The 225541-nt window shown below is 63.4% G+C and carries 226 protein-coding genes, 1 tRNA gene and 1 riboswitch (1 of these 228 cut by a window edge); of the genes, 120 read left to right on the forward strand and 107 right to left on the reverse strand.

All coding sequences use genetic code 11. The features are described from left to right. Window positions 1–3: 3 nt before the first annotated feature. From V8J83_RS13830 to V8J83_RS13840, 3 genes are all read right to left on the reverse strand, one after another. Entirely contained in the window at window positions 4–894 is an 891-nt protein-coding gene (locus V8J83_RS13830) for a metallophosphoesterase (RefSeq protein ID WP_339987014.1), read from the reverse strand. A gap of 10 nt (window positions 895–904) precedes the next feature. Continuing rightward, on the reverse strand, window positions 905–2005 hold the full coding sequence (locus tag V8J83_RS13835; protein WP_339987015.1) for an AAA family ATPase: 1101 nt from the start codon (window positions 2003–2005) through the stop codon (window positions 905–907). Window positions 2006–2333: 328 nt separating this feature from the next. Further along, the gene (locus V8J83_RS13840; protein ID WP_339987016.1) at window positions 2334–4901 is read right to left on the reverse strand and encodes an adenosylcobalamin-dependent ribonucleoside-diphosphate reductase; all 2568 of its coding nucleotides are present in this window, start codon (window positions 4899–4901) and stop codon (window positions 2334–2336) included. 144 nt (window positions 4902–5045) lie between these two features. Here V8J83_RS13840 and V8J83_RS13845 point away from each other — a divergent pair, with 144 nt between their 5' ends. Beyond that, window positions 5046–5738 carry a phytanoyl-CoA dioxygenase family protein gene (locus V8J83_RS13845; protein ID WP_339987017.1) on the forward strand — a complete coding sequence of 231 codons (693 nt, stop codon included), beginning with the start codon at window positions 5046–5048 and terminating at the stop codon, window positions 5736–5738. Between the two features lie 71 nt (window positions 5739–5809). Continuing rightward, window positions 5810–6241, forward strand: coding sequence for a DUF1489 family protein (locus V8J83_RS13850; RefSeq protein ID WP_339987018.1), 432 nt, complete (start codon window positions 5810–5812; stop codon window positions 6239–6241). A 10-nt stretch (window positions 6242–6251) separates the two neighbouring features. Here V8J83_RS13850 and hisG read toward each other — a convergent pair whose 3' ends face one another. From hisG to hisS, 3 genes are read right to left on the reverse strand one after another with little or no spacing between them, the layout of a single operon-like run. Further along, window positions 6252–6944, reverse strand: a complete 693-nt coding sequence (gene hisG, locus V8J83_RS13855; protein ID WP_339987019.1) for an ATP phosphoribosyltransferase — start codon at window positions 6942–6944, stop codon at window positions 6252–6254. Continuing rightward, complete coding sequence (locus V8J83_RS13860) at window positions 6941–8038, reverse strand: ATP phosphoribosyltransferase regulatory subunit (protein WP_339987020.1); 1098 nt, start codon at window positions 8036–8038, stop codon at window positions 6941–6943. Before V8J83_RS13860 ends, hisG begins: the two co-directional genes overlap by 4 nt. Further along, complete coding sequence (gene hisS, locus V8J83_RS13865) at window positions 8035–9513, reverse strand: histidine--tRNA ligase (RefSeq protein ID WP_339987021.1); 1479 nt, start codon at window positions 9511–9513, stop codon at window positions 8035–8037. The genes V8J83_RS13860 and hisS overlap by 4 nt, the downstream gene beginning before the upstream one ends. Before the next feature lie 73 nt (window positions 9514–9586). On the opposite strand from hisS, the gene V8J83_RS13870 reads away from it, so the two are divergent. After that, on the forward strand, window positions 9587–9784 hold the full coding sequence (locus V8J83_RS13870) for a SlyX family protein (RefSeq protein ID WP_339987022.1): 198 nt from the start codon (window positions 9587–9589) through the stop codon (window positions 9782–9784). A gap of 126 nt (window positions 9785–9910) precedes the next feature. Here V8J83_RS13870 and V8J83_RS13875 read toward each other — a convergent pair whose 3' ends face one another. Then, a complete protein-coding gene (locus V8J83_RS13875; protein WP_339987023.1) occupies window positions 9911–11125 on the reverse strand; it encodes an MFS transporter in 1215 nt (404 codons plus the stop codon). Between the two features lie 124 nt (window positions 11126–11249). Between V8J83_RS13875 and V8J83_RS13880 the strand changes: the two genes are divergently transcribed. Next, window positions 11250–11672, forward strand: a complete 423-nt coding sequence (locus V8J83_RS13880) for a hypothetical protein (RefSeq protein WP_339987024.1) — start codon at window positions 11250–11252, stop codon at window positions 11670–11672. A gap of 117 nt (window positions 11673–11789) precedes the next feature. Here the strand turns inward: V8J83_RS13880 and V8J83_RS13885 are convergent, their stop codons facing one another. Then, window positions 11790–12401: a VPLPA-CTERM sorting domain-containing protein gene (locus V8J83_RS13885; protein WP_339987025.1), complete on the reverse strand. Its 612-nt coding sequence runs from the start codon at window positions 12399–12401 to the stop codon at window positions 11790–11792. 298 nt (window positions 12402–12699) lie between these two features. Beyond that, complete coding sequence (gene dnaE / locus V8J83_RS13890; RefSeq protein WP_339987026.1) at window positions 12700–16230, reverse strand: DNA polymerase III subunit alpha; 3531 nt, start codon at window positions 16228–16230, stop codon at window positions 12700–12702. Window positions 16231–16370: 140 nt separating this feature from the next. Between dnaE and V8J83_RS13895 the strand changes: the two genes are divergently transcribed. From V8J83_RS13895 to V8J83_RS13990, 20 genes are all read left to right on the forward strand, one after another. After that, window positions 16371–16946 carry a J domain-containing protein gene (locus V8J83_RS13895; RefSeq protein ID WP_339987027.1) on the forward strand — a complete coding sequence of 192 codons (576 nt, stop codon included), beginning with the start codon at window positions 16371–16373 and terminating at the stop codon, window positions 16944–16946. Between the two features lie 205 nt (window positions 16947–17151). Further along, window positions 17152–17304 (forward strand): hypothetical protein, encoded by a 153-nt coding sequence (locus V8J83_RS13900; RefSeq protein ID WP_339987028.1) that lies wholly within the window; start codon window positions 17152–17154, stop codon window positions 17302–17304. Between the two features lie 72 nt (window positions 17305–17376). Continuing rightward, window positions 17377–17715 (forward strand): ArsR/SmtB family transcription factor, encoded by a 339-nt coding sequence (locus V8J83_RS13905; RefSeq protein WP_339987029.1) that lies wholly within the window; start codon window positions 17377–17379, stop codon window positions 17713–17715. Then, a complete protein-coding gene (locus tag V8J83_RS13910; RefSeq protein WP_339987030.1) occupies window positions 17712–18167 on the forward strand; it encodes an SRPBCC family protein in 456 nt (151 codons plus the stop codon). Before V8J83_RS13905 ends, V8J83_RS13910 begins: the two co-directional genes overlap by 4 nt. Window positions 18168–18206: 39 nt before the next feature. Beyond that, window positions 18207–19175, forward strand: coding sequence for a glycoside hydrolase family 5 protein (locus V8J83_RS13915; protein ID WP_339987031.1), 969 nt, complete (start codon window positions 18207–18209; stop codon window positions 19173–19175). A gap of 130 nt (window positions 19176–19305) precedes the next feature. Further along, complete coding sequence (xdhA, locus tag V8J83_RS13920) at window positions 19306–20718, forward strand: xanthine dehydrogenase small subunit (RefSeq protein ID WP_339987671.1); 1413 nt, start codon at window positions 19306–19308, stop codon at window positions 20716–20718. Further along, window positions 20715–23156: a xanthine dehydrogenase molybdopterin binding subunit gene (locus tag V8J83_RS13925; RefSeq protein ID WP_339987032.1), complete on the forward strand. Its 2442-nt coding sequence runs from the start codon at window positions 20715–20717 to the stop codon at window positions 23154–23156. The genes xdhA and V8J83_RS13925 overlap by 4 nt, the downstream gene beginning before the upstream one ends. Then, window positions 23156–23923: a xanthine dehydrogenase accessory protein XdhC gene (gene xdhC / locus V8J83_RS13930; protein WP_339987033.1), complete on the forward strand. Its 768-nt coding sequence runs from the start codon at window positions 23156–23158 to the stop codon at window positions 23921–23923. Before V8J83_RS13925 ends, xdhC begins: the two co-directional genes overlap by 1 nt. Then, window positions 23920–25437 carry an ABC transporter ATP-binding protein gene (locus V8J83_RS13935; RefSeq protein WP_339987034.1) on the forward strand — a complete coding sequence of 506 codons (1518 nt, stop codon included), beginning with the start codon at window positions 23920–23922 and terminating at the stop codon, window positions 25435–25437. The genes xdhC and V8J83_RS13935 overlap by 4 nt, the downstream gene beginning before the upstream one ends. Continuing rightward, window positions 25434–26519 carry an ABC transporter permease gene (locus V8J83_RS13940; RefSeq protein ID WP_339987035.1) on the forward strand — a complete coding sequence of 362 codons (1086 nt, stop codon included), beginning with the start codon at window positions 25434–25436 and terminating at the stop codon, window positions 26517–26519. The genes V8J83_RS13935 and V8J83_RS13940 overlap by 4 nt, the downstream gene beginning before the upstream one ends. Beyond that, window positions 26516–26842, forward strand: a complete 327-nt coding sequence (locus V8J83_RS13945; protein ID WP_339987036.1) for a hypothetical protein — start codon at window positions 26516–26518, stop codon at window positions 26840–26842. The genes V8J83_RS13940 and V8J83_RS13945 overlap by 4 nt, the downstream gene beginning before the upstream one ends. Further along, window positions 26839–27762 carry an ABC transporter permease gene (locus V8J83_RS13950; protein WP_339987037.1) on the forward strand — a complete coding sequence of 308 codons (924 nt, stop codon included), beginning with the start codon at window positions 26839–26841 and terminating at the stop codon, window positions 27760–27762. Before V8J83_RS13945 ends, V8J83_RS13950 begins: the two co-directional genes overlap by 4 nt. Before the next feature lie 49 nt (window positions 27763–27811). Further along, window positions 27812–28894 (forward strand): BMP family ABC transporter substrate-binding protein, encoded by a 1083-nt coding sequence (locus V8J83_RS13955; RefSeq protein ID WP_339987038.1) that lies wholly within the window; start codon window positions 27812–27814, stop codon window positions 28892–28894. Between the two features lie 304 nt (window positions 28895–29198). Beyond that, complete coding sequence (locus V8J83_RS13960; protein ID WP_339987039.1) at window positions 29199–30278, forward strand: NAD(P)/FAD-dependent oxidoreductase; 1080 nt, start codon at window positions 29199–29201, stop codon at window positions 30276–30278. A 72-nt stretch (window positions 30279–30350) separates the two neighbouring features. Then, the gene (locus tag V8J83_RS13965; protein ID WP_339987040.1) at window positions 30351–30809 is read left to right on the forward strand and encodes a hypothetical protein; all 459 of its coding nucleotides are present in this window, start codon (window positions 30351–30353) and stop codon (window positions 30807–30809) included. Continuing rightward, on the forward strand, window positions 30806–31255 hold the full coding sequence (locus V8J83_RS13970) for a hypothetical protein (protein ID WP_339987041.1): 450 nt from the start codon (window positions 30806–30808) through the stop codon (window positions 31253–31255). Before V8J83_RS13965 ends, V8J83_RS13970 begins: the two co-directional genes overlap by 4 nt. Continuing rightward, window positions 31252–31917, forward strand: coding sequence for a DUF938 domain-containing protein (locus V8J83_RS13975; RefSeq protein ID WP_339987042.1), 666 nt, complete (start codon window positions 31252–31254; stop codon window positions 31915–31917). Before V8J83_RS13970 ends, V8J83_RS13975 begins: the two co-directional genes overlap by 4 nt. Window positions 31918–32063: 146 nt before the next feature. After that, on the forward strand, window positions 32064–33926 hold the full coding sequence (locus V8J83_RS13980; RefSeq protein ID WP_339987043.1) for a patatin-like phospholipase family protein: 1863 nt from the start codon (window positions 32064–32066) through the stop codon (window positions 33924–33926). 109 nt (window positions 33927–34035) lie between these two features. Beyond that, on the forward strand, window positions 34036–34341 hold the full coding sequence (locus V8J83_RS13985; protein WP_339987044.1) for a dihydrofolate reductase family protein: 306 nt from the start codon (window positions 34036–34038) through the stop codon (window positions 34339–34341). Between the two features lie 195 nt (window positions 34342–34536). Next, window positions 34537–35004 (forward strand): hypothetical protein, encoded by a 468-nt coding sequence (locus V8J83_RS13990; RefSeq protein ID WP_339987045.1) that lies wholly within the window; start codon window positions 34537–34539, stop codon window positions 35002–35004. Between the two features lie 91 nt (window positions 35005–35095). Here V8J83_RS13990 and V8J83_RS13995 read toward each other — a convergent pair whose 3' ends face one another. The 5 genes from V8J83_RS13995 to V8J83_RS14015 form a co-directional block, all read right to left on the reverse strand. Continuing rightward, a complete protein-coding gene (locus tag V8J83_RS13995) occupies window positions 35096–37600 on the reverse strand; it encodes a GcvT family protein (protein ID WP_339987673.1) in 2505 nt (834 codons plus the stop codon). Between the two features lie 123 nt (window positions 37601–37723). Further along, window positions 37724–38275: a hypothetical protein gene (locus tag V8J83_RS14000; RefSeq protein WP_339987046.1), complete on the reverse strand. Its 552-nt coding sequence runs from the start codon at window positions 38273–38275 to the stop codon at window positions 37724–37726. Window positions 38276–38972: 697 nt separating this feature from the next. Continuing rightward, on the reverse strand, window positions 38973–39389 hold the full coding sequence (locus V8J83_RS14005; protein ID WP_339987047.1) for a hypothetical protein: 417 nt from the start codon (window positions 39387–39389) through the stop codon (window positions 38973–38975). 80 nt (window positions 39390–39469) lie between these two features. Then, on the reverse strand, window positions 39470–40369 hold the full coding sequence (locus V8J83_RS14010; RefSeq protein ID WP_339987048.1) for a hypothetical protein: 900 nt from the start codon (window positions 40367–40369) through the stop codon (window positions 39470–39472). Between the two features lie 20 nt (window positions 40370–40389). Next, window positions 40390–41376, reverse strand: a complete 987-nt coding sequence (locus V8J83_RS14015; RefSeq protein ID WP_339987049.1) for a 2-hydroxyacid dehydrogenase — start codon at window positions 41374–41376, stop codon at window positions 40390–40392. A 131-nt stretch (window positions 41377–41507) separates the two neighbouring features. On the opposite strand from V8J83_RS14015, the gene V8J83_RS14020 reads away from it, so the two are divergent. After that, the gene (locus tag V8J83_RS14020) at window positions 41508–42059 is read left to right on the forward strand and encodes an SH3 domain-containing protein (protein WP_339987050.1); all 552 of its coding nucleotides are present in this window, start codon (window positions 41508–41510) and stop codon (window positions 42057–42059) included. 15 nt (window positions 42060–42074) lie between these two features. Here the strand turns inward: V8J83_RS14020 and V8J83_RS14025 are convergent, their stop codons facing one another. The 7 genes from V8J83_RS14025 to V8J83_RS14055 all read right to left on the reverse strand — a co-directional run bounded on the left by V8J83_RS14025 (window position 42075) and on the right by V8J83_RS14055 (window position 49743). Then, window positions 42075–44093 (reverse strand): M3 family metallopeptidase, encoded by a 2019-nt coding sequence (locus tag V8J83_RS14025; protein ID WP_339987051.1) that lies wholly within the window; start codon window positions 44091–44093, stop codon window positions 42075–42077. 104 nt (window positions 44094–44197) lie between these two features. Beyond that, a complete protein-coding gene (locus tag V8J83_RS14030; protein WP_339987052.1) occupies window positions 44198–44995 on the reverse strand; it encodes an amino acid ABC transporter permease in 798 nt (265 codons plus the stop codon). Between the two features lie 39 nt (window positions 44996–45034). Continuing rightward, window positions 45035–45823, reverse strand: coding sequence for a substrate-binding periplasmic protein (locus tag V8J83_RS14035; RefSeq protein WP_339987053.1), 789 nt, complete (start codon window positions 45821–45823; stop codon window positions 45035–45037). 68 nt (window positions 45824–45891) lie between these two features. Beyond that, window positions 45892–46944, reverse strand: coding sequence for a HesA/MoeB/ThiF family protein (locus V8J83_RS14040; RefSeq protein ID WP_339987054.1), 1053 nt, complete (start codon window positions 46942–46944; stop codon window positions 45892–45894). Beyond that, window positions 46944–47411 carry a dUTP diphosphatase gene (gene dut, locus V8J83_RS14045; RefSeq protein ID WP_339987055.1) on the reverse strand — a complete coding sequence of 156 codons (468 nt, stop codon included), beginning with the start codon at window positions 47409–47411 and terminating at the stop codon, window positions 46944–46946. Before dut ends, V8J83_RS14040 begins: the two co-directional genes overlap by 1 nt. Before the next feature lie 27 nt (window positions 47412–47438). Continuing rightward, complete coding sequence (gene coaBC, locus V8J83_RS14050; protein WP_339987056.1) at window positions 47439–48641, reverse strand: bifunctional phosphopantothenoylcysteine decarboxylase/phosphopantothenate--cysteine ligase CoaBC; 1203 nt, start codon at window positions 48639–48641, stop codon at window positions 47439–47441. Between the two features lie 220 nt (window positions 48642–48861). Continuing rightward, a complete protein-coding gene (locus V8J83_RS14055) occupies window positions 48862–49743 on the reverse strand; it encodes an RNA polymerase factor sigma-32 (RefSeq protein ID WP_339987057.1) in 882 nt (293 codons plus the stop codon). Window positions 49744–49847: 104 nt separating this feature from the next. Between V8J83_RS14055 and cobU the strand changes: the two genes are divergently transcribed. The 4 genes from cobU to V8J83_RS14075 are packed head-to-tail and all read left to right on the forward strand — an operon-like array spanning window position 49848 to window position 53300. Further along, the gene (gene cobU / locus V8J83_RS14060) at window positions 49848–50399 is read left to right on the forward strand and encodes a bifunctional adenosylcobinamide kinase/adenosylcobinamide-phosphate guanylyltransferase (RefSeq protein WP_339987058.1); all 552 of its coding nucleotides are present in this window, start codon (window positions 49848–49850) and stop codon (window positions 50397–50399) included. Further along, the gene (locus V8J83_RS14065; RefSeq protein WP_339987059.1) at window positions 50396–50971 is read left to right on the forward strand and encodes a histidine phosphatase family protein; all 576 of its coding nucleotides are present in this window, start codon (window positions 50396–50398) and stop codon (window positions 50969–50971) included. Before cobU ends, V8J83_RS14065 begins: the two co-directional genes overlap by 4 nt. Before the next feature lie 58 nt (window positions 50972–51029). Then, the gene (locus V8J83_RS14070; protein ID WP_339987060.1) at window positions 51030–51713 is read left to right on the forward strand and encodes a glutathione S-transferase; all 684 of its coding nucleotides are present in this window, start codon (window positions 51030–51032) and stop codon (window positions 51711–51713) included. A 45-nt stretch (window positions 51714–51758) separates the two neighbouring features. Continuing rightward, window positions 51759–53300: a YifB family Mg chelatase-like AAA ATPase gene (locus V8J83_RS14075; protein ID WP_339987061.1), complete on the forward strand. Its 1542-nt coding sequence runs from the start codon at window positions 51759–51761 to the stop codon at window positions 53298–53300. On the opposite strand, the gene V8J83_RS14080 is transcribed toward V8J83_RS14075, so the two are convergent. From V8J83_RS14080 to rsmI, 4 genes are all read right to left on the reverse strand, one after another. Further along, the gene (locus tag V8J83_RS14080) at window positions 53277–54185 is read right to left on the reverse strand and encodes an alpha/beta hydrolase (RefSeq protein ID WP_339987062.1); all 909 of its coding nucleotides are present in this window, start codon (window positions 54183–54185) and stop codon (window positions 53277–53279) included. The genes V8J83_RS14075 and V8J83_RS14080 overlap by 24 nt on opposite strands. Next, on the reverse strand, window positions 54182–55123 hold the full coding sequence (gene gshB, locus V8J83_RS14085; protein WP_339987063.1) for a glutathione synthase: 942 nt from the start codon (window positions 55121–55123) through the stop codon (window positions 54182–54184). The genes V8J83_RS14080 and gshB overlap by 4 nt, the downstream gene beginning before the upstream one ends. 66 nt (window positions 55124–55189) lie before the next feature. Next, window positions 55190–55543, reverse strand: coding sequence for a YraN family protein (locus tag V8J83_RS14090; RefSeq protein WP_339987675.1), 354 nt, complete (start codon window positions 55541–55543; stop codon window positions 55190–55192). Further along, complete coding sequence (gene rsmI, locus V8J83_RS14095; protein WP_339987064.1) at window positions 55540–56397, reverse strand: 16S rRNA (cytidine(1402)-2'-O)-methyltransferase; 858 nt, start codon at window positions 56395–56397, stop codon at window positions 55540–55542. The genes V8J83_RS14090 and rsmI overlap by 4 nt, the downstream gene beginning before the upstream one ends. A gap of 193 nt (window positions 56398–56590) precedes the next feature. On the opposite strand from rsmI, the gene V8J83_RS14100 reads away from it, so the two are divergent. The 3 genes from V8J83_RS14100 to murJ are packed head-to-tail and all read left to right on the forward strand — an operon-like array spanning window position 56591 to window position 62142. Beyond that, entirely contained in the window at window positions 56591–57760 is a 1170-nt protein-coding gene (locus V8J83_RS14100) for a penicillin-binding protein activator (protein WP_339987065.1), read from the forward strand. Beyond that, the gene (locus V8J83_RS14105) at window positions 57720–60551 is read left to right on the forward strand and encodes a [protein-PII] uridylyltransferase (RefSeq protein WP_439649792.1); all 2832 of its coding nucleotides are present in this window, start codon (window positions 57720–57722) and stop codon (window positions 60549–60551) included. Before V8J83_RS14100 ends, V8J83_RS14105 begins: the two co-directional genes overlap by 41 nt. A 4-nt stretch (window positions 60552–60555) precedes the next feature. Then, complete coding sequence (murJ, locus tag V8J83_RS14110; protein ID WP_339987066.1) at window positions 60556–62142, forward strand: murein biosynthesis integral membrane protein MurJ; 1587 nt, start codon at window positions 60556–60558, stop codon at window positions 62140–62142. 69 nt (window positions 62143–62211) lie between these two features. Here murJ and V8J83_RS14115 read toward each other — a convergent pair whose 3' ends face one another. Beyond that, window positions 62212–62631: a hypothetical protein gene (locus V8J83_RS14115; RefSeq protein ID WP_339987067.1), complete on the reverse strand. Its 420-nt coding sequence runs from the start codon at window positions 62629–62631 to the stop codon at window positions 62212–62214. Window positions 62632–62724: 93 nt separating this feature from the next. Then, window positions 62725–63408 carry a rhomboid family intramembrane serine protease gene (locus V8J83_RS14120; RefSeq protein ID WP_339987068.1) on the reverse strand — a complete coding sequence of 228 codons (684 nt, stop codon included), beginning with the start codon at window positions 63406–63408 and terminating at the stop codon, window positions 62725–62727. 94 nt (window positions 63409–63502) lie between these two features. Here V8J83_RS14120 and trpS point away from each other — a divergent pair, with 94 nt between their 5' ends. From trpS to V8J83_RS14200, 16 genes are all read left to right on the forward strand, one after another. Then, entirely contained in the window at window positions 63503–64528 is a 1026-nt protein-coding gene (gene trpS / locus V8J83_RS14125) for a tryptophan--tRNA ligase (RefSeq protein WP_339987069.1), read from the forward strand. A 90-nt stretch (window positions 64529–64618) separates the two neighbouring features. Beyond that, a complete protein-coding gene (locus V8J83_RS14130; protein WP_339987070.1) occupies window positions 64619–65128 on the forward strand; it encodes a VOC family protein in 510 nt (169 codons plus the stop codon). A 124-nt stretch (window positions 65129–65252) separates the two neighbouring features. Next, window positions 65253–65471 (forward strand): hypothetical protein, encoded by a 219-nt coding sequence (locus V8J83_RS14135; protein WP_339987071.1) that lies wholly within the window; start codon window positions 65253–65255, stop codon window positions 65469–65471. 42 nt (window positions 65472–65513) lie between these two features. Beyond that, window positions 65514–66380 carry a branched-chain amino acid aminotransferase gene (locus V8J83_RS14140; RefSeq protein ID WP_339987072.1) on the forward strand — a complete coding sequence of 289 codons (867 nt, stop codon included), beginning with the start codon at window positions 65514–65516 and terminating at the stop codon, window positions 66378–66380. 321 nt (window positions 66381–66701) lie between these two features. Next, the gene (locus V8J83_RS14145; protein ID WP_339987073.1) at window positions 66702–67157 is read left to right on the forward strand and encodes a universal stress protein; all 456 of its coding nucleotides are present in this window, start codon (window positions 66702–66704) and stop codon (window positions 67155–67157) included. Window positions 67158–67239: 82 nt separating this feature from the next. Further along, on the forward strand, window positions 67240–68868 hold the full coding sequence (locus V8J83_RS14150) for an FAD-dependent oxidoreductase (RefSeq protein ID WP_339987074.1): 1629 nt from the start codon (window positions 67240–67242) through the stop codon (window positions 68866–68868). 79 nt (window positions 68869–68947) lie between these two features. Further along, the gene (locus V8J83_RS14155; protein ID WP_339987075.1) at window positions 68948–69511 is read left to right on the forward strand and encodes a NifU family protein; all 564 of its coding nucleotides are present in this window, start codon (window positions 68948–68950) and stop codon (window positions 69509–69511) included. Window positions 69512–69600: 89 nt separating this feature from the next. Further along, window positions 69601–70251, forward strand: a complete 651-nt coding sequence (gene tsaB / locus V8J83_RS14160) for a tRNA (adenosine(37)-N6)-threonylcarbamoyltransferase complex dimerization subunit type 1 TsaB (RefSeq protein WP_339987076.1) — start codon at window positions 69601–69603, stop codon at window positions 70249–70251. 8 nt (window positions 70252–70259) lie between these two features. Beyond that, window positions 70260–70688: a GNAT family N-acetyltransferase gene (locus V8J83_RS14165; protein ID WP_339987077.1), complete on the forward strand. Its 429-nt coding sequence runs from the start codon at window positions 70260–70262 to the stop codon at window positions 70686–70688. A 166-nt stretch (window positions 70689–70854) separates the two neighbouring features. Next, entirely contained in the window at window positions 70855–71850 is a 996-nt protein-coding gene (locus tag V8J83_RS14170; protein ID WP_339987078.1) for a BMP family lipoprotein, read from the forward strand. Window positions 71851–71937: 87 nt separating this feature from the next. Continuing rightward, entirely contained in the window at window positions 71938–73476 is a 1539-nt protein-coding gene (locus V8J83_RS14175; protein ID WP_339987079.1) for an ABC transporter ATP-binding protein, read from the forward strand. Between the two features lie 3 nt (window positions 73477–73479). Next, on the forward strand, window positions 73480–74571 hold the full coding sequence (locus tag V8J83_RS14180; RefSeq protein ID WP_339987080.1) for an ABC transporter permease: 1092 nt from the start codon (window positions 73480–73482) through the stop codon (window positions 74569–74571). Next, window positions 74568–75206 carry a LysE family translocator gene (locus V8J83_RS14185; protein ID WP_339987081.1) on the forward strand — a complete coding sequence of 213 codons (639 nt, stop codon included), beginning with the start codon at window positions 74568–74570 and terminating at the stop codon, window positions 75204–75206. The genes V8J83_RS14180 and V8J83_RS14185 overlap by 4 nt, the downstream gene beginning before the upstream one ends. Window positions 75207–75210: 4 nt before the next feature. Next, window positions 75211–76386, forward strand: coding sequence for an ABC transporter permease (locus V8J83_RS14190; protein WP_339987082.1), 1176 nt, complete (start codon window positions 75211–75213; stop codon window positions 76384–76386). Between the two features lie 226 nt (window positions 76387–76612). Next, window positions 76613–77530 (forward strand): ring-cleaving dioxygenase, encoded by a 918-nt coding sequence (locus tag V8J83_RS14195; RefSeq protein ID WP_339987083.1) that lies wholly within the window; start codon window positions 76613–76615, stop codon window positions 77528–77530. After that, entirely contained in the window at window positions 77527–78183 is a 657-nt protein-coding gene (locus V8J83_RS14200; protein ID WP_339987084.1) for an alpha/beta hydrolase, read from the forward strand. The genes V8J83_RS14195 and V8J83_RS14200 overlap by 4 nt, the downstream gene beginning before the upstream one ends. A gap of 179 nt (window positions 78184–78362) precedes the next feature. Here V8J83_RS14200 and V8J83_RS14205 read toward each other — a convergent pair whose 3' ends face one another. From V8J83_RS14205 to V8J83_RS14235, 7 genes are all read right to left on the reverse strand, one after another. Further along, window positions 78363–79934, reverse strand: coding sequence for a polyamine aminopropyltransferase (locus tag V8J83_RS14205; protein ID WP_339987085.1), 1572 nt, complete (start codon window positions 79932–79934; stop codon window positions 78363–78365). Next, window positions 79931–80149, reverse strand: coding sequence for a DUF350 domain-containing protein (locus V8J83_RS14210; protein WP_339987086.1), 219 nt, complete (start codon window positions 80147–80149; stop codon window positions 79931–79933). The genes V8J83_RS14205 and V8J83_RS14210 overlap by 4 nt, the downstream gene beginning before the upstream one ends. Window positions 80150–80179: 30 nt before the next feature. Continuing rightward, a complete protein-coding gene (locus V8J83_RS14215; RefSeq protein ID WP_339987087.1) occupies window positions 80180–80362 on the reverse strand; it encodes a hypothetical protein in 183 nt (60 codons plus the stop codon). Window position 80363: 1 nt separating this feature from the next. Then, a complete protein-coding gene (locus V8J83_RS14220; RefSeq protein WP_339987088.1) occupies window positions 80364–81647 on the reverse strand; it encodes a DUF4178 domain-containing protein in 1284 nt (427 codons plus the stop codon). Then, window positions 81644–82279 (reverse strand): DUF4178 domain-containing protein, encoded by a 636-nt coding sequence (locus tag V8J83_RS14225; RefSeq protein ID WP_339987089.1) that lies wholly within the window; start codon window positions 82277–82279, stop codon window positions 81644–81646. Before V8J83_RS14225 ends, V8J83_RS14220 begins: the two co-directional genes overlap by 4 nt. Before the next feature lie 96 nt (window positions 82280–82375). Beyond that, window positions 82376–82912, reverse strand: coding sequence for a flavodoxin domain-containing protein (locus V8J83_RS14230; protein WP_339987090.1), 537 nt, complete (start codon window positions 82910–82912; stop codon window positions 82376–82378). A gap of 129 nt (window positions 82913–83041) precedes the next feature. Beyond that, entirely contained in the window at window positions 83042–84415 is a 1374-nt protein-coding gene (locus tag V8J83_RS14235; RefSeq protein ID WP_339987092.1) for an aspartate aminotransferase family protein, read from the reverse strand. 173 nt (window positions 84416–84588) lie between these two features. On the opposite strand from V8J83_RS14235, the gene V8J83_RS14240 reads away from it, so the two are divergent. The 4 genes from V8J83_RS14240 to V8J83_RS14255 all read left to right on the forward strand — a co-directional run bounded on the left by V8J83_RS14240 (window position 84589) and on the right by V8J83_RS14255 (window position 88690). Continuing rightward, window positions 84589–85767: a M24 family metallopeptidase gene (locus V8J83_RS14240; RefSeq protein ID WP_339987093.1), complete on the forward strand. Its 1179-nt coding sequence runs from the start codon at window positions 84589–84591 to the stop codon at window positions 85765–85767. Between the two features lie 222 nt (window positions 85768–85989). Beyond that, window positions 85990–86289: a hypothetical protein gene (locus V8J83_RS14245; protein ID WP_339987094.1), complete on the forward strand. Its 300-nt coding sequence runs from the start codon at window positions 85990–85992 to the stop codon at window positions 86287–86289. Window positions 86290–86328: 39 nt separating this feature from the next. Then, on the forward strand, window positions 86329–87873 hold the full coding sequence (locus V8J83_RS14250; protein WP_339987095.1) for an ATP-dependent DNA helicase: 1545 nt from the start codon (window positions 86329–86331) through the stop codon (window positions 87871–87873). Between the two features lie 88 nt (window positions 87874–87961). Beyond that, window positions 87962–88690, forward strand: coding sequence for an SDR family oxidoreductase (locus V8J83_RS14255; protein WP_339987097.1), 729 nt, complete (start codon window positions 87962–87964; stop codon window positions 88688–88690). A 137-nt stretch (window positions 88691–88827) separates the two neighbouring features. Here V8J83_RS14255 and V8J83_RS14260 read toward each other — a convergent pair whose 3' ends face one another. The 3 genes from V8J83_RS14260 to V8J83_RS14270 are packed head-to-tail and all read right to left on the reverse strand — an operon-like array spanning window position 88828 to window position 90905. Further along, a complete protein-coding gene (locus V8J83_RS14260) occupies window positions 88828–89214 on the reverse strand; it encodes a nuclear transport factor 2 family protein (RefSeq protein ID WP_339987098.1) in 387 nt (128 codons plus the stop codon). A 6-nt stretch (window positions 89215–89220) separates the two neighbouring features. Further along, window positions 89221–89973 (reverse strand): TIGR02186 family protein, encoded by a 753-nt coding sequence (locus tag V8J83_RS14265; RefSeq protein WP_339987099.1) that lies wholly within the window; start codon window positions 89971–89973, stop codon window positions 89221–89223. 8 nt (window positions 89974–89981) lie between these two features. Next, complete coding sequence (locus V8J83_RS14270) at window positions 89982–90905, reverse strand: sulfite exporter TauE/SafE family protein (RefSeq protein ID WP_339987100.1); 924 nt, start codon at window positions 90903–90905, stop codon at window positions 89982–89984. A 245-nt stretch (window positions 90906–91150) separates the two neighbouring features. Between V8J83_RS14270 and V8J83_RS14275 the strand changes: the two genes are divergently transcribed. Both V8J83_RS14275 and V8J83_RS14280 read left to right on the forward strand, forming a co-directional pair. Next, window positions 91151–91690 carry an RNA polymerase sigma factor gene (locus tag V8J83_RS14275; protein ID WP_339987102.1) on the forward strand — a complete coding sequence of 180 codons (540 nt, stop codon included), beginning with the start codon at window positions 91151–91153 and terminating at the stop codon, window positions 91688–91690. Beyond that, on the forward strand, window positions 91687–93723 hold the full coding sequence (locus V8J83_RS14280; RefSeq protein ID WP_339987103.1) for a vWA domain-containing protein: 2037 nt from the start codon (window positions 91687–91689) through the stop codon (window positions 93721–93723). Before V8J83_RS14275 ends, V8J83_RS14280 begins: the two co-directional genes overlap by 4 nt. Window positions 93724–94025: 302 nt before the next feature. Here the strand turns inward: V8J83_RS14280 and V8J83_RS14285 are convergent. Beyond that, window positions 94026–94101, reverse strand: a tRNA-Ala gene (locus V8J83_RS14285). 85 nt (window positions 94102–94186) lie between these two features. Beyond that, window positions 94187–94528 carry a TIGR02300 family protein gene (locus tag V8J83_RS14290; RefSeq protein WP_339987104.1) on the reverse strand — a complete coding sequence of 114 codons (342 nt, stop codon included), beginning with the start codon at window positions 94526–94528 and terminating at the stop codon, window positions 94187–94189. Window positions 94529–94627: 99 nt separating this feature from the next. Here V8J83_RS14290 and V8J83_RS14295 point away from each other — a divergent pair, with 99 nt between their 5' ends. Together V8J83_RS14295 and V8J83_RS14300 are read left to right on the forward strand one after the other, a co-directional pair. After that, entirely contained in the window at window positions 94628–95344 is a 717-nt protein-coding gene (locus tag V8J83_RS14295) for a M48 family metallopeptidase (RefSeq protein WP_339987105.1), read from the forward strand. A gap of 1 nt (window position 95345) precedes the next feature. Further along, the gene (locus V8J83_RS14300) at window positions 95346–95999 is read left to right on the forward strand and encodes a GntR family transcriptional regulator (RefSeq protein WP_339987106.1); all 654 of its coding nucleotides are present in this window, start codon (window positions 95346–95348) and stop codon (window positions 95997–95999) included. Window positions 96000–96180: 181 nt separating this feature from the next. Here the strand turns inward: V8J83_RS14300 and lpdA are convergent, their stop codons facing one another. From lpdA to V8J83_RS14380, 16 genes are all read right to left on the reverse strand, one after another. Further along, window positions 96181–97569, reverse strand: a complete 1389-nt coding sequence (lpdA, locus tag V8J83_RS14305; protein ID WP_339987107.1) for a dihydrolipoyl dehydrogenase — start codon at window positions 97567–97569, stop codon at window positions 96181–96183. Window positions 97570–97707: 138 nt separating this feature from the next. Next, a complete protein-coding gene (locus V8J83_RS14310) occupies window positions 97708–98121 on the reverse strand; it encodes an MAPEG family protein (protein ID WP_339987108.1) in 414 nt (137 codons plus the stop codon). Between the two features lie 51 nt (window positions 98122–98172). Further along, window positions 98173–98700 (reverse strand): peptide-methionine (R)-S-oxide reductase, encoded by a 528-nt coding sequence (locus V8J83_RS14315; protein ID WP_339987109.1) that lies wholly within the window; start codon window positions 98698–98700, stop codon window positions 98173–98175. Window positions 98701–98789: 89 nt separating this feature from the next. Continuing rightward, a complete protein-coding gene (locus tag V8J83_RS14320; protein ID WP_339987110.1) occupies window positions 98790–99347 on the reverse strand; it encodes a hypothetical protein in 558 nt (185 codons plus the stop codon). A gap of 3 nt (window positions 99348–99350) precedes the next feature. After that, entirely contained in the window at window positions 99351–100853 is a 1503-nt protein-coding gene (odhB, locus tag V8J83_RS14325; RefSeq protein ID WP_339987111.1) for a 2-oxoglutarate dehydrogenase complex dihydrolipoyllysine-residue succinyltransferase, read from the reverse strand. Between the two features lie 6 nt (window positions 100854–100859). Continuing rightward, on the reverse strand, window positions 100860–103814 hold the full coding sequence (locus V8J83_RS14330) for a 2-oxoglutarate dehydrogenase E1 component (RefSeq protein WP_339987112.1): 2955 nt from the start codon (window positions 103812–103814) through the stop codon (window positions 100860–100862). A 94-nt stretch (window positions 103815–103908) separates the two neighbouring features. Beyond that, window positions 103909–104499: a hypothetical protein gene (locus tag V8J83_RS14335; RefSeq protein WP_339987113.1), complete on the reverse strand. Its 591-nt coding sequence runs from the start codon at window positions 104497–104499 to the stop codon at window positions 103909–103911. A 39-nt stretch (window positions 104500–104538) separates the two neighbouring features. Further along, window positions 104539–105420 carry a succinate--CoA ligase subunit alpha gene (gene sucD, locus V8J83_RS14340; RefSeq protein ID WP_339987114.1) on the reverse strand — a complete coding sequence of 294 codons (882 nt, stop codon included), beginning with the start codon at window positions 105418–105420 and terminating at the stop codon, window positions 104539–104541. A gap of 36 nt (window positions 105421–105456) precedes the next feature. Further along, window positions 105457–106014, reverse strand: a complete 558-nt coding sequence (locus V8J83_RS14345) for a hypothetical protein (protein WP_339987115.1) — start codon at window positions 106012–106014, stop codon at window positions 105457–105459. A 3-nt stretch (window positions 106015–106017) separates the two neighbouring features. Next, window positions 106018–106554, reverse strand: coding sequence for a succinyl-CoA synthetase subunit beta (locus tag V8J83_RS14350; protein ID WP_339987116.1), 537 nt, complete (start codon window positions 106552–106554; stop codon window positions 106018–106020). Beyond that, window positions 106551–107213 (reverse strand): hypothetical protein, encoded by a 663-nt coding sequence (locus V8J83_RS14355; RefSeq protein ID WP_339987117.1) that lies wholly within the window; start codon window positions 107211–107213, stop codon window positions 106551–106553. The genes V8J83_RS14350 and V8J83_RS14355 overlap by 4 nt, the downstream gene beginning before the upstream one ends. A 51-nt stretch (window positions 107214–107264) precedes the next feature. Beyond that, a complete protein-coding gene (gene sucC / locus V8J83_RS14360) occupies window positions 107265–108458 on the reverse strand; it encodes an ADP-forming succinate--CoA ligase subunit beta (protein ID WP_339987118.1) in 1194 nt (397 codons plus the stop codon). 203 nt (window positions 108459–108661) lie between these two features. Then, window positions 108662–109528: a LicD family protein gene (locus tag V8J83_RS14365; protein ID WP_339987119.1), complete on the reverse strand. Its 867-nt coding sequence runs from the start codon at window positions 109526–109528 to the stop codon at window positions 108662–108664. Beyond that, window positions 109525–109983, reverse strand: coding sequence for an adenylyltransferase/cytidyltransferase family protein (locus V8J83_RS14370; RefSeq protein ID WP_339987120.1), 459 nt, complete (start codon window positions 109981–109983; stop codon window positions 109525–109527). Before V8J83_RS14370 ends, V8J83_RS14365 begins: the two co-directional genes overlap by 4 nt. A 154-nt stretch (window positions 109984–110137) precedes the next feature. Then, on the reverse strand, window positions 110138–111100 hold the full coding sequence (mdh, locus tag V8J83_RS14375) for a malate dehydrogenase (RefSeq protein ID WP_339987121.1): 963 nt from the start codon (window positions 111098–111100) through the stop codon (window positions 110138–110140). 116 nt (window positions 111101–111216) lie between these two features. Then, the gene (locus V8J83_RS14380) at window positions 111217–111522 is read right to left on the reverse strand and encodes a hypothetical protein (protein ID WP_339987123.1); all 306 of its coding nucleotides are present in this window, start codon (window positions 111520–111522) and stop codon (window positions 111217–111219) included. A 282-nt stretch (window positions 111523–111804) separates the two neighbouring features. On the opposite strand from V8J83_RS14380, the gene V8J83_RS14385 reads away from it, so the two are divergent. The 10 genes from V8J83_RS14385 (at window position 111805) to V8J83_RS14430 (ending at window position 120016) form a co-directional block, all read left to right on the forward strand. Beyond that, window positions 111805–112662: an HpcH/HpaI aldolase/citrate lyase family protein gene (locus tag V8J83_RS14385; protein ID WP_339987124.1), complete on the forward strand. Its 858-nt coding sequence runs from the start codon at window positions 111805–111807 to the stop codon at window positions 112660–112662. Further along, the gene (locus tag V8J83_RS14390; RefSeq protein ID WP_339987125.1) at window positions 112662–113228 is read left to right on the forward strand and encodes an NnrU family protein; all 567 of its coding nucleotides are present in this window, start codon (window positions 112662–112664) and stop codon (window positions 113226–113228) included. The genes V8J83_RS14385 and V8J83_RS14390 overlap by 1 nt, the downstream gene beginning before the upstream one ends. 3 nt (window positions 113229–113231) lie before the next feature. Further along, window positions 113232–113435 carry a DUF1737 domain-containing protein gene (locus V8J83_RS14395; RefSeq protein ID WP_339987126.1) on the forward strand — a complete coding sequence of 68 codons (204 nt, stop codon included), beginning with the start codon at window positions 113232–113234 and terminating at the stop codon, window positions 113433–113435. Further along, entirely contained in the window at window positions 113432–114463 is a 1032-nt protein-coding gene (locus V8J83_RS14400; protein ID WP_339987127.1) for a MaoC family dehydratase, read from the forward strand. Before V8J83_RS14395 ends, V8J83_RS14400 begins: the two co-directional genes overlap by 4 nt. A gap of 185 nt (window positions 114464–114648) precedes the next feature. Further along, a complete protein-coding gene (gene sdhC, locus V8J83_RS14405; RefSeq protein ID WP_339987128.1) occupies window positions 114649–115032 on the forward strand; it encodes a succinate dehydrogenase, cytochrome b556 subunit in 384 nt (127 codons plus the stop codon). Window positions 115033–115043: 11 nt separating this feature from the next. Beyond that, complete coding sequence (gene sdhD / locus V8J83_RS14410; protein WP_339987129.1) at window positions 115044–115415, forward strand: succinate dehydrogenase, hydrophobic membrane anchor protein; 372 nt, start codon at window positions 115044–115046, stop codon at window positions 115413–115415. 12 nt (window positions 115416–115427) lie between these two features. Next, on the forward strand, window positions 115428–117248 hold the full coding sequence (gene sdhA / locus V8J83_RS14415) for a succinate dehydrogenase flavoprotein subunit (RefSeq protein ID WP_339987130.1): 1821 nt from the start codon (window positions 115428–115430) through the stop codon (window positions 117246–117248). A 32-nt stretch (window positions 117249–117280) separates the two neighbouring features. After that, window positions 117281–117610 (forward strand): succinate dehydrogenase, encoded by a 330-nt coding sequence (locus V8J83_RS14420; protein ID WP_339987131.1) that lies wholly within the window; start codon window positions 117281–117283, stop codon window positions 117608–117610. 65 nt (window positions 117611–117675) lie between these two features. Next, window positions 117676–118470, forward strand: coding sequence for a succinate dehydrogenase iron-sulfur subunit (locus V8J83_RS14425; RefSeq protein WP_339987132.1), 795 nt, complete (start codon window positions 117676–117678; stop codon window positions 118468–118470). A 763-nt stretch (window positions 118471–119233) separates the two neighbouring features. After that, window positions 119234–120016 (forward strand): ATP-grasp domain-containing protein, encoded by a 783-nt coding sequence (locus tag V8J83_RS14430; protein WP_339987133.1) that lies wholly within the window; start codon window positions 119234–119236, stop codon window positions 120014–120016. Window positions 120017–120112: 96 nt separating this feature from the next. On the opposite strand, the gene V8J83_RS14435 is transcribed toward V8J83_RS14430, so the two are convergent. Continuing rightward, window positions 120113–120808, reverse strand: coding sequence for a DUF1868 domain-containing protein (locus V8J83_RS14435; RefSeq protein ID WP_339987134.1), 696 nt, complete (start codon window positions 120806–120808; stop codon window positions 120113–120115). 61 nt (window positions 120809–120869) lie between these two features. Here V8J83_RS14435 and V8J83_RS14440 point away from each other — a divergent pair, with 61 nt between their 5' ends. The 7 genes from V8J83_RS14440 (at window position 120870) to V8J83_RS14470 (ending at window position 128787) form a co-directional block, all read left to right on the forward strand. Then, window positions 120870–121994, forward strand: a complete 1125-nt coding sequence (locus tag V8J83_RS14440) for a WD40/YVTN/BNR-like repeat-containing protein (RefSeq protein WP_339987135.1) — start codon at window positions 120870–120872, stop codon at window positions 121992–121994. A gap of 105 nt (window positions 121995–122099) precedes the next feature. After that, a complete protein-coding gene (locus V8J83_RS14445; protein WP_339987136.1) occupies window positions 122100–122486 on the forward strand; it encodes a hypothetical protein in 387 nt (128 codons plus the stop codon). A 56-nt stretch (window positions 122487–122542) separates the two neighbouring features. Further along, a complete protein-coding gene (locus V8J83_RS14450; protein WP_339987137.1) occupies window positions 122543–124186 on the forward strand; it encodes an FAD-binding dehydrogenase in 1644 nt (547 codons plus the stop codon). A 50-nt stretch (window positions 124187–124236) separates the two neighbouring features. Continuing rightward, window positions 124237–124563: a hypothetical protein gene (locus V8J83_RS14455; protein ID WP_339987138.1), complete on the forward strand. Its 327-nt coding sequence runs from the start codon at window positions 124237–124239 to the stop codon at window positions 124561–124563. Window positions 124564–124743: 180 nt separating this feature from the next. Next, a complete protein-coding gene (creD, locus tag V8J83_RS14460) occupies window positions 124744–126171 on the forward strand; it encodes a cell envelope integrity protein CreD (protein WP_339987140.1) in 1428 nt (475 codons plus the stop codon). Between the two features lie 245 nt (window positions 126172–126416). Continuing rightward, the gene (locus tag V8J83_RS14465) at window positions 126417–127271 is read left to right on the forward strand and encodes an urea carboxylase-associated family protein (RefSeq protein WP_339987141.1); all 855 of its coding nucleotides are present in this window, start codon (window positions 126417–126419) and stop codon (window positions 127269–127271) included. 349 nt (window positions 127272–127620) lie between these two features. Continuing rightward, complete coding sequence (locus V8J83_RS14470) at window positions 127621–128787, forward strand: type III PLP-dependent enzyme (RefSeq protein ID WP_339987142.1); 1167 nt, start codon at window positions 127621–127623, stop codon at window positions 128785–128787. Between the two features lie 121 nt (window positions 128788–128908). Here V8J83_RS14470 and V8J83_RS14475 read toward each other — a convergent pair whose 3' ends face one another. The 4 genes from V8J83_RS14475 to V8J83_RS14490 form a co-directional block, all read right to left on the reverse strand. Next, window positions 128909–129877, reverse strand: a complete 969-nt coding sequence (locus tag V8J83_RS14475) for an aldo/keto reductase (RefSeq protein ID WP_339987144.1) — start codon at window positions 129875–129877, stop codon at window positions 128909–128911. Further along, entirely contained in the window at window positions 129874–130578 is a 705-nt protein-coding gene (gene deoD / locus V8J83_RS14480; protein ID WP_339987145.1) for a purine-nucleoside phosphorylase, read from the reverse strand. The genes V8J83_RS14475 and deoD overlap by 4 nt, the downstream gene beginning before the upstream one ends. Window positions 130579–130707: 129 nt before the next feature. Beyond that, window positions 130708–131025 carry an H-NS histone family protein gene (locus V8J83_RS14485; protein ID WP_339987146.1) on the reverse strand — a complete coding sequence of 106 codons (318 nt, stop codon included), beginning with the start codon at window positions 131023–131025 and terminating at the stop codon, window positions 130708–130710. 110 nt (window positions 131026–131135) lie between these two features. Beyond that, window positions 131136–133100 carry a methylmalonyl-CoA mutase family protein gene (locus tag V8J83_RS14490; RefSeq protein ID WP_339987147.1) on the reverse strand — a complete coding sequence of 655 codons (1965 nt, stop codon included), beginning with the start codon at window positions 133098–133100 and terminating at the stop codon, window positions 131136–131138. 306 nt (window positions 133101–133406) lie between these two features. Between V8J83_RS14490 and V8J83_RS14495 the strand changes: the two genes are divergently transcribed. The 3 genes from V8J83_RS14495 to ccrA all read left to right on the forward strand — a co-directional run bounded on the left by V8J83_RS14495 (window position 133407) and on the right by ccrA (window position 136717). Beyond that, a complete protein-coding gene (locus V8J83_RS14495) occupies window positions 133407–134801 on the forward strand; it encodes a 1-acyl-sn-glycerol-3-phosphate acyltransferase (RefSeq protein ID WP_339987148.1) in 1395 nt (464 codons plus the stop codon). Then, entirely contained in the window at window positions 134798–135298 is a 501-nt protein-coding gene (locus V8J83_RS14500; RefSeq protein WP_339987149.1) for a hypothetical protein, read from the forward strand. The genes V8J83_RS14495 and V8J83_RS14500 overlap by 4 nt, the downstream gene beginning before the upstream one ends. A gap of 123 nt (window positions 135299–135421) precedes the next feature. Continuing rightward, window positions 135422–136717, forward strand: a complete 1296-nt coding sequence (gene ccrA / locus V8J83_RS14505; RefSeq protein WP_339987151.1) for a crotonyl-CoA carboxylase/reductase — start codon at window positions 135422–135424, stop codon at window positions 136715–136717. Between the two features lie 586 nt (window positions 136718–137303). Here the strand turns inward: ccrA and V8J83_RS14510 are convergent. Beyond that, the gene (locus V8J83_RS14510) at window positions 137304–138245 is read right to left on the reverse strand and encodes an aminotransferase class IV (protein WP_339987152.1); all 942 of its coding nucleotides are present in this window, start codon (window positions 138243–138245) and stop codon (window positions 137304–137306) included. Further along, on the reverse strand, window positions 138242–138919 hold the full coding sequence (gene rpe, locus V8J83_RS14515; protein WP_339987153.1) for a ribulose-phosphate 3-epimerase: 678 nt from the start codon (window positions 138917–138919) through the stop codon (window positions 138242–138244). Before rpe ends, V8J83_RS14510 begins: the two co-directional genes overlap by 4 nt. 98 nt (window positions 138920–139017) lie before the next feature. Between rpe and V8J83_RS14520 the strand changes: the two genes are divergently transcribed. From V8J83_RS14520 to V8J83_RS14540, 5 genes are all read left to right on the forward strand, one after another. After that, window positions 139018–139464: a DMT family transporter gene (locus V8J83_RS14520; protein WP_339987154.1), complete on the forward strand. Its 447-nt coding sequence runs from the start codon at window positions 139018–139020 to the stop codon at window positions 139462–139464. 100 nt (window positions 139465–139564) lie between these two features. Further along, window positions 139565–140569, forward strand: coding sequence for a deoxyribose-phosphate aldolase (gene deoC, locus V8J83_RS14525; RefSeq protein WP_339987155.1), 1005 nt, complete (start codon window positions 139565–139567; stop codon window positions 140567–140569). Between the two features lie 223 nt (window positions 140570–140792). Next, window positions 140793–141074 (forward strand): hypothetical protein, encoded by a 282-nt coding sequence (locus tag V8J83_RS14530; protein ID WP_339987156.1) that lies wholly within the window; start codon window positions 140793–140795, stop codon window positions 141072–141074. A 5-nt stretch (window positions 141075–141079) separates the two neighbouring features. Then, window positions 141080–141394 (forward strand): hypothetical protein, encoded by a 315-nt coding sequence (locus V8J83_RS14535; RefSeq protein WP_339987157.1) that lies wholly within the window; start codon window positions 141080–141082, stop codon window positions 141392–141394. Continuing rightward, on the forward strand, window positions 141391–143730 hold the full coding sequence (locus V8J83_RS14540) for an aldehyde dehydrogenase family protein (RefSeq protein ID WP_339987158.1): 2340 nt from the start codon (window positions 141391–141393) through the stop codon (window positions 143728–143730). Before V8J83_RS14535 ends, V8J83_RS14540 begins: the two co-directional genes overlap by 4 nt. A gap of 144 nt (window positions 143731–143874) precedes the next feature. Here the strand turns inward: V8J83_RS14540 and V8J83_RS14545 are convergent, their stop codons facing one another. Continuing rightward, window positions 143875–144486 (reverse strand): DUF1523 family protein, encoded by a 612-nt coding sequence (locus V8J83_RS14545; RefSeq protein WP_339987159.1) that lies wholly within the window; start codon window positions 144484–144486, stop codon window positions 143875–143877. A gap of 10 nt (window positions 144487–144496) precedes the next feature. Next, window positions 144497–144757, reverse strand: coding sequence for a hypothetical protein (locus V8J83_RS14550; protein WP_339987160.1), 261 nt, complete (start codon window positions 144755–144757; stop codon window positions 144497–144499). A 96-nt stretch (window positions 144758–144853) separates the two neighbouring features. Here V8J83_RS14550 and V8J83_RS14555 point away from each other — a divergent pair, with 96 nt between their 5' ends. After that, window positions 144854–146125 (forward strand): acetylornithine deacetylase/succinyl-diaminopimelate desuccinylase family protein, encoded by a 1272-nt coding sequence (locus V8J83_RS14555; RefSeq protein WP_339987161.1) that lies wholly within the window; start codon window positions 144854–144856, stop codon window positions 146123–146125. Window positions 146126–146131: 6 nt separating this feature from the next. On the opposite strand, the gene V8J83_RS14560 is transcribed toward V8J83_RS14555, so the two are convergent. Continuing rightward, on the reverse strand, window positions 146132–146323 hold the full coding sequence (locus tag V8J83_RS14560) for a hypothetical protein (protein WP_339987162.1): 192 nt from the start codon (window positions 146321–146323) through the stop codon (window positions 146132–146134). A 233-nt stretch (window positions 146324–146556) separates the two neighbouring features. Between V8J83_RS14560 and V8J83_RS14565 the strand changes: the two genes are divergently transcribed. The 11 genes from V8J83_RS14565 (at window position 146557) to V8J83_RS14615 (ending at window position 157706) form a co-directional block, all read left to right on the forward strand. Continuing rightward, a complete protein-coding gene (locus V8J83_RS14565; protein ID WP_339987163.1) occupies window positions 146557–148029 on the forward strand; it encodes an ABC transporter substrate-binding protein in 1473 nt (490 codons plus the stop codon). A gap of 181 nt (window positions 148030–148210) precedes the next feature. Continuing rightward, complete coding sequence (locus V8J83_RS14570) at window positions 148211–149620, forward strand: hypothetical protein (protein WP_339987164.1); 1410 nt, start codon at window positions 148211–148213, stop codon at window positions 149618–149620. 64 nt (window positions 149621–149684) lie between these two features. Further along, the gene (locus V8J83_RS14575; protein WP_339987165.1) at window positions 149685–150626 is read left to right on the forward strand and encodes an ABC transporter permease; all 942 of its coding nucleotides are present in this window, start codon (window positions 149685–149687) and stop codon (window positions 150624–150626) included. Then, complete coding sequence (locus V8J83_RS14580) at window positions 150623–151447, forward strand: ABC transporter permease (protein WP_339987166.1); 825 nt, start codon at window positions 150623–150625, stop codon at window positions 151445–151447. The genes V8J83_RS14575 and V8J83_RS14580 overlap by 4 nt, the downstream gene beginning before the upstream one ends. After that, window positions 151444–152997 carry an ABC transporter ATP-binding protein gene (locus tag V8J83_RS14585; RefSeq protein WP_339987167.1) on the forward strand — a complete coding sequence of 518 codons (1554 nt, stop codon included), beginning with the start codon at window positions 151444–151446 and terminating at the stop codon, window positions 152995–152997. Before V8J83_RS14580 ends, V8J83_RS14585 begins: the two co-directional genes overlap by 4 nt. Next, window positions 152994–154448 carry an aldehyde dehydrogenase family protein gene (locus V8J83_RS14590; RefSeq protein ID WP_339987168.1) on the forward strand — a complete coding sequence of 485 codons (1455 nt, stop codon included), beginning with the start codon at window positions 152994–152996 and terminating at the stop codon, window positions 154446–154448. Before V8J83_RS14585 ends, V8J83_RS14590 begins: the two co-directional genes overlap by 4 nt. 188 nt (window positions 154449–154636) lie before the next feature. Then, entirely contained in the window at window positions 154637–155194 is a 558-nt protein-coding gene (locus V8J83_RS14595; RefSeq protein ID WP_339987169.1) for a hypothetical protein, read from the forward strand. Next, on the forward strand, window positions 155184–155924 hold the full coding sequence (locus V8J83_RS14600) for an SDR family oxidoreductase (RefSeq protein ID WP_339987677.1): 741 nt from the start codon (window positions 155184–155186) through the stop codon (window positions 155922–155924). The genes V8J83_RS14595 and V8J83_RS14600 overlap by 11 nt, the downstream gene beginning before the upstream one ends. Next, entirely contained in the window at window positions 155921–156379 is a 459-nt protein-coding gene (locus V8J83_RS14605; RefSeq protein WP_339987170.1) for a hypothetical protein, read from the forward strand. Before V8J83_RS14600 ends, V8J83_RS14605 begins: the two co-directional genes overlap by 4 nt. Before the next feature lie 23 nt (window positions 156380–156402). Then, window positions 156403–156729, forward strand: coding sequence for a hypothetical protein (locus tag V8J83_RS14610; protein WP_339987171.1), 327 nt, complete (start codon window positions 156403–156405; stop codon window positions 156727–156729). After that, window positions 156729–157706 (forward strand): P1 family peptidase, encoded by a 978-nt coding sequence (locus V8J83_RS14615; RefSeq protein WP_339987679.1) that lies wholly within the window; start codon window positions 156729–156731, stop codon window positions 157704–157706. Before V8J83_RS14610 ends, V8J83_RS14615 begins: the two co-directional genes overlap by 1 nt. 94 nt (window positions 157707–157800) lie before the next feature. On the opposite strand, the gene V8J83_RS14620 is transcribed toward V8J83_RS14615, so the two are convergent. From V8J83_RS14620 to V8J83_RS14640, 5 genes are all read right to left on the reverse strand, one after another. After that, window positions 157801–158376: a F0F1 ATP synthase subunit B gene (locus V8J83_RS14620; protein ID WP_339987172.1), complete on the reverse strand. Its 576-nt coding sequence runs from the start codon at window positions 158374–158376 to the stop codon at window positions 157801–157803. A gap of 4 nt (window positions 158377–158380) precedes the next feature. Continuing rightward, window positions 158381–158917: a F0F1 ATP synthase subunit B' gene (locus V8J83_RS14625; protein ID WP_339987173.1), complete on the reverse strand. Its 537-nt coding sequence runs from the start codon at window positions 158915–158917 to the stop codon at window positions 158381–158383. 93 nt (window positions 158918–159010) lie between these two features. After that, complete coding sequence (locus V8J83_RS14630) at window positions 159011–159247, reverse strand: F0F1 ATP synthase subunit C (protein ID WP_339987174.1); 237 nt, start codon at window positions 159245–159247, stop codon at window positions 159011–159013. Between the two features lie 53 nt (window positions 159248–159300). Continuing rightward, window positions 159301–160167: a F0F1 ATP synthase subunit A gene (locus V8J83_RS14635; RefSeq protein WP_500796468.1), complete on the reverse strand. Its 867-nt coding sequence runs from the start codon at window positions 160165–160167 to the stop codon at window positions 159301–159303. A 127-nt stretch (window positions 160168–160294) separates the two neighbouring features. After that, window positions 160295–160639, reverse strand: a complete 345-nt coding sequence (locus V8J83_RS14640) for an AtpZ/AtpI family protein (protein ID WP_339987175.1) — start codon at window positions 160637–160639, stop codon at window positions 160295–160297. 210 nt (window positions 160640–160849) lie between these two features. On the opposite strand from V8J83_RS14640, the gene V8J83_RS14645 reads away from it, so the two are divergent. Then, window positions 160850–161188, forward strand: a complete 339-nt coding sequence (locus V8J83_RS14645; RefSeq protein ID WP_339987176.1) for an ArsR/SmtB family transcription factor — start codon at window positions 160850–160852, stop codon at window positions 161186–161188. On the opposite strand, the gene V8J83_RS14650 is transcribed toward V8J83_RS14645, so the two are convergent. From V8J83_RS14650 to V8J83_RS14660, 3 genes are all read right to left on the reverse strand, one after another. Beyond that, on the reverse strand, window positions 161185–161667 hold the full coding sequence (locus tag V8J83_RS14650; protein WP_339987177.1) for a ClbS/DfsB family four-helix bundle protein: 483 nt from the start codon (window positions 161665–161667) through the stop codon (window positions 161185–161187). The genes V8J83_RS14645 and V8J83_RS14650 overlap by 4 nt on opposite strands. A 161-nt stretch (window positions 161668–161828) precedes the next feature. Next, window positions 161829–162755, reverse strand: coding sequence for a DMT family transporter (locus V8J83_RS14655; protein WP_339987178.1), 927 nt, complete (start codon window positions 162753–162755; stop codon window positions 161829–161831). 45 nt (window positions 162756–162800) lie between these two features. Then, on the reverse strand, window positions 162801–163679 hold the full coding sequence (locus tag V8J83_RS14660; RefSeq protein ID WP_339987682.1) for a LysR family transcriptional regulator: 879 nt from the start codon (window positions 163677–163679) through the stop codon (window positions 162801–162803). Between the two features lie 189 nt (window positions 163680–163868). On the opposite strand from V8J83_RS14660, the gene V8J83_RS14665 reads away from it, so the two are divergent. From V8J83_RS14665 to rimM, 8 genes are all read left to right on the forward strand, one after another. Beyond that, complete coding sequence (locus V8J83_RS14665) at window positions 163869–164450, forward strand: FMN-dependent NADH-azoreductase (protein ID WP_339987179.1); 582 nt, start codon at window positions 163869–163871, stop codon at window positions 164448–164450. Then, window positions 164447–164803 (forward strand): DoxX family protein, encoded by a 357-nt coding sequence (locus V8J83_RS14670; RefSeq protein ID WP_339987180.1) that lies wholly within the window; start codon window positions 164447–164449, stop codon window positions 164801–164803. The genes V8J83_RS14665 and V8J83_RS14670 overlap by 4 nt, the downstream gene beginning before the upstream one ends. 59 nt (window positions 164804–164862) lie before the next feature. Then, entirely contained in the window at window positions 164863–165375 is a 513-nt protein-coding gene (locus tag V8J83_RS14675) for a hypothetical protein (RefSeq protein WP_339987181.1), read from the forward strand. A 200-nt stretch (window positions 165376–165575) separates the two neighbouring features. Then, window positions 165576–167072 carry a signal recognition particle protein gene (ffh, locus tag V8J83_RS14680; protein ID WP_339987182.1) on the forward strand — a complete coding sequence of 499 codons (1497 nt, stop codon included), beginning with the start codon at window positions 165576–165578 and terminating at the stop codon, window positions 167070–167072. Between the two features lie 160 nt (window positions 167073–167232). Then, window positions 167233–167772 carry a GNAT family N-acetyltransferase gene (locus V8J83_RS14685; RefSeq protein ID WP_339987183.1) on the forward strand — a complete coding sequence of 180 codons (540 nt, stop codon included), beginning with the start codon at window positions 167233–167235 and terminating at the stop codon, window positions 167770–167772. A 112-nt stretch (window positions 167773–167884) separates the two neighbouring features. Next, entirely contained in the window at window positions 167885–168184 is a 300-nt protein-coding gene (locus V8J83_RS14690) for a chorismate mutase (protein WP_339987184.1), read from the forward strand. A 40-nt stretch (window positions 168185–168224) separates the two neighbouring features. Continuing rightward, entirely contained in the window at window positions 168225–168656 is a 432-nt protein-coding gene (gene rpsP / locus V8J83_RS14695) for a 30S ribosomal protein S16 (protein ID WP_339987185.1), read from the forward strand. Window positions 168657–168737: 81 nt separating this feature from the next. After that, window positions 168738–169274, forward strand: coding sequence for a ribosome maturation factor RimM (gene rimM, locus V8J83_RS14700; RefSeq protein WP_339987186.1), 537 nt, complete (start codon window positions 168738–168740; stop codon window positions 169272–169274). 76 nt (window positions 169275–169350) lie between these two features. Here rimM and V8J83_RS14705 read toward each other — a convergent pair whose 3' ends face one another. Further along, window positions 169351–170112 (reverse strand): ABC transporter permease, encoded by a 762-nt coding sequence (locus tag V8J83_RS14705; RefSeq protein WP_339987187.1) that lies wholly within the window; start codon window positions 170110–170112, stop codon window positions 169351–169353. Next, window positions 170109–171044: an ABC transporter ATP-binding protein gene (locus tag V8J83_RS14710; RefSeq protein ID WP_339987188.1), complete on the reverse strand. Its 936-nt coding sequence runs from the start codon at window positions 171042–171044 to the stop codon at window positions 170109–170111. The genes V8J83_RS14705 and V8J83_RS14710 overlap by 4 nt, the downstream gene beginning before the upstream one ends. Window positions 171045–171197: 153 nt before the next feature. Between V8J83_RS14710 and trmD the strand changes: the two genes are divergently transcribed. The 3 genes from trmD to rpmE all read left to right on the forward strand — a co-directional run bounded on the left by trmD (window position 171198) and on the right by rpmE (window position 172869). Next, the gene (gene trmD / locus V8J83_RS14715; RefSeq protein ID WP_339987189.1) at window positions 171198–172004 is read left to right on the forward strand and encodes a tRNA (guanosine(37)-N1)-methyltransferase TrmD; all 807 of its coding nucleotides are present in this window, start codon (window positions 171198–171200) and stop codon (window positions 172002–172004) included. A 247-nt stretch (window positions 172005–172251) separates the two neighbouring features. Then, window positions 172252–172635: a 50S ribosomal protein L19 gene (rplS, locus tag V8J83_RS14720; protein ID WP_339987190.1), complete on the forward strand. Its 384-nt coding sequence runs from the start codon at window positions 172252–172254 to the stop codon at window positions 172633–172635. A 12-nt stretch (window positions 172636–172647) separates the two neighbouring features. Next, the gene (gene rpmE, locus V8J83_RS14725; RefSeq protein WP_339987191.1) at window positions 172648–172869 is read left to right on the forward strand and encodes a 50S ribosomal protein L31; all 222 of its coding nucleotides are present in this window, start codon (window positions 172648–172650) and stop codon (window positions 172867–172869) included. Between the two features lie 179 nt (window positions 172870–173048). Here the strand turns inward: rpmE and V8J83_RS14730 are convergent, their stop codons facing one another. After that, window positions 173049–174332: a tetratricopeptide repeat protein gene (locus V8J83_RS14730; protein ID WP_339987192.1), complete on the reverse strand. Its 1284-nt coding sequence runs from the start codon at window positions 174330–174332 to the stop codon at window positions 173049–173051. Window positions 174333–174521: 189 nt separating this feature from the next. Between V8J83_RS14730 and V8J83_RS14735 the strand changes: the two genes are divergently transcribed. Continuing rightward, window positions 174522–175331, forward strand: a complete 810-nt coding sequence (locus V8J83_RS14735; RefSeq protein ID WP_339987193.1) for a division plane positioning ATPase MipZ — start codon at window positions 174522–174524, stop codon at window positions 175329–175331. Between the two features lie 190 nt (window positions 175332–175521). Here the strand turns inward: V8J83_RS14735 and V8J83_RS14740 are convergent, their stop codons facing one another. The 4 genes from V8J83_RS14740 to V8J83_RS14755 all read right to left on the reverse strand — a co-directional run bounded on the left by V8J83_RS14740 (window position 175522) and on the right by V8J83_RS14755 (window position 180826). Then, on the reverse strand, window positions 175522–176535 hold the full coding sequence (locus V8J83_RS14740; protein WP_339987194.1) for a cytochrome d ubiquinol oxidase subunit II: 1014 nt from the start codon (window positions 176533–176535) through the stop codon (window positions 175522–175524). Between the two features lie 6 nt (window positions 176536–176541). Then, window positions 176542–177978, reverse strand: coding sequence for a cytochrome ubiquinol oxidase subunit I (locus V8J83_RS14745; RefSeq protein WP_339987195.1), 1437 nt, complete (start codon window positions 177976–177978; stop codon window positions 176542–176544). Continuing rightward, window positions 177978–178535, reverse strand: coding sequence for a GbsR/MarR family transcriptional regulator (locus V8J83_RS14750; protein ID WP_339987196.1), 558 nt, complete (start codon window positions 178533–178535; stop codon window positions 177978–177980). The genes V8J83_RS14745 and V8J83_RS14750 overlap by 1 nt, the downstream gene beginning before the upstream one ends. Before the next feature lie 281 nt (window positions 178536–178816). Continuing rightward, the gene (locus V8J83_RS14755; RefSeq protein WP_339987197.1) at window positions 178817–180826 is read right to left on the reverse strand and encodes a PhoX family protein; all 2010 of its coding nucleotides are present in this window, start codon (window positions 180824–180826) and stop codon (window positions 178817–178819) included. A gap of 324 nt (window positions 180827–181150) precedes the next feature. On the opposite strand from V8J83_RS14755, the gene V8J83_RS14760 reads away from it, so the two are divergent. After that, complete coding sequence (locus tag V8J83_RS14760) at window positions 181151–183538, forward strand: putative bifunctional diguanylate cyclase/phosphodiesterase (RefSeq protein WP_339987198.1); 2388 nt, start codon at window positions 181151–181153, stop codon at window positions 183536–183538. 39 nt (window positions 183539–183577) lie between these two features. On the opposite strand, the gene V8J83_RS14765 is transcribed toward V8J83_RS14760, so the two are convergent. Both V8J83_RS14765 and rpsA read right to left on the reverse strand, forming a co-directional pair. Continuing rightward, a complete protein-coding gene (locus tag V8J83_RS14765) occupies window positions 183578–184873 on the reverse strand; it encodes a DUF3179 domain-containing (seleno)protein (RefSeq protein WP_339987199.1) in 1296 nt (431 codons plus the stop codon). Window positions 184874–185114: 241 nt separating this feature from the next. Continuing rightward, a complete protein-coding gene (gene rpsA / locus V8J83_RS14770; RefSeq protein ID WP_339987684.1) occupies window positions 185115–186812 on the reverse strand; it encodes a 30S ribosomal protein S1 in 1698 nt (565 codons plus the stop codon). A gap of 307 nt (window positions 186813–187119) precedes the next feature. On the opposite strand from rpsA, the gene radC reads away from it, so the two are divergent. After that, window positions 187120–188067, forward strand: coding sequence for a RadC family protein (radC, locus tag V8J83_RS14775; protein ID WP_339987200.1), 948 nt, complete (start codon window positions 187120–187122; stop codon window positions 188065–188067). 105 nt (window positions 188068–188172) lie between these two features. Here radC and V8J83_RS14780 read toward each other — a convergent pair whose 3' ends face one another. From V8J83_RS14780 to V8J83_RS14790, 3 genes are all read right to left on the reverse strand, one after another. Then, window positions 188173–188685: a type III secretion system chaperone gene (locus tag V8J83_RS14780; protein WP_339987201.1), complete on the reverse strand. Its 513-nt coding sequence runs from the start codon at window positions 188683–188685 to the stop codon at window positions 188173–188175. 104 nt (window positions 188686–188789) lie between these two features. Beyond that, the gene (locus V8J83_RS14785) at window positions 188790–189404 is read right to left on the reverse strand and encodes a (d)CMP kinase (protein ID WP_339987202.1); all 615 of its coding nucleotides are present in this window, start codon (window positions 189402–189404) and stop codon (window positions 188790–188792) included. Window positions 189405–189477: 73 nt separating this feature from the next. Then, window positions 189478–189825, reverse strand: a complete 348-nt coding sequence (locus tag V8J83_RS14790) for a metalloregulator ArsR/SmtB family transcription factor (RefSeq protein WP_339987203.1) — start codon at window positions 189823–189825, stop codon at window positions 189478–189480. Window positions 189826–189900: 75 nt separating this feature from the next. On the opposite strand from V8J83_RS14790, the gene V8J83_RS14795 reads away from it, so the two are divergent. Next, on the forward strand, window positions 189901–190806 hold the full coding sequence (locus tag V8J83_RS14795) for an acyl-CoA desaturase (protein WP_339987204.1): 906 nt from the start codon (window positions 189901–189903) through the stop codon (window positions 190804–190806). Next, window positions 190803–191816 carry an acyl-CoA desaturase gene (locus tag V8J83_RS14800; protein ID WP_339987205.1) on the forward strand — a complete coding sequence of 338 codons (1014 nt, stop codon included), beginning with the start codon at window positions 190803–190805 and terminating at the stop codon, window positions 191814–191816. Before V8J83_RS14795 ends, V8J83_RS14800 begins: the two co-directional genes overlap by 4 nt. Window positions 191817–191861: 45 nt before the next feature. On the opposite strand, the gene aroA is transcribed toward V8J83_RS14800, so the two are convergent. From aroA to ybeY, 6 genes are all read right to left on the reverse strand, one after another. After that, on the reverse strand, window positions 191862–193220 hold the full coding sequence (gene aroA / locus V8J83_RS14805) for a 3-phosphoshikimate 1-carboxyvinyltransferase (RefSeq protein WP_339987206.1): 1359 nt from the start codon (window positions 193218–193220) through the stop codon (window positions 191862–191864). 178 nt (window positions 193221–193398) lie between these two features. Then, window positions 193399–194091: a tRNA (guanine(46)-N(7))-methyltransferase TrmB gene (gene trmB / locus V8J83_RS14810; RefSeq protein ID WP_339987207.1), complete on the reverse strand. Its 693-nt coding sequence runs from the start codon at window positions 194089–194091 to the stop codon at window positions 193399–193401. Window positions 194092–194094: 3 nt separating this feature from the next. Next, window positions 194095–195276, reverse strand: coding sequence for a methionine adenosyltransferase (gene metK, locus V8J83_RS14815; RefSeq protein ID WP_339987208.1), 1182 nt, complete (start codon window positions 195274–195276; stop codon window positions 194095–194097). A gap of 6 nt (window positions 195277–195282) precedes the next feature. Next, a riboswitch (SAM-SAH riboswitch) is annotated at window positions 195283–195331 on the reverse strand. 29 nt (window positions 195332–195360) lie between these two features. Beyond that, window positions 195361–196866: an apolipoprotein N-acyltransferase gene (gene lnt, locus V8J83_RS14820; protein WP_339987209.1), complete on the reverse strand. Its 1506-nt coding sequence runs from the start codon at window positions 196864–196866 to the stop codon at window positions 195361–195363. Beyond that, entirely contained in the window at window positions 196863–197759 is an 897-nt protein-coding gene (locus V8J83_RS14825) for a transporter associated domain-containing protein (RefSeq protein ID WP_339987210.1), read from the reverse strand. Before V8J83_RS14825 ends, lnt begins: the two co-directional genes overlap by 4 nt. Before the next feature lie 43 nt (window positions 197760–197802). Next, entirely contained in the window at window positions 197803–198300 is a 498-nt protein-coding gene (gene ybeY / locus V8J83_RS14830; RefSeq protein WP_339987211.1) for an rRNA maturation RNase YbeY, read from the reverse strand. Between the two features lie 151 nt (window positions 198301–198451). Here ybeY and V8J83_RS14835 point away from each other — a divergent pair, with 151 nt between their 5' ends. Beyond that, entirely contained in the window at window positions 198452–198595 is a 144-nt protein-coding gene (locus V8J83_RS14835) for a hypothetical protein (protein WP_339987212.1), read from the forward strand. 8 nt (window positions 198596–198603) lie between these two features. Here the strand turns inward: V8J83_RS14835 and V8J83_RS14840 are convergent, their stop codons facing one another. The 4 genes from V8J83_RS14840 to miaB all read right to left on the reverse strand — a co-directional run bounded on the left by V8J83_RS14840 (window position 198604) and on the right by miaB (window position 202347). After that, entirely contained in the window at window positions 198604–199617 is a 1014-nt protein-coding gene (locus tag V8J83_RS14840) for a PhoH family protein (protein ID WP_339987685.1), read from the reverse strand. A 225-nt stretch (window positions 199618–199842) separates the two neighbouring features. After that, entirely contained in the window at window positions 199843–200205 is a 363-nt protein-coding gene (locus V8J83_RS14845; protein ID WP_339987213.1) for a hypothetical protein, read from the reverse strand. 17 nt (window positions 200206–200222) lie between these two features. Continuing rightward, complete coding sequence (locus tag V8J83_RS14850) at window positions 200223–200798, reverse strand: OmpA family protein (RefSeq protein WP_339987214.1); 576 nt, start codon at window positions 200796–200798, stop codon at window positions 200223–200225. Window positions 200799–201030: 232 nt separating this feature from the next. Beyond that, on the reverse strand, window positions 201031–202347 hold the full coding sequence (miaB, locus tag V8J83_RS14855) for a tRNA (N6-isopentenyl adenosine(37)-C2)-methylthiotransferase MiaB (protein WP_339987215.1): 1317 nt from the start codon (window positions 202345–202347) through the stop codon (window positions 201031–201033). Between the two features lie 144 nt (window positions 202348–202491). Here miaB and V8J83_RS14860 point away from each other — a divergent pair, with 144 nt between their 5' ends. Beyond that, a complete protein-coding gene (locus tag V8J83_RS14860) occupies window positions 202492–203370 on the forward strand; it encodes a hypothetical protein (RefSeq protein ID WP_339987217.1) in 879 nt (292 codons plus the stop codon). Window positions 203371–203468: 98 nt separating this feature from the next. Further along, window positions 203469–204305 carry a Hint domain-containing protein gene (locus tag V8J83_RS14865; RefSeq protein WP_339987218.1) on the forward strand — a complete coding sequence of 279 codons (837 nt, stop codon included), beginning with the start codon at window positions 203469–203471 and terminating at the stop codon, window positions 204303–204305. A 54-nt stretch (window positions 204306–204359) separates the two neighbouring features. On the opposite strand, the gene V8J83_RS14870 is transcribed toward V8J83_RS14865, so the two are convergent. The 5 genes from V8J83_RS14870 to V8J83_RS14890 form a co-directional block, all read right to left on the reverse strand. After that, complete coding sequence (locus V8J83_RS14870) at window positions 204360–204833, reverse strand: Hsp20 family protein (RefSeq protein ID WP_339987219.1); 474 nt, start codon at window positions 204831–204833, stop codon at window positions 204360–204362. A gap of 144 nt (window positions 204834–204977) precedes the next feature. Then, window positions 204978–205826: a trypsin-like serine peptidase gene (locus V8J83_RS14875; protein WP_339987220.1), complete on the reverse strand. Its 849-nt coding sequence runs from the start codon at window positions 205824–205826 to the stop codon at window positions 204978–204980. Window positions 205827–205900: 74 nt separating this feature from the next. Next, window positions 205901–207229 carry a glycolate oxidase subunit GlcF gene (glcF, locus tag V8J83_RS14880; protein ID WP_339987221.1) on the reverse strand — a complete coding sequence of 443 codons (1329 nt, stop codon included), beginning with the start codon at window positions 207227–207229 and terminating at the stop codon, window positions 205901–205903. Between the two features lie 4 nt (window positions 207230–207233). Continuing rightward, window positions 207234–208370 (reverse strand): FAD-binding protein, encoded by a 1137-nt coding sequence (locus tag V8J83_RS14885; protein ID WP_339987687.1) that lies wholly within the window; start codon window positions 208368–208370, stop codon window positions 207234–207236. Between the two features lie 79 nt (window positions 208371–208449). Further along, the gene (locus tag V8J83_RS14890; protein ID WP_339987222.1) at window positions 208450–209895 is read right to left on the reverse strand and encodes an FAD-linked oxidase C-terminal domain-containing protein; all 1446 of its coding nucleotides are present in this window, start codon (window positions 209893–209895) and stop codon (window positions 208450–208452) included. Between the two features lie 126 nt (window positions 209896–210021). Here V8J83_RS14890 and V8J83_RS14895 point away from each other — a divergent pair, with 126 nt between their 5' ends. Continuing rightward, complete coding sequence (locus tag V8J83_RS14895) at window positions 210022–210435, forward strand: CopD family protein (RefSeq protein ID WP_339987223.1); 414 nt, start codon at window positions 210022–210024, stop codon at window positions 210433–210435. Window positions 210436–210529: 94 nt separating this feature from the next. Beyond that, window positions 210530–210880, forward strand: coding sequence for a hypothetical protein (locus V8J83_RS14900; protein ID WP_339987224.1), 351 nt, complete (start codon window positions 210530–210532; stop codon window positions 210878–210880). A 55-nt stretch (window positions 210881–210935) separates the two neighbouring features. Here the strand turns inward: V8J83_RS14900 and V8J83_RS14905 are convergent, their stop codons facing one another. Genes V8J83_RS14905 through V8J83_RS14920 form a run of 4 tightly spaced genes read right to left on the reverse strand, consistent with a single transcriptional unit; the run spans window position 210936 to window position 217664 of the window. Beyond that, the gene (locus V8J83_RS14905; protein WP_339987225.1) at window positions 210936–213002 is read right to left on the reverse strand and encodes a hypothetical protein; all 2067 of its coding nucleotides are present in this window, start codon (window positions 213000–213002) and stop codon (window positions 210936–210938) included. Window positions 213003–213004: 2 nt separating this feature from the next. Further along, a complete protein-coding gene (locus V8J83_RS14910) occupies window positions 213005–215764 on the reverse strand; it encodes a DUF4159 domain-containing protein (RefSeq protein ID WP_339987226.1) in 2760 nt (919 codons plus the stop codon). Further along, window positions 215761–216648 carry a DUF58 domain-containing protein gene (locus V8J83_RS14915; RefSeq protein ID WP_339987227.1) on the reverse strand — a complete coding sequence of 296 codons (888 nt, stop codon included), beginning with the start codon at window positions 216646–216648 and terminating at the stop codon, window positions 215761–215763. Before V8J83_RS14915 ends, V8J83_RS14910 begins: the two co-directional genes overlap by 4 nt. After that, a complete protein-coding gene (locus tag V8J83_RS14920) occupies window positions 216645–217664 on the reverse strand; it encodes an AAA family ATPase (RefSeq protein WP_339987228.1) in 1020 nt (339 codons plus the stop codon). Before V8J83_RS14920 ends, V8J83_RS14915 begins: the two co-directional genes overlap by 4 nt. Window positions 217665–217789: 125 nt before the next feature. Here V8J83_RS14920 and V8J83_RS14925 point away from each other — a divergent pair, with 125 nt between their 5' ends. The 3 genes from V8J83_RS14925 (at window position 217790) to V8J83_RS14935 (ending at window position 219690) form a co-directional block, all read left to right on the forward strand. After that, window positions 217790–218362, forward strand: a complete 573-nt coding sequence (locus V8J83_RS14925; protein WP_339987229.1) for a DUF1285 domain-containing protein — start codon at window positions 217790–217792, stop codon at window positions 218360–218362. A gap of 136 nt (window positions 218363–218498) precedes the next feature. Beyond that, the gene (locus V8J83_RS14930; RefSeq protein ID WP_339987230.1) at window positions 218499–218999 is read left to right on the forward strand and encodes a VOC family protein; all 501 of its coding nucleotides are present in this window, start codon (window positions 218499–218501) and stop codon (window positions 218997–218999) included. Then, a complete protein-coding gene (locus tag V8J83_RS14935) occupies window positions 218986–219690 on the forward strand; it encodes a helix-turn-helix transcriptional regulator (RefSeq protein WP_339987231.1) in 705 nt (234 codons plus the stop codon). The genes V8J83_RS14930 and V8J83_RS14935 overlap by 14 nt, the downstream gene beginning before the upstream one ends. Here V8J83_RS14935 and V8J83_RS14940 read toward each other — a convergent pair. Continuing rightward, window positions 219687–220535, reverse strand: a complete 849-nt coding sequence (locus V8J83_RS14940) for a cobalamin B12-binding domain-containing protein (protein ID WP_339987232.1) — start codon at window positions 220533–220535, stop codon at window positions 219687–219689. The genes V8J83_RS14935 and V8J83_RS14940 overlap by 4 nt on opposite strands. A gap of 201 nt (window positions 220536–220736) precedes the next feature. On the opposite strand from V8J83_RS14940, the gene V8J83_RS14945 reads away from it, so the two are divergent. Further along, entirely contained in the window at window positions 220737–221945 is a 1209-nt protein-coding gene (locus V8J83_RS14945; RefSeq protein ID WP_339987233.1) for a cytochrome P450, read from the forward strand. A gap of 127 nt (window positions 221946–222072) precedes the next feature. Here V8J83_RS14945 and V8J83_RS14950 read toward each other — a convergent pair whose 3' ends face one another. Then, window positions 222073–222363, reverse strand: a complete 291-nt coding sequence (locus tag V8J83_RS14950) for a TFIIB-type zinc ribbon-containing protein (RefSeq protein ID WP_339987234.1) — start codon at window positions 222361–222363, stop codon at window positions 222073–222075. 603 nt (window positions 222364–222966) lie between these two features. Here V8J83_RS14950 and V8J83_RS14955 point away from each other — a divergent pair. After that, the gene (locus V8J83_RS14955; RefSeq protein WP_339987235.1) at window positions 222967–223743 is read left to right on the forward strand and encodes an aldo/keto reductase; all 777 of its coding nucleotides are present in this window, start codon (window positions 222967–222969) and stop codon (window positions 223741–223743) included. Window positions 223744–223943: 200 nt separating this feature from the next. On the opposite strand, the gene V8J83_RS14960 is transcribed toward V8J83_RS14955, so the two are convergent. Then, on the reverse strand, window positions 223944–225541 hold the 3' portion of the coding sequence (locus V8J83_RS14960; protein ID WP_339987236.1) for an FAD-dependent oxidoreductase. It continues 463 nt past the right edge of the window; 1598 of the gene's 2061 nt are visible here — the last part of the coding sequence; its start codon lies off the right edge, out of view — the gene reads right to left on this strand; the stop codon is at window positions 223944–223946.

Consider the following 225541-nt stretch of genomic DNA (forward strand, 5'->3'; position numbering starts at 1 on the left):
CATTCATTCGGATCCATGGCGGCTCTCCCATGCGCAGGCGTCCCGCAAGTAGGAAATCGGCTCGTCGATCAGCTCTCCAGCGTAGCCGAAAGACACATTCCGGATGTCCGTGCCGTGAACCTGCGCGCGCAGGCGGCGATGCGAATGTCCTAAGAACCATGCGTCTGGTTGGTGGCGCTTGATCATGTCGCCGAGGTCGGAATGGAAACTGGCTGTCAGGCTGTCGACCTTACCCGCGACCGTCGGGTGCGGGCCGTGGTGGGTCACGACCACAGTGTGACCTGCAGCACCGATTGGGTGCGGCGCGGCCAGTGCCGCCTCCAGCCATGCCCTATGATCAAGGTGGAGGTTCAGCGTATCGATCGGCCTGATGCGGCGCGGAGGTCGCATCGGACTGACATCTGCCAAATAGGCGTCCGGGTCCGTCGGTGCGGTGATGAGATCGTAATCCCGCATAGCGCGCTGTGCGGTCTGCATCGCGTCCGTCAGATCATTTGTAAGGTTGAAGTCGGTCCACAGCGTACAGCAGATCAGCCGTGTGTCGCCGTGCAACAGGACCTGCTTCTGGACGAAGTGCGCGCCTGCCTTGCGTGCCGCATCTGCAAGGTGCGCATCGTCGTCGAGGCTGCCGTGGTAGTAATCGTGGTTGCCGGGCAGCGCGTAGATCTGCTCAGGTGGGATGAACTCGGACAGGTACTGGAACACGTTGGGCCAGTTGCGGGACGGACCGTTCGTCAGATCGCCTGCCAGGATCAACGCGTCGGCGTTCCACAGGATGTCTTCGAGGCCCCACATCTTGATCGGATCAATGGCATATCGGTAGTAGCTGTCGAAATGCAGGTCCGAGAGGATCGCGAGGGTGCCGCTTTGGAACGGGATTGTCATCGGGGTCATGGCGTTCTGCTCAGTGCAGCATCGGCTGGTTGGCCAGGGTCTCGGCGCGGTCGAGCATTCGGGCCACAGTCCGCAGGCTCAGGCGGGCGCGTGAGATCGCGCCGCAGTCGAAGACGTCGACGAGGGCAGCCACAGCCGTTCCCGGCAGGCCACGGCGTGCGCCTTCGGCAACGGCGAAGTCGCGGAGCTGCGCGACGGTCAAATCGGGTAGATCGAGAACCACACAGCGGCTCTGAAACGGTTCTGGCAGTCCATCGCGACCATTGGCCGTTATGATCCAGTTGACCCATGACATGTCGAACTTTACCTGGAAGTAAGGACATTGCCAGGTTGCGGCCGTCATTCGCTCCATCAGCGGCAGCAGCGCATCGGTCAGCGTATGTCGCGATCCTCTGGTGGAATACACCTCGTCGGCCTTCTCAATCTCGTCGACGATCACGGGCGGGCCAGCGTGTCGATGTTCAAGCACCGTCGTCACGAGCTTGCCTGCATGCGCGCTACCCCAGCCCCGCTGTGATCCGGTCAATGCAAACGATGCGGGTTCGTTCGTGGCGTCGAACTTCACCGTGGGTACGGCCAAATGATGCGCCAGCCGCCGCGCCCAATAACTCTTACCGATTCCGGCGGGACCGTTCAGCACGAGTGGGGTGAAGCGGACACCCGCAAGACCATCGCGGGCCGAAGCCCGAAGCCCATGCCAGACCTCTTCCGTGGCGCGCGCCATCCAGGGCATCTCGGCGTGCAAGACGGCGGCGATCTCATCAGCCTCATGTTCCGACTCCACCCTCGCAACAGGCAGCCCACCACGCAGAGCGGTTAGGCGAGTGCGGTTCTCCTCGGAAAGATGCGACATGCCAGTCGAGGCTTGCAGGCGATCGCGATAGGTCATCGCGCGCCGCCGGATGCGGGTTCTGTCCGCATCCTCGAGCATCTCGAAGCTCATTTTCAGATCATCCTCGGTGATCAATCCGGCCTCATGCGCCGCGTCCTGATGCTCCTTTCGAAGCCTGCGGAGGAATTTCTTCAAACGGTCCTCGACCTCCCGAACCGAAGGGATGTGGTCGAGGAAATTAAGATCGTGAAACGGGATGGTCGTTGTCGAACGGGTCATGGCCGAGTCCTTTCAAGGCGCAATACGGAGCTTGCGCGGTCGCCCCGTGCCGAAGATCAGCGAGGCTATGAGTGAAGAAAGGTTCCGGAACCTGTGGAACTTTTAGTGAACATATATGCTGTGGATCAACCCCGGGGCCGGCTGAGCCCGCTGGCGGAAGCAGTGTGGCACGGCTCACACCTCACTTCCGCGTAACCCGCTGATATCAAAAAAAATCACCGAAAGCCGCGCTTCCGATGGCCATTTGAAGTGTGTCGAGAGGTCAAAAAACCTCCCGAATGGACACGTTATGCTATGTTAAACATCTTCCACGCGCCGAAAGGCCATGTCAGCCGCACTTGGAATGGCCACACGAGCCGCAGGTCAGGCAGCCTTCGACCATCCGCAGGTCGTATTGCCCACAGGACGGACAGGCCGGGCCGGGGCGGTTGCCGAGGTTGACGACTTGGGCCTGCGGATCGGATTTGAGGCCCATCCCCTCGCCCGCGAGAAAGCCGGTGGCGATCATGTGCTTTTCGATGACGCCGCCGATGGCCGCGAGGATGGAAGGCACGTATTTGCCCTGCATCCAGGCCCCGCCGCGCGGATCGAACACGGCCTTGAGCTCCTCGACCACGAAGCTGACGTCCCCGCCGCGCCGGAACACGGCGGAGATCATCCGGGTCAGCGCGACGGTCCAGGCGAAATGCTCCATGTTCTTGGAATTGATGAAGACTTCGAACGGGCGGCGGTGTCCGTTCAGCACGATGTCGTTGATCGTGATGTAGAGCGCATGTTCGCTGTCGGGCCATTTGACCTTGTAGGTATTGCCTTCGAGTTCCGAGGGCCGGTCGAGCGGTTCGGACATGTAGACGACTTCGCTGGACCCGGAGGCCACGTCGCGCAGGCTGGTGGCGACCTCACCGCTTTGAGCGGAGGGCTGCCCCGGGCCGCGGGTGGGGGCATTGCCCCCGCCCGGGGGGGCGGTCGGGGGCAGCCCGGCGGTGCCGCCGGGCGTGTCGCCGAACAGGAGCCAAGCTGGATCAACTGCAAGTTTTTTTGCGATTTTTTCAGCGTGCCGACGAGGCAGTTCGCGACTATCAATTTCGAGAGACGCGATTTGGGAACGGCTTAGGTTGACGGCCTCCGCGAGTTCAACTTGGGTTAAACCTGCGGCTTGGCGAGCCGTTTTCATTCGGGCTCCGACGGTATTTTTAACCTGCTCCTCTGACACGCTCAACACACTGCCCGTCACATCGTTCGGGCGGTACGTCGTGCAGCCCTTGCAGCCGGTCGCATAGGCCTCGGCGTAGACGTCCTTGAAGGCCTCGAAGCTGATGTCAGCGGGGACGTTGATGGTTTTGGAGATGGAACTGTCGACCCAGGGCTGCGCGGCGGCCTGCATACGGACGTGGTCCATTGGCGCAAGGGTCTGGGCGGTGACGAAATATTCGGGCAAAGGCGTATCGCCGTGAAGGTCGCGCCAGGCCTGGACGGCGAAATCGACGACCTCTTCTTCTGTCCGTGTGCCATCGGGTTGCAGAACCTTGCGGGTGTAGGAATTGGCGAATATCGGCTCGATCCCGGACGACACATTGCCCGCGAAAAGCGAGATCGTGCCTGTGGGCGCGATAGAGGTCAGCAGCGCGTTGCGCAGGCCATGTTCGGCAATCAGCGCCTGCACATCCGCATCCAAGCGCCGGATCATCGGGGCCTGCGCATAGGCGTCTGCATCGAACAGCGGGAAGGCGCCTTTCTCCTGCGCGAGAAGGGCCGAGGCGCGGTAGGAGGCGTTGGCGATGCGGGCCATCCATGCCTCGGTCAGGGCGACGGCCTCGTCCGAGCCGTAGCGCACGCCGCACATCGCCAGCGCATCGGCAAGGCCGGTCACGCCAAGACCGATCCGACGCTTGGCCTGCGCCTCGGCGCGCTGCGCATCCAGCGGGAAGCGCGAGGCATCGACAACGTTGTCCATCATGCGGATCGCGGTGGCGACCAGATCGTCAAGAGCGGCATCGGGGATCGTGCCGCCCTCAAACGGGGCCTCGACCAGACGCGCAAGGTTAACGGAGCCGAGAAGGCACGCGCCATAGGGCGGCAAAGGTTGCTCGCCGCAAGGGTTGGTTGCGGCGATGGTCTCGGCGTAGTTGAGGTTGTTTTCGGCGTTGATGCGGTCGATGAAAATCACGCCCGGCTCGGCATAATCGTAGGTCGCGCGCATCATCTTGTCCCACAGATCGCGGGCCTGCACGGTGCGGTAAGTCTTGCCGTCGAAGACAAGATCCCAAGGTGAGTCTTGCTGGACCGCTTCCATGAACGGGTCGGTGGCCAGCACGGAGACATTGAACATACGCAGGCGTGCGGGGTCCTGTTTCGCCTCGATAAACGCCTCGATATCGGGATGGTCGCAGCGCAGCGTCGCCATCATCGCACCCCGGCGCGAGCCCGCCGACATGATCGTGCGGCACATCGCATCCCACACATCCATGAAGCTGAGCGGGCCGGAGGCGTCCGCGGCCACACCCTTCACATCCGCGCCCTTGGGTCGGATGGTCGAGAAATCATAGCCGATCCCGCCGCCCTGCTGCATCGTCAACGCGGCCTCGCGGAGCATGTCGAAAATGCCACCCATGCTGTCGGGCACGGTCCCCATGACGAAGCAGTTGAACAGCGTCACCGACCGCCCCGTGCCCGCCCCCGCCACGATACGCCCGGCGGGTAGGTATTTGAAATTCTCCAACGCGGCATAGAACCGGTCGGAGGAGGTGGCTTTGTCGGCCTCAACCTCGGCCAAGGCGTCCGCAATGCGCCGCCATGTATCCTCGACGCTTTGATCCATGGGGGTGCCATCCGCCTCCTTGAGACGATATTTCATATCCCAGATCTGCTCGGCGATGGGGGCGGCAAAGCGGGTCACGGGCACTACTCCTTGGGTGGAACGGAAAGAGAACATCAAGATAGGCGAAATAGAGCGATTCCGCAAACTTGCAATCGGCGTCGCTTTTCACAAAGCGAATCTCTCCGAATTCGGGTCTGTTTGGAGGCCTAGGGAGGCAAGATCATGACCCACCGACCCGAGTTCCGCGCCAACGGCTACGCCGTTTTGCCCGACCCGATCCCGGGCCGCGATCTGACTGCACTGCGCGCCGCGGCAGACGTTTTGATCGCCGAGCCTGCCGCAGCCGACGGTGGCAATCACGACATCAACCGCGGGTCGGACCGGCAATTCCTGCACAAGCGGCACGCGGATTTTCCGGAGGTCGAGCGGTTTCTGTTCAGCCCGTTGATGCGGGACGTCACGCAGATTGCGCTGGGTGAGCCGCACCTGTTCAATGAGCAATTCGTGGTGAAGGGGCCGCGCACCGGGGCCAGTTTCGCCTGGCACCAGGACGGGGCGTATGTGCCGTTTTCGCATCGGCCCTACCTGTCGGTCTGGATCGCATTGGACGACACGACGCTTGAGAACGGGGCCTTGTCGATCCTGCCGCGTGATCTCGACGCGCAGCCTGGGATCGACCCGCATCGCTGGGACGAGGTCGGCAAGGAGAAGGTCGGATATGACGGTCCCGACGAGGGGGTTGCCCTGCCCTGCCAGGCGGGCACGATGATCCTGTTCTCGTCGCTGACGCTGCATCGGTCGGGCGCGAACACGACGGAGCGGCCCCGGCGGGCGTATTTGGCGCAATATTCCGATGGCCCGATCCTAGATCCATCCACAGGAAATTCGCGCAATTTCGCCAAACCCCTCCCCTAAAGGCCGGGCGAAGGCTTGCCCTGCGCCGTCAGCCTGCTAGCCTTGTCCCCCACATCATCGGGGGATGAGACTTGGCCGACACCATACATCTTGTGAAACTCTGCGTCGGCGCAGAGAAGGTGGAAGACCTTCTGGATTGGCAGGCCAACGCCCGGGCGAAAGGCCCCGACGGGCTGCCGCGCCATGTCACGCGGATGTGGCCGAAACGCGCGGATCAGATCCTGGACGGCGGGTCGCTTTATTGGGTGTTCAAGGGGTTGGTCCTGTGCCGCCAACCGATCGTGCGGCTCGACCCTGTAGATCGGGGCGACGGCATCAACCGCTGCGGCATCGTGCTTGACCCCGAGGTGGTGCGCGTTGCCGCAACGCCGAGACGCCCGTTCCAGGGCTGGCGCTACCTGCAGCCGGGCGATGCACCACGGGACCTGCCCAAGGGCCGCGAAACGCAGCAGCCTCTGCCCCCGCAACTCGAAAACGCGCTGGCCGAAATCGGCGTCTTGTAGGAACGTGGGGCTAGGCCGCTTTCGCCAACAAGTCCTGCAATTCCGCCTGCGCCGCACGGGCCGTGTCCGTCCAATTCGCCATACGCGACCGGAAGAGCGTCGCCTCGGAGCGGTGGATCAGACCATCTTCGAGAATGCGCAGGTGGTTGGCGCGCAGCGTCTCGCCGGTCGAGGTGATGTCGGCGATGGCCTCGGCATTGCCGTGGGCGACGGTCCCTTCGGTCGCGCCCTGGCTGTCGACCAAACGGTAATCGGCCACACCCGCATCGCGCAGGAAATCGCGCACCAGACGATGGTATTTCGTTGCAATCCTAAGGCGTTGGCCCTGCGCCGCACGAAAATCGGCGGCGACGGCGTCAAGGTCATCAAGCGTGCGGACATCGACCCACCACGCGGGCACCGCAATAATCAGATCAGCGTGCCCGAACCCCATCTCGGCCAGCACTTCGACCGATTGATCCCAAGCCGGGATGCGTTCCTGCACCAGATCACTTCCGGTGACGCCGAGATGCAGGCGCCCGGCAGCCAGTTCGCGGGGGATTTCGCCCGCACTCATCAGGCGCAGGTCAACCGGCAGGCCGGCAACCTCGGCGCCGTAATCGCGGTCCGAACCAGTGCGCCGCATCTCAATCCCGCGCGCGGCAAACCACGTGAAGGTCTTCTCCATCAACCGGCCTTTGGACGGTACTCCAAGCGTAATCATGCCTTGCCCCCCCGCAGAGCGTGGACCTGTTCGGGTCGGATCACGCCACCGACGGCCGGAATTTCGCGCCCGCCGCCAAGCTGACGGGTCAGGGCATCGTAGCGCCCACCCGTGGCCAGCGGCGGCGCGCCGGGGGTCGGCCCCAGAAGGCCGAATACGAAACCGTCGTAATATTCCATCTGGGTGCGCCCGTAGGACGCTTCAAAGGGGATGTCTTCGACGGCGACGCCCGCATCGCGCAAGACAGCAACCCTCGCGGCGAAGCGTGCGACGGCAGGTTGCAGGCCAGGCAAATCCACGGCGAAATTCTGCAAGGCGACCGACGCCTCCGACAGCGGCACCTTGAGCGCCAGAAGGCTGATCAAGGCGTCGGCTTGCACCGCATCAAGAGGGTCAGCCTCCGCCTCGGCACGCAGGCGATCCAGCCGCGACGCCAGATCATCCGTGGTGCGCAATCCGATCGGGGGGCCAGCCTGCGCAATCATCGCCGCAAGGCCCTGCTCCGCGGCTGCGGCAAGGTACGCTGCCCGCCCCTTGGGTGCGGAGGCGGCCCCGGTGAACCGATCCAGCAGCGCCCGAAACCGACGCGGACGCCAGACATGACGGCGCAGCGCGGCCTTGCGCGCATCGGTCGTCCCGAGCGCTTCGATTGCAGCCAAAAGCACGCCGATATCGCCAGTCACAGCACGAACCGGCAGCCCATCGAGCGCCTTGAGCATGAGGGAAAACACCTCTGCATCGGCTTGCAGCGGATTGGCACGGTCAAAGACTTCGTACCCCAGTTGCAGGTACTCCGTTGGCCGCCCGCTGCCGGCATCCTGCATGCGGAAGACTTCGCCCAGATAGGAGTAACGCGCGGGCTCCGCGCCGCCGTCCATGTGCATCTGCACGACCGGCACGGTGAAGTCCGGGCGCAGCATCAGTTCGCCCCGGTCAGGGTCGTGGGTTGTGAACGCGCGGCCCCGGATATCTTCGCCATAGAGGTCCAGCAGCGTGTCGGCGCTGACCAGCATCGGCGCGTCCACCGGAATGGCCCCGGCGAAGATGGCCTGAAGCGCCTCTGCCTCGGCCCGGATGTCGGATTTGGACGTCACGAGTGGCGCGCGATCATCGCCCGGACCTCATCGACGAGATCGGCAAGCGGCACTTCTTTTTGCGCGGGCTGGGATTTCCATTCCTCAAGGGTCGCCTCTTCGGCCAGCTTCGCGCCAAGGATCAGGTCCTTGAGCTGCACCACGCCACGATCTGCCTCGTCCGAACCCTGGATCACTGCCACGGGGGAGCGGCGCTTGTCGGCATATTTGAGCTGGTTGCCGAAGTTCTTCGGGTTGCCCAGATAGACCTCGGCCCGGATGCCCGCCTGCCGCAGGGTGGACGCCATCGCCTGATGCGCAGGCATCCGGTCGCGATCCATGACGGTCACGATAACCGGGCCCGCGTCTTCGCCCTTGAGCTTGCCGGTGGCGCGCAAGGCGGCCAGCAGGCGGTCGACACCGATGGAAACGCCGGTGGCCGGGAGCTCTTGCCCGGTGAAGCGCTTGACCAGATCGTCATAGCGCCCGCCGCCCGCGACGGAGCCGAATTGAACCGTCTGGCCCTTTTCGTTCTGCACGTCGAAGGTCAGCTCGGCCTCGTAGACCGGGCCGGTGTAGTACCCGAGGCCGCGCACGACGGACGGGTCGATGATAATGCGGTCGGGGCCGTAACCCTGGGCCGCCAGAAGATCGGCGATCTGTTCGAGTTCTGCGACGCCTTGGGTGCCGATATCGGAGCCTTCGGTCAGGGATTTGAGCGTGTTGATCGTGGTCGTGTTATCCCCAGCCGTGGCTTGCACAAAGGCGATGATTTTGTCGGCTTGCCCTGTGGATAAGCCTGCGCCTTTGGTGAAATCCCCGCTTTCATCCTTGCGGCCCTCCCCAAGCAGATCGCGCACGCCGCGCGCGCCCAGACGGTCCATCTTGTCGATGGCGCGCAGGACAATGCCGCGCTCGGCCGCTTTGTCGTCACCGGCCAGACCTGCAACCTCCATCACGCCGTTCAGAACCTTGCGATTGTTCACACGCACCACGTAATCGCCGCGCTGGATGCCGACGGCCTCAAGGCAATCGGACAGCATGGCGCAGATCTCGGCATCCGCCGCAACGGAACCTGAGCCGACGGTATCCGCGTCGCATTGGTAGAATTGCCGAAAGCGCCCGGGCCCGGGCTTTTCGTTGCGCCAGACCGGACCCATCGTATAGCGGCGGTAGGGTGATGGGAGGTCATTGCGGAACTGCGCGGCGACGCGGGCCAGCGGGGCCGTCATGTCATAGCGGAGCGCCAGCCAGGTGCCGTCTTCCTCAAAGGCAAAGACACCCTCGTTCGGGCGGTCGACATCGGGCAGGAACTTGCCAAGGGCCTCCACTGTTTCGACACCCGAGGTTTCCAGCGGGTCGAAGCCGTAGCGATGATAGACCTCGGCGATCTTCGACAGCATCTGCTGCCGCTCGGACACTTCGGCACCGAAATAGTCGCGGAACCCTTTCGGCGTTTCGGCCTTGGGGCGGGGCTGTTTCTTCTGCTTTGCCATGGCGAATGGGGCCTTAAAATCGGGTCGCGCATGCTCTAACGGGTGGGGCGCGCAGGGGCAAGGAGCGGCAGCGATGGATCAGCGATTGGAAGAACAGGTGGCACATCTGACCAAGGCCGTGGACGAGATGTCCGAGGTTGTGGCGCGGCAGGACGCGGAGATCGCGGTGCTGACCCGGCGGGTCGAGATGTTGATGCAACGCGAGGCGGAGCGCGAGGTCGACGCGAGCGGGACCGTCCCGTTGGCCGATCAGAAGCCACCGCATTGGTGAAGCAGGACATTTGGGGGCCAGCCCCCAAACCCCCGAGGTATTTTCGACCATTGGAAGACAGGCGCCGAAGCCGCGCGCGCAGGCGTCGCTGCGCAGACAAAAGGCGCAGGCGCGGGTCGGACGCGGTCAGGTTGCAAGTGCGGCGCGCGGGCGCGAGCGGGTGAGAATGTAGAGCATCACAGCCACGTTGAGCGCGTTGAAGGCTATGCCGTTCAGGAAGGCCCATTGGTAGCTGCCGGTGACGTCGTAGATCAGGCCCGAGAGCCATCCGCCCAGGGCCATCCCAAGGATGGTGGACATGATGACGAACCCGACCCGGGCGCCAGCCTCCCGCGCGGGCAGGTATTCGCGGACGATCACCGCGTAGGAGGGCACGATGCCGCCCTGGCTTAATCCGAAGACCAACGAGACGATATAAAGCGACGTCAGGCCGGAAGTTGGCAGGTAGAGGAACAGCGCCAGCATTTGCAGGGTGGAGCCAATCAGCAGCGTCATCACACCGCCGAGCTTGTCTGCGAGAACGCCCGACACCAGTCGCGAGGCGACGCCGCCCAGAAGCATCAAGCTCAGCATCTCGGCGCCAACGGCGGGGCCGTAGCCGAGGTCGACGCAATAGGCGACGATATGGACCTGCGGCATCGCCATCGCCACGCAGCACCCGATCCCCGCCAGCGCCAGCAAAGCGGTCAATGCCTGTGGGCTGAGGCCGGTGGTTTTCGCGCGTTCGGTCGCGGCAAGATCGGATCGCACCATCGCGGCGGCGGGCAATTTGCGCCGCAGAAGCGCGCAGGCGGGCAGCATCACGACCACGCAGGACACCGCCAGCACAAGGTAGGCCGCCCGCCACCCGTCCCCGGCCAGCGTACCGGCCAGCAGCAGCGGCCAAATCGCACCCGAGAGGTAATTTCCCGATGCCGCAACCGCCACGGCCAGCCCACGCCGTTTCAGGAACCATTGCGACGTATCGGCAATCAGCGGCCCGAAGCTGGCCGAGGATCCGAAGCCGATGGCCAGCTGCGCCACTGACAAACACCAGATCGACGGTGCGCCCAATGCCATCGCATAGCCCGCCCCCATCAACACCGCCGATCCCGCAAGCGACCAAGCGAGACCGTATCGGTCCACCGCCTGTCCGATGAAAAAATTGCCAAGCGCGAAGCCCACCATCGTCATCGTGTAGGGCAGCGAGGCCCCGGCGCGCGTGACGTCGAATTCCGCCTGCACATCGGGCAGGATCAGGATGATCGCCCACATCCCCGCGTTCCCGATCAGCGAAATCAGAAGCGCCAACGCCAATCGCCCCCAAGAGGCCCGGCTATCGAGGATCGCATCGGCGGTCATGGCTGGACGATAGAGGGGATCGCGGGGCGGCAACAGCCACTTTCATCGGCGGAGCGCGTCCGGGGACGGGCCGCCGGGAATTGTCGGATTGACACCCGCGCGAGGAGCGGGCCTATGCTGCTCCATGGTTCAAAGACGTCTCACCCCCGCCCTCACCCTGTCCCTTGTCTGCCTTGCCGGGCCTGCCTTGGCCGAGCCCGCATGCTCCGGCGGTGATTACGTTGCGGACGCCATTGTGGTACCCGGCGACACGATCGGCGAAATCACCGTGGCAACTCAATACGCCTGGGACGGCGGAAGCCGCGTGTTCGAAGTGTGCAACCTTTTGACGGATAGCGGGTTTTTCGCGACGTGGTCGCTGTTTTCCGGAGAGGTGGACGCAGACTACCCAGGCATTTGCGTCTCGCTGACCAATGATACAGGCGAGGAATGGTTCTCGTGCCAAACAGCTGAAGCCACAACCGCCGCATTCCAATCGGAAACCGGCACGGATGCCGCAATTCTGCGGTTCGAGGAATGGGCCAATGAAGCTCCGAATTTGGATTGATCTCTCTGACTGAATAATACGGGCGGGCCTACCCGTTGCGTAGTAACGAAAAAACCCCGGCACGCAGGCCGGGGTTCGTTTGTGTCGCGCGGCAACTGATCTGCCGCAAACACCGGCTCAGGCCATGCGGCGACGGCGACGCATGAACGCCAGGCCACCAAGGCCGCTGAGCAGCAGTACGGCACCCGCAGGCAGCGGAACCGGCGCAATCGCCAGCGCATCAATAGCTCCGGACCCCCGGTAGCGGAATTCCACCGTGTCCCCGACGTTGATCAGCGGCGTCGGCGCGAAGGATACCTGTGCGGTTGCGCGATCCTCTCCGGGAGACAGGGATGCGATCTCGCTGCCGTCCACGAAAAGGCTGAAGTCACCGTCATCAATCGCCGAAAAACCAATCAAGCGAAAGGCATTGCCAGCATCAAGTGTCATGAAGATGGAGCCGTTGCCCGGCGCATCGTTGGTCAGGTTCGGGGTTGCGCTGTTCTGGCGGATCAGAGCCAGTCCACCTACGCCGTTTTCGCCCTGCACATCAGGGACAAGATCCCAGTCCGGGTTAGGATTGGTCGTGTCGTATAGGTTGGCGAATTCAGAATTCCGACCCGACTGAGTGAACGAAAACGTGAAGCCGTCCTGCGAGTAGGTATCTAGGGCATTGGGTGCGCTGTAAGTCGCCTGGCCCTGATCGAAATCAATGACGGTGGCGCTGGCCGCGATGGGCAGAAGCGCCATCGCTGCTGCGGTTGCGAATACTCGAAACATGCTACTTCCTATACTGTTTGGGGGCCGCACTTAACGGCGGACCATGTCCCCGAATCGCCGGGCATCTGGAGCACTTGTATACCGGAGCGCGCAATCGGCATACGGGGACAGGACCGGCCAATTCCCCGCAGCGCCCGCTTATCCTTTGATTTTATTCATGAAAGTTAGAATTGTCCCGATCTGCGTGACGCTGCGTTGCCAAATTGGAAACACTTCGCCCCCACCCCCGGACGCGCTGCACCCTTTGGCAATGAGGTGTTCGATGGGCCTAGACTTCTTCCACGTCCATCACGCCCTCAAGGCTACGCAGCGCGCCCTTGATCTGGGGGGAGACCGGGAAGTTGTCGCCCAGGATCACTTCCACCTCGCCGGGCAGGTCGGGGGCCATCAGGCAAAGGTGGATCGGCCCTCTTGCGGCCTTGGCCGCATCGGCGGCGGTGCGCTCCAGCAGGCTTTCGACCGATGCGATGCCGGTGGCAGCTTCGATGAACACGCGCAGGCCGTTGGCCTCCCCGGCGATGGCATTGTCGACCGGCGTGATGGCGCGGGCGAGCAGTTTCAATTGTTCTGCCTCGAGCGTCGCCTCGGCCTGCACCTGCACATTGCTGCCGGTCTCCAGAAATTCGCGGCTGGCTTCCAGCGCTTCGGAAAAGACGGTGATCTCGTAAAGGCCAGTCGGATCGGACAGCGACACGAAGGCAAACCGGTTGCCACGCTGACTTTTGCGTTCCTGTTTGACCGACACCGCGCCCGCCATTTTGGCCACGAACGGCCCCTGCTTCACGCGTTCTTCGACCTCGGCCAGGGTCATCACGCCGCGCCGCTTGAGCGCCGGCAGGTAATCGTCCAACGGGTGGCCCGAGAAATAGAAACCGACCGCCTGATGCTCGGCGGCGAGCCGTTCGTTGGGCAACCAATCGGGTGGGTTTGGCAAGCGCGGCTCGGGAAGGTCATCGCCCGCATCGCCAAACAGCGAGACCTGATCAGACGCGGCCTGGTCATGGACGGCGGCGGAATAGGCCGCCAGCGCATCAAGCCCGTCGATGACGCGGCGACGGTTCCGGTCCAGTTCGTCAAAGGCCCCGGCGCGGGCCAACATTTCAAGCGAGCGCTTGCCGACACGCTTGAGATCCACACGCCGCGCCAGATCGAACAGCGTCGCGTAGGGTTTTTCTCCCTGCTCCGTCTGCCTGCCCTCGACGATCATCTTCATCGCCTCGACGCCGACGTTCTTGAGCGCCCCCAAGGCATAAAGGATCTTGCCGTCACGCACCGTGAAGGTCGCCGCAGATCGGTTCACACACGGTGGAAGCGTCTCGATTCCAAGCCGGTCGACCTCTTGCTTGTACACCCCAAGCTTATCGGTCAGGTGGATATCGCAATTCATCACCGCAGCCATGAATTCGACCGGATGGTTCGCCTTGAGCCACGCTGTTTGATAGCTGACGACCGCATAGGCGGCGGCGTGAGACTTGTTGAAACCGTAGTTGGCGAACTTGTCGAGAAGGTTCCAGACCTCCAATGCCTTCTGTTCATCGACGCCGTTCTCGGACGCACCTTTGAGGAATTTCGGACGCTCTGCATCCATCGCTTCCTGGATCTTCTTGCCCATCGCGCGGCGCAGAAGGTCAGCGCCGCCAAGCGAATAACCTGCCATTTCTTGCGCGATCTGCATCACCTGTTCCTGATAGACGATGATGCCCTGCGTCTCATCCAGGATATGGTCGATGGTCGGATGCAGCTTTTCGCGGTCGCTGATCCCGTTCTTCACCTCGCAGAACTTCGGAATGTTCTCCATCGGACCGGGCCGATACAGCGCCACAAGCGCGATGATATCCTCGATGCAATCGGGCTTCATACGCCGCAGCGCATCCATCATGCCCGAACTTTCCACCTGGAACACCGCGACTGTCTTGGCCGAGGCATAAAGCTCGTAGGTTTTCGCATCATCCAAAGGGATCGCGTTCGCCTGATTTTCCGTCCCCGGTTCTGGCTCGTAAAGCCGCGTCCCATCGGGGCCTTCGTGCAATTGCCGCCCGCTGGCGTGGATCAGGTCGATGGCGTTTTGCACCACCGTCAGGGTTTTCAGGCCGAGGAAGTCGAACTTCACCAACCCCGCCGGTTCCACCCATTTCATGTTGAACTGCGTGGCCGGCATGTCGGAACGCGGGTCGCGATAGAGCGGCACCAATTCGTCCAGCGGGCGGTCGCCAATCACCACACCGGCGGCGTGGGTGGAAGCGTTGCGCAACAGGCCCTCCACCTGTTCGGCGTAATCCATCAGCCGCCGCGTCGGGTTCACCTTGCCGTCGCGCTTGTCCTGCTCGGTCTCGCGCATTTCCTCGATGAACCGCGGCTCGTCCTTGATGGCCTGCGCGATGGAGACGGGCTTGACCCCCTCCACCGGGATCATCTTCGACAGCCGATCCACCTGCCCGAACGGCATCTGCAACACGCGGCCCACATCGCGCACGGCGGCCTTCGACAAAAGCGCGCCGAAGGTGATGATCTGCCCCACCCGGTCACGGCCGTATTTCTCCTGCACGTAGCGGATCACCTCTTCGCGGCGGTCCATGCAGAAGTCGATGTCGAAGTCCGGCATCGACACACGCTCGGGGTTCAGGAAGCGCTCGAACAGAAGGCTGTAACGCAACGGATCAAGGTCGGTGATGGTCAGCGCATAGGCCACGAGGCTGCCTGCGCCCGAGCCTCGGCCCGGGCCGACGGGAATGTCGTTGTCTTTTGACCATTGGATGAAGTCGGCGACGATCAGGAAATAGCCGGGAAAGCCCATCCCCTCGATGATCCCCAACTCGAAATCGAGCCGCGCCTGGTAGTCCTCCACCGAGGCGGCATGCGGGATCACGGCAAGGCGCGCCTGCAGACCCTCGTTCGCCATGCGCCGCAATTCCGCGACCTCGTCATCGGCGAATTTCGGCAGGATCGGATCATGCGTCTCCGCCCTGAACGCACAGCGCCGCGCGATCTCGACGGTGTTCTCCAAGGCCTCCGGCAGGTCCGCAAACAGGGCGGCCATTTCTTCGGGCGTCTTGAAATAATGCTGCGGGCTCAATCGGCGGCGCGGCTCGGATTGATCGACATAGGCACCCTGCGCCACGCACAGCATCGCGTCATGCGCCTCATACATCCCCGATTTCGGGAAGTAGACGTCATTGGTGGCGACCAGCGGCAGGTTCAGCGCATAGGCCAGCTCGACATGGCCGCGCTCGGTCAAGCGCTCGGCCTCGGCCGCGGCTCCCTCGCCGGGGTGGCGCTGCAACTCGACATACAGCCGGTCGGGGTAGATCGCGGCGAGCGTCTTCAACAACGACTCCGCCTTGGGCCGCTGCCCGCCTTGCAGATGCTGGCCGACCGGGCCCTCGGGCCCGCCGCTCAGGCAGATCACGCCGTTGGAATGCGCTTCAAGTTCGGCCAGGGTCACATGCGGCAACGCCCCGTCCCCGCGAAGATAGAGCGCGGAGTTCAGCTTCATCATGTGCTCGTAGCCGGTCCGGTTTTGCGCCAGCAATACAACCGGCGCCGGCGCACGCGGCTTTTCACCCGGCGCGGCGAGCTCATAGGCCAGATCGACCTGGCACCCGATGATGGGCTGCACACCCGCCTTTTTTGCCGTCTCCGAGAATTCCAGCGCGCAGAACATGTTGTTTGTGTCCGTCACGGCAACAGCCGGCATGCCCGCATCGGCCACCATTTGTGGCAACTTCTTGACGCGCATCGCGCCTTCAAGCAGCGAATATTCAGTGTGCACACGCAGATGGATGAATCGAGGACTGGCCATATGGATACCCTATCTTGCGGTTTGCCCCACAGAAACCCCTATCCATACCGCGCCCGCGATTGTTTCCAATTCTATTATTGCGCGAAAGGGCCCGGCGCATTTATGCCTCATTCTAGTCAATAGTTTGCAAAGTGTGTGTTATGAATTCCGATCTTCAGAGAGCCTTTAAAACTCTCGGCGTTCCAGCCGATGCTCCGTTGTCCGACGTTCGCGCAGCTTACCGGACGTTGATCCGTACCCACCATCCAGATCACGCCACCGACGACGGGGCCGCTGCGACCCAACGCCTGGCCGAGATCAACGCCGCCAAGGACCTGATCGACCGTGGCGTCGTCCCAACGCCGGTGCGCCCGCGCCGCCCCAAACAGACACAGCCGCGCGGCGCTCAGCCAAAGGCGCAGTCGCAGTCGCAGTCGCAACAACAGCCACAGCAGCAGACAGGCACCAAGACCGCCAGCGCAGAAGAGCTTCGCCAGCAGCGCGAGGCGCAAGCACGCGCCTATCGCAAGGCCAATGAAGCGCGCTGTGATGTTGATGACAGCGCGCAAAGCTACGTCCGCCGCGCCGCTGCCGCCGAACAGGCGCAGGTCGATCCTGCGCAACAGGCACGCGAAGACGCCCGCCGGGAGCGTCAGGCCGCCTTCGCCGCCGCCCTCAACGGGCAGGCATCGGGCGGATCGTTTCTGGGCCGCTTGCGGTCGCTGGGATCTCGCTAAGACCTTTGGCCCCCCCCACACGAGGCGGAGCGCCACGTCTACCTCTGTGGTAACGTGGCATTTCTGTCATACTGGGACGCAGCGCGGCGCTTTCCCCGTCGCCAAAGGTGTACAGAATCGGCCAAGCCGCTTTACCAACCGTTGCACAAGCCACCTGGCACAGCGGCTTGGGTGAATATTAATGATTGTCGGAGTAAGCCGGGCCATGGACCGTTTTGTCATCAACAGCATCGTCGCACTCGGAACCGGGTTGTCGCTCGTGCTGATCATCGGTCTTGTGGAATTTCAGCCCGTTGGCGCCAGCACCGAGGGCTACGACACCCGCGCGTTTGTGTCGACAAAGTCCGCCGACATCTGACCTCTTCTTTGCAGTCGCCCATCACTTAGCCAAACGACTATCTTTTTGGGCTGTGTCAGGTTAGTTAGCCCCATGGCTAACAATTTGGACCACATCTTCACCGCACTTTCCGATCCCACCCGCCGCGCCGTGATCGCCCGGCTGGGTCAGGGAGAGGCCTCGGTCAAAACCCTCGCAGCGCCGCATGACATGGCACTGCCGAGCTTTCTCAAACACCTCGACATGCTTGAACGTGCGGGCCTTGTGACCTCGCGCAAGGACGGGCGCGTGCGGGTCTGCACCCTCCATCCCGAAGCCTTCATGCCAGCGGAAGGCTGGCTCGACCAACAGCGCGGGCTTTGGTCCGGACGACTCGACAGGCTGGCAAAACTGGCCGAGGGGCTCGCGCGCGACAAAGGGAACGTCCCATGAAAACAGACACCGATACCTTCACCTTCACCCGCTCCATGCCCCTGCCCCCCGATCGCATGTGGCACCTGATGACGGACCCCACCCAGCGCGAGGCATGGGGCGCGCCCGGCGATGCGGTGCTGCAAACCATCCACGCCGACACCCGCATCGGCGGCACCGAACGCCATCGCTGCGGCCCCGCCGACAACCCCGAATTCGAGGTTGAAACGCGATGGTTCCACCTCGACGCACCCACAAACGCAGTCTTCACCGAACAGATCGAAGCCGGCGGAACGGCGCTTGGCGCAGGCCTTGTCACCTATCGGATCGAAGCCGACGGCACAGGGTCGAGCGTTGCAATCACGGTCGCCGTCTCATCTTTCGTGGGGCCGGAGATGATCGGCGAGTTCAAGGACGGTTGGGAAGGGGGCCTCGCCAATCTCGAACGTGTGGCCAAGGGCAGCATCGCCTGACCCCTATCATGATCTGTTGGCCCATGGCACGGTCACGCCATGCGCTTTCCCCTGCCCCTCGCCGCTGCGTTTACCGCTTGCCTTGCCTTGCCCGCGCCCGCCTTTCCCGCGCCCGCCTTCCCGGTTGCGCGCTGCATCAACCTTGGGGCTGCGATGGAGTCCCCGGTGGAAGGCGATTGGGGCTATGTCATCGAAGAGCCGCATCTCGCTCGCATTGCCGAGGCCGGATTTGACACCGTGCGTCTGCCGGTGCGCTTCTCCGCCCATTGGGATGGGGAGCGCCTCTCGCCGCAGATCCTCGCGCGCACCGATGAGATCATCGGATGGGCACAGGCGCAGGGCCTGAACGTCATCCTGGACCTGCACCATTTCCGCGAGATGGCCTTTGACCCCGCCACCTATTCCGGTGACCTTGTCCAGATCTGGCGCGCCCTGGCCGAACATTACCAGGACGCCCCCGACAGCCTGATATTCGAACTCTTCAACGAGCCCCATGGCGCGTTCACCACCGATCGCGCCGTTCCCCTGTTCCAGCAAATCACCACGATGATCCGCGAAACCCACCCGGACCGATGGATCATCACCGGCGGCGGGCAGTGGAATGACCTCGATGAAATGCTCCGCCTGCCACCACCCGGCGCCCGCGACGTCCGCACGTTCCACTATTACGAGCCGTGGAGCTTCACCCACCAGCAAGCCGCCTACCTAGCCGACCCGCCACCCGCCACGACATGGGGCAGTGTGGAAGACCGCGCGCAACTGGCCGCCGATATGGCCCGCGCGTCGGCAGCTGAGGGCCCGGTGTTCCTCGGTGAATTCGGCGTCTACGGCGCGACCGAGCCATCGCAACGGCTCAATTGGATCGCCGCCGTGCGCCGCGCCGCCGAGGATCAGGGGCTGCCGTGGTGCTATTGGGGCTTCAGCCAGGGCGAGGTGACCGGTTTTTCAGCGTTCAGCCCCTCTCTCGACGCTTGGGAGCCCGGAATGCTCGACGCATTGCTCCGCTGAGGGTTGAAATCGCGCAGTATCCGATATTTCCTGCACCACAAGGCCGCAATCGGGGCCGCCCCTCTACGCCGCATCGAGGGACGGATGGCCACCCCTACGCCCCACAGGTAACGCGGCGGGCATGACATCCATGACGATCCGGTTCCTTCTCAACGGAGAACCGCAGGAGGTTTCGGCAGAGCCAACAACCACCCTGCTCGACTGGCTGCGCGAAACCGCGCGCCTGACCGGCACAAAGGAGGGCTGCAATGAGGGCGATTGCGGCGCCTGCACCGTAATGGTCACCGACCCCGACGGCACCGCGCGCAGCCTCAACGCCTGCATCCTGTTCCTGCCACAACTTGCCGGTCGCGCCGTGCGCACGGTCGAAGGCATCGCCGCCCCCGATGGCACCCTGCACCCCGTGCAGCAGGCCATGGTCGATCACCACGGCAGCCAATGCGGCTTTTGCACGCCGGGTTTCATTACGACAATGGCCACGGCCCACCTGAACGGCGCCAGCGACCACGCCGATCAAATCGCGGGCAACCTCTGCCGCTGCACCGGCTACGCGCCGATCCTGCGCGCCGCCGAAGCCGCCGCCCAGGCGCCGGTGCCGGACCATATGCACGCCGATGCATCCACGCTCGCAACACCGCCCCTCTTTGCTTCCGAAATACCTCCGGGGGAGCGCGAGGGGGCAGGCAGCCCCCTCGTTGCACCAACCTCCGCCGACGCGCTCGCCGCGTGGTATCTCGACAATCCCGACGCCACCCTGATCGCCGGGGCCACCGATGTCGGCCTCTGGGTCACCAAGCAGCACCGTGACCTCGGGCCTGTCGCCTTTCTGAACCAGTGCGCGGACCTGCGCGGGATCACGGTCGAGGGCGATACGATACACATCGGCGCCATGACCAATATGGAAGACCTCCGGGCCGCACTGACCGACAGCCACCCCAGCTTCGCTGAAATGCTGCGCCGCTACGGTTCGGTTCAGGTGCGTAACGCGGCAACGATCGGTGGAAACATCGCCAACGGCTCCCCCATCGGCGACAGCCCCCCGGCCCTGATCGCACTGGGTGCAACCCTCCACCTGCGCAAGGGAGAGACGCGGCGGACGCTTGCCCTCGAAGAGTTCTTCCTCGACTACGGCAAACAGGACCGCGCGCCCGGCGAATTTGTGGAGGCCGTGTCGATACCCGTCCAACCCGACAATCTGCGCGTCTACAAACTCTCGAAACGCTTCGACCAAGATATCTCCGCCGTTTGTGGCGCCTTCAACCTGACCGTCGCGGACGGCACCATCACCGCCGCGCGGATCGCCTTTGGGGGCATGGCCGGCATCCCGAAACGCGCCCATGCGGTTGAAGCCGCACTGACCGGACACCCCCTGACCGAGGCGACGGCCCGCGTGGCACTGCCCGCAGTCCTGCAGGATTTCACACCACTGTCGGATATGCGCGCCTCCGCCGACTACCGCCTGCAGGCCGCGCAAAACATGGCTTTGCGCTACGTGGCCGAAATGTCCGGTCAGGCGACGAACGTTTTGGAGGTCCGGGCATGAGCGTACACAAACCCCTCCCCCATGACGCCGCAAAGCTGCATGTCACCGGTCAGGCCCGCTACGTCGACGATATCCCGACCCCGCCCGATTGCCTGCATCTCGCCTTCGGACTCAGCCCCATCGCCAAGGGCCGGATCGAAACGCTGGACCTCGCGGCCTGCCACGCCTCCGCAGGCGTCGTCGCAATTGCTTCGGGGCCCGACCTCGCCCCAATGCCCGACTGCTCGCCCTCGAACCATGACGAGCCGCTCCTGTCGGACGGCACCGTGCATTACGCGGGCCAGCCCTTGTTCATGGTCGCCGCGAAGAGTCATCTCGACGCGCGACGCGCGGCCGCGCTGGCGCGGATCGAGACGCGTGAAGAACCACCCATTTTGACCCTCGACGACGCCCTTGCCGCCGGCAGCCGCTTCGAAGACGGGCCGCGCATATACGAAAAGGGCGACGTAAAGACGGCGCTGAGCGGTGCGGCGCACCTCATCGAGGGCCAGATCGAGATCGGCGGACAGGAGCATTTCTACCTCGAAGGCCAATCCGCCCTCGCCCTGCCGCAGGAAGGCGGGGATATGGTGGTGCATTCCTCCTCGCAGCACCCGACCGAGATCCAGCACAAGGTCGCCGATGCGCTTGGCCAACCGATGCACAGCGTGCGCGTCGAAGTGCGCCGCATGGGTGGCGGGTTCGGCGGCAAGGAAAGTCAGGGCAACCATTTGGCGATTGCCTGCGCTGTCATGGCCGCGCGTACCGGCAAGCCCTGCAAGATGCGCTACGACCGCGACGACGATTTCATCGTCACGGGCAAGCGCCACGACGCGCGGATTACCTACCGCGCGGGCTTTGACGCCGACGGCAGGATCCTCGGCGTCGATTTCACCCACCTGATCCGCTGCGGGTGGGCGATGGACCTGTCGCTTCCGGTGGCTGATCGGGCCATGCTGCATGCCGACAATGCCTATCTTCTGCCCGCGGCGCGGATCACGTCGCACCGGCTTAGAACCAACACGCAAAGCGCCACCGCGTTTCGCGGCTTTGGCGGGCCCCAGGGCATGGTCGGGATCGAGCGCGTGATGGACCACGCGGCCCATGTTCTGGGCATGGATCCGCTCGAGGTCCGGCGCCTGAATTTTTACCGGGCGGCCCGGTCGGAAAATGCGGATGCCTCCGGCGGAGGTATTTTGGAAGCAAAGAAGGGCGAAGTGCTTGACACGGCCGACCTCGTCGGACGCGGAGCAGTCCGGGTTGCGAGCACGGGCGGCGGCGCAAAACGTGTCGGTGGCGCGCATTCTCCGGTGGCGGGCGGGGTGGCACCCAACACAACACCCTATGGGATGGAAGTCGAAGATTTTATTCTTTCGGGGCTAATGGAGGACTTATCCACAAGCTCAAAGTTCGAAAAACGCAAGCAGGCTGTGGAAAAGTGGAATGCCGAAAATACCATCCTGAAACGCGGCATCGCTTTGACGCCTGTGAAGTTCGGCATCTCCTTCACGCTCACCCACCTCAATCAGGCGGGCGCTTTGGTGCATGTCTATCAAGACGGCTCGATCCACATGAACCACGGCGGCACCGAGATGGGACAGGGCCTGTTCCAGAAGGTCGCGCAGGTCGCCGCCGACCGGTTCGGCGTCGAAATCGGCGAGGTGAAAATCACTGCGACGGACACCGGCAAGGTGCCCAATACCTCCGCCACGGCGGCGTCCTCGGGCACTGACCTCAACGGCATGGCCGTGAAGGCGGCCTGCGACACCATCCGCGACCGCATCGCAGAGATCGTCGCGCCGGAGTTGCAGGCCGACCCGGAGCAGGTGGTGTTCGAGGCCGGCGAGGTCCGGGCAAACGGCGCCGCGATGCCCTTCGCCGAGGCCGTGACCAAAGCCTACATGGCGCGCGTCAGCCTCAGCGCAACGGGCTTTTACAAGACCCCCAAGATCGAATGGGACCGGATCGCGGGCAAGGGCCGACCGTTCTTCTATTTCGCCTATGGCGCGGCTTGTTCCGAGGTGATCATCGACACACTGACCGGCGAAAACCGCATCCTGCGCACCGACATTCTGCATGATGCGGGCGCGTCCCTGAACCCCGCGCTCGACATCGGCCAGATCGAGGGCGGCTTCGTGCAAGGCGCGGGCTGGCTCACGATGGAAGAACTCATCTGGGACGCCAAGGGCGCGCTCAAGACCCACGCGCCCTCGACCTACAAGATCCCCTGCGCCTCCGACGCGCCGGAGATCTTCAACGTGGCGCTCCATGAGGGCGCCAACCGCGAGGACACAATCTATCGCTCCAAGGCCGTCGGCGAGCCGCCGTTCATGCTGGGGATCAGCGTCTTTTCCGCTCTCGGCCATGCTTGCGCCGCGGCCGGGCCGAACTTCCCTGACCTGCAGGCGCCCGCCACGCCCGAGGCGATCCTGGCGGCGGTCAATCGGGCGCGCGGCTGATGCACGGCGCGATTGTCGTTCAGGTCGTTGAGACCCGCGGCTCGACCCCGCGCGAAGACGGCGCGGCGATGCGTGTCAGCACCGATGACGTCACAGGCTCCATCGGCGGCGGCGCGCTCGAATGGGAGGCCATCCGCATCGCACGCAAGATGCTGGCTGACGGCGCTTGTAACCACGTGCAGACCTTCCCCCTTGGCCCCGATCTTGGCCAATGCTGCGGTGGCGCCGTGACCCTTGGCTTTACCGAAGGAGCGCGGGCAGTCGAGCCATCCGGGCCACCGCTCTGGATCTGGGGCGCGGGCCATGTGGGCCGGGCCATCGCTGCGGCGGTTGGACCGATCGAATACCATCAGGTCACCCTGATCGACGACCACGCCAACCGCCTTCCAAATCCGATGCCGACGCACGTTCAGCCCATGGTCGCCATCGACATGCCCCGGGCCGTGGCCCATGCCCCGAAGGACGCGGAACACTTCATCCTGACCTATTCCCATGACATCGACCTCGCGCTTTGCGACGCGCTTCTGCGGCGCGGGTTCCGCAATTGCGGCCTCATCGGGTCGGCCACGAAATGGGCCCGGTTCCGCAAAGGGCTCGGTCAGATGGGCCATGCGGATGCACAAATTTCGCGCATTCAATGCCCGATTGGCGATCCAAGCCTCGGCAAACACCCCCAAGCCATTGCGATCGGGGTGGCCGCGCGGCTACTTGGTAAGCAAATGCCGCAAGAATCGGCAGTACCTGCGCCAACGTCTGGGGGGACATGACCGCGCCACTTCTCGATCTCCGGGGGCTCACAAAGGCCTATCCCGGCGTCATCGCGAATGACGACGTCTCGTTTTCGATTCAACCCGGAGAAGTCCACGCGCTTCTGGGCGAAAACGGCGCAGGCAAATCCACCCTCGTGAAAATGATCTACGGTCTGGTGAAGCCCGATAGCGGCACCATGGCGCTCAGTGCACAGGTCTACGCCCCAGCCGAACCGCGCGCTGCGAGGGCCCAAGGGGTAGCCATGGTGTTCCAGCATTTCAGCCTGTTCGAGGCGCTTTCCGTCGCCGAAAACATCGCGCTTGGCATGGAGAACCCGCCAAAGCCGCGCGACCTGTCGGCTCGCATTCGGGACGTGAGCCAAGCCTACGGCCTGCCGCTCGACCCCGAAAGCCTTGTTGGCGACCTGTCGGCCGGGGAACGTCAGCGCGTCGAGATCATCCGCTGCCTCCTGCAGGATCCGAAGCTTCTGATCATGGATGAACCGACCTCCGTCCTGACGCCGCAGGAGGTGGAAATCCTGTTCCATACCCTGCGCAAGCTTGCCGCCGAAGGCACCGCGATCCTTTATATTTCCCACAAGCTCGAAGAGATCCGCGCGCTTTGCGACGCCGCCACGATCCTGCGGCTGGGTAAGGTCGTGGGCGCGTGCGATCCGAAACAGACCTCCGCCGCGCGCATGGCCGAAATGATGGTGGGCAAATCGCTGGCACAACCGGCGCGCGACGCGGCGGAGCCGGGCGCCATTCTGCTGTCGGCCACCAACCTCAGCGTGCCCGCCGCCAGCGCCTTCGGCACGCCGCTGCGCGATATCTCATTCGAGGTCCGCGCCGGTGAAATCCTCGGGATCGGCGGCGTGGCCGGCAATGGTCAGGATGAGCTTCTGGCCGTGCTGTCCGGCGAACGCGCCACGCCCAAGGGTGCGATTGAATTCAACGGCTCCGACCTCGCCGCCGCGACACCCGAAGCGCGCCGGGGCCTTGGCATCCTGTCCGCACCCGAAGAACGCCTGGGCCATGCCGCCGCCCCGGACATGAGCCTGACGGAAAACGCCGTTCTGACTGGCGCGACGCGCAAAGGGCTGGCCAGGCGGGGCTTCATCGGCTGGGGCCGTGCACGCGCCTTTGCCGATGACATCATCACGCGCTTCGATGTGCGTACGCCCGGTAACCACGTGGCCGCCCGCGCCCTGTCAGGCGGCAATCTACAAAAATTCGTCGTCGGCCGCGAGATCCTGCAAGACCCGGTCGTTCTGGTCATTAACCAACCCACCTGGGGCGTCGATGCCTCCGCCGCGGCCGACATCCGGCAGGCGCTGCTCGATTTGGCGCAGAACGGCGCCGCTGTGATTGTGATCAGCCAGGATCTCGATGAATTGCTCGAAATCTCAGACCGCTTCTGCGCCCTGAATGAAGGTCGCCTCTCCGATCCGCGGCCCGCGCGCGGCCTCGGGATGGAGGAAATCGGCCTCATGCTTGGCGGCGCGCACGGCATGGCGGAGGCGCAGATATGATCCGCCTTGAGAAGCGTCCCACCCCCTCGCGCGCCTGGGCTCTTGGCACGCCGGTTCTCGCTGTCATCCTCACCATGATCGCAGGCGGCGCGATGTTCGCGGCCCTCGGTCAGGACCCGTTCGAAACCATCCGCGTGATCTTCTGGGATCCGCTGTTTCACGAACGCTTCGCCGCCTTCTCGCGCCCGCAACTCCTTGTGAAAGCAGGCCCCCTGATCCTGATCGCCATCGGGCTCAGCATCGGGTTTCGGGCGGGTATCTGGAACATCGGGGCCGAGGGGCAATATATCATGGGCGCGCTTTTCGGGGCCGCGTTCGGGCTCGCGTTCTACCCTTCTGAGAACGCCCTGATCTTCCCCGGCATGGTTCTCGCGGGACTGATCGGCGGCTGGCTCTGGGCGATGATCCCGGCGCTTTTGAAGGTCTTTGCCAACACCAACGAAATTCTCGTCTCGCTCCTCTTGGTCTATGTCGCCGAAGCGATGCTGGCCTCCGCCGCGACCGGCCTGTTGCGCAACCCCGACGGCCAGGGCTTCCCCGGCTCGCGCAACCTCAGCCGCCATCCCGGCACCGACAACCCCGAAATCATCGCGGGCACCGGCATGCATTGGGGCGTCCTTGCGGCCTTCATTGCCGTCATCGCAGCCTACGTCTTGTTCCAGAAACACATGCTCGGCTATCAGATCAAGCTGGCGGGCCAGGCCCCCCGCGCCGCGCGCTTCTCCGGCGTCAATCCCGGGCGCCTCGTGATCCTGTGCCTCGGCATTTCCGGCGCGCTTGCGGGCGCTGCGGGCCTTTTCGAGGTCGCGGGACCCTCGGGGCAAATCTCCATCGACTTCAACGTGGGCTACGGCTTCACCGCGATCATCGTAGCTTTCCTCGGCCGTCTGCACCCCATCGGCATCCTCTTTGCGGGTCTGCTCATGGCGCTGACCTATATCGGCGGCGAGTTGGCACAGTTGATGTTACAAGTCCCCGCCCCCGCGATCCAGGCATTCCAGGGCATGCTCCTGTTCTTCCTCCTCGCGCTCGATGTCCTGTCGAACTACCGCGTCCGGCTCGGACGGGAGGGGGTGGCATGACGGAATTCCGCACCTTCGAAGCCAGCGACGCACCCTGGACAGCCATCGGGTTCGCCTTCGGGATCTTCTACGGGGCCATGTTCATCTTCCTCTTCGCCTTCTGGGGGCTGGATGGGATGCTGCTGCTCTTCATAATCGGATTGCCCTTCCTCGCTGTCCAATTGATCCTGTACATCGGCGTGGACCGCTTCGCAAAATGGCGTCACCGCGACGTTGCGCCGAAACCACCGACGGCGTGGCTCCGACATCACTCGATTTCTTTCGGGTCTGCCATCGGCGCGAGCCTCGCGCTTGTCTGGGTATTTGCGGCGGTTCGCCTATGATCGTCGATCCCGTCACCCTCATCGTGGCCCTGATCACGATCTCCACCCCGGTGCTTCTGGCCGCGCTTGGCGAGTTGGTGGTTGAGAAATCCGGCGTCCTGAACCTCGGCGTCGAGGGCATGATGATCATGGGCGCGGTCTGCGGCTCTATCGTCGCCCATCAGACGCAATCTCCGACACTGGCTTTTCTTGCGGGCATGGCGGGGGCCGCGGCCTTGTCGTTCATCTTTGCGATCCTGACGCAATTCCTGATGTCGAACCAGGTCGCCTCCGGCCTTGCGCTCACGCTCTTCGGGCTTGGCCTCGCCGCCCTTCTGGGCGTCGGATACGAAGGCCAGCCGATCCCGGAGGTCTCCAAACCCTTCCCCGAAGCGCTGCGCGAGATCGACACAGTCGGACCCATCCTGCTCAGCCATGATTTTGTGACCTACCTGGCCGTCTTTGCCGTTTTCGCCATCTGGTACGTCCTGCGCCACACCCGCGTGGGCCTGATCCTTCGTGCGGTCGGCGAAAGCCACGATGCCGCCCATGCCCTTGGCTACAAGGTGGTGCGCATCCGCATCCTCGCCATCCTCTTCGGTGGCGCGATGGCGGGGCTCGGCGGCGCATTCCTGTCGGTCGTCTATGTCGAAAACTGGGTGCAGGGCATGACCGCAGGCGCGGGCTGGATCGCACTGGCGCTGGTGGTCTTCGCGGCGTGGAAACCCGGCCGCGTGCTCTTTGGCGCCTGGCTCTTCGGCGGTATCGCCGCGCTGCAATTGCGGCTGCAAGCGGCCGAGGTCGGCGTGCCCGTCGCATTGCTTGACGCCTCGCCCTACCTCGTGACCATCATCGTGCTGGTCGTCATGTCATCTGACCGCGCCCGCGCGGCCCTGAACGCCCCCGCAGCCCTTGGAAAGACCTTCCATGCCAGCGGATGACGCCCAACCGTTCACCAAAAACCGACCAATCCAACAGAGAGGGAAACCCATGAAAACACTCACCAAACTTCTGGCCAGCGCGGCGCTGGCCACCGGCCTTGCAGGCGGCGCCATCGCACAGGATGACCCGTTCCAGGTCGGCTTCGTCTATGTCGGACCGATCGGCGATTACGGCTGGACATGGACCCACGATCAGGGCCGCCTCGCCGTCGAAGAAGCCTTCGGCGACGATGTCGAGACGATCTTCGCCGAAAGCGTGCCGGAAGGCCCCGACGCCGAGCGCGTGATCCAGCAGATGGTGCTTGGCGGCGCCGACATGATCTTCACTACGTCGTTCGGCTATGGCGAAGCGACCAACGCGGTCGCGGGCCAGTTCCCGGACGTCCAGTTCGAACATGCCACCGGCTACCTGCGCGAGCATGACAACGTCTCGACCTATTCCGCGCGTTTCTACGAAGGCCGCGCCGTGATCGGCCACATCGCGGGTCACATGACGGAATCGAACATCGTCGGCTACATCGCCTCTTACCCGATCCCCGAGGTCATCCGTGGCATCAACGCCGCCTACCTGCATGCCGCCGAAGTGAACCCCGATGTCGAGTTCCGCGTGGTATGGGTCTACACCTGGTTCGACCCGGCGCAGGAAGCCGAAGCCGCGCAGGCGCTCATCGATGCGGGCGCCGACGTGATCATGCAGCACACCGACTCGACCGCGCCACAGGCCACGGCCCAGGAAGCGGGCAACGTGATCACCTTCGGCCAGGCCTCCGACATGATCCAATTCGCCCCCGCGCCCCGGGTCTCGTCCATCATCGACAATTGGGGTCCCTACTACGTGCGCCGCGTGGGTGAAGCGATGGAAGGCACCTGGGCACAGTCGGATACCTGGGAAGGCATGCCCGAAGGCATGGTCGTGATCGGTGAGATGACCGAGGCGATCCCCGAAGAGGTCCGCGCGTCGGCCACCGCGATCATGGAAGGCATCCAGGCGGGCGAATACCACCCGTTCACTGGCCCGATCAATCGTCAGGACGGCACCGCATGGCTCGCCGATGGCGAGGTGGCCGATGACGGCACACTCGCGGGCATGGATTTCTACGTCGAAGGTATCACGGGCGAAATTCCGAACTGATCCGCCCAACGGATCGAACCTCGAAACGGCCCGCCCCGCGCGGGCCGTTTTTTTGTGTTCATCAGGGTTTGCGCCGGCCGCGCCGTCGCGGGGCGGGGGGGCGCGCGGGCCTTCGATGCCGGTCGACACGGCTGATGTCGGATCTTGCCTTGTCACGAAACAAAGATGCGCAGGATGAGCGCTCCATCAAGGACCAATGCGCCATGGTGCAGGGCGGAGGATGACCGTCTGCGCCGCACCGCCCAGGCGCTGCCAATGCGCTCCCCCCTTGTCCTGCGCCCGATCCCATGCGACGCCAAGACCCATGACTTACGATTTCCTCGTGATCGGCGGCGGGATTGCCGGAACCTCCGCAGGTGCGGCGTTGTCCGAACAGGGCAGCGTCTGCCTTCTGGAAGGCGAAGACGCGCTTGCCTACCACGCCTCGGGCCGGTCCGCCGCCCTTTACGAGGCGCAATACGGCCTGCCCTCGACCACCGCCCTCAACCGCGCCTCCCGTCACGCCCATGAAACGCTGGACGGCGGCCTGTTGTCGCCGCGGGGGTTGATGTTGCTTGCCGCGCCGGGCGAAGACGACGCCTTTGCGACCGATTGCACCAAGATGCATCTCGACCGGCTCAGCCTGTCCGAGGCGCAGGCCATTGTCCCGATCCTCGACCTCTCCCACATCACGGCCGCAGCCCACCATGCCGACGCCTGGGACATCGACACCGACCGCATGGTCCACCATTACGCCCGCCGGATCCGCGCAGGTGGCGCTGTGCACACCGGCACCCGTGTGACCGCCATAACCCGCCTGAAAAATGGTTGGCGCGTCATGGCAAATGGCACCCCATACGAGGCGCGCAACCTTGTGAATGCCGCCGGGGCCTGGGCCGATCAGATCGCGGTGCTTGCGGGCCTCGCCCCCCTTGGCCTGACCCCGCTGCGCCGGTCCATGGCACGCATGCCCGCGCCGGGCGGCCATGATGTGTCCGGCTGGCCCATGCTCTTTGGCGTCGGCGAAAGCTGGTACGCCAAGCCCGATGCCGGGGCCTGGCTGGTTTCTCCGGCGGAGGAGGGCGCGGTGGACGCCCCCCACGATGCCTATGCCGATGACATGGTCCTCGCCGAAGGCATCGCCCGCTATCAGCCCTTCGTCACCCAGGAGGTCACGCGCGTCACCGCATCCTGGGCGGGCCTGCGCACCTTCGCGCCCGACCGCAACCTGGTGATCGGCACGGACCCCGCCGACCCTGCTTTCCTGTGGAACGCCGGTCAGGGCGGCTACGGCTTTCAAACAGCGCCCGCCGCCGCCGGGCTACTGGCCGATCTGGTTGGCAATCGTCCGCCGGACCTTGATGCGCAGACCGTTGCGCAGCTTTCTCCCTCACGTTTCCGATAGCGTCGTGCAGCCTGCGCTTGCAGCCACGGCCCATGGCCTTATCTTGCCCCGCAACTTTTAACGGAGAGCGACATGACCAACCTCAGCCTCCGCGCCGCCTGTCTCGCGGCGCTTCTGACCATCCCCGCCACCGCAGCCGTCGCGCAATCCGCGCTCGACCGCTTCGAGGCCGCCAGCGAGCGTGTGACCCAGCTCACCTACCAGGGCATTGCAGCGCAATACAGCGTTGACGCGTCGGTCTTCCCCGACACCGCCTGGGATCGCCCGATGCGGCGCGCCGGGCGCTGTATCCTCGATGCCTATGAAAGCGAGGTCGGCAGCGATGGCGTCGCGCAATTCCTCACCGGCTTCGAGACCGCCCTGCAATCCGCCGCACCCGCCGATATCCTCAACGGGTCGTTTTCGGGCCAGTTGCCTGAAGGCCTGACCACCCAGCGTCAGCAGCAGATCCAGAACGAATGCGGTATGCTGGAACTTGAGATGACGCGCCTCGCGACCTCCGGCGTGCTACAAGCGTTGCAGCAGCAATGATGCGCGCCGTGGCGCTTGGCATCTGTCTTGCAGGCCTGCCTCTAGGGGCCAGCGCGCAATCCACATTCGAGCGGTTCGAAACCGTCGCCGTTGCAATGAATGCGCTGATGAACGAAGCTCTCGTGGCGGAAATCCCGGCGCTGGAAGGCAATCTGCCCGACCCCGAATGGGACGCTCCGATGCGCACGGCCTATACCTGCATGTACGACGGCTATGTCGCCCGCGTGGGCGAGGCCCCGGTCGCTGAAATGATCACCGGCATGGAAGATATGCTCGCGTCGATCTCTCCGATGGAGATGCTTCAGGGCGGCGGCGCGGTGGAAAACCCGGACGGCATTTCCGATGCCGACGCGCTCGAAATCGTCGACGGCTGCAACTTGATGGACGTCTTCACGGCCCGCATGACCGAAAGCGGCGCCATGGAGATCATGATGCAGCAACAATGACCGAAACGCCCTCCAAACGCGGGCCCGACAAGACCTACGCCGAGGGCGGCTTTTCCGATGGCCGCCTGTCCGCGCCCGCGGCCCTGCGCAATCGCGACGACATCGCCTCTGCCCTTGCCGACCTTGCCCCCGCCACGGGCCGCGCTCTGGAGATCGCGTCGGGCACCGGGGAGCACGTGATCCGCTTCGCCCGCGCCATGCCCGGTCTGACATGGCAGCCCACAGATCCCGCCGCCGACCGGCGGGCGTCCATCGTCGCATGGCGCGCGGCTGAGCCGTCGCGCAACATCCTCGATCCCGTGGATCTAGACGCCTGCACGACCGGATGGGCCGCAACCCACGGCCCGGCGGACCTGATCTTCCTGGCCAATCTGCTGCACCTTGTGACCGAGGCCGAGGCGCGCGCCTGCCTGACCGAAATGGCCCGCGCCCTCGCCCCCGGCGGATGCGCCGCCGTCTACGGCCCGTTCCTGCGCGACGGGCAGACCACAAGCGATGGCGACGCGGCCTTCGATGCTCGCATCCGGGCCGAAAATCCCGACCGCGGCTACAAGGATATCGCCTGGGTCACGGACCTCTGGGCGGGTGCGAACCTTACCCCCGCGGCCCCGCTCGCCATGCCCGCCAACAACCTGCTTCTGGTGGCCCGCAAACCGGGCTGATTGCTCTGATACACCGCGCACCCCCTACGTAACGTAACGGAAGGAAACCTTTCGCTTTTCCGCGCCACGACGGTTAAACTCTTGTTATTCTGGGCCTGACACACGCACGCGCAATGGCCCGCAGCATGGTTTGACGACACGCGCCTATGAGCACTGAATTCCCATCCCAAGGCCAATTCGCACCGGAAGGCCTCTTCGCCCTTCTCGAAGGGCCCGCGCTCGCGCGCCTGTCCCAGACCCCCGTGGAGCGCGGCACAAAACTGATCAGCGCGGGCAGCATGGCCGAGGCGATGTATCTGGTCGAAGCGGGCCGCTTTCGCGTCGAACGCGACGGCGTGGACCTGGCCGAAATCGGCGCTGGCTCCGTCATCGGCGAGATCGCGTTTCTGACCGGCAGCGGGCGCACCGCCGACGTCGTGGCCGCCCGCGACAGCGTCGTCTACCGCATCGACCGCGCCGCCTATGATCAGCTTTGCGCCGAGGTTGACGGCCTGCCGCAGGCCATCGCATCCGAACTGGCCGACCGATTGGCCAAGACCTCCGCACGTGTGGTGCCCGACCCGGGGCGGCCGCCCGCGCGCACCTTCTGCATCCTGCCCTGCGCGAGCGCACCTCTGCCAGAACGCTTCGTGCCCGATCTCGCCCGCGCCATCGCCACCCACCATGCCCTCGCCGTGGTCACAGAGGCCGATTTCCGCGCCGCCCTCGGCACGCGGGCGGACCCCACCTCACCCGAGGCTATTGCCTGGATGAACGCGCAGGAACGCGGCGCGCAGGCCGTGCTCTTCGTGGCCGCGCCAGAGGCCTCCGACTGGTCCCGCGCCGCCCTGAAACAGGCCGATCAGGCCGTCTTCGTGGCCCAGGCCCACAGCTACAAAGACCCCTCCGAGATCGAAAACTTCGCGCTTCAGATCCTGCCCGAAAGCCAACGGCGTCTGGTCCTGCTACACCCGCACCGCGCGCAAAAGGCCTCCGGCACCGGGCGTTGGCTCGACACCCGGCCGGTGTTCCTGCACCACCACGTCGCACTGACCGGTGGCGACGCGGATATCGCCCGCCTGGGACGGTTCCTGTCGGGGCGTGCCATCGGCATGGTCTTGTCGGGCGGCGGCGCGTTTGGCGTTGCGCACGTCGGCGTCTTCCGCGCCATGGCAGAAGCCGGCCTGCCCGTCGATATCGTCGGCGGCACCTCCGTTGGATCAGCCATGGGCGGGGCCTTCGCGCTTGGCGTCCCGCCCGAGGAAATCGGCGGCCGGGTCGAGCAGATCTTCGTGCGCTCGGGCGCCATGCGCCGCGTCACCATCCCGAAATTTGCCTTCCTCGATCACAAGGTCCTCGATGGAGCCCTGCGGGAACACTTTCACGACGACCCGATCGAAGACCTCTGGCTGCCCTATTACGCCGTCGCCGCCGACCTGTCGTCGATGGAGAAAACCGTGATCCGCCGCGGCCCCCTTTGGGAGGCAATCCGCGCCTCTTCCGCCATCCCCGGCGTGCTGCCGCCGTTCTTCTCCCGCGAGGGGCGCATGCTGGTCGATGGCGGCTGCATCGACAACATGCCGTTCCGCACGATGCATGGGCTGAAGACCGGGCCGAATGTGATCGTGAACGTGCAGAAGGCCACCAACAAGTTGGTCCATGTGGATTACCAAAGCCTTCCGGGCCGCGCCGAATTGCTCCGCAAGACGGTGATGCCGTTTGGCAAGAAAGGCGCGCCGCGGGTGCCGGGCGTGATCTCGACCGTCATGCGCTCGCTGCTGGTGGGGCAATCCGACATGCTGACCGATCTGGACCCGACCGACCTGATGATCCGCCCCCCGGGCCTCAAGGGGGCGGGGTTCTTGGCGTGGAACCAGCACCGTCTGTTCCACGAGATGTCCTACAAACACGCGAGCGAGATTTTCTCGGGTGAGCGCACGGAGGAGGTCAACGAAACGGCGCTGGCTGCCCTGCGCCGCGCCGCGTCCGGGCAAATGGCGCAAGACCTCTCCGTCGACGGCGCGGCTTGAACGCGCTATAATCTGCCCATTCCGCCGGAGGCCCCTGCCGATGATCAAGACAGTCTGACCCACATGTTCTGCGTCTGCCGGGCGCTTGTCTTGTCTTCGGAGCATTCCATTGCACCCCATCATCCATCACGTGGTGGTCTCCGCCGACGGCTTCATCGCAGGCCGAGGCGCGGACGTGTCCGCCTTCCCCCACTCCGGTCCCATCGCCGACGATTACCTTACCCGCCTGTCGGGCTATGCCGTCGCGATCATGGGCCGGGCCACCTATGACTTCGGTCTGGCCCATGGCCTGCCACCCGGGGCCAACCCCTATCCGCGCTGCGGACCACAACGGGGAGCCCGATCTACCTGTGCGGCGGCGGGTAACTTGCGGGGGCCATCGCCAACGCCGGGCACCTCTGCGCCCTGCGCCTGAAACGCGCGCCGGTGGTGCTGGGGGGCGGAACACCGCTGTTCTCGGGCCTTGAGACAGAGCTCCCCCTGATCCCCGACGGCCAGACGGATTACGGCGACAACCTGCTGTTTCAGGACTTCCGGATACCCTGACTTGGCGAAGCCGAAGACCCCCGGCATGCTTTGGGGTATTAAGCCTACCCGAAGGATATCAAACATGCTCAAAGCCTCTGCCCTTACCCTGCCGGTCTTGCTTGTCACCGCCCTGCCCGCCCTCGCGCAATCCGAACTCGACCGCCTCGCCGCGGCCAGCCTCGCGGCCAGCGAAAACATGGAAGCCTTCATGGTCGGCGCCGTGCCCGAGCTTGCCGATGTGATGCCCGATTGGGCCTGGAGCGCCGAGATGCGCGACGCCGCCGCCTGCACCCTCGACGCGATCCGGGCGGAAGGCGGCGATGCCGCTGTCATCAGCTATGTCACGGAAATGGAAGCCTTTGCCGAAACCGAGATCACGTCGATGGCGCAACTGGGCGAGGCCACCCCCGTCCCGATCAGCCCCGATTTCGCCGCCGCAACCGGGCAGACCTGCGGCACCGCCGCGCTCGCCGTGCAGCTGATGGAAGACTCCGGCCTGATGACCGCGATGATGGACCCCGAAATCATGACAGTCCTGATGGGCCTCTGACACGCGCCCCCAAACACCGCGCCCCTCCTTGAGCCTACCGGGTCTCCTCGCAGCTCACCCCTCGGCCCGCGGAACCACCACCGCGGCGCCCCTAGCCATCGACGCGAATAACCGCGTTGTTCGGATCATATGGGCTGTCTTCGACCACCTCCGCGTCCCAAAGCGCGCGGAACATCCGCACCTTCAGCTTCGTGCCGACCTCCGCCAGATCCGGCCGCACATAGCCCATCCCGATCTGCTTGCCGAACGCCACCGAATAGCCGCCCGAGGTCAGCCGCCCGACCTTTTCGCCATCCGCCAAAAGCGCCTCACGCCCCCACGGGTCGGCATCCTCCGGCCCGTCGATCAGCAGCGTCACGCATTTCGACCGCACACCGGTCGCCACCATCGCATCCTTGCCGAGGAAATCCTTTTCCAGATCGACAAACCGGTCCAGCCCCGCCTCCAACGGCGTCGCATCCCGACCCAATTCCGTTCCGAACGCGCGGTACGACTTTTCCTGCCGGAGCCAATTCTGAGCGCGGCCACCCACCAGTTTCATCCCGTGCTTCTCACCGGCGGCAACCAGTTGATCCCACAGGTAAGTCTGCATCTCGATCGGGTGATGCAATTCCCATCCCAACTCGCCGGTATAGGCCACCCGGATCGCGCGCACCGGGCACATACCCAGCTCGATGTCGCGCATCGACAACCACGGGAACCGCTTATTGCTCAACACGGTGCCTGCGTCCGCATCCTTCACCAATTCGTTCAAAACGTCCCGAGACTTCGGCCCCGCAATCGCGAAGACGCCCCATTTCGTCGTGACATCTTCCTCATTGATCCGGCCGAACCGGTCCTCATTCGCCATGATTGCCTTGTAGAGGTAATCCTGATCGTAAGCGTGCCACGCCCCAGCGCTGACGAGGTAATAATCATCCTCCGCCACCCGCACGATGGTGTATTCTGTGCGTGTCGTCCCGGCCTCGGTCAGGGCGTAGGTCAGGTTGATCCGCCCCACCTTCGGCAGCTTGTTCGTCGTGAACCAATCCAGGAACGCCGTCGCACCAGGGCCGCTGATCCGGTGCTTCGCGAATGCCGTTGCGTCGATCAACCCGCATCCCTCGCGTATCGCCCCCGCTTCCGCCTTGGCATAATCCCACCATCCGCCGCGCCGGAACGACCGAGCCTCACGATCAAAGCTGTCCGGCGCATCAAGCGGCCCATAGTAATTCGGCCGCTCAAACCCGTTCACGCAGCCAAACTGCGCCCCTGCCGCTTTCTGCCGGTCATAGGCTGGCGCGGTCCGCAACGGACGGCACGCCTCGCGCTCCTCATCCGGGTGGTGCAGCACATAAACGTGGTCGTAGCATTCCTCGTTCTTGCGCGCCGCATATTCGGTCGTCATCCAGTGCTGCCCGTAGCGCTTGGGATCGAGCGAGGCCATGTCGATCTCGGCCTCCCCCTCGACCATCATCTGCGCCAGGTAATATCCCGTGCCACCCGCCGCCGTGATGCCAAAGCTGAACCCCTCGGCCAACCACATATTCTCCAACCCCGGCGCAGGCCCCACCAGCGGATTGCCATCGGGCGTATAGCAGATCGGCCCGTTGAAATCGTCCTTCAACCCGCTCTCCTCGCACGAGGGCACCCGGTGGATCATCGCCATGTACTGCTCTTCGATCCGCTCCAGATCGAGGGGGAAGAGATCCGCCCGGAAACTGTCCGGCACCCCATGTTCGAACACCGAAGGCGCGCCCTTCTCATAGACGCCCAAGATCCATCCGCCCCGCTCCTCGCGCACGTAGGACTGCGCATCGGCATCGCGGATCACCGGATGCTCACCATTGCCCTCGCTCCGCCACTCCACCAGCGCCGGGTCCTGATCCATGACGACAAACTGATGCTCCACCGGGATTGCGGGCATCTTGATGCCAAGCATCTTCGCCGTGCGCTGCACATGGTTGCCGCTCGCCGTCACCACATGCTCGGCAGTGATCACCTCGGTCTCGTCGGACGGCACAAGGTTCCCGCCCTTCTCCACCATCTTCGTGACCGTCACCTCCCAAGCAGAGCCATTCCACTCAAAACCATCCGCCTGCCACTTGCGCACGATCTCCACCCCCCGCTGACGCGCGCCCTTGGCCATCGCCATCGTCACGTCCGCCGGGTTAATATAGCCGTCGGTATTGTGGTAAATCGCCCCCTTCAGATCTTCGGTCCGAATGAGCGGCCAACGCGCCTTGATCTGTTCCGGCGTCAACCATTCAAACGGCACCCCCACCGTCTCGGCAGTGGACGCATAGAGCATATATTCGTCCATCCGCTCCTGCGTCTGCGCCATCCGCAAATTGCCGACGACCGCGAAGCCTGCGTTCAGGCCCGTCTCCTGCTCCAGCGTCTTGTAGAATTTCACGGAGTAGTCGTGGATATGGGTTGTCGCGTAGGACATGTTGAACAGCGGCAGCAATCCCGCCGCGTGCCAGGTCGAGCCAGACGTCAATTCGTCCCGCTCCAAGAGCATAACATCGTCCCACCCGGCCTTCGCCAGATGATAGGCGATCGAGGTTCCGACGGCACCGCCGCCAACAACAAGGGCTTTGACTTGGGTCTTCAGGTCGGGGGTATTCATCGGGAAGCTCCGGCAGATCTGGTCCGGATCATACCTGCCGCAAACGCGGGCACTGCGCCTTACCCACCCGACCGAAACGCGCGGAAAAGCGACATCAACAGCGGCCCGCTATCGACGCAGCACAAAGCGCAGACCGTTTGCCTCCGCTTCAACCTCAACAATCTGCCAATCCGCAAACCCCAGCGGCAGATCGCCAACGCTCTCTATTCGATCGAACAATCGCACAATTAACCGCTCCCACCCCGCCCGGTTCGCCTCACTTTCGGGCCGTCCGCCGCCGCCGTCATATGCGAGGCGCTCGGCCTCGATGATCTCAACGCGCGCCACCGCAAGCCCGCCATCGCGCACCTCCCACGCATCCGGCTCGGCCGGTATTTCGACGCGCAACTCGATATCCGGGTAAGGAAAGCCTCCCGCACCAAAATTGAACCAGCGCCCATTACCGACAAGGATCACGCCCACCTCATCGGCCAAGGACAAATGCGAAAACCGCGCTCGCGGCAGCCGACCAACATGGGGATCTTCCGCCAAAGCCGCGCTGATCGCAGCCTCCAGGTCCCCATGGCTGACCCGAACCTCCAGTTCAGAGGGCGCACGCAAGAACCAGACCACCACCGCACCGATCAATGCGATTGCAAAAAAGCCTGCGATGAATTTCAACACGATCTCTCCCTGCGCAAAGCATGCCATGCGGCCAAACGACCGGCATCTCGCACGATGCAGACTAAGCCACCCCACCCATACCAAAACCCGCCAATACCATTAGATGGCCCCACCCCCAACGCGCCAAACGCGAACCTTTGGGTACTGACACATCGAGCCGCCTCGAGCATTTCGGCGAAACCAACACCGCACCGACGGGCACCAAGCGCGTGTTCAACCGCTACAAGGCTGAATGCGTCTGAGTGAAGGACGGCACCCTCGTGATACCCGGCCGCGACGGCTGGACGGATCAATCCAAACTCAACCTCAACCTCAACATCAAACGCGTGAAAGCCAAGCGGCGCGCCTTCAACGCCATGCGCTCTTCATCAAATCGCAAATCAAAAGGATGCAAGTCGGACGACACATCGCCGGCGTCGTGGATCAGTCTTTGGGCGGGGCATCGGCGCGAATCCTCGCGGCACATTTCAGCGTCCCCGCCATCACAATCGGCGCGCCCCGGTCTATTTCGGCTACGGCAAAGCCAAAGGCGCGCTGCGCACGCTCAACATCCTCTACCATGGTGACAAGCTCATCGTCCTGGCACCAATCACCACCTCAGGCGGCGGAGGTCTGGAGCCTGTGCACAAAGTCCCCCGCCAATGCAGCGGGAGGGGCGAGGCCGGCAGGTCAACGTCTTCCCCGCTCGTCCCCATCAACACTGAAACGCATAGGTGAACGTCAGCACATCCTGCACATATTGCCCGGTTCCGAAACAGCCGTTGCGCACCTCTCGCGTGCCATAAAGCGTCACGCTGGTCTGGTTCGGCCCGACCGGGCCCGCGACCTCGTACATCAGCGGCTGACCCGGGCAGGACGAAGAAAACACCTGCGCCACGCCGGAATAATATCCGCCCTGATTGCGGCCGTTGAACAACATCGTGCCGTTTTGCACACCCGCCGCCGCCAACGCGCCGCGCGGGTTCTCATAATGAAAGGCCCGCCCCTCGCCATAGGCCGACAGCCGCATCAACGATCCGTTGTGCCACCAGCAGCTATCAGCAGCCGCCATCGTTGGCGCAAGGGTGGCAAGGGCGGCCAAACCGGCCAGATTGGTTCTCGCAAATGTCATCTGTCAAAGCTCCCGAATGAAATGAATGGCCCAAGCCTGCCATCCAACGCACGGCAGGTGTAGTCGGGATTTCCCGCCGCCTATTCCACACTCCGCCGGACCAGAACCATCACCGACCACAGCAACAGCACCGGCAACACCAACACCCGCAGTACGAAAACCCCGATGATCGTCAAGGTGGCCGAAAACAGTGTATCCGCCTCGCGCGTGAACACCGCCGCCGCCTCGACATAGCCCTGCACGCTGTCCCGCGCGCCGGTGATCGCCGACAGGAAGCCCGAAATCATGCCCTCCTCGCCCTCCGCCACCCCCAGCAACTCCGCCTCTCCCGCCCCGATCAGGACCCGCGCCTCACCCGCAACGGCGTCCAGCTCCGCCATCGCCGCGTCCCATTGCACCCGCGTCGCGACCTCCCCCAACCAAACACCTCCCGCAAAGACCAACGGCAACACCAGCCCCAGCGCCGCGCCCAAACGCACCGCCCGAAGACTCGCCCGCGCCGCCGACCCGCTCGCGAAGCCGAAGCCGATTAACCCGATACCCAATAAGATCAACCCAACGGCCGCCACCGGCTGCAAACCCACGCTCGCCAACGCCGCCCCCGCGGCGACTGCAAAGACCACATCGGCAACCCGCTCCACCGTGTCGTCCACCGGCTCCAACACCTTCAAAGGCTGCAAACTCGCCTGCGCCCCGATGGAGGCCCCGACCTCCACTTCCTGCGCCGCCGACAGCGCCGCGTTGATCGCGCGCAAGCTCACGTAGACCCCCGCCGTGACCACCGCGATCTCTTCGGCGGCATCAACCGCAGGCGGCAAGGCCGGGTTCACCCCGCCCCCGCGCAGCAAATCCCAGCCGCCAACGGCAAGGCACACCAATCCAACAAGCGCGAAAACCACCCCGCGCAGGCCCGGCACATGCCCGCGCCGCGCGCCCTCACGCCGCTCGCCCTGCAAAACCGGGCGCTCCGGCCCGCGCAAGGGCGGCTCCGCCCGCCCGCTCACAACATGCTCGGCACAACCAGATCCGGCGGCCGGTGCCCATCCGCAAAGGTCTTGATATTGATCAAAACCTTCTCACCCATCTCGATCCGCCCCTCGCGCGTCGACGATCCCATATGCGGCAACAACACCACGTTCTGCAGATCCCTCAGACGCGGGTTCACCTCGCGCCCTTTCTCGAACACATCCAACCCCGCGCCCGCGATCTCTCCCGCGCGCAACATCCGGGTCAGCGCGTTTTCGTCGATCACCTCGCCCCGCGACGTGTTCACAATCACCGCGTCGGGCTTCATCAACTTCAACCGCCGCGCATTCATCAAATGAAACGTCGACGGCGTATGAGGGCAATTCACGCTGATCACATCCATCCGCGCGATCATCTGATCGAGGCTCTCCCAATAGGTTGCCTGCACCTCCGCCTCGGTGTCGGCGTGAAGCTTGCGGCGGTTGTGGTAATGCACCTGCATCCCGAACGCGCCCGCGCGCCGCGCCACGGCCTGCCCGATCCGGCCCATGCCCAGAATGCCCAACCGCTTGCCCGCGATCCGGCCCCCCATGAACGCCGTCGGCGACCAGCCTTCCCAATTTCCGGCCTGCATCACACCCATGCCCTCCGGCACGCGGCGCAGCACGCTCAGCATCAGGGCCATCACCATATCCGCCGTGTCATCGGTCATCACACCGGGCGTATTGCTGACCAGAACACCCCGCTGCCGCGCGGTGGAGACGTCGATATGATCGACCCCTGCCCCGAAATTCGCGATCAGCTTCAGCCGGTCCCCCGCCTGCCCCAACATGCCGCCGTCGATCCGGTCAGCAATGCACGGAACCAGAACATCCGCGCGCCCCATCGCCGCGACCAGATCCTCCCGACTCATCGGGCGATCGTCTTCGCGCAATTCCACGTCGAACAATTCGCTCATCCGCGTCTCGACTGCCTCCGGCAACCGTCGCGTAACAACAACACTTAACCGCTCACCTGCCATGCCCTGTCTCCGAACGCTTGGTTTTGGCCCTCTGTCGTGACACTCTCCTATCGTCACCGGTGGCGCAAGATCACTGGGACGATTGAGGATACGTCTGACCCTGCGGGGTCATCGGAACGAAGGCAGGACACATGCGCAACGCCATTGCAGGCTTTGTCACACTTTGCTTTTGCGCGCTTGCGCTGGCCCCCTCCCCTACCCTTGCTCAGACCGAGGCCGTACTGGCGTCCACCGAGGCAACATCCGCCCCCGAACGCGTCGGTCCCGTCACCGGCTTCGCGATCCCGCGCTACGTCTCGATGCGCGCCTCCGAGGGCAACGCCCGGCGCGGCCCCTCACGGTCGCACCGCATCGACTGGGTTTTCACCCGTCGCCACATGCCGATGATGATCGTCGCCGAACATGGCCATTGGCGCCGCGTGGTTGATCGCGACGGCGCGGGCGGCTGGATGCATTACTCCCTTCTGTCCGGCGAACGCTCCGCAATTGTCGAAGAAGACATGCTGCCGCTCTACGCGCGCCCCGACACCGCCTCACTGGTCCGCGCCCATGCCGAACTGGGCGTCACCGGACGGCTGCGCGAATGCCAACCCGATTGGTGCCTGATGGAGGTCGGCGGTTACCGCGGCTGGGTCCAGACGGCTGCCATCTGGGGCGTCGACGCGGATGAAAGTTTCGACTAGCGCGCGCTCCGCGCCCTATGCGGCGTCGCCCAGACCACGCCCCTTAAGCAACGCCTCAACACCCGGCATCCGGCCGCGGAACGCGGTGTAAAGCACATCCGCCTCCTGGCTCCCGCCAGCCGAAAGAATGTGTGTTTCCAACGCCTTGGCCATTTCTGGATCGAACGGACCACCGGCCTGTTCAAAGGCCTCGAACGCATCCGCATCCATCACTTCGGACCACATGTAACTATAATATCCGCTGGAATATCCGTCGCCCGCGAAGACATGGGCGAATTGCGGCGTGCGATGCCGCATCTCGATTGCATGCGGCATTCCAATCCGCTCCAACGTTTTCTCCTGCGATTCCATTGGGTTACCTGTAGCGTCGCCATCATGGAAATCCAAGTCGACCAGCGCCGAGGCGACATATTCCACCGTCGAAAAGCCCATGTCATAGGTCTGCGCCGCCAGAAGCCGCTCCAGCAGGTCCTTCGGCATCGCCTCGCCCGTTTCCACATGTGTCGCATATTTCTCAAGAACTTCAGGCACTTCCAGCCAATGCTCATAAAGCTGGCTCGGCAATTCCACAAAGTCGCGCGCCACCGATGTCCCCGAAATCGACCCATAGGTCACATCGCTCAACATCTGGTGCAGCGCATGACCGAACTCGTGAAACAGCGTCCTGGCATCGTCATACGACAACAAACTCGGCGCACCCTTAGCAAAGTTGCACACGTTCACAACAATCGGCCGCGTCTCCCCGCCCAACTTCTTCTGCGACCGCATCGCCGAGCACCAAGCGCCCGACCGCTTCGACCCGCGCGCGAAGTAATCTCCAATGAAAACAGCGACATGTTTACCGTCTCGCGTCACCTCCCAGGCCCGCGCATCAGCGTGGTAAAGCGGAACATCCAGTGGTTTGAATTCCAACCCGAACAGCCGGTTCGCGCAATCAAACGCCGCAGCGATCATCGCCTCAAGCGACAGATACGGCTTCAACTCGGCCTCATCCAGATCATGCTCCGCCTTGCGCCGCTTCTCCGAATAATACCGCCAATCCCAAGGCTCCAGCGGTCCGTTGACGCCATCTTCGGCCATCATCGCGGCCAGCTTTTCGGCATCCGCCTCGGCCTGACGCTTGGCCGGCGCCCAGACCGCCATCAGCAATTCACGCACGTTATCCGCCGATCCTGCCATCTCGGTTTCAAGCTTGAATGCCGCAAAGTCCTTGTATCCCAGCAACTTGGCACGCTCATCGCGCAATGCCAAAGTCTCCGCGGCGATGTCGCGATTGTCGGTCTCGCCGCCGTTTGCCCCCCGCGCGGCCCAGGCCTCGTAAGCCTGCTCGCGCAAATCCCGGCGCGGCGAAAACTGCAAGAACGGCACGATCAACGACCGCGACAGCGTCACAACCGGCCCGCCTGCACCCACCTCTTCCCCCGCCGCCCGCGCGGCATCCACGACGAAGTCCGGCAAGCCCACCAGATCCGCTTCCTCCAACGCCATGAACCAACTGCGTTCGTCGGCCAGAAGGTTCTGCGTGAACGCCGTGCCAAGCGTCGACAACCGCGCCATCACCTCGGTCAACCGGTCGCGCGCGCCCCCTTCCAACCCGGCCCCGGCCCGCACGAACCCACGCCGCGTCAGTTCAAGAACGCGCATCTGTTCATCGCTTAACCCAAGCGCATCACGCCGCGACCAAAGGTCTTCAATCCGCGCGAACAGTTTTGCGTTGTTGGAAATTTCCGACGACAGCGCCGACAACTTCGGCGCAAAGTCCCGCTGCAGCGCTTCACGCGCAGGGTTCGAATCCGATCCGGCAAGATTATAGAAAACCCCTGCCACACGCTCCAAGAGCGCGTCCGACAACTCCAGCGCTTCGATGGTATTCGCAAAGCTCGGCGCATCCGGGTTTTCGGCAATCTCGATCACGCCACGGCGGGCCTCGGAAATCGCCTCGTCCATCGCGGGCGCAAAATCCGCGTCGGTGATCTGCGCAAACGGCGGCATCTCAAACGGCGTCGTCCAGGGCTCAAGCAAGTGGTTGGTCATCGGCAAATCTCCTTTGCACTTCACATAGGTCAGTCACGGCGCGCCAACACCCCCTTCCTTGTTTCAAAAATACTCGAAAAAGCGCAGCCACGGGGTGCCCCCACTCACCGCTGCTCGCCCTGCCGCAACCGCACCTCCAACCGCCGCAGCAGAAGCGACAAGCTCACCGTCATCGTCAGATAGATCAACGCCACAACGTTGTACGTCTCGAAATATCGGAAATTCGACGCCGCAATGACCTTGCCCAATTGCGTCACGTCCAACACCCCAAGCACCGAAACAAGCGAGGAATCCTTGACCATCGCCACGAAATCATTGCCCAACGGCGGCAGGATCGTCCGGATCGCCTGCGGAAAGACGATGTGCCGGAACCGGTTCCAACGGCTCAATCCCAACGCGTCCGCCGCCTCCAATTGCCCCTTGTCCACCGATTGCAGGCCCGCACGGAAGACCTCGGCAATGAACGCGGAATACCCGATCGCCAGCGCGATGATTGCCCGCCAGAGAAGCGGGAAATCACGGGTGCGGATCGGATCGACGCCGATCCCCTCGGCGGCCCAATTGTACGCAGCGACCAACGCTGGCGCGAAGACAAAGGCCACGTAAAGGAGCAGCACGATGATCGGCACACCCCGCACGATCTCGATGTAGAACCGCGCGGTCTGCCGCAAGACAAGGCTGCGGGACAGGCTCATCAACGCAAGGCCCATGCCCATCAGCGACGCCATGGAAAAACCCACAAGCGTCACCATCACCGTAATGCCCACGCCCCGGCGCAGGGTCACCACAAGCTGTCCATAGATCGGATCGCCCCACATCCGCCAAAAGGCAAACGCCCCCAAAGCGGCCAGCGCGACAAGCCACCAAGGGAAATCCTTGTCCTGCGGTGTCGGGGAGATCATGGCAGATGGGGCGCCGAAATTCTCAGCGCGCCCAGTGCCTTACTGCCCAAGCGCGTAGTCGACGAACCAACGCTGGTCGAGCGCCTCCAGCGTCCCATCCGCGCGCATGCTTTCGATGCCGGCATCCATCGCGGCGACCAATTCGCTGTCATTCGGGAAGATGAAGCCAAACTCTTCGGTGCCAAGCGGATCACCGATCATCTGCAGCCGGTCGGGGTTAGCGGACACATAGCCCTGCCCCCCCGCGCTGTCGGCCAGAACCATATCCACATCTTCCGTCATCAGCGCCTGAATCGCCGCCGGGATCGTCTCGAACAACACGATGCGCGGGTTGGCTTCATCTCCGTCCAGCACGTCATAGACCCCCACATAAAACGGCGTTGTGCCCGCCTGGCTTCCGATCAGCAACTGATCATCCGCGCCGAATTCTTCCGCCGTGGCAAACCGGTCCTCGTCGGCGGCGACCAGCATGCGCATCTGGCTGACCATGTAGGGCGCGCTGAAATCGACCAATTCATCGCGGTCTTCGCGGATCGTGATCCCGGTCATGCCCATGTCGTATTGCCCTTCGGACACCGCGGGGATCATCGCGTCCCAACTGATGTTCTCGATCACCGGCGTGAAGTTCAACCGCTCCGCGAGGATCTCAAGCGCGTCATATTCCCATCCGATGGCCTCTCCCGAGGCCGGGTCGATGAATTGCAGCGGCGGATAGGCGTTTTCCGTGACGACAACGATTTCGCGGCCCTCAAGGTCGGGCAAATGCCCGTCGGCACCGGCGGCAAACGGAACAAGCGCGGCCAATGTGGCCAGAACAAAATGCTTCATGATCGGGACTCCCCTGTAGATCTGGGGTCAGTATGGCGCAGCCACGCAGGCGCACAAGGCCTGCCCGATCAAAGCCCGCCGCAAACCGTGCAATCGGCGCGGCGTTGCGCGCGCAGGATGCGTGTCTCGGCATGCAGTGCATCGTAAATCAGCATCCGCCCCCGCAAGCCGTCCCCGGCGCCCGTGATCTCCTTGATCGCCTCGAGTGCCATTATCGACCCGACAACGCCGGGAAGCGCCCCAATCACGCCGGTCTCGGCACAGGTCGCGGCCAAGTCCGGCGCGGGTGCGGTCGGGAAAACGCACGCCATGCAAGGCGCGCCGCCTGCGGGATCATAAAGCGTCACCTGCCCTTCCCAGGCCGAAATCGCGCCTGCGATCACCGGGCGCCCGGCGGCAACGGCGGCGCGGTTGACCTCGGCACGCACGACAAAGCTGTCCGTGCCATCGAGGATCAGATCGTATTCCGCAAACAACGTTTCGGCGACATCCGCCGTCAGCGCTCGATGGTAGGGGCGCAGCTCGACATGGGGGTTCAACGCACCCACCGCGACCTCGGCGGAGAAGACCTTGGGCATTCCGGTGCGCGCGTCACTGTGGATGATCTGACGTTGCAGGTTCGACAGGCTGACCTCGTCATGGTCGATCACCCCGATCCGCCCGACGCCCGCTGCCGCAAGATAAAGCAACGCGGGCGATCCCAACCCGCCCGCGCCCACCACCAGTACCTTGGCGTTCTTGAGCGCAAGCTGACCACCGCCGCCGATATCGGGCAACGTGATGTGGCGCGCGTAGCGTTCCAGCTCGACATCCCGAAACGGACCTTCGCTCGCTCCGGTGATCGCATCGCGCGCGGCCTCAACCTCTTCGGCGCGACCCCGGACACGGCCAAGCAGCATGCGATAGGCCAGAACGACCGCGACAAAGCCGCCGAACAGAAGCCACATCGCCGCAGCCCCCCCCGTCGCCTCGCGCAACGGGTGACCAGTGGGCAACGCAATCTGCACCCCAAGCACAGCAACATAAAGCAGACCCACCATGTAAAGGCGCGCCTGCACCGGCGTTTTCATGACATGGCCGATGCCCCACAGCACCGCCGCAAGAAACAGGACAAACAGCATCAGCCTGCCCCCGTGGATCCAAACCCACCAGCGCCCCGCGCGGTATCGGACAAGGCCGGCACGACGCGGTATTCGGCCAACACGACCGGCGCGATCACGGCCTGCGCAATCCGCGCGCCATGGGTGACCTCAAAGGCCGCATCTCCGAGGTTGATCAGGATCACCCCCAACGGTCCGCGATAGTCGCTGTCGATGGTGCCGGGCGCATTGGCCAGCGTCACGCCATGTTTCAACGCAAGGCCCGAACGGGGGCGGATCTGCATCTCGAAGCCCTCTGGGATCGCCACGCGCAGACCGGTTGGCACAAGCGCCCGCATGCCCGGCCCAAGCGTCAGCCCGCCGCGATCACCGGGCGCAAAATTTGCCCGCAGATCGGCCCCAGCCGCGCCTGCCGTCGCGTATTCGGGCAACGCCACGCCGGCATCCGCCCAGTCCTCTCGAACCACTTCGATTTCAGGCACCCGCATCCCCCGCAGTCCCCTGCAGCCCCTTGTTCAATCGGCCAAAGCCTCCGCGATCCGCTGCGCCAAACGACGCGCGACCTCGCCCTTGGGCAACCTAGGCCATTCCTCCGCCGCGTCCTGCGAAATCAGGACGACCCGGTTCTCGGAGCCGCCCATGATGCCGGTCTCGGGCGACACATCATTGGCCACGATCCAATCACAGCCCTTGCGCGCGCGTTTGGCGGTCGCATTGGCCACCACGTCGTCTGTCTCGGCCGCAAAGCCCACGACCAGTCGCGGACGCCCCGCCGTGCGCTGCGCCACAGTCGCCAAGATGTCCGGATTCTCGGCAAACTCCAACGCCGGAGCATTGCCCGAGCCGTCCTTCTTCATCTTCGATCCGCTGGCATTCTCCACCCGCCAATCCGCCACCGCCGCCGCAAATACCGCCGCATCCGCCGAAGCCACGGCCGTGTCGACCGCCGCGGCCATTTCCGCCGCCGTTTCCACCCGCACGACGCCCACGCCCGCCGGGGGCGGTACGCTGGCCGGGCCTGTTATGAACGTCACCCGTGCCCCCAGATCCCGCAACGCAGCCGCCAAAGCCGTGCCCTGCGCGCCAGAGGATCGGTTGGCGATGTATCGGACCGGATCAATGGGTTCATGGGTCGGGCCCGAGGTCACAAGAACATGCTTGCCCTGCAACGGACCGCCGCCCAAGGCCGCACCAACGGCGGCGACGATCTCGGGCACCTCGCTCATTCGACCCGGGCCAAACTCGCCACAGGCCATGTCGCCCTCATCGGGGCCGACCACACTTATGCCGTCGCCCTGCAGGATCGCCAGATTGCGCTGGGTTGCGGCATGCTCCCACATCCGCACATTCATTGCAGGCGCGATCAGCACGCGCTTGTCGGTCGCCATCAACAAGGTTGAGGCCAGATCATTCGCGTGGCCCTGCGCCATCTTCGCCATCAGATCCGCCGTGGCGGGGGCAACCACAACCAGATCGGCGGCGCGTGACAATTCGATATGGCCCATCTCGGCCTCATCGGTCAGGTCAAACAGATCGCGGTATACTTTCTGCGCCGCAAGCGCCGAGGCCGACAGAGGCGTCACGAATTCCTCGGCCGCCTTGGTCAGAACCGGCGTAACACACGCGCCTTGCTCACGCAGCCGCCGGATCAAGTCGAGCGATTTGAACGCCGCTATCCCACCGCCAATGATCAGGAGAATTCGCTTGTTGGCCAGCATGCTACGCCCTTTCGCCGTCGCGAGACACGTTAGGCGCGCAGGCGCGGGGCTTCAATCGGAATAACCGAACGGCGAAGAGGCGCCCGTGTTTCCGGGCGCCCCAAGGATAATCAGGGAAGGATCACCAGCAAGGACGCATCCAGCGGATTGGCCGTTGGCGGCGACACGAACAGCGTCATCACGAATAGACCGGCCAGAAGCATCAGCGGGGCGTAAAGAGCTACACGGCGAAGAATGACCGAACCTCCTTCGACTGCGCTTCAAGCGTCTTGCGCATCTTGCCAAAGGCCGCCGCCTCAAGCTGCCGCACGCGTTCCTTCGACAAGCCCAACTCGTTGCCAAGGCTCTCAAGGGTGCGTGGGTTTTCGCGAAGCTTCCGCTCGCGCACGATGAAACGCTCGCGTTCGTTGAGGGCATTCATCGACGCGATCAGCCACTCGCGCAATTGCGCGCGATCGTGGTCGGCTTCGACAATTTCTTCGGCCTGTTCGCTGGTGTCTTCCAGCGCGTCAATCCATTCGCGGCCCTCGTCATCGACCGATTGCGTGGCATTGAGCGAATAATCAGACCCCGCAAGACGCCCTTCCATCATCTCAACGTCGTGCAACGGAACACCGACTTCGGTGGCGATCATCTGGCGCAGCTGATGCTTGTCGAGCGTCTCGCCCACCTGCATTGCTTCGCGCTCGAGGCGGGCCTGAACCCGGCGCATGTTAAAGAACAACGACTTCTGCGACGATGTCGACCCGGTGCGCACCATCGACCAGTTGCGCATCACGTAATCCTGAATCGACGCCTTGATCCACCACACCGCATAGGTCGAAAACCGTACGCCACGATCGGGATCAAACTTGTCCGCCGCCTTCATCAGACCCAAACCCGCTTCCTGGATCAGGTCGTTCATCGGCGCGCCGTAGCGCTTGAATTTCGCCGCCATCGAGATGGCCAGCCGCATATATGCCGTCACCAAACGGTGCAGGCTTTCCTCGCAACGTTCATCGCGCCACGCATATGCCAGCCGCAGCTCGGTCTCCGCATCCAGCAGCTCCGCTTTCATTGCGCGCCGCGAAAGCGACTGGTCTGATCCCATGTCAAATGCCATAACGACCCCCCGGTTTTGTTCACCTAACGAACCGCCTGTTTCGGCGGCTTTCAAAAAGGTTTACGCAGGTAAGAACCGTTCGGATCAAATTTCGGGACATTAAATTGCGTCTGCCCCCTCTCACCCTTGTTCTCGGTGGCGCTTCAAGCGGCAAATCCGTCTTTGCCGAACGCATGGTGCATCAATCCGGTCTCGCAAAAGTCTACATCGCGACGGCCGAAATGCTCGACGGTGAGATGTCCGAGAAAATCGTGGCACACAAGGATCGCCGCATGGGTCAGGGGTGGCGCACCATCGAGGCCCCGCACGACACCGCCAACGCCCTGATGCAGATCGAAAGCGGCGAGGTCGTGCTGCTGGATTGCGTGACGTTCTGGCTCACCAACCTGATGATCGACGATGGCGATTGGCAGGAAGAGCTTGAGCACCTGATCGACGTGCTGATCCAGATGCGGGCGCCCGTCGTGCTGGTGTCCAACGATGTGTCCGGCGGCATTACCCCTGCCAACACGCTGGCGCGTACGTTTCAAAGGGTGCAGGGCGCAGTGAACCAAAGCCTCGCCACTGAATGCGATCTGGTGGTCTACATCCGCGCCGGTCTGCCGCAGGTGTTGAAGGGGCAGCCGGACCTCGACCCGGTGGATGATCCGTGGTGAGCCGCCTGATCTGGGTCCGCCACGGCCCGACCCATCAGACAACCTTCACAGGTTGGCGCGACGTACCCGCCGATCTGTCGGATACCGCGGCCATCGCACGGCTTGGCCGGTGGTTGCCCGCGGACACGCCCATCGTCTCGTCCGATCTGAAACGCGCCGTTACAACCGCTGATGCCATCGCAAGCGGTCGTCGCAGATTGCCCCATGCTCCGGACCTGCGGGAGTTTGATTTCGGCGATTGGGACGGGCTGCATTTCTCGGAGGTGGCTGCCAAACATCCCGACCTCAGCCGAGCGTTTTGGGAGGAACCGGGCGATATCGCCCCCCCGGGCGGCGAAAGCTGGAACGCGGTAACCGCGCGGGTTGGCGCGTCGGTCGACGCCTTGCGTGACCGTCACGATGGCGACCTCATCCTTGTGGCGCATTTCGGTGTCATCCTGTGCCACATGGCCCTGCTGACCGGCATGACGCCCTATGAGGCGCTCGGCCACCGGATCGAACCGCTCTCAGTCACGGTGCTGGAGCAAACCGCAACCGGCTGGCGGGCCGAACGGATCAATCACAGCGCATGATGAACGCCATCAAACCGTTTGGTTTGACCTTCTGCGCAAACAACGCCTGTATGCACCGATGACATATTCTCTTTTGATCGGGCAGAAGTCCTATTCCAGTTGGTCGATGCGAGCCTGGCTCTCGTTTGCGCCCTTCGACATTGCGGTAACGTTGCACATGGCCGAAATCTACGGCGACACGTTCCGCGATACCGTCGCGACCTTTGGCGGCCATCGCACAGTGCCCGCCGTGCGCACCCCTGATGGCGGCTTGCTGACCGACAGTATCGCGATTGCATGGCACGTGGCCGAAGCGTTCCCCGATCGCGGGGTGCTGCCCACTGATCCCGTCCTTCGGGCCGAGGCGCAAAGCATCATCGCCGAGATGCATTCGGGCTTTGTCGATCTGCGCGCCAATTGTCAGGTCAACTTGCGCAATGCCTGGGCGGGGTTTCAGCCCTCCGATGCGGTGCTTGCCGATTGTGCCCGCGCCGAAGAGATATGGGCAAAGGCACTCGGCAGGTCCGGTGGGCCGTTCCTCTACGGTGATTTCACGCTCGCGGATGCCTTCTACGCCCCGGTGGCCACACGCTTTCTGACCTATGGCCTTCCCATGACCGACGTGTCTTTGGCCTACGCCAAAGCCATCACGACCCATCCAGCGTTTCTCGATTGGCGCGCCGACGGCCTGAAAGAGACCAAGGAAATCGGGCGCTACGACAAGGCCCCGTTGCAGCGAATCCCGTTTCCGACCTTCTCTTAAGGTTCATTAACACTTCGCTAACCATGATCCGGCTAGGACTGGGTCATGTTTGATCAACCCTCGCCAGAAGCGCTTGCACTCACCCATACCGTCGCCTTCGAAGGGTTGGACGCCCGCCGGGTGGAAGTGCAATGCGCCGTGACCTCGGGCCTGCCCGGCTTTGCCATCGTCGGCCTGCCCGACAAAGCCGTCAGCGAAGCGCGCGAACGGGTGAAGACCGCGCTGCAGACCATGGCCATCGCGCTGCCGTCGCGCCGCATAACCGTCAACCTCTCGCCCGCCGACCTGCCCAAGGAAGGCTCCCATTTCGACCTGCCCATCGCATTGGCCCTTCTGGCGGCCCTCGGCATCGTCCCGAAAGAACGCGTCGAGGCCGCGATGTCGCTTGGGGAAATGTCGCTCGACGGACGTCTCGTTCCGGTGCTCGGCGCCCTGCCGACCGCGCTAGCAGCCGGCGAAGACGGACGCAGTCTTTATTGCCCCGCGGGCTGTGGGGCCGAAGCCGCCTGGGTCGGGGCCACCCCTGTGGTCGCCGCGACCTCCCTGGCCGAGCTTATCGCCCATCTGACCGACCGCGCGCCGCTGGAACCGGCCCGACCCGGCGAGGTCACATCCGACACGGGGCCGCGATGCCTGTCCGAAGTGCGCGGGCAGGAGCGCGCCAAGCGGGCCATGGAAATCGCCGCCGCGGGACGTCACCATTTGCTGATGATCGGCTCGCCCGGATCGGGCAAATCCATGCTCGCCGCACGGCTTCCCGGCATCCTGCCGCCGCTCTCCGCGCCCGAGGCGTTGGATACCTCGATGATCCACTCGCTTGCCGGGCTTCTGACCGAAGGCGGCATTTCCCGCACCCGTCCCTACCGCGCGCCCCACCACACTGCATCCATGGCCGCCATCGTCGGCGGCGGGCGCGGCGCCAAACCCGGCGAGATCAGCCTCGCCCATAACGGCGTGCTGTTTCTGGACGAATTTCCGGAATACCCAAGGCAGGTGCTCGAAACCCTGCGCCAACCGATTGAAACCGGCGATGTGGTCGTCGCCCGCGCCAATGCCCACGTCACCTACCCCTGTCGGTTTCTTCTGATTGCCGCCGCCAATCCGTGCCGCTGCGGCCATCTCTATGATGCCAATCAGGCCTGCAACCGCGCGCCCGTTTGCGGGCAGGATTACATGGGCAAAATCTCCGGCCCGCTGATGGACCGCTTCGATTTGCGCCTCGAAGTGCCGCCTGTCGCCTATTCCGACCTCGACCTTCCCGCCTCGGGCGAAACCAGCGCCGTGATCGCTGAACGTGTGGCGCAGGCCCGAACGGTGCAGGCCGAGCGTTTCGCGTCAATCGGGGCTGATGCCATCGTCAACGCCGATGCCGAGGGCGCGCTTCTGGACCAGATCGCAACGCCTGATGGGGCAGGCAAAGAGATGCTGCTGAAAGCCGCCGATCAATTCCACCTGACCGCGCGCGGCTATCACCGGGTCTTGCGGCTGGCACGCACCATTGCCGATCTCGAAGGCGTGAATACGATCGGTACACCACATATCGCCGAGGCCATCGGCTACCGGCTAATCGCCGCGCGAGACGGATAGCTGTGCCTTGATGAACTGCGCAGCCTTCTCGATAGCGTCGCGTGCCTCGGGCAGGGCCTCTCCGAACACATGCCACGCATGTGGCGCATGCGCCCAATCCTGCACCACGACCTGACCACCCGCTGCGCGCAAGACATCGGCCATGCGCAAAGCGTCGTCACGCACGATTTCCGTCTTTGCATATTGAATGAGCGTGGGCACCGGATCCTTGAACCGTGCAAACAGCGGCGACAGGCGCGGGTCGGACAAGTCGGTCCCGGGTGCGGTGGCAAAGCCGATCAGATCGGGCAGGCGCTCAGCGGGCAAAAGCGGATCGCGCCGGGCATTCTCGACCATCGACGCACCCGACCCGGTCAGGTCGGTCCAGGGGCACAACGCCACGCAAGCCGCCGGACGCACCCCCTCCGCCCCCAACTCCGCCATCAACGACAATGCCATGCCGCCTCCGGCGCTGTCGCCGGCCAACACAATGTCCTCCGGGCGCGTTCCGTTCGCGATCAACCGGTCCCACATGGCCCGCGCATCTTCCTGCGCCGCGGGCAACATATGCTCCGGCCCAAGCCGATAATCGGGCGCGACCACGCGGCAGCCACTCCGGCGCACCAAAGCCCGGATCAACGCGCGGTGCGAAACGGGCGAGCCCGCGATGAACCCACCGCCATGGAAATACAGAATTGTGCCCTGCGCGCCCGGTTCCGGTTCACATGATGCAAACGGCGGGGCGCCGGGCTCAGCCCGTTCGCGAAGCCCCTTGGCGCGGCCACCAAACGCGCGACCAACGTAATCGAAATCGTTGCGCTGGCTGCCGGGCCTTTTGACATGGCGCATCCGGGTCTTGCCAAGGACGCGGCACATGACGTTCAAAACGCTCAGCCGCAGGCTCATGCCTTGGCGACACGGCGCTCCACCGCGTCCCAGATTTTCTCAGCGATGTTGACGCCGTCGAAGCGTTCCAGCTCCTGAATGCCGGTGGGCGAGGTCACGTTGATCTCGGTCAGCCAGCCGCCGATCACATCGATGCCCACGAACACCTGTCCCATCTCTCTCAGACGGGGCCCGATGATCGCGCAAATCTCGCGCTCGCGCTCGGTCAACGCCGTCGCTTCCGGCCGGCCGCCAACGTGCATGTTCGACCGCGTCTCGCCCTGCGCGGGAACCCGGTTGATGCCTCCGACGGGCTCTCCATCGACAAGGATCACGCGCTTGTCGCCCGCTGCGACATCGGGGAGGAACTTCTGCATGATCAACGGCTCGCGATTGATACCGGTGAACAGCTCATGCAGCGAGTTGAGGTTGCGATCTTCCGGCGTCAAGCGAAACACCCCCGCCCCGCCATTTCCATAAAGCGGCTTCAGGATCACGTCGCCATGATCTTCCTTGAAGGCCTTCAGCATCTCGATGTCGCGGGCAATCATCGTCGGCGGCGTCAGGTCCGGATAGTCGAGGACCAGCAACTTCTCAGGCGAGTTGCGGACCCAGAACGGATCGTTGATCACAAGTGTCGTGCCCTTCAACCGGTCCAGAAGATGCGTCGTGGTGATATAGCCCATGTCAAACGGCGGATCCTGCCGGAGCCAGATCGCGTCGACCTCTGCCAGATCGACAATCCCGGCCTCTTCCGCCTGCACGTGATCCCCTTGCACGCGCTGCACCCGGATCCGACGGGCGCGGGCCAGTACACGGTTCTCGCGGTAGAACAAATCATCGGGCGTATAGACCAGGAGGTCATGCCCACGCGCTTGCGCCTCTTCGGCCAACCGAAAGGACGAATCCGCCGCGATATCGACCGCTTCGATCGGGTCCATCTGGAACGCCACCAACATGCCTGCCCCTCCGCATTGCCATCACGCCTCTAATTGGCGTGCGGCGTGGGTCAGTGCAATGGGGGATCACTGCATGAACGCATTCTGCACGATATCAATCCGCCCCTGCCCATCGACCAACGCCACATCGAAGCGCATCGGCGTCAGACTGCCTTTCGGAAAGCCCCCAAGGCAGTCCTCCGCACTGTGCAATAAGCGTTCGACTTGACGCTTCGACAGGCTTTCCGCCGCGCGGGCATGGGTGCGGGATTGCTTGACTTCGACGAAAATCGCCTGACCGTCGCGTTCCATGACAAGGTCGATCTCCCCACCCGCACCGCGCCACCGGCGGGCGACCAGAATATGACCATGGTCCAGATAGAGCCGCATCACCTGTTCCTCGGCGGCCTTGCCCGCAAGATAGGCCCGCTGCCCCCTCAGCCGTCGTGTTTCAGCTTCAGCCCCAGTTGATAGAGATCCCGCCGCGACAGGTTGAGGATTTCGGCCACCTGTGCCGCGGCCTGTTTCAGCGGCATCTCCTTCATTGCATCGCGCAACATCGCCTCGATTTCCGCCTCCGACGCGACAGGGCCCGTTCCGCGGGCGATCACCAGAACGATTTCGCCTTTCACCGGGTGCTGCGCCAGGCGGTCGCGGACCTGCCCACTGGGGCCGCGCAGCACTTCCTCGAAGCGTTTGGTCAATTCCCGGCACAGCGCCACCTCCCGATCTTCGCCCAACACTTCGCACAATTCACCTAATGTTCGGTGAACGCGTTTGGGGCTTTCGTAAACGATCGTGGTCGCCTGCGCCGCATCCAACTCAGCCATCCATTTGCGGCGCGCGCCCGCCTGCGCTGGTGGAAATCCGGCAAACAGGAACCGATCTGACGCAAGGCCCGAGACGCTCAACGCCGCCAGAGCCGCCGATGCGCCAGGCGCGGAATAGACCGCGATGCCCGCCTCGATTGCGGCCCGCCCAAGCTGATACCCCGGATCCGCCACCAAGGGCGTCCCGGCCTCGGACACGTAGGCCATCGACGTCGTCCCATCCAGAAGCTTCAAAAGCCCCACGCGCGCCGATGCGGTGGAATGGTCGTGGTAGGCCAGCACCTTGCGCCCCCCAAGCGGGACCCCATGGATCTCCATCAACCGCCGGGCCGTGCGGGTGTCTTCCGCTGCGATCACATCCACCGCCCACAGCACATCAAGCGCCCGCAGGGTGATATCGCGCGCCGAGCCGATCGGCGTGGCCACGAAATGCAATCCCGGTTGCACTTTTCCCCCTGCTGTCATCGGCACACCTGCGCCATAACCACACCATAACGCGCCAAGGCGCTTGCTTTGCGGGGGTCGGATGGTCCATCTGCAACGCGCCGGGCCCCATCGAGGGGGTCGGATCGTTTACTTGATCGGGCATAGGCCGTAGCGTGCATGCGCGGGCTCCCGCAAAAAGAAGTCAAAACGCCTCGAGGGAGGGCATCGTCCAATGGTTTCCGGTTTCGCAAAGCTTCGCAACCCGTTGCGCATCATCGGCGCGCTTCTTCTGACGCTTGTCCTGACCGCGTGTCAGATCGGCGGCGGCCCCGTCGGGCTCGGCACCGGCCCCCGCGTGAGTGGCCAGACCGTCGAAGTCGCGATGCTTTTGCCGATGTCCGGTGGCGGAGGAGACGCGGTTCTGTCGCGCAGCCTTGAAAATGCGGCCCGCCTTGCCGCCGCCGACGTTGCAGGAAGCGCCACGATCAACATCACCGTCTACGACACCGCCGGAAACGCCTCGACCGCCGCAAGCCGCGCTCAAGAGGCCGTCAGCAACGGCGCCGATGTCATCGTGGGCCCCTTGCGTTCGGACGCCGCCGCCGCCGTGGGCGTGGCCGTGGCCAACTCCAACGTGGCGGTGCTCAGCTTCTCCAACAACACCGAAATCGCGGGCGGAAATGTGCTGGTGTTGGGCTACACCTTCGCCAATACCGCCAATCGCATCGTTGGCTATGCGGCACGTCAGGGCCGAAGCAGCATCGTGCTGGTCCACGCCAACAACCTGGCCGGGGAAGTGGCGCGCGACGCGGTCCGCACCGCCGCGGCACGCAACGGCGCCCGCATTGCCGCGACCATTCCCTACGAGTTCAGCCAGGTCGGCGTCGTCAACGTCGTCCCGCAAGTCACCGCTGCCGCGAATGCAGGGGCCAACGCCGTGCTTCTGACCTCCGACAGCGCGGGCGCCTTGCCGCTCTTTGCGCAACTTCTGCCGGAAAACGGGCTCAACACCTCCGCCGTGCAGATGATGGGCCTGACGCGCTGGGATATCCCGCCCGCCACGCTGGAATTCTCCGGTCTGCAGGGGGGCTGGTTCACCATGCCTGACACCAACGCCGCCGCGAACTTCAACGGTCGCTACGCCGCCAGCTACGGCGGCGCGCCTCACGCGCTTGGGGGGCTTGGCTATGATGCCATCCAGGCCGTCGCACAAACCGCCGGGAACGGACGCCTTGGCGCAAGTGATTTCGCCAGCGCCGGACAGTTCAACGGCGCCGGTGGTGCGTTCCGCTTTCTCAACGATGGCACCAATCAGCGCGCCCTCTCCGTGGCCCAAATCGTGAACCAACAGGTGAGTGTCATTGACCCCGCCCCAAGACGCCTTGGCGGTGCCGGTTTCTGACCGGCCGCGCAACCCGACCCTTTCAGAAGCGTCCGAGCCCGGCACCCTCCTCCTGCCCGGTTCGGATATCGTTGACCGCGCCGCAATGACGGCGCGGATCGACGCCGCCTGCCAGGCCGCCGACGATGCGGCCGCCATTCGCGCCGCCACCGTGGCCGAACTGATGGCCGAGCAAACCGCGAGCCGTGCGCGCATCGCCGAGGCGATTGAGGCCACGCCCTTGGCCGCTCGACGTGCCACACGCTCCTACGCCCACCTGACCGATGTGCTGGTGTCAGAGGTTCTGCGCGTCACCCAAACCTACCTTCACCCCACCGGCGTTCCGACCGAAAGCGAGCGGATGAGCGTTGTGGCCGTGGGCGGCTACGGGCGGGGCGAGATGGCACCCTTTTCCGATGTCGATCTGCTGTTCCTGACCCCTTGGAAAGTTACGCCGCAGATCGAAAGCATCATCGAAAGCGCGCTTTATATGCTGTGGGACCTGCGCCTGAAGGTCGGTCACGCCAGCCGGACCGAAAAGGAATGCCTGCGCCTCGGGCGGCAGGATTACACGATCCGCACCACGCTTCTGGAAATGCGCCATATCTACGGCGACGAGGCGCTGAGCGCGGGCCTTGCCGAAACGATGCGCAATCAGCTTTTCGCCAATACCACCGGCGAATTCATCGAGGCCAAACTCGAAGAACGCACCAACCGTCACAAGCGGCAGGGCGGCCAACGCTACATGTTGGAGCCCAACGTCAAGGAGGGCAAAGGCGGGCTGCGCGACCTACAGACGCTCTATTGGATCGCCAAATACGAACACGGCGTCCGGCGCGCCGCCGAGCTGGTGAAATCCCGCGTCTTCCGGCCCGAAGAATTCGCTGCCTTCGACGCCGCGGAGCGGTTTCTTTGGGCCGTGCGCTGCCATCTGCACCTGATCGCGGGCCGGGGGCAGGACATGCTCAGCTTCGACATGCAGGTCGAGGTGGCCGAACGGCTTGGCTATGCCGACCATTCCGGGCGCCGCGGCGTCGAGCATTTCATGCAGGATTACTTCCGCCACGCCACCAAGGTGGGCGAGCTGACCCGCATCTTCCTCAGCGGGCTGGAATCGCGCCACGTCAAACAGGCCCCGGCGATCTTCGGATTTCTGCGCGGCGTGAACCGGCGCAAACGCCTCAAACCCGGCTATGCGGTCAATCAGAACCGGCTGACCATCGAACGCCCCGCGCAGTTTTTCAGGGACAAGCTCAACATCCTGCGCCTATTCGAAGAAGGCCTGCGCACCGGCTACCTGATCCACCCAGACGCGATGCGCGAGGTTTCTGCCCGGCTTGACCTGATCGACGATGACATGCGCCGCGACAAGGAAGCCAACCGGATCTTCCTCGACCTGATGCTGAAACACGGCAATCCAGAACGGGGGCTGCGGCGCATGAACGAGCTTGGGGTTCTGGCGGCCTTCATGCCCGAATTCGCCCCCATCGTCGCGATGATGCAGTTCAACATGTATCACAGCTACACCGTCGATGAGCATACGATACAGGTCGTCTCGACGCTGGCTCAGATCGAGCGCGAAGAACTCCTCGAAGAGCTGCCGCTTGTCTCCGGCATCCTCAAGCGCGGCGTGAACCGCAAGGTCCTCTTTGTCGCCTGCCTGCTGCACGACATCGGCAAGGGCCGCAAAGAGGATCACTCGATCCTCGGCGCCCGCATGACCCGCACGATCTGTCCGCGCCTCGGCCTGAAACCCGCCGAATGCGAGACCGTCGAATGGCTCGTGCGCTATCACCTGCTGATGTCCGACATGGCACAGAAACGCGACATCGCCGACCCGCGCACCGTGCGTGACTTCGCAAAAGCCGTGAAAACCCGCGAGCGGCTGGACCTGCTGACCGTGCTGACGGTCTGCGACATCCGCGGCGTGGGGCCGAACACCTGGAACAACTGGAAGGCGACGCTTCTGCGCGGGCTGCACCGCACCACCGCCGCCGCCCTGGAAACCGGGCTCGAAGATCTCAACCGCGGCCAACTTGAGGGCGAGGCGAAAAAGGCCCTGCGCGCAGCCCTCGCCGATTGGCCGAAACCGGACATCAAGACCGAGGTCGACCGCCATTACGGCCCGTATTGGCAGGGGCTGGACCTCGCCACGCAAGTCACCTTCGCGGGCATGCTGCGCGATCTCGACAACGATGAAATCCGCATCGACACCAAGCAGGACGAAGACCGCGACGCCACCCGCGTCTGCTTTGCTCTGGCCGATCATCCGGGCATCTTCTGCCGCCTTGCGGGCGCGCTGTCACTGGTGGGGGCCAATGTCGTGGATGCGCGCACCTATACGTCCAAGGATGGCTATGCCACCGCCGTCTTCTGGGTGCAGGATCACGATGGCCACCCCTATGAAAAGGCCCGCCTGCCGCGGCTGACCGGCATGATCCAGAAGACGTTGAAGGGCGAGGTTCTGGCCTCCGAGGCGATGGAACGCCGCGACAAGATCAAGAAACGCGAACGCCCCTTCGACGTGCCCACAACCATCACCTTCGACAACGAAGGCTCCGAGATCTACACCATCATCGAGGTCGACACCCGCGACCGCCCCGGCCTTCTGTATGACCTGACCAAGACGCTCGCCGCCGCCAATATCTACATCGCCTCCGCCGTCATCGCGACCTACGGGGTGCAGGTGGTCGATACCTTCTACGTCAAGGACATGTTCGGCCTGAAACTTCATTCCGAACCCAAACGCGCCGCGCTGGAAAAGAAACTGCGCACCGCCATCGCCCGCGTCGCCGAACGGGCGGGGGCCTGACGCCTTGGCCGCAGCCCGCCCGATCCGCCTGCTGACCGGGTTTTTCACCGTCGGCTTCTGGACCCTGGCCAGCCGCATCCTGGGCTTTGTCCGCGATATCATGCTGGCGGCGTTTCTGGGCACCGGCCCGGTGAACGAGGCGTTCCTCGTCGCCTTTTCCCTGCCCAACCTGTTCCGACGCTTCTTTGCAGAGGGCGCGTTCAACACCGCCTTTGTGCCGCTCTTCGCCAAGAAGGTCGAAGGCGGCGAAGATGCGCAACGCTTCGCGCAAGATGCCTTCTCCGGCCTCGCCACGATCCTGATCGGCCTGACCCTTGTGGCGCTGGCCGCGATGCCCTGGCTGGTGCTGGCCATGGCGGGCGGGTTCGCCGTCGATGATCGGCTCGAGCTGGCCACGGATTACGGTCGCATCACCTTTGTCTATGTCCTCTTCATCTCCGTTGCGGCGCTGTGTTCGGGGGCGCTGAACGCGCTGGGGCGCTTTGCCGCCGCAGCCGCCGCGCCGATCCTGCTCAACGTGGTCCTGATCGCGGCGCTGGTCGGTGCCGCCCTGCTGCAGCCCGATGGCAAGATGACCTCGCTGGTCTACCCCGAAGCGCGCTTCGGCACCGCGCTGGCGTGGGGCGTGCCGATCGCAGGCATCGCGCAGCTTGCCCTGGTTTGGGTTGCCGCCCACCGCGCGGGCATCACGCTTCGCCTCCGCCTGCCGCGCCTGACGCCCGACATGAAGAAACTCGCCATCATCGCCCTGCCCGCCATGCTGGCCGGTGGCGTGGTGCAGGTGAACCTGCTGGTCGGCCGCCAGGTGGCCAGCTTTTTCGACGGTGCGATCCCGTGGCTCTATTACGCCGACCGGCTCTACCAGCTGCCCCTTGGCATGGTCGGCATCGCCATCGGGATCGTCCTTTTGCCCGACCTCTCGCGCCGCCTGCGGGCGGGCGATGCGGTGGGCGGGCGTCACTCGCTGTCCCGCTCCGCCGAGATCTCCATGGTCCTGACCGTGCCCGCCGCTGTGGCCCTTGCGGTTATGCCGGTGCCGCTGGTCTCGGTGATGTTCGAGCGCGGCGCCTTTACCTCCGATGACACCGCCGCCACTGCTCTGGCCCTGACGGTCTATGCATTGGGCCTGCCGGCCTTCGTACTGCAAAAGGTGCTGCAACCACTTTATTTCGCGCGCGAAGACACCCGCACGCCGTTCCGCTTTGCGTTGGTTGCGATGGTGGTCAACGCTGTGGTCGCCATCGGCCTCGCGATGGCCATCGGCTTTCTGGGCGCGGCAATCGGCACCACGGTGGCGGCCTGGATCATGGTCCTGCTGCTGTCGAAAGGTCGCCGCGGGATGGGCGAGGTCGCGCAATTCGACGCGCGGTTCCGCAGCCGCATCTGGCGCATCTGCGCCGCCGCGTTGGCCATGGGGGTGGTGATCCTCGGCACCGAGATTGTGCTGGGGCCGTTCTTTGGCGCGCCGGGCCTGCGCTACTTTGCGCTGGCCCTCCTGATCGCCATCGGCTTGGTCAGCTATTACGCCTTCGCCCGCCTCTTCGGCGCGTTCAGCATCGCCGACATCCGCGGCGCCATGCGCCGCAGCTGAACGGGCGGACCGGATTTCGCAAAACCCCGGGAAAACGCCTGTGTTCCGACCCGCCCGGGCCGCAGCCGATCAAAGCGGGGACAACCGACCCACGTAGTAGATCACACCGCCATTCTCGCGCGGGAAGTTCAACTGCACCTGATCGCCGTTGAACAGGACCCGGAGGCATTGCTCATCCTCGACCGCGATCAGCGTATTGCCCTGAAGCATCGCCACTTCGGTGCAGATCTGCCGCCCGCGAACGCGCCAGATCGCCCAATTCTCATCGTCGCCGAACATGAAGCGCGCAACATTGCCCGCACGGAATTCCACCCGCATCGAGAAGTCCGATGGCGCATTGGGGTCGCGGTATTCATTGACGGTCAGCAACTGGTTGGTGAACGCGGCCAGAATCTCGTCCCGGGTCTGTGCCTGCGTCGGCGCGGCCAGTGTCAAACCCATCGTGCCAGCCCAGAGGGCGCAGAGGCCAACCTTCAAAAATCGCTTCATAATTGGATCCTTACGTGTATTTCGCAATGGTTGAGATGGCCCACGAGTATGGCCAAACTACGGCGCGCCATCACCTGCGCACGCCGCGTGTTGCTATCTTTGCCGCATCCGCCGCAACAGACGCGCCCACCCGCCGGGACTGACCACGAACGACAGGGCCAGACCCGTGGCAAAGCCCGTGAAATCCGCCACAACGGTTCCGAATTCCCCGTTGATCAGCGCAAACAACAGCTGGATCGCCAACAGCGCCCCGATCAACCCGAAGGCCCGCATCTGTCCCGATCCCTGCGCCTCCGCGCGCATCAGCATCAGGAACGTGAACGCCCCGATCAGCCCGTAGACCCCGGGATAGCCGCCCACCAACGGAAACGGGCTGTCCATGAACACCACAAATCCCAAAGCGCCCATCACCGCCGACACCCAAAACACCGCCAGAAACGCCAGCGTCGAATAGACCTCCGCCACCATCTTGCCCAACGCCAGGATGAACACGACCACGAACGCTGCATGCACAAAGCCGCCGTGGATCAACGGATAGGTCACGAACCGCAGCAGCTGCTCCGGCGGATAGATCCCGTTGCTCAGCATCCAGGTCCACACCTGATCCAGGACCGCGTAATCCTCCATCGCCACCAGGCGCCAGCCGACGCCGCCCTGCCCGCCCAAAAGCCCGGCGGTGGCGGCCTGGAACATCAACTCCAGCCCGAAAATGACAACCGCCAGCGCCACCACAACCGGCGGCAAGGCGTTGAACGGCGATACGTTGTGATCTTCCACGGTTACAGACCTTCGGTTGACGGCTCTTCCCCCCGTGGGTAAGCCCTCCGGCGGCTCTTGGCCAGTGGGGCCAAAGGCATTGAGGGACAGACACATGGCTCAGACCCAATTCACCCAACGCGTGTTTTCCGGCATCCAGCCGTCCGGCGGGCTGACCCTTGGCAATTACCTCGGCGCCATCAAACGCTTCGTCGACATGCAGGACGAAGGCTCGTTCCAGACGGTCTATTGCATGGTCGATCTGCACGCGATCACCGCCAAGCTCCTCGACCCCGACACGCTGCGCCACAACACGCGCGAGCTTTGCGCAGGCTTCATCGCCTCCGGCATCGACCCGGAAAAATCCATCCTCATCAACCAATCCCAGGTCCCCGAACACGCGCAGCTGGGTTGGATCTTCAGCTGCATCGCTCGCATGGGCTGGATGGAGCGGATGACCCAGTACAAGGATAAATCCGGCAAGAACGCCGAAGCCGCCTCGCTTGGCCTGCTGGCCTATCCCGCGCTCATGGCTGCCGATATCCTGCTCTATCACGCAACCCACGTGCCAGTTGGCGACGACCAGAAGCAGCACCTGGAACTGACGCGCGATATCGCCGCGAAGTTCAACCACGATTACGGCGTCGATTTCTTTCCCATCACCGAGCCCGTCATTGAAGGCGCGGCCACCCGCGTGATGAACCTGCAAGATGGCACCAAGAAGATGTCGAAATCCGATCCCTCGGATAAGACCCGCATCAACATGACCGACGACGCCGACACGATCGCCAAGAAGATCCGCAAGGCCAAGACCGATCCCGACCCGCTGCCCGACAATACCGATGCGCTCACAGATCGCCCCGATGCGCGCAATCTGGTGAACATCTACGCCGCTTTGGGTGACATCACGCCGCAAGCCGTGCTCGATCAACATGCGGGCGCGCTCTTCGGCCATTTCAAGGTGGCGCTTTCCGACGTCGCCGTCGACAAACTCGCCCCCATCTCCTCCGAGATGAGCCGCCTGATGGACGACCCCGCCGAGATCGACCGCATCCTGCGCCGCGGCGCGGACCGCGCGCGGGAAATCTCCGTTCCGATCCTGGAAAAGACCTACGACATCGTCGGAATGCTGCGCAGCTAAGGCGGCGCACACGCACCCTGCGCACACGTCCATTGCGTTGGGGCCGCCCGCCCATCATCCTTGGCGCACACCAACACCACGGAGCCCCCCATGACCTATACAGCCCCGCCCGGCACCCATGTCGGACACGTCCACCTGCGCGTCGCGGACCTCGACCGCGCCATCGCGTTCTACCAAGGCGTCCTGGGCTTTGAACTGCGCGTGAAATACGGCAACTCCGCCGCCTTTCTGGGCGCAGACGGCTATCACCACCACATCGGCCTGAACACCTGGGACAGCCTCGGCGCGACCCCGCCGCCCGCAGGCCACACGGGCCTCTACCACGCCGCGTTCCTCTACCCGGATCGACGCGGCCTCGTCGACGTCATCAAACGCGTCACCGCGGCGGGGATTCCCTTTGACGGCGCCGCCCACCACGGCGTCAGCACCGCGGTCTATCTGCGCGATCCGGACGAAAACGGCGTGGAATTGTACTACGACCTCCCGAAATCCGACTGGCCCAGGGACGCCGAAGGCAACCTGACCATGGTCAATAACCGTTTTTCAGTGGACGAGTATGTCTCTGAAACAGAAGCGTTAATCGCATCCGGCGCTGTCTGAGCGGGCCCCTGTTTGTGCACAAATGCACAAATCTTACCGGATTGTTAACTTTACATTCATATTTTTGCCCTTATGTTTCGGTACACTTCATACATCGAAAAAAAACCAGTACGGGGGGAACTGTATGACCAGTCGTCTCACCAACCGGTCGGATACGCCGACCGCAGCTCTACCTGACCGCTCGTCTGAGCGGAAAATCATCACTCAGACCTCTGGCCGCGTAAAAACGGCCGGTACCGCGCGGTCGAAACATCTCTCGACCCGCACTGAACCGCGCACGGCCCAGGTCGACAGCGGTATGATGGACTATCAGCAAGGCTTCACCTCTGGACCTTCCATGTGACCTCGCACTACCCTCCCCCTCACCAATAGGGGGGAGGGCACGATGGCCAACGGCACCAACATCAAAACCTATTTTGACGGCGCCTGGCATGATGCGGATGTTCCGGTCATGCGCGCCGCCGACCATGCGACCTTCCAGGGCACGACCTGCTTCGACGGGGCCCGCTATGTGAATGGTCTGGCCCCCGATCTGCGCGCCCATTGCGACCGCGTCGTGCGCTCGGCCAAGGCCCTGTCGCTGCACCCCGGCCTCACCGGTGCCGAGATCTTCGATATCGTCTGGGAGGGGCTCAAGCGCTACCCCAAGGACACGCCCGTCTACATCCGCCCCAACTTCTTCGGCATCGACGGCGGCGCTTATGGCATTGTCCCGGCGGAGTCCGAGGCGGGCTTTTTCATCTGCCTCGAAGAGGTCCCTATCGGCGCGCCCGATGCGGCCTCCACCCTGACCACGACGCGCTTTCACCGTCCCATCCTCAACACCGCCGTGCTCGACGCGAAGGCGGGCTGCCTCTACCCCAACAACGCCCGGATGCTGATGGAAGCCCGCTCCAAGGGCTACGACAATGCGCTTGTGACTGACGCCTTGGGCAACGTCGCCGAAACCGCCACCGCCAACATATTCATGGTCCGCGATGGCGAGGTGTTCACGCCGATCCCCAATGGCACCTTCCTCAACGGCATCACCCGCCAGAGGCACATGAAGAACCTGCGCGACGACGGCCATACCGTGACCGAAACCGTCCTCGGCTACGACGATTTCCGCGCCGCCGATGAGGTCTTCATGACCGGCAACCTCAACAAAGTCACCCCGGTGCTGGAATTTGACGGCACCCACTATCAACACGGCCCCGTCACCAAACGCGCGCGCGCGCTGTATTGGGATTGGGCGGCGTCCTCCGCCGCCTGACCCACCCGGCGCAGATTCTTGACAAGATGAAAGCGGCTTTATCATTTTAATTCAATGACTTGACCCCATTGTACACGCGTGCACAAGGGGGTCAATTTCCGCGCCCAACCCTGTAAACACGCCCCCGCGCCGGCTTCCTTGTTTCTGAAATACTCCGGGGGAGACGCCAACGGCGTCGGGGGCAGCGCCCCCGCACAACAGGAAACGGGCAGCGCCCCCGAACAACAAGGAAACCGGCAGCCCCCCGTTACCCAAATATCCCCGCTGGACAGACCCGCCCCCCTCCGTCATCCTCCCCGACCGGAGAGAGGGCCCAATCCAATGCGCACATTTCTTGTCATTCTCGATGACACCCGCGAATGCCTCAACGCCATGCGGTTCGCCGCCATGCGCGCCCATAACACCGGCGGCGGGGTGGAGATCCTCTCGGTCATCCCTCCTGATGAATTCAACCATTGGATCGGCGTGGGTGAAGTGATGCGTGCGGAGGCCCGCGAACGGATCGAGGCGCATTTCAACGTCTTCGCCAAATGGATGCGCGACAAGCAGCAGGTCGACCCGACCCTCGTGATCCGCGAGGGCGAGCCGCTCGACGAAATCCTCAATCACATCCACGGCAACAAGGAAATCGGCGTGCTGGTCCTCGGCGCCAATTCCGGCAAGGGCGGTCCTGGCCCGCTCGTGGCATCGCTGACCAAACAGGCCGGCAACCTGCCGGTCCCGATGACGGTCGTACCGGTGGAACTGAGCAAGGATCAGCTCGAAGCGATCACCTGATCCGAGCGCCGCGGCAATACGCTGGCGCAGCAGACGGCGCGGCCCTATACCCTCGGGATCGACACTTCCGGAGGCCGTGCCCATGCCCAAACCCCGCATCGTGATCCTCGGCGGTGGCTTCGGTGGCCTCTACACCGCCCGCGCCCTGCGGCGCACCCTCAAAGACAGTGCCGAGATCGAGCTGATCACCGCCGAGAACTACTTCGTGTTCCAACCGCTCCTGCCCGAGGTCGGCGCCGGCTCCGTCACGCCGATCCACGCCACATCCCCCTTCCGCTTCCTCCTCAAGGGCGTCACGATCCGCAAGGCGCTGATCGACAACGTCGATTTCGCCGCCAAGATCGTAACGGTCTTTCAAGGCGTCCAACGCCGCCCGACCGAGATCGCCTACGACCACCTTGTGGTCGCCCTGGGCCAAACCGTCGACCTGTCCCGCACCCCCGGCCTACAGGATCACGCGCTGACCATGAAAGGGCTCGAAGATGCCCGCCGCCTGCGCGCCCATGTGATCGAGCGGCTGGAGCATGCCGACATCACCAACCTGCCCGAGGTCAAGCGCGGTGCGCTCACCTTCACCGTCATCGGCGGCGGCTTTTCGGGGATCGAAACGGTGGGCGAAATGGCCGAACTCATCGACCGCTCGCTGAAATATTACCCCAACGTGTCCCGGGACGAGATCCGCATCATCGTGCTTGAATTCGCCGATAAAATCCTTGCAGAAATGCCCGAAAAGCTCGCCAATTACGCCGCCGCGCAACTCAAGGCCCGCGGGATCGAGATCCGCCTCAACAACGGTATCACCGCGGCCACCGGCACGCAGATCACCACAACGACCGGCGACGTGATCGACTGCCGCACCGTGGTGGCCACCATCGGCAACGCGCCTGCGCCGGTCGTCGCGCGTATGGATCTGCCGCTGCAACACGGGCGCATCGCGGTCGATCGTGACCTGTCCGTAGCAGCGCACCACAATGTCTGGTCGCTTGGCGATTGCGCCCTGATCCCGATGAAGGACAACGCAACCGAGCGCGCCGATTTCGCCCCGCCAACCGCCCAATTCGCGGTGCGCGAGGCCTCACAACTGGCCGCCAACATCGCCCGCTCGATCCGGGGCGAACAGCTCAAACCGTTCGAATACACATCCAAAGGCGCAATGGCCTCGCTCGGCGGGCGACGCGGTATCGCGGATGTCATGGGCATCCGCCTGACCGGGTTTCTCGCGTGGTTGCTGTGGCGCGCGTATTACGTGGCTTTCCTGCCGGGCTTCCCCGCCAAGGTCTGGGTGCTGAGCCATTGGGTGCTCGACTGGGTGACGCCGCGCAGCCTGGTGAACCTCAACTCCCACACGCCGCCCGCCGCGCACCACATCCACTACCGTGCGGGCGACCGTATATACGAAACCGGAAACCGCGCCGATGGTCTATACACCGTCATCAAGGGGGCCGTGGAACTGCGCCGCGACAATGACGATGCGCCACAAACCCGCCGTGTGAACCCCGGCGATCACTTCGGCGAGCGCATGGTCTTTGGCGCCACCCGCCGCCTCGCCACCGCCCGCGCGTTGGAGGACACGACCGTGCTCGTGCTCGACCGGGCGCACTTTCTCAAGCTTTACGAAGGGCTGCCGCCGTTCCGAGATTATTTTGATCAGCATCTGGCCCGCGAAGGGCTCGATTGGCCGCTGGATCACCGCGAACGCCCGGATGGATAGTTTAGAACCATTCCAACTGCCTTGACTCGGAGCCATACCAACCGCATATCTGACCTAACCAGTAAGGAATGGGATCCGCATGTTTATCCAGACCGAAGCCACACCAAATCCCGCGACGCTCAAGTTCCTGCCCGGCCAGACCGTGCTCGAAGCCGGGACCGCCGATTTCCCAAGCGCCGACACGGCCGACAAATCCCCGCTGGCGACTCGCATCTTTGCGGTGGACGGCACGACAGGCGTGTTCTTCGGCACCGATTTCATCACCGTGACCAAGGCCGACGCGGTCGAGTGGGACCATATCAAACCCGCGATCCTCGGCGCGATCATGGAACATTTCCAATCCGGCGCGCCCGTCATGGACGGTGAGGCGCAAGCCACCGGCGGCCACGCCGAACACACCGGGGAAGACGGCGAAATCGTCGGTCAGATCAAGACGCTGCTCGACACACGCGTGCGCCCCGCAGTGGCCCAGGACGGCGGTGACATCACGTTCCACGGCTTCGACCGCGGCGTCGTCTACCTGCACATGCAAGGCGCCTGCGCGGGGTGCCCGTCCTCGACATTGACACTCAAAATGGGCATCGAGAACCTGCTGCGCCACTACATCCCCGAAGTGGTCGAAGTGCGCCCTGTCGCCGTCTGACACCACACTTGCGATGAACTGGACGCGCGCAGTGGCCTGCGCCCCGCGCGCCTCTTGCTCCGCCGCGCGCGACACACTACCCCCTGCCCATGATCCTCGCCTTCGACACCTCCGGCCCTTGGGTGCGCACGGCCCTGCTGCGCGGGGATGACCTTCTGACCGGCCGGGACATCGCCATGGCCAAGGGGCAGGTCGAGCACCTCATGCCCCTGATCGAAGACACACTTGCAGAGGCGCGCGCAAAGCTCACCGACCTTGTCGCGATCGGCGTCGGCACCGGGCCGGGCAACTTCACCGGCATCCGCATCTCCGTGTCCGCCGGGCGCGGGCTTGCCTTGGCGCTTGGCATCCCGGCAATCGGGGTGACGAGCTTCGACGCGCTTTATGGAAACCGGATGACCACGCTGTCTGCCCTGGTCGCCTTGCCCGCGCCAAAAGATACATTCTACATCCAACGCCTCGGCCCGAAGGCGTCCGCCCCCTTGATGATCCGCGAAGCCGAGGCGGCGGCCCTTGTGCCGTCGGGGCCGGTCGACCTCTTGGTGACGCCTGCGGGTAACGATATCCCCGATTGGCTCCGCGCTTTGGGCCGGAATTGGAGCGTCGCGCCCCCGATGGCCCCCGCCATCGCCCGCATCACCGCCACCCGCATGGGCCAGCCGCACCCGCGCCCCGCCCCGCTCTATATCAAGCCCGCCGATGCGGCCCCGAGCCGCGAGGCCGGGCCAACGATGCTGTGACGCGCGCCGTGACCTTGGCCGAAACCCTCGCCGCCCTCCACGCCGCCAGCTTTCCGCGCGGCTGGACTGCCGCGGAATTCGATGCCCTGCTCGCCAATCCGTCCTACAAGATCCTTCCCACTGAACACGGCTTCGCCCTGTTGCAAATCCTCCCCCCGGAGGCCGAGCTGATCTCCATCTCGATCCTGCCCGCCCACCGTGGCCACGGCCATGGCCGCGCCTTGCTGAGCCAAGCGCTTGACGCTGCTCAATCCGCCGGGATCACCTCCGTCTTCCTCGATGTAGAGGCCACGAACACCGCCGCCATCGCCCTCTACCACGCCGCAGGCTTCACCGAATTCGGCCGCCGCGCGGGCTATTATGCCGCGACCGACGGCACGTCCTCCGACGCGATCCAGATGCGGCTTCACCTCCCTGCCCAATCCTCGGGCAAATGACCCGGATCTAGGCAATGACGCCCCGTCAAGCGCCAGAAACCGGTTGACCCTCCCGGCCCGCTTTGCCCTTATTCACCGCAAGGATTCCATCGCCAAGGCGAGGTTTCTGCTTCGGGGACAGGCCGGATCACGCGCCCAAACCCCAGAACCAACCGGGAGACCACAAATGACATCCATGAAATCGCTTCTTGGCGCCGCCGCCGTTCTTGCCATGTCCGCCGCGGGCGCTCTGGCCGACGGCCCGGCCATCATCTTCGACCTGGGCGGCAAGTTCGACCGTTCGTTCAACGAATCCGCCTTCAACGGCGCCGAGCGTTGGGCCGAAGAAACCGGCGGCACCTACCGCGAGATCGAGCTTCAGAACGACGCGCAGCGTGAACAGGCCATGCGCCGCCTCGCCGAAGCGGGCTCCAACCCCATCGTCATGGCGGGCTTCAGCCAGGCCTCCGCGCTCGAAGTCGTGGCCCCTGATTACCCCGACACCACCTTCGTGATCATCGACGGTGTCGTGGACGCGCCCAACGTGCAATCGATCATCTTCTCCGAGCACGAGGGCTCCTACCTTGTCGGCATGATGGCGGGCATGGCGTCCGAGACGGGCACCGTTTCGTTCGTGGGCGGCATGGATATCCCGCTGATCTCGCGCTTCGCCTGCGGCTATGCCCAGGGCGCGGTTGCGGCCAACCCCGACGCCACCGTCATCGCCAACATGACCGGCACCACCCCCGCCGCATGGAACGACCCCGTGCGCGGTGGTGAGCTGACCCGCGGTCAGATCGGTCAAGGCTCGGACGTTGTGTTCGCGGCTGCCGGTGGCACCGGCCTTGGCGTTCTGCAAACCGCCGCCGACGAGGGCATCCTGTCCATCGGCGTGGACGCCAACCAGAACTACCTGCACCCCGGCATGGTCCTGACCTCGATGGTCAAGCGCGTGGATGTGGCCGTCTATGACAGCTTCTCCGCCGACAGCATCGAAGCCGGTATCTTCGTCTACGGCCTCGCCGAAGACGGCGTCGGCTACGCGATGGACGAGTTCAACATGGAGTTGGTGACCGAAGACATGATCGCCGCCGTGGACGCCGCGCGCGAACAGATCATCGCAGGCGAGCTGGCCGTGCACAACTTCACCGATGATGGCTCCTGCCCGGTGGACATGCAGTAAGGCCCTGCCCTTGCCGTAGCGAAACAGACGGGCCGCGCCTTATTTCGAAGGCGCGGCCCGCTCCATATCCACCCAGAGACCGCGCCCATGACAACCCCAGCCATCGAACTCAAAGGCATCTCTAAAGCGTTCGGCCCGGTGCAGGCCAACAAGGACATCTCCCTGTCCGTCGCCAAAGGCGCCATCCACGGCATCGTGGGCGAAAACGGCGCGGGCAAGTCGACGCTGATGTCGATCCTCTACGGCTTCTACAAGGCCGACGCGGGCGAGATCTGGATCAATGGTCAACAAACCTCCATCCCCGACAGCCAGGCCGCGATCCGCGCCGGCATCGGCATGGTTCACCAGCACTTCAAACTGGTCGAGAATTTCACCGTCGTCGAGAATGTCATTCTCGGTGCCGAAGACGGCGCTTTGATCCGGCCCTCCGTCGCCAAGGCCCGCAAGCTCCTGATCGAGCTGGAAAAGGAATACGGCCTCGAAGTGGACCCCGACGCCGTGATCGAAGACCTGTCCGTCGGCCATCAGCAGCGCGTCGAGATCCTCAAACAGCTCTACCGACAGGCCGATATCCTGATCCTGGACGAGCCCACCGGCGTGCTCACCCCGTCCGAGGCCGATCAGTTGTTCCGCATTCTCGGGCGGCTCAAGGACGAAGGCAAAACCATCATCCTGATCACCCATAAACTGCGCGAAATCATGGACATCACCGATACCGTCTCGGTGATGCGGCGCGGTGAGATGACCGCCACCGTGAAAACCGCCGACACGTCGCCGGCGCAGATCGCAGAACTGATGGTGGGCCGCAAAGTGCTGCTGCAGGTCGACAAAACCCCCGCCACACCCGGCGATATCGTCCTCGACGTCCAGAACCTGCGCGTTGTCGATCCCACCGGCGTCGAACGCGTCAAGTCCATCTCGTTCCAGATCCGCGCGGGCGAAATCCTCGGCATCGCGGGCGTCGCTGGCAACGGGCAGACCGAACTGCTCGAAGTGCTTGGCGGCATGATCCCGGCCACCTCCGGCACCGTGACCTTGCACGGCGAACAAATCGACCTCACGGGCCGCGAAAGCGATGGCCAGTCGCGCCGCGCGCGTGGCATCGGCCACGTCCCCGAAGATCGGCAGGTCGAAGGCCTGATTATGCCCTATGAAGCCTGGGAAAACGTGGCCTTCGGCTATCACCACGATGCGAAATACCAATCCGGGCCGCTGATGAACAACGCCGCCATCAAGGCCGATTGCGCCGAAAAGATGGAGCGCTACGACGTGCGCCCCCCAAATCCGCGCCTGCCCGCGCGCAATTTCTCCGGCGGCAACCAGCAAAAGATCGTCGTCGCCCGCGAGATGGACCGCCAGCCTGAGCTTCTGCTGATCGGGCAGCCCACCCGCGGTGTCGACATCGGCGCGATCGAATTCATCCACAAGCAGATCATCGGCTTGCGCGACGCGGGCAAGGCGGTGCTTCTGGTGTCGGTGGAACTTGACGAAATCATGGGCCTGTCGGACCGCATCGCCGTCATGTTCGACGGCGTCATCTCCGGCGAACGCCTGCCGTCCGAGACCAACGAAGGCGATCTTGGCCTGCTGATGGCGGGCCTCGATGAAACCCGGGGGGCCGCGTGAACCATGGATAAGATGCCGAAATGGGCCGATGTCCTTCTGATCCCGCTGATCTCTGTGGTGCTGGCCCTGATCGTGTCCGGGGCCGTCGTGGCGCTCATCGGTGAAAACCCGTTCCGCGCCATGCAGATCATGGTCAACGGCGCCTTCGGCTCGGCCTATGGCTGGGGCTACACGCTGTTCTACACCACCAATTTCATCTTCACCGGCCTCGCCGTCGCCATCGCCTTCCATGCGCGGCTTTTCAATATCGGCGGCGAGGGGCAGGCCTATGTCGCAGGCATCGGCGCGGCCATCGCCTGCCTCCTGATCCCCTGGCCGCATTGGTCCCTCGCGCTGCTGGCCACAACGATCCTTACCGCGCTCTTCGGGGCCGCCTGGGCCGCGATCCCCGCCTATCTGCAGGCCAAACGCGGCAGCCATATCGTGATCACCACGATAATGTTCAACTTCATCGCCGCCTCGCTGATGATCTACGTACTCAACAACATCTTCACGATCCCCGGCTCGGCCGAAACCGCCTCCGTCCGCTTTCCCGATGCCACGCATCTGCCCAACGCGGGCGACTTCGCGGGCTTTCTCGGCTTTCGCACATCAACCCCCCTCAACGTCAGCTTCTTCATCGCCCTGCTCGCCGCCTTCGGCCTGTGGCTCCTGATCTGGCGCACGCGTCTGGGCTATGAAATCCGCGCGTTCGGCCATTCCGAAACCGCGGCCGTTTACGCTGGCATCAGCCCGGTCAAGATCACCATGGTCGCCATGCTCATCTCGGGCGCTCTGGCCGGGATGATGGCGATCAACGCGGTGCAGGGCGAAAGCGAACAACTCCGCCTCGATTTCGTCGCGGGCGCGGGCTTTGTCGGCATCGCCGTGGCGCTCATGGGCCGCTCGCACCCGCTTGGCGTCTGCCTTGCCGCGCTGCTGTTCGGCATGCTCTACCAGGGCGGCGCAGAGCTTGCGTTCGAGATGCCCGCCGTCTCCCGCGAGATGATCCTCGTCATCCAGGCCCTCGTGATCCTGTTCACCGGCGCGCTCGACAACATGGTCCGCATGCCCATCGAACGGCTGTTTCTGTCCCTGCGCCGGGGGGAATCATGATCGACACGCTCCTACCCTTCCTGCCCGCCTTTGCCGTCGCCTGGGGCATCCTTTTTGTCGGTGCCTCCTCGCCCGGCCCCGCCGTGGCGATGCTCATGGGCCTATCGCTGGGGCAGGGCCGCACGCCCGCTCTGATCGCCTGCGCGGGCATCGCGCTCGGTTCCGCCACGATCAACGTGCTCACGATCCTCGGCGTCGGCCTCATCCTAAGCCAAGCCGCCTGGGCCATGATGGCGCTGAAATTCGCTGGCTCTGCCTACCTCGCCTACCTGGCCTATGGCGCGTTCAAAAAGGCCATCCACCCGCCCTCCATCGCCGCCCAAACCGTCGCCCGCCAATCCACGCCCGCGCTCTTTGCCAAGGGCTATCTTCTGCAGGTGACCAACCCCAAGGCCATTGCCTTCTGGCTCGCGATCGCCGCCGTCGGCGCCACGGCCAATGCGCCGCTTTGGATCCTCGCGCTCTTCGTGATCTCCTGCGCCGCGCTCAGCTTCGCCTGCCACGCCGCCTGGGCCCTTGCATTGTCGGCCACTCCCGTTCGCGCGGCCTATATCCGCATGCGTGCCTATGTCGAAGGGGCGCTTGGCGCGTTCTTCGCCTTCGCCGCGTTCAAACTCGCCACGTCGAGGATCTGAGCCCATGGATTTCATGACCATCCTGCAACTCTCCGACAGCTCGCTGCGCCTCGCGACACCGTTGCTGCTGGCCTGTCTGGCGGGGCTCTTTTCCGAACGTGCGGGCATTTTCGACATCGGGCTCGAAGGCAAGATGCTCGCCGCCGCCTTCTTCTCCGCGGCCTTCGCTTTCACCTCCGGCAGCGTGCTTGTGGGGCTGATGGTCGGCATACTCGCCTCCGTCCTGCTCAGCCTCCTGCACGGCGTCGCCTCCATCACCTTTCGCGGCAACCAACTGATCTCCGGCGTTGCAATCAATTTCCTCGCCGCCGGTCTCACCGTCGTCATTGCACAGACGTGGTTCAGTCAGGGCGGCCGCACCCCCGCCCTCACCGGCGACGCCCGGTTTTCCGAAATTGTGCTGCCCGGCGCCGCCTCGCGCATCCGCGACATCGCCCAACAAGAGCCGATGGGACAGATCTATTCCGAACTGATCTCGGGCCATTCCATCCTTGTCTACATCGCGCTTCTGATCGTGCCGCTGACCTGGTGGGTGCTCTATCGCACCCGCTTCGGCCTGCGCCTGCGCGCCGTGGGCGAAAACCCCGCCGCCGTCGACACCGCCGGGATCTCGGTCGTCGGCATGCGCTACGCCGCCGTTGTGATCTGCGGCGTGCTGTGCGGCCTTGCAGGCGCGTATCTCGCCACCGGCCTTTCCGCAGGCTTCGTGAAGGACATGAGCGCGGGCCGTGGCTTTATCGCGCTCGCCGCCCTGATCTTCGCCAAATGGCGCCCGTGGGAAGCCCTCGGCGCCTGCCTGCTCTTCGGGTTCCTCGACGCCGTCGGCAACCGGTTCCAGAACATCGAACTGCTGACCTTCCTCAGCCTCGCCTTCCTCTTCGTCGTGCTGATTGGGGGCATCATGCTGATCCTGCGCCTGATTGCGCTCCTGCGCGGCACCGGCGATGCACGCGCCCTCGCTCCCCCCGCCATCACGCTGATCGTCGGGCTTGTCTTCGCCATCGGGCTGCCATCGCTCGACCCCACACAAAGCCTCGCCGCCACGCTCAACGCCATCGTGCTGCCGGTGCAATTCATGCAAGCCCTGCCCTACATCCTGACGGTCGTGATCCTTGCAGGCTTCGTCGGCCGCGCCATCCCGCCCCGCGCCGGTGGCGAGCCCTACGTCAAGGAACGCTGACAACAGCGCCGCTCCCCGCGCCCCCTCCGCGCCTTGCACCCGCGCGCCGCTCATCACCGGGGGCGCGCGGCCCTTCTTTGCTTTCCAAATATCTCCGCCGGAGGCGATGCCACGCACAAACGCACATCCCCCGTGCGCTCCCTCGCCTTTTCGCACAGGGACAAACAAGCCATCTCTCTGCCCACAAACCGGGGGTATCCCCATCCCAAAGCAGGAGAGACCAAAAATGTCCCTGACCATCCCCGGCCTGCACCACGTGACCGCCATTTCCGGTCCCGCCCAGGCCAACGTCGATTTCTTCACCGGCATCCTGAAACAGCGCCTCGTCAAGAAAACCGTCAACTTCGACGCGCCCGACACCTACCACCTCTACTACGGTAACAAAGCCGCCGAACCGGGCACGATCCTGACCTTCTTCCCCTTTGCGGATGCCGGCCCCGGTCGCGCAGGCGCTGGCATGGCTGCGGCCTATGCCTATGCCGTGCCGCAGGGCAAATTCGACGGCTGGATGGATGAGCTGGCCGAAAACGCCGTCGATTTCCACGGCCCGAAGGACCGCTTTGGCGCGCGCGTGATCGTGCTCCGCGACCCGGACGGCGCGCCCGTCGAACTGGTAGAGACCGACCGCACCACCGACGCCCCGCTCGACGGCTTCCACTCCGTCACGCTCTGGGAAGATGACATCGCCCCCACCGCCCGCCTGATCACCGATCATTTCGGCTGGGAAGAACTCGGGCACGAGCGCCAAAACGGCACCGAACGCCTCCGCCTGCGCGCACCCGGCAACAACCGCGGCGCCGTCGTCGATATCCTGCGCTCCGACGACCCCTCGATCGGCCGACAGGGCGCGGGCACCATCCACCACGTGGCCTTCCGCGCCCGCGACGATGCCGAACAACTCGAATGGCAAGAAAAACTGCAAACCGCGGGCTTCGACGTGACCAATGTCCGCGACCGGCAATATTTCAACGCCATCTATTTCCGTGAACCCGGCGGCGTGCTCTTTGAAATTGCCACCGATCCCCCCGGCTTCGCCGCCGACGAAGACCCCGCTCACCTCGGCGAAGCCCTCAAACTGCCCCCGCAATACGAGGGCATCCGAGACAAGTTGGAGCGAGTCCTCCCGCCTCTCAAAGTCGCATGAAACCCGCCGATCCGGCGCCCGTCACCACGGCGGGCGCAGCACCGGACCGGGCGCGTTTCGGCCTCGTCCTATTGCATGGCCGCGGCGGCGCGGCCAAAGATATCCTCTCGCTCGGCACCGCTCTCGGTCTGCCCGATCTCGCCCTTGCAGCCCCGCAAGCCCCGGGCCAGAGCTGGTGGCCGACATCCTTCCTCGCCCCCACCGCCACGATGGCGCCGCACGTCGAATCCGGCCTCCATGCCATCGACGCCGCCATCGCCGCCCTGAACCTCTCCCGTGCCCAGATCGCCATCGCGGGCTTCTCCCAAGGCGGCTGCCTCGCCCTTGAATACGCCGCCCGCCGTGGCGACCTGATGGCCGCCTTCGGCCTCTCCGCCGGTCTCGTCGGCACCTCCGACGCCGGTGGCCCCGCCACCGATGCGCTCTACGGCCACGCCCCCAAACGCTTCGACTACACCACGGACCTTGCGGCCATGCCGATCCACATCTCCGTCCACGAACGCGACCCCCACATCCCGCTCACCCGCGTCCAGCAAAGCGCAGAAACCTTCTGCGCCTTGGGCGCCAATGCCACGCTCGTCACGGCCCCCGGCGCAGGCCATGGCATCCTGCAAGACGACGTCACCGCCCTGCGCAGGGTCCTGAACCGCTAAGGGTGCGCCCTGCCGTCCCCGCCGGGCGCACCCAACCCTTCCACTGGTGCAAAATACCTCCCGGGGGAGTCGCGGCATGCGACGGGGGGCTGGAAGCCCCCCACCCCCGAGCCCAAAGCGTGGCACACGCGACGGCGAGACAAAAAGAATGCGGCGCAGCCGCTCCGTTAAATCACGCCCTACCGGAACCAGAAATCCCAGCCGCGCTGATAGGCGGCCACCAAGGGATGGCCCTGGATCGTGTTGACCGGCACCGCACCGACGGGCAGTTGATCCTGCCCGAACGCCCGCGCCGCGTCCCAGACTTCTGCGTTGAGAAACCGCAAACCCTCCGGCAAATCCGGCACGCGGCCCTCGTTGGGCACGCCGGGCCCGGCCATCACAAACCCCCAATTCCCGAAACTGGGCAGGTAAATCTGATAGGGCAGCGTCTCCAACCCCGCCCCCGGCGCGCCCGGATTTCGGGTCGCGGCCAACGTGGCTTCCGTGATCCAGAACGCCTCTGGCGCGAAGGTCGGCGATCCCGCCTGCGTCACCAACAGGCCAACGCCGGAAAGCCGCTCCATCACCATCGCGTAGAATTCCACGGAATAAAGCTTGCTCAACGCGATGCTTTTCGGGTCCGGCAAATCGGCGATGATCACATCGAACACCGCATCCCCGTGCCCCTCCGCCGCCCAGACCCAGGCGTCCGTATTCACCACCTCGACCCGCTCATCCAATAACGCCCCGTCGTTCAACGCCACCAGATCCGGATTCGTCGCAAACACCTCCGTCACCCTCGGGTCCAGATCGACCAAAACAACCCGCTCAACCCCCTCATGGCGCAGCACTTCGCGCACCGCCATCCCATCACCACCGCCCAGAACCAGCACGCGGCGCACATCCGGCACCAGCCCCAGCGCCGGGTGCACCAACGCCTCGTGGTAGCGATGCTCGTCAAGGCTGTCGAACTGGATCGCATGGTCAAGGAACAGCCGATACCGCTCGTCGAACCGCGTGATCACGATGCTCTGGTAGCTCGTCGTCTCCGAGAAAATCACCTCATCCTGGAACAGCCGCGCATCGACCGCCGACACCATCCGCTCACTCATCGCAAATGCGAACAGCGCAGCGAGAAGGAACCCGCCCCACGCCAGCCACATGCCGCGCCCGAACCGGTCGCGAAACACATAAAGCGACACCCCCGCCACCAAGAGGTTCAGCGTGCCAAAGGCAACCGATGCCGACATCAGCGGCAGGTTCGGCACGATCAGGAGCGGAAACGCAAGGCTTGCCGCCAACGCGCCGATGTAATCCGCCGTCAGGACATTCTCGAACCGGAAGTCGGCCGCGCCGATCTCCTTCATCACCCGGCTGATCAACGGGATTTCCATCCCCGACAGCACCCCGATCGCGATCAATCCGCCGTAAAGCGGCAAGCCCACCGCGCCGTAAATCGCGTAGGCGAAGAACAACACCGGCCCGAGCGCGCCGCCGATCACTCCCAGCGCGATCTGCGCGCGCACGAACCCGCCCAACGCATCGCCCACGAACCGCGACGCCCAGGCGCCCACGCCCATCGCGCTCAGGAACACACCGATCACAAAGGAAAACTGGCGGATCGAATCTCCCAGCAGATAGCTCGATATCGTGGCCGCGATCAGCTCATAGATCAGCCCCGCCACCGCCACCACGAACGTCGCCGCCAAGAGCCACGCGACCTTGGGGGTCAGCTCCGGCTTGGAGGCCGGCGCATCGGGCAGGCTCAAGACAGGATGACTGCCGCGATGATGATCGACATCGACAGGAAGACCGACCCGATCAGGACCGCCAGCGAGGTGTTCTGATCCTCCTCGATCTCCTTGATGATCGGGAACGGCGTCAGAATGTCGATCACCTTGTAGGCGGCGTAGAGCAACACCATGCCCACAAAGCTGTAAAACAGCATCGAGACGAATTCGCTCAGAATGATACCTTCAAACATGCGCAGTTGCTCCTATTCCAGAAGGGCTGATTATTTGATCCGGCCGAAGAAAGCGAACCCGCCGCTTCCGCCGCCCGACGATCCCGTGCGGATCGATTGCGTTGAGGCGGCCAGGTCGCGGCTTTCGCGCCCCACGCCATAGTAACTGAGGTAGCTGGCCCCCAAAAGCGCCACGACCGCGCCGCCGATGATGATCAGTCGAATGGGCGTCATCTCAATCCTCGTCCGTCCAGTCCGACCCGGCAAAGCGGCGCTTGTCGTGCATCGCTTCACGGCCCGCCACCAACAGCCATCCCAGGCCCGCGATCCCGGTCAGCACGAACAACCAAAACGCCGTCGGCTTGCCCTCGCTCACCCGCACGCCCAATGTGAAACTCTCCGCCGCGTTGCCCCCTTCGGCCCGCTCCAGCCTCAGCCGATGTGGCCCCGCCGTCTCGGGGCGGAACCGGAACGCGGCATTGCGCGACCCCTCGGTCCAACTTCCGTCGCTGTCGCGGCCGGAATAGAACGAAATCGCCCGTTGCGCCGCCACCACCGGCGCGCCATCGGGCCCCAGCACTTCGACCGCAAAGACACCCCACGCGTTCTGCAAATTGCTCTCCAACCGCACGCGGGTAAGCTGGCTCGGGTTGGTCACTTCAAATTGGAAACTCTCGGGCAATTGGCTCAGCGTCATGCGCGGCGTCTCAAGCACCGTGCGCCCCGCCATCGTCATGAACACCAACCCCAGCACAAGCGCGGCCAGCGCCGTTCCCGCCAGCACCCGGCGCAGCAGGCCCTCTTCCGCCATCGGCGTATACGGCTCCAGCGGATGCCGCTCGGCCCGGCCCAGGGCGCCCGGGTCAAACCCCATCTCGCGCGCCACCGCAGCACGGTCCAGCAGCCGGGTGATCTCGACCTCCCGCTCCCGCGACGACCGCACCAGGCTCAGCATCGCATCCGGCCCCAATAGGCTCACCACATGCTTCTTCTCGCCCAGTTTCGGCACCCAGTTGAACTCACCTTCCATGAATTCGATCTGCGTCACCGAGGTCTCGTAATACTTGTAATTCGCCCCACCGTATTGCCGCCGCGGCGGCGTCTCGGACCGCTCCACCGTCGCCGGGCTCAACCAATGACCCATGTTGAAATCGCGCACCTTCCGCGTGAACGTCACATGCCCGTTTTCGACGTTCAGCCACAGATACCCGTGGGTGGGCGAAAACACCTGATGCTCGACCCATCGCCAGGTCCGACCGGCATAGCGCTCGATGATGCCCAGCGTGCCGATGACCGTGAAATCGACGCCCTGGTATTTGAACGTCATCCCGATGGTGATCGGGCTTGCCGGGTGATCGCGCTTCCCGATGCTGTCGAGAACCTTGTAATTGTCCTGGCTGTCCAGGATCGCGCCGCAATAGCCGCAGACATGGCTCTGCACCCGCCCGCCGCCCAGAACCGACAGGCCCGCACCGCATTGCGTGCAATTGATCGAGCGCAGCCCATGGGTCGCCGTCATGCCACCCGGCTCCCGTCCAACCGCTTGATTTTCAACGTGAACGGATCAAGCCATTCCCCGTCGCTCCAGCCATAGCCGCCTTGCCAGAACTCCCCCGAAAGGATCTGCCCCGATGGCCCCGACGCATTGATGAAATAATGCTCATCGCCCACCTGGATCACCTCGGGAAACTCCCCGCGCACCGCGATGCACCGCGCCGTGTCGCCCTCGGTCACGGTGTATTCGAGCCCGCGATGGATAATGGCGTGACCCACCGCCGGCGGATCGGCCCGCTTCGGCCTGTCGTCGCCGTGGAGCGGGTATTGCACCGCCACATCGCCCTCATCGACCGACACCCACGCCCCCGCGCCGCGGTCATTCTCGACCCAGAACTCGTCCCAGGTCCCGCGTCCGTAATCGTAGCGCGCATGCCCCACCACATCGCAGCTCTGCCCGCCGATGATCACAGTGTCGCCAAGGCCCAGAAGCGTCGGATAATCGTGCATCTCGCCATTGTTCCCGATCGGGTTGAGCGCCGCACCATCGCGAAACAGCGTCGTGTCGCACGACGGGCAATCGAACATCCGGGTGGATTTCCGAAGATTGTCAAAACCATAGCCGCAGTTTGGGCACGTGACATGAGTGACTGGCATCTCTTGCGCTGGTCCGAAATAGGGCGTCGTTTCAATCACCGGACCCTAGCCGCAACGCGGTCGACAGGTAAAGGGGCATGCGCCCGTCCAACGGTCTCAAGCCGGTGCCGCGCACGCCTCCAGAAACGCCGAAACCTTCGCGCGCACCGCATCATAATCGGTGAAGTCATGCTCCGATTGCGACATGTCCACATCCCGACCGCGCAGCACGACATGCCGAACCACCATCATGGCAAAGTAATCGTATTTTTCCGTCCGCACTGCGCCGCCGACCAGCATCTCCTCGCTCGGGGTCAGCCCGGTGCGCATCTTCATCTCCAGAAGGTAATCCTCGGCCTCGCTCCGACCTTCCGGGAACGCAGCGTTCAGGCTGACCGACAACATCAATGTCGGGCGGTCCGCCAGGTCCGCTTTGTGCGCCGCAACCAGCGCCTCGAACCGGGCCGGATGGCGGCGTTGATGAACCGATGCGGCCAGGATCACGGCGTCCGCGTGATCGAGATCCGGAAGATCGGTCGCGGCCGCATCGACCAGATGTGCCGCGTGCCCGGCTTTGCGCACCTGATCCGCTATCAATCGTGCGATCCGTCCGGTTAGGCCTTCGACTGTATCGAAAAGGATCAGTATCTTCATGGTGACCTCCCTCGCCACGACGTCCAAGTCCCGAGGGGGCATCCGTTAAGTCGCACGCTCCCCAGGCCCAGCCGCCATGACAATCCTAGCCAAGCACGCGCAAAGCGTCGTTGCGCTACATCAAATGCGTCATCGACCCAGGATCTCGTCCACCGATGCGCGCGTCGCCGAAACCACTGTGTCAGCCTCCGCCCGGCTCAGGCACAGCGGCGGCGAAAATCCGAGAATGTCGGCCTGCGGCATCGCCCGCGCGATCACACCGCGCCGGCCCATCGCCGCCACGATCTGCGGCACGATCTTGTCGCCCGGATCGAACCCCTCCCGCGTGCCCGGCGTCTTGACCAGCTCCACCGCCGTCAACATGCCCGCGCCGCGCACGTCGCCCAGATGCGGATGGTCCGCCATCGCCTCTCCCATCGCCTGCGTCAGGTACGGGCCGACCTCGCCCGCATTGCGCACCAGATCCAGCGCATCGAGCAGCTTCAAATTCGCCACCCCCGCCGCCGCTCCGATGGGATGCGCCGAATAGGTCCATCCATGACCCATCGGCCCGTTCTCGTCCGTGCCGCGTGCCAGAACCTCCCACACCCGGTCATGCACGATGGACCCCGAAAGCGGCGCATAGGCGCTCGTCAAACCTTTGGCGATGGTGATGAAATCCGGTTCGATCCCATAAACTGGCGATCCGAACATCGACCCCAAGCGCCCGAAGCCCGTGATCACTTCATCGACCACCAACAGGATATCATGGCGTTTCAAAACGGCCTGAATGGCGGGCCAATACCCCTCCGGCGGCGGCACGATCCCGCCCGTGCCCATCACCGGCTCCGCCACGAAGGCGGCAATGGTGTCGGCCCCTTCCTGCGCGATCAGCGCCTCAAGATCGGCCACGCATTGCGCCACGAACGCCGCCTCGTCCTGGCTCTGGTCGGCGCGCTGGAAATAATACGGCGCCGTGGTGTGGCGCACCATGTCGAACGGCAGATCGAACTTGCGATGGAACAGGCTCAGACCCGTCAACGACCCGCTCATCAACCCCGATCCATGATACCCCCGCCACCGCGAAATGATCTTCTTCTTCTCGGGCCGCCCGAGGATGTTGTTGTAATACCAGATCAGCTTGATGTTGGTCTCATTCGCGTCCGAGCCACCCTGCCCGAAATAGACCCGGTTGAAGCCCTCCGGCGCGCGGTCCGCGACCATCTTGGCCAGCGTCACCGACGCCTCCGTGCCATGCCCGACATAGGAATGGTAATAGGCCAGCTCACGCGCCTGCGCGGCGATGGCCTCCGCGACTTCCTGCCGCCCGTAGCCGATATTGACGCAAAACAGACCCGCGAACGCATCCAGCAGGCGATTGCCGTCCCGGTCGGTGATATGACAGCCCTCCGCGCTCTGGATGATCCGACCCGGCGCCTCGCCCCGCGCATGCTGGCCCAGATGCGTGGACGGATGGAAAAAGTGGTCCCGGTCCCATTTGTCGAGTTGGTCGTTGGTCAGCATCGTGAAAGCCCTCCGCTTGGCGCACTCCACCCCCATGCTACCACCACGCCACCATTGCGCAAGGCACCCGGCCGCAGCGCGCCCCGAACCGCCTGTGTTGGCACAGCGCCGACAAATCTTCTGGACCCCGCCCGCCGCCTCCGCCACCCTCCCGCCAACGAGGAGCCCGCCCCATGCCCGACCGCATCCCCAATTTCTCCGCCGCGGAATACGCCCAGCGCCTCGCCAAAACGCGCACCGCCATGCACGACGCACACGTGGAATGGCTCATCGTCACCGATCCGTCCAACATGGCCTGGCTCACCGGATATGACGGCTGGTCCTTCTACGTCCACCAGGCGGTCGTGATCCCGCCCGACGGACTGCCGCTGTGGTGGGGCCGCGCGATGGACGGGCGCGGCGCGCTCCGGACCGTCTACATGCCCGACGATCACGTCGTGGGCTATGATGACACCTATGTGCAGAACCCCGAAAAACACCCCCATGAAACGCTGGCCGAGCTGATCCGGCAGCGCGGCGGTTCGGGCACGCGCATCGGCGTAGAGCTTGACAATTACTACTATTCCGCCGCCGCCCACCAAACTCTCCTGCAACACCTCCCCGACACGCAATTCATCGACACCACCGGTCTCGTGAACTGGCAACGCGCCGTGAAATCGCCCGCCGAAATCGCCCGCATGCGCAAGGCCGCGGCCATCGTCGAAGCGATGCACCACCGCATCCTGGAGGTCGCCGAGCCGGGCCTGCCCAAACACCACCTCGTCGCGGAAATCCTCGCCACCGCGACCCGTGGCACCGATGACGCATGGGGCGACTACCCCGCCATCGTGCCCCTCACGCCCTCGGGGCTCGACGCCACCGCCCCCCACCTGACGTGGGACGACGCCCCGATGAAAACCGGCGAGGCCACGTTTTTCGAAATCGCCGGCGTGTTCCGCCGCTACCATTGCCCGCAATCGCGCACGCTGTTTCTGGGCGCCATGCCTCCCCACTTTGCCGCGGCCGAAAAGGCCGTGCTTGAAGCCACCCACCACGCCCTCGAACAGGCCCGCCCGGGCAACACCTGCGAGGATGTCGCCAATGCCTTCAACGGCACCCTCAACCGGCTCGGCTTCGAGAAAGACAGCCGCACAGGCTACGCCATCGGCCTCAGCTATCCGCCCGATTGGGGCGAACGGACGATGTCCTTCCGGCGCGGCGACACCACCGTGCTTGAACCCGGCATGACCTTCCATTTCATGCCCGCCCTCTGGCTTGATGACGGCGGCATCGAGATCACCGAACCCATCCTCATTACCGAGACCGGGCACGACTGTCTCTCCACCCTGCCGCGCGAAGTCTTCGTCAAATGACGCGCCCGGCGCCGCCCACCCCTGCCGGGCGCCGCTTCGCAGCCGGATTTCCAATCGCGGTGATCGCTTAACCATTTATATCGAATTGTCTGTTTCCAGGCCCGCGCTTGCCCGGTGCGACGCCGCGCGCTACCCGGCGTGTGACGTCGATGAAACCGACCTCGCGGGAAAATCCCGGTCATTTCCCTTTCCAAAGTCGAAGGCGGCAAAGACCGATACCCGATGGATCATGAAATTCTTCTCGAAACCGTGCTCAGCGCCGTCATGGACAGCACGCCGGAACCCCTCGCCCTGCTCGCGCGGCTGCGCAAATCGGCACCCGACGCGCGCCTCACGGCCCTGATCCGCGCGCTCCTGTCCGCCGATCAGGTGATCTCCGAAACCTTCAACGGCTCCAGCCCGGGCCGCGCAGATGCGATCCTTGCCCGGTCCATGGCCCTCACCCTGGCCGAAGCCGGCGACGAGGTCGAAGCCGAGACCCGGCCCGGCGCGCCCCTGCGGCTCTCCGATTTGTCGATCTGACGCCTCGCATGTCGCGGGCGGGGGCGATAGGCTCCGCCCATGACTGCCACCGCTCCGGCCAATGCCGCCCCCACCTACTCCGATGATCAGGCCGCCGCCCACGACCGCGTGGCCGAAGTGCTGCGCGATATGGGCGTTGATATCGACGACGATACCCTCACCCCGGCCTCCGAAGGGCAAGGCGCGGTGCTGGCCATCACCGGCAAGGCGGGGTCCGGCAAAACCCTCCTGCTGGCGGAAATCGTCAAGGCGCTGCAACGCACCGGTGTCGATCTGATTTCCGGCGATTGGGAGGGCAAGCGCCGCAAGGACCGCCGCACCGTCGCCGTCCTCGCGCCCACCAACAAGGCCGCCTCCGTGCTGCGCGGCCGCGGCGTGCCCGCCACCACGATCCACCGCATCCTCTACACGCCCGTCTACGATCCCGAATTCGAGAAGGTCGCCGAATGGATGGCCGGTCAGGGCGAGCGCCCGGTGATCGAGGCGCTGACCGATGCCGCGCTCGACCGCGCCAAGGAGGTCTACGACACCACCAAATCCGTGCCCGCCGCCCTGGCCTCTGCGGGTCTGCGCGGGTCTGATTTCATCACCGGCTGGAAGCGCCGCGAAGACGCACTCGATATCGGGCTGGTCGACGAATCCTCCATGCTCGATGACAAGCAATATCAGGATCTGAAGGAAATCTTCCCCGTCCTGATCCTGTTCGGCGACCCGGCGCAACTTGCCCCCGTGGGTCAATCCGGCGAGATGGTCTTCGACAAGTTCAAAGGGCCCAACCTGATGCATCTGGGCCGCGTGCACCGACAGGATGCCGACAATCCGATCCTCGATCTGGCCCATGCGCTCGGCGACCCGGCGCTGGAATTTTCCGACTTCGAGCGCATGATCACCGAGGCCGCCGCAAGCGATGACCGCGTGCAGGTCGCGGGTGCCGTCAATTCCGACATGATGGCCCGCTCTCCGGTGCTGGTCTGGCGCAACGCCACGCGCATCCGCCTGATCTCGGCCTTCCGCTCCGCCCATGGCGCGGCCGATGATGAGCTTTTGCCCGGCGAGCCGCTGATTTGCGACGGGATCGAGCTGCCCCTGAAGCACCGCAAGAAGCGCATCGACCTCGAAGCCCGCGGCCTGATCAAGGGCGCGCCGGTCATCTATCTTGGCCCCGGCAACCGCCCCGGCTTTTCACGCCTGCATGTGATCGGCGCTGAAACCCCGCGCTTCTCCGCCGCCTCCATCGTCAAGATCGAAAAGCCGGATGAGGATGAACCGTTCATCCCCTACGCCGCCCGGATGGGCGCGGCGTTTCTGCATGGGGCCGCCGTGACAACCCACAAGGCACAGGGCTCGCAATGGCCCGCCGTGCAGGTCTTCGCCCCCGATCTCTATGCCGCCTCCCGCGCCGGGCGGATGGAGGCGGGCCAGGCCCTTTGGAAACGGCTCGCCTATGTCGCCATCACCCGCGCCGAAGAGCGCCTGATCTGGGTGACGCGCTACCGGCTGTCGCGCCCGACCATTGTGCTCGGCATTGATGATCTAGAGGTCAAGGCCGCCCCCCTTGAACTCGACAGCCCGCCCGAGGATTAGACTGCCGCGCACACATGTCCGATGCGTTACGAAAAAACGACAAAAGAACTACAGAAAAATTCATCCCGTTTGGCCCGACGGAGGTCCCATGCAAACCATCTTCATCACCGGCGCAAGCTCCGGCATCGGACGCGCCACCGCCGAGCTGTTCTTGCAAAACGGCTGGCGCGTGGGCCTCTTCGCACGGCGCGCCGCACCGTTGGAGGACCTCGCCCGCACCCATGAAAACGCCCTCGCCCTGCCCGGCGATGTCACCGATCTGGCGCAGGTCGAACAGGCCATCGCAACACTGGTCGCCCACTGGGGCAGGCTCGATGCGATCTTCAACAATGCGGGCATTTTTACCCCCCAGGGCACCATCGACGAGGTCGACGTAACCGATTGGCATCAAAGCGTTTCCGTCAATCTGACGGGCATGTTCAACACCGCGCGCGCCGCGTTTGCGCAGATGCGCGCGCAGGATCCCCAAGGCGGGCGCATCATCAACAACGGCTCGCTCTCGGCGCATACCCCGCGCGAGGGAAGCCTGTGCTACACGACCACAAAACACGGCGTCACGGGCCTGACCAAAACGCTGGCACTCGATGGCCGCCCGTTCAACATCGCCACCGGTCAGATCGACATCGGCAACGCCCGCACCGAGCTTGTCGATACACTCAACGATCGTCTCGTCGCCGACGGCAAGCAGCCCCTGCCGATGATGAACGTCGATCACGCCGCACAATCCGTCCTCCACATGGCCACCCTCCCCCTCGGCACCAACGTGCTGTTCCAGACCGTGATGGCCACGACCATGCCCTACGTGGGCCGCGGCTGATCGCGCGCCCGGCGCCCGCAACGCTTCTCGCAGCGCCCCCAAACGACTAAAAATCATGCTCGACAAAATCCAAACGAAAATCGGTTAAGCATTTGAAGTCAAAGGCTTGACCCCATTGCTCAACCTTGAGAAGCTGCTCACCCGCTCGGCAAACGCACCCAGCCCCGCCGCCACTCCGGCGCCTCGAACGGGTCCGGCCAGAACTCGCGCTGTAACGCGATCAACTCGCCGCGCACCGTGTGGAACGTGATCGCCGTGGCGTGCAGATCGCCATCACTGATCGCCACCTCGGTCACGATCTGATCCCCCTCCCCCACGATCCGGCGCAGGTCAAAGGTCCAAGGCCCGCTCGCCGGATAGGCGGTGTTCAGCGCGGCAAAATTCTCCCGCCCCTCGACGATCTCGCCTGATTGCGGCCATTGCAGGCGGAAATCCTCGGTCAGGTACAGGCTCGCCACGTGGAAATCATTGCTGGCCATCGCCTTCCAGAAGCGACGCACAACGGTTTGGGCCGCGGCCGACACCGCGCCTCAGGCCCGGATATAGCGGAACACGGCCGACGCAAGCCACCCCGCCGCAATCGCAATGGCAAGCGACAGAATGCCGTAAATCAAAGGCCGCTCATGGGCGAGATTGTAGATAAACCGTTCCAAACCAACCTTCCGCACCGCGATATCCTGCTCATACACGTCAAGGACCACGCCCCCACGCGTTAAGAATATGCGCGTCCGGTAGTCGCCTTCAACAAGGTTTGCAGGCAAACGCACTGACGTGTCGAACAAGGTTTCGTTACGCAAGGTCACGCCGCCCTCGTTCAACTGGTACAATTCCTCGGATTCCCGGATACGGATCAAGGCGTTGGTGAAGTCTTCGGGATGCGCCACACCGACACCAACCGCCCGGATCGCGCGCGGAATCGACACCCTGTGGCGCAGGTCTTCCACCTGCGTCAACACCTCCGACAACGTGCCAGTCGCAGCCACCGCGTAAAAAGAGGGCGCTTCGTCTACTTCGATGGCATCCGTGTTCACCCAGATCCCGAACCGCCGGTCCTTGCGACGCACCGCCACTGCCTGCGCCGGTCCCTCGATGGTGATGATGACCTCCAAATCCCCCTCCGGCGACGGCGCATCGCGCTCCACTGCGCCAAAAATCAGGATCTCGGAGCCTGCAAAATTCGCAGTGATGTTGATCGCATCGCGGCTCAACCCGGCCACAACCGTCTCCGCCCGCACCGGCAGGCAAACTGCAAGGAGGGCCGCAAGCCCGAGGAGCGCTTGCACCCCGCCCCTCAATGCCCCGCCCCCGCACCGATGGAATAAAGCTCCGACGGCATGACCAGAAGGTCAAAGGCCAGCTTGCCGCAGACCGCCAACACCATGACTGCCAACAGAATGCGCAATTGCTCGGCCTTCAAACGCGTCCCGATCCGCGCGCCGATCTGCGCCCCCACAACACCGCCCACCAAGAGCAGAACCGCCAGAACCATGTCGACGGTGTAATTCGTCGTGGCATGCATCAGCGTCGCAAACCCGGTCACGAAGATGATCTGAAACAGCGAGGTTCCGACCACAACCTTGGTCGGCATCCCCAGAAGGTAGATCATCGCGGGCACCATGATGAACCCGCCGCCGACCCCCATGATCGCCGCCAAAACGCCCACGAACAGGCCCACCACAAGCGGTGGGATCACCGAAATATAAAGCCCCGACGTACGAAACCGCATCTTGAACGGCAGCGCATCCATCCAGCCGCGCGTGCGCCGTTTCGGCATCTGCGCCGGACCCGTGGCGCGCGATTTACGGATCGCGTTCAGGCTCTCGACGAACATCAGCAGCCCGATGATGCCCAGGAACACCACGTAGCAAAGCTTCACCAGCAGATCGACCTGCCCGATCGCGGTCAGCATCGCAAAGACCTGCACGCCGATGGCCGCCCCGACAAGGCCGCCGATCAACAAGACGACCCCCATCGTCAGGTCCACCGTCTTTCGCTTGAAATGTGCCAGCACGCCCGAAAACGACGACGCCACGATCTGGTTCGCTTCGGTCGCCACCGCAACCGCGGGCGGGATGCCGATGAAGAACAACAGCGGCGTCATAAGGAACCCGCCGCCGACACCGAACATCCCCGACAGGATTCCGACCAGCCCCCCCAACCCCAGCAAAAGGAACGCGTTAACGCTCACCTCGGCGATGGGTAGGTAGATCTGCATCGGTTTCGGGCTTTCGTTTAATCGTCCTGCGTTTACCCCGCCGCACGGGGCTTGGCACTGCGGCACCGTGGTCAGATGCGGCAGGTAAGGCCGTGTGGGACGCAGGGCCCTTCACGTCAAGGTTTAAGTGAGACGCAAGATCTCAGTTTCGGCCCGTCGCGCGACACGCCCCGAGCCGCACCAAAAAACATTGCCTCCGACCCAAGGATCGCCCCACGGCGCGCGTCATAGGGTATGATATGCGGATGGATGTAAGCGACGAAGATCTGGCCCTTGCGGCCGCCGGTGGCGACGCAACCGCGTTCGAGCTTTTGCTCGGACGGGTCTATGACCGCCTCTTCGCGTTGTGCTTTCGCCTCACCGGCAGCCGCGCCGAGGCCGAAGATCTGACCCAGGACATCTGCCTCGCCCTGCCCGGCAAGCTGGCGGGATTTCGGGGCGACGCCAAGGTGACCACTTGGCTTTACCGCGTGGCGGTCAATGCGGCGAGCGACCGGCGGCGACGCGCGGCCAGCTATGCGCGCGCCACCGAGGGTTGGTCGGATATCGAGATCGACCGCACGCGATCGGCGATCGAAACCGCCGAAGCGCACGATTGGCTGACCCGCGCCATGGCTGTGCTCAGCCCGACGTTACGGGACACGCTGGCGCTGGTTCTTGACGGCATCACTCAGGTCCAGGCCGCCGAAATCCTTGGCGTATCGGAGGGCACGATTGCATGGCGCGTCGCCGAAGCGAAGAGGAAATTGCGTGATATGAAAGCGTTAGAGGAGGCGGGGCCATGACCTCGGACACCGACCTGAAGGACCTGAAACGCGCCATGGACGCGGCTTTGCCCGCGCCCGATGCCGTGCGCAAAGCCGCCAACCTCGCGCAGGCGCAGGCGGTGTTTGCCCGAACCCAAGGATCACGCGATGCCGTGCGTCAAAGCTCCGACCCTTCCCCCAAGACGGGCTTTTTCAAAGGAGCTTTCGATATGCTGTTCACCCGCACCACCGGCGCTTTGAGCGCAACCACGGCCTTGGTTGCCATGGGCGTCCTGATCCTCAGCCCCGCGGGTCAAAACCTGCTGCGCGGCCCCGACCTCGCCCTGTCGCCATCGGCCCCGGAGGTCGCACCGCGCGCAGAGCCTGCAGTTTCGACGCCCTCGCCGATCCTCAGCCCCAACGCCCCGCTCAACACTGGCACAGCAGACGGCGATATCGCAGCATCGCCCGCGCCGAGCATGCGCCTTGAAGAAAGTCCCGGCGTTGCCATCGACGGCGCGTTCGGCACGCTCGCCCCGGGCGACACCGGCGATGGACTTGACGCCGAGGCGCGAACCGGGCGCCGTTCCGGCGTTGGGGCCGCACTCTCCGGCAGTGCTCAGATGGCCGCGCCCGCGCCCGCTGATGTCGCTTTGCCATCTGCGCCCAACTCCGAAGCCTTCGCCAATGCCGATGCCAACCCTGTGCAGGTTGTCACGGAAAACCCGGTCTCCACCTTTTCAAGCGATGTGGATACGGCCTCCTACGCGTTCGTCCGCGCCGCCCTCAACCGCGGTGAGCTTCCCCCGCCAGAGGCCGTGCGCATCGAGGAAATGCTGAACTATTTTCGTTATGATCTGCCCGCCCCGGACGCGGACGACCTTGGCCCGTTCCGCCCTACCGTGAGCGTGTTCGAGACCCCCTGGAACCCCGACACGCAGCTGGTTCATATCGGTATACAGGGCGCGCGTCCCGCCATCGAAGATCGCCCGCCGCTCAACTTGGTGTTCCTCATTGACACCTCCGGGTCGATGAACGACCCCACCAAACTGCCGCTTCTTATCCAGTCCTTCCGCCTGATGCTCGACCGGCTCGACGCGCAAGATCAGGTCGCCATCGTCACCTACGCGGGTAGCGCGGGTATCGCCCTCGATCCGACCGCGGCCGGTGAAACCGACACGATTTCCGCCGCACTTTCGACCTTGCAGGCGGGCGGATCCACCAATGGCGTCGGCGGACTCGAAGCGGCCTATGATCTGGCCGCCCGCATGACCGGCGAGGGCGAAGTCTCCCGCGTGATTCTGGCCACCGACGGCGATTTCAACGTCGGCCTCAGCGACCCCGACGCGCTCGAAACCTACATCAGCACGCAGCGCGACACCGGCATCTACCTCTCCGTCCTCGGCTTCGGACGGGGCAATCTGCAAGACGACACGATGCAGGCGCTGGCGCAAAGCGGCAATGGCACCGCGGCCTATATCGACACCCTGCACGAGGCGCAGCGCGTGCTTGTCGACCAGATGTCCGGCGCGCTGTTCCCGATCGCCGATGACCTCAAGATCCAGCTCGAATTCAATCCCGCCGCGATCGCCGAGTACCGCCTGATCGGCTATCAAACGCGCGGTCTCGCGCGCGAGGATTTCGCCAACGACGCCGTCGATGCGGGCGAACTGGGCGCGGGGCATTCCGTCACCGCGATCTACGAGGTCACGCCCGTAGGCTCGCCCGCCACGCTGGTCGCGCCGCTGCGGTACGGGGCCGATGAAACCCCGGACGCGGGCGATGCGGATGAATTGGGCTTTCTATCTCTGCGGTGGAAAGCGCCGGGACAGGACGAAAGCCAAATCGTGGACCTCGCCATTCCCGCAGCCCCCGCCGACCCCGGCCAGGAGGCGCAATTCGCCGCCGCCATCGCGGGCTTCGGCCAACTTCTGCGCGACGATGCGTTCCTCGGCGACTGGACCTACGCCGACGCCATCGCTTTGGCCAACGCCAACCGCGGCGATGACCCATTCGGCGACCGGAACGAAGCCGTGCAACTGATGCGCTTGGCGGAAAGCCTGTCGCGGTGAAGGAGCCTTGTGTGCATGCAAAGGTTGAACCTGCGAGGGTTCATCCGCTTGCCCTCTCTCTCGGGAGCTTTTCCTTGAAAAGCCCCTGTCGGGCGACGCGGCACATCTGTCGAAAACCGGCTTGCCCTCTCGGGAGCTTTTTCTTGAAAAGCCCCTGTCGGGCGACGCGCTTTTTGCTTTGCAAAAAGCGCTTGGTGGAGCCTAGCGGGATCGAACCGCTGACCCAAGCGTCCCGCAAGGGCGCAAGGGTCAGGCGCTGCCAGCAAAGCGCCACAGGTGCAAAATGCGAAACTGAGGGAATTTGGTGGAGCCTAGCGGGATCGAACCGCTGACCTCCTGCATGCCATGCAGGCGCTCTCCCAGCTGAGCTAAGGCCCCATCGGTGGTGCGGTGTAAGGCCGGGCGACGCACCGTGCAAGCGAAAAAATCACCCCACGCGGCGCCATTCCGACCTTACCCCAAATCAGTCGTCGTCGCCCCCATCGGCGGCAACATCGGCCAGATCATCCAACGCGACGGTATCCTCGTCGTCATCATCCAGCACGTCATCATCATCGATATCGGCATCGGCTTCTGCTTCGATGTCGAGGTCGTCCTCAAGGACCAGTTCCTCTTCCTCGGCCTCCGCTTCCTTGGCTTTCGTCGCGGCTTTGTCGGCGACGAGGCTCTGCGCGCCGCCTTTGCCGGTCTCAAGCACGACAACCTCACCCGTATACGGGCTGACGATCGGACTCGCGCCCAGATCATAGAAACGTTTTCCGGTGGTCGGGCAGACGCGTTTAACGCCCCATTCCTCTTTGGGCATGACACCCCCTTGCATAATCGGTATCGCGGGATGCGGTCACCTGACATAGTGTTGGGGGACTGTCAAAGGCTTTCCCCAAACCCGCCTGAGAGGTGTCATTTGGCAACGCGCCCGCCCGTTTCAACCCATGTGCTGCCTGGCAATCCGCCGGTGGAGGTTCTGCTGCGCCGCAATGCGCGGGCCAAACGGTTTTCCCTCCGCGTCAGCCGGGCGGATGGGCGCGTCTCGCTCAGCCTTCCGACATGGGCCCCCGAGGCCGAAGCGCTGGCGTTCCTGCGCGCGCGCGAAGACTGGGTGCGCCAACATCTCGACGGCGCGGCCGATGTCAAATCCGCCCGGATCGGCGTGCAAATCCCCGTGTGTGGTGTACCGCGTGATATCGTGGCCGGGGTGGGCCGGGCCGCGCGGTTCGTGGATGGGCGGATCGAAGTGCCCGAAGGCCCCCGCGAAGCCCCCCGCATCAAGGCTTTGCTCACCGCGATGGCGCGCGATCGCCTCAGTGCCGCGGTCACCCAACATGCCGCAAATCTTGGCCGTCCCTTTGGCCGGATTACCCTGCGTGACCCGCGGTCGCGCTGGGGCAGCTGTTCGTCGAAGGGCGATCTGATGTTTTCATGGCGGCTGATCATGGCCCCGCCCGAAGTGCTCGATTACGTGGCCGCCCATGAGGTCGCGCATCTGGCCGAGATGAACCATTCCGCCCGCTTCTGGGCGGTGTGCCGCAGGCTCTGCCCCGACACCGACACACACCGCCGCTGGATCAAGCAACGCGGTGCCGACCTCTTGGCCTGGCGCTTTGATGGAGATCCCACCTGACATGTTGATGAACCCCCGACCGACCGAGACCGGCGCCGCCGTGGCCCATGACCGTGTCTACCGCGCCCTGCGTTCGCGCATCATGTATGGTGAGGTTGGCCCCGGTGAGGCGATGACCCTGCGCGGATTGGGCCGCGAATTCGGCGTCTCGATGACCCCCGCGCGCGAGGCCGTGCGCCGTCTGGTGAGTGAGGGGGCGTTGTTTTTGTCGACCTCGGGCCGGGTTTCAACGCCCGAGTTGTCGAATGAACGGATCGAGGAATTGGCCGCCCTGCGCGCCCTGTTGGAGCCCGAGCTCGCCACCCGTGCCCTGCCCCGCGCCCACCCCGCCCTGATCGAGCGGATGGAGGCGATCAACGCCCAGGTCGCGCAGGTCATCGCACGCCGCGACGCGGTCGGATACATCCGCACCAACCTCGAATTTCACCGCACCCTCTATTTGCGCGCACAAGCCCCCGCGATGCTGGCGCTGGCGGAAACCGTCTGGTTGCAAATGGGGCCCACCATGCGCGCGCTTTACGGACGGCTCGGCCGCACCGAAGCGCCCCCGCACCACAAGCTGATCCTCTCTGCGTTGCAGGCCGGGGATGAGCCGGGGCTGCGCCTGGCTCTGCGGGCCGATGTGACCCAGGGCCTGCGGCTTCTGGCGAACTGAGAGAGCGGGGGGGGGGAGGGGGCATCGCCTCTGCCGCGTGGCCCGCCTTACTGTGCGCCGTGGCGGTGCCTGCCGGATCTCAAAACCTTAATATCGGGTTAACAGAAACCTGAAAACCGCCTTCAATCAAATGCTTGACCCCGGGTTGCAACCTTGCAACCCGGGGTCAACAGCCCCGATCTTACGAATGGATCGGCCCATCCCCGCACGCCAGCGCTGCCTCGCGGACGGCTTCCGAATAGGTCGGATGCGCATGGCACGTCAGCGCCAGATCCTCCGCCGACGCGCCGAATTCCATCGCCACGCAGACCTCATGGATCAAGTCTCCCGCCATCGGCCCAATGATATGCGCGCCCAAAATGCGGTCGGTGTCCTTGTCCGCCAGAATTTTCACAAACCCGTCGCCCGCAAAGTTCGCCTTTGCACGTCCGTTGCCCATGAAGCTGAACTTGCCGACCTTGTAGGCCCGGCCCGCCTCTTTCAGGCTCTCCTCGGTCTCACCCACGGTTGAGACTTCGGGATGCGTGTAGATCACGCCGGGAATGACCCCGTAATTCACATGTCCATGCTTGCCCGCAACCACTTCGGCAGCCGCCATCCCCTCATCCTCGGCCTTATGCGCCAGCATCGGCCCCTTGATTGCATCGCCAATCGCCAGCACCCCGTCCACGGACGTCCGATACTGCCCGTCGACCTCGATCTGCCCGCGCTCCGACATCTTCACGCCAAGCGCCTCAAGCCCCAGCCCATCGGTGAACGGCTTGCGGCCCGTCGCCACCAGCACCACATCGGCATCCAGCACTGCCTCGCTGTCATCCTTGCGCAGCTTGTAAGTGACCTTCGCCTTGGTCTTGCTGGCCTCCACCTTCTGAACCGCAGCCCCAAGCGTGAAGCTCAATCCCTGCTTAGTCAAAAGCTTCTGGAACTGTCGCGACACCTCCGCATCCATGCCCGGCGTGATGTGGTCGAGGAATTCCACCACCTGCACCTGCGTCCCGAGACGCGCATATACCGACCCCAGCTCGAGCCCGATCACACCAGCCCCGATCACCACCATCTTCTTGGGGATCTTGGGCAGGCTCAGCGCGCCTTCGCTGTCCACCACAACCTTCTGATCGATCTCGATCCCCGGCAGGCTCGACGGCTCGGACCCGCTTGCCACGATGATGTGCTTGGCCTCGTGCACCTCATCGCCCACTTTCACCTTGCCAGCCTCCGGGATCGAGCCCCAGCCTTTCAACCAATCGATCTTGTTCTTCTTGAATAGAAACTCGATGCCCTTGGTGTTTTGACCGATTACGTCGTCCTTATAGGCAAGCATTTGGATCCAATCGACGGACGGCGATTTTCCCTTCAGGCCCATCTTGGCAAAGTTGTGCTCCGCCTCGTGCAGCTGGTGGCTGGCATGCAAAAGCGCCTTCGACGGAATGCAGCCGATGTTCAAACAGGTGCCCCCCAACGTCTCGCGCCCTTCCACGCACGCGGTCTTCAACCCCAGCTGCGCACAGCGGATGGCGCAGACATAGCCGCCGGGACCGGAGCCGATTACGATGACATCATAGCTGGACATGGGGGCCTCCTGTGCCGCGTGGTCTTTGCGGTGACCCTATGAAGCGGAACGGTCCGCAACAACCCAAAGTTGCGGATCGCGCCCGCGTGTCGCGGAAAAAACCGGGCTTATGGACAGGGTGTGATCACAAATCGGAAATCAAGCGATCAGGGCGGCCAAAACCATGGCAATCGTCGCGCCAAACCCGACAAACCAGATGAAACTGCGCCATGGCACCCAGCCAAAGGCATAGGCCGGCACATATAGAATCCGCGCTGCAAGGTAGATCCACGCGCAGGCGGCGGTGAACGTCGTGGATTGCGCACCGAGTGTCACCACGACAACAGCAATGGTGAACAGGATCAATGCCTCGAAATGATTGTTCATCGCACGGATCAACCGCCCCGTGCGCGCGCTCACCTGCTCCGCGATCGCACCGCCGGATCGCCCCGCATCGCGCGGGGACAGGGTCTTGCCCGTGCCAACTTCAAGGTTCGTCGGAACAGCCATCAGCGCGAATTGAATGGCTTGCAGCAAAGCAGCAAGCGCAAGGACGGTCAGTTCAGGGGTCATGCGTGCCTCCACTCTCCATGAGGGCGCTATGTGACCCAATCCGGCGCGCGGTCAACCGGAACGATCAGCGGCAAAGGTCAGGCTGGCGCCGTTGATACAATGCAGCATCTCGCCCTGAACGATCAGGTAATGGCCCAGATGACTGCCGCAGCGGCGGCAATGCACCTCGGTCACCTGGCGGACCTCTTCGATTTCGGTCTCCGACATCTGCGCGGGCCATTCGTCGATATCCATCAAGACGGAATTCGGACGGGCATGGTGATAGAACACCCAGCCGATCAGGCGCAGCGTTTTCTGGGCGCTGTCATAGATCGTCAAATCGCAGCCCTTGCAATGATAATGGCCGGCCTCCTCCGTCTCCCAAAACTCCGAGGAAAAGCGCGGCTCGGTCCCATTTTCCCGCATGATGCGGTGTTCGTCCTCGGTCAGCATCGCGCGCCATTCCTCTTCGGTGCGGGTGACCTCATAGATGAAGTCCTCGCTGCCCGGCGGGGCTGTGTGGGCTTTGGCCATCGGGGCGGCCAGTGCGGTGGCCGCGGCGGTCCCGAGGAAAGCCCGGCGGTTCGGGTGGTGTGTCATGGGCGTGTCTCCTTGTCCTGCTGAGACCGTGACACGCGGAGGCGATCACTGGGAAAACACGAGGGTGCGAGGTGCCGGGGATGTGAGGCTCACTTAGCTTCAGCCAACCAATCGCGGTAGGGCTGCCACCAAGCGGAACATGCAAACCGAGTACAGTCCAACGGCGGCAATTGACCGATCTTCGAGATCTGGAGGATTTCTTCGCCCCTCACCGAACAACGTCTACAATCGGAGAAGTGCGATGGTGAAATACGAAGCTCGTTGAAACCATTTGCCAACGCAAGTTGGACAGTTTCTGCCTTCAGCAAAGCAAACATTGCGCGCGTAAGCGTGGCGGCATGTGCACGCAGCGGCTCCTTTAGACCATTCACGGTGAGTTGGGAGTAAGCCTCTTCCGAAAAATTGGAGTTCCGTCGTATTCCAAGTGACTTCTTTCTCTCTTTTGAAATTTGGGTGCCTTGCTTGCGGAACTCTAGCGCCACTTGTTCGGGCCCCAACACACGCGCTTCGCTCAACATCGCGACGAGCGAAGAACAAGATGTTTCGTTGAGCAAACCAAGGGCGGAAATGGCTTCGCTCGCAAAATCGGCATCTTCCGCATGGCATAGGTCTTGACCATTGAAGAGGATGCCGATTTCTTTTGGCATCCCTCACAAATCCATGAGCAAGCGCCGCGGATCTTCCAGCGCTTCTTTCACACGCACAAGGAACGTCACCGCGCCCTTGCCGTCGACGATCCGGTGGTCATAGGACAGGGCCAAATACATCATCGGACGGATCACGATCTCGCCGTTCACAACCATCGGGCGGTCCTGGATCTTGTGCATGCCCAGGATACCGGATTGCGGCGGATTCAGGATCGGCGACGACATCAACGAGCCATAGACCCCGCCGTTGGAGATGGTGAAGGTGCCGCCCTGCATTTCGGCCATCGACAGTTTGCCGTCGCGGGCGCGGGCGCCTTTTTCACCGATTGCCTTTTCGATGTCGGCGAAGCTCATCGCATCAGCGTCGCGGATCACCGGCACGACGAGACCCTGCGGCGTGCCTGCGGCGATGCCCATGTGGACAAAGTTCTTATAAACGATTTCCTGCCCGTCGATCTCGGCATTCACCTCCGGCACCTCGCGCAGCGCATGCACGCAGGCCTTGGTGAAAAACGACATGAAACCAAGCTTGACACCGTGCTTCTTCAGGAACAGGTCTTTGTATTCGTTGCGCAATTCCATTACCGCGCCCATGTCGACCTCATTATAGGTCGTCAGGATGGCTGCCGTATTCTGCGCATCCTTCAGGCGGCGCGCGATGGTCTGGCGCAGGCGGGTCATCTTGACGCGCTCCTCGCGGGAGGCATCCTCCGCCGGGCTCGGCGCACGGGGCGCAGCGGCCGGTGCAGGCGCGGGCGACGGGGCCGGAGCAGCCGCCGCCTTCATCACGTCTTCCTTCATGATCCGCCCATCCCGGCCAGAGCCCTGAACCTGATCGGCGCCCAGACCCTTCTCGGCCATCATCTTTTCAGCTGCAGGCGCATTGGCCACGTCCTTGCCATCGCCGGCCCGTTGCGAGGAGCCGACGGCAGGTGCAGGCGCCGAAGAGGCCCCGGTTGCCACCGCGCCACCAATCACCGCCAGCTTGGCCGATGCCTCGACCGTCGAGCCCTCGGGCGCGAGGATTTCCGACAGCACCCCGGCTGCAGGCGCGGGCACTTCGACGGAGACCTTGTCCGTCTCCAACTCGCACAACATCTCGTCCTGCGCGACGGTATCGCCGACCGCCTTGAACCACGACGAGACCGTCGCTTCGGTTACGCTTTCCCCCAGCGTTGGCACCATGACATCCACCGCATCGCCCGACGCGGCGGGCGCATCAGACGCCGCGGCCTTCTTCGCCGGAGAGGGGGCAGGCGCCGCGCCCGCGCCTTCCGTCAATGTGGCCAACAACGCATCGACCCCGACCGTGTCGCCTTCCGCAGCCACGATCTCGCCCAACGTACCCGCAGAGGGCGATGGCACTTCGACGGTGACCTTGTCGGTCTCCAATTCACATAACATCTCGTCCACCGCCACGGCGTCACCGGGCTTCTTGAACCAGGTCGCGACGGTCGCCTCGGTGACGCTTTCCCCAAGCGTTGGCACACGGATTTCTACGGACATGTCTGATTATCCTTCGATGGTCAGCGCGCTGTTCACCAGCGCCGCTTGTTGGGATTTGTGGGCGGAGGCCAGGCCCGTAGCGGGCGAGGCGCTTGCGTTGCGGCCCGCGTAGCGCGGGCGGGTGTGCTTGGCCTTGATCCGGGTCAGCACCCATTCAAGGTTCGGTTCGATGAACGACCACGCGCCCTGATTTTTCGGCTCTTCCTGACACCAGACCATCTTCGCGCCCTTGAACCGTTCAAGCTCCTTGGTCAGGGCCAGTGCCGGGAAGGGATAAAACTGCTCGAGCCGAAGCAAATAGACATCATCGATCGCGCGCGCGTCGCGTTCTTCCAGAAGATCGTAGTAGACCTTCCCCGAACAGATCACGACCTGCTTGATCTTGTCGTCGGGCTTCAACTTGGTGTCCGAATTGCCCTTTTGCGCATCGTCCCACAGGCAACGATGGAAGCTTGATCCGGTGGTGAAATCCTCCGCCTCGCTGATCGCCATCTTGTGGCGCAACAGCGATTTCGGCGTCATCAGGACCAGTGGCTTGCGGAAATCGCGATGGATCTGACGGCGCAGGATATGGAAGTAATTCGCCGGCGTCGTGCAATTGGCGATGATCCAATTGTCCTCGGCGCACATCTGTAGGAACCGCTCAAGCCGGGCCGATGAATGCTCTGGCCCCTGCCCTTCAAAGCCGTGCGGCAGCAACATCACAAGACCGGACATCCGAAGCCATTTGCGCTCACCCGATGAGATGAACTGATCGAACATGATCTGCGCGCCGTTGGCGAAATCCCCGAACTGCGCCTCCCAAAGCGTCAGAGCATTCGGCTCGGCCAGCGAATAGCCGTATTCGAACCCAAGCACGGCATATTCCGACAGCATCGAGTCGATCACTTCGTAATGCGCCTGCCCGTCGCGGATGTGGTTGAGCGGGTAATACCGTTCTTCCGTCGCCTGATCGATCAGGCCGGAATGGCGCTGACTGAACGTGCCGCGGGTCGAATCCTGCCCCGACAGGCGCACCGGATAGCCTTCGGTCATCAAAGAGCCAAACGCCAGCGCCTCCCCCGTGGCCCAGTCGAACCCTTTTCCGGTCTCGAACATCTGCTTCTTCGTCTCAAGCAGACGACCCACAGTCTTGTGCAAACTGAACCCGTCCGGCGCGGTCGTCAGCGCGCGACCGATTTCGGCGAAGGTCTCGGGTTTGATCGACGTCGTGCCGCGATCATAGATTGTCTCGTCCTTGCGATCGAGGTGCGACCACCGCCCGTCCAGCCAATCTGCCTTGTTGGGTTTGTAATCCTTGCCCGCTTCGAACTCGTCATTCAGGTAGCTCTGGAACGCTGCCTTCATGTCTTCGATCTCGCCCTCGGGGATCAGACCATCCTGGACCAAACGCTGCGTATAAAGCGCCAGGGTCGTTTTATGACCCTTGATCTTCTTATACATGATTGGGTTGGTGAACATCGGCTCGTCACCCTCGTTATGGCCGAACCGGCGATAACAGATGATGTCGATGACAACGTCCTTGTGGAACATCTGGCGGTATTCGGTCGCCACACGTGCGGCGTGCACCACAGCCTCCGGATCATCGCCGTTCACATGGAAAATCGGCGCCTCCACCATCAGCGCGATATCCGTCGGATAGGGCGACGAGCGGCTGAAATGCGGCGCGGTCGTAAACCCGATCTGGTTGTTGACCACGATATGCATCGTGCCGCCGGTCTTGTGCCCCTTCAGGCCCGACAGTCCGAGCCCTTCGGCCACCACACCCTGCCCCGCAAACGCAGCATCCCCATGCAGAAGGATGCCCATGACCCGCGTGCGCTCCGTATCGCCCTTCTGGTCTTGTTTCGCGCGCACCTTGCCCAGAACCACCGGATTCACGGCCTCAAGATGCGACGGGTTCGCCGTCAGCGACAGGTGCACGTTGTTGCCGTCGAATTCCCGGTCACTCGACGCACCAAGGTGGTATTTCACATCGCCCGAACCGTCGACATCCTCGGGCTTGAACGACCCGCCTTGAAATTCGTTGAAGATCGCGCGGTAGGGCTTGCCCATCACGTTAGCCAGAACGCTCAGGCGGCCCCGGTGCGGCATCCCGATCACGATCTCTTCGAGACCCAGCGCACCGCCGCGCTTGATGATCTGCTCCATCGCGGGGATCAGGCTTTCGCCCCCATCAAGGCCAAACCGCTTCGTACCCATGTATTTGACATGCAGGAATTTTTCGAAGCCCTCGGCCTCGACCATCTTGTTCAAAATCGCCTTCCGGCCATTCTTGGTGAACTGGATTTCCTTGCCGTATCCTTCGATCCGTTCCTTCAGCCAAGAGGCCTGAACCGGGTCCGAGATATGCATGTATTGCAGCGCGAAGGTGCCGCAATACGTGCGCCGCACGATCTCGAGGATCTGGCGCATCGACGCCATCTGCAAGCCCAACACATTGTCGATGAAGATCGGCCGGTCCATGTCGGCGTCCGTGAAGCCATAGGACTTCGGATCAAGCTCGGGATGCGGCGTCTGATCACGCATGCCAAGCGGGTCAAGATCGGCCACAAGGTGCCCCCTGATCCGGTAGGCGCGGATGATCATCAGCGCCCGGATGCTGTCCAACACTGCGCGCTGGATCTGATCGTCGGTCAACTCGACCTTCGCGTCCTTGGCCTTATCGGCGATCTTTTTGCCCGCCGAAATGGCTTCCTCGACCGGCCATTCTCCGGTCAAAGCCGCGGTCAGATCATCGCCCGGAACCGGCGGCCAATCGCGCCGCGCCCAGGACGGCCCCTCCGCCTCGGCCGGGGCTGCGTCCGCGTCACCCAACGTCTTGAAGAAGTCGGCCCAGGCCGCATCCACGGCATTGGGATCGTTGGCATATTGCGCGTAAAGCTGCTCCAGATATTCGGCATTGTGCCCCTGCATGAAGCTGGAGGCATGGAACTGGTCGTTCGCGGATTGGTCGGTCATGTCAGGTCTCCCATAGGGCGCAGCGTTTGCAACAGGCGGCGGCACCGGGTCTCGGGGCGGATGCCGATGACGGGCAGGATGGATGCGGCGCGGATCATTGGCTCACCACCAGAAAGCCTGCGGCGCGACGCGGAGCGGGCATCAACGTGTCCCACGCGGATGACAGGACGGAGCCGGACGAAACCCCGCCCCGCCCGATCCTGTAGGTGGTGTATGCCCCATAATTCGATGAATAGTCGCGACGCGTGGTCAGCGGGATCTCGGGCAGCGGGGCGCCCACTCCAAACGCGATTGAACAGCCGGGCGCCCCATCGAGCAAGCTGAGACTGACCATGAGGTCCCGGGTGGCATTGGCAAAGCTTTGTTGGGTCTGGTCGTCGCGGAACATCTGCCCGGAGGCGGCCAGATCGCGAAAGGAGTGGTAGGTTTCGACCAGGCCGTCGCCACCAAATTGCAACTCGCTCATTGCGATATGGGCCACCTGCGCCTCGACCCAGAGCGGGTCTTGCGGTTGGGTTCGGCTATAGCCGAGCGCCTCGATAGTGGCGACGCGTTCCTCGAACCCCATGCGCCCTTCGGCACAGGCGCTGATGAGGTCGGCCAAGTCACTCGCCGCAGCCGGCAGGGTCAGCCCTGCCGGAATGACGATTGCGGCCAGGCCCATACGCTTGATCTTCCAAAGCAAGGCGGATGCCCGGGATATGATGCGCCGCAAGTCCATGGATCAGCCAATCGCCTCAAGCACCGCTTCACCCAGCGTGGCCGGGCTGTCGGCGACCACGATCCCGGCGCTTTTCATCGCCTCGATCTTGTCTTCCGCGCCGCCTTTGCCGCCTGCCACGATGGCACCGGCATGGCCCATCCGGCGGCCCGGAGGTGCCGTGCGGCCCGCGATGAAGCCCGCGACCGGCTTCTTGCGGCCCTTCTTGGCTTCATCGGCCAGAAATTGCGCCGCTTCCTCTTCGGCAGAGCCGCCAATCTCGCCAATCATGATGATCGACTGCGTCTCGTCATCGGCGAGGAACCATTCCAGTACGTCGATATGCTCGGTGCCCTTGATCGGGTCGCCGCCAATACCCACGCAGGTCGATTGCCCAAGCCCCACATCGGTGGTCTGTTTGACGGCCTCATAGGTCAGCGTTCCAGACCGCGACACCACACCGACCGATCCCCGCTTGTGGATATGGCCCGGCATGATGCCGATCTTGCAGGCATCGGGCGTGATGATCCCAGGGCAGTTCGGCCCGATCAGGATGCTGCTCGATCCTTCGAGCGCGCGCTTGACCTTCATCATGTCGAGCACCGGAATGCCTTCGGTGATGCAACAGATCAGCTCCATCTCCGCATCGATCGCCTCAAGGATCGAATCCGCGGCGAAGGGCGGCGGCACATAGATCACCGACGCATTGGCTTCGGTCACAGCCTTGGCCTCATGGACCGAATTGAACACCGGCAGATCCAGATGGCTCATCCCGCCTTTTCCAGGCGTCACACCGCCGACCATCTTGGTGCCATAGGCGATGGCTTGCTCCGAGTGGAACGTGCCTTGAGAGCCGGTGAAGCCTTGGCAGATCACCTTGGTGTTTTCGTCAACGAGTACGGCCATTGGGGCCTCCTTGGGTCGTTTGTGTTCGGGAATGGGTCATGGGGCGCGGCGCAGCGGCGGGCCGCCATAGGCGATTGAATAACTGTGCAGCAGATCGATGAAGTCGGGCACCGGAATTTCGAGTTTCTGTTTCGGAAAGATCAAGACATGTACGCCGATGGCCGCATCGAAGGTGCGCGCCGCCTTGAACGCCGGTCCCTGATCCAGCGCGTCCAATGCCGCCTTGTCGATGGTGACCGACGCCCCCTGCAGGTAGCGATACCGCACGGTACCAACACTGCGGATCGCCGTCCATGGGATCACGCCCGCCGGCGACTGCAGCAGTCGTAACCCCTCCGACGACAGAACAAGCGTGGGCTCCGGATGCCCCGCCGCGCGCTTGCGCAACAGCAGAACCAGGATCAAGAGGCAAAAGGCGGACCATCCACCCCCCAGCCAAACCATCGACCAATCCCCATCGCGCAGCGCCATTGGAATGACCAGCACCCCGAGGCTTCCGACAGCAAGGATGCCAAGCAGCATCCCGATGGTGATCGGATGGGGAAAAATCACGTAATCCTGCGACGTGTCGATGGGCGGCAGTGTTTTCACCATAGGTCATTCCAACGGCTCCAACGGCATCAGCCGTTCGACGAAAAGAAACGTCTCAACCCCGTTCGGGCCGGGCCGCGTGCCCACATGCACCACAGCGATCCGGCGCGGGTTCAACTGCCGCGCCGCCAACAAAACAGTACTATCCACGGGCTGGTACCGGTCGGGCAAGGGCGCCTCGGTGCGGATGCCCTCCATCTCCAACCCTGCCACGGCAGCACTTGCCGCCAGTTCCGCGTGATCGCCGTCGAACGCCACCTCGCACCGCCGGTCGGTGCCCAAGGTCGCCGCGCGCCCGGTCACCTGCGAAGGCGCGACATCCGATAGCGGGTCGAGGTCATAGAAATCCACGCGCGCGCCCGTTGAGGCCAAGACCTCATCGGCCCGCGCAGCAGTCATGAACGGGCTGAAGCAATGCGATGCGAAGGCCGCGCTCGCCACATCCGGGATCGCGTCGTCGGCCTTGGCGATGCGTCCCGCGGCCAGGGATGCGAAGGTCGCAATCGCCACAAGATGCACGACGGTCCAGATAAGCCCCCTCATTGCGTCACCTTCCAATCCGAGCACGCCACAGCATCCGCAACCTCATCGCGGTGCCAAATCCCGAGCGACCGATACTGCAACGGCTTTTCCTCGAGGCTCATATCGGCAGGCAGGGTGTCCATCGTCTCGTGGATCATCTCCAGCGGCGCGGCAAAGTTGAACGGCTCCGCCATCGGGCTGAACGCGGCGTAGTTGCCATTCGTCGTCAGCGGCCGGTTCCGATCCAGATGATGCATGGTCATCAACAGATGCGGGATACCCGACGCCAGGAAATTCTCGAAAAACAACCACCGAAACTTGTGCTTGAGGTGGAACAGGCAATCCCGGCACATGATCATATCGGCCTTGGGCAACGGGTCACTAGTTATGTCGAGATGCACGAAACTGACACCGGGCCGCGCGTGGCGGGCCGTGTTGTCCTCCACAACCGGTGCCGCGATAACGCCACCGATGTAGGCCACATCGCTCAGGTCGACCTCCGACATCCAGTTCCAGTCGCCACATGGCGCATCCAGAAACGTCTTCACGCCATAGGTCTGAAACACATCCGGCAAGGCGTCGCGCAGTTTCCGGGTCGCCTCCATGGTCGAACCGGGGCCCGAACGGCTGCCCTCATCCGACCCGCGCCAGACTTTTTGCTCGAAAACATTTCGCAGCATCTTTCGCATGAGACGCCTCTGTCATTCCCGCCGTTCGCGCTCAGTCCGGCCTCAGCCCTTCACCGCCTTCACGATCTTCTCGGCCCCGTCCTTGAGGTCATCAGCCGCAATAACGTCCAGCCCGGAGCCATTGATGATCTCCTTGCCTTTCTCGACATTCGTGCCTTCCAGACGCACCACCAGCGGCATCTGCAACCCAACCTCTTTGACCGCCGCGATCACGCCCTCCGCGATGATGTCGCAACGCATGATGCCGCCGAAAATGTTGACAAAAATGCCCTTCACCTGCGGGTCGGAAGTGATGATCTTGAAGGCCTCGGTGACCTTCTCCTTCGTTGCACCGCCGCCCACGTCGAGGAAGTTCGCAGGCTCCGCACCGTAAAGCTTGATGATGTCCATCGTCGCCATCGCCAGGCCCGCGCCGTTGACCATGCAACCGATCTCACCGTCCAAGGCGATGTAGTTCAGGTCGAATTTCGACGCGGCCAGCTCCTTGGGATCTTCTTCCGTCTCGTCACGCAGCGCGGCGATATCAGCGTGCCGGTAGACCGCGTTGCCATCGAAGCCGACCTTTGCGTCAAGCACCTTCAGATCCCCGCCATCGGTCACGATCAGCGGGTTGATCTCCAACATCTCCATGTCCTTCTCGACGAAGGCATTGAACAGGATCCCCATCAGCTTCACGCATTGCTTGACCTGTTGGCCCTCAAGGCCAAGCGAAAACGCCACGCGCCGTCCATGATACGGCTGATAACCTGTGGCGGGATCAACGCTGAACGACAGGATCTTTTCGGGCGTCGCCGAGGCGACCTCCTCGATATCCATGCCGCCCTCGGTCGAGCAGACAAAGCTGATCCGGCTGGTCTGACGATCCACCAGAAGCGCCAGGTACATCTCGGTTTCGATGCCCGAGCCGTCTTCGATGTAGATCCGGTTGACCTGCTTGCCCGCCGGGCCGGTCTGATGCGTCACCAACGTGCGGCCAAGCATCTTCTTGGCCTCGTCCGCGGCCTCTTCGACCGACTTCGCCAGGCGCACGCCACCGGCCTCACCGGCATCGGCCTCCTTGAACTTGCCCTTGCCGCGTCCACCGGCGTGGATCTGCGCCTTCACAACCCAAAGTGGGCCGTCCATCTCGCCCGCGGCAGTCTTGGCGTCTTCCGCCTTCAAAACAACCCGCCCGTCCGAGACCGGAGCCCCATATTGCCGCAGAAGTGCCTTCGCCTGGTACTCGTGGATATTCATGGGATCGGTCCGTTCGTTGAGTCACGTTCCCTCTGGATAAGCACAACTTTTGATTGCAAGAAACGAAAAAGAGCTGCCTTTACAGGGTTTCCGGCAAAAACCCGACATTTGTGATCACAGCCTGAAAAAGTGTGATCACAAATCTAGAAGCCGTCATGCCTTGATCGCGACTCAGCGCCGAACCATCCGCACGGCACCCTGTGTCAGACCTTCACCGCATCAAGGAACCCGGCGAACCTGGCGTTCGCCTCTTTCCAACCGAAGGTCCAGCCTTCGTTCGGCACCCGCCAACTATCCCCGTAGTTCGACGCAAGCATCGCCTCCGCGTCCGACGGCATCCCAAGGCCCGTCCCCGCATGATGCGAAAACGGCAAGACCTGCGCGCTCGTGAGCGTGCCAAACGTATGCGGATAGACAAACACGCGCTCCGTCTCGTCGATCCACGCCGGAAACAGGTCGACCCCAAACGGCCCGATCTTGTTCAGCTTCAGCGTCACCCCGCTCCACGTCGACCGCTCAACGCCGACACCCTCTGTGATCAACCTGTCACACAACGCAATCCACTCCTGCGCGGCATCCGCCTCGTTGCGGGCCGCAAGCAACACACCCAGATCAATGTCGTTGTCGTAATCCAGCAGCTTGCCTTCCCGCACCAACCCTAAAAGCGTGCCGGAGTTTGCAAACACCTCCAGCCCCAGCTCCGCCATCCGCGCCGCCAGAACGCGGCAATCGGCCATGACCGCATCCACATCCGCGCCGCGAAAGCTTTCGGTGAACGCGCTGCCATTGGGCAGGTAAAAGCCCAAATCATCCTCGACCAGCCGCAGGAATGCGTAATACTCCGCCTCCTGCCCCGCCTTCCGGCTCACCCGACTGAGCCGCGCAATCAACCGCTGCGTGGCAAACGCCTTGTTGCGTGTCGCGCAATGCAACACGATCCAAGCTTGCATCCATGCGATGTCATTTCGGTCGCGCACGGCCTCAAGCGCCTCGGAAAGCCGCGCGTATTCGTCCTTCTCAATACGACCCGCGCGCGCCTTGTCCCAAACCTCGGTCAGCAAACCGCTCATAGTGCCGCCGCCTTTTCACCAAGCGTTTCAATAAGATGCTTGATCTCGTCCAACTGGTCCGAGCGCAGCGCATCCATATACGTCTTCAACGAAGTGGTCGAAATGTCCTCCGTGCGCGGCAGGTAGACCACCTCGCACAGGTCGCCCAGATCATCGAACTTACCGCTCCAATCGTTTCCCATAGCAAAGATGTCGATCTTTTCGCGCCGGATATCCTCGCGCTTCTGAGCCCAATCATTCTCGGGCAAAACCGCGTCCACGTAGCGGCAAGCCGATAGGATCTCGACCCGCTGATCGTAGGGAATGACCGAGCTCTTGCCCTTGATCTCGTTGAACGCGTCGGTCGACACACAGACCGTAAGATGGTCGCCCAAGCCCGCCAATCGATGCAACAGGCGCACGTGGCCGATGTGGAACAGATCGAACGTTCCGTAGGTGATGACGCGTTTGGGCAAGATCTGCTCCGTGCCTTTATTTGTTTTGCCGAAGTAGACGCCAGCGCCTGCAACGGATCAAGGGCACCGCGCGGCGTTCTCCGCAAACCGTTGCCAACCGCGCACAAAAAAGCCGGGCACCCGGCCCGGCCTTTCCAATCCGATCAGGCGGGCGTCAGGCCAGCGTTTCGTCGATCTGCTTGCACGCATCAACCAAGCCCTTCACGGCCTCGACCGACGCGTCGAACATCGCTTGCTCATCCTTGTTGAGCTTGACCTCGACCACACGCTCGATGCCACCGGCGCCGATCACCGTCGGCACGCCCACATACATGCTTTTGAGGCCGAACTGTCCGTCACAATGCGCCGCACATGGCAGCACGCGTTTTTGGTCCTTGAGGTAGGCTTCCGCCATCTCGATGGCCGACGTCGCGGGCGCGTAGAATGCCGACCCGGTCTTCAGAAGGCCAACAATCTCGGCCCCACCGTCCCGCGTGCGCTGCACGATCTCGTCCAGCTTTTCCTGACTGGTCCAGCCCATCTCTACCAGGTCCGGCAGCGGAATACCGGCCACCGTCGAATAGCGCACCGACGGCACCATCGTGTCGCCATGCCCGCCCAGAACAAACGCCGTGACGTCCTTCATCGAGACGTCGAATTCTTCGGCCAGAAAATGGCGGAACCGCGCGCTGTCCAGAACGCCCGCCATGCCGCAAACTTTCGCATGCGGCAGGCCGCTGAACTCGCGCAGCGCCCAAACCATCGCATCCAGCGGGTTGGTGATGCAGATCACGAACGCATCCGGCGCGTTGTCGCGGATGCCTTCGCCCACCGACTTCATGACTTTAAGGTTGATCCCCAGAAGGTCATCGCGGCTCATCCCGGGCTTGCGCGGCACGCCCGCGGTCACGATACACACATCTGCCCCGGCGATATCGGCGTAATCGTTGGTGCCCTTCAGCTTCGCATCGAACTTCTCGGAGGGGCCGGATTCGGCAATGTCGAGCGCTTTGCCCTGCGGCACACCTTCGGCAATATCGAACAGGACGACATCGCCAAGTTCCTTCAATGCCGCAAGGTGGGCAAGCGTGCCCCCGATCTGTCCCGCGCCGATCAGCGCAATCTTCGGTCTGGCCATGTCTCTGGTCCTCGGTCCGGTGTTTCGGTCGGGCGGAGGGGTAGCCCCAGCCCGCCCCCGGCGCAAGGGTATGGAGCGCGGCGGATAGCCTCAACCAAAACGCGAGTGAGCGGGGTTTATAGGTCTTCGCCCGCCGCTTCGGGTGCCATCGTGGCGAAATGCTGACCCGCCGCCATCAGACAGGTGGTGCCGTTGGGCGAAGTGACCGTGATCGTCCAAGTCCCTGTTTCCTCAGAAACAAATACCTCGACAATCCGGTTTTGATGGGCGAGCCCCATGCCGCGCACTTCCTCGCCATAGCGGCCCGTCAACTCGTCCACGACCATCTCGCGTTGCCCGCAAAGCATCGTCTGCGCAGCCACGGATCCGGCCAGAAGCAGGGCCATCGTGGCAAAACCAATCGGTACGATTCTGTTCTTCATGTCGTCAGTCCCTAGTCAGGGGCGCGACGGAATGCTGCTCAAAGCAAAAGCAATTCAGCGCCCGGTTCCTCTTGGAACGACCTCCGAATGTGCAAGGCTCTGAAGGCCCTTGATCACACCACCTTGACGCGAAGAGGGTTAATTTCACGTGAAGCCGCCGCATTTTTTGTAGATTTGCCGCGAAATTTTCTTGCGTCATATTCTGCATTGCAGCAAGAGACTTGCGATTGCAGCGTGAATGTGGTCCCACAATAGAAACGACAGCAAGGATTCCACCGCGCCATGACCCGCCCCTTTCGCTCCGTGCTCTACATCCCGGCCTCCCGGCCCCGTGCGATGGAAAAGGCGAAAACGCTGCCCACCGATGCGATCATTTTCGACCTCGAAGATGCCGTCGCCATCGATGAAAAGGCCAACGCCCGCGCCCTTCTGACCGAAACGCTAACCCAAGGCGGCTTTGGCGCGCGCGCGCAGATCGTGCGCGTCAACGGCTTCGAGACCGATTGGGGCGCCGATGATCTGGCCACCATCGCCGGCGCCAAACCACAGGCCGTTTTGCTGCCCAAGGTCAACCGCGCCGCCGACATCGAAGCGCTGGCCAGGCTGCTCGACGCCAACCCCGACACCGCCGACACCCGCATCTGGGCCATGATGGAATCGCCGGAAGGCATCCTGAACGCCGCAGGAATCGCCGCCGCGCCGCGCATGGCGGGCTTCGTGATGGGCACCAACGACCTCGCCAAGGATCTTGGCGCACGCACCCGCGCGGCGATGCTGACCTCACTGCAGCTTTGCCTGCTGGCCGCCCGCGCCCATGGCCTGGTCTGCGTCGACGGCGTCTACAATGCCTTCCGCGACGAAGACGGCCTGGCGCGCGAATGCACCGAAGGCCGTGATTTCGGCTTCGACGGCAAGACCTTGATCCACCCGGCGCAATTGGCCACCGCGAACGCCATCTTCGCCCCGACGCCCGAGGAAATCGACCTCGCGCGGCGGCAGATCGAAGCCTTCGACCAAGCCCAATCCCGGGGCGAGGGCGTTGCGGTGGTGGACGGCAAGATCGTTGAAAACCTGCATGTCGCCACCGCCCGTGTCACGCTTGCCAAGGCCCGCGCCATCGCCGCGGCGGAGGCCGCGTGATGGGCTGGATCCTTCTGATCGCTGGCCTCGCGCTCTGGTACGGCGCGCATGTCTGGAAGCGCGTCGCGCCGTCCTCCCGCGCCAGTTTCGGCGACAAGGGCAAGGGTCTCGTCGCCGTGCTCGTCGTCGCGTCTATCGTGCTCATGGTCTTCGGCTACAAAAACGCCTTCGGCCCGGTCTGGTGGGGCCGTTCCGGCGCGCTCGTGGGCATCAACAACCTGCTGATGATCGTGGCCTTCTACATCTACGCCAGCGGCGCCACCCCGCCCGGCAAGCCGCGCAACCGGCTTGGCACCAAACTGCGTCACCCGCAATTGGTGGGCTTTTCGCTTTGGGCGTTTGCGCATTTGATCCCCAACGGCGATCTGGCCTCTTTCGTGCTGTTCGGCGGGCTGCTGATCTGGGCGCTTCTCGAAATCCGCCTGATCAACCGCTCCGAGCCCTCCTGGACCCCGCCCGAATGGGGCGGCCGGGCGTCGGAAATCCGCATCGCCGTGATCGGCTTTGTAGTGTTGGTTGTGGCCATGTTGATCCACCATTGGCTTGGCGTAACCCCCTGGGGATAAAAAATGAAAATCTACCGCCTGCTGACCGACGATGACACGTCGGCGTTTTGCCACAAGGTGTCCGAGGCGCTTGCCAAAGGGTGGGAGCTGCACGGCGATCCCACCATGACTTTCGACGCCGCGCGTGGCGCGGTCCGCTGTGGCCAGGCCGTCACAAAGGACATCGATACGCCCTACACACCAGACATGAAATTGGGCGCGCAATGAGCAAGACAAATTCCGGCTATTTCTTCGAAGACTACCACGTCGGCCAAGTCCTCAACCACGCCACACCGCGCACCCTCACGGAAGGCGACGTGGCGCTCTATCAGGCGCTCTATGGCCCGCGCTTCGCCATGCAAAGCTCGGCCCCCTTCGCCTCCCCCGGCCCTGTAACGCTGGTCCCGAAACTCGACGACCTGATCGTCTTCCATACGGTTTTCGGCAAGACGGTCCCCGATATCTCCCTCAATGCCGTGGCCAATCTGGGCTATGCCGAAGGCCGCTTTCTCGAACCCGTCGAAGTGGGCGATACGATCCGCTCTTCGTCCAAGGTCATCGGCCTGAAACAGAATTCCAACGGCAAAACTGGCATTGTCTGGGTGCGCACGACCGGGTTTGTCTCAGGCGATGTGCCAGTCCTGGACTATGTGCGCTGGGTCATGGTGCGCAAGCGTGATGCCGCAGCCCCTGCGCCGGACCCGCACGTGCCGGATCTGGCCAAAGCCGTCGACCCCGCGACACTGAAGGTGCCGGACTACGTCGATTGGTCAAACTATGACTTCGCCGCCGCTGGCGAACCGCACCGCTGGTCCGATTACGCAATCGGCGAGATCATCGACCATGTCGATGGCGTCACCCTGACCGATCCCGAACACATGATGGCCACGCGCCTTTGGCAGAACACCGCCAAGGTGCATTTCGACGTCACCGCCCGGCCCGATGGCAACCGCCTGATCTATGGCGGCCACATCATCTCGATGGCCCGCGCCCTGTCGTTCAACGGCCTCGCCAACGCGCAACTGATCGCGGGCATCAACGCCGGCGCCCATGCAAACCCCGCCATGGCCGGCGATACGATCTACGCCTGGTCCGAAGTGCTTGACCGCGCCGAAACGCCCAACGCCAATGTCGGCGCCCTCCGCCTGCGCCTTGTCGCGACCAAGGGCAAAGCGGGCGACCTGTGCGGCGAAGACGGCAAGTACTTGCCCGAGGTGCTGCTTGATCTGGATTACTGGGCGCTGATTCCACGCTAGCTCAGATTTGTGATCACACGCATCCGAACTGTGATCACACAAGACCATTCTGCGGCGTTAAGCCCCAATATCTCCACCGGAAAATGCAACCATAGCGCGTGACTACGCCGGGAATCCCCTCTAATTCTTAAGGTAACGTCCGGCACCCGCCAGACCCGACGGCATACCCAAGGGGGATTCCAGCCATGGCCGATGTGAACCGCGGCAACCGCCCGCTTTCACCGCATTTGGGCATCTACAAGCCACAGCTCAATTCGATCACCTCGATCCTCGTTCGGATCACCGGCAATGCGATGCTCGCCTCTGCGATCCTCGTGGTATTGTGGATGATGGCCGCCGCCTCCGGCCCCGAATATTTCGCAACGATAGACGGGCTGATCACCTCGGTCCTGGGCGACATCGTCATGACCCTTTCGGTCCTCGGCCTTTGGTACCACGCGCTTGGCGGCGTGCGGCACCTGATCTGGGACACCGGGCGCGGCTTTGATGTCGAAACCTCCGACAAGATGGGCTGGGGCATGATCATCGGCTCCGTCGCGCTCACCTTCCTGACCCTCATCGCAATCTGAAAGGCGCGCCCATGGCATATGTAACCGACCGCAAACGCGTCACTGGCCTCGGCGCGGCCCGCTCCGGCACCGGCCACCACTGGACCATGACCGTGACGTCCGTGGCCCTGCTGATCCTGACGCCCTTCTTCCTCGGCATCATCGGCTCGGCCCTCGGCTCAGAGCATTCCGACGTCGTGGCCATGTTGTCGCGCCCCATTCCCGCGCTGATAGTAGCGGCCTACCTCATCGTCGGCAGCCACCACTTGCGCCTCGGGATGCAGACCCTGATCGAAGACTACACTCGCGGACTGACCCGCAAGATCGCGATCATCGTCACCACCATCCTGTCCTACGGCATCGCACTCGGCGGCCTTGTCGCATTGATGCAAATCGCTCTCTGAGAGGCCTTTCAGATGAAAGATACCGTTTCCCCCGCCTACGAGCTGACCCACCACACCTATGACGTCGTCGTCGTGGGCGCCGGTGGCTCCGGCCTGCGCGCCACGCTTGGCATGGCCGAACAGGGCTTGAAGACCGCGTGCATTTCCAAGGTCTTCCCGACCCGCTCGCACACTGTCGCGGCGCAGGGCGGCATCGCGGCCTCGCTCGGCAACATGGGGCCCGACCATTGGCATTGGCATATGTACGACACCGTCAAGGGCTCCGATTGGCTGGGTGATACCGACGCCATGGAATACCTCGCCCGCGAAGCCCCCAAGGCGGTCTACGAGCTGGAACATTATGGCGTCCCCTTCTCGCGCACCGAGGACGGCACTATCTACCAGCGTCCCTTCGGCGGCCACACCACCGAGTTCGGCGAAGGCCCACCCGTGCAACGCACATGCGCCGCCGCCGACCGCACCGGCCACGCGATCCTGCACACGCTTTATGGCCAGTCACTCAAGAACGACGCGGAATTCTTCATCGAATATTTCGCCACCGATCTTCTGATGGATGACGATGGCCAATGCGTCGGCGTCGTGGCCTGGAAACTCGACGACGGCACGATGCACGTCTTCCACGCCAAGATGACCGTGCTGGCGACCGGCGGCTACGGCCGCGCGTATTTCTCCGCCACCTCCGCGCACACCTGCACCGGCGATGGCGGCGGCATGGTCGCCCGCGCAGGCCTTCCGCTTCAGGATATGGAATTCGTGCAATTCCACCCCACCGGCATCTATGGCTCCGGCTGCCTGATCACTGAAGGCGCGCGCGGCGAAGGCGGCTACCTCACGAATTCCGAGGGCGAGCGTTTCATGGAACGCTATGCGCCGACCTACAAAGACCTCGCCTCCCGCGATGTCGTCTCGCGCTGCATGACGATGGAAATCCGCGAAGGCCGCGGTGTCGGCCCCGATGGTGATCACATCCACCTGCACCTCAACCACCTGCCGCCGGAAACGCTGGCCCTGCGCCTGCCCGGCATCTCCGAATCCGCACGCATCTTCGCGGGCGTCGACCTCACCAAGGAGCCAATCCCCGTCCTGCCGACCGTGCACTACAACATGGGCGGCATCCCGACGAATTACTTCGGCGAGGTTTTGAACCCGACCGCAAAAGATCCCGACGCGATCGTGCCCGGCCTCATGGCCGTAGGCGAGGCGGGCTGTGCCTCGGTGCATGGCGCGAACCGTTTGGGGTCCAATTCGCTCATCGACCTTGTGGTCTTCGGCCGTGCCGCCGCGATCAAGGCGGGCGAAGTCGTCGATCCGAATTCCGCCACCCCCAAGGCAAGTCAAGCCGCCATCGACAAGGCGCTTGGCCGCTTCGATGCCGTCCGCTTCGCCGACGGCGGCACGCCCACCGCCGAGCTGCGCCTTGAGATGCAGAAAACCATGCAGGCGGACGCCGCCGTCTTCCGCACCGACAAGACGCTCGCGGACGGCCTGAAGAAGATGACCAGCGTCGCCGGCAAACTCGACGACATCGCCGTCACGGACCGTTCGCTGATCTGGAACTCCGACCTTATGGAAACGCTGGAACTGGGCAATCTCATGCCCAACGCGCTGGCCACCATTGCGGGCGCTGAGGCGCGCAAGGAGAGCCGTGGCGCCCACGCCCACGAGGATTACCCCGACCGCGACGATAACGATTGGCGCGTGCATACGATCTCTCGCGTGGATGGCGCATCGGTTGACCTTGAATACCGCCCCGTCCACCTGAACCCTCTGATGGGCCACAACGAAGGCGGCATCGATCTGGACAAGATCAAACCCAAGGCGCGGGTCTATTGAAGCGCGCCCTGCGCGCATTGGCTCTAGTGGGCATGGTGGCAATCCTGCCGGCCTGCGTTGGCGGGTTCCAGCAAGCCGCCGATCAGGTCGCGCGCGAGCAAGCCCGCACCTACGTCAATCAGGAGGTCGAACGCCGCTTCCCCGGCGTCGATGCCACGCTCGTCACCGATTGCGTCATCAACAACGCCACCGCCCAGGAGATCATCACCATCGCAGGTGGCATCGCCCTGGGTCAGACCGAAGCCGCCTCCCAAACCGTAGGCGACATCCTGGGCCGCCCCACGACCATCCAATGCACCGCCTCCGGCGCGCTTGGCCCCCTCGTCGGCGGCGGCCAGAACATCTTGCAGGACATCTTTTGACCCGTCCCGCACAACACATCCCGCACCCCTGTGCGCGCCCCGAATGACCCGAGTGGAGATGAGATATGGTTGAACTCGCCCTTCCCAAGAATTCCCGCGTACGTGTGGGCAAGACCTGGCCCAAACCTGAAGGCGCCACAAACCTGCGCAAGTTTCAGATCTACCGCTGGAACCCCGATGATGGCGAAAATCCCCGCGTTGACACCTATTTCGTCGACATGGACACCTGCGGCCCGATGGTCCTAGACGCGCTGATCAAGATCAAGAACGAGATCGACCCGACGCTGACCTTCCGCCGCTCCTGCCGCGAAGGCATCTGCGGCTCCTGCGCGATGAACATCGGTGGCGTGAAATCCAAGGGAATCAACACCTTGGCCTGCATCTACGGCATGGATGAGATCGACGGCGACGTCGCCATCTACCCGCTGCCGCACATGCCCGTCGTGAAGGACCTGATCCCCGACCTGACGCATTTCTACGCGCAGCACGCCTCCATCATGCCGTGGCTGGAAACCAAGACCAAGCGCCCCGAAAAGGAATGGAAGCAATCGGTGGAGGATCGCGAAAAGCTCGACGGTCTCTATGAATGCGTGATGTGCGCGTGCTGCTCGACGTCGTGCCCATCCTACTGGTGGAACGGCGATCGCTACCTCGGGCCCGCAGCCCTGCTGCACGCCTACCGCTGGATCATCGACAGCCGCGATGAAGCCACCGGGGAGCGTCTGGACGAGTTGGAAGACCCCTTCAAGCTCTACCGCTGCCACACGATCATGAACTGCACCAAGACCTGCCCCAAAGGCCTCAACCCGGCCAAGGCAATCTCGTCGATCAAGAAGATGATGGTCGAACGGCAGATCTGATATGATCGGGTAGATCTTCCGGATAGAAGCGCCCGATGCTTGAAGTTGCAGTGCTTATCACCACCACAGCGATACTGTGCATCGCTGTGGTGAAGGTACTTTCTAGACCACAGCCCTTTTTTTATTGTTCATGTTGCGCTGGGAAGCGCACTTTCTTGCGCCTTACTCTTTGATGATTGGTTTGGCGGGCTGCTGATTGGAGCATTAGGCGGCTTGGTAATATTGCCAATCACATACCTTGAGGCTGTGACAACTCTACCTCCGAGACTAACTGCTCCGGCCATCGCCATTGGAGGCATCGCCGCCTTTGCAACTGATGCCTTGTTTCTGCAAGTAAAGGAACGCGCGGTTGAGGCATTTGGACTGGTCCTTTCGATTTTGATTGCGACCGCCATCAGCGTGCCGCTAGCCGACCGATGGAACCAAAAGGAAATTAAAGCACTAGCTGAAAGCGAAGGACTGGAGGTCGTATACGTTCTCCACCTGCGTTCCATAACTCGCACTTCTCCATTCCCTCCGCCACATGCCTGTGCATATCGGGACGACCAAGCCTTCGGATGGAGTTACTCAGACTACGGATGGTACGAGGCACCGTACCTCTGGCGGTGCGCGTCGCCTCGGAACCGCGACCGATATGCGGACTGGTAGGGTGCTCGCAATTCTTGCACCAAACCGATCAAAATTCGGACGCTAAGCCACGGCATCCAGCTTGGGATCGCCTGATCCAACCGCCCGCAAGAAACTCACGAAAGTAGCTTCCCCCATGCAGTGGCTCCTGCAAGACTTCGAAGACACCCAGAAACTCGCCAACGCCCTCGACCGCCTGGACCTTCCCTACTCGTGGCACAAGATCATCCCCTTCATCGGCGAATTCGCGCCCGAACCCAGCATCGACGACCCAAAGAACACCATCATCTTCGGCTCCTACGCCGTCTGGCGCACGGCAGAGGCACTCGGCCTCTGGCCCGGCGTCTTCCGCATCGCGCCGTTCCTGGATCAAACCATCTGGCACCCGCACCTGCTCAACGGTTCAAACGCGCGCCTCCACAGCCTTGCCGCCCTCCCCAAGAGCCTCCCCGCCAATGATCGCCCTTGGTTCATCCGACCCGTTGAGGACAGCAAGGAAATCGCAGGTTCCGTCAAATCCGGCACCGAGATCGTCGCACTGGCCAAACAGGTCCTCTCCCTCGGCCCCGACGAGATCCCCAGTGGTTCCCTCCGCCACGACACCAAAATGATGCTCTGCCCCCCGGCCCGCATCCTCAAGGAATGGCGCCTCTGGGCTGTCGATGGCCGCATCGTGACCTATTCACTCTACGAGGAAGGTAGCCGCGTCACCTACCGCCCCGAAATCGACGACGACGCCCTCGCCTTCGCGCAGGCCATGGTCGACCTGCACCCGACCTATGCCCGCGCCTATGTCCTCGACATCTGCCGCACCGACACGGGCCTGCACCTGCTGGAAACCAACTGCCTCAACGCCGCCGGCTTCTATGCTGCCGATCTGGTCGCGCTCGCCGCCGCCTTGGACGCCATAAAACCCTAGCCCACCTGGCGCGTGCGTCCCTTCATCTTGCCGGAAAAACCTCGGGGGGACGCGTCTTTCCCCAATGGGAAGGCGCGCAGAGGCGGCAGCGCCCCGTCACCCCAACCCCACCAATTCCTCAAACCGCGTCATATCCGCGAACCGGCAAAACGCGGGCGCATGCAGTGGCACCACCGGCGCGGCCGCTGCCAACGCTGCCCCGATCCGCGCCAGACCCTTTTCCCACACCTCGACCAGATCATCCGACAGCCACGCGACCGGATAGGCAAAGGTCATGTGGAACGCGTATGCATCATGCTCTGCCTGCCGATACCCGAACGCCTTCGCCAATGCCTCCCGCCAAGCCCACAGCACCGCCTCATCTGCGTCCGTTGCCCCTCGCAACATAAGCCCCCCGGGCCGCACCGCCGCCACCCGAACCGCGAAGCCCCCCGGCCCCTCAAATCCCGCCAAACGAGCCACCATCGCCTCCGTCACGTCCTCAACCGACGCGTCCCGCTCAATCCAGCCCGGCCACGCATCCGCCACGCGTCGATTGTCCAACACGCCCTCGAAAACCGTCATGTGCAGGCTCTCCAATGGCGTGAACAGGAACCGATCCGCCCCAGGCAATGCCATCATCGCGGCCCGCGCCGCCGCCACGGCCCGCCCGCCCTCGGCCTCCAGATCCAGGTGACACACCACCGTATTCCCCGGATCCGGCAGGAACCGCTCCGCGTCGTACCGCTGCCCCAACCGCTTCGGCGGCCCGGCATGGGCGCGCGCCGCAAATGCATCAACCGATCTGTCCATACTCGTCACACAAGACCAATCGCGCGATTTGTGCTACCCTCAATTCATCGGAGCGCGGCGGATGGACCCAAACCCAACACTTCTGATCGGCACCACCAAGGGCGCGTTCGTGCTACGCTGCGGCCCCGACGGCTGGCACGTCACCGGCCCGCATTGCAACGGCTGGCGCATCGCGCATGTCGTCTCGGACGGCGCAAATATCTACGCGGGCGGCGGCGACGACTGGTCGGGTGCGGGCATCTACCGCTCCGCCGACAAAGGTGCCACCTGGTCCTTCGCCAAACTTACCACCGGCAAGATGGACGCATGGGCCGCCAACGACCCCGACTTCGCCGCGATGATCGACTGGGACCCATCCCCACCCCCTTTCGGCGAAAGCTTCAGCGCCATCTGGTCGCTTCACGCCGCCCACGGTCAGGTCCACGCCGGCACCAATTCCGCGCATCTCCTGACCTCCTCCGACGATGGACAGACATGGGCGCAAAACGACGCCCTCGCAGACTTCCCGGACCGCGATCAATGGACCCCCGGCGCGGCGGGCCTTGTCCTGCACACCATCGTCTCGGCCCCAGAAACCCCCACCAAACTGTGGCTCGGCATCTCCGCCGCCGGTGTTTTCGCGTCCGAGGACGGCGGCGCAAGCTGGCACCGGCGCAATCGCCTGTCCAATGCCGAGGCCTGCGACGGCCACACCCACCCCGCAGCACCCGCCAATGGCGACACCGGGCTTTGCGTACACAACATCGCCCGCGCGCCCGGCGATCTGCTCTATCAGCAAAACCACCACGGCGTCTGGCGCTCCCACGATGGCGGGCGGCACTGGGATGACATCACGGAGGGCCTGCCTTCGACCTTCGGCTTCCCGATCGCGCTCGACCCCCACGATCCCGACACGCTCTGGACCTTCCCCCTCAATGGCGACAGCCAGGGCCGCTTCCCGCCCGACGCCCGCCCCGCCGTCTGGCGCTCCACCGATGGCGGCAGCACGTGGCACCCGCAACGCTCCGGCCTGCCCGACCGCGCGTGGTTCACGGTCCTGCGTCAGGCCATGGCCTCCGCCCCGGGCCACATCGCTTTCGGCACCAACACCGGCTCCGTCTTCCTGTCCCGGGACAACGGCATCCACTGGGACGAGGTCGCCCGCCACCTGCCCACGATCCTGTCCGTGGAACTGGCCGCCCTCTGATCCGGCCGCCCGTCAAGGCCCGTTTCCCCCAATCGACCCGCCCTCAGGCCCAACGCTACGCTCGGCGCATTCTTTGACGCTATTATTTCAGATTGGACCGACACCATGAAAACCGTGGCCGATTACGCCGTCCTGTCGGACGGAAACCGCATCCTTGAAACCGGCGACAGCTGGCGCACCCCGTTCTTTGAACGCCCCGAAGATTTCGTCACCGGCACGAACCTCGCCCGCGCCATCCTCAGCTTCAACATGGGCGCGCTTTCCGACCCGCCCTTCGCACCCAGCGTCGATCTCACCATCACCCATGAAGGCACCCAGAACCGCGAAGTCTTCCGCTCCGTCTTCTTCAACGGCACCGGCCCCTTCACCATTCAGGAAACCTTCCCCGCCACCGACTTCCCCAGCGTCGTCAACACCCGCTTCCGCTTCGACGTGCAGCGCGGGCGCGTGGTGATCTCCGATATCGTGCTGTGGTATCAACTCCGCATCTGACATCTGCGGCGACACGGGGTTCGACACGCCCCGCGCGACCGCTTAGCCTGCCGCCCATGACCACGACCATATCCTACGACACGATCATTATCGGCGCGGGCCTTTCCGGCCTTGTCGCCGCCTTCCACGCCGCCGAACGCGGCCGCAAGGTGGCCCTTCTCGACATGGAAGGCCCGCAATCGCTCGGCGGCCAGGCCTGGTGGAGCCTCGGCGGCCTCTTCATGGTCGACACCCCCGAACAACGCCGCCTCGGCCTGCGCGACAGCCGTGATCTCGCCGCCTCCGATTGGTACGGCTCCGCAGGATTCGACCGCCCCGAAGACGCCATGCCGCGCCAATGGGCCGACGCCTATCTCGACTTTGCCAGTGGCCCGATGCGCGGCTACCTGCACGATCTCGGAATGCGCTGGTTTCCCGTGGTCGGTTGGGCCGAACGCGGCGGCGCCCATGCCGCGGGCCACGGCAATTCCATCCCCCGCTTCCACGTCACATGGGGCACCGGCACCGGCGTCGTCCGCCCCTACGCCGACCGCGTTACTGCCCACTCCAACATCACGCTCCACTTCCGCCACCGCGTCACGTCGCTCCTCATCGAAAACGGCACTGTCAAGGGCGTCGAAGGCGAAATCCTCGCCGATGACCAAGCCGAACGCGGCGCAAGCACCAACCGCACCGCCACCGGCCAATTCTCGCTCCGCGCCGAAACAATGGCCATCACCACCGGCGGCATCGGCGGCAACGATAACCGCGTCCGCGAGTATTGGCCCGCCGACCGCCTCGGCCCGCCCCCGATCCACATGATCTCCGGCGTGCCCGATTACGTCGATGGCCAGATGGCCGCGCAAGCCAAGGCCCAAGGGGCCGCCGCGATCAACGAAGACCGCATGTGGCACTACACCGAAGGCCTGCGGAACTTCGATCCGATCTGGCCCAACCACGGCATCCGCATCCTGCCCGGCCCCTCGTCGATGTGGTTCGACGCGACTGGCACGCGGATGGAGGCGCCTTGTTTCCCCGGCCATGACACGACCGCGACGCTCAAACGCATCCTGCAAACCGGTCACGATCATTCGTGGTTCATCCTGACCCAATCCATCATCGAAAAGGAATTCGCGCTCTCGGGTTCCGAACAAAACCCCGACCTGACCTCTGCCAAATGGAAAGCGGTCCTCAAGGAACGCCTGGGCAAGGGGGCCACCGCCGCGGTCGAGGCCTTCAAAACCCATGGCGAAGATTTCGTCACCGCCACCGACCTCGACACACTCATCGCCGGCATGAACCGCATCACGCCCCAAGCCCCCCTCGACCCCGCCCGCATCCGCGCGCAGATCGAGGCGCGCGATGCCCAACTCGCTAACAAGGTCTCCAAGGATGCGCAGATCAACGCCATCCGTTCGGCCCGCCGCTATATCGGCGACAAGCTGATCCGCGTGGCCAAACCCCACCGCATTCTTGACCCGGCCCATGGCCCCCTGATCGCCGTGCGCCTCAACATCATCACCCGCAAATCCCTCGGCGGGCTCCACACCGACCTCACCGGCCAATGCCTCCGCCCCGACGGCACCCCCCTGCCCGGCCTTTACGCGGCAGGTGAAGTCTCGGGCTTCGGCGGCGGCGGCTACCACGGCCACAACGCTTTGGAAGGCACGTTTCTGGGGGGCTGCATCTTCTCCGGCAAAACCCTGGGCGGGTCTCTGTAACTCCATCTCGCCGCCCAAAGCCTGCCAAACACCTGCGCAAGGATGGGCGCATGGAAAACCCGCACCCGATCACCTTCCATGCCCCCACCCTGCCCGGGCAAACTCCTGCAAGCCTCGATGCGCTGGCCCTCGCGGTCTGCGCCCTGATCACTCTCCTGCTCCTCTTCCTGCTCCTGCGCAGCCTGCGCCGAACCACACCCAAAGCCCCCCAACCAGAAAAATCGCAAACACCGCAATGCCGCTGGACCAAAGCGCGCGGCGGCCACCGGACAGAGCTGACAAAATGGACCTGCCGCACCTGTGGGGCCGATGGCTTCTCCACGACATCCACCCCACCACGCACCTGCAAAACCGCGCTGCGGCCCGCCGCGCTCTGACCCCTTCCATTGGTCAAATATACCTCGGGGGTCTGGGGGCAGCGCCCCCAATCGGGCCACCGGCCCGACCATCCACACAAAGCCAGCGCAATCCCCTGAAAACCTGCACAACCCCTGCACACCCCTGCACATGCCCCCGCCTAGGGTCGGCGCAATGCTGCCCCAACCAAGGACATTTGCATGCGCTCCCTCGGCACCCGCTTCCTGATCGTCGGTCTCTTGGCCCTCCTTATGTTCATCCCGACCTTCTTCGTCTCCCTCGTGGTCGAAGACCGCGACCGCCTCGCGCAATCCACGCTGCGCGACGTGGGCCGGGAATGGGGCGGGCCGCAGCTTTTGTCGGGCCCGGTCCTGATCCTGCCGGTCCAGGGCACCTTCCAGGTCACCGAGACCTACACCACCACCGACCCCGACACCGGCGAGGAAACCGAAACCACCCACCAGGTCCCCCACATCCGCCCCACCGACCCGATCTACCTGCTGCCCGAGGACTTCACCCTCGACATCACGTCGGAAACCGACATCCGCTCCCGCGGCCTCTTCGACGTGCCGGTGTTCCAGGCCCTCGCCCGCATGGGCCTGACCTATGACCTCGACGCCGCCCCCGCCCAGATCCGCGCACACGAGGAAATCCACTGGGCCGAGGCCTCCCTCCGCCTCACACTCTCCGACAACCGCGCCCTGCGCGGCGACGCCGCGCTGCTCACCGGCGACACCCCTCTGCCGTTGGAGCCGCGCGCCGATGGCACCGCGGGCGTAATCGCGGCCGTCGGCGATCCGCGCGGCCACAACAGCTATTCCCTGACCCTCGCCTTCAATGGGGCCGAAACCCTGCGCACCACGCCGATGGGCCGCCAATCCACCGTCACCATCACCTCCGACTGGCCCCACCCGAGCTTCACCGGCGCCTTCCTGCCCGACACCCGCGACATCACCGACGACGGCTTCACCGCGTCCTGGACCATCCCGCATCTCGCCCGCCCGATGCCGCAGGCCTCCCGCGTCGACCATGACCAATCCGCACGCACCCACTCGGCCTTCGGTGTCACTTACTTTCAACCCAACGATTTCTACCAGAAGGCCTACCGCGCCGCGCGCTACGGCCTGCTTTTCATCGCGCTGACCTTCCTGACCGTGCTGCTGATCGAAGGTGCCACCAAACGGCCGACCCACCCGGTGCAATACATCTTGATCGGCCTCGCCCAATCGACCTTCCTCCTGCTGATGGTCTCCTATGCCGAACAAATCGGCTTCGGCGCCGCCTACCTGCTCTCGGCCGGGGCCACGACCGCCCTGCTGACGCTCTTCGGCGCGGTGGGCCTCAAACTCGGCCTGCGCACACTGATCCTCGGGCTGATGCTCGCCATCACCTACGCGGTCCTCTACCTGATCCTGCAATCGGCCGATTACGCGCTGCTCGCAGGCTCCACGCTGGCCTTCTTCGCCCTGGCGCTCACCATGTACATGACCCGGAACGAAGATTGGTACGGCCCGCCCCGTGATCCGTCGAAAACCATCTTCGGCACGCCTCGCCACCCGCAGTCCCCGCAGAAGACGGCCACCCAAACGGCCCCACAGGCGCCGCCCGAGCTTCCCCCCTCTCGCTGAAGCTCCCATGCGGCAGGCCCAGGTGGCCCCGTCTTCTGCCCTGACCCCGAGGTGTGTCCCCACCTCGGGGTCATTTTTGCAACCACCCGCCACTGCCCGCCGAATCCACAGGGCGGCCAAAGCCAACCCTCCCCCGACCCCGCGCACCCTCACAGCGCCGCGCCACCGGCCAGCCCCGCGATTGCGGGGCGGCCTTGCCGCTGCTACCCCGCTGGCACGCACCAAGATGACCGAAAGCCCCGCCCATGCCCAACCGCCGCCCCAAGCACTCGACATCGCCCGCCGATGCCGCCACCCGCCGCGCCGTCAAACCCGTCGTCTGCTATCCGCCCGACACCCTGCCAGAGCCGCAAAACCTTGGCCCCGCCACCCCGGCCGGCCCCATCACCACGCACCTCGCCCAACCCCGCGACGCCACCACCTTCCGCGCAAAAGCGGGCCAAACCTTCCGCATTACTTCCGTCGATGGCCCACAGGTCGGCGATCTGAACCTCTGGAACGCAGCCGACCTGACAGAGCGATTTTTCTCCGGCAAAACCCGCGCGCTTCACGGCACCCACGTCACCACCGGCGACGTGCTCTGGTCCAACCTGCCCCACTTGCGCGCCATGGCGACCGTCACCCACGATAGCCTCGATTGGTACGGCATCGACGAATACGGCGGCGCGGTCCATGACGTGATCGGCACGCGCTGCGACCCCTACACCAACGCGTTGCTGCACTCAGGCGATCAATACCACCATTGCTGCCACTCCAACCTGACCCGCGCGCTTGCCGATGAAACAGGGCTCCCGCTTGATGGGGCCGAGCTGCTGGTCCACGATGTCCTGAACGTCTTCATGTGCACCGGCTTCACCCGCGACACCGGGCAATACTTCATGAAGGCCTCCCCCGTGCGCCCCGGTGACTATCTGGAGTTCCGCGCCGAAATCGACCTTCTGGGCGCGCTCTCGGCCTGTCCGGGCGGCGATTGCGGGGCCGAGCATTCGTCCGACACCACGCGCTGCTATCCGCTCAGGGTCGAGGTTTTCGACACCACCCACACCGCCGCGCATGTGACGCCTTTCCCCAATGCCTACGACCGGACCCACGGGCGCTGAAACTGTGTTCAGATGAACTAACTCGGACCCGTTCACTTGAACGCGGTTTTCGCGAAAGACCCGTTCATCTGAACCCATACCCGTTCGCCCGAACGCATCTCCCGCGCCGCGAGGACCCGGGAAATTCCACGCGGGCGAACTTTTTACTTGATCCGAATCCCCATCTGCCGCAAACGCCGCCGCATAGACGCCAACGCACGCGCCTCTGTCACGGGTGGTAAGTCGGCTCAGCGCCTTTTCGGTGCTTCTGAGCCGGGATAACCATCGCAGTTACGTAGCGACGGTAACGTCTCCCTTTGAATGCAACGCGTCCCCTTGAATGGGGCGTTCCGTCCACTTGGAGAACGTGATGACCGCTACGTTTACCGCCCCTTCCGGGGCGCCCGTTTCCGTATCCCGTGCCGAAACTCATGCCCGCGCGCATCGCTTTGAACGCCCGACGCTGATCCTCGATGTGGATCACGTCGCTCAGCAATATCAGGCGCTTAGCGCCGGTCTGGGCGCGGCTCACATCCATTATGCCGTCAAGGCAAATCCCGAGCCCGCAATCCTTGAACGCCTCGCAGCTCTCGGTTCCGGCTTTGACGCCGCCTCGCGCCACGAGATCCAGATCTGCCTTGATGCGGGCGCCGCACCGGCTGACATTTCCTTCGGCAACACGGTCAAGAAACCGGCCGACATCGCCTTCGCCCATTCCGTCGGAGTTGATGTCTTTGCCGCCGATGCCGTTGAAGAGCTGGAGAAAATCGCCGAACACGCCCCCGGCGCGCAGGTCTACATCCGCCTTCTGGTCGATGCCTCCGGCGCCGATTGGCCGCTGACCCGCAAGTTCGGCACCACCCGCGATAGCGCCCTCGCGCTGATACACAACGCCCGAAATCTCGGCCTCCGCCCCGTCGGCCTGTCGTTCCATGTCGGATCCCAAACGCGCGATCCGGCCATGTGGGGGCCTGTCCTCGACGGCATCGCACAAGTCTGGAAAATGGCTCAGGATCAAGGCTTTGCGCTTGACCTTCTGAACATCGGCGGCGGCTTCCCGGCCTTCTACGGCGAGGACATCCCGCACCCGACCGCCTACGCGGCCCAGGTCATGGACCTCGTTCACGCCCTGTTCGGCGATGTCCCCCGCATCATGGCCGAGCCGGGTCGCGGCCTCGTCGCAGAAGCCGGAATGATCGCCGCAGAAGTGCTTTTGGTGTCGCGCAAATCGCCCGATGACCTGCACCGCTGGGTCTATCTCGACATCGGCAAGTTCTCCGGTCTCGCCGAAACCATGGACGAAGCGATCCGCTATCAATTCGCCACCGACCGTGACTTTGAGGCCACCGGCCCCTGCATCCTCGCCGGCCCCTCCTGCGACAGCGCCGATGTGCTCTACGAAAAGCGCCCCGTTGCCCTCCCCCTCGGCCTGAAAGCCGGAGATCGCGTCTGGATCCGCAACTGCGGTGCCTACACCACCACCTACGCCTCCATCGGTTTCAACGGCTTCCCGCCGCTGGACGTCATTATCCTGTAATCAAAAGAAAAAAGTGGCGCACCCCCCCCCGCGATCAAGGGGGGGGCCTCTTTGTTGCCCAAGCATTCCGGGGGGCGTGGGGAGCCGCCCCCCTCTCGCCGCCTCACACCAGGCACACCGCTTAGCCGTAGATCTCGATCCCAGGCCAGCTGCCGCCATACCGCGGCCCATGGGCAAATCCGATTGGCAAGATCCGCTCGATCTCGGCAAGGTCCTCCGCGGTCAAGGTAATCGCCTGCGCGCCGACCAACTCCGACAAATGCGCCGCGGACCTTGTGCCGGGGATCGGAATGATATGCTCACCCTGGGCCAGAACCCAGGCCAAGGCCGTCGCAGACGTCGCCCATCCGCGACCCACGCACCAGGCCTTGAACCCATCAATGGCGGCCAGGTTCGCCTGGTAGTTCGGGTCCGAAAACCGGGGTGAACCTTTGCGGAAATCGTCGTCCCGGAACGCGTCGCGGCCCGGAAATCCATCACTCAACATCCCCCGCGCCAACGGCGAGAAGGCCACGAATGCCGCTCCCAAATCGGCGCAGGCCTGCAGCATGCCCAATTCCGGCTGGCGCACCCATAGCGAGTATTCCGACTGCACCGCTGCCACCGGCCCCACGGCCGCTGCCCGGCGCAAGGTGAACGGGGCAATTTCGGAAAACCCGATGCCGCCGATCAACCCCTCTTCTTTGAAGCCCAACATCGTCTCCATGACGTCCTCGACCTCAATCGCGTGATCCCGGCGATGCACATAATAGAGCTCCACCGACGACCGCCCCAGACGCTCAAGCGAGCCCTCCAAAGACGCGCGCAGCCGGTCCTTTGCATTGCTGAAATGACGCTCCGGCAGCCGGTAAATCCCGCCCTTCGTAGCCAGCGTCACCTTGGCCCCGGTCTGTGCCAGGAATTTGCCGATCACGGTCTCGGAAACGCCGTCGCCATAGACCTCGGCCACATCCCAATGCGTCACGCCCAGGTCCAAGGCCGCCTGCATGCAGGCAAAGCTTTCGGCCTCATCCGTGGCACCATAAATGCCGCCAAAGCTCATGCAACCAAGGGCGACCGGCCCCACCCGATGTCCCGCCAGATGCCTCATGCGAATGCGGCCTCGAGCGCGATTTCGACCATATCGGAAAAGCTCGATTGCCGGGCTTCCGACGGCAGCGCCTCTTCCGTCAAAAGGTGATCGGACACGGTCAGAACCGCCAGGGCCCGACACCCATGCCGTGCGGCCAGCGTGTAAAGCTCCGCCGCTTCCATCTCCACGGCCAACACCCCGTGGCGCACCATTTGTTCGTTCAAATCCGGGCGCTCATCATAGAACACATCGGACGAATAAATCCCTCCGACATGGATAGTGGATCCCTTGCCCTGCGCCGCCTTGTAAGCCGCCTGCAACAACTCGTAATCCGCGCAGGGGGCGTAATTCAGTTCCCGGAAAATGCCCCTGGATGGCGTCGAAACCGACGAGCAGGTCATCGCCAGAACCACATCGCGCAACTTCACATGGCTCTGCATCGCCCCGGTGGAGCCGATGCGGATCAGGGTCTTGGCCCCAAAATCCCGGATCAGCTCATTGACGTAAATCGACAGGCTCGGCATCCCCATCCCCGAGCCATGGATCGTGACGCGGTTGCCGCGCCAGGTGCCGGTGAAGCCCAACATCCCGCGCACCTCATTCACACAAATCGGGTTCTCCAGAAACCGCTCCGCCGCCCATTTTGCGCGCAATGGATCCCCGGGCATCAAGACCGTGTCCGCGATGTCTCCGGGCGACGCCCCAATGTGAATTGTCATTACCGTGCTCCGAGGTTGCAATGCATCTCCCATGGGATACCCCGATGGGCTGGCGAGGCAAGCCGGATCGCACAAAAAAAGGCCGCCCCAAACGGAACGGCCTCGCTGCAAATCGGCGTCACGCGCCGATCAGATTGCCATGGACTTGAGTGATTTGCCCTTGGCCAGCGCCTCTTTCACCCAGTTGGGTTGACGCCCACGGCCGGTCCAGGTCTGAGACCCGTCTGCCGGGTTGGCGTATTTTGCCACGCCTTTGGTCTTGGAAGCCGCCTTGGCCTTTCCACCGGTGAACTCATCCAGCGAAAATCCGTGCTTCTTTGCCACCGCCTTCAATTCCGCGAGGCATTCGGAACGTCGCTTTTTCTCGTAGCCTTTGATTGTAGCCGCGATTTCCTTCTGGTGAGCTTCCAGTTCTTCCAAGGTCATTTTGTCCAATGCTTTTGCCATTTGATCTTCCTTCTTTTTGGGCACGTCGCAATTCGCCCATGCAGGAATGACACGCCAATAGCAAGCAGACTTTTCGACATGACCTAAATGGGCGACAAACGCCGAGGCCCTTATTCGGCGGCGATTTGCGTTGGGTCAACCAGGGTCACAATATCCGTCATGATCCGGTTCAATTCGAAATCCTTGGGGGTATAAACGCGCGCAACGCCATATCCCAAAAGGGTTGCGCGATCTTCGTCGGGAATGATCCCGCCGACCATAACCGGTATATCCAGACCCTCGGCGCGCAGCCGCTCCATCACATCCTTGATCAGAGGCACGTGACTGCCCGACAGGATTGATAGGCCAATCACATGGGCGGCTTCGTTTCTTGCTGCGTCAACGATTTCCGCTGGCGTCAGGCGGATCCCTTCATACGAGATGTCCATTCCGCAATCGCGCGCCCGGAATGCGATTTGTTCGGCGCCATTGGAATGGCCGTCCAATCCGGGTTTGCCGACGAGGAACTTCAAACGCCGCCCCAGCTTGTCGGACACCGTATCGACCATGTCGCGAATATCGTCCAAGCCCTCGGTCTTGTTGGACACTGCCCCCGACACGCCGGTCGGACCGCGATATTCTCCGTGCACGGCCCGCATGACACCGGCCCATTCGCCGGTGGTCACACCCACCTTCGCGGCAGCGATCGAGGCTGGCATCACGTTGCGCCCGTCGGACGCCGCCGTGCGCAAATCCTCCAGCGCCGCCTTGACTGCTGCGCCGTCCCGCTCCGCGCGCCACGCCTCAAGCCGCGTGATCTGATCGTGCTCCACCGCCGGGTCAACGACCATGATCCCACCGTCTTCCCCCATCAATGGAGACGGCTCCGAGGCGGTGTATTTGTTCACACCGACCACCACGGTTTCACCGCGCTCGATCGCATTCACCCGGTCAGCGTTGCTTTCGACCAACCGTCCTTTCATGTAATCAATGGCCGCAATGGCGCCGCCCATCGACCCCAAATTCTCCAATTCCGCACGCGCGCCTTCTTTGAGGGCTTCGACCTTGGCATCAACCGCCGGGTTGCCATCAAACAGATCGTCGTATTCCAAAAGATCCGTCTCAAACGCCATGATCTGCTGCATCCGCATCGACCATTGCTGATCCCACGGGCGCGGCAGACCCAACGCTTCATTCCACGCTGGCAATTGCACCGCCCGCGCCCGCGCACGCTTCGACAGCGTCACGGCCAGCATTTCAATCAGAATGCGATAGACGTTGTTTTCCGGCTGCTGTTCGGTCAGGCCAAGCGAATTCACCTGCACGCCATAGCGAAACCGCCGCATCTTCGGATCGGTCACGCCATAGCGGGTTTCGCAAATCTCATCCCACAGATCGACGAACGCGCGCATCTTGCACATCTCGGTCACGAACCGAATGCCGGCATTCACAAAGAACGAAATCCGCCCCACCAGAACCGGGAAATCCTCCTCGGGAACGCGCGGACGCAATTCATCCAGAACCGAGATCGCCGTCGCCAGCGCAAAGGCCAATTCCTGCTCGGGCGTCGCGCCCGCCTCCTGCAAATGGTAAGAGCAGACATTCATCGGGTTCCATTTCGGAACCTCCTTGTAGCAATATTCGGCCACATCCGCGATCATCGCCAACGAGGGCTTGGGCGGGCAGATATATGTCCCGCGCGACAGGTATTCCTTCATCAGATCGTTCTGCACCGTGCCCTGAAGCTTGGCGATATCCGCCCCCTGCTCCTCCGCCACCGCAATATAAAGCGCCAAAAGCCACGGCGCCGTCGCGTTGATCGTCATCGACGTATTCATCTGCTCAAGCGGGATATCGTGGAACAGCGTCCGCATATCGCCCAGATGCGAGATCGGCACACCCACCTTGCCCACTTCACCACGTGCCAGAACATGATCGCTGTCGTAGCCGGTCTGCGTCGGCAGATCGAATGCCACCGAAAGCCCGGTCTGCCCTTTCGCAAGGTTTCCTCGGTAAAGCGCGTTCGATGCCTCTGCCGTCGAATGCCCCGCATACGTCCTGATCAACCAGGGACGGTCCTTTGCCGCTTCCGTCATGGAACACTCCGACTCGTTTTAAGCAATATCATTTCGTTGCGTCGCATCTAGACGGAACAAAATGTCTCTGTCAATTCGCTGCGCCCGCAAAGCTGCACTGCGGCACGGGCAAAGAGCCAGCCGTCCATCCGCCCGAAAATCGCCCGGCAAGTAGGCAGCCTACCCTGGCGGGACGGCAGGAGGGGCGGCGGGCAGCCCCTGTTGCGCGTCCGTCTGCCCCGGACCAATCGCCGAAACCACGCCGCGATTGGCATACCGGTCACTCAAACCCTTTCGCGCCTGCGCGATTCCTGACACCTTCCGCCCATGAACGCGCCGGTCACCCTACCGCTCTGGCTCTTTGTGCTGATCCTGCTTTTCGCGGCGGTCACCTTCGCGTCGCATTTCCTTTTCCCATCCGTGCGGTGGTTCCTGCGCCGTCGCCTCGAAAACGCGGTGACGCAGCTCAACAAGCGTCTCAAACGCCCGATCCAGCCATTCAAGCTCGCGCGCCGCACCGATACAGTCCGCCGCCTTCTCTTCGATCCAAAGGTTGCCGAAGCGATCCACGAACACGCCCGCGACAATCGGATCCGCGAGGATGTCGCCGCCGAAAAAGCCGAACGTTACGCCCGCGAAATCGTACCGGGCTTCTCGGCTTTCACCTATTTCGCGTTCGGGACGCGCGCCGCGCGCTGGCTCAGCCAATCGCTTTATCGCGTGCGCCTGACCAATCCCAATGACGACGCGCTCGAAAAGATCCCCACCGACAGTACCGTCATTTTCGTGATGAACCACCGCTCGAACATGGATTATGTGCTGGTCACCTGGCTGGTCGCCGAACGCTCCGCGCTGGCCTATGCGGTGGGCGAATGGGCCCGTGTCTGGCCCCTGCGGTCCCTTGTGCGCGCGATGGGCGGCTACTTCATCCGCCGCCGCCACAACAACCCGCTCTACCGCAAGGTGCTTGCCCGTTACGTACAAATGGCCACCGAAAATGGCGTCACCCAAGCCGTCTTTCCCGAAGGCGGGCTTTCGCGGACCGGGGGTCTGGGCAAACCGAAGCTCGGGCTGATCTCCTACATTCTCGATGGCTTCACGCCCGGCGTATCGCGCGATGTCGTCTTCGTGCCGGTTGCGTTGAACTACGACCGCGTGATGGAGGACCGGAACCTGATCGCCGCGCAGACCGGTGGCACCGCAGGCTTCCGCTTCTCGCTTCTGCCGATCTACCGCTATCTGCGGCGTCAGATCTGGCACCGGATCACTGGCAAGTTCCATCGTTATGGTTATGCCGCCGTCTCCTTTGGCGCGCCCCTTTCGCTGGCAGAGTTCATGACCCAGGACCTGCTCGACCCGCCGCAGGCCTTGGGCGAGGACCTCATGTCGCGCATCGCCGCCGTGGTCCCGGTGACGCCCGTGCCGCTGGTCGCTCATGCGCTGCGCGATGGGGCCCGCACCAGCGCCGAGCTGGACGCCGCCATCGCCACTCGCATCGCCCGGGCCGAGATGAAGGGCACCGGCATCCACCTGGCCCGTGACGACCTCCACTACACGGTCGAAGCTGGCCTTCGGTCACTGGAAGAGCGAGGCTTCATCGACCGCGATACAGATCCCGCCGTTGTCGAGATCACCGAACGCGGCCAACCCGTGATCGCGTATTACGCCGCCAGCGTCGCGCACCTTCTGGACAATGAGCGGCTGGAGGACGCGGCGGAGTGAAAATCACCGAAAACACCTCGCAGCGCCTCGTCATCATAAGCCGCCGAAAGATCATCGCCGATATCATTTTCGCGTTCTTTCTTGGCGGGGGTGCCATCTTCACCATCATGATGGCGGGCCAAAACATGCTTGCGGCCGTGAACGTCTTCGCGCTGTTCATGGGCTTGCTGTTCGTGGCGGTTGGCGTTTGGGGCCTCTTCAAGAACGCCGCCGACCATGTCGCGCTGGATGCCACAACCCGGACCCTGACGATCACGCGGCGCACGCTCCTGCGCAGCACACCGCGCGAAATTGCGTTCTCCGATCTTGCGGATGTCCGCGTGCATAGCGGGGATGAATGCCAAACCGTCGCGTTCATCTTGGCCGACCGCGAAGAAATTCCTCTGGAAACGGCCTACAGCGGGAACCCGAAGGCCGCAGCCTTTGCCCGCCAGATCCGTGAATGGCTTCAGGGGCATGATGACCCGCCGGTCGTGACACCGCTCAAGGCGACATAAAATTACCCAAAATACCACTTTCCGATTGCATTGTTGCGCGACCGCCAATATTCCTCGCAACAGCAGCAATTGATTCCGCAGCGCGGCATCGCCCGCCGGAGAAACTTGATGACGGAGACAAACATGGCCCTTGACGCCCCCAAAGCCGACGCCCCCTACGACGCGCCCATGAAGGACCTCTACGAAATGGGCGAAATGCCCCCCATGGGCTACGTGCCGCCCAAGATGTACGCTTGGACCATCCGCCGCGAACGCCATGGCGAGCCCGACAAGGCGTTTGAGGTCGAAGTGGTCGACACACCGGTGCTCGACAGCCACGAAGTGCTCGTCCTCGTGATGGCCGCTGGCGTGAACTACAACGGCGTATGGGCCGGTCTCGGCCAGCCGATCTCGCCCTTTGACGGCCACGGCGCACCCTACCACATCGCAGGTTCCGACGCGGCGGGCATCGTTTGGGCCGTTGGTGACAAGGTCAAGCGCTGGAAGGTCGGCGACGAAGTCGTGATCCATTGCAACCAGGACGATGGCGATGATGAGCATTGCAACGGCGGCGACCCGATGTTCTCGACGTCCCAACGGATCTGGGGCTACGAGACCCCCGATGGCTCCTTCGCGCAATTCACCAACGTGCAGGCGCAGCAGCTCATGCCGCGCCCCAAGCACCTCACCTGGGAGGAAGCGGCGTGTTATACGCTGACGCTGGCCACCGCCTACCGGATGCTCTTCGGCCATGAGCCCCACGACCTGAAACCCGGCCAGAACGTCCTGATCTGGGGCGCGTCCGGGGGCCTTGGTTCCTACGCGATCCAGCTGGCCAACACCGCCGGTGCCAACGCCATTGCCGTGATCTCCGATGAAACCAAGCGTGACTTCGTTCTGGGCCTCGGCGCCAAGGGTGTGATCAACCGCAAGGATTTCAACTGCTGGGGCCAATTGCCCACCGTGAACACACCCGAATACGCCGAATGGTTCAAGGAAGCCCGCAAGTTCGGCAAGGCGATCTGGGACATCACAGGCAAGGGCGTGAACGTCGACATGGTGTTCGAACACCCCGGCGAAGCGACCTTCCCGGTCTCGACCCTCGTTTGCAAAAAGGGCGGCATGGTCGTGATCTGCGCGGGCACCACCGGGTTCAACTGCACCTTCGACGTGCGCTACATGTGGATGCACCAGAAGCGCTTGCAGGGCTCGCATTTCGCCCATCTCAAGCAGGCCTCGGCCGCCAATGACCTCATGGTCCAGCAGCGCCTCGACCCGTGCATGTCCGAGGTCTTCCCCTGGGCCGAACTGCCTGATGCGCATATGAAAATGCTGCGCAACGAGCACAAGCCCGGCAATATGTCGGTGCTGGTTCAGGCGCCACGCACGGGCCTGCGGACCCTTGAAGATGTGCTCGAAGCGGGCCCAACCGCGTCCTGACCACTCTCACCCAAGAACAGGCCCCCGCCCCGGCATAACCGGCGCGGGGGCTTTTTGCGCCAATCCGTCACGAAAACGGGCTTTCTCGGGTCATTGTTGCCCCTTTGGCAATAGATCTCAAAGACAACCGCAGTTCGGTTTTAAATTGCGAAACAATGTACGCCAGACGGGTGCGTTGTTGCGCATTGTGCCAATAGACATGACCTTTTGGTCAGGTAGCCGAAGCCCCCCTTCTTCCGCTATTGTGCACCTGCAGCAAATGCTCTGAGCAGGGGCTGTGTGTACCAGTGTCTGTAACCGCGTGTTGCGGTCAGTTATGAGTAACATTCAACCTGTTTCGGTTTGTTCTGGGGGGAGCCCTGTTCGCACCGGGGTAGGGATTTGTTAGGCGAGGGTTGCGTCTGCAGCCCTCGCCGCATTTTAGCGGGGGGCGGGTCTTCGGATCCGCCTTTCTATTATTGAAACGACCCCGCCGTGACGCCGCTCGTTTCATCGCACACGACGCGTGCCGTGTTCCAGACTTGGGATGTTTTTCAGGGGTTTGGCATCGAACGCCGGTATATCGGCTAGACCAACAGGCGAAGTATCAGGCGCCGCGCGCCGCCTTTACCGCGCCGACATGATCCGCCACAGCCCGTTTGTACAGTCCCTGAAGGCGTGTGGTCATATCGCGCGACCCTTCCCCGATTGGCTGACCATCAAGGCTCGCCACCGGTGTCTGCGCCCCGAAGGTCCCGGTCAAGAACGCCTCCTCCGCGCCGTGCACATCGACAAGTGAAAAGTTCCGCTCGAACACCGGAATGCCCTCCGCACGGCAGAGCTCGATCACCTTCGCCCGCGTCACCCCGTTCATGCAGTAATCGCCGGTCGAGGTCCAAACCTCGCCCTTCTTCACGATGAAAAAGTTACAGGCATTCGTCGTGTTCACGAACCCATGCGGGTCCAGCATCAGCGCCTCGTCCGCCCCGGCCTGTTCGGCCTGAAGGCAGGCGATCACGCAATTCAACTTGGAATGCGAATTGTATTTTGCATCCTGGCTCATCGGCAGCCCACGCACTTGCGGCACAGTGGCCAGCCGGATCCCCGCGCCCTGCAACCGGTTCACCGGTTTCGAATGCTCCATGATGATGACCAGCGTCGGCCCCGAGCGGCTCAGCGACGGGTGCTGAAACGGGCGCACCTTCACCCCCCGCGTCAGCATCAGCCGGCAATGGACATCCGTCTCCATCCCGTTCGCCGCGCGGGTCATCTCAATCGCGTCGAAAATCCCCTGCCGATCCATCCCCACATCAAGGTTCACCGCCTTACACGAGTCGAAAAAGCGATCCATATGCGCGTCGAAAAACGCCCAGACCCCGTCGTAGAGCCGCAGGCCTTCCCACATGCCGTCGCCCAACATGAACCCGCTGTCGTAAACCGACACCTTGGCATCATCGCGGTGCACGATCTCGCCGTTCACATAGATCCCGATGTCAGCGTTACGCGGGTCCTCCAGCGCGTCATGGGTGGTGGCGGCGTCCTTGTTCATCCCGCAGCCGCCCGGATCGCCCGGATGTTCTCGCCATAGGGGGCCGGGTTCTCGACCGAGCCGCCCCGGAACGCCGCAGAACCCGCCACCAGAACGTCCGCGCCCGCACCCGCTACAATTGGCGCGGTGGCGACGTCGACACCACCGTCGATCTCGATATGCACCTCGCGGTCACCAATCATGGAACGCAATTCGGCGATTTTGGCGCTCATATCAATGAAGCTCTGCCCGCCGAAGCCGGGGTTCACAGTCATCACGCAGATCAGGTCACACAACTCCAGAACATGCGCCACCGCCCCAGCAGATGTGCCGGGGTTGAGCGCCACACCCGCCTTCATCCCCGCGCCGCGTATCGCCTGCAGCGTGCGGTGAATATGCGGCCCGGCCTCCACATGTGCGGTCAGGATATCGGCCCCCGCATCGGCATAAGCCTCGATATACGGATCGACCGGCGCAATCATCAGATGCACGTCCATCACCGTGCTCACATGGGGCCGCAACGCCTTCACCATCGGCGGCCCGAACGTCAGGTTCGGCACAAAATGCCCATCCATGACGTCGATATGGATCCAATCCGCGCCCTGCGCCTCAACGGCCCGGACCTCGGCTCCGAAGTTGGCGAAATCTGCGGCAAGGATCGACGGTGCGATCTTGATGGAACGGTCAAATGACATGGCAGCACCCCCTGTTGGCGCGGTCCTAGCCCGCGCGCGCGCTCTTGGCAATTCCGCCCACCGCGCGCATCGTCGCCGGACCCAAACTCGGAGGCCCCATGTCGAGCCAATACCTTTTCGCCCTGATCGCAATCGCCGTGGGCGGGGCCTGCATCTCCACGCAGGCCCCGATCAATGCCCGCCTCGGATCACATGTCGGGGACCCTGTCGCAGCCGCCGCCATCAGCTTCATCGTCGGCGCGATTGCCCTGTCGCTGATCGTGATGCTGCGCGGCGCAGTTCCAAGCGCGGGCCAAATGGCCTCTGCACCCTGGTGGGCTTGGGTCGGCGGCGCGCTCGGGGCTGTTTATGTCTGGGCGGCAGTCTGGTCGGTTGGCACACTGGGCGTGCTCACCATGGTCGCAGCCTTGATCTTCGGGCAATTGGCGGCAGCCTTGCTTCTGGACGCAATCGGCGCGTTCGGCCTTCAGGTCCGCGAGATCAGCTGGACCCGGATCGCCGCCATAGCCCTGGTCGCGGCAGGCTTGGTGCTCAGCCGTTTATGACCCCGCACCCGGCCAACCGCAAAAATTTGACCGTTTGGTCAACCTTGCCTTCGCAGCCGCCCCATGAGACGCTGAGCGCAACGCGCAGCAAGGCCTTCCGATGACCGACACGCTCCACCATACCGCGACGACAACCGCCGCAGAACAGCTGCCGCAGGTCCACCTGCCCCGCAACGCTGGCACAGAGCTGGACCTCGACTGGGTCGCCTCCGTGCAGGCCAACACCTCGGCCATCGAACGCCGTGCGGCCACGCTTCCGGGTCGGCGCTCGGTCAAAAAGACCCACCAAGCCGCCTGGCTGGCCAAGGCGATCACGCTGATCGACCTCACCACTTTGTCGGGGGATGACACGGCGGGTCGCGTCAAACGCCTCTGCGCCAAGGCCCGCCAACCGGTGCGCGCCGATATCCTCGACGCGCTTAGCCTTCCGGCAATCACCACGGGCGCGGTCTGCGTCTATCACGACATGATCGAGGTGGCCGTGGAGGCGCTCGACGGCACAAACATCCCCGTCGCCGCCGTCTCCACCGGCTTCCCGGCGGGCCTTTCGCCGATTGAATTGCGCGTGAAGGAGATCGAGATGTCCGTCGCCGCCGGAGCCGACGAAATCGACATCGTCATCTCCCGCCGACACGCGCTGACCGGGAACTGGCAGGCGCTTTACGACGAGATGCGGACGTTCCGCGCCGCCTGCGGCGATGCCCACGTGAAAGCGATCCTTGCGACCGGAGAGCTTGGCACCCTGCGCAACGTCGCCAAGGCCTCGCTCGTGTGCATGATGGCGGGGGCGGATTTCATCAAGACCTCCACCGGCAAGGAAAGCGTCAACGCGACCCTGCCCGTCTCCCTCACCATGATCCGCGCCATCCGCGCGTTCGAGGCGCGCACCGGCTTCAAGGTCGGCTACAAACCGGCGGGGGGAATTTCCAAGGCCAAAGACAGCCTCGTCTACCTCAGCCTGATGAAAGAGGAGTTGGGAAACCGCTGGCTCCACCCCGATCTCTTCCGCTTCGGTGCGTCGAGCCTACTGGGCGATATCGAGCGGCAGTTGGAACACCACGTCACCGGGGCCTATTCGGCTGGCTGGCGACATCCGATTGGGTAGACTTATGATTTCGTTGAATGGTGGATTCATTCTTATGTGGGCGGCACTCGCCAACGGCGTGTTTCTGTTTTCAATCATCGTCTCGTCCATGCTTCCAAAAGCAACAGCCGATGCTAGAGACGAACTTCAACCACTTAGAAGGCTGCTTAAGACGGCCCGCATAATTTGCGTTTTGATATTCGTGCTTAGCTTGCCTGCCTGGCTTTTTCTCGGACCTTAATGGATGCCCATAAACTTCAACCTCATCCTCCTTCTGATCGTCGTCGGCGTCTCCATCTGGCTGACGCTCCGCGCCAACCGCCCGCTCAAGGAAGAAGCCCTGAAACTGACCGTGGATCAGGCCCGCACCTTCCACACGAAGTACCGCAAAACGGAAAACCGCGCCGACATGCCCGAACAGTTTCGCAATGTCGCAGAAGCTTCAGACCGCGCGCGCTCGGTCACGGTCACGGCGGCAATGACTAGCGCGGTATCCATCGCGGCATATCTCTTGATCGGAAGTTGAGACCAATGACACTGCTCTCCCCACTGACAATCGCTTTCGCCCTTTTTGCAGCGATCACATGGCTGGTTTCCATTCCCATTTTCCGGCGCGCGCGGCAGTTGCGCAACGAGATGCCTGCAAAGGACCTGGAAACGTTTCGCGCGCTTTATGGCGACAAAACCCGCCGCGCCGAATTGCCATCGCGCTTTCAACCCTTGGCCGAAGTCACGGCCAAAGCCACCCGTGCCTACCTGATAACGGTCATCGTCTTGATGGCGCTGATCTTGGTCGCGATATTCCTCGGCCCCAATCTTGGCCTACCCCTCGGAGACGCCCCATGACCACCGCAGAGATTTTCGAGACCATGGATTACGGCCTTGCCCCTGAATCCGCCGCCGAAGCACTGCAATGGTTGTCCGATCGGGGCGGTATTGCGGGCCATTTCATCGGGGGCAAATGGGGACCTTGGCGCGATGACTTTGCGTCCAACAATCCGGCCACTGGTAAAAAGCTGGCGGGTGTCACCAAAGGAACCGCCGAGGAAGTCGCGAGGGCCGTCACAGCCGCCCGAAAAGCGCAACCCAAATGGGCAAAGGACAGCCACGCCCGCGCCCGCGTGCTTTATGCCATCGCGCGCCTGATGCAGAAGCACGCCCGCCTGCTCGCCACGATGGAGACACTCGACAACGGCAAACCCGTCCGTGAAAGCCGCGACATCGACGTGCCGCTGGCGATCCGGCATTTCTACTACCACGCGGGCCTGGCCCAATTGGTCGACAGCGAAATGCCCGGACACGCGCCCATGGGTGTGTGTGGCCAGATCATCCCTTGGAACTTCCCGCTTCTGATGCTGGCTTGGAAAATCGCGCCAGCACTGGCCGCGGGGAACACGGTCGTCCTGAAACCCGCCGAATACACCTCTCTTTCTGCGATGGTCTTCGCCGAGATCTGTCTTGAGGCAGGCGTGCCCTCTGGCGTCGTGAACATCGTCACCGGCGATGGCGACACGGGCGAGGCGCTGGTGGCCTCCGACGTCGACAAGATCGCCTTTACAGGCTCCACCGCCGTCGGCCGCCGGATCCGTGAACAAACGGCCGGAACGGGCAAGGCGCTGACGTTGGAGCTTGGCGGCAAATCCCCCTACATCGTGTTTGAGGACGCCGACATCGACAGCGCCATCGAAGGTCTGGTCGATGCGATCTGGTTCAATCAGGGCCAAGTCTGCTGCGCCGGATCGCGCCTTTTGGTGCAGGAAGGCATCGCCGAGGATTTCCACAGCCGCCTCAAGGCGCGCATGGCCAACCTGCGCATCGGCGACCCGATGGACAAATGCATCGACGTCGGCGCCATCGTCGACCCGGTGCAGCACGCCGCGATCACCGACATGGTCAGCGCGACGACGGGCGATGTCTTCCAGGCCCCGGCAAGCTTGCCCGAAATCGGATGCTTCTATCCCCCGACCCTGATCACCGGGCTGCACACCGCCGACCCCTTGATGCAGGAGGAAATCTTCGGCCCTGTCCTCGTTTCGACCACCTTCCGCACACCGGCGGAGGCCGTGGATGTCGCCAACAACACACGCTACGGCCTCGCCGCGACGCTTTGGACAGAGAACCTGAACCTGGCACTGGATGTCGCGCCCAAGCTGGCCGCTGGCGTGGTCTGGGTGAACGCCACGAACCTCTTTGACGCCGCCGCTCCCTTCGGCGGTGTGCGCGAAAGCGGGTTCGGGCGCGAAGGCGGATGGGAAGGCCTGAGCGCTTATCTCAAACCCGCGCACAAGCTATCACCCGCCAAGGTCCTGCCCGTACCGCCGCCGCCCGAAACCCCGAAAACCGACTCGCTCGACCGCACCGCGAAGATGTATATCGGCGGTAGACAGGCGCGCCCCGACGGCGGCTACAGCCGGGCACATTACGCGAAATCCGGCACGCTTCTGGGCCATACCGGCTTGGGCAACCGCAAAGACATCCGCAACGCCGTGGAAGCCGCTGCTGGCGCAAAAAGTTGGTCCCAAACCACCGGCCACCTTCGCGCGCAAATCCTCTTTTACCTCGCCGAAAACCTCTCGGCCCGCGCGCCCGAGTTCGAAGATCGCCTGCGCGACCTGACCGCTATCTCCGCCGCCAAAGCCAAGGCCGAGATCGCCGCCACGCTCGATACGTTTTTCACCTACGCCGCCTTCGCCGACAAATACGACGGGGCCGCCAAAGGCGTTCCGATCCGCGGCATCGCGCTGGCGATGCATGAACCCGTCGGCACCATAGCGGCGCTTGCGCCGGACGACGCCCCCCTCCTTGGGTCTGCGACCCTCCTCGCAGCGGCGCTCTCCATGGGCAACCGCATGGTGCTGGTTCCGAGCCAAGCCGCCCCGCTGACCGTAACGGACCTCTACCAGGTGCTCGACACCTCCGACGTCCCTGGCGGCGTGGTAAACATCGTCACCGGCCGGCACGCCGACCTTGCCCCGACACTCGCAAGCCATGCAAATGTCGACGCACTTTGGTCGTTCTCTCCGCATGCTGATCCAACCGCGATGGAAAAAGGCAGCGCCCAGAACCTCAAGCGCACCTGGATCAACCACGCCGGAAACCCCGATTGGGCGACGCTCGATCCAAGGATCGCCCTCGCTCAGGCCACGGAAACCAAAACCATCTGGGTGCCTTACGGCGAATAGGCGCCCCTTTTCATCTTGCTGAAAAAACCTCCGCCGGAGGCTTCGGACCGCCTGCAACGCGCCTGACGCCCGCTCAACAGGCTCTGATCAGCCACAGGCCGGAAATAACAATGCGGCGGCAGCCGCGCTGTTTTTTCGATAACCTCAGCCGCGCCCGGAAAGCCGGTCCTTCACCTTGGCCCATCGCACCGAAACGGCATCGACAATCGGCAGGATCACGCGATCCTCGAACCGTTCCCATATCCGCCAGATCATGAACAGGATCACCGCAAAGACCAACAGGATCACAATCGGCATCCACGGGATCAAGGTCACATCCGGCCCCTCGACCCGCTCGATGGAAAGCGCGTTGGGATAGGACGACAAAAGGTTGCTGCGCCATCCATAATGGGTGATCGCGACCCAAACCGGCGCCTCGCGATTGGACCGCAAATCCTGCGCCTCAGTCTGCAGATCCTGACTGTCGATCTTGAAATAGGGCGGCCAACCGAAAATGCCGGTATCCTCGTTGCGAAAATCGATCGGCGTCTCATCGGGCCGGACCGCGCTGATGATGCGCACATCGCGCTGCACAGAGGTGCCGTCCGCGCCACTATCTGATTGCGCGAAGAACCACGCACTCCACCCGGAGATTTCCGTCAATTGCAGCTGCGTGTCGACGATCCGCACCACGTCGCGCTGCGGCAGCGTATAATGCAGGAATGCACCGAGGATCGTGAAAACGATCAGCAGGAATATGATCCGGGCCCAACGCATGGACGCTCCTTCAGTTCGTCATCGCCACAAAGGCAACCAATCCGCCCACGGGAATGACATAGACGCAGATGACAAGCCACACCCTTATGCGCGACGCCGCCTGCGCGATACGTGCATCGACCCAGGCCTCGCGCGTGTCGGGCCGCCCGGCCTGCACCCAATCCTCTTCCAGCCGCATCCGGGCCCCCGAGCGCAGGTAATAAAACATGCACACGTAAACCACGGTCAGCCCGATCATCATCACAATCGCGATGCGCCCCAATCCCAGCATTCTTGCCTCCACGCTTGCCCTTGCCCCGGATATAGGACGGATCGCCACGGATTGGCAGGGCTTGCGGCCAGATCACGCGCGGCGCAGATTTGACCGATGACCGAACAGACCCTCCTCGATGCCGTCACAGCCCGCCGGGACGACCTGATCACCCTCACGCAGGCGCTGATCCGCATCCCGACGCTCAATCCTCCCGGCCGCAATTACCGCGAGATCTGCGGCTATCTCGCCGAGCGTCTTGGGCAAAACGGCTTCTCGGTCGAGATGATCCGCGCCGAAGGGGCCCCCGCCGACAGCACAACCTATCCGCGCTGGAACCTCGTGGCGCGGTATGAAGGGGGGCCGGGCGAATGCGTACATTTCAACAGCCACCATGATGTCGTCGCCGTGGGCCACGGCTGGACCAAGGATCCGTTCGGCGGCGAGATGGAAGATGGCAAGATCTACGGACGCGGCGCGTGCGACATGAAAGGCGGGCTCGCGGCCTCCATCATCGCCGCCGAGGCCTTTATCGCCACCCACCCCACCTTCAACGGCTCCGTCGAGATCAGCGCCACCGCCGACGAGGAATCCGGTGGCTACGGCGGCGTGGCCTACCTTGCCGAACAGGGCTATTTCGACCCCGCCCGTGTGCAGCATGTCATTATTCCCGAACCCCTCAACAAGGATCGCATCTGTTTGGGCCATCGTGGTGTCTGGTGGGCCGAGATCGAGACCCACGGCCGCATCGCCCATGGCTCCATGCCGTTCCTGGGCGATTGCGCCGTACGCCATATGGGCGCCGTCCTTGAAGAGATGGAGCGCACGCTGTTCCCGCTTCTGGCCACCAAACATACCGACATGCCGGTCGTGCCCGAAGGCGCGCGGCAATCGACGATGAACATCAACGCGATCCACGGCGGCGAGCCGGTGCAGGACGCCGATTACACCGGCTTTCCCTCCGCCTGCGTACCCGACCGCTGCAAGATTACAATCGACCGCCGCTACCTGATCGAGGAAAACGAAGGCGAAGTCCGCGCCGAGATCGAGGCCGTGCTGGAAAAGGTCAAAGCCGCCCGCCCGAATTTCCACTACGAGCTGACCGAATTGTTCTCCGTGACCCCCACCATGACCGACCGCGATGCGCCCGTGGTCAAAACCGTCGAAGCCGCGATTGCCAAGGTTTTGGAAAAACAGGCCGATTTCGTCGTATCACCGGGCACCTACGACCAGAAACACATCGACCGTATCGGTAAATTGAAGAACTGCATTGCCTATGGGCCGGGCATCCTTGACCTTGCACATCAACCCGACGAATCGGTCGGCGTGCAGGATATGGAAGACAGCGCCAAGGTCATGGCGCTTACGCTGGCGGAATTGCTGCTTTGACCCGGCTCAGGCGTATTCGACAAAGCCCAGATGCTGCAACGCCTGCGCGGCCTGCTCCCGTGCGGCGGCATCGCCCGCAATCAGATCATCGTTGAGTTGCCTGATCACATCGCTCAACGTCCGCGCACTGGTCTGATCCTGAATGAACGCCGCCACCTGGTCGCGACGCAGAGATAGGATTTCTTGCGATTTCGGCATATGGCTGCCCCCAAACTGCGCATCTCGAAAATGTGTCCCGTCGTTACAATTACTGCGATTCGCCTGAGGTCCGATGTCAGAATCCGACCGATCCCGGCATCTATCCACAGGAATCTGCCCCGCTGCCCAATCCATGGGCAGACCCGTGTGACACGGCATCCGGCACTTTTCGGTAGGAATCCGCCCCAACCCTGCGCAACAATGGGCAAAACACGACCACAGGGAGACGACCCATGACCCGCCACCTTCGCCTGTCCGCCGCCGTACTGGCGCTAAGCGCAAGCGCCGCACTCGCGCAGCAGACCGACATCACCATCGGCATGCAGCTTGAACCGCCGATGCTCGATCCGACCGGGGGGGCCGCGGCCGCCATCGACGAAGTGACCTACGCGAATATCTTTGAAGGCCTGACCCGCTTCGGCTCCGACGGTGCGATCTTGCCCGCGCTGGCCGAAAGCTGGGACATCTCCGAAGACGGCTCCACCTACACCTTCACCCTGCGCCCGGGCGTCACGTTCCACGACGGCGAAGCCATGACCGCTGAAGACGTCGTCTTCTCCCTCGACCGCGCCCGCGCCGAGGATACGACCAACGCCCAAGCCGCGCTTTTCGCCAATATCACCAGCGTCGAGGCCGTCGATGACACCACCGTCATCATCACACTCGATGGGCCCGACGGCGCGTTCCTGTTCGACATGGCCTGGGGCGACGCGGTGATCGTCGATCCCGCCAGCGCCGACACCAACGCCACCACCCCCATCGGCACCGGCCCGTTCCGCTTCGTCGAATGGCGGCAGGGTGACAGCATCGAGCTGGCCCGCAACGACGCCTATTGGGGCGAGCCCGTGGCGCTTGAGACCGCAACCTTCCGCTTCATCTCCGACCCCAACGCTGCCTTCGCCGCGATGATGGCTGGCGACGTCGATGCCTTCCCCGTCTTTCCCGCGCCCGAGACGCTCGCGCAATTTGACGGCAACCCGCAGTTCAACGTCATCGTCGGCTCGACCGAGGGCGAGACGATCCTTGCCATGAACAACGGCGCCGAGGCCCTGCAGGACATCCGCGTGCGCCAGGCCATCACCCACGCCATCAACCGTCAGGATATCATCGACGGGGCCATGTTCGGCTATGGCACGCCCATCGGCACCCATTTCGCGCCGCACAATCCCGATTACATGGACCTCACCGGAAATTCAGAGTTCAACCCCGACCGCGCCCGCGAATTGCTGGCCGAGGCGGGCGTCGAAGACCTCACCCTGCGCATGATGCTGCCACCGCCCACCTACGCCCGGCGCGGCGGTGAAATCATCGCCAGCCAGCTCCGCGATGTCGGGATTGAAACCGAAATCACCAACCTCGAATGGGCGCAATGGCTTGAACAGGTGTTCCGCGGCTACGATTTCGACCTGACCATCGTCAGCCATACCGAACCCGCCGACATCAACATCTATGCCCGGCCCGAGTATTATTTCCAATACGACAGCGCCGCGTTCCAAGCCCTGATGGAGCAGCTCAACGCCGAGACCAACCCAGAGGCGCGCAGCGCGATCCTGCGGCAAGCGCAGGAGATGATCTCGAACGACTACGTCAACGCCTACCTGTTCCAACTCGCCAAGACCGGTGTGGCGAATGCCAACATCCAAGGCCTGTGGGAAAACTCGCCCACCCAGGCCGTGGATCTGACCGGCGTCAGCTGGACGCAATGACCTGACGCATTCCTCATGCAAGGCCCGGTCCCCGCGACCGGGCCTTTTTCTTTGCGACCCCACCGCAGGCACAAAAAAACCCCGTCGCTATCCTCCGCGCACCTGTGTCATGCTGGCTTCACAAAGGCGGCCTAGACCGCACAGGACACACAGGTTTTTCCGCGATGGGGGACGTTCCGATATGACCATGACCCGCTTTCTGGGCACAACCGCGCTGGCCTTTGCACTCGCCCTGCCCCTGCCCACCCTCGCCGACAGCTTTTTCGTCACCTCCCCCGCCGACAGCGGCGATGGCACCCTGCGCGAAGCCCTCGAAGCCGCCGCCGCGCGCAACACAGGGCCGGATACGATCTTCATCGCAACGGATCAGGACATCACCCTGACCGCGCCACTGTTCTATGATGGCGCCGACCCGCTCGCGCTCACCGGGCGGGGGCAGGCGATCCGCGCCTCTGGCGACTTCGCGATCCTGACCACCACGCGCACCCAAGACCTTGCCATAAACCACCTGCGCCTTCTGGGCACGGGCGGCTATTCCATCGAGTCGCAGGGCCCGGTCGGCGCGCCCGGCCTTCTGGTCGACGTTGCAGAAGACGCGACCGGCATGGTCCACGTGCACCTCAACGCGGTCGAGGTTTCGGGCACCGCGGGCCATGGCATCCACATCTCCGATTGCACTTTGGCCGAAGAATGCGGCGGCGGCGAAGGGGGCGAGGGCGGCGGCTCCGACGCAGGCATATCCCTGTCCCTGATGGACGTCGTGCTGCGCGACACGGCCTTTGGCCGCTTCGATGCGGACGGCATCCGCGTCGATGAACGCGGTCCCGGTGATATCCGTTTTGAGGCCACTGGCCTGATCGTGGACGGGGTCGGCGCCGATGGTGTCGAGCTTGACGAAGGGCAGGCCGGCGATGTTCACGCAACCGCATCGGGCGGCGGGTTCAACGGCAACGGTGCCTATTGCGACCCGGCCCTTTTGGCCGCCTTCCTGCCAGACCGCCCCGAAGCCGAATTCGACGAAGGCCAGGCCCCCGCCGATACGATCCCCGCCCCCGTCACCGGCTCGCCTGACGATGGCTGTTTTGAGCGCGCCGTCGACCTTTACGATGACGGCAGCGTCGAGGCCTATGAATTCGGCATCGACGTCGATGATGGGTTCGACATCGACGAAGACGGCCCCGGCGACATCGTAGCCACCTTCCACGGCACCGCCATGACCGGCAATTTCGACGAGGGTTTCGATTTCGACGAAGCCGGTCTGGGCGATGTCGAAGCCGCCTTCGTGTTCGTGTTCGCCGCAGATAATGTCGACGACGCGATCAAGATCTCCGAAAGCGGGCTTGGCGATGTGGTGGGAACTGTCACCACGTCCGAGCTGATCAACAACGGCGGCGTCGGCATCGTCTACGAGGAAGAGGATGACGGCGATCTGCACCTTGTCATCCTGCGCTCGGCCACCGTGGGCAATGATAGCGGCGCATTGGGCATCGAAGCGGTCCAGGACGATGACGGCGATGGCTTTGTCTCCGTCATCGACACCGAGGTCGCCGATGGCATCGAAGTCGACGGCGCCCAGATCGACCCCGACTGAACCACCCACAACACGGCAAACTCCGCTCTGGCCCCTCTGGCGGCGGCGTCATACCCTGCCGCCCATGTTGCGTTACCTGCTGATCCGCGCCCTGTCGCTGAGCCTGAGCCTGATCGTGGCCAGCGTCGTGATCTTCGCGGTGATCGAGGTCATTCCCGGCGACCCCGCCGCCTTCATGCTCGGGCTCAACGCCACCGACGAGGCGATTGCCAACCTGCGCGCCGAGCTTGGCCTCGGCGGTTCCCTGACCGAGCGTTACCTAAGCTGGGTCACCGGCATGCTGCGCGGCGATTTCGGCACCTCCTATACCTACCGCGTGCCGGTCTCCGAACTCATTGCCGATCGCATCTGGGTGTCGCTTCCGCTCGCGATCTTCGCGCTGATCCTGTCGACGCTGATCGCCATCCCGGTCGGGATCATCGCCGCCACAAACCGTGGAAAAGCGGGCGATTTCGCGATCATGGGCGTCACCCAACTGGGCATCGCCGTGCCGAACTTCTGGTTTGCCATGCTGCTCGTCCTGCTCTTCGCTGTCACCTTTTCGCTCTTTTCTGCCGGTGGCTTCCCCGGCTGGGATCAACCGGGGCCCGCGCTGAAATCGCTGGTCCTGCCCGCCATCGCGCTCGCCCTGCCGCAAGCCTCCATCCTCGCCCGCGTCATGCGCTCCGCCGTGATCGAAACGCTCGATCAGGATTACATCCGCACCGCCCGCGCCCGTGGCCTCACCCGCGGCCAGACGATCCGCCGCCACGCCCTGCGCAACGCCCTGATCCCCGTGCTCACCATCATCGGCCTGCAATTCAGCTTCCTGCTCGCCGGGGCCATCATCATCGAAAACGTCTTCTTCCTGCCCGGCCTCGGACGGCTGGTGTTCCAGGGCATCACCCAACGCGACCTCGTCGTCGTGGAATCCGTCACCATGCTTTTGGTCTTCGCCGTGATCACCGTCACCTTCCTCGTCGACATCGCCTACGCCCTCGTCGATCCCAGACTGCGCCGCAAATGACCCGCCTCCCCGCAGCCCTCGCCCTCGGGGCGGCGATCACCGGGATCTATGCCGCCATCGCGCTGATCTCGCTGTTCTGGACCCCATACGACATCACCAACCTGCAAATCTCCAACCGCCTGCAAGGTTGGTCCGGCACACACCCCCTTGGCACCGATCAATTCGGCCGCGACATGGTCTCCATGCTAATGGAAGGCGCGCGGACCTCCATCGCCGTGGCCATCGTCGCCGTGGGCATCGGCGTCACCCTCGGCGTACCGCTTGGCCTTGCCGCCGCCGCCAATCGCGGCTCGCTGCTGGATGAGATCATCATGCGCGGCAATGACCTGATCTTTGCCTTTCCCTCGCTTGTGATCGCCATCCTGATCACCGCCATCTGGGGGCCGTCCGCCACCAACGCGATCCTTGCCATCGGGATCTTCAACATCCCCGTCTTCGCCCGTGTGGCGCGCGGCGGCGCGCTTCCGATCTGGACGCTCGACTACATCCTCGCCGCGCGAACCGCCGGAAAATCCCGCGCGCGCATCAGCGCCGAACACGTCCTGCCCAACATCGCCAACCTGCTGATCGTGCAGGCCACGATCCAGTTCTCCCTCGGCATCCTGGCCGAAGCGGGCCTGTCCTACGTGGGCCTCGGCGCGCAACCGCCCACCTCCTCGCTTGGCCGCATGCTCAGCGAAAGCCAGACGATGATCTATTCCGACCCCTGGCTGGCGGTCCTGCCCGGCCTCGCCATCGTCATCCTCGTGCTCGGCCTCAACCTTCTGGGCGACGGCTTGCGCGACGCGCTCGACCCCCGACTGCGGAGGGCGCGGGAATGATCGACATCCGCAACCTGTCCGTGCGGATCGGCACGACCGACATCCTGCGCGATGTGTCCCTGACCATCGGCGCGGGCGAAATCTTCGGCCTTGTCGGTGAAAGCGGCTCGGGCAAATCCATGACCGCCCTGTCGCTGATGGGCCTGCTGCCGCGTGTGATGCAGGCCTCCGGCCATGCTCGGCTTGACGGCACCGACCTGCTGTCACTCGACGAGGCGACCCTGTGCACCCTGCGCGGCAATGACATCTCGATGATCTTCCAGGAACCGATGACTGCCCTCAACCCGGTGCAGACCATCGGCGATCAGGTCGCCGAGGTGCTGACAATCCACGGCAAGGCCCAAGGCCCCGAAGCCCGCCATATCGCCCGCAACCGCCTTGACCGGGTGGGCCTGTCGCATATCGGCCTCGACCGCTATCCCCATGAACTCAGCGGCGGCCAACGCCAACGCGTCTGCATCGCCGCCGCCATCGCTTTGCACCCCCGCCTTCTTATCGCGGACGAGCCCACAACCGCCCTCGACGTCACCACCCAAGCGCAAATCCTCGACCTGCTGCGCGATCTGGTGGCCGAGGAAAACATGTCGCTCCTGCTGATCACCCATGACCTTGCCGTCGTCTCCAACATGGCCGACCGCATCGCCGTCATGGAACGCGGCCGCATCGTCGAACAGGGCCACACGCACGATGTCCTGCGCGACCAAAATCACCCCTACACCCGCAAACTCTTTGCCGCCTCCTCGCATCGCCCCGACCGCGACGGCACCGCCACGCCTGACGCCATTCTGCGCGTCGACGACATCCACCGACACTACCCCGGGGCGCGCGCGGGCTTTCGGCGCGGCCCGCCGGTCAAGGCCGTGAACGGGGTCAGCTTTGCCATCAAACGCGGTGAAAGCCTTGGCCTTGTTGGCGAGAGCGGCTGTGGAAAATCCACCCTGACCCGTGCCATTCTTGGCCTCGATCCGCTCACCTCCGGGTCCATCACGCTCAACGACACCCCCGTGTCGCCGCAGATGCCCCGCGAAAACCGCGCCGATATGCAGGTCGTGTTCCAAGACCCCTACGCAAGCTTCAATCCCCGCTGGCGTGTCGATCGCATCATTGCCGAGCCGTTCCACCTTCTGTCGCGCAAACCCGCCGCAACCGACATAGCCGAGGCGCTCGACGCCGTGCGCCTGTCGCCCGATGATGCTTTCAAATACCCCCACGAATTCTCCGGCGGTCAGCGACAGCGCATCGCCATCGCCCGCGCGCTGATCACCCGGCCCAAACTGCTGGTCCTCGATGAGGCCGTCAGCGCGCTCGACGTGTCGGTCCGCGCGCAAATCCTCGACCTTCTGGCCGATCTGCAAACCCGCTTCGGCCTCAGCTACCTGTTCATCTCCCATGACCTGACCGTCGTGCGCGCCATCACCGACCGCGTACTGGTGATGCAGGCCGGCGAGATCGTCGAACAGGGCAAGACCGAGCAAGTGTTCAACACCCCCGCCCATCCCTACACCTGCGCCCTGCTGGCCTCGGCCCCGAAACTGGAGATCCCCGCATGACATCCCTTCCGCTCTGGTTCGACCCCGCTCGGGTCTTCATCGGTGGCACATGGCGCGCGCCTTTGGGCGGCGACACCCTTGCGGTCGTGGACCCGTCGACCGGCGCGGAAATCGCCCGCATCGCGCGCGGCACGCAGGCCGATATCGCCGCCGCCGTGGACGCCGCCGAAGCCGCGCTGTCGGGTGCATGGGGCGCCATGACCGCCGCTGAGCGGGGCCGCATCCTCTTCCGGCTTGGCGATCTGGTCCTGCAAAACGCGGACGCACTCGCCACGTTGGAGGCCATGGACGTCGGCAAACCCCTGCGACAGGCGCAAAACGATGTCATGGCGCTGGCGCGTTATTGCGAATTTTATGGCGGCGCGGCCGACAAACTCACCGGCGACACCATCCCCTTCCAGCAAGGCTTCACCGTCTACACCCTGCGTGAACCCCACGGCGTCACGGGCCATATCGTCCCGTGGAATTACCCGATGCAGATCATCGGGCGTTCCATCGGCGCGGCGCTGGCCACTGGAAACGCCTGCGTCCTGAAACCCGCCGAAGAGGCTTGCCTGACTGCGCTGGCCTTCGCCGATCTCGCGGCCCAGGCGGGCCTGCCCTCCGGTGCCTTGAACGTCGTGCCGGGCCTCGGAGCCGAGGCGGGCGCAGCGCTGACCGCAGAGCCCCGCGTACGGCATCTGTCGTTCACCGGATCGGTCGCGACCGGCAAGCGCGTGCAGGTCGCAGCCGCCGACAACATCGTGCCGGTGACGCTGGAATTGGGCGGCAAATCCCCGCAACTGGTCTTCGCCGACGCCGACCTCGACAAGGCGCTGCCGTTTTTGGTGAACGCGGGCATTCAGAACGCGGGCCAGACCTGCTCAGCCGGCTCCCGCATCCTTGTGCATCGCGACATCCACGACGACCTCGCCGACCGCCTGTCGGATGCCATCTCCGCCCTCAAGATCGCGCCCGCAATGGACAATGCCGATGTCGGCCCCCTCGTCTCCGCCCGCCAAAAGGCAATCGTCGACGGGTTTCTGGCCATGGCCACGCCCGACCAGATCCTGGCCCAAGCCCCTTTGCCCGGCGGCTTGCCCAAGGGCGGCAACTACATCGCGCCCACGCTTTTGGGCCACCTCACCCCCGACCATCCTCTGGCCCAGGACGAGATTTTCGGCCCCGTGCAGGTCCTGATCCCGTTCGACGACGAAGACGACGCCATCCGCATCGCCAATGGCACGCGATACGGCCTTGTCGCCTCGGTCTGGAGCGCCGATGGCGGACGGCAGATGCGGCTCGCCAAGCGCCTGCAGGCGGGGCAGGTGTTTCTCAACAATTACGGGGCCGCCGGTGGGGTGGAGCTGCCGTTCGGCGGGGTCGGTCATTCCGGACACGGGCGCGAAAAGGGGTTCGAGGCGCTTTATGCCTTCACCACCCTCAAGACCGTCGCGGCCCATCACGGGTAAGAAGCTTCAGGGATTGCGCCGCGCATTGCGCGCCGCCGATGGCGATTTTCCAGGGAAAATCGCAGGGGGCGCTGCCCCCGTCGCCAAAGGCGACTCCCCCGAGGTATTTTTCAAAGCAAAGAAGGCGCGCGCGAAGCATGGACGGGGCCGGGCGACCGGTTTAGCGTCGATGCTGAGGGAGGCGCATCATGGGCAAATTTCCGATCTTTTTCCTGCTGCTGGGGCTGGCTGCTTTGGCCGCGGCGCTGTTCGGGGCGGCGCATAATCAGCTCAGCTACAGCGTCGGCCCGACCTATTTCACCGCGTTCAAATTCGACCAGTTTGGCATTGCGGGCGATGTCTCCCCCCGCCTCGGCGCCGCCCTTGTGGGCGTGCAGGCCAGTTGGTGGATGGGGCCCCTTATCGGCCTGCCCGCGTTCCTTTACGGGCTTTTTGCCGTGCCCCAGGCGCGCACCTATCTAGCCGCCGGGCTTGGCGCCATCTTTGTCGTCGTGTTGCTGACCACCTTTGGTGCGCTCACCGGTTTGGTCGGCGGGATGATCGCCGAAACCACCGGCCTGCTCGACACCTATCTGACGTTGCGCGACGGCCCCACGCGGAGCGATTTCCTGCGCGCCGGTTTCATGCATGACGCCAGTTACCTCGGCGGTGCGCTTGGTCTGATCGCGGCCATCTTCCCCATGCGCCGCGCGCGCAAAATCGACCAACACCGGGCAACTCAGGAGGCCGCAAATGCTGCGACTTGAAGGCAAGACGGCAATCGTCACCGGCGCCGCATCGGGGTTTGGCGCGGGCATCGCGCGGGTGTTTTCGCGCGAAGGCGCCTCCGTTCTGGTGGCCGACCTCAACGAGGACGCCGCCGTCGCAATCGCCAGCGAGATCGGCGGCGCGGCGATCCGCACGGACGTCTCCGATGGCGCATCGGTCCGCACCATGACGCAGGCCGCGCTCGATCAATGGGGCCGGATCGACATCGTGGTGAACAACGCGGGCATCACCCATAAAAAGGCCAATCTCGAAGACGTCACCGAAGACGAATTCGACCGCGTCCTGGCCGTGAATGCCAAGTCCGTCTACCTCACCGCGCGCGAAATCATCCCCCACATGAAGGCCGCGAACACCGGCGCGATCCTCAACGTCGCCTCCACCGCGGGCCTCTCCCCGCGTCCGCAGCTCAACTGGTACAACGCGTCGAAGGGCTGGATGATCACCGCCACCAAGACCATGGCCGTCGAACTTGCGCCCTCTGGCATCCGCGTCAACGCGCTCTGCCCGGTGGCGGGCGAAACGCCGCTTCTGGCATCCTTCATGGGCGAAGACACGCCTGAGATGCGCGAAAAATTCCTCGCCACGATCCCACTTGGCCGCTTCAGCCAGCCACAGGACATGGGCGAAGCGGCCGCCTTCCTGTGCTCCGACGCCGCCTCGATGATCACCGGTGTCGCGTTGGAAGTGGACGGGGGCCGCTGCATATGAGGGAATTCAGGCGCCAATATCACGCCAGTATCGGGTCATTCCCGTGGCTGCTCTACCGGATTTGGCGCGACCGCCGGTTCGGGCGCTCCGGCAATGCGGCAAGCGATCCCGCGCGCATTCATCTGTTTGCGGGCCGGTTCGCCTCCGAAGAAGAAATGTTCGCCTATTGCTTCCGGCCCGTGACCGAATACGGGCCCGAACAGATCAACCTCGACCTGCCCGAGGCCTCGATTGACACCTCGAAAATAGACGCTGTGATGGGCGATCAGATCCGCCCGCGCTTGTCCGAGTATTTCGACAAGAACGCGCGCGATCACGTCCTGCGCCGACTTGGATCATCGGACGCGCTGATCCTGATCCCCGTGGCGGCCCTCAACGACACCGAATTCCACTTCCACGACACCCCGCGTTTGCGCCACATTGGGTTCGAGACAAAAAGCACACCCGACACCTGACACCCGTTCCGAAAGGTGCCCCGATGACCACCTTCACCCGCCACAACCTACCCGCCGACATCACCGTGTTCTCGGGCGATTTTGCGAGCCAACCGTTGGTCTTTGCCCATTTACTCGATGTCGCGCCCGATCTCGACCTCAGTCATGTCGAGGTGATCCAGACCAACCATGCGGCGCGGCTGTCGGCCTATTTCGCGCCCGTTCCCGACCTGCCCTCCGACACCACCCTCGTCCTGATCCTGCCCGCCGCCCATCCGGGCCTCGATTGCCCCTTCCCGCAGACCGCGCGCCTCAGGCCCCTCGGCCAGTTTCGCGGCACTGTCCCCCACCTGACGCAGGCCCCGACATGATCCAACCCGGCCCCCGCAACCTGATCACCGATGTCGCGGGTATGAGCGTCGGAAACGCCCAGGACGCGCACCTCAAGACCGGGGCCACCGTGGTCATCGGAGATCGTCCTTTCACTGCCGCCGTGCATGTCATGGGCGGCGCGCCGGGCACCCGCGAAACCGATCTGCTTGCCCCCGACAAACTGGTGCAGCAAGCCGACGCGCTGGTCCTGTCGGGCGGGTCCGCCTTCGGGCTCGACGCGGCCTCCGGTGTCGCCGATGCCCTGCGCAGTCGGGGGCGCGGGTTTGCCGTCGGGGATCAGGTCGTGCCCATCGTGCCCGGCGCAATCCTGTTCGATTTGATCAATGGCGGCGACAAGGACTGGCCGGAAAACCCCTACAAACGCCTCGGCGCAGCCGCCCTCGCACATGCCGCCGACACGTTTCAACTCGGCTCCCATGGCGCGGGCACCGGTGCGTTGATTGCGGATCTCAAGGGTGGGCTTGGATCGGCCTCTGCCAAAGTGGGCGGCGTCACGGTGGGCGCGCTCGTCGCGGTGAACGCGTTGGGGCGGGTCACCGTCGGCGACGGCCCGCATTTCTGGGCGGCGCCCTATGAATTCGGCGACGAATTCGGCGGGCTCGGTCCGGCACCCGGTTTCGACGCCGCAGCCCTCCCGCCGGTCAAGGGCGGGGATCGAGCCAACACCACCATCGCAATCGTCGCCACCGACGCGGCCCTGACCCAGGCCCAGGCGACGCGCATGGCCGTTGCGGCGCACGACGGCATGGCCCGCGCGATTTACCCCAGCCATACGCCCATGGATGGCGATCTGGTATTCGCCGCCGCGACCGGCGTCGCCGAGACAGAAGCCGACCCGCTTCTGCTTGGTCACCTCGCGGCGCTGTGCCTGTCGCGGGCCATCGCGCGTGGCGTCTATGCCGCGACCGGCGCACCGGGGGATCTCCTCCCGACATACGCCGCCAAACACGGCTAACCGCGCCCCGTACTCCGCGCCCCGTACCCCGCGCCCAAACGAAAACCCCCGCCGGATCAGGGCGGGGGTTTCTAATTCATCCGATGGGCCGCGCTTAGTGCAACTGCCGCTCGACCTCGGAAATCGCGTCATCGATCAGCTTGCTCTGATCCGCCGATTTGGTACTGCCTGCGATGACCTGCGCCGCCGCTGCGACCGCAACCGACGCCGCCTGATCCCGCACCGCGCGGCTGGCTTTTTGCTCGGCGCTGGCAATCTGCTCCTGCGCCGCGGCCAACCGCCGGGTGATGGAGTTCGCGATATCGGCCTTGGCCTGTTCCGCCGCAGCTTCGGCATTGGCCTTGGCTTCGGTCACGATCCGACCGGCCTGGTCCTCGACCTCACGCGCCTTGCGCTCGTAGGAGGCCAAAAGCGTCTGCGCCTCTTCGCGGAGCGCGCGCGCCTCGTCGAGTTCCGCCTTGATGCCCTCGGCCCGCTTGTCGAGCATGCCGCCGATCATCGCGGGCACGCCGAAGTAGAAGATGATCGCAAGGAACAGCAGGAAGCCGATCAATACGGTCCAGTCGGTGTTGAACAGCGACACAAGACCGTACTTGCTCTCACCATCCTCTGCCGCGAAGGCCGGGCTCGCGGCCAGCGCGGCCGCCATAATCAATGTCAGGTTCCGCATCGCCTCAGCTCCCCGCGCGGGCCGCGACGGCGGCCTCGATGGCTTTGGTGTCGACATCCTGACCGGGCGACAGGGTGCGCACAATCTCGCCGGCCACGTCGCGCGCGACCTCCTGCGCTGTCGCCGCAGCACTTTGCTGGATCTCGGCAATCCGCGCCGTCGACTCGGCCGTCTTGGCCGCGATCTCGGCATCTGCCTTGTCCAGCTCAACCTGCAACTGCGCCTGGATCTCGTCGCGCGTTTCTTGACTGATACGCTGCGCCTCGGCGCGGGCATCGGCCAGCGCCTTGTTGTAATTTTCCTCGGCCTCAGCCGCCTGACGCTTGAGGTCTTCCGCCGTGGCAAGGTCGTTCGTCAGGGTCCCCTGACGTTCCGCAATCACCGCCGCAATGCGCGGGATCGCCACCTTGGTCAGGATGAAATAGATCGCAGTAAGCGTCAGAACCAACCACAGGATCTGGTTCGGGAACGTCCCGATATCCAGCTGCGGCATGCCCGGTCCGGCTGCCTCTGCGGCGGAATGTGTGGCGTCGTCTGCCATGGATTTGTCTCCGGTCCTAAACGGGGCGGATTACGGCGGCGCGCCATTCATGCAAACGGCGCGCCTGACGTAAGGATCTGTCTCGCGTGTCGCTTAGACGGCGAAGAGCAGCAGGATCGCCACGAGGAAGGCGAACAGGCCGAGAGCTTCGGCAAATGCGATGCCGATGAACAGCGTCGCGGTCTGGCCAGCAGCGGCCGAAGGGTTGCGCAGGGCGCCCGCCAGGAAGTTCCCGGCCACGTGGCCCACACCGATGGCTGCAGCGCCCGTGCCGATTGCGGCAAGGCCAGCACCGATGAATTGGCCCATGTTTGCGATATCGCCTTCCATAGTCTTTCTCCTTACGTTGGAAGTTTTCTCACGGGCACACGGCCCGCGCAGAATTAGTGATGCGGATGAAGCGCGTCCTTGAGGTAGACGCACGTCAGAATGGTGAACACGTAGGCCTGGATGCCCGACACGAGGAACTCCAGCGCGTAGATTGCGACAACGCCCACGATGGGAGCAACGCCCGCCAGCCCCAAAGCGCCGACGAAACCGGCGAATACTTTCAGAACCGCGTGACCGGCCATCATCGACCCCGCCAGACGCAGGCTGTGGCTGATCGGGCGCACCATGTACGAGATGAATTCGATAATGGCGAGAACCGGGCGAATGGCCAGCGGCGCCGACGTCACCCAGAACAAGCTCAGGAACCCGGCACCATTTTTCACGAAGCCCACGATCGTGACGGTGAAAAACACCGCAAACGCCATCACCGCCGTCACCGCGATGTGGGACGTTGTGGTGAAGCTGCCGGGGATCAGGCCCAGGAAGTTGGCAAACAGGATGTAAAGGAACAGCGTGAAGATATACGGGAAATACGGCAAAGCGTCCTTGCCCGCCACGTCTTCGACCATCTGCCGCACGAAGCTGTAGGCCAATTCCGCCATCGACTGGCTGCGCGACGGCACCACGGCGCGACCGCGCGTGCCAACAACCATCAACAGGATCACGGCCAAAACCGCCATCGCCATCCAGAACGTCACGTTCGTAATGGTGAACAGCCCGACGGTGCCGAAGCCCGCGCCCTCGGCGCTGCGGGAAACCGTCTCGCCATCCTGCAACGCGCCCAATTCGACCGCAGTCAGCTGAACCGGCAATGTTTCACCGCGATACGTCGCCAGACCCGCTTCGCCTTCGCCACCCGGCGCAATCGACAACTCGGCCTCACCGGCCCCGAAGAACGGCTGGACCTCGAACTGGTCCATCGGGTGGATCGAAAGGCTGCCTTCGTAATCGTCCAGGTATCCGGCGATGAACGCCAGCACGGCCAACCCGATCAGCACAAACGCGATCATGCGGCTGCCGCCGCTCTTGGTCTCGGTATTGGTGCTCTCAGTCGCCATCCTGCGTCTCCGTTTTCGCGTCCGTCTGCCCGCGGGCCACTTCGGCTTGCTGAACCTCTTGCGCCGAGCGGATCATTGTCTTGACCCCGGCGATGAAGCCCAAAATCATGAACACGATCATCAGCCACGGCGTTGTGCCAAGCGCCCAATCGAGCCCGTATCCTATCCCGAAGCCGATGCCCATTCCGGCCACCAGCTCCACCACCATCCGCCACGCCAGCTGCGCCTGCGAATGGCCCTGATCCATGTGCTTGATCTCGGGCTCTGCCTTCGACTTTGCCGCTTCGATCCGCGCCTCAAGCGCGCGCATGCGGTCTTCGTCACTCTGGGCCATGCCGTCGGAACTCCCACACGGGAACTTGCGCGGAAGCTAGGCGCGCGTCGCAGCAGAGTCAACGCGATGGTTGAGCGCCTATCCCGTTGAAATAATACATCTATTTTCCGGTGCGACAGACCCGCCGCACCCCCCATTGCACCGCGGGACCCACAATTCGATATTCAACCATTTGGTTGACGATTGCGCCCAATGCCGCCAAATCGCCCCATGGCCCTGCCCGCAAAACCCACCCTCGACACTGTCTTCGCCGCGCTCGCGGACCCGACCCGCCGCGCGATCCTGCAGATGCTGCTGGAAGATGACATGGCCGTCACCGACGTCGCCGACCCGTTCGAGATGTCGCTTGCCGCGATCTCCAAACACCTCACCGTCCTGACCAATGCGGGCCTGATCACGCAGGAAAAGCGCGGCCGCGTGAAGTGGTGCAAGCTCGACCCCGACGCGCTCAAACCTGCCTCCGTCTGGATGCAGGGCTTCGGCCAGTTCGAGCCGGTCAACCTTGATGCGTTCGAGGCCTTTCTTGAACGCGAGTTGGGCGGCGATTAACCCCGTTTGAGCCGTGCGCGCACATATTTCGCCGCCGACCGAAAATGGCTCGCCCCCGCAGCCTCCGCATACCGGCCCCGCGTCCACCCGGTCCCACCCGGCATCGGCCCACCGTATAGCGTGTCGTCATCCTGCGCCGCGATCCATGCCCGCAACTGCGCAGCCTCCCGCGCCAACCCGTCCCGCGCCTCGGCCCACGGCACATCCGCGTAGCGCGCCCGAAGGCCCGCGTTATAGGCTTTCAACCCGTTCCACTTCACCCCGTGATCCGGCATCTGCGCCGTCGCGCCTTCCTCCAGCCACTGAAAGAACAGCCCGATCCAATGGGCGCGGTGCGTGAGAATATCCTTGATCGACGTGTTATCGGCGTCCTTCCCCTCGGCCAGCGCGTCCGGCACCTGATCCAAAAGCGTCTCAAGCTTTTGCCATTCCATGTCATGGGCGCTCAAAAGGTCGGCTTGGGTTGTGGCGGCTGGCATCCGGGCGCTCCTTTCGGGGGCAGGTTACGCCCCCTCCGGCCCGCCCGCTTTGATCCCCGTCAAACCCCGCATATCGGGTTAACAAAAGGTAAACGAAAACCGCTTTGTATCATTTTTTCAGAGGCTTAACCCAAGGTTGCAACCTTGCAACCACCCCCACCTCACTCCTTCAACAACAGCCCCAGCGCCAGCACCGTCAACCCGATCCCCCCAAGGATCAGCCCCCCCGGAACCGGCTGACCCAGCGCGATCTCCCACAAGATCACCCAGGACGGCGTCAGGTAGGTGTAGGCCATCACCTTCGACGACGGCAGCCGCATCGACGCGAACTGGATCAGGAACACCGTCGCAGCCGACGCAAAAATCGCCACATATCCGATCGCCACCCACACCATCGGCCTGAGCGCGCCCCAATCCGTCGCCGCCAAATCCCCCACACCCCAAACCGCGATGCACCCCGCACAGGCCACGAGGGTCAGGAACGCGAACACCAAGACCGGCTCGCCCCGGTTCAATCGCCGCACCATCGGTGTGTAAATCGCATGCGCCACACAGCCGACGAAATAAATCGCCTCCCCCCGTCCCACTTCAAAGGCCACAAACGCCTGCCAATCGGCCCGGAAAATCACCCAACCCGCCCCGACACCCCCAATCGCCAACGCCGCCGCGATCCGCCCGTTCATCACCTGCCGCAACAACAGCCAGCCGAACAAAGCCGACATCAACGGCGTCAACGTAAAGACTGCCGCCGCCGACACCGGGGGCGCCGTCTTCAGCCCCTCGAACATCAGCACGAAATAAATCGCAAACAGCCCGCCAAGGATCAGGTACCGCCAAGGTGCCACCAGCGCCGCCCGCACCGCGCCGCGCATGACCCGCCCCCGGGCCCAAACCACGGCCCCCATGATCACCGCCGCAATTGCGAACCGCACCGCATTCAACGCCGTCGGCGCAATCTCCGCAGCCACCTGTCCGCCAAGCGAAAACGATCCCGCCACCAGCGCCGAGAACAACAGCATCGCCAAATGCCCGGCCCGTGCGGCCCCCGGCGTGCCTGCCGCCCCAAACGGCTCCGACGGTGTCCTCATTTCGGGTCCGCGCATATGCGGCAGGCCCCTGCATTCGGCGCGCGCCTAGTCAACGGTCCAGGTCTTCACTTCATCCTTGAGGTGCTTCACGAAGGTCTGCACCTTTGCCGTGCGGTGCAAATCCATATGCGTCACCAACCAGATCTTCGCCGTCCAGTCTTCCAGCGGCGGCAACATCTCCACCAGATCATCGGTCCGGTCCAGATCCCACGATGCCACAAACCCGATCCCGATCCCCGACAGCACCGCCTCTTTCACCGCCACCATTGACGAGGCGCGGAAAAAGATCGTGTTCGACGGCACAGTGTCGTTCAACCACCGGAAATACGGCGCACGCGGGGTCTCTTCGGTGGTGCCGACAAAGCGGTGATCTCCAACATTGTCGCCCGTCAGCGTCCCGTAACGCTTCACATAATCCCGGCTCGCCACCAGTTTCAGCGTCTGGGTAAAGAAATGCTGCACGATATTGTCGGGCTGATCGGGCAATTTGCCTGCCCGGATCGCCACATGCGCCTCGCCGTATTCCAACCGGAACAACCGCGCATCCGAGATCAGGCGCACCCGAAGATCGGTATGCTTTTCCTGAAACCGCGCCACCGTCGGCACCAAAAGCGGCGACAGGGCCCCAAGCGACGTCACGATAAGATCGCCGGTCACCTCATCGCCGCGGCCCTTGATCCGGCTCACAAGCTGGGTGAACTGATCGTCCGCCTGTCCCGCAACGGCCAGCAGATCCTGCCCGGCCTCGGTCGCGGTATAGCCGCGTGCGTGCCGCTGGAACAACTTCGCGCCAAGCCGCCCCTCCAGCGCATCGATATGCCGGATCACAGTGGCGTGGTGCACCCCAAGCGCCTCCGCAGCTCCCGACACGGTGCCCAGTTTGGCCACCTGAAACGCGGTGCGAACCTCATCCCAATTGTCCATGGTGTCTGTGCGCTCCCTCACAAAAACAGGCGTTTGGCAAAGCATGCGCGCACAGATCGCGGAACGCAACGTTGGCCCGGATCAATAATTTGCAAGAATGCACATAATAGATGCGTTTCTGAGAAATTGCCTTTTCTTGCGCACGCTTCCAGGTTTTCGGACATCATTCATCCCACAAGGACCCGATCCATGACCGATACCATCCTGCGCATCGACGCCTCCGCCCGCCGCGACGGCTCTGTATCTCGCGATCTCACCGATAAGGTGATCGACCGCCTTGCTCCGAACCGGACCATCACCCGCGACCTCGCCGATGGCCTGCCCCTGATCGACGAAACCTGGGTCGGGGCCAATTTTACCCCCGCCGATCAACGCACACCCGCGCAGGCCGAGAAACTCGCCCTGTCGGACACGTTGATTACCGAGATCACATCCGCCGACACGTTGGTCATCGGCCTTCCGATCTACAATTTCGGCGTGCCCGCCGCGCTGAAGGCCTGGATCGACCAGGTCGCGCGCGCCGGTGTAACCTTCCAATACACCGAGACCGGCCCGAAAGGCCTGCTGTCGGGCAAACGCGCCATCGTGGTCGTTGCCTCCGGCGGCACCGAAGCCGGGTCCGAGATCGACTTCGCCACCGGCTACATCCGCCATGTCCTCGGCTTCATCGGCATCCATGACGTCACGCTTGTCACCGCCGACCGCCTGATGGTCGATGCCGATGCGGCCCTGTCGAGCGCTGCGGCCCAGGTCGAGGCATTGGCGGCATGAAAACCAAATACCTCACCCTCGCCGCGAAGGCCTTGCTGACACTGGCGTTTTTGGCCGCCGGTGTCGCCAAGCTCGCAGGGGCAGAGATGATGGTCGGCACGTTCGACGCCATCGGCTGGGGCCAATGGTTCCGCTACGTGACAGGCGCGATCGAAGTGAGCGCGGCAATCGTGTTGTGGGTGCCCGGCAAACAGGTGATCGGTGCGGCGCTTCTGCTGGCCACGATGATCTGCGCGGTGGGCTTTCACGTCTTGGTGCTTGGTCCTTCGGCCCTGCCCGCCGCCGTTCTTGGCGTGTTGGCCGCCTTCGTCCTCTATCGGCACCGCGACCAGATTTCGGGCCAATCCTCTTGATCCACCGGCTCCGGTCGCGCAATTTTTGCGGGGCCGGGGTTTCGTGCTACCCTCTTCCCATGCGTATGATCACAACCGCTCTGCTCCTCGGTTTGGCCGCTCCTGCGACGGCCCAGACCTGCACGCTCGACTTCACCATCGAGGTCACCCAGGGCGTCGGCTTCATCGCCCCCGGCACGCAACTGCCCGGCTCTGCGGAATTCACCACCGACGGGCGCACCTTCCGGCAGGAAGGCGGCACCATGGCCCATTACGCCACCGGGCGAATGTCCATCGGCGACGGAATATCGGGCCGGGTCTGGACGCTGATTGCCACCTCGCGCGGGTCTGCGGCGGATCTGATCGGGATCTATGCCTATGATGTCGAAGGCCTGAGCTTCGCCGGACAAACCTTCGACGGGCCCATGGCGCTCACGCTTTTTGGCGAGGCCGGCACCCGCCCGACCACCGCGCCGCCGCTCACCCAGGCCGAATGGGACGATATGAGCCTGCGCCGCTCCTTCACCCTGCATGCCGATGCCGACATGCTGGCCGGTGACGTCGTGGACCTGACCGCGACCTGTTCCAGCTAGGTTTGACAGCCCAACGGAATCCGCCTACACGCTGCCCTCAATAGCCGGAAAGCCCTAGCTTCCCGGTCCCGCGCGCGTTCGTAGGATCGCCCCCCGTCAGCGAGTTTCGCCCACGGGGGCCATATGCGTTTGGGACTTGGGAAACCGGGCCATGCCCCCCACGTTGGGGGCATCCGGCAACGTGAGAAGGGGCCACGCCCATGTTTGAAAACCTGTCCGAACGCCTTTCCGGCGTCTTCGACCGCCTCACCAAGCAAGGCGCGCTCAGCGAGGACGACGTCCGCACCGCCATGCGCGAAGTGCGCGTGGCCCTCCTCGAGGCCGACGTCTCCCTTCCCGTGGCCCGCGCCTTCATCAAAGCGGTCGAGAAAAAGGCCACCGGCGCTGCCGTCACCAAATCCGTGACCCCCGGTCAGCAGGTCGTCAAGATTGTCCATGACGAGCTGATCGCGACGCTGACCGGCGATAGCGATCCCGGCAAACTGAAAATCGACAACCCGCCCGCCCCGATCCTGATGGTCGGCCTGCAAGGCTCGGGCAAGACAACCACCACCGCCAAACTCGCCAAGCGCCTCAAGGACCGCGAGGGCAAGAAGGTGCTGATGGCGTCGCTCGACACCAACCGCCCCGCCGCCATGGAACAGCTCGCCATCCTCGGCACGCAGATCGGCGTCGACACGTTGCCCATCGTGCCTGGCGAAGACCCGGTGCAGATCGCCAAACGCGCCAAGACCCAGGCCGGCCTCGCGGGCTACGATGTCTATATGCTCGACACCGCCGGGCGTCTGCACATTGACGCCGAACTGATCGCGCAGGCCGCCGCCGTGCGTGACGTCGCGCAGCCTCGCGAAACGCTCCTCGTTGTCGATGGCCTCACCGGTCAGGACGCGGTCAACGTCGCCACCGAGTTCGACGACAAGATCGGCGTCTCGGGCGTGGTGCTGACCCGGATGGACGGCGATGGCCGTGGCGGTGCGGCGCTTTCCATGCGCCAGATCACCGGCAAACCGATCCGCTTCGTCGGCCTCGGCGAAAAGATGGACGCGATCGAGACGTTCGAACCCGAGCGAATCGCGGGCCGTATCCTGGGCATGGGCGACATCGTGGCGCTTGTCGAAAAGGCGCAGGAAACCCTTGAGGCCGAACAGGCCGAGCGCATGATGAAGCGCTTCCAGAAGGGCATGTTCAACATGAATGACCTGCGCTCGCAGCTGGAACAGATGCAGAAGATGGGCGGCATGCAAGGCATGATGGGGATGATGCCCGGCATGCAGAAAATGTCGAAACAGATCGAAGACGCGGGCTTTGACGACACCATGGTCAAACGCCAGATCGCCCTGATCAATTCCATGACCAAACGCGAACGCGCCAACCCAGGCCTCCTGCAGGCCTCGCGCAAGAAGCGCATCGCCAAAGGCGCGGGCCAGGAGGTCGCCGATCTCAACAAGCTCCTGAAGATGCAGCGGCAGATGGCCGACGCCATGAAAAAGCTCGGCAAGATGGGCAAGAAGGGGATGATGAAGGGCGGCCTCGGCGCGCTCATGGGCAAGGGCGGTATGGGTGGCATGCCAGGCGGAATGCCCGGCGGTCTGCCCGCGGGCATGGACCCCTCCAAAATGGATCCTGCCGCTTTGGAACAGGCAATGAAGGGCATGGGCGGTGGCTTGCCCGGCCTCGGCGGCGACAAGAAGAAATGATGTCCGGCGGCGATCATATCGGATCTCGCGCGACAGGCCACGCGGTGCGCAGCTTGGGGCACATCCCCGAGGGCTTGCACATCCGTGCGTCGCTCACAGGTTTATCCACCGATTCCGGGCGCATCACTTGCACAATTTCCGCCTTGTGGAGGGACTGCATATGATCCCCCGTCTTGTGGATATCCCCCCGCTAGAGACCGAGCGCCTGATCCTGCGCGCCCCCGAAGCGCGCGATTTCGACGTGCTCGCCCCCTTCGTCATGTCCGACCGCGCCAGCTTCATTGGCGGCGGCTCCGACAAGGACGCGACCGACGCCTGGCGCGTCCTGGCGATCCTCTCGGGCCACTGGCATCTGCGGGGCTACGGCGTCTACGTGCTGCAACCCAAGGGCTCCGCCAAAGCCATCGGCTCCATGGGTCCATGGAACCCCGAAGGCTGGCCCGAACCGGAACTCAGCTGGACGATCTGGGACGCCGAGGCCGAAGGCAAGGGCTACGCGTTTGAAGCCATGACCGAGATCCGCCGCTACGCCTACGACGTGCTTGGATGGGACACCGCCGTCAGCTACATCGACGCCGCCAATGCGCGCTCCATCGCGCTGGCCGAGCGAATGGGCTGCGTAATCGACACCGCCGCCTCCGGCCCGCATTCCGACGACGTCGTCTACCGCCACCCCTCCTTCGCAGAGGTGCTGGCATGAACAGCTTCCCAGCGCTTTGCGACCGGCACGCATCAGCATCGCGATGCACTACAGAAAAACTACAAAAAAACTACAGAAAAATGCAGGCGGTTTTCGCCGCGCCGGAGGCCCCATGACCCAAGACGCCATCACGCGCGCGGCGCAGGTTCTGGCCGGCCACCGCGACAGCATCGACCGCCTCGATGCCATCCTGATCTACACGCTTGGGGAACGCTTCAAGCACACCCAGGCCGTCGGTCACCTCAAGGCCGAACACGACCTTCCGCCCTCCGATCCGGCCCGCGAGGCCACCCAGATCGCGCGGCTCGAAGACCTGGCGAAACGGGCCGATCTGGACCCGGAATTCGCCAAGAAATTCCTACGTTTCGTGATCGACGAAGTCATTCGCCATCATGAGAAACACCAATCCTAAGGCAGCTGCCTTATTCAGCCAATTCAAGGAGTTATCACTCATGGCAATGAAAATCAGACTGGCCCGCGGCGGCTCCAAGAAGCGCCCCTTCTACCGCATCGTGGCCGCCGACAGCCGGATGCCCCGCGACGGCCGTTTCATCGAGAAGCTCGGCACCTATAACCCACTCCTGCCCAAGGACAGCGAAGAGCGCGTGAAGATGGATATGGAGCGTGTGCAGCACTGGCTCGACAAGGGCGCACAGCCCACCGACCGCGTGAGCCGCTTCCTTGAGGCCGCCGGTGTGCTTGAGAAAAAAGAGCGCGCCAACATGCAAAAGGCTCAGCCCGGCAAGAAGGCCGTCGAGCGCGCCGAAGAAAAGGCCGCCAAAGCCGCAGCAGCCGAAGAAGCCGCCAAAGCCCCCGCCCCCGAAGAAGCCCCCGCCGAAGAGGCTCCGGCTGAAGAGGCGGCGGCTGAAGAAACCACTGAATAATCAGTGTTTTGCAGGGGCCCGCCGGATCGGCGGGCCCCTCACAAATCCCTACGATCCGCCCCTTCGCAAACGAGTATCGCCATGGCCAAATCCGACCACATCTGCGTCGGCGCCATCATGGGCGCCTTCGGTGTCCGCGGCGAAGTTCGCGTCAAGAGCTTCTGCTCTGAGCCCTCTGACATCGCCTCCTACGGCCCCCTCTCCACCGAGGACGGCGCCACCACCTACAAGATTTCCCTGACACGCCCCGTCAAGACCGGATACGCGGTCAAACTGTCAGGCGTGCAGACCAAGGAACAGGCCGACGCGCTCAAAGGCACCCGCCTCTACGCGCCGCGCACAGCCCTGCCAAACCTGCCCGACGATGAATTTTATCACACGGACCTGATCGGCCTGACGGTCATGGATACCGGCGGCGAAACCATCGGCAAGATTGCCGCCGTCCTCAACCACGGTGCAGGCGATCTGCTAGAAGTTCGGGGCAAAGGTTTCATCAAAGGCGTCTTGATCCCCTTCACAGCCGAGATTGTCCCGACCATCGACCTGACCTCGGGCCGCGCGATCGTCGACCCGCCCGACGGCTTGCTTGATGATCCCAAGGCAACACCGCCCGACTGAGCGCGCGGGCCTGACTTCTTGCCAAACGCCCCGGGCGAGCCTGCAGGACAGGGGCAGCGCCCTCACCCCGACCCGATCATGCGCGAATGCGCCATCCGGTCTTGAAGATCCAACCAATCGTCAGGATGCAAGCACCCGTAAAGCCCAGGATCGCCACCAACGACCACCCCAGCGCCACGTCCGCCAACCCGAAGAAACTCCAGCGGAAGCCGGAAATAAGGTAAACAACCGGATTGAAGAGGCTGATGGTCTGCCATGCCTCAGGCAGCATTGTGATCGAATAAAACGCCCCTCCGAGAAACACCAACGGCGTGACCGCCAGAAGTGGGATCAACTGCAATTGTTCGAAATTCTGCGCCCAGATTCCGATGATGAAGCCAAACAAGCTGAACGACAGGCAGGTCAACACCAAGAACGTCAGCATCCAGACAGGGTGCAAGATCTGCAGTTCCACAAAGAAGAATGCCGTCACAAGGATGATCACTCCGATCATGAAACTCTTCGTGGCCGCTGCCAAAACATAGCCCGCCGTGATCTCCAGAAAGCTCGCCGGAGCAGAAAGCAATTCGTAGATCGTGCCGATGAATTTCGGGAAGTAGATCCCGAACGACGCGTTTGAAATCGACTGCGTCAGCACGGTCAACATGATCAGGCCCGGCACGATGAAGGCGCCATAGCTGACCCCTTCCACCTGGTCGATCCGGCTTCCGATGGCGGTGCCGAACACGATGAAATAGAGCGACGTCGATAGCACCGGCGAGATGATGGATTGCGCGATGGTCCGAAACGTCCGGGCCATTTCAAACCGGTAGATCGCGCGAATGGCTTGCAGGTTCATTGATCTGCCCCCTCTTGCACCAGCCCCACGAAAATCTCTTCAAGGCTCGATTGCTTGGTTTCCACATCCGCCACCTGCACACCGGCCTCCTGCAACGCACTCAGAAGCCGGACAATTCCGGTCCGCTCCGCGCGCGTGTCGTAATGGTAGATCAACCGCGTGCCACCGTCGCACAGGAGCAGGTCCCGATCCGCCAAAGTGGCCGGGATCGCGGACAGAGGCGCGGCAAGATCGATCCGCAACTCCTTCTGGCCCATCCGCGCCAACAGGTCGCCCTTCTCTTCCACCAGAAGGATGCGGCCCTTGTTGATCACCCCAACCCGGTCGGCCATCGCTTCGGCTTCTTCGATATAGTGCGTCGTCAGGATGATCGTCACACCACTTTCCTGCAGGCGGCGCACGACCTCCCACATGTCGCGGCGCAGCTCCACATCCACACCTGCCGAGGGCTCATCAAGGAAAAGAACCCGAGGCTCATGGCTCAACGCTTTGGCGATCAGGACCCGCCGCTTCATGCCCCCCGACAATTCGCGGATCGCATTGTCCTTCTTGTCCCACAACGACAGGTCGCGCAGGATCGCCTCGATCTTGGCCTCATCGGGGGGCTTGCCGAACAGCCCACGCGAAAACCGCACCGTGTTGATCACCTTCTCAAACGGTTCCAGGTTGATCTCCTGCGGCACCAATCCGATCAGCTTGCGCGCTTCGCGATAGGCGGTCTGGGTGTCATACCCACCCACCGATACGGCGCCCGATGTCGGTTGCACGATGCCGCAAATCGCCGAGATCAGCGTGGTCTTGCCGGCGCCGTTCGGCCCCAGCAGCGCTAGGATCTCGCCCTCCATGATGTCCAGCGACACGGCATCCAGCGCCGTGAAGCCGCCATCATAGGTTTTGGTCAATTGATCGACCTTCAGGATCGGGGCGTTCATCATGTCTCTCCTTGAACGCGCACAGCTATTGCGTTGTCCGCCCGGCGACAAGGCGCGGACCCGCAGGACACCTCTGCATTTGCGAACATCCCGACGGATCGGCCGGGTCATCGTGGCGTTGCTCCCGTCGCCCGGCGCGCGTAGACCCGGCTCATGAGCGAAAAAACCGCAAAATCGCATGGCCGCCTCAGCCAATCCGTCAGCCTGCAACCCCGCGCGCTGATGACCGACCGCCCGCGCCTGAAGGGGGCGTGGACGGCCAAGGTGCTGACGCTCTTCCCCGAGACATTTCCCGGCGTCCTCGGCGCCTCGCTGACGGGCAAGGCCCTCAAAGACGGGCTCTGGGCGCTGGAGCCCATAGGTCTGCGCACCTTCGGCACCGGTAAGCATCGGCAGGTCGACGACACGCCCGCCGGGGGCGGCGCGGGTCTGGTGATGAAGCCTGACGTCATGGGCCGCGCGCTTGATATGGCGCTGGCCGGTACGCCCTCCGACCCCGCCAAATGGCCACGTGTTTACCTTAGCCCGCGCGGCAAACCTTTCGATCAACGCGACGCCGAACGCTTTGCCGGGGCGGAGGGAATCACGCTGATCTGCGGACGTTTCGAGGGCCTCGATCAAAGGGTGATCGACCACTACGACCTCGAAGAAATCTCCATCGGTGACTACGTCCTGACCGGTGGTGAACTGGCCGCGCAGGTCCTTCTGGATGCCACTGTCCGCCTGATCCCCGGCGTTCTCGGCAACGCGGCCTCCACGCAGGATGAAAGCTTCCAGAACGACCTGCTGGAACATCCGCAATACACCAAGCCCGCCTCTTGGCGCGGTCACGAGATTCCACCCGTCCTGCTGTCCGGTGACCACGGCGCAGTGGACACATGGCGGCGCGAGCAGGCCGAGGCACTGACCCGTATCAGGCGACCTGATTTGTGGGGCAAATATCAACGCACCAAGGGTTGATCGCCGCGGCGCGCGCCCTTATACGCCGTCTATCCGGGGTCGGAATCGGCCATCCGGATCATGGGGTTTTGCCTGGTCGAACTTTCGAGGCCCATCATAGGCGGCACCAAAGACAAGCAAACGCACGCGCGTATCTCTGGCGGGCGCCCCCGAATGGGAACAAGGCGGACCCGGTCGAAGACCAGAGCTCTGCCGCGATACGAAACCTCCGCGGGCAAACCGTGGGCATCATGAAGGAGCGTATCAGATGGACCTGATCGCACAGATCGAGGCGGAACAAGTCGCCGCCCTCGGGAAAGACATTCCCGATTTCAAAGCCGGTGATACCGTTCGCGTGGGCTTCCGCGTCACGGAAGGCACCCGCACCCGTATCCAGAATTTCGAGGGCGTCTGCATCGCACGCAAGAACGGTGACGGCATTGCCGGATCTTTCACCGTGCGCAAGATCTCCTCGGGCGAGGGCGTGGAGCGCGTGTTCCCCCTGCACTCGACCAACATCGACAGCATCGCCGTCGTGCGCCGTGGCCGTGTGCGCCGGGCGAAGCTCTACTATCTGCGCGCCCGTCGCGGTAAGTCCGCACGTATCGCCGAAGATACCACCTACAAGCCGCGCAAAAGCGCCGAAGCGTAAGGAGATACGGATATGAAAAAGGATCTGCATCCCGAATACCACGTGATCAACGTGAAGATGACCAACGGCGACGTGGTCGAAATGCGCTCGTCCTGGGGCGCGGAAGGCGACACGCTGTCGCTCGACATCGACCCCACAGTGCACCCGGCTTGGACCGGCGGCGGCGCGCGCCTGCTCGACACCGGCGGCCGCGTGTCGAAGTTCAAGAAAAAGTACGAAGGTCTGGGCTTCTAAGCCAAGCTACCTTCCGCACGATTGCATACGCCGCCCTCGCACGGGGCGGCGTTTTGCGTTCCCCGGGCCAGCTTTGCTCGCTGAAAATGCAACAACCAAACGCTCGCAACAGGCATGCCACCCGACCCTCTCACGCCCAAACGCAAACGGTAAAGTCGCAACTCTGGGCACGCCGGACCTCAAGCGTATCCCGCCAGTGGCGCCGCCTCCGCAAACACAGGCCGTCGCGTCGCTGCAGCGCGCTTCGCTTCGTCTTTCCGCCCCAGCCGCAGCAGGCACAGCATCCACGTCAGTTCCAGCAAATCCCGCTGCGCCCGGCTGCCGCCAAACCGCGCATGATCCGCCATCACTGGCGTCAGCGCGTGAAGCGCACCTTCCCAATCCTGCCGCGCCACGGCCTGCCAGCCGCGCGCCACCGGACGCACCAGATCTGCCGCGAACCCGCCAGACGCCTCGGCCAGCTTCGCCAAGGCCTCTCCATCGCCCGCCATCGCATGGGCCAACGCCGCATGCATATCCGCAAAGCTTTGCCCCGGGTTGGCGAACCGTTCGGTGGCATAGGCGCTGACCGCCTGCCACCGCTCCGGTTCAATGGTCTGACCAGCCAGTTCCGCGCGCCAAAGCAGTGCCGCCGCATCCGTCAACACGTTGATCGGAAGCGCTGACCCGGGCCCCGTCCCTGGCCCGATACCCCCGTCGTACCAGCGCCAAAAGGCCGTCATATCCCCTTGCTCCAACGCCCAAAGAGCGGCGTGCCATGACAGATGCCCATGCAGCAAACCGCGCGCGTCATACCCCGTCATCCAATCGTCCAGATACGTCCGGCCCGCTGCCGTCTCGCCCATCTCGTATAGGGCATGCGCCTTGAAATGGCTTGCATTCGCGTTGCCGTCATACAACTCCAATGACCGCTCCATCACCTCCAGCGCTCGGTCCGGTCGCCCGTTCTCACACAAGGATTGCGCATGGACCGACAGAAACCACCAATCCTCCCCATAGGCCGGCGCGAGCGCGGACGTATAGGCCAGCATCTCTGCCTCCCGTCCCGCGCAGCCCGAAAACCCGATTAGGCCAAAGACCTGACAATTCAACTGCGCCACAAGCGGATCGCGCGGCCAGTCGCGGACGTGCAGGTGCACTGCGGCGCGCGCCTCAACCGGTTTGCCCGACATCAGCAACACGTAGATATGGATATGCGAGCGCTCCCGGTCGCTCAGCCCATGGCTCCGCGCTGCGGCTCGATCGACCGCAGCCCGCGCACCGCCCATGTCATTGGCATACATCAATGCCCGCGCATGCCCGATGTGACCCAGTGCAAACTCCGGATCCAAGTCCACTGCGCGCGCCATCGCCTCCACACCGCCGAAGGTATTGGCAAGAATATGGTCCACACCCTCGACATAGGCCTGTCCAGCCTCAGCCGATTGCGTGCTTAGCGGATTGTCATACCTATCATGATGCATGATCGCCCTCCCAGGTGCGGGAAAACCGTCGCACAGGCCGCACGATTCGGTCCACTGCAACGGCTTTCGCCTTAACAGGCGGCGCAGCTCTCGCTATAGTATGTACCAATACCTCGTGCCCCTGAATTGGTGGGCGCCAAGATATTGCGACAACGCGCAGAGAACGCAGGCACAAGGCGGGACAGGCAAATGGCACATATTATCGTGCTCGGGAACGAAAAGGGTGGCTCAGGCAAATCCACCACGGCCATGCATATCGCAACCGCTTTGGCTCGGATGGGCCATGTGGTTGGTGGTCTCGACCTCGATCTGCGTCAACGCAGTTTCCACCGGTATCTGCAAAACCGCGAAGCCACGATCAAACGCAAGGGCATGGACGCAGCCTGCCCACTTGTCCTTGATCTTCCGGATCTCTCTGCGGACGACATCGGCGAAGGCGAGAACATCTATGACCGTCGCCTGTCCGCCGCAGTGGCGCACCATGAGGACAGCTGCGATTTCATCGTCATCGATTGCCCCGGTAGTCACACACGCCTGAGCCAAGTCGCCCATTCGCTCGCGGATACGCTGGTCACCCCGCTCAACGACAGCTTCGTCGACTTCGACCTGCTCGCGAAGATCGACGGCGAAACCTATGAACTCAAAGGCCCCTCGGTCTATTCCGAGATGGTCTGGCATGCCCGCCAATTGCGCGCCAAGGCAGGTCTACAGCCCACCGATTGGATCGTGGTCCGCAACCGCCTGCCGTCCCAGCAGATGCACAACAAACGTAAAATCGGCAAAGCACTTGAAGAGCTCGCCAAACGGATTGGGTTCCGTGTCGCGCCGGGCTTTTCCGAACGCGTGATCTTCCGCGAAATGTTCCCGTCCGGCATGACCCTGCTGGACCTGCGCGATCTCGGCGTCGAGCGGCTGAACATTTCCAATGTCGCGGCCCGGCAAGAGGTGCGCGACCTGATCAGCTCCCTCAATCTGCCCGGTGTCAGCGTCGATTTCTGATCTGCACAGCATCGCTCGGACCGCTACCATAACCCCGGCCCTGCTTCCTTGTTTCAAAAATACTCCGGGGGGCGTCCAATGGACGGGGGGCAGAGCCCCCGCGTCCAGCGGCCAAGCCGATGGACCCGAGGGGCGCGAGGCAAGAACCTTGCAGGCCCCGCCTGCGCTATCGGATCAGAGGCGCGGCGTCTCAATCATAGCGCAGTGTCGTCGCCTTGCCCCGGAAGATGTAATATGCCAGCACCGAATATCCCGCGATGGTCGGCACCACGAAACACGCGCCCACGAAGATGATGAAGAGGCTCTCCGGCGCGGCAGCCGCGTCATAGATCGTCAACTGTTCCGGCACGACGTAGGGATAGAAGCTGTAGGCCAATCCGATATAAGCCAGCGCGAAAATTGAGGTGCTCACGGCAAACGGCAGCCACGACCGCGCGTCCCCTTCAAACGGCATGCGCCGGATCATCCGCCACAGCCACACCACGAGAACCAACGACAGGATCGGGATGGGCGCGAGATAAAGCGCATTCGGAAAATCCAGCCATCGGTCGAAGATCCGCGTCGAGACCAGCGGCGTCGCCAATGACACCGCCCCGATCCCGATGATGATCCCCCAAAGGCTCTCCTTCGCCCATTGCACGGATTTCAGCTGTAGGGCGCCATCTGACTTGTGGATCAGCCAGGTCGCTCCGATGAAACTATAGCCCACCGCAAGAGCCACCGCCGTCAGCGCGCCGAAAGCGTAGGTCGCCAGCGTCTGTTCGAGGCCCATGATGTAGAGGCCCAACATGAACCCCTGGCTGAGCGCCGTCAGGGTCGAGCCGATAAAGAACAGATTGTTCCAAAGCTTCTTGTGCTTGGCATGCGCTTTTGCACGGAACTCAAAGGCAACACCGCGCAGGATAAGGCCGATCAGCATGATAAAGACCGGTAGATACAGCGCCGTCAGGATCATGCCATGCGCACTCGGAAACGCCACCAGAAGCAGCCCGACTGCCAACACGAGCCAGGTCTCGTTTGCGTCCCAGAACGGCCCGATGGAACCAATCATCTTATCCTGTTCGGCCGCATCGGCGAGGGGAAAGAGGATCCCCACGCCTAGGTCAAAGCCATCGAGCACCACATAGACGAGGATGGAGAACCCCATCAGGGACGCAAAAGCCCAAGGCAGCCATTCGGCGGGGTTGGCAAAATCAGGAAACATGCGCGCTTACTCCGCCGGGCTCAGCGCAGCCACCTGCGCCTTGCCGGAATGGTCCATATCAATCGCCCGGCCATCATCGCCCCGCGCCGCTTTACGCGTCAGGTAGACGATCACGCTGATATAGGCGAACAGCAAGGCGCCATAGGCGACCAGGTAGCCAATCAACGTGCCCGCAACCATACCCGCCGGCACTTGGGCAACGGCCTCGGCGGTGGTTACGACACCGTTCACCAGCCAGGGCTGACGCCCGATCTCGGTCGTGTACCACCCCGCCAACGTGGCAACCCAGCCACTGAATGCCATCGGCACCAGCGCAATCAGGAACAGCTTCGGCAGTCCCTCCACGGCCAGCCAATGGCGCGTATCCGATGCCTCGTGCATGTGTCGACGACGCCACATCACGAAAACCGCAAGCCACGAGAGGGCCAGCATCGCCATTCCTGTGCCCACCATCACGCGGAAGCTCCAGAACACGGGCGCCACCGGCGGATGCATTACCGTGCCATCCTCGGCTACGTATTCGTTCAGGCCCGTCACTTCGCCGTCCCACGAATGGGTCAGGATCAGGGACGCGAGGCCCGGAATGCCGACCTCGGCGTGGTTGGTGCGCGCCTCTTCATCGGGCAGTGCAAACAGCAGCAGCGGCGCGCCGCGCTGCGTCTCCCAGATGCCTTCCATCGCCGCAACTTTCGCGGGCTGGTATTCCTTGGTGTTCAGGCCATGCAAGTCGCCCATGAAGATCTGCACGGGAATCAACATCGCACCCATCACAAGACCAACTTTGAGCATCGTCTTACCCTCGCGCGTGCGGTCCCCCATCAGACGGCGCAGCGCGCTGACACCTGCGATTAGGAAGGCCACCGTCAGGAAACTGGCCAGCATCATGTGGATGAAGCGGTACGGCATCGACGGGTTGAAGATGATCTCCCACCAGCTCGTCGCATAGGCCACGCCATCGATCATCTCGAAGCCCTGCGGCGTGTGCATCCACGAATTCAAGACGATAATCCAGAAGGCCGACATCGTCGTGCCGAACGCCACCAGGAACGTCGCCAGCATGTGAAGCCATCCCGGGACGCGGGAAAAGCCGAACAGCATGATCCCGATGAACACCGCCTCGAGGAAGAAGGCCGTCATCACCTCATAGGCCAACAGCGGCCCGGCGATATTGCCCACGGCCTCCATGAAACCCGGCCAGTTGGTGCCGAACTGGAACGACATCGTGATGCCGCTCACCACGCCCATCGCAAAGGACAGGGCGAAAATCTTCACCCAGAAGCGATAGGCATTCATCCACTTTTCGTCATTGGTCTGCGCAAAGCGCACGCGAAAGAAGAACAACACCCACCCCAAGGCGATCGTGATCGTCGGGAACAGGATGTGGAACGAGATATTGGCCGCGAATTGAATGCGGCTTAGGATCAGGGTGTCGAGGCCTTCCATCATTTCATCTCCTTGCGGCGGCCCAGGCTCAGGGCCCCGCTCGTTTTGTCGATCAAACCGGCGATCTTGCTTCCCAGCGTCATCAGTTTGACCAGGCGTTCGGTCTCCAGCTTCTCCATTTCGTCGTAGAAGCCGGTCATCAATTCGATCATCTCGCGCAGCTCGGCGATCCGGGCCTCGGCGTAATCGTCACCGACAGGTCCCTGCATCTCCATCTCGCGCAGCTTCGTCAGCGTCGGGTCAATTTCGCGCTTCTTGCGCTCCGCAATCAGGATGCGTGTGATTTCCCACATGTCCTCTGGGGTAGTGAAATAGTCCCGTCGGTCGCCCGGGAAATGCTTCATTCGCACAAGATTCCATGACTGCAGCTCTTTGAGCCCCATGGACGTGTTCGACCGGCTTACGCCGAGTCCCTCGGTGATTTGTTCGGCGTTCAGCGGCTCAGACGACAAAAACAGCAGCGCATAGATCTGCCCGACGGTGCGGTTGATCCCCCACCGGCTGCCCATTTCCCCGAAATGCAGGACAAACTCCTGCTGAAGCGGCGTTAATCTCATCTCGAAAACCCTGTTCGCATTGCCCCGTGCGGGACGTCATTTTCGGCTGTATCGCAAGTTTCAGTAATTTCTGAAATTGAGATAATGCTTGCAACCACAAAGGCAAAGGCCGAGCGGTGCGACACGTTGGCCATCTATAATGATTTATGCCCACACTAAAATCGCGTGGTGCCGAGGCGCAAATAAAAGGCCCCGCATCTTCGCGGATGCAGGGCCAGTGTTTTGGAGGTTCGGGCAAGGGGACAGAGGGCAATGCACCCGAACCACACGCGCAAGAGGCGTCAGACGGCGATCTGTCCGCCCCCCTGCTTCGTGACCACCACAACCGACGGGCGCGGTGGCATGTTATCGACAAAATCCGGCCAACGCGTCGCCGGATCCTCGAATGTCGATGCGCGTTCGAAGCCCGCGAAATCAGACGTCCCATCGGTGCCTGGATGCTGCACGGCCAGGAACAGGGTCTGATCGTTGTCGGCAAAGTACGGCCCGCACAACTCGCCGCCCACCGGGCAACGGAAGAACAGCTTCGCGTGACCGCGCAACTCGCCCTCCGTCTCAAGGCTGTAGAGACCGTCGGACTTGCCCGTCCGGCCCCAATTGCCACCCTGATCGGTCGAGATCCACAACCGGCCCGCCGTATCAACCGCGCAATTATCGGGCGAGGCGAACCAACCGTTTTCCGAGGTTTCCGGATTCCAGACCGCGCCCACATCATCAATCGTCGGATCGCCACATTGAACAAGGATATCCCAGGTCCCCGAAAGCGCCGCGTGGTCGCCGCCCGCCTCGTTCATTTGCAGGATATGGCCGAAGGCGTTGTCAGGCCGTGGATTGGTCGCATTCGCCTCTTCCCGGCGGGTGTTGTTGGTCAGCATGACGAAGACGGAGCCATCGGCGCGCGGCTCGATATCCTCGGGCCGGTCCATCGGGGTCGCCCCCAACAGATCCGCCGCCATCCGCGTGTCGATCAAAACGTCGCCCTGCGTCTCGAACCCGTTTTCCGCCGTCAGAGGGCCCTCGCCCTGCACCAGCGGTAGCCATTCGAACGTGCCGTCGTCATCGTAGCGCGCCACGTAAAGCGTGCCCTCCGATAGTAGCTGCATGTTGGCCGATCGGTCGTCGCCGACGACGCCCGCCGATACGAATTTGTAGACATAATCGAACCGGTTATCGTCGCCAGAATAGACCACGACCTGTCCGCTTGGCGCGATGATGCTTTCCGAACCCTCGTGGCGGAACCGACCCAGCGCCGTGTGCTTGACCGGCACGCTTTCGGGGTCGAGCGGATCGACCTCGACGATATAGCCGAAGCGGTTCGGCTCATTCGGCTCCGCGTCGATGTTGAAGCGTTCGTGATACTGACCCCATGCATACCACCGCCCCGGCACACCGTAGCGCTCGAACGAGGCCGCCTGCGCCATCTGCGACACATCAGGATCGCCCTCGCCATCCACAGTGTCGGTCCAGAAATAGCCGTGGAAATTCTCTTCGGCCATCAGATATGTGCCCCAGGGCGTGATCCCGCCGGCGCAATTGTTGATCGTTCCGAAGACCTGGGTGCCCGACGGATCGGCGCCGGTTTGCATCCGCGCGTGGCCCGCCGCGGGACCATCGATCCGCATCTCGGTGCCGGGGTGGATGCGACGGTTGTAGGGGCTATCGAGCACCACCTGCCACACGCCATCGCCGTTGCGCGCAATCTCGAAGATCGACCCGCCATGGGCGGCCATTTCAATGTCGACGATCTCTGCCGTCATGCCTTCGAAATCGGCGCGGTCCTGCCGCCCGAGACCAGGGAACATGACCTCTTCGTTGGTGTATTCGTGGTTCACGCACAAGACACCGCGGCCGGGCTCGAGCTCCACGAAACCGACATAGTCGTTGTTGTAGCCGAACCGCTGCAATTGATCCTCGGCGGATTGGTTCATCGGGTCGAAATCGGCCACATCAGGGAAAATCGGATCACCCCAACGGATAAGGACGTTGGCGTCATAGCCCTCCGCGATGTGGTGCGTTTCATCGTTGCCCCAGCTCAACTCGTCAAAGACAAAGCGATCCGCGCCGCTTTCGGCGCGCGCCCGCCCCGTGCTCAGCGCAGTGGACCCGAACAATGCGGTCGTCGCGGTGACGGCCAACGCGCCGCGCATCACTTCGCGGCGGCCATAGCGGCGGTTCACGACGTCGCCGATCGTGTTGCCGAGGTTGGGGTTTGTTGGAATGTCGTCGAAGGCCTCGAAGGCTTCGGCCTTGTTGTGGTGTTCAGAGCTGTCGATAATCGTTCTACGGTTCATCTGGGATCTCCCTGGACAGACAGACCGCCCCGCCGGACGCTTTGAGCCCGCGGCACCAGTCAATTAGAAGTGTGGCCCCAGTTGCGCCGCGACGTGTAACAGCTCTGTGGCGATTTTCTTACAGGACCAAGTTATCCCCAGAAATCCGCGGCGCCTGGCCGATCAAGGAGGCTCCCGGCGAGAGACCTCGCCCACTGCCCGCACCCGCTCGGTCAAATCAATTAACGTATACAATTCGAACAAAAACACGGTCCGGCGTCAATTTGACGTTTACTTGAACCCCGTAGCGTCCGGCTCTGGTAAATGTCGCAACGGGCATATGGTATGGTGAGCGCAATTCGAAAGCTGTCGGCCGCGTTGCGCGCGGCGCTCGGTTTTTCCGAGCTGCGCGGCGAACACCTTACCCCCGACGCCGCGAAGCGCTACCGCCGTGATCAGATCATGGAAACCATTAACCAGACACAGCCCCTGGTGCTCGGCAACACCATCTTTGCTCCGATCCTCGCTTATCAGGCTGCAGAACATGGGCCAAAGGTTCTGTTGATTGTCTGGACCATCGCGATGATCATCGCCTCACTGACGCAAGTCCTGTCCGCTGATCGACTGCGCAAGTGTACCGGCCGCGTCGTTGACCTCAAACGTCTCGAACTACGCGCGCTTTTCCTGGGCGCGATGTGGGCGATCGGATTTGCCTGCACTTACCCCCACGTGAGCGGCAACGAAAAGGTCATCGTTGCCATCATGCTCACCGGATCGGTCGCCTTGGGTACATTCAGCTATTCCCGCTCAGCAGGTGCCGCGCTGATTTACCTTTCGGCCACGACCCTCGGCATGGGGTTATCTGCACTGATAACCGGGCTGAACAACGGCTTGGGGAGCGACAAGATGGTCGCCGTTCTGTCGCTCTTCGCTTTTGCGACCCTCACCAAATCCGTGGTCGAGCGAGGGCGCGCAAATCTTGATGCCTTCCGCAATCTCGAACAACTCACCGAGAAAACCGAAGTGATCGAGCTTCTGGTCAAGGATTACGAGGCGCAGGCAACGGAATGGGTTTGGCATGCCGATGCTGACGGGCGCTTGATTGTTGGCCCCGACCTGATCGTGGAACTCCTCGGCGGGCCCTCCGCCCTCGACGGACACGAAGCCGTCTTGCACCGCGTCAAACGCATGATCAGTCCTGAAAGCCACGCCGCCCATGACCGTATGGCCGCTGCCGTGTGCAATCGGCAGGACTTTCACGATGTCGTACTGGCGTTCCCCGACCAAAACGGCGACGGACTGCGCTGGATTGCCGTAAAGGGCACGCCGCAATTCGACGATGGCATGTTCCACGGCTTCCGCGGAATTGTGGCCGATATCACCAAAACCGTCACGGCCGAGCGGCGCATTCAATATCTGGCCGAATTTGACAGCCTCACCGGATTGTTGAACCGAAATTCCATCCAGAAAAAACTGGGGGAGCTCGACCCGACGCGCGATCAGATGACCGCCGTGTTAATCGATCTCGATGGGTTCAAACAGATCAATGACAGCTATGGGCATGACACCGGTGATGCGCTTTTGTGCGCCGTGGCTGACCGACTGCGCGTGCTGGAAAACAACGGGGCATGGGCCGCGCGTCTGTCTGGTGATGAGTTTTTCATGCTGCTCGCCGATGACGAAGAGACAACCGCCGACACCCGCCTGACCCTGGGGCAGGAAATGTGCGACCGCCTGTCCGAGCCGTTCCAGATCAACGAATTCGAGCTGCAGATCTCGGCCTCCGTTGGTATGGCCCGCTTCCCGGCTGACACCGCAACCGGGCACGATTTGCTCTCACTCTGCGATCTGGCGCTCTATGATGCGAAACACTGCGGACGCAATCGCCTTCGCCTGTACGATGCCGCTTTGCTGGAGAAGCTGAACTGGCGTACCGCCGTGATCGAACGGCTCCGAAAGGCTGTCCGCTCGGGGCAGATCAAACCGTTTTATCAAAGCCAGCACCATCTCTCCGACGGGCGCCTGATCGGGTTCGAAGCCTTGGCTCGGTGGGACGACAAGGAACTGGGTCCGATCGGCCCCGACGTCTTTATCCCGATCGCGGAACAGACCGGCCTGATCGTCGATCTGGGCGAGCAATTGTTGCGCATGGCCTGTATCGACGCAAAACGCTGGTCCGATCAAATGGGCAGCGCGGCACCCGTGATCTCGGTCAATATATCGCCGGTGCAATTTGCCCGATCCGATGTGGCCGCCATGATAGACCGGGCGCTGACGGAAACTGGCCTGCCGCCCACCTTGATCGAAGTTGAAGTCACCGAAGGTGTCCTGATTTCCGACAAGAGCCGCGTTGCCTCGACGCTGCAACAACTCTCCGCAATGGGGGTTTCCGTCGCTCTGGATGACTTCGGAACCGGGTATTCCTCCCTCAGCTACCTCAAGGAACTGCCACTCAACCGCCTCAAGATTGACCGCAGCTTCATCGCACATCTTGAAGACGACCCCGACAGCCCGTTTGTCAGCACCGTGATCCAGCTCGGTCAAAACCTAGGGTTGAGCGTAATCGCGGAAGGCGTCGAAACCAAAAAACAGGTAAGACAACTGATCGATATGGGCTGCGATGAAGGACAAGGCTACCACTTCAATCGGCCATCGCCCGTAACGGAAACAGACGCCCTCATAGCGAAACTTGTTGAAGTTCATGCCGCAGGAGAGCGTAAGAAAGCCGGCTGATCCGATGCCGTTACCGCTTCACACAATGGCGCGATCCAGTCATTCCGGCCAGAGGGCAGTATCAGGGTGAAATTGCGACCACGCGAACCAGAAGGCCTCATGGCTGCCAAGATCCGCACCATCAGCGCCCACTGCACGCAGGCCGCCTGCCACCTGCACAATCCGCACATCCTCAAACGTCACCTCGGCGCCGTCGCTCAACGCGGCGAGCGCCAAGCCACGCGGAAACGCCACCGGACGCCCCGACCCGGAGAAAACACCCAAGATCTCCTCCTGCACCTCAAGGCGCGGGTCAACGTCACCAACCGGAAAGATCGGCCCATCCGCGTCGCGCGTATTGCGAAAATCGAAATCGCGCCCCAGCGCCAACTCTTCCACCAATACGGTCGTGTTCGGGTAAGCCGCCCGCCACGACGCCCAATCGGTGGTGATCACGCTGGCCTGCTGCAACTGCAACCCGATCTCAGACAACGGCCCGGTCAGCGCCTCTCCCGTGAACGTGTCGAACACCGACATCGACGTGATGTCGTACATCACCTTATTCGATCGGGTCAGCAAACCGGACGTGCGCAGCACCGGGCGCGCGACACCCAAAGGCAACTCATCGGTGAAATACGCCTGCGCGGCACCGCATAGCGTACAGTACGGAATGCCCAGATCCCGCCCCCCAAGCGTGTCGTTCACCATTTCGCGCACTTCCATGATACGCCGCGGATAGGCCCGCGCCTCGCCGTTGATCTCGATCCCGAACACGATCGCATCATCGTCCAGCCATGTCGCCTCCGCCGCCGTGCTGACCGGTGGATTGTCGGTCGCGGGGATGCATTGGCACGGCGTGCCGGTCGTATCGTAAGGCCGGTCATCGATCCGCACCCCGCCCCACGACACAAATCGCCAATCGACGGCGCCTTCGACCATCAATTCGTCCAACCCAGGCAGGTAATTCGTGAAAATATCGCGCTTGTGGGCGAGGTAGCCGGGAAAGGCCGGGATATCCCAGGCCATCAGGTGGTCGGCGATCTCCGCGCGCGGTCGAAACGTCTGTGGTTCCACCGCCAACAATGCGACACTCACGTCCCGCAACGCAGCAAAGACTTCAGGCCGCCAGGTGAAACGCATCAAATCTGTGATCAGCCATGCCGCCCGAGGATCGCCCGAGGCCGCGATGGTGTCATAGGCGCCAGTCTCGCGTAGGTCCCAGTTGGCCTGATCTCGCCCGATCTCGACGGCGCGCACCAAAGCGGCCTCCAATTCAGGCGACATCGGCCCGTCCGGGATAGCGGGCGGCAGGCCGAATTCCTCCACCACGTAATCGCGCAAGTCGGTCTGGGCCAAGGCCGCCCCGACAAACGCAGTAAAGGCCAACGACAAAAGGAAAAAACGGGCAAACGTCCGGATCACTGGCTGTCCCTCGTATGACTATCACGACCGCCATGCTACACGCGCCCGCCGTCAAGCCCGCATCACATTCGCTTCAACCCGCCCATCGCTCGCTACAAATCACCCCGTTTGTCACATAAAAAAAGGCCCCACCGTCTCCGGCAGGGCCTCCCGAATCTTCTACGGCGCGACAGGCTCAGTCGTCGTCCTGCTTCAGGGCCGCACCAAGGATATCCCCCAGCGATGCGCCCGAGTCGGACGAGCCGAACTGTTCCACGGCTTCTTTCTCTTCCGCGATCTCGCGCGCCTTGATCGACAGACCCAGACGGCGCGACTTGGCGTCGATGTTCGTCACACGGACGTCCACCTTGTCACCAACGCCAAAGCGTTCCGGACGCTGTTCCGAGCGGTCCCGCGACAGGTCCGAACGGCGGATGAAGGATTTCATGCCCTCGTAATCCACCTCGATCCCGCCGTCTTCGATCGCGGTGACTTCCACCGTGATGACCGAGCCGCGCTTCACACCCTCGATCGATTCGGCGAACGGATCGCCGTCCACGGCCTTGATCGACAGGCTGATCCGCTCTTTGTCGGTGTCGACCTCGGTGACAACCGCCTTGACGATATCGCCCTTGCGGAAATCGTTGATGATGTCCTCGCCCCGACCTTCCCAGGTCAGATCGCTCAGGTGCACCATGCCGTCGATCTCGCCTTCGAGACCCACGAACAAACCGAATTCGGTGATGTTCTTGACCTCACCCTCGACCTGCGTGCCCTCGGGATGGCTCTCGGCGAACACTTCCCACGGGTTGCGCATGGTCTGCTTCAGGCCAAGCGAAACGCGACGCTTCACGGTGTCGATCTCAAGCACCATCACTTCCACTTCCTGCGAAGTCGAAACGATCTTGCCCGGATGGACGTTCTTCTTGGTCCACGACATCTCGGACACGTGCACCAGACCTTCAACACCCGGCTCCAGCTCAACAAACGCACCGTAATCGGTGATATTCGTCACGCGGCCCGTGTGGGTCGTGTCGAGCGCGTACTTCGCCGAAACGGCATCCCACGGATCGTCCTGCAGCTGCTTCATGCCAAGGCTGATACGGTGGGTTTCCTTGTTGACCTTGATGACCTGCACCTTGACCGTCTCGCCGATGGTCAGAATGTCCTTGGGGTCGTTCACACGGCGCCATGCCATATCGGTCACGTGCAGAAGGCCGTCCACACCACCCAGATCGACGAATGCGCCGTATTCGGTGATGTTCTTGACGACACCGTCCACCACGTCGCCTTCGTTCAGCTTGCCGATAACCTCGGCGCGCTGCTCGGCGCGGGATTCTTCAAGGATTGCGCGGCGTGAGACAACGATGTTGCCACGGCGACGGTCCATTTTCAGGATCTGGAACGGCTGCTTGAGGCCCATCAACGGGCCCGCATCGCGCACGGGGCGCACGTCAACCTGGCTGCCGGGCAGGAACGCAACCGCGCCGCCCAGGTCCACGGTGAAGCCACCCTTCACGCGGCCAAAGATCGCGCCTTCGACACGCTCTTCCGCGGCATAGGCCTTCTCCAGACGATCCCACGCGGCCTCGCGGCGCGCCATCTCGTGCGACAGCACGGCTTCGCCACGGGCGTTTTCCACGTTGCGCAGGTAAACCTCGACCTCGTCGCCGACTTCGATCGCGGGCGCTTCACCGGGGTTTGCGAATTCTTTAAGCTCGACACGGCCTTCCATCTTGTAGCCGACGTCGATGATGGCCTGGCCCGCTTCGATTGCGATGACCTTGCCTTTGACAACCGAGCCCTCTTCGGGCGTGTCAATTTCGAAGCTTTCGTTCAGGAGGGCTTCGAATTCCTCCATGGTTGCATTTGCCATGTGGCTTTGGGTTCCTATTCGGTTTTGATCTGGCCGCGCGGTTGTCTCCGCCGGTCTTGGTTTCGTTTGCCCCGTCGCGTTGCGGCTCGGGCGTCGATTGGTCGTTTGGTGGCGGGGCCGAAAACAAAGAGGGCCGGATTGATCCGACCCTGCCCATCTCTTGCCCTCAACTTATCCGCCGAGTTGACGGCCGCGCGTATACAAGCCTTGTCCCGAACGTGCAACCCGCAGGCCTCTTGGCTCTCGCGTTAACCCCGAATTAACGCGGAACCTTTTCAATAAAGGTTAAACTTTATCGAATCTCCCTGACGGACACAGACCCCCAATGCGTATCGACCCCAAACACTCCAAGAAGGTTCAGGAACTTCGGGAGCATCCGCTCATCAACGGCGGCATCGCCAAATCACGGGTGGCGCCACGGCCAATCGACACCCAATTGTCGCACGATGCCCTGCGCGGGCTGGAGGAACTTGATGCCCGCACCCCGCCACCGGATGCAGAAACGCGTCCGGCGTTCTCGCCCGGCTACAAGGTCAACCCGCGACTGCACGGCGATCACGCGGCGGGTGGGGGCCTTGTCTCTGATGCCGATGGAGCCAAACGGCCGCATTATTGGGGGCATCGCGAACGTCTGCGGACCCGTTTCCTAAGTGGCGGCCACGCGGCGATGCCGGAATATGAGCTTCTGGAACTCATGCTGTTCAACGTCATTGCGCGCATTGATGTGAAACCTCTGGCCAAACGCTTGTTGGCTGCATTCGGCGATCTGAACGGCGTAATCGCGGCCTCCGAACACCGGCTGCTGCAAGTCGATGGGGCCACGCCGCGCGTCTACTACCAACTCCGCCTTATGGAGGCCTTTGCCCACCGCATGGGTCAGGCCAAGGTCCTGCAACGCGATGTCGTCTCGTCGTGGGATGATCTCGTCGCCTATTGCCGGACCGTCATGGCCCACCGCGACACGGAGCAATTCCGCATCCTCTACCTCAACCGCCGCAACGTCCTGATCGCAGATGAAGCCGCCGGGACGGGCACCGTTGACCATGTGCCCGTCTACCCGCGCGAGGTTGCGAAACGCGCGCTCGAACTGAATGCGACGGCAATCATTCTGGTACACAACCACCCCTCCGGCGATCCCACACCCAGTCAGGCCGACATCGACGTCACATCGCATGTGCAACTGGCCTGCGATGCAATCGGCGTGATGATCCATGATCACGTGATCATCGGGAAGGATCGCGAGACATCGTTCCGCGCCGATTTGCTACTGTGACGCTGTCGCCTCCGACAGTTACGCGGTACGAATCCAAGCAAACACTTGTGCATCTCACAGGTTTTCCGGCGAACAACACAGCCTGACGCTACGCTGAGCAGGCTCTCAGAGTTCCTCACCCAACTCCAGCAATTCCTGAATCAAACCGCGCGTGTCACCACCGCCGAACATAACAGCGCCCGAGGAATAGGTGTCCCCAAACGTCTGCGCCAGCGTCACCGTCTGTGCCACGCCCGAGATCAGCTGATCGGTTTCAAGCGGCGAAAGCGGGTGAATGAATGTCGCCCACAACCTGTTGTTCGCAATCGCATATCTTGCATCCAGCGCGGTATCGAAATTGGCCTGCATCAAGCGCAAGAGCGCGCCGTCATCCAATCCGTCCGCCGAGGAGATCGGCACCAGAATGCGCATCCGATCCGCGACCGGGTCCATGATGACGGTTACCGGTACATTTGCGATCGTGAACGACATCCCGTTCGGCTCGATAACCGCATCAGGATCCAGAACCGAAAAGACCTCCGCCATGCGCTGTGGCGTCATCGGCGGCTCGGCCTCTTGCGCGAGAAGTCCGGCAGGGGTTGATGCAATCACAACGGCAAAAGCAATGGCGCGCAGCATGTCGAAATCTCCGGCTAGCGTTGGGTCATGTACAGCCTAGCGCCAAAGCCCTGCCCGCCAAAGGCACGATTGCAGGTCACGCAGTCACGACATCGGCATCGGATCTAGCCAGGCTGCTTCGCCGCGACCGCAGAAACCGCGGCTGCGACCGCCTCGGCAATGCCCATATCGCTCGTGTCCAGGACCAACGCATCCTCCGCGGCCACCATCGGCGCGGTGGCGCGGTCGGCATCGCGCGCGTCCCGAGCCCGCACATCCGCCAGAACCTCTGCAAATTCGGCGCTCAGTCCGCGACCGGCCATTTCATCCAGCCGCCGCTGCGCCCGGACTTCAGCGCTGGCCGTCACGAAAAGCTTCACCTCGGCACGCGGGCAGATCACCGTCCCGATATCGCGCCCATCCAGCACCGCACCCCCTTGCCGGTTCGCAAATGCGCGCTGAAAATCAAGCAGATGCTCGCGCACTTGCGGAATAACTGCCACTTTCGAAGCCGCCTGCGCCACGTCGGGTGTCCGCAATGCCGTGGCGTCGGCAAGATCATCGGGGGATAGCGCCTGCGCCGCCGCCTCGGCGCGTTCACCGGCCAGAACCTTTGCGCCAACCGCGCGATACAGCAGGCCTGTATCAAGATGCGCAAAGCCGAAATGCTCGGCCACCGCGCGCCCGATGGTCCCTTTGCCCGCAGCCGCCGGGCCGTCAATTGCTACTGTGAATCTCATATGTCCGTTTTAACGCGCTTTTTTTGCGCGTGCCAGCGCGGGCCGACGCAGCCAAGCCTGTTGACCGGCTTTGTCACGTCACCGAGCGGTCGCTGCCCTCGGCACGGTCATCGTGCTCCATCTCGTCGCGCACCTCGCGGCGCAAGGCACGCGACGGGGGGCACACCTCCTGCATGAACGTCCAGAGGTGGCCAGCGAGGTTTTCCTGCTCCATGCCGTACAGAATGAATTGTCCCTCCCGCTTCTTCCAGATCAGGCCAGCCGACTCGAGCACCGAAAGATGCTTGCTGACAGCTGGCTTCGACATGTCGAACCGATCCGCAATGGCCCCGGCGTGAAGCGGCCTTTCCCTTAAATATGCAAGGATTTTCCGCCGCGTAGTCGAGGAGAGCGCTTCGAAGACTTTTTCAGGGCTTGACATATTTCACCAATTAACTCAAAGGTTAAATGAAGATTTCACTTATTAGTTAAATGCTGAACCGTGGAGACGCAAGCCATGAAGCAGGAATTAAGTGCAACAGACCGGGTGACGCCACGTCCCGACAGCTCCGCTACCCGGGCAAGCGTGATCTGGTCGCCCGCAAAGTCGCTCTGGTTTACGGGCATGGCGGCGATGGGCATCATCGGCGTGGCCTTCTTTCCATCGTGGGGCGCGGCGGGCATCACACTTCTGCTGATGCTGCTGACACTCTGTCTTGGCCATTCGGTCGGCATGCACCGCCTGTTGATCCACCGCAGTTTCGAAACCCCACTTTGGGTGGAACACGCCCTTGTTTACCTTGGCACACTTGTCGGCATGGCGGGGCCCATCGGCATGTTCAAGATCCACGAAATCCGCGATTGGCAGCAGCAGCAGCCCGACTGCCATTCCTTCGCCAAGCACGACGTCGGCTTTTGGCGCGACGCCCTGTGGCAAATGCATTACGAACAGATGCTCGTTCACCCCCCGGTTCTGCACGTCGAACCACGGGTGACCCGCGACCGCTTTTACCGGTTTCTCGAAGCAACCTGGCGATGGCAACAGCTTCCCCTCGCACTCGGCCTGTTTGCACTGGGAGGCGTTGGCTTCGTCCTCTGGGGGATCGGTCTTCGGGTGGCGGTGTCGCTGGCCGGGCATTGGATCACGGTCCATTTCGCCCATACCCGCGGCGAGCGGCCCTTTGTGCAGGACGATATCGCCATTGATGGTCGCAACCTGCCGGGCCTTGGCCTCGTGACCTTTGGCGAAGCATTCCACAACAATCACCATGCCTTTCCGCGCTCGGCGCGCATGGGTCATGACGCCAGTCAGATCGACCCTGGTTGGTGGGTAATCCGGACACTCGCAGCCCTTGGGCTCGCCTGGAACATCCGCACACCCGATGGCGTGACTGCCACCGCATGGAAGGGAGCCATCCAATGAGTCTGAGCGATACGGACCGCGTCTTTTCCGATGCACACACATCCGCCACCGAAGGTCGCATCGCTTGGGATGCGCCGAAATCCCTATGGACCTTTGCGCATATGGCGGGCGGGATTGCGGCGCTGATCTTGTTCCCAAGCTGGGGCGGGGTCGCGGCGTTTCTCACGCTCGCCGCGATCACGTTATGTGCAGGGCATTCCGTTGGCATGCACCGTCTTCTGATCCACCGAAGCTTCACGGCGCCCAAATCGCTGGAGCGGACGCTTGTTTGGCTTGGAACCCTTGTGGGCATGGCTGGTCCGTTCGGCATGATCCGCGCCCATGACATGCGCGATTGGCATCAACGGCAGGTCGCGTGCCCGCCGCACCCGTCGCACGGCGCGGGGTGGCTGCGCGATGCGTGGTGGCAGATGCATTGCCGCTTTGCCCTGACCCATCCGCCGCGTTTCGAGATCGAGCCCGAGATCGCTGGCGACCCAATCTATCAATGGGTGGAACGGCATTGGATGGCGCAGCAACTTATCCCGGCGACGCTGCTCTTCGCCCTTGGCGGCATCGGGTGGGTGCTTTGGGGCATCAGCCTGCGCATCGCAGTATCCCTGATCGGACATTGGGCCGTGGGTCATGCTGCACACAAGGGCGGTCACCAAGGCTGGGAAATCCGTGGGCTGCCGGTGCAGGGCTACAACCTGCGCGGGCTGGGGTTCCTGACCTTCGGCGAGAGCTTCCACGGCAACCACCACGCGTTTCCCCATTCGGCGCAGCTTGGTGTTGAGCGGGGGCAGCTTGACCCCGGGTTCTGGCTGATCCTGGGGCTGGAACGGCTGGGGCTGGCGTGGGACGTGAAGGGCCCGCATTCGCAAGACCCGCGTGAGGGGCTGGCGCGTGTCGCGCCCGCTTCCATGGAGCCGGGGACAGGTGGATGGCCCGAGCAAAGCAAGGGGTCTTACCCTGTGTGCGCACGCGTGAACACACAAGCGCCAAAGACTCAAATCTTTCAAAATCAATAGGTTACGCAAAATAACATTTCTACAATTATAGAAATGTTTTGCGCCCTAGCGGGACTGGTTCGCCCGGTCCAACCGCGCCCCAAGATCCCGCATCAGCCCCTCGAAAATCGGGAAAGACGTCGCAATCGGCCCGGCATCATCCACCGTGATCCCGTCCTGACTGGCGAAACCGGCGCACAGAAACGACATGGCAATGCGGTGATCGAGATGCGTGGCGACCGTCACACCGCCCTTGACCCCGCCCGGACCGCAGCCCTGCACGATCCACCAATCGGGGCCGTCCTCGACCGCGACCCCTGCCGCGCGCAGACCATCGGCCATGGCCGCGATCCGGTCGCTTTCCTTGACGCGCAATTCCTTGACGCCGCGCATCACGGTGGCGCCTTCGGCATTGGCGGCGACCACGGACAGGATCGGGTATTCGTCGATCATCGACGCCGCGCGCTCGGGCGGCACTTCGATGCCCTTCATGTCGGGCGAGAACCGGGCGCGCAGGTCGGCCACGGGCTCTCCGCCTTCTTCGCGCGGGTTTTCATAGGTCAGGTCCGCACCCATGTCGCGCAGCGTCTCGAATAAGCCCGCGCGCGTCGGGTTGAGGCCGATGTTGGGCACCAAAACGTCCGACCCTTCGGCGATCAACGCCGCGCAGACCGGGAACGCGGCCGAGCTTGGGTCGCGTGGCACGGCGATAGACTGCGGCTTCAATTCCGGCTGCCCGGTCAGGGTGATCACGCGGCCCTCAGGGGTAAGCTCGGTCGTGATCTCGGCCCCGAAACCCGCCAACATGCGCTCGCTATGGTCGCGCGTGGCCTCTTGTTCGATCACGACGGTCTCGCCCGGCGCGTTGAGGCCCGCGAGAAGCACGGCAGATTTCACCTGCGCCGAGGGCACGGGGGTTGTGTAGCGCACGGGCAAAGGCGCGGCCGCGCCGATCAGCGTCATGGGCAAGCGTCCGTTCGCGCGGCCATAGGCCTGCGTTCCGAACAGGGTGAGAGGGTCCGTCACCCGTGCCATCGGACGCGACCGGAGCGAGGCGTCGCCGGTGAACGTCGCGGTCATCGGACAGGTCGCCATGGCCCCCATGATCAACCGCACGCCGGTGCCGGAATTGCCGAAATCCAGCACATCGTCGGGCTCGGCAAACCCACCGACGCCGACGCCGTGGATGCGCCATGTGCCATCGTCCTCGCGCGTCACCTCGGCCCCGAAGGCGCGCATCGCCGCGGCGGTATCAAGCACGTCTTGCCCTTCCAGAAGGCCGGTGACCCGCGTTTCCCCCACCGCCATCGCGCCAAAGATCAGCGACCGATGCGAGATCGACTTGTCGCCCGGCACCTCGGCCACGCCTTCGAGGGCCGTGCCCCTGCGGGCGGTCATTGGCTGCGGATCACCGTGGGAGGACATGCGACGGCCTTTCATCTGCAATTGCGCGCTGGTGATAGACGCGGGCAAAGCGGGCGTCCACACCCCAATTCTTGCGGGGGTGGCGGCGGATGCGTTGCTTGGGGGCGCTGCCCCCGTCCTTTGGACTCCCCCGAGGTAGTTCGGAAGCAAAGAGGGCAAGGGGCGCGGTTGGCGGAGGTCAGGTTTTGCGGAAGGTCAGGTAATGCGGCACGCGACCTTCGCGCAGGGCCTTTTGTTCATACCGGGTGGACAGCCAATCGGACCACGGCGCGCGCCAATCGGATGCGGACTCGGCCAACCAATCGAACCCGGCGCGTGGCACTTCTTCGAGGGTCTGGCGCACGTAATCGGGAATGTCGGTGGCGACACGAAATTCCGCACCGGGTTTGAGCGCCCGCGCCAGAGGACCGAGGTGTTCGGGCGTGACGAACCGGCGGCGATGGTGGCGCGTCTTGGGCCAAGGGTCGGGGTACAGCAGGAACGCTTTGGCGATGCTGTCCTCGGGCAGAACGTCGAACAGATCGCGCGCATCGCCGGGGAAGACGCGCAGGTTGTCGACCCCTGCCTTGCGGATCTTGCCCAGAAGCATGGCGACGCCGTTGATGTAGGGCTCGCAGCCGATGATGCCGACATCGGGGTTCAGGGCCGCCTGATGCACCAGATGTTCCCCGCCGCCGAAGCCGACCTCCAGCCAGACCGCGCGCCCGCCAAAGAGCGCATCGAGGTCAAGCGGCGTGCGATCCGGGTTCGCATCCCAATCGACCGGACCGGGCGACAAGGCCGCCAGATCCTCGGCCAGGTAACGTTCCTGGCTGTCTTTCAGGTGCTGGCCCTTGCGGCGGCCATAGAAATTGCGGTGCGGGCGTTTCATGGATCACAGCGCGCGTTTGATCGCCTCCACCAGATCCGTCTGTTCCCACGAGAACCCGCCATCGGCCTCGGGCGCGCGGCCGAAATGGCCGTAGGCTGCGGTGCGTTGATAGATCGGTTTGTTGAGGCTGAGGTGTGTGCGGATGCCGCGCGGGGTGAGGTCCATCACCTGCCCCAGCGCGGTCTCGATCTCGGCCTCGTGGGCTTTGCCCGTGCCATGGGTGTCGCAATAGATCGACAACGGCTTGGCCACGCCGATCGCATAGCTGAGCTGAATGGTGCAGCGATGCGCGAGGCCGGAGGCGACCACATTCTTGGCAAGGTAGCGCGCGGCATAGGCGGCCGAACGGTCCACCTTGGTCGGATCCTTGCCGGAAAACGCGCCACCGCCGTGGGGAGCCGCGCCACCATAAGTGTCCACGATGATCTTGCGGCCCGTCAGGCCCGCGTCGCCGTCCGGCCCGCCGATCACGAATTTGCCGGTCGGGTTCACATGCCATTCGGTGTCGCCGGTGATCCAGCCAGCGGGCAGCTCTTCGCGGATATAGGGCTCCACGATGGCGCGCACGTCGTCGGAGGACAGGGTGTCGTCAAGGTGTTGGGTGGACAGGACGATGGAGGTCACGCCGACCGGTTTGCCGTTCTCATAGCGCACCGAAAGCTGCGATTTGGCATCGGGGCCAAGCGCGGGTTCGGCCCCGGATTTGCGCACCTCGGCCAGCCGTTTGAGCACAGCATGGGCGTAATGGATCGGGGCGGGCATGAGTTCGGGCGTCTCGTTGACGGCATAGCCGAACATGATCCCCTGATCGCCCGCGCCTTCGTCCTTGTTCTCGGCGGCGTCCACGCCTTGTGCGATATGGGCGGATTGTTCGTGCAGCAGGTTGGTGATCTCCACGGTTTCGTGGTGGAATTTGTCCTGCTCGTAGCCGATGTCGCGGATACAATCGCGCGCGATGGCGTCGATGCGGCCCATGTATTCTTTCAGCTTGTCCTGATCGCTCAGGCCAACCTCACCGCCGATGACCACACGGTTGGTGGTGGCGAAGGTCTCGGCCGCGACGCGCGCCTCGGGCTCCTCCGACAGGAACGCATCAAGGACCGCGTCCGAGATCCGATCACATACTTTGTCCGGGTGGCCTTCGGAAACGGATTCCGAGGTGAAGAGGTAGTTATCGCGCGCCATGGGGAATGCTCCAATGTGAGTGCCGCCCCACGTCAGGAAGCCGTTGTGGGGTTCGCCGGGGCTTACGCCCCTTTTCCGGTCGGTTCAATGGGCGTTGCGCCGGCGGGTCACAAGCAGACCCGTGATTGCAACGAGCACCGCCAGCACAAGTGCGGGCAAATCGCCGGTGCGCGCATAGAGCGTCGGCGGCAGCGCGGCGGGCAGCGGCGCATCAATCACGCCGTCCACATCCATCGGCAAAGCCTCCACCACGCGGCCACGCGCATCGATGACGGCGGATATCCCGGTATTCGCGGCTCGGATCAGTGGCAGCCCTTGTTCGGCGGCGCGCAATTGCGCCAACGCCAGATGCTGATGCGGCATCGCGAAACTGCCGAACCAGGCGTCATTGGTGACCTGAACCATCCAATCCGGCCGCTCCACACGGCGGACATAATGCGGAAAAATCGCTTCGTAGCAGATCATCGGAAAGGCCCGACCCAAGGGCCCAAGGTCCACAACGCCCGGCCCATTGCCGGGGTGGTACCCGCCCGCCAATTGCTGCGCCAAACCGGCGAGACCCAGATCATCGGCAACACCCCGCAGCGGCATGTATTCCCCGAAGGGCACCAGGTGGTGCTTGTCATAAACCTGCACGACCTCTCCGGTGTCGGCCAGATGGGCGAGGATATTGCGCGGCTCGATCCCGGCATAGCGTTGCGCGCCGATCAGCACATCCGCGCCACGTGCCGCGGTTGCGATGCGGTCGCGCGCCGCGTCGGAGCGGCGCAGGATCGTGGGCAGGCTGGTTTCCGGCCAGATCACCAGATCGGCAGGCCGGTTCATCGCGGTCAACGCAAGGCCCCGCTCGAAGAACACCGGGATCATGGCGGGGTCCCATTTCAACGCCTGCGGGGCGTTGATCTGAACCACGCGGATCAGGGGCGCGAGAGGCGCGGGCGTCGGCCCCATCCACGGCACAAGGCCCACGGCCAGACCGGCGATCAACGGAAGGCTTGCCAGCCCAGCGCCCCGCCAAAGGTAAAGCGCCGCAGACAGCGCCGCCGGACCCAGCACCAGAAGCGTCAGCGCCATCGGCCCGCCAAGGGCGGCAAGCGCCAAGGCTTCCGTCCCGACCAACCCATGCCCGGGCTGCGCCCAGGGCAGGCCCGACAGAACCCGCCCCCGCAGGGCTTCGGACATCACCAACAGCCCGCAAAAGACGAGAGCACGCGCCGGGCCGGACACGCAAACGCGCGCGGCCAACCAGGCGGCCAGCCCCCAAAACGACGCCAAACCGCCCGCCATCAACACAATCGCAAAGGGCGCCATCCACCCATGGGTCGCGGCGTCCACGAAGAACGGCTGCACGATCCAGTGCATCGCCACACCAAACCACCCGACCCCGGCACACCACCCGAACCACGCGGCGGCGCGGACCTCCGGCGCGCGGGCGATCAGCGCGCACAGCACCGCAAATGCAGGAAACAGAAGGGGCCAGACCCCGAACGGCGGCAAGGCCAACGCCGCGACCGCGCCACTCAAAACGGCGAGGAACCGGCCCCGCCACCGCCCGGGCGCCGCCGTGGCGACGCCCGCGCGCGCGCTCACTCCGCCGCCTCTTTCGGCAAGCGGACACGCAAGCGCTTGATCCGGCGCGGATCAGCGTCGATCACCTCGAACTCCACCCCGGAGGGATGCGGGACAACCTCGCCCCGGGTCGGCACGCGGCCAGAAAGAAGGAAAACGAGACCGCCAAGCGTATCGACCTCTTCCTCTTCCGCGTCATCGACCAGATCCAAGCCGATCTCGCCTTCGAACTCGTCCAACGGTGCGCGCGCCAGCGCAAGGAACGCGCCATCCTCTTCGCGCAACCACGGCTGCGCTTCTTCGATGTCGTGTTCGTCCTCGATCTCACCGATCACCTGCTCGATCAAATCCTCGATGGTCAAAAGCCCGTCCACACCGCCATATTCGTCGATCACCAAGGCCATATGCGTCCGCTCGGTCTGCATCTTCGTCAGAAGCACGCCGATCGGCATCGACGGCGGCACATAGAGCACCGGGCGCAGCACCTCGGACAGGGTGAAATCCTCGCCCTCACCGTTGAAGCCGTGTTTCAACGCGATGTCCTTGAGGTGAACCAGCCCCGCAGGCTCATCCAGCGTGCCGTCATAGACCGGCAATCGCGTCAGGCCGCTGTCGCGGAACACCTGCACCAGGTCGGACAACGACGCGTCTATGCCGACCGAGACAATCTCGGCGCGCGGGATCGCGACATCCTCGACCCGCATCTTGCGCAGGTTCGACATCGACGGCAGGGGCGGCCCGAATTGCTGGGGCGCCTCGCCATGTTCCGTTTGGGGGTCATGGTCAGGCTCTTCGGCGACAGGAGCCGTGCCGAACAGACGTGCAAAAAAGCCCGGCCTTTGGGCCGGCACTTCGTCGGTCTCGGGGGGCGCGCCACGCGCCGCAGGAGACGACGGATCAGGATTTGAGCTCATGGCTCCTTTCCAAGAAACAGACCGGGCCGAAATGCCCGTGGTTCTAATATGGGTCAGGGACCCCCAGGCTGGCAAGTATACGTGTTTCAAGCTGCTCCATGAGTGCTGCATCTGCCTCAGTTTGATGGTCAAAGCCAAGGCAATGCATCAGCCCGTGCACGATCAGATGGGTCGCGTGCTGCACCAGCGGTTTACCGCCTTCGCGGGCCTCGCGCGCGCAGGTGCCATGGGCCAGCGCGATATCCCCAAGCTCGGTCGGGGGGGCGTTCGGGAGGGCTTGCGGCAGATCGGGCATCGCACCGGGCGTGGCGGCGGCGCGGTTCTGCGCAGGCCACGACAGGACATTGGTGGGCGTGGGCTTGCCCCGGAAATCGGCATTGAGCGCCGCGATGCGGGTGTCATCGGCGGCCAGCACCGACAGGGCATAGCCGTCCGGATCAAGCGACAGGGCGGCAAGCGTCGCGCGCGCCGCGTCCTGCACCATGGTCTCGAGCCCGAGCGCGTCCCACGCGGCGTCTTCGATGAGGATGTCGATGTCCATGGCCTGCGCTTAGGCCAAGTCGGGCGTCGGGACAATCGCCCGCCCGCCGACCCGCGCGCACTTGGCTGGCAAGCATTAGGACAATCGTCAAAGTTTTGCCTCATTGTTGCGCGATTACCGACAAAAACGAAAAAAACGAGGCTGAGCAGACATGGAACATCTTCCCACGATCCTGATGGAATTTGGCGCATCCATTGCCACCATCGTGTCCGAAAACCCGATCCTCTTGGTCGTTGGTATCGGGTTCGCCACCGCAATCTGGCGCTTCAGCGGGCGTCCATCCAAACAGGAATAGGCGCCTGCTCAGCCCTGCGGCGCATCTTTGTCGTAGGCTTCGATGATCTTGGCCACCATCGGGTGGCGCACCACGTCTTTCGCGGTGAAATAGTTGAAGCTGATACCGCCGGTCCCGTTCAGGATGCGTTCCGCTTCGCTCAATCCGCTGGTCACACCGCGCGGCAGATCCACCTGTGAGCGGTCGCCTGTGATCACCATCCGACTGCCTTGACCAAGGCGGGTCAGGAACATCTTCATCTGCATCGACGTGGCATTCTGCGCCTCATCCAGAACCACGAAGGCATTCGACAAGGTGCGCCCGCGCATGAACGCCAAGGGCGCGATTTCGATGGTCTTTTCCTCAAGCAGCTTGGCCAATTGCTTGCCCGGCAGAAAATCATTCAGCGCGTCGTAAAGCGGCTGCATGTAGGGATCGACCTTGTCCTTCATGTCACCGGGCAGGAACCCAAGCCGTTCGCCCGCCTCCACCGCCGGGCGGCTGAGGATGATCTTGTCGACGTGGCCGCCCATCATCTGGTTCACCGCAACCGCAACCGCAAGATAGGTCTTGCCGGTGCCCGCCGGACCGATCCCGAAGGCCAGCTCGTTCTGGAACAGCGCGCGCACATAGGCCTGTTGCGCCTGCGTGCGGGGTTCGACGGTTTTCTTGCGGGTGCCAATCTCTAGATCGCCGCCCTTGAACATCTCGATCTGATCGCCGTCCCGCACACCGGTGCCCCGATCCGATCCATCCAGACGCACGGCCGCATCGATATCGCCGGGCTCCAGCGATTTTCCGGCTTCGACCCGCTCGTAAAGCGACTGCAACACGTCAACGGCGCGGTCGCGGGCTTCCCCAAGCACGGCCAGCGCATTGCCACGCCGCAGGATGTGAACCGACAGCAAATGCTCGATCTGCGCAAGGTTGCGGTCGAACTCACCGCACAGCTCGATCAACAGGCGGTTGTCGGGAAATTCGAGGGTGCGTTCGGTGGAATCGCTGGCCACAGGGGTTTCGCTGGAGGGATCTGGATGGGGCAGCGGATTGATTGCCAAGGAAAACTCCGGTCGCTGGCGTCGCCCCGGGCCATCCGAAGCGCCTGAATGGCTTGAGTCTGGCCCCTCACCCCCCGATTTGTCCACATCCGATCTGCGATTTTAACCAATATTTCGTGGCTCACGCCCCGGTCCAACGCCACACCTGCCATTCGCACAAGAAAAAGGCGGCCCCATGGAGACCGCCCGTTTCATCACCAAGACCCGCGTTCAGTTCAAACGCGGCACGCGATCTTCAATGCCCGGGCTGCCCGAGCTGAAGTCGCCCACAACCGACCCCGGAGGCGCAGGTTGCGTGCACACCGGCAGGCCCGAACGCGGATCAAGCCGCCGGGACCAATAGCCTTCCAGCCCGTCGTCGATCATCCAGATGTGGCAGCCATCGGGATCAATGAAGATCCCGGCCTCCAGCCGCGACAGCGGCCCGCCATCCGTGCCGGTGTCTTCGGCGATGGCCACGACGTTGGGTTGCCCGGCGGGCGTGTTGTTGCGCACAGCCCCTTCCGAAATGGATTCGACACATCCCGATGCCACAAGGCAGATCGCGAGGATGAATGAAGTTCTCTTTAGCATGGCCCGTTTCCCTTCACTCAGCGATAGCAGACGATTTCGACACGACGGTTGCGCTGCATGTTTGCGGCACTGTCGTTGGGCGCGATCGGGCGACGTTCACCATAGCCGATTTCGCGCGCGACGCGGGCCCCGACCGAGCGGGCCACATTGGCCACCGCAGCGGCGCGTCGGTCGCTCAGGCGCATGTTCGACTCGTCCGAAGCGCGGCTGTCGGTATGGCCGTAAATCGCATAGGCAAAGGCCCCGGCGCTTTGGAAAAACTCCCGCAGATGCGCGCGACCCGACGCCGTCAAACGTGCGCTTCCCGTCTGGAACATGGTGTCGGTGTTGGCCACGCCGCAGGGGTTCACGTCCAGGCAGACGGGCATGCCGTTTTCCGGGTTCACCCGCCCCTCCATGTACCCTTCGATCCCGCCATCCGCGACCCAATGCATGCACCCGTCGGGATCAATCCATATGCCGGGCTGCACCGTTCCGCTTATGATGACCTGATCCTGGGCCGCCGCCGGGCTCGCCAAGGACACAAACGCCCCCGCAACCAGCGCCGTTGCACCCATCGCACCCGAAAGCGCGCGTGTCAGAGAATTGATCACACCTACATCCCCCCTTTGTATCCGACCTGTCCGACCCTTCGGCCGCAGATTTTCGTCGGTTGTCTTGCCGTGGCAGCCGTCCGTCCAGGGCCTGGCAGGGCCGTGATCAAAACCGCCTGTAACCGGGCTACGATACCACCTTAACCGACCTTTGGAAGGCATATTCGCGCAGAGAGCTCCGGAGGCCACCCTGGCGCCTGGCTGCCTGACCTCGACAAACGGGCGCGACAGCTCAGATCAACCGACCGCGCAGGGAATTCGTGCGGCTCTCGACAATCTCCACCGGCGCGATCTGCCCGCGCAGCTCCGCCGGACCGTCCACATGCACCGCATGGAGGTATTCGGATTTGCCAACCATCTGCCCCGGTTCGCGCCCCGGCTTCTCGAACAGGACTCGCACATGGCGGCCCACCATCGCGTCCTGCGTGGCGCGCTGTTGCTCGCCCAGAAGACCCTGCAGACGCTGCAACCTGTCGCTGGCCTCGGCATCCGTCACCTGACCGTCGCGCTCCATCGCCGGGGTGCCGGGACGGGCGGAGTATTTGAACGAATAGGCGGTGCCGTATCCAACCTGCCGCACCAGATCGAGGGTCTGCTCAAAATCCGCCTCGGTCTCGCCGGGAAAGCCCACGATGAAATCGCCCGACAGATGCAGATCGGGCCGCACCGCGCGGATCCGTTCGATCAGGCGGATGTAATCGTCACGGGTGTGCTTGCGGTTCATCGCCTTCAGGATCTTGTCGGACCCCGCCTGCACCGGAAGATGAAGATAGGGCATCAGCTTGTCGCAATCGGCATGGGCCGCGATCAGGTCGTCATCCATGTCATTGGGATGCGAGGTGGTGAAGCGGATCCGCTCCAACCCGTCGATCCCGGCCATCTCGCGGATCAGGCGCGCAAGTCCCCATTCCGCGCCATCCGCACCGGCGCCGTGGTAGGCATTCACGTTCTGCCCCAGAAGCGTGATCTCACGCACGCCGCGCTCTACCAGATCGCGGGCCTCGCCCAACAGCCGTTCCGCCGACCGGGACACCTCCGCGCCACGCGTGTAGGGCACGACGCAGAATGAGCAGAACTTGTCACAGCCTTCCTGCACCGTCAGAAATGCGGTCGGGCCGCGCGACGTGCGCAGTTTCGGCAAATGCGCGAACTTGTCCTCTTCGGGAAAGTCGGTATCGAGCGCCTTTTCGCCATTCTCCAGCGCCTGCACCATCTTCGGGAGGCGGTGGTAGGTTTGCGGGCCCACGACAAGGTCCACCATCGGTTGCCGGCGCATGATCTCTTCGCCCTCGGCCTGCGCCACGCAGCCCGCCACCCCGATTTTCAGATCGGGGTTCGCTTCGCGCAACGGACGGAACCGGCCAAGCTCCGAATACACCTTTTCCGCCGCCTTTTCGCGGATATGGCAGGTGTTGAGCAGGATCATATCCGCGCCTTCGGGGCTGTCGACCTGCTCATAGCCCTCGCCGCCGAGGGCTTCGGCCATACGCTCGCTGTCATAGACATTCATCTGACAACCATAGGTCTTGACGAAAAGCTTCTTGGTCATGGCAAGGGCCACCTTCACGCCGGTAAGGGAAATCTCAACCGCGTCCGTGTATCCCGCCCCTGCCGGTGCATCAACCGATGCTTCAATTGCAAATCCGCGCCTTCGCGGGCATTTTGGACAAAACAAGCCACGAGCAGGCGGGAAATGGAATTCAAAACCCTCGACGCTTTCCGGGCAACTGCCGGATCGACATTGGGCAAAGGCCCCTTCGCGGTGCTGATCGTTGAAGATCGGGTAGAGTTCGAAAGCTCGCTCGACCACCTGCATTCGCTCGGCTTCAAGGCCATCTTCATCGTGGCACCGGACGACATCACCGTGCCCGAGGGCGCGATATCGGCCAGGGCAACGCAGCATGTCATTCGCCATCCCTCCCGTCGCCCCGGCGCGACCGAGGATGTGGTCAATGCCCTGATCGCAAAGGTGCCCGGCGCATGGATCCACTATTGCTACAACGGCGAATACCTCTTCTTTCCGTTTTGCGAGGATCGCAGTGTCGGAGAGCTGGTCACCTGGGTGACGGAAGAACGGCGCGAAGCCGTCCTGACCTATGTGATTGACCTCTACGCTGGCGATTTGACCGCACATCCCAATGCAGTCGACCTCGACGGGGCGCTGCTCGACAGCTCGGGCTATTATGCCGACACCCGCAAAGGCGGCGAGGACGGCGAAGAGGTCATGGAACGCCAGCTCAATTTCTTCGGGGGCCTGCGGTGGCGGTTCGAAGAACACGTCGCAAAACCCAAGCGCAAGATCGACCGTGTGGGCCTGTTTCAGGCCAAACCGGGCCTCATGCTGCGCGGCGACCACACCCTGACCGACGAGGAAATGAACACCTACGCCTGTCCTTGGCACCATTCGCTGACGGCGTCGATCTGTTCGTTCCGGGTCGCCAAGGCGCTGCGCACCAACCCCGGGTCACGCCACGACATCGCTGATTTCCGCTGGCACAAATCCACGCAATTCCATTGGTCGTCGATGCAATTGATGGAGCTCGGCCTGATGGAACCGGGTCAATGGTTTTGATCAAATCCTAAGCAAATAGCCGATCGTGCTTAACCCGCCCTTATGGCCCGGCATGTCCATATCCCACGCGTTGAAACCGGAACGCCAAGGATCATGGCATGTTACCCGTCCAAACATCAGACGGCCACCACACACCCGCCAAAGACCGCATCGCACAGACCATCGTGATCCGCGATGGCCATGGGTCCGACCGCCTGTCTTGCTTCGACCCTGCCACGGATGTGATCGCCTTCGATATGGCCGAGATTTCGGGCTATCCCGACGTCTTGTCACGCATGTTGGAACGCGGTGGGAACACGACCATCACCTTCGACAGCGGGGACCGGCTGACGGTGGCCAAACACCCAAGGTCCCACCTGACCCCTGCGAATTTCGCCTATTCTGCCGGGCCGATCAGCCTTCACGAAGGCACACCGATCCGAACCGAACGCGGCGATATCCCAATCGAATATCTCCGCCCCGATGATATCGTATGGACCAAGGATCACGGTTGGCAGGCCATCCGGATTGTGACCTTCGAACGCATGCGGTTCCACGACCGCGACGATCCGGCCAAGCCGATCTTCATTCCCGCAGGCGCGCTCGGCAGTGGCAAACCATCCCAGGATCTTATCACCTCGCCGCAGCATCGGGTGTTGCAGGTGCTCACGCGTGACGGCGCGGAAATGCTGGTGCCCGCAGTGGACCTTGTCGGCCAAAATGGCATCCGTGCCATGCGCGGTCGCAAGAAGGCCAATTACCTCAGCCTGGTGATGGAACGTCATTCGGTCATTCAGGCCGCCGGCTGTTGGGTCGAATCCATGCTGATCACGCCCGATTTCGTCGACCGGCAAAGCACGGCGGTGCAGCGTCTGCTCGACCGGTGCAAGGGTATGAAAGCCACCCGCCGGGTCGAAAAAAGGGGCGTGCGTCCACGACGGCTGAAGGTCGGATGAACGAAAAAGGGCGGCCCAAGCGGACCGCCCCAGAACCGTTTACTCAACCACCGCTCAGGCGTCGGCCGTCTCGGTCACTGCATCGGCCTCGATGGCCTTGGAACCGGAAGCTCCGATCTCGATCCGGCGCGGTTTGAGCGCTTCGGGCACCTCGCGCACAAGATCAATGTGAAGCATTCCGTTCTCGGCCACGGCCCCCGTCACACGGACATGATCGGCCAGCTGGAAGCGTTTCTCGAACGCACGCGTGGCGATCCCCCGGTGCAGGTACGTCCGCTGGTCTTCGTCCTTGTCCTTGCGCGCCGCAACGACAAGCTGATGCTCGCGCTGCTCCACGCTCAGGTCCGCCTCGGAAAAGCCAGCGACCGCAACCGAAATGCGATACGCATGTTCATCGGTCTTTTCGATGTTGTAGGGCGGATAGGTCGTGCCACCGGCGTCCTGAGTCAAGACCCGGTCAAGCATGTCTGCGACCCGGTCAAAGCCAACGGTTGCACGGTAAAGCGGCGAAAAATCATAAGTGCGCATGGGTTATCCTCCATTGAGCGACAACGATGTTTATGGGCTGCCCTGCTGTCAGGCACAGACCCGTTTGCGATGAATGCCGGCCCGCTCAGCGGCACCGACAGGTGAAATGTGGGAAACGTGTTTTGGGCTTTCAAGCCCCCCGCGCTACGGTCGGACGAACCGCGCGCCCATGTCGCCACGCGTGCCGTTGGACGGCGAAATGAAGCTCGTCGTCCCGCCTGACGTCGAAAACGTCGCCGCAGGTCCCGCCAAACGGGCCTGCGAAAGCAGATCCGACATCTGCCCGTCCAGCATCACCGCAAGCGAGATATCTTCGCCATCGACATGGCCGCTGGCCGACATCACGGCGATGACCTCGGCCCGGCCTTGATTGACCCGCAACACCGGAGAGCCGGACGCCCCCTGCACCACCGAGCAGTTCAGCGACCGCACCGGCCCGCGCCGCGCAAGAATTTCACACCCTTCCTCGATGGAGGCACGGTTTTCGCGATCCCGACCGTAGGACACCACTGTCACACGCCCGTCGCGCGCACGCCCCTCGGCGGCGCTGATCGGCGTGATTGTCGTCGGTGAGATCGGCTGGCGCAGCTGCAGCAGCGCAAGATCCCGACCAATCATGTCAAGCTCCGGGCCGCGTTCATGCACATAATCCGCCGGCACCATCGCGCGCCGGACCTGCCGGATCGCTTCTGCGCGACCATTGCGCAGGCCCGCGAGAAAGGTGAAATCCTCGGGCATCAAGGCTTCGTGGGTTTCCGGATGAAACACGCAATGCGCTGCCGTCAGCACAAGATCGGGCGCAATCAGCGTGGCCGAACAGAATGACACGCCGGTGTCGAGCCGCCCGACAGCGCGCCATTGCCGCGCCTCGTTTGCTCCGGACATGTCGCGCAGGCCATTTTCGCCATCCCCCGGCTGCACCTGCGGCAGGCTCTGCGCCAACAGCGGCGCGGCACAACAACAGGCGAACACAAATGCAAGGATACGGCGCATCAACACACTCCGGCAGACTGACACGTCGGGGAATAGAAGCGGACCGGGGCGAAAATATGGCCTTGGCGTTAAGCTTACCGCAAGATCGGCACCGCCGGTTCCACGCGTCCGCGGTCCAGCGCGGCCGGGCGCGGGCCGCCCGTCGCCCAGTCCAACAACTCCACCGTGTGCACGATCGGCACCTCGGTGCCCGACCCGATCTGCATCATGCAGCCGATGTTGCCTGCCGCGATGATATCGGGGCGCGTCGCCTCCAATGTCTCGACCTTGCGGGCCTTGAGCTGCTTTGAAATCTCGGGCTGCATCAGGTTGTATGTCCCCGCCGAGCCACAGCACAGATGCGCATCCGCCGGTTCCACAACCTTGAACCCGGCACGCTTGAGCAGATCCTTCGGGAAGGTCTTGATCTGCTGCCCGTGTTGCAGCGAACAGGCCGCGTGATAGGCCACACGCACCCCATCGCCGCTTTGCGCCACCGCGTCCTGGGGCAGAAGATCCATCAGAACTTCCGACACGTCCTTGGCCAGGCCTGCCACCGCCGCCGCATCCTCGGCCAGCGCGTCATCCTCGCGGAACATGTGGCCATAATCCTTGACGGTCGTGCCGCAGCCCGACGTGTTGATCACAATCGCATCGAGCCCGTCGCCCTTCATCTCCGCCGCCCAGGCCCGGATATTCCTGGCAGCCGTCGCATGGCTTTCCGACGTCTTGCCCATATGATGGGTCAGCGCCCCGCAGCATCCCGCGCCTTCGGCCACCACAACTTCGGCGCCCAGACGGGTCAGTATCCGGATCGTGGCATCATTGATATCAGTGTTCAGCGCCTTCTGCGCACAGCCCGTCATCAAGGCCACGCGCATCTTCTTCTGCGGCACTTTGAAGACCTGCGGATCGTCATTGCGGCTGACCGGCGGGATGTGTTTCGGCGCCATTTCCAACATCGCCCTGAGACGCGCATCGGGCATCATCCATGCAAACGGACGCCCCAGCTTGGCCCCCAGAAGCGCCAGCCGGAAGCGCGTCGGATAAGGCAGGATCTGCGCCAGCGTCCAGCGCAGCACCCGCTCGAAACGGGGGCGTTTGTAGGTCTGTTCGATGTATTCGCGCGCGTGATCCACAAGATGCATGTAATGCACCCCCGACGGGCACGTCGTCATACACGCCAGGCACGACAGGCAGCGGTCGATATGCTTGACCGTCTTTTCATCCGCCGGACGACCGCTTTCGAGCATATCCTTGATCAGGTAGATCCGACCCCGCGGGCTGTCGAGTTCATCGCCCAACACCTGATAGGTGGGGCAGGTCGCCGTGCAGAACCCGCAATGCACGCAGGTCCGCAGGATCTCGTTCGACCGCGCGGTCGCGGTATCCTTGAGTTGCTCGGGTGTGAACGTCGTTTGCATCGCCTCAAGCTCCCATAAGACCGGCGTTCAGCACGCCGCGCGGATCGAATTTCTGACGCAGTCCCGCCGAAAGACGCGCCACACCGGGCGCTTCGGGTTGAAACGCGGGCACTTGGCCAAGCACCGCATCGCGCGCGCGCATCAACGTGGCGTGCCCGCCCTTTGCAAGGCACGCCGCCTGCAACGCCTGATGGAGTGCCACGACATCGGCCTCTGCCGCGCCGTCGACCATTCGCACCCATGCCAGCCCACCGGCCCAATCCAGCCGATATTCCGCGCCCTCAAGCGCTTCGATCTGCTCCAACAGGTCCGTCGCCTTCATCGAAACACGCCACACCGCGGCCGAGCCTTCGGCGAAATCCGTCACATCGCGCAGCCGTTGCCACAGCTTGGCCGAGGCCACCGGATCGTCGATCACGTCGATCTCGCCCCCGATCAGGTCGCGCAATTGCCCAACGCGGTAGGCGACCGACGCCTCCAACCCTTCGACGCGGATATAGACCGCTTCGCCCGGCACGAAGCCCGCGCCGTTCACGTCAAAGGGCGAGGTCATCGCCTTGGTCATGATGTCCACGGCCTCGGACGGACCCGCCGACTGCACCGCCAAGGTGGCGCCGTTCAACTTCGGCAAAACGCGGAACGCGACCTCGCTCAATACACCCAATGTGCCCCATGAGCCGGCCATCAACTTGACCAGATCATAGCCGGTCACGTTCTTCATCACGCGCCCGCCGTTCTTCACAATCGTGCCGGAGCCGTCCACGAACCGCACCCCGATCAACGCATCACGGCAGGCCCCGGCCTGTAGCCTGCGGGGGCCGGCCGCATTGGTTGCGACCACACCGCCAAGGGTCGACGTCCCGTCGCGCCCCAGAAGGCCGCCCATATGCGGCGGCTCGAACGGCAGCATCTGCCCTTCGCTCTCCAAAAGCGCCTCGATCTCGGCCAGCGGCGTGCCCGCACGCGCCAGAAGCGTCAACGCCCCCGGCTCGTACAATTCGATCCCCGACATCGCCGCCAGCGACACGACCTCGCCCGGTGCAGGCGCACCAATCGCGCGCGTGCCACCGCCGACAATCCGCAGCGGGTCCGTGGCATCGGCCACCATCGCGGCCAATTCGGCCTCATTCGCGGGGCTCAACATCGCGCCCATCCCTCTTTGTTCCGAAAAATTTGTTGGGCGCGCGCGTGGGAACGCCCCCGCGCATACCTCGCCGAACTCAGGCGGCGACCTCGTTTTCCCTGCGCGCGCGCGACGTTTCCAACGGGAAAACCTTGGCCGGATTCAAAAGCCATGCGGGATCGAACACATCCTTCACCCGCATCTGCGCCTCCATATCCGCCGCCGTGAATTGCGCCCCCATCAGGTCGCGCTTTTCGATGCCCACGCCATGTTCGCCAGTCAAACACCCGCCCACTTCGACGCACAGCCGCAGGATATCCGCACCACAGGCCTCGCACAGTTCCAGATCACCGGGCTTGTTGGCATCGAACATGATCAGCGGATGCATATTGCCATCCCCCGCATGGAACACGTTGCCGACGTTGAGGCCATATTTCGCACTGATCTCCTTGATACCCTTGAGAACCCTTGGCAATTCGCTGACCGGGATCGTCCCGTCGAGGCACATGTAATCGGCCACCTGCCCGACCGCGCCGAACGCGCTTTTGCGGCCAAGCCAGATGCGCCCGGCCTCCTCGGCGGTTTCCGCCTCGCGCAGGTCCACAGGATTATGCGACCGCGCAATCTGCTTGATCAGGCCAAGCTGCGCGTCGATCTCGGCTTCGCTGCCTTCGACCTCAACGATCAAAAGCGCTTCACAATCCGGATAACCGGCTTTTGCGTGTTTTTCGGTGATTTCAAGGATCGGGCGGTCCATGAACTCGATCGCGACCGGCAAGACGCCCGCCTTGATGATGTCGCTGACGCAGGCGCCCGCAACTTCGTTTGAATCGAACGCGATCAGGACGGGCCGCGCGCCTTCGGGCTTGCGCAGGATGCGCAGGGTGGCTTCGGTCACGACGCCCAATTGCCCCTCCGATCCACAGATCAGGCCAAGCAAATCATAGCCCCCCGAATCCAGATGCGCGCCGCCGATCTCGATGACTTCACCTTCCATCGTGACCATGGTCACACCCAGAAGGTTATTGGTCGTCACCCCGTATTTCAGGCAATGCGCCCCGCCGGAATTCATCGCAATATTGCCCGCAATCGCGCAGGCCAGCTGGCTTGACGGGTCCGGCGCATAGAAGAAATCTTCCGCCTCAACGGCCCCGGTCACGCTCAGGTTCGTGCGCCCGGTCTGCACCCGGATGATGCGGTTGTCGTAATCGGTATCGAGCACGCGGTTCATCCGAGCCACGCCCAGAATGACCGAATCCGCCGTCGGCAAAGCCCCCCCGGCCAGCGATGTACCCGACCCGCGCGGCACAACCGGCACGCCTTCCTCGTGGCAGATCTTGAGCGCGGCGGCGACCTCTTCGGTATTGGCAGGCAGGATCGCGGCCAGCGGCGGGCATTTATACGCGGTCAGCGCGTCGCATTCATAGGCCAGCGTCTCGGCCGGATCATGGATCACGGCGGTCTTGGGCATGACCTTCTGAAGCCGTTCCACGATCCGTGCCTTGCGGGCGATGACGCTGGCGTCTGGCTGGGGCATTTCCATGGTCGGGCTCCACTTTGGTTGGAATTGGTAAAAATATATAACCAATCTGGCGATATGGCAAAGGAATTCCGCGCCGCACTGCGTCACAACTTGCGGTTGCGATAGTTTCGCCCCAAAAGCCTGTCCATGGAATGGGTCAAGGTGCTGCATCTGTTGTGCGTTTTGGGGTGGATGACCGGCATCTTCGCCGCCCCGCGCGCCATCATTTTCTGGAAACGCGAATACGCGGCCTCCGGCAGCTTTGGGCCGACAGGCGATCTGACGATCCGGATTTACCGCTTTTCCCTCGGGCTTGGCGTGATCGCGATTCTCTCCGGGCTCTACCTCGCGCATCTGTGGGGATGGCCCACCTGGAGCCATGCGAAAATCGCCGTCGTGATCGCGCTGGCGGCGCATTACGGATGGACGGGTCGGCTTGTTCTGCGCGCGCGCAAGGGGATCTTCACCGAAAGCGACCGCTGGCTCAGGGTCTATAATGAGATCAGCGTTCTCGGCGCCATCGGCGTCCTGATCCTCGTCGTCTACAAACCCTGGAGTTAGGCGTGTTGCGGACCGGACCCGCGCGGTGCCGCCGATTTTCCGCCTCGCGGCCATGTGATGTGTCATGGCGCGATGAGTTACGTAAAAACTACAAATGAACTACAGAATAATTCTCCTGCTTTTCGCCTTTCCCGCCCATGCCGACCCTGCTGAAATCGTTGGGGTCGAGGCCACACTAGGCGGCGACGGATGGCGCTTTTCCGTGACGGTTGCCCATGCCGATACCGGTTGGGATGACTATGCCGACGGCTGGCGGGTAGAGCTTGCGGACGGCACGATTGTTGGTGAGCGCCCCCTCGCCCACCCCCATGTCGAGGAGCAGCCCTTCACCCGCTCGACCTCCGGTGTGGTGATCCCTGACGGCACCGCCGAGGTCTTCATCCGTGCCCGCACGAATGTGGATGGATGGGCCGAGGGCACGCGGGCATACACCCTTCCGCAATAAGCACAAACGCTCTGCTTTTGTTGGGTTTTTCGAACCTAAATGGGCTGTGCGTCGCCTACTGGCGCCCTTCGCGCAGCCAACCGGCGAGCATCAGACCCGCCGCGATCAACAGGAACAACCACGCCGACACAAGCGGCGTCACGGTGACATCGGTGGTCACATAAGCCTCCCGCGTCGTCAGCCCCATCCAGCCGCGTCCATGGGCCACCCGGCCCTCGCTGACCCGGCGCAGATCCGGCAAGCCGTCTTCCAGGCGGAAGGATTGCCCGCCGGTCGCCTCGACCAACGGATCAAGCTGCCCCGCGCCCGCAATCGTCACCTCGAATTCCCGCGGCGCGGCGGGCCCCAAAGCGATCACACGCTCCAAATCCCCTTCCACCAACCGATAAAGCCCCTGCTCAACCCCTTCTATTTCGGCGGTAAATGCGCCCGGCGCCGTCTCTTGCAGCGGCACTTCGATCTCTTCGCCATCGGGCATCGTGATGGTCACGGCGCCCACGCTTTCGGCCAAGGTGCGTCGCGTGATCAGGATCGTCTGACCATCGACATCGGCCCGGAGTGCCTCTTCCTCAAGATCCGGCTCGCCCATCATCCAATGGGCCAGGCGGCGCAGCAGTTCCAACTGCGGCCCGCCGCCTTCATAGCCGCGATCCCACAGCCACGCATGGTCCGAGGCCAGGAGCGCCACGCGCCCCTCGCCGACCCGGTTGAGCATCAGAAGCGGCGCATCATTTGCGCCTTGCATCACGGTTTGCCCGCCCTGTTCAGTCAGTTCGATCTGGCGGAACCAACGGCCCCAGGGGTCATCACTGGTCGGTAACGGCGTGTGCTCCATCTCCAGGCCGGTCGTGACGGGATGGCGCTCACCCAGCGCGCTGATGGTTGGCAAAAACGGCTCTTCCAGCACGCGCGCGGTCGGGCGACCTGGCAAGATATCGGCCAAGGGCGTGCGAAACAACGATGATGCGCCCGCAAAATCCGGCCCCGCCGCCAGCAACAATGCCCCACCATCCTCGACATAGCGGCGAATGTTATCGAGGTAGAGCATCGGCAGAATGCCGCGCCGCTGGTAGCGGTCGAAAATGATCAGGTCGAATTCATCGACGGCTTCCATGAACAATTCCCGCGTCGGGAACGCGATCAGGGACAGCTCACTGACCGGGACGCCGTCTTGCCGGTCGGGCGGGCGAAGGATGGTGAAATGCACCAGATCGACCGACGGATCCGACTTCAAGAGGTTGCGCCACGTGCGCTGCCCGGGATGCGGCTCGCCGCTGACCAGGAGCACGCGAAGCCGGTCGCGGATACCGTTGATCTGCACGACGGCGGCGTTGTTGCGCGTGGTCAATTCGCCCTCGGCCCCCGGCACCGTGAATTGGATGACGTTCTGCCCGGCGTGTTCCAGCGTCAGCGGCAGATCAAGGCTTTCGCCAACCGGCACCACGTAGCTTTGGGGATCGCCGCCATCGACCGAGATGATGATCTCTGACCGCCCCTCAAGGCCTTCGGGGACCGCGCCCTGATCTTCCAGACGCAAGGTCAGGTTCAGTTCTTCGCCAATGATCCCGAAGGCGGGCGCGGTCTCAATCACAAGGCGGCGGTCCCAATCACCCTCGCGCCCTGTGATCAACGCATGGATCGGCGCGGGCATTTCCGGCACAAGTTGCGGATCATGCAGCCGCCCATCGGTGACCAGAACCGCCCCGGCAATGCGCGCGCGCGGCTCTTCCGCCATCATCCGTTGCAGCTCGCCCATCAAAAGCGTGCCTGCGTTGTCTTCGGCATCGTCGACACGCGCGATCCTGGCCTCCATGCCAAGGTCGGCAATCTCGGCCTCCAGCGTTTCCAGCGCCTCGGCCGTTTGCACGGGCCGGTCCGAAATACGCTGCGAGGCGCTTTCATCGACAACGACCAGGACGATATCGGTCAGCGGGTCCCGGTCTTCGTTTTGCAACGACGGGTTCACCAACGCCGCCAACAGCGCGACACCGGCCAGAAGCCGATAGAACCATCCCGACAGGCCACGCCAAATCGCCAGCGCGACGATCAGGACCACGGCGGCGGCCAGCATGTAGATCACCGGCCAAGCCAGCAACGGATCGAAAAGGATCTGGTTTGCCATGATTACTGCCCCAACCGATCCAGAAGCGCGGGCACGTGCACCTGATCGCTTTTGTAATTTCCGCTCAGCACGTGCATCACGAGGTTCACACCAAAGCGCAGCGCGATTTCGCGTTGCCGTTCACCAGTCTGCCCACGGCCCACCGGGAACATCGCGCGACCACTGGCGTCCTGCGCCCACGCGGCGGCCCAATCGTTGCCGCCAATCAGCACCGGCGTCACGCCGTCATTGAGGTTGCGAAACGGCATCCCCTCGATCTGTTCGGCATCGGCAGGCGCGGCCTCGACCCAGACATCGCGGCTCAGGTGGCGACCCGGGAAATCCTGCAACAGGTAGAACGTGCGCGTCAGGACGTGATCTTCGGGGATCGGCTCAAGCGGCGGAATGTCGAGCGGCGCGGCGATCACCTGAAGCCTGCGCCCTTCCGGCGTGCCGGACCCGAAGCGGCCCACATGGGCATCGCGCGTGTCGAACACGATCATGCCACCGCCGCGCAAGTAATCGTTCAGACGGCGGTACGCAGCCGCGGATGGGATATCCTGATCCGGGGTGATCGGCCAATAGATCATCGGAAAGAAGGCCAGTTCATCCAGCTCCAAATCGATCCCGATTGGCGGCGCGGGCTCGACGCTGGTGCGTTGGTAAAGCGTGTTGGACAGGCCCTGAAGCCCGGCGCGCGCAGTCTCGTCGACCTCTGTATCACCGGTCAGCACATAGGCCAGCGTTGCCTCGGACGTCGCCAGCAGGGCCAGTTCCTCTTCCACGGTCAGGCTCTGCGCATCGGCCCCCTGTGGCAGGCTCAAGGCCACCAAAAGCGCCGCCGCACGGGTCAGGCCACCCAGCCGACCCGCCAGCCAAAGCGCCGCTATCGCATCGATCAGAAGCAAGGCCAGCGCCCCGGTCAGGAAGGCGGACATCAGGTCCGTGGGTTCGATCACCACCATGCCTTCCACCGGGATATCATTGGGCCAACCGGCGGCCACCAGCGTGGCATCCTGTGCCAGAACATTGCGAGCAAGCCGGCGATCTTCGCCCGCGTAGAGGCCCGGCAAAAGCGCCGCTGAGAGGGGCGCGTCGGCCAATTCCTCACCCAGAACACCAGGCCGCGTCCCCGCATCGCGCAGCACGCCGAAGCCGTCGAGAACCTCTTCCGGGATCCACACGGTGCCTTCCAGATCCTCGGCCTCGGGCGCGACGGGGCGCGTGGAGACGGCAAGGCGTTCCAGCATCTGCACAAACAGGCCCGACAAAGGCAGGCTGGACCATTCCGCATTGGCCGTGACATGGAACAACACGACGCTGCCCTGCCCCAAGGGCGCGCGGGTCACAAGCGGGGTACCGTCAGTCAGGCTGGCGATTGTGCGGTCGGACAAGGTGGGGTCGGGCTGTGCGACGACTTGGCTTGTGACCTGCACATCATCGGGGATCGTCAGGCCGAAAAAGGGGGAGCCTTCGGTGAAAGGTTCGAGTTCCTTCGGCTCGCCCCAAGACATGGCACCGCCAACGGTGCGGCCACCAATGCGCAGGCGGACGGGCATCAACGGCCCGGCTTCATCCCGCGCCACGTCAGAGCCCGCCATACGAGTCCCCGCGAACCGCACCAGAAGGCCACCGGCCTCGACCCATTCGACAAGAGCGGCCTCTTCCTCTGGCGCGAAGGTGGCGACATCGGCCAGCATGATCACATCGGGTGAGGCCACCAGAATATCAGACAACGCCCCTTCCATCAGGTCCGCCGTCGGATCAAGCGCCTCGCGCAGGTAATGCAGCGGTGACAGGAGCGCCTGTTGTTCATCCTCGGCCCCGCCGGAGATCAGCGCGACCTGCCTGCGTTGCAGCGCGTCGTCGGTCAGCGCGATGGCCCCGGCGTGACGCTCGCCGTTCAACTCGAACCGGGTCAGCCGGTTGCGCAATTCGGGCGGCAAGTCGAACTCAACCGGGGCGACCATCGCCCCTGCCTCGAACGTCGCCGTTGCGCGCGCCAGGTCACGCGGCAGGCCGGATGGATCGAGCCCATAGGCCACCACCGGCACATCCCTTGGCGTATCGCTGCCGACCCGCAAAAGGTCGCCGCGGATCACGCCATCCTCGAACCGGGGCGGGGCCAAGGCGATCAGGTCGCGGTCGCCTTGGAACACCGAAACGGGCCCAAGGGTTTCAAACGCGGCCGTAAGGTCATCGCGCCCCTCATGGGCCACGCCGTCGGAGAACCAGAACACTTCTGCCGGTACGTCGATGCCTACGACCCATTCCGCCGCCGCCGCCATGTCAGGCGCATAGGGGGCCGGCTGCAGTGTCGGCACACGCGGCGCCCAGGCGCCCGCCGTTTGAAACGAGACCGCGCCGCTTGGCAAATCGGTCAATTGCACCACGGCAACCTCGCGTCCCTGCCGCCCGGCATCGTCGAGCAGCAGGCCTGCACGATCCAGCCGCAAAGGCCAATCCCGCGCCGAAGCCCAAGAGCTGTCCAGCACGATCAACAACGGGCCGTCGCCCGCGACACGCTCTTCCTGCGGGTTCAGAACCGGACCGGCGAACCCGATGATGGCCGCCGCAACAGCCAGCATCCGCAGCAACAGAAGCCACCACGGTGTCTTGTCCGTCTGACTTTCGTCGTCCTTGAGACCCAGCAACAACGCGATGCCGGGAAAACGTCGCCGGATCGGCGCAGGCGGCACGGCCCGCAGCAACCACCACAGCACCGGCAACGCCACAAGCGCCAGCAACAAAAGCGGAGTAGCAAAGGCGAGAGGTCCGATCATTGCCGCTCCAACACCTGATAAAGCCACAGCAGCGCCGGTTCTGCCGGGCCATCGGTATGGTGCACGTGGAACTGCCAGCCGGTGCGCCGCGCCATCATGCGCAAGGCATCCTTTCGAGCCGCGAGCCGCTCAAGATAGTCCTCCCGCAGCGATTTAGCCTTAAGCGTTTCGAACCGGATCGCACCGGACATCGATTCAAACAACGTGCGCCCGTCGAAGGGAAACGCCTCTTCATCCGGATCCAGAACCATGACCAGCGCGCCCTTCACACCCCGATCCGCGGCCCGGCCCAGGACGGTTTCGATGGCTTCGGGTTCACCCAGAAAATCGCTGAAGAACACGGCGCGCGCGCCATTGGGCATCATCTGTGGCTTCGGCGCGCCGTATTCGGGGCGGTCCTCGCCATCCATCAGCGCCGCCGCCATGCGCATCAGCTGAGCCTGTCCGCTGCGTGGCGGTTCCGCCAAATGCGTCAGCCCCACCCTTTCCCCGCCGCGGACGGCGATCACGGCCAAGGCCATGGCAAGCGTCTGCGCCCGGCGCAGTTTGGAGGGGCGTGTCTTCGCACCCGAATAGGTCATGGAGGCGGCGTCATCGACCCCGATCATGACAGCCTGCGCCGCCTGCCATTCGGTTTGCCGCAGGAAATGACCATCGGAGCGCGCAGACCGCCGCCAATCAATCGCACGGTAGCTATCGCCGGCTTCAGCCGGGCGGTATTGCCAGAATTCATCGCCCGTGCCCGCCCGCTTGCGGCCATGTACCCCCAGCAGAACAGAGGCCGACAGATGCTGCGCATCCGCCAAAAGCGCAGGCAAAGAGGCGGCCACCGCCTCCGAGCGCGATCTGAGCGTATCGGGCGTATGCAGGGAAAATTCGTTCAAGCGGCGGCCTCGACCCGGGTTGTGCGCGCGGTGACTTCGTCGATCACCTGCTCCAACACGGCGCCCTCTGCGCGCGCCGCAAACGTCAGCGCCATGCGGTGGCTGAGCACCGGGCGGGCCAGCGCCGCGACATCATCCGCCGAGGGCGACAGGCGCCCGTCAAGCAACGCGCGCGCGCGCGATGTGAGCATGAGTGCCTGCGCCGCGCGCGGGCCGGGGCCCCAAGCGACGGAATTTTTCACCACATCGGGCGCGTCCGCCTCGTGCGGGCGGCACGCACGGACCAGATCGAGGATCAATTCGACGACCGCCTCGCCGACCGGCATTTGGCGGACGACCTGCTGCGCCTTGATCAACTCAATGGCGCTGAACACTTCGCGCGACACGGCCTCTTCGGTTCCGGTCGTGGCGATCAGAATGCCACGCTCGGTCGCGCGATCCGGATAGGGGACGTCGATCTTCACAAGGAAGCGGTCAAGCTGCGCTTCGGGCAGCGGATACGTGCCTTCCTGTTCGATCGGGTTCTGTGTCGCCAAGACGTGGAACGGCGCGGGCAAGGGACGGTGCTCACCGGCGATGGTCACCTCGCGCTCCTGCATGGCCTGCAGCAGAGCCGATTGCGTCCGTGGCGAGGCGCGGTTGATCTCGTCAGCCATCAAGAGCTGACAGAAGATCGGCCCTTCGAGAAAGCGGAAATTGCGCGACCCGTCGTCGGCGGTTTCCAACACTTCCGACCCCAGAATATCGGCCGGCATCAAGTCGGGCGTGAACTGCACACGGTTCGCCGACAGGCCCATGACCGTCGACAGGGTATCGACCAGAAGCGTTTTGCCGAGGCCCGGCAAACCCATCAACAACGCATGCCCACCCGACAGCATCGCCGCCAGAGACAGCTCCACCACGCTTTCCTGACCGATGATGCGTTGCCCGATTGAGGCCTTCGCATCGCCCAGTTTGGCCCCCAGGGCCTCGATGTCGGCGACAAGTTGCGGGCCGGGAAGTTCAGGGGGGGTCATGGCAATGCTCCGCTGAGACGTTAGATATACACTCACTAGGTAGAGACCTATGCCGCCGACCACAAATGGCAAAAGCTTGAGGCGGACAAATGATCGTGAAACCGCGTGTGTCAGGGAGGGCCGCGATGAACCCGGCAACAGATCAGCTTCTCAAAGCCGCGCAAGACGCTCAAAAACAGGGCAAATTGCCCCCCGTCCATCTTTGGGACCCTGCGTTCTGCGGCGATCTGGATATGGTGATCAAGCGGGACGGCACTTGGTTTTACGAGGGTACACCGATTGGCCGGAAGCCATTGGTGCGGCTCTTTTCGACCATTTTGAAACTGGAGGACGGCAAGTATTTCCTTGTGACGCCGGTCGAAAAAGTCGGCATCCGCGTAGAGGACGCCCCTTTTGTTGCCGTCGATATCGACGCCGAGGGAACGGGACAGAACCAATCGATTTCTTTCACAACGAATGTCGGGGACACGGTCGTTGCTGGCAAAGACCATGCGATCCGGGTCCAGCGGGATGAGCGCGGCGAGCCGTCCCCTTACGTGCATATCCGGTCCGGGTTGGAGGCGTTGATCGACCGCAAGAGTTTCTACCGGCTTGTGGACCTCGGCGAGGCCCATGGGGTGGACGGGATCGAGATGTTCGGCGTCTGGTCAGACGACGTGTTTTTCCCGATCATTCCAGTGGCTGAATTGATGGCGTAGATCCTTAAAACAGCATCCCGACCATCGAATTATGAAGTGAAATCCAAACGCTAACTTAATACCACACGCGCTGCGACAGCCTCGTGACACAACCCTGTCAGGAGTCGGGTGTTAGACGGCCATCATCACATCCCTGATGGAGCAAAATCTGATATCGCACGCTTACGAAAACACCGGCTGCTGGTTCGAAATACCTGTCACAGACCTCGACGCGGCCCGCAATTTCTATGCAGAGGTTCTGCAAATCGACCTCTCCGTCTCGGAGGATGGCGGACCAAATCCGATAGTGTTTTTCCCCTACAACGACGACGCACCCGGGACCGGCGGCCACCTCTATCCCGGCACCCCGCCGCGGGACGGGAACACCGTTCACCTGATGGCACCTCCCGGTCTCGATGCCATGCGTGAGCGCATCGTCGCTGCCGGTGGCAGCGTCGAAAGCCCGGACATCCAGATCCCGACCGGTGCATTTTTCTACGCAAGGGACCCCGACGGCAACTCGATCGGTTTTTTTCAACTTCAACGCCACGCCGTAGGCTGCGGCCAAGCTTCGGCACATGCGGCGGGCTGTCCTCATCGGTGGCCCGCTTCCTCATTCACACAACTCGGGGTAGACCTTTGCCATGCGCCGCGCTGATCGCCTCTTTCGCCTGATTGACCGCCTGCGTCCGGGAAAGCTGACCACCGCCCGCGACCTTGCGCAGGCACTGGAGGTGTCCGAGCGCACGATCTACCGCGATATCGCACATCTTCAGGGCTCCGGCGTGCCCGTCGAAGGCGAAGCGGGCCTTGGGTATATGATGCGTGATGGTTTCGACCTGCCGCCCCTCATGTTCACCGAGGCCGAGATCATCGCACTCAGCGTCGGCGCGCGCATGGTGCAGACATGGGGCGGGGCCAGCATGGCCCGGGGGGCGGAGCAGGCGCTCGAAAAGATCACCGGTGTGATCCCCGAAGCGACCAGGATCAAGGCCGAGAAGCTGCAGTTCAAGGCTTGGGCCAGTCGCCCACTTGATGCAAAGACGCGGACAACAATCGACACGGTCGAGGCCGCTATCCGCACGCCCGAACGCGTGATGCTGGATTACGCGGATGAGAAAGGCGCAAAAACCAACCGACCCGTTCGGCCGCTTGGCCTGTGGTTCTGGGGCGCCGTTTGGACGCTCGTGGCGTGGTGCGAACTCCGCAAGGATTTTCGCATGTTTCGCCTGGACCGGATCGCGGACGCGACCCTTCTGGGCCCCTATGTGCCCGAGCCATCCCAAACTCTGGAAGCGTTCTACGAAAGTGACACGGCCGGGTATCAGGCGGCGGCAACCCACCGCTAGGCGGTGACGGCGCCGCCATGTGTTGCGACCGCGGACTTCATGTTTTCAAGGATCAGGTCCAGCTCCGCCTCCGCATCTTCGAGATCCTCGATAACCCCGTCGCATTCCGGCAGCATCGCGAAGGCTTCGAGGTCCTGCGTCACGGCACCGGACACGACAATCGCAAGCTCTGGCCGCCGGGCGCGCATCTCATCGACCACCCGCGTCAGGGCCGCAAACGAATGCCCCCCGGCACAACTCAGGCCCAGAATGGGGCGGTCGTCGGCAAGGACCTGGCGGCACAGGCTGTCGTGATCCAAGCCGACCAGAACGCCCACATCCCAATCCAACCTTCGAAAATGATCTGCCGCCATCAAGACACCCAGCGTATGCGTCTCGCCGGGCGTTGCGGCAAACACGGCGCCTCGGGTCGCATTCGTCAGGCAATGCGCCCGTTTTCGAGGCAGGTTGCGCAAAATCGCCTGCATCCTCGACGCTGCCAACGAGACGTCGGCAAACGGCAGGCGGTCGTCCTCCCACAACCGCCCCAGTTCCCTCGCGGCGGGCGCAAAATGCTGCAAGCAGAGGTCTTGAACCGTCACGCCGGCGTCCAGGAGCTCGGACACGAGGGTCTCGGCCTCCTGCGTGGACTGATCAGCCATCGCTGTAGCCATCGCCGTGACATGGGGCTTGGCAAAGTGGGCAACAGCAAGGTCCGAAAGCTCCGCAGTCGAGCGGCCTGATGCCAATTCCGCAAGGGCGAAAATGGCCAAGTCGCTGATCCCTGACAGGCGCAGCTCGTCGTCCGCGTCCCGCAAATCTACCGGGTCGTGCCGTGCCGAGTCCTTGTCGGTATGGGTCGTCAATTCCGGTCTCCAGCTGCGCGAAACATCGAATCGCCGGTCCATTGGCTATCCCGCAGATGTCATGACTGCATACCATAGCATTCACCTCATTGTGTCAACTTTTGTTTACATTTCTGGGTCTGCAGCAGCCCCTGCAAGTCCGGTCAGCTCCCTTGCACACAAAGGCGTCCCGCCCCAGTATCCGACCTTAGGAGGAACGGGATGCTTGATGTCGCCGGGTTCGATCTGAACGCCATTGATAGCGCCTTTATCGAAGCGCCCTACACGACGTTGGCCGAGCTGCGGCGCAGCAGTCCGGTGCACCGCAACCCGGATGGGTCGGTCTATCTGACCCGGCATGACGATTGCCTCGCAACCTATCGTTCGCGCGACATGCTGTCGGACAAGGCCGAGGCGTTCGGGGCAAAGTTTGGAGAATGCCCTCTGAAAGTGCACCATACGACCAGCTTGATTTTCAACGATCCGCCCTATCACACCGTAGTTCGCAAGCTGATTGCCGAAGCCTTTACCCCACGCAAACTGGCCGAGATGGAACGTTTGATCGAACGGATCGTCAATCGCCTTCTGGACCGCGTGGAGGACCTCGGCGAGTTGGACCTGATTGCGGATTTCGCGATGATGCTGCCGACCGAGATCATCAGCTTCATGTTGGGCGTGCCGGAAGCCTACCGCGCCAAACTGCGCGGCTATTCCATCGCGATCCTAGGTGCGCTCGACCCCGTAGTGCCACAGGCACGGATGGAGGCCGGCAATCGCGCGGTGGAAGAATTCGGCGCGATCCTTTCGGACCTGATTGACCACCGCCGCTGCAACCCCGACGCCGCAGGCGAAGGAGAGGTGTTGGAAGCGCTGATTTTCGGGGAGTACAACGGGCGCCGCCTGACGCAGGAGGAATTGGTGCAGAACTGCATCTTCCTGCTGAATGCCGGTCACGAGACCACGACGTCATTGGTCGGCAACGCCATCGCAACCTTCCTCGACCATCCCGATCAACACCGACGCTTGCTCGACGATCCTTCCCTGATCGGTACGGCAGTCGAGGAATGCCTGCGCTTTGAGAGCCCGCTTCAGATCGGCAACCGGCTGGCGGGCGAGGAGATCGTTCTACCCTCGGGAATGACGCTTCCGAAAGGGACCTATATCCACACCTCGATTGCCGGGGCGAACCGCGATCCGGCGGTGTTTGACGATCCCGACCGCTTCGATATCGCCCGCAAGCCGAACCCGCATATCGCCTTCATCACCGGCATCCATGTCTGCCTTGGCGCGTCGCTGGCCCGGATGGAGGGGAAGATCGCGCTGGGGCGATTCTTCGAGCGGTTCCCGAAACTGGCCGCGGACGGCCCGCGCGAGCGGTTGGGGCTGGCGCGGTTCAGGGGATATACGAGCCTGCCGATCCGGGTCAGGTGAGCCTGCTCACGGCTGAGAAAGAAGTTCAAGTCTCTGTATATAAATGAAAAAATCGTTATAGTATAAGAACCAAAATCGCGTTTTTCAGGCGGGGTTGAGGGACGCGTCGCTCCCCTCGGATCAGCGCTTAGTCGAAGATGTCGAGCAGACTGTCGAACATGCCACCGCGCTTGCGCCGTTGCGGGCGATTGTCAGAACGGCGTCCATGGCTTTCATGGTAATGGGCATCCTCGTACGCGTCCTGCTGCGGCACGCCGCCATCCATCAGCGCCTCTTCCCGGATCGCCATGATGATCTTCTCAAGCTCTCCCCGATCCAGCCAGATACCGCCAGAGGTCGGACAGATATCCATCTTTACGCCGTAGCGTTCGACCTCGCGCATGGGGGAGCCGTCGATCGGGGAGGTCATCAGGGGCATGGAATTGTCCTTTGTTCAGTGGAGCGAGGGAACTTTTGGATGGCTGGGAGAGAGGTATGCTCGACGGGGGCGATTGCAAGGCGCGGCAGTCGAGGCAACCGAGGCTCTTGGTGACGGCGCCGCAGCGAATGGCGCGTTTGAGCCAGAGTCACTGATGCTGCGGGATGCGGTGATGTCTGCTTTGGCAAGAAACGGCCCTATTGAATAGCGACTACTTGAACACTTCCGCGATACGGTCGAGAGCGCGTCGAATTTCGGGCAGATGGCGGTCGTCGTTGAGGGTGACAAGCCATTGCTCATGCCCAAGCTCTTCAACAATGTTTCCGGTTCTTGCCAGTTCACAGTAGGCATCACCGACAAAGGTCGGAACCACTGCTCGACCCAAGCCACCTAGCGCCAAGTCCAGTGCGAGGCGCGGTGTGTCCGTCTCGACAGCAACAGTCTCGCCACATCGCTCGGCGACCCATCGCGCTGACGCTGTGTCACTGCGCACGACAATCCAAAGGTCTGGGGCGTTCGGTGTGGCTTAGGGCGCAAAGGTAACGCGCCTAAGCCTGCGTCCGGCAAGGCCGTCGCCTTCGGGCTGTATGGACCGAAAGCCGAATGCGGCCTCCCGGCAGTCGGGGTGGATCGCGCCGTGCCATCCTCAAACGCGCTGATGCCAGTCTGAAACGGCTTCGGGTGGATGCCGTTGATCTTTATTTCGTTCACGGTTGGGACAATGAAACTGATGTGTCCGAGACGCTTGGCGCACTGGATGATCTCAGACGGGCAGGCAAAATCCACCATATCGGATGGTCGAACGTCACAGGCTGGCAATTGGAACGTATCTGCCGCACTGCAGAAGCGAACGGCTTGCCCATGCCCTGCGCCCTTCAGCCGCAAGTCTCTCTACTTGAGCGCGGTATCGAGCTGGAGATTTTGCCCTGCGCATTGGCAAACAATATCGGCCTGACACCGTGGTCTCCATTGGGTGGCGGCTGGCTCACCGGTAAATATACTGCCAACGAGCGCCCGACCAGCGCGACCCGCTTGGGTGAAGATCCAAACCGAGGCGTGGAGGCTTATGATAACCGCAACACAGAGCGCACGCATAGCGTGCCGGAGGTCGCCGCTGAGCTGGCGGAATGGCACGAACGCCCGATGTCGCACATCGCGCTGGCTTGGCTTGCCGACCGTCCCGGCGTTGCATCACTTCTCTTGGGTGCGCGAAACGTCGAGCAACTGGCTGATAACCTTGACGCGGCAAGTTTGGCTTTGAAAGACGATGATCTCAACGCTCTCACGGAGGCATCCGATACCATATTGCCTGACTATCCCTATGGATTCCTTCGAGACTGGTCCGAGGTTGCGCACCGGGACCGTTTGGGGCGTTCATAGGCGGCAGGGCGCAGTGCATCCATACCAGATCCCCGTAGTCGGACATCACGCATTTGTTCTTTCTATTGCAGACATTCGCGCGGGCGCAGCGAACGGGTGCTTCGTCCCGCAGAACCGTCCCTCGGGCCTTTCCCCAGCCGGTGGCCCGCCAGCGAGCCCCTTTCGGGCGTTATTGATGAACAAGGACACGGCACTTGCGTCTAGGCGGGCGACCATTCCGCGAGGCTCAGGCCACGGTCGGCGCAATCGCTCAGGACGGGGGAAAGTTTCCACGCCACCGGATCCTCGGCCTGTAGCGCGGTGATCCGTTCGACGATGTGGGGCACCCCCAAGGTGTCGGCGTAATGCATCAGACCGCCACGCCAGCGCGGGAAGCCGTAGCCGAAAACGGTGACCAGATCGATGTCGGCGGCGGATTGCGCGATGCCTTCGGCCAGCACATCGGCGGCCTCGTTGATCATCGCCAGGAGCAGGCGTTCGGTGATCTCGTGTTCTTCATATTCCGTCCGCTCGATCCCGGCGAAATGCGCCTCTTCCAGGGCCAGGTCAGCCACGATGGGATCCTCGACCTTGCCGCCACCTCCCGGGTAGCGATACCAGCCCGCGCCAACCTTTTTACCAAGCTTTCCAAGCTCATACATACGATCGGCGATAGGGATGTAGCGACGGTTCGGATCGCGCGTCGCATCCTGCCTGCGCCGCGCCGCATGGCCAATGTCGAGCCCGGAGAGATCCTGCACCTCATAGGGGCCCATTGCGTAGCCGAAGTTGACCATCGCCTCGTCGATGTCCCACGGGGTGGAGCCATCCATGAAAACCGTATCGGACGCTTCGCGATAGCGGGCATAGATGCGGTTGCCGATGAACCCGTCACACACGCCCGCAACGACGGGGACCTTCTTCAGCAGCTTGCCAAGGGCATACCCGGTGGACAGCGCGCGGTCGGAGGTCTGCGCGCCTTTCACGATCTCAAGCAGCCGCATGATATGGGCGGGGGCGAAGAAATGCAGGCCAAGCACGCGGGACGGGTCGCGGGTGCTTGCGGCGATCTCGTCCACGTCGAGATAGGAGGTATTGGTCGCAAGCACCGCATCGGGCGGCAAGGTCGCGTCGAGTTGCGCGAAGATGGCTTTCTTGACCTCCATATCCTCGAACGCGGCCTCAATGGCGAGCGGTGCATTGGCCGCTTTGGTGTAGTCACTGGTTGCCGTCAGCCGGTCGCGAAGGCCCTGCGCGCCGTCTTTGGAAAGGCGACCACGCGCGATGCCCGCCTCGATCAACTTGCCAACATTGTGGGTGGCGCGCTCCACACCATCGGTGTCACTTTCCAGAAGCGTCACCGGCAACCCAAGCGACACGCAGGCATAGGCGATACCCGCCCCCATCGTGCCACCGCCGACCACGGCGATCTCCGTCAGCTCCGGCGCATGTGGCAGATCCTTCGGCGGCTTTGCAGCGCGTTCCGCGAAGAACATATGACGCAGGGCGCGGGATTGATTGCCTTGTTTCAACTCAAGAAACGTAGCCCGCTCCAGGGCCATGGCTTCGGCAAACTCCAGGCTCAGCCCCTGCTCGATGACATCGACGGCGCGTAGGGGCGCGACTTGCCCGGGCGCACGTTTGGCGAGCGCATCCCGCACGGCGGCAAAAGCGGCGGCGTCATGGGCCGGCGGGGGCAGCTCCCACGTGGGCACAACGCAGCCGAGTTCTTCGGTGTTGACCATATCGGCGGCATCGACCGGGTCATCCTCGATGGCGTGGATCAACCCGGCCTTGAGCGCGTCCGCCGCCCGCAGCG

Source organism: Gymnodinialimonas ulvae (assembly GCF_037543845.1).
Taxonomy (GTDB): domain Bacteria; phylum Pseudomonadota; class Alphaproteobacteria; order Rhodobacterales; family Rhodobacteraceae; genus Gymnodinialimonas; species Gymnodinialimonas ulvae.

What these genes read in the sequence shown, in the direction of transcription:
- V8J83_RS14445 (WP_339987136.1), top strand. Translation starts at nt 122,100, where the DNA reads ATGAAAACCGTGGCCGATTACGCCGTCCTGTCGGACGGAAACCGCATC.
- deoD (WP_339987145.1), bottom strand. Translation starts at nt 130,578, where the DNA reads ATGACAATTCACATTGGGGCGTCGCCCGGAGACATCGCGGACACGGTC.
- V8J83_RS14440 (WP_339987135.1), top strand. Translation starts at nt 120,870, where the DNA reads ATGGACCCAAACCCAACACTTCTGATCGGCACCACCAAGGGCGCGTTC.
- V8J83_RS14675 (WP_339987181.1), top strand. Translation starts at nt 164,863, where the DNA reads ATGCGTATGATCACAACCGCTCTGCTCCTCGGTTTGGCCGCTCCTGCG.
- V8J83_RS14750 (WP_339987196.1), bottom strand. Translation starts at nt 178,535, where the DNA reads ATGAGATTAACGCCGCTTCAGCAGGAGTTTGTCCTGCATTTCGGGGAA.
- V8J83_RS14865 (WP_339987218.1), top strand. Translation starts at nt 203,469, where the DNA reads ATGTTACCCGTCCAAACATCAGACGGCCACCACACACCCGCCAAAGAC.
- sdhD (WP_339987129.1), top strand. Translation starts at nt 115,044, where the DNA reads ATGGCATATGTAACCGACCGCAAACGCGTCACTGGCCTCGGCGCGGCC.
- deoC (WP_339987155.1), top strand. Translation starts at nt 139,565, where the DNA reads ATGACCGACACGCTCCACCATACCGCGACGACAACCGCCGCAGAACAG.
- V8J83_RS14580 (WP_339987166.1), top strand. Translation starts at nt 150,623, where the DNA reads ATGACCCGCCTCCCCGCAGCCCTCGCCCTCGGGGCGGCGATCACCGGG.
- V8J83_RS13970 (WP_339987041.1), top strand. Translation starts at nt 30,806, where the DNA reads ATGATGCGCGCCGTGGCGCTTGGCATCTGTCTTGCAGGCCTGCCTCTA.
- V8J83_RS13835 (WP_339987015.1), bottom strand. Translation starts at nt 2,005, where the DNA reads ATGACCCGTTCGACAACGACCATCCCGTTTCACGATCTTAATTTCCTC.
- V8J83_RS14920 (WP_339987228.1), bottom strand. Translation starts at nt 217,664, where the DNA reads ATGACCCCCCCTGAACTTCCCGGCCCGCAACTTGTCGCCGACATCGAG.
- V8J83_RS14510 (WP_339987152.1), bottom strand. Translation starts at nt 138,245, where the DNA reads ATGAACAAGGACGCCGCCACCACCCATGACGCGCTGGAGGACCCGCGT.
- V8J83_RS14315 (WP_339987109.1), bottom strand. Translation starts at nt 98,700, where the DNA reads ATGACACACCACCCGAACCGCCGGGCTTTCCTCGGGACCGCCGCGGCC.
- lpdA (WP_339987107.1), bottom strand. Translation starts at nt 97,569, where the DNA reads ATGTCCAGCTATGATGTCATCGTAATCGGCTCCGGTCCCGGCGGCTAT.
- V8J83_RS14955 (WP_339987235.1), top strand. Translation starts at nt 222,967, where the DNA reads ATGCGGCCTCCCGGCAGTCGGGGTGGATCGCGCCGTGCCATCCTCAAA.
- V8J83_RS14270 (WP_339987100.1), bottom strand. Translation starts at nt 90,905, where the DNA reads ATGCAGATCTACCTACCCATCGCCGAGGTGAGCGTTAACGCGTTCCTT.
- V8J83_RS13875 (WP_339987023.1), bottom strand. Translation starts at nt 11,125, where the DNA reads ATGACCGCCGATGCGATCCTCGATAGCCGGGCCTCTTGGGGGCGATTG.
- V8J83_RS13830 (WP_339987014.1), bottom strand. Translation starts at nt 894, where the DNA reads ATGACCCCGATGACAATCCCGTTCCAAAGCGGCACCCTCGCGATCCTC.
- V8J83_RS14530 (WP_339987156.1), top strand. Translation starts at nt 140,793, where the DNA reads ATGCCCATAAACTTCAACCTCATCCTCCTTCTGATCGTCGTCGGCGTC.
- V8J83_RS13870 (WP_339987022.1), top strand. Translation starts at nt 9,587, where the DNA reads ATGGATCAGCGATTGGAAGAACAGGTGGCACATCTGACCAAGGCCGTG.
- V8J83_RS14155 (WP_339987075.1), top strand. Translation starts at nt 68,948, where the DNA reads ATGTTTATCCAGACCGAAGCCACACCAAATCCCGCGACGCTCAAGTTC.
- coaBC (WP_339987056.1), bottom strand. Translation starts at nt 48,641, where the DNA reads ATGCTGGCCAACAAGCGAATTCTCCTGATCATTGGCGGTGGGATAGCG.
- V8J83_RS14470 (WP_339987142.1), top strand. Translation starts at nt 127,621, where the DNA reads ATGACCGCTACGTTTACCGCCCCTTCCGGGGCGCCCGTTTCCGTATCC.
- dut (WP_339987055.1), bottom strand. Translation starts at nt 47,411, where the DNA reads ATGCGGGTGCCTGAAATCGAAGTGGTTCGAGAGGACTGGGCGGATGCC.
- V8J83_RS14910 (WP_339987226.1), bottom strand. Translation starts at nt 215,764, where the DNA reads ATGATCGGACCTCTCGCCTTTGCTACTCCGCTTTTGTTGCTGGCGCTT.
- rimM (WP_339987186.1), top strand. Translation starts at nt 168,738, where the DNA reads ATGGCCAAATCCGACCACATCTGCGTCGGCGCCATCATGGGCGCCTTC.
- V8J83_RS14785 (WP_339987202.1), bottom strand. Translation starts at nt 189,404, where the DNA reads ATGAGATTCACAGTAGCAATTGACGGCCCGGCGGCTGCGGGCAAAGGG.
- V8J83_RS14135 (WP_339987071.1), top strand. Translation starts at nt 65,253, where the DNA reads ATGACCAGTCGTCTCACCAACCGGTCGGATACGCCGACCGCAGCTCTA.
- hisS (WP_339987021.1), bottom strand. Translation starts at nt 9,513, where the DNA reads ATGGCAAAGCAGAAGAAACAGCCCCGCCCCAAGGCCGAAACGCCGAAA.
- V8J83_RS13955 (WP_339987038.1), top strand. Translation starts at nt 27,812, where the DNA reads ATGAAAACACTCACCAAACTTCTGGCCAGCGCGGCGCTGGCCACCGGC.
- V8J83_RS14200 (WP_339987084.1), top strand. Translation starts at nt 77,527, where the DNA reads ATGAAACCCGCCGATCCGGCGCCCGTCACCACGGCGGGCGCAGCACCG.
- trpS (WP_339987069.1), top strand. Translation starts at nt 63,503, where the DNA reads ATGGCTCAGACCCAATTCACCCAACGCGTGTTTTCCGGCATCCAGCCG.
- V8J83_RS13845 (WP_339987017.1), top strand. Translation starts at nt 5,046, where the DNA reads ATGACCCACCGACCCGAGTTCCGCGCCAACGGCTACGCCGTTTTGCCC.
- V8J83_RS14730 (WP_339987192.1), bottom strand. Translation starts at nt 174,332, where the DNA reads ATGCATCATGATAGGTATGACAATCCGCTAAGCACGCAATCGGCTGAG.
- V8J83_RS14355 (WP_339987117.1), bottom strand. Translation starts at nt 107,213, where the DNA reads ATGCTGCGAAATGTTTTCGAGCAAAAAGTCTGGCGCGGGTCGGATGAG.
- metK (WP_339987208.1), bottom strand. Translation starts at nt 195,276, where the DNA reads ATGGCGCGCGATAACTACCTCTTCACCTCGGAATCCGTTTCCGAAGGC.
- aroA (WP_339987206.1), bottom strand. Translation starts at nt 193,220, where the DNA reads ATGTCCTCCCACGGTGATCCGCAGCCAATGACCGCCCGCAGGGGCACG.
- V8J83_RS14020 (WP_339987050.1), top strand. Translation starts at nt 41,508, where the DNA reads ATGCGCAACGCCATTGCAGGCTTTGTCACACTTTGCTTTTGCGCGCTT.
- rsmI (WP_339987064.1), bottom strand. Translation starts at nt 56,397, where the DNA reads ATGACAGCAGGGGGAAAAGTGCAACCGGGATTGCATTTCGTGGCCACG.
- V8J83_RS14900 (WP_339987224.1), top strand. Translation starts at nt 210,530, where the DNA reads ATGAACTACAGAATAATTCTCCTGCTTTTCGCCTTTCCCGCCCATGCC.
- V8J83_RS14930 (WP_339987230.1), top strand. Translation starts at nt 218,499, where the DNA reads ATGGAGCAAAATCTGATATCGCACGCTTACGAAAACACCGGCTGCTGG.
- V8J83_RS14275 (WP_339987102.1), top strand. Translation starts at nt 91,151, where the DNA reads ATGGATGTAAGCGACGAAGATCTGGCCCTTGCGGCCGCCGGTGGCGAC.
- V8J83_RS14420 (WP_339987131.1), top strand. Translation starts at nt 117,281, where the DNA reads ATGGTGGCAATCCTGCCGGCCTGCGTTGGCGGGTTCCAGCAAGCCGCC.
- V8J83_RS14430 (WP_339987133.1), top strand. Translation starts at nt 119,234, where the DNA reads ATGCAGTGGCTCCTGCAAGACTTCGAAGACACCCAGAAACTCGCCAAC.
- rpmE (WP_339987191.1), top strand. Translation starts at nt 172,648, where the DNA reads ATGAAAAAGGATCTGCATCCCGAATACCACGTGATCAACGTGAAGATG.
- V8J83_RS14350 (WP_339987116.1), bottom strand. Translation starts at nt 106,554, where the DNA reads ATGAGGGGGCTTATCTGGACCGTCGTGCATCTTGTGGCGATTGCGACC.
- V8J83_RS14070 (WP_339987060.1), top strand. Translation starts at nt 51,030, where the DNA reads ATGACATATTCTCTTTTGATCGGGCAGAAGTCCTATTCCAGTTGGTCG.
- xdhA (WP_339987671.1), top strand. Translation starts at nt 19,306, where the DNA reads ATGACGATCCGGTTCCTTCTCAACGGAGAACCGCAGGAGGTTTCGGCA.
- tsaB (WP_339987076.1), top strand. Translation starts at nt 69,601, where the DNA reads ATGATCCTCGCCTTCGACACCTCCGGCCCTTGGGTGCGCACGGCCCTG.
- V8J83_RS14935 (WP_339987231.1), top strand. Translation starts at nt 218,986, where the DNA reads ATGCGCCGCGCTGATCGCCTCTTTCGCCTGATTGACCGCCTGCGTCCG.
- V8J83_RS13900 (WP_339987028.1), top strand. Translation starts at nt 17,152, where the DNA reads ATGGACCGTTTTGTCATCAACAGCATCGTCGCACTCGGAACCGGGTTG.
- V8J83_RS14705 (WP_339987187.1), bottom strand. Translation starts at nt 170,112, where the DNA reads ATGAACCTGCAAGCCATTCGCGCGATCTACCGGTTTGAAATGGCCCGG.
- V8J83_RS14240 (WP_339987093.1), top strand. Translation starts at nt 84,589, where the DNA reads ATGCCCGACCGCATCCCCAATTTCTCCGCCGCGGAATACGCCCAGCGC.
- V8J83_RS14665 (WP_339987179.1), top strand. Translation starts at nt 163,869, where the DNA reads ATGACCGATACCATCCTGCGCATCGACGCCTCCGCCCGCCGCGACGGC.
- V8J83_RS14035 (WP_339987053.1), bottom strand. Translation starts at nt 45,823, where the DNA reads ATGAAGCATTTTGTTCTGGCCACATTGGCCGCGCTTGTTCCGTTTGCC.
- V8J83_RS14650 (WP_339987177.1), bottom strand. Translation starts at nt 161,667, where the DNA reads ATGCCAGCCGCCACAACCCAAGCCGACCTTTTGAGCGCCCATGACATG.
- miaB (WP_339987215.1), bottom strand. Translation starts at nt 202,347, where the DNA reads ATGACCAAGAAGCTTTTCGTCAAGACCTATGGTTGTCAGATGAATGTC.
- odhB (WP_339987111.1), bottom strand. Translation starts at nt 100,853, where the DNA reads ATGTCCGTAGAAATCCGTGTGCCAACGCTTGGGGAAAGCGTCACCGAG.
- V8J83_RS14945 (WP_339987233.1), top strand. Translation starts at nt 220,737, where the DNA reads ATGCTTGATGTCGCCGGGTTCGATCTGAACGCCATTGATAGCGCCTTT.
- V8J83_RS14495 (WP_339987148.1), top strand. Translation starts at nt 133,407, where the DNA reads ATGAACGCGCCGGTCACCCTACCGCTCTGGCTCTTTGTGCTGATCCTG.
- V8J83_RS14780 (WP_339987201.1), bottom strand. Translation starts at nt 188,685, where the DNA reads ATGCTGCGCGCCATTGCTTTTGCCGTTGTGATTGCATCAACCCCTGCC.
- V8J83_RS14690 (WP_339987184.1), top strand. Translation starts at nt 167,885, where the DNA reads ATGACCCAAGACGCCATCACGCGCGCGGCGCAGGTTCTGGCCGGCCAC.
- V8J83_RS14635 (WP_500796468.1), bottom strand. Translation starts at nt 160,167, where the DNA reads ATGGACCAGTTCGAGGTCCAGCCGTTCTTCGGGGCCGGTGAGGCCGAG.
- V8J83_RS14225 (WP_339987089.1), bottom strand. Translation starts at nt 82,279, where the DNA reads ATGCCAGTCACTCATGTCACGTGCCCAAACTGCGGCTATGGTTTTGAC.
- V8J83_RS14385 (WP_339987124.1), top strand. Translation starts at nt 111,805, where the DNA reads ATGACCCGCCCCTTTCGCTCCGTGCTCTACATCCCGGCCTCCCGGCCC.
- V8J83_RS14030 (WP_339987052.1), bottom strand. Translation starts at nt 44,995, where the DNA reads ATGATCTCCCCGACACCGCAGGACAAGGATTTCCCTTGGTGGCTTGTC.
- sdhA (WP_339987130.1), top strand. Translation starts at nt 115,428, where the DNA reads ATGAAAGATACCGTTTCCCCCGCCTACGAGCTGACCCACCACACCTAT.
- V8J83_RS13950 (WP_339987037.1), top strand. Translation starts at nt 26,839, where the DNA reads ATGATCGTCGATCCCGTCACCCTCATCGTGGCCCTGATCACGATCTCC.
- V8J83_RS13925 (WP_339987032.1), top strand. Translation starts at nt 20,715, where the DNA reads ATGAGCGTACACAAACCCCTCCCCCATGACGCCGCAAAGCTGCATGTC.
- V8J83_RS14290 (WP_339987104.1), bottom strand. Translation starts at nt 94,528, where the DNA reads ATGCCCAAAGAGGAATGGGGCGTTAAACGCGTCTGCCCGACCACCGGA.
- V8J83_RS14435 (WP_339987134.1), bottom strand. Translation starts at nt 120,808, where the DNA reads ATGGACAGATCGGTTGATGCATTTGCGGCGCGCGCCCATGCCGGGCCG.
- V8J83_RS14400 (WP_339987127.1), top strand. Translation starts at nt 113,432, where the DNA reads ATGAGCAAGACAAATTCCGGCTATTTCTTCGAAGACTACCACGTCGGC.
- V8J83_RS14230 (WP_339987090.1), bottom strand. Translation starts at nt 82,912, where the DNA reads ATGAAGATACTGATCCTTTTCGATACAGTCGAAGGCCTAACCGGACGG.
- V8J83_RS13990 (WP_339987045.1), top strand. Translation starts at nt 34,537, where the DNA reads ATGCTCAAAGCCTCTGCCCTTACCCTGCCGGTCTTGCTTGTCACCGCC.
- xdhC (WP_339987033.1), top strand. Translation starts at nt 23,156, where the DNA reads ATGCACGGCGCGATTGTCGTTCAGGTCGTTGAGACCCGCGGCTCGACC.
- V8J83_RS14055 (WP_339987057.1), bottom strand. Translation starts at nt 49,743, where the DNA reads ATGGCATTTGACATGGGATCAGACCAGTCGCTTTCGCGGCGCGCAATG.
- gshB (WP_339987063.1), bottom strand. Translation starts at nt 55,123, where the DNA reads ATGTTGGTGGCGTTCCAGATGGACCCGATCGAAGCGGTCGATATCGCG.
- V8J83_RS14115 (WP_339987067.1), bottom strand. Translation starts at nt 62,631, where the DNA reads ATGAAGCGATTTTTGAAGGTTGGCCTCTGCGCCCTCTGGGCTGGCACG.
- V8J83_RS14520 (WP_339987154.1), top strand. Translation starts at nt 139,018, where the DNA reads ATGTCGAGCCAATACCTTTTCGCCCTGATCGCAATCGCCGTGGGCGGG.
- V8J83_RS14710 (WP_339987188.1), bottom strand. Translation starts at nt 171,044, where the DNA reads ATGAACGCCCCGATCCTGAAGGTCGATCAATTGACCAAAACCTATGAT.
- hisG (WP_339987019.1), bottom strand. Translation starts at nt 6,944, where the DNA reads ATGATTACGCTTGGAGTACCGTCCAAAGGCCGGTTGATGGAGAAGACC.
- V8J83_RS13945 (WP_339987036.1), top strand. Translation starts at nt 26,516, where the DNA reads ATGACGGAATTCCGCACCTTCGAAGCCAGCGACGCACCCTGGACAGCC.
- sucC (WP_339987118.1), bottom strand. Translation starts at nt 108,458, where the DNA reads ATGAATATCCACGAGTACCAGGCGAAGGCACTTCTGCGGCAATATGGG.
- V8J83_RS14210 (WP_339987086.1), bottom strand. Translation starts at nt 80,149, where the DNA reads ATGTTTGAAGGTATCATTCTGAGCGAATTCGTCTCGATGCTGTTTTAC.
- trmB (WP_339987207.1), bottom strand. Translation starts at nt 194,091, where the DNA reads ATGAAACGCCCGCACCGCAATTTCTATGGCCGCCGCAAGGGCCAGCAC.
- V8J83_RS14380 (WP_339987123.1), bottom strand. Translation starts at nt 111,522, where the DNA reads ATGAAGAACAGAATCGTACCGATTGGTTTTGCCACGATGGCCCTGCTT.
- V8J83_RS14130 (WP_339987070.1), top strand. Translation starts at nt 64,619, where the DNA reads ATGACCTATACAGCCCCGCCCGGCACCCATGTCGGACACGTCCACCTG.
- V8J83_RS14835 (WP_339987212.1), top strand. Translation starts at nt 198,452, where the DNA reads ATGGAACATCTTCCCACGATCCTGATGGAATTTGGCGCATCCATTGCC.
- V8J83_RS14595 (WP_339987169.1), top strand. Translation starts at nt 154,637, where the DNA reads ATGGGCAAATTTCCGATCTTTTTCCTGCTGCTGGGGCTGGCTGCTTTG.
- V8J83_RS14320 (WP_339987110.1), bottom strand. Translation starts at nt 99,347, where the DNA reads ATGCCAAAAGAAATCGGCATCCTCTTCAATGGTCAAGACCTATGCCAT.
- V8J83_RS14845 (WP_339987213.1), bottom strand. Translation starts at nt 200,205, where the DNA reads ATGCTAAAGAGAACTTCATTCATCCTCGCGATCTGCCTTGTGGCATCG.
- V8J83_RS14310 (WP_339987108.1), bottom strand. Translation starts at nt 98,121, where the DNA reads ATGACCCCTGAACTGACCGTCCTTGCGCTTGCTGCTTTGCTGCAAGCC.
- rpe (WP_339987153.1), bottom strand. Translation starts at nt 138,919, where the DNA reads ATGTCATTTGACCGTTCCATCAAGATCGCACCGTCGATCCTTGCCGCA.
- dnaE (WP_339987026.1), bottom strand. Translation starts at nt 16,230, where the DNA reads ATGGCCAGTCCTCGATTCATCCATCTGCGTGTGCACACTGAATATTCG.
- V8J83_RS14005 (WP_339987047.1), bottom strand. Translation starts at nt 39,389, where the DNA reads ATGACATTTGCGAGAACCAATCTGGCCGGTTTGGCCGCCCTTGCCACC.
- V8J83_RS14280 (WP_339987103.1), top strand. Translation starts at nt 91,687, where the DNA reads ATGACCTCGGACACCGACCTGAAGGACCTGAAACGCGCCATGGACGCG.
- V8J83_RS14465 (WP_339987141.1), top strand. Translation starts at nt 126,417, where the DNA reads ATGCCCAACCGCCGCCCCAAGCACTCGACATCGCCCGCCGATGCCGCC.
- V8J83_RS14740 (WP_339987194.1), bottom strand. Translation starts at nt 176,535, where the DNA reads ATGTTTCCTGATTTTGCCAACCCCGCCGAATGGCTGCCTTGGGCTTTT.
- V8J83_RS14735 (WP_339987193.1), top strand. Translation starts at nt 174,522, where the DNA reads ATGGCACATATTATCGTGCTCGGGAACGAAAAGGGTGGCTCAGGCAAA.
- V8J83_RS14175 (WP_339987079.1), top strand. Translation starts at nt 71,938, where the DNA reads ATGACAACCCCAGCCATCGAACTCAAAGGCATCTCTAAAGCGTTCGGC.
- V8J83_RS14150 (WP_339987074.1), top strand. Translation starts at nt 67,240, where the DNA reads ATGCCCAAACCCCGCATCGTGATCCTCGGCGGTGGCTTCGGTGGCCTC.
- V8J83_RS14220 (WP_339987088.1), bottom strand. Translation starts at nt 81,647, where the DNA reads ATGACGGCGACCCATGGGCTGCGCTCGATCAATTGCACGCAATGCGGT.
- V8J83_RS14890 (WP_339987222.1), bottom strand. Translation starts at nt 209,895, where the DNA reads ATGGAAATGCCCCAGCCAGACGCCAGCGTCATCGCCCGCAAGGCACGG.
- trmD (WP_339987189.1), top strand. Translation starts at nt 171,198, where the DNA reads ATGAGCGAAAAAACCGCAAAATCGCATGGCCGCCTCAGCCAATCCGTC.
- V8J83_RS14485 (WP_339987146.1), bottom strand. Translation starts at nt 131,025, where the DNA reads ATGGCAAAAGCATTGGACAAAATGACCTTGGAAGAACTGGAAGCTCAC.
- sucD (WP_339987114.1), bottom strand. Translation starts at nt 105,420, where the DNA reads ATGGCCGTACTCGTTGACGAAAACACCAAGGTGATCTGCCAAGGCTTC.
- V8J83_RS14950 (WP_339987234.1), bottom strand. Translation starts at nt 222,363, where the DNA reads ATGCCCCTGATGACCTCCCCGATCGACGGCTCCCCCATGCGCGAGGTC.
- V8J83_RS13905 (WP_339987029.1), top strand. Translation starts at nt 17,377, where the DNA reads ATGGCTAACAATTTGGACCACATCTTCACCGCACTTTCCGATCCCACC.
- V8J83_RS14425 (WP_339987132.1), top strand. Translation starts at nt 117,676, where the DNA reads ATGGTTGAACTCGCCCTTCCCAAGAATTCCCGCGTACGTGTGGGCAAG.
- V8J83_RS14745 (WP_339987195.1), bottom strand. Translation starts at nt 177,978, where the DNA reads ATGGAAGGCCTCGACACCCTGATCCTAAGCCGCATTCAATTCGCGGCC.
- V8J83_RS14545 (WP_339987159.1), bottom strand. Translation starts at nt 144,486, where the DNA reads ATGCGTTGGGCCCGGATCATATTCCTGCTGATCGTTTTCACGATCCTC.
- V8J83_RS13880 (WP_339987024.1), top strand. Translation starts at nt 11,250, where the DNA reads ATGGTTCAAAGACGTCTCACCCCCGCCCTCACCCTGTCCCTTGTCTGC.
- V8J83_RS14025 (WP_339987051.1), bottom strand. Translation starts at nt 44,093, where the DNA reads ATGACCAACCACTTGCTTGAGCCCTGGACGACGCCGTTTGAGATGCCG.
- V8J83_RS14550 (WP_339987160.1), bottom strand. Translation starts at nt 144,757, where the DNA reads ATGCTGGGATTGGGGCGCATCGCGATTGTGATGATGATCGGGCTGACC.
- V8J83_RS14825 (WP_339987210.1), bottom strand. Translation starts at nt 197,759, where the DNA reads ATGAGCTCAAATCCTGATCCGTCGTCTCCTGCGGCGCGTGGCGCGCCC.
- V8J83_RS14140 (WP_339987072.1), top strand. Translation starts at nt 65,514, where the DNA reads ATGGCCAACGGCACCAACATCAAAACCTATTTTGACGGCGCCTGGCAT.
- V8J83_RS14795 (WP_339987204.1), top strand. Translation starts at nt 189,901, where the DNA reads ATGAAGCAGGAATTAAGTGCAACAGACCGGGTGACGCCACGTCCCGAC.
- V8J83_RS14670 (WP_339987180.1), top strand. Translation starts at nt 164,447, where the DNA reads ATGAAAACCAAATACCTCACCCTCGCCGCGAAGGCCTTGCTGACACTG.
- V8J83_RS14190 (WP_339987082.1), top strand. Translation starts at nt 75,211, where the DNA reads ATGGATTTCATGACCATCCTGCAACTCTCCGACAGCTCGCTGCGCCTC.
- glcF (WP_339987221.1), bottom strand. Translation starts at nt 207,229, where the DNA reads ATGCAAACGACGTTCACACCCGAGCAACTCAAGGATACCGCGACCGCG.
- V8J83_RS14170 (WP_339987078.1), top strand. Translation starts at nt 70,855, where the DNA reads ATGACATCCATGAAATCGCTTCTTGGCGCCGCCGCCGTTCTTGCCATG.
- V8J83_RS13885 (WP_339987025.1), bottom strand. Translation starts at nt 12,401, where the DNA reads ATGGCGCTTCTGCCCATCGCGGCCAGCGCCACCGTCATTGATTTCGAT.
- radC (WP_339987200.1), top strand. Translation starts at nt 187,120, where the DNA reads ATGCGTATCGACCCCAAACACTCCAAGAAGGTTCAGGAACTTCGGGAG.
- rpsP (WP_339987185.1), top strand. Translation starts at nt 168,225, where the DNA reads ATGGCAATGAAAATCAGACTGGCCCGCGGCGGCTCCAAGAAGCGCCCC.
- V8J83_RS14540 (WP_339987158.1), top strand. Translation starts at nt 141,391, where the DNA reads ATGACCACCGCAGAGATTTTCGAGACCATGGATTACGGCCTTGCCCCT.
- V8J83_RS14755 (WP_339987197.1), bottom strand. Translation starts at nt 180,826, where the DNA reads ATGAACCGTAGAACGATTATCGACAGCTCTGAACACCACAACAAGGCC.
- V8J83_RS14345 (WP_339987115.1), bottom strand. Translation starts at nt 106,014, where the DNA reads ATGGTGAAAACACTGCCGCCCATCGACACGTCGCAGGATTACGTGATT.
- V8J83_RS14640 (WP_339987175.1), bottom strand. Translation starts at nt 160,639, where the DNA reads ATGGCCCAGAGTGACGAAGACCGCATGCGCGCGCTTGAGGCGCGGATC.
- ccrA (WP_339987151.1), top strand. Translation starts at nt 135,422, where the DNA reads ATGGCCCTTGACGCCCCCAAAGCCGACGCCCCCTACGACGCGCCCATG.
- V8J83_RS14620 (WP_339987172.1), bottom strand. Translation starts at nt 158,376, where the DNA reads ATGCGGAACCTGACATTGATTATGGCGGCCGCGCTGGCCGCGAGCCCG.
- V8J83_RS14535 (WP_339987157.1), top strand. Translation starts at nt 141,080, where the DNA reads ATGACACTGCTCTCCCCACTGACAATCGCTTTCGCCCTTTTTGCAGCG.
- V8J83_RS14630 (WP_339987174.1), bottom strand. Translation starts at nt 159,247, where the DNA reads ATGGAAGGCGATATCGCAAACATGGGCCAATTCATCGGTGCTGGCCTT.
- V8J83_RS14660 (WP_339987682.1), bottom strand. Translation starts at nt 163,679, where the DNA reads ATGGACAATTGGGATGAGGTTCGCACCGCGTTTCAGGTGGCCAAACTG.
- V8J83_RS14075 (WP_339987061.1), top strand. Translation starts at nt 51,759, where the DNA reads ATGTTTGATCAACCCTCGCCAGAAGCGCTTGCACTCACCCATACCGTC.
- V8J83_RS14245 (WP_339987094.1), top strand. Translation starts at nt 85,990, where the DNA reads ATGGATCATGAAATTCTTCTCGAAACCGTGCTCAGCGCCGTCATGGAC.
- V8J83_RS14015 (WP_339987049.1), bottom strand. Translation starts at nt 41,376, where the DNA reads ATGGCAGGTGAGCGGTTAAGTGTTGTTGTTACGCGACGGTTGCCGGAG.
- V8J83_RS14235 (WP_339987092.1), bottom strand. Translation starts at nt 84,415, where the DNA reads ATGCTGACCAACGACCAACTCGACAAATGGGACCGGGACCACTTTTTC.
- V8J83_RS14625 (WP_339987173.1), bottom strand. Translation starts at nt 158,917, where the DNA reads ATGGCAGACGACGCCACACATTCCGCCGCAGAGGCAGCCGGACCGGGC.
- creD (WP_339987140.1), top strand. Translation starts at nt 124,744, where the DNA reads ATGCGCTCCCTCGGCACCCGCTTCCTGATCGTCGGTCTCTTGGCCCTC.
- V8J83_RS14455 (WP_339987138.1), top strand. Translation starts at nt 124,237, where the DNA reads ATGGAAAACCCGCACCCGATCACCTTCCATGCCCCCACCCTGCCCGGG.
- V8J83_RS14195 (WP_339987083.1), top strand. Translation starts at nt 76,613, where the DNA reads ATGTCCCTGACCATCCCCGGCCTGCACCACGTGACCGCCATTTCCGGT.
- V8J83_RS14655 (WP_339987178.1), bottom strand. Translation starts at nt 162,755, where the DNA reads ATGAGGACACCGTCGGAGCCGTTTGGGGCGGCAGGCACGCCGGGGGCC.
- V8J83_RS14875 (WP_339987220.1), bottom strand. Translation starts at nt 205,826, where the DNA reads ATGCGCCGTATCCTTGCATTTGTGTTCGCCTGTTGTTGTGCCGCGCCG.
- V8J83_RS14800 (WP_339987205.1), top strand. Translation starts at nt 190,803, where the DNA reads ATGAGTCTGAGCGATACGGACCGCGTCTTTTCCGATGCACACACATCC.
- V8J83_RS14605 (WP_339987170.1), top strand. Translation starts at nt 155,921, where the DNA reads ATGAGGGAATTCAGGCGCCAATATCACGCCAGTATCGGGTCATTCCCG.
- mdh (WP_339987121.1), bottom strand. Translation starts at nt 111,100, where the DNA reads ATGGCCAGACCGAAGATTGCGCTGATCGGCGCGGGACAGATCGGGGGC.
- V8J83_RS14560 (WP_339987162.1), bottom strand. Translation starts at nt 146,323, where the DNA reads ATGCCGAAATCGCAAGAAATCCTATCTCTGCGTCGCGACCAGGTGGCG.
- V8J83_RS13940 (WP_339987035.1), top strand. Translation starts at nt 25,434, where the DNA reads ATGATCCGCCTTGAGAAGCGTCCCACCCCCTCGCGCGCCTGGGCTCTT.
- V8J83_RS14570 (WP_339987164.1), top strand. Translation starts at nt 148,211, where the DNA reads ATGACCATGACCCGCTTTCTGGGCACAACCGCGCTGGCCTTTGCACTC.
- V8J83_RS14390 (WP_339987125.1), top strand. Translation starts at nt 112,662, where the DNA reads ATGGGCTGGATCCTTCTGATCGCTGGCCTCGCGCTCTGGTACGGCGCG.
- V8J83_RS14590 (WP_339987168.1), top strand. Translation starts at nt 152,994, where the DNA reads ATGACATCCCTTCCGCTCTGGTTCGACCCCGCTCGGGTCTTCATCGGT.
- V8J83_RS14475 (WP_339987144.1), bottom strand. Translation starts at nt 129,877, where the DNA reads ATGAGGCATCTGGCGGGACATCGGGTGGGGCCGGTCGCCCTTGGTTGC.
- V8J83_RS14685 (WP_339987183.1), top strand. Translation starts at nt 167,233, where the DNA reads ATGATCCCCCGTCTTGTGGATATCCCCCCGCTAGAGACCGAGCGCCTG.
- V8J83_RS14645 (WP_339987176.1), top strand. Translation starts at nt 160,850, where the DNA reads ATGGCCCTGCCCGCAAAACCCACCCTCGACACTGTCTTCGCCGCGCTC.
- V8J83_RS14610 (WP_339987171.1), top strand. Translation starts at nt 156,403, where the DNA reads ATGACCACCTTCACCCGCCACAACCTACCCGCCGACATCACCGTGTTC.
- V8J83_RS13935 (WP_339987034.1), top strand. Translation starts at nt 23,920, where the DNA reads ATGACCGCGCCACTTCTCGATCTCCGGGGGCTCACAAAGGCCTATCCC.
- V8J83_RS13910 (WP_339987030.1), top strand. Translation starts at nt 17,712, where the DNA reads ATGAAAACAGACACCGATACCTTCACCTTCACCCGCTCCATGCCCCTG.
- V8J83_RS13980 (WP_339987043.1), top strand. Translation starts at nt 32,064, where the DNA reads ATGAGCACTGAATTCCCATCCCAAGGCCAATTCGCACCGGAAGGCCTC.
- V8J83_RS14860 (WP_339987217.1), top strand. Translation starts at nt 202,492, where the DNA reads ATGGAATTCAAAACCCTCGACGCTTTCCGGGCAACTGCCGGATCGACA.
- V8J83_RS14490 (WP_339987147.1), bottom strand. Translation starts at nt 133,100, where the DNA reads ATGACGGAAGCGGCAAAGGACCGTCCCTGGTTGATCAGGACGTATGCG.
- V8J83_RS14100 (WP_339987065.1), top strand. Translation starts at nt 56,591, where the DNA reads ATGGTTTCCGGTTTCGCAAAGCTTCGCAACCCGTTGCGCATCATCGGC.
- V8J83_RS14905 (WP_339987225.1), bottom strand. Translation starts at nt 213,002, where the DNA reads ATGGCAAACCAGATCCTTTTCGATCCGTTGCTGGCTTGGCCGGTGATC.
- V8J83_RS14180 (WP_339987080.1), top strand. Translation starts at nt 73,480, where the DNA reads ATGGATAAGATGCCGAAATGGGCCGATGTCCTTCTGATCCCGCTGATC.
- V8J83_RS14450 (WP_339987137.1), top strand. Translation starts at nt 122,543, where the DNA reads ATGACCACGACCATATCCTACGACACGATCATTATCGGCGCGGGCCTT.
- V8J83_RS13975 (WP_339987042.1), top strand. Translation starts at nt 31,252, where the DNA reads ATGACCGAAACGCCCTCCAAACGCGGGCCCGACAAGACCTACGCCGAG.
- V8J83_RS14925 (WP_339987229.1), top strand. Translation starts at nt 217,790, where the DNA reads ATGAACCCGGCAACAGATCAGCTTCTCAAAGCCGCGCAAGACGCTCAA.
- V8J83_RS14250 (WP_339987095.1), top strand. Translation starts at nt 86,329, where the DNA reads ATGACTGCCACCGCTCCGGCCAATGCCGCCCCCACCTACTCCGATGAT.
- V8J83_RS13960 (WP_339987039.1), top strand. Translation starts at nt 29,199, where the DNA reads ATGACTTACGATTTCCTCGTGATCGGCGGCGGGATTGCCGGAACCTCC.
- V8J83_RS14145 (WP_339987073.1), top strand. Translation starts at nt 66,702, where the DNA reads ATGCGCACATTTCTTGTCATTCTCGATGACACCCGCGAATGCCTCAAC.
- V8J83_RS14575 (WP_339987165.1), top strand. Translation starts at nt 149,685, where the DNA reads ATGTTGCGTTACCTGCTGATCCGCGCCCTGTCGCTGAGCCTGAGCCTG.
- V8J83_RS14330 (WP_339987112.1), bottom strand. Translation starts at nt 103,814, where the DNA reads ATGACCGACCAATCCGCGAACGACCAGTTCCATGCCTCCAGCTTCATG.
- ffh (WP_339987182.1), top strand. Translation starts at nt 165,576, where the DNA reads ATGTTTGAAAACCTGTCCGAACGCCTTTCCGGCGTCTTCGACCGCCTC.
- V8J83_RS14080 (WP_339987062.1), bottom strand. Translation starts at nt 54,185, where the DNA reads ATGAGCCTGCGGCTGAGCGTTTTGAACGTCATGTGCCGCGTCCTTGGC.
- ybeY (WP_339987211.1), bottom strand. Translation starts at nt 198,300, where the DNA reads ATGGACATCGACATCCTCATCGAAGACGCCGCGTGGGACGCGCTCGGG.
- V8J83_RS14215 (WP_339987087.1), bottom strand. Translation starts at nt 80,362, where the DNA reads ATGACGCCCATTCGACTGATCATCATCGGCGGCGCGGTCGTGGCGCTT.
- V8J83_RS14870 (WP_339987219.1), bottom strand. Translation starts at nt 204,833, where the DNA reads ATGCGCACTTATGATTTTTCGCCGCTTTACCGTGCAACCGTTGGCTTT.
- V8J83_RS14760 (WP_339987198.1), top strand. Translation starts at nt 181,151, where the DNA reads ATGGTGAGCGCAATTCGAAAGCTGTCGGCCGCGTTGCGCGCGGCGCTC.
- V8J83_RS14585 (WP_339987167.1), top strand. Translation starts at nt 151,444, where the DNA reads ATGATCGACATCCGCAACCTGTCCGTGCGGATCGGCACGACCGACATC.
- V8J83_RS14565 (WP_339987163.1), top strand. Translation starts at nt 146,557, where the DNA reads ATGACCCGCCACCTTCGCCTGTCCGCCGCCGTACTGGCGCTAAGCGCA.
- V8J83_RS14365 (WP_339987119.1), bottom strand. Translation starts at nt 109,528, where the DNA reads ATGAGCGGTTTGCTGACCGAGGTTTGGGACAAGGCGCGCGCGGGTCGT.
- V8J83_RS14395 (WP_339987126.1), top strand. Translation starts at nt 113,232, where the DNA reads ATGAAAATCTACCGCCTGCTGACCGACGATGACACGTCGGCGTTTTGC.
- V8J83_RS13915 (WP_339987031.1), top strand. Translation starts at nt 18,207, where the DNA reads ATGCGCTTTCCCCTGCCCCTCGCCGCTGCGTTTACCGCTTGCCTTGCC.
- V8J83_RS13965 (WP_339987040.1), top strand. Translation starts at nt 30,351, where the DNA reads ATGACCAACCTCAGCCTCCGCGCCGCCTGTCTCGCGGCGCTTCTGACC.
- V8J83_RS14255 (WP_339987097.1), top strand. Translation starts at nt 87,962, where the DNA reads ATGCAAACCATCTTCATCACCGGCGCAAGCTCCGGCATCGGACGCGCC.
- V8J83_RS14895 (WP_339987223.1), top strand. Translation starts at nt 210,022, where the DNA reads ATGGAATGGGTCAAGGTGCTGCATCTGTTGTGCGTTTTGGGGTGGATG.
- V8J83_RS14300 (WP_339987106.1), top strand. Translation starts at nt 95,346, where the DNA reads ATGTTGATGAACCCCCGACCGACCGAGACCGGCGCCGCCGTGGCCCAT.
- V8J83_RS13895 (WP_339987027.1), top strand. Translation starts at nt 16,371, where the DNA reads ATGAATTCCGATCTTCAGAGAGCCTTTAAAACTCTCGGCGTTCCAGCC.
- V8J83_RS14790 (WP_339987203.1), bottom strand. Translation starts at nt 189,825, where the DNA reads ATGTCAAGCCCTGAAAAAGTCTTCGAAGCGCTCTCCTCGACTACGCGG.
- V8J83_RS14185 (WP_339987081.1), top strand. Translation starts at nt 74,568, where the DNA reads ATGATCGACACGCTCCTACCCTTCCTGCCCGCCTTTGCCGTCGCCTGG.
- sdhC (WP_339987128.1), top strand. Translation starts at nt 114,649, where the DNA reads ATGGCCGATGTGAACCGCGGCAACCGCCCGCTTTCACCGCATTTGGGC.
- V8J83_RS14555 (WP_339987161.1), top strand. Translation starts at nt 144,854, where the DNA reads ATGACCGAACAGACCCTCCTCGATGCCGTCACAGCCCGCCGGGACGAC.
- rplS (WP_339987190.1), top strand. Translation starts at nt 172,252, where the DNA reads ATGGACCTGATCGCACAGATCGAGGCGGAACAAGTCGCCGCCCTCGGG.
- V8J83_RS14040 (WP_339987054.1), bottom strand. Translation starts at nt 46,944, where the DNA reads ATGCTGTTTGTCCTGTTTCTTGCGGCGGTGCTGTGGGGCATCGGCCAT.